Raw genomic sequence first — 230,686 nt, 5'->3', positions numbered from 1 at the left:
TTTAAATCTGGAACCTGGCACAATCTCTCCCATGATTAGCGGAAAAAGGCCTATTACGAACCCATTTAAAGAACGGCTTGATTTTAAGTTCAATGTGAACATTAACTGGCTCGAAACAGGAGAAGGTGAGCCTTTTCTAAAAAAAGGCCCCGTCGTATCCGAATCCAAGGAAGGCGTGCCTTACTTCAACGTGAGCCTCTCTGATCATGACATCCGTTCTTTTGGTGATGAACAGGCCGAATACTTTGTCAACTATAAACCTTTCAACGATTGTACCTGCTACCTTCCGGTATATGGCGACAGCATGTACCCTAAATATGCCTCAGGCGAAATCATTGCCGTAAGGGAAATTACCAACTTTGAAATACTACAATGGGGCGAAGCTTATGTCATCATGACGGATGAGAAAGCAAATCACCTGCGGAGTATCAAACTGATACACCAGCACAGCGATGAAAATAAACTCATCCTCCGTTCATCGAACCCTAATTTTAAAGGAGATACGGTCATCGCAAAGAAAAGCATCACGGCCTTGTATCTTATCAAGGGAAAGATAACGCGCAATTTGATTTAGTTAGCTGCGAAATAATTTTACCACTTGAGATATTTTAGGATTCGGATTTCTTGCCAACTAAGACACTTCAGCATAATCAAGACCACTTCGTAAAAGTCAGGGTCGGAAATTCAATTGTGTTAGCCTGCAAATCATAAGGTTCACCATCCGTCTTGTATATTCAGGAAACGAAATCAAACAAAAACCTCGTTGAACGTATTTATATAAAAAAGTAAATTATGGAAAACGAGGAAAAAAATATCGATCAGAAAGATAATCAACCAAAACCTACCGACGATGCGCAATTGGAAATTGAAACCGTTGTACCTTCTACACATGAGAAAAAAGTGAGTGAGGCTGCGGATCAGGCGCCGGATAGTTCAGGAACCTCTGAAGACAAACCAAATAAGGCGGAGTCAGCTAAAGAGCAGGAAACACCAGCTGAAGATACACAAGCGGCTGAAGATACAGAATCAGCTGATAGTGCAAAACCTGCTGACAGTGGAGAAGAAACGTCCGATGACCAGTCTGACAAGGAAGGAAATGACGACGCTGATGATGAGCGTGACCAGATTGAAACCATCACGCCAAGTGCTTAAACCTTAAATTTTGTTAACCCACATTACCGCTGAAATAGTTTTAGTAATTTGGCGTTATGATTAACATGAAAAACACACTATTAGTTGGCTTTATTGCCTTAACCCTTTGGAGCTGTGGCATCAACAGGCAGGCGCAACAAATCAAAGCACTCGAAGATTGTAAATACCGCATCACTGGTGTGCAACAGGTGAGTATTGCCGGTACAGATGTAAAAAAACTGCTTAATGAGCAAAGCTTTAATCTGACGAGCCTACCTGGAGTTGCACTGGGTTTATTGAGAAAAGACATTCCGCTGCGAGCAAATCTTAACCTTGAAATATCAAATCCTTCAGGTAACCTGGCAGCTATTAACCAGTTTGAATATAAAATACTGGTGAATAATACCGATCTGGCAGAAGGGATAGTGAACCAGAATGTGAGTATTGCACAGGGACAAACCGTTACCGTTCCGGTTCAGCTCACCAGTAATATTTATGGGTTGGTTTCAAATGGCAATGTGTTTAACGACATCATCAAGGCCGCACAAAAAGGCGCTTCATCAAAAGATGAAAAGCTGGGACTGCTGACGATTAAGATCAAACCAACCTTTATGCTGGGCAATACACCCGTGAAGTACCCTGGTTACATCACCATCAATAAAGATATCAGCAGTAAAATATTGTTGTAAAACAAAGAATCCCGCTTCTGGCGGGATTCTTTGTTTTATTTAAAACTTCCTTTCAGGCCTGGCGAGCATTCCTTTAAAACCATTTTGATCCAGACTTTCTGCTACGGCTTTAATCTCAGCACTTGATAATTGCGCCGGCATAGTGGTCGATGAAACCTTTAAACTTGCTGTTTTAGCTGCAGTGGTGACAAAGCTGCCGCTCTTCGCATATAATAAGGCATAATATAGCAGCGTTTCGCTTTCATCACCCCAAGCCTTAGTAAGGTCTTCATAAGCTTCCTTATCTGGCGTAAGTCCCGAATAATATCCACCAGTACCAGCCTGATTTTTTGTTTCAAACTCCGGGATGTACATATCAAAATTCTCGATCCTTACCGGGAAAAAGCCAACCGGCTTGCCGTAGGTGGTGGTACCAATAATTTTTACGTCGAGCACCGGGCGAAGGTTATTAATGGTCAGCTCACTTGCCGATGCTGTAGATCCGGTAACCAGAAAATAGATCCTGCTTAAATCCAGTGATCCTGATTTGGCGAACTTCTCAATGTTATCAGAGGCTGTAGGCAAATAATTAAGATCTGCATAGGTGGCGTACTTACCATTTACCCCGGTGGTAAAAGTCTGCAGTTTTCCGGCAGCATCAAGCAGTGGCTGATGTACCAGAATAGATGCCTTCCTGGCGGCGGTCGTAGTCAACCCCTGCAGGTAACTATTGTAATAGTAAGTGAACATGGTTGTACCCGTTTTTCCTGCGGGTACAGCAAGGTTAGAGATTTGTGTAGCGGTGGAAACATAACCCCCGCCATTGTACCTTAAATCAACCACCAGCTCGGTTACACCCTGACTCGCAAAATCAGAGAAAGTGGTATTCAGTGCAGCGGTAACATTATTGGTAAAACTATTAAATACAATATATCCCACTTTTTTTGTGCCCACTGTATAAACATGGGTATATAAAATCGGGTTAACGGTATAGCTTGCGCTGGTAATCACAACGCTTTTTGACATTTTGTTTAAATCAGTAAAAGTTAAGCTTACACTTGCATTAGTACCAAAAATTGCACTATTCAAAAACGGAATAAGTGCCGTGTCATAAGTCAGATCCGTTCTTCCGTTGATACTGGTGATCTGACATCCCCTGGTCAACCCCTGCAATGCAGCAGGAGAATTCGGGTAAACATATTTCACACGCAAATCCGTCTTGGTATTATACATCACTGAAAATCCGTAGTCTGTAGAGGTACCATTCAAATCTGCCTTTAATACTCCGGTCCTTCCTGTAGTAGAGGTATAATCAAAAAACGAATATTTAGGCTCACTGGAAGTGCTAACATATTCGTAAGGCTTTCCGGTTGTTGGGTCAAGCGAATACTGGGTCATGGCATATAGCTCAGCATCGTTAGAGGCAAAAGCACGTGGCTTGAACACCTCGTAGGTAGGCAAAGAGCTATTCCAGTAGTAAAGCTCCTTCGCATACAAAAAGATAGAATCTTTGGTGAGTTCCGCGCGGGTGCCCGAAACAGCAGTTGTAGTAGTGGTAGTCGTTGTGGTAGTCACTTCAGGTGTCACTGAAGTTTTCTTGCACGACATTATAAAACCAATTCCGATAGTCGCCAGAATCAGTGTGCTCACTAGTTTATTATTCTTCATGTAGGTGGTGTATTTTCTTAAATACGTATTGATATCGACTTTGGTTGTTTGCAAAAGTAAAAACCCAAAACAACAACTCAATATACAAGTATTTATTATATTTAACCACCAATGTATCGGTGAATTAGCTAAATCTGTCGATTAAATGCTTTTGGATGTTGATAGATGATGACTGGGAATAAATAACGAGCGCGATAAAAACAAAAAAGCCTCTCATTTCTGAAAGGCTTTTAATGTGGTGCCACCTGGATTCGAACCAGGGACACAAGGATTTTCAGTCCTTTGCTCTACCGACTGAGCTATGGCACCGTTTGTTAAGGTCTGCAAATCTAAGATTCTTTTCTTCAAATGCAACACCTTTAAAAATTTATCTCTCCAATTCCATTAGAAAGCATTCCAAAAACAAAGCCTCACATCACTGAAAGGCTTTTGGAAGTGGTGCCACCTGGATTCGAACCAGGGACACAAGGATTTTCAGTCCTTTGCTCTACCGACTGAGCTATGGCACCTCCCGTTTGGGATTGCAAATGTAGTGTTCTTTTTCCAAAAGCAAAACTTTTTTTCGAATATTTCATTCAGCCGTTGATAATCAACAAATTAATTTTTATCTGCATCCTTAAATACTCCTTAGAATGAATACAAACAATAAATTTTAACTATTTTTTTATGCATGCATAGTATTTTATTTGGATTAATATCATAATTTAGCGTTAACAATCTAATTTTGCATGGTGGCTCAGATCCTTTTTCTAGTAATTACACTGGCAGCATCAGCGCTGTTTGCAGTGAATCTGCGTAAAATTATCCGCAACATTCGTTTAGGAAAACCGGCCGACCGTAAGGATCAGCCGCAGAAACGTTTAATGACCATGATTCGTGTGGCTTTTGGTCAGTCGAAAATGGTCGTTCGTCCAATCCCGGCATTTCTTCACTTTTTTGTGTACATCGGTTTTGTCATCATCAACATCGAAGTTCTGGAAATCATGATCGACGGTATATTTGGCACCCATCGTATTTTCCATGGTTTAGGTGGTTTATATAACTTCCTGATCGGGTCTTTTGAAATCCTTGCACTTACCGTTTGGGTATCCTGTGCGATTTTCCTGATCCGCAGGAATGTATTAAAGCTTAAACGGTTCAGGGGAGTAGAGATGACCAAATGGCCGAAGTCTGACGCCAACTACATTCTCTTCACTGAAATCCTTTTGATGAGTGCCTTCTTACTGATGAATGCGGCTGACGCAAAATTACAGGCATTGGGTTCGGGGCATTACATTGTTGCCGGTAATTTCCCGGTGAGTCAATACCTGATGAACTTGTTGCCTTCAACAGAAAATTTATTAGTGATTATTGAACGGAGTTGCTGGTGGTTTCACATCATTGGCATTCTAGCGTTTTTAAACTATCTCCCCTACTCAAAGCATTTCCATATTCTCTTTGCCTTTCCAAACACCTATTTTTCAAACCTGGAACCTAAAGGTGGTTTCACCAATATGGAATCGGTAACGAATGAAGTAAAGGCAATGCTCGATCCTTCTTTTGTTCCTGCTGAAACCGCTCCCGGTAAGTTCGGGGCTAAAGATGCGACCGACCTTTCCTGGGTAAACCTGATGAATGCCTATACCTGTACGGAATGTGGTCGCTGTACCTCCGTTTGTCCGGCGAACATTACAGGCAAGCTGCTTTCACCACGAAAGATTATGATGGATACCCGTGACAGGATTACCGAGATAGGGAAAAACATTGACAAAAACGGTGCGGAGCACGAGGATGGAAAATCGTTGCTTGATGATTATATTACCAGAGAAGAAATATGGGCTTGTACCAGTTGTAATGCCTGCGTGGAAGCCTGCCCGGTAAATATAGACCCACTGCAAATCATTACCGAGTTACGCCGCTTTGCAGTGATGGAAGAATCGCAGGCCCCGTCAAGCATCAATGCGATGATGGGAAACATTGAGAACAATCAGGCACCCTGGAAATACTCACCTGCCGATCGTTTTAACTGGGCAGAGGAAAATTAACCAGGTGATATTTAATACTAGATACTAGATAGAAAGATGGAATTTAAAGTACCCACAATGGCCGAACTAATGGCCGCAGGAGAAGAACCAGAAATATTATTTTGGGTGGGCTGTGCCGGAAGCTACGATGAGCGGGCGCAAAAAATCACCCGTGATATCTGTAAGATTTTGCATCATGTAGGCATCAAATATGCGGTACTCGGTACGGAAGAAAGCTGTACCGGTGACCCTGCAAAGCGCGCCGGAAACGAATTCCTTTTTCAAATGCAGGCTATGACCAATATCGAGGTACTCAATGCCTACAACATCAAAAAAATTGTTACCGGTTGTCCACATTGCTTCAATACCATCAAAAATGAATACCCCGGGCTGGGCGGCACCTACGAGGTAATCCACCACACGCAGCTCATCCAGGATCTGATTAATGAAGGCAAATTAAAAGCTGAAGGCGGCGAAAGCTTTAAGGGCAAAAAAATCACCTATCACGACCCTTGTTATCTGGGACGCGGAAACGGAATTTACGAAGCCCCACGTAAAGCTTTAGAAGTGCTGGATGCCCAGCTGGTAGAAATGAAACGCTGCAAAAGCAATGGCCTGTGCTGTGGTGCTGGCGGAGCACAAATGTTTAAAGAACCTGAGAAAGGTAAGAAAGACATCAATGTGGAACGCGTAGAAGAAGCGTTGGAAACTGCACCGGAATTCATTGCGGCAGGTTGTCCGTTTTGTATGACCATGCTGAGCGACGGGGTTAAACTAAAAGATAAGGAACAGGAAGTAAAAGTACTGGATATTGCAGAAATCACTGCAAGGGCAAACGGGCTTTAGCAGTGATGGTTGGGTGAGAGAATAGCCGAATGGGTGATGGAGTGAATTGGTCTTTAGGGGTTCATTGGTAACTTCGTAATTCGCTCCAGATTATCCCGGATGAGGTTCAAATCTTCTGCTTCCACATTCTTCAGGGGAATCATCAGTTGAGTCGTCATCGAATCCACATCCCCACCTTTGTCTTTATAGGTCTGCACGATAATGTCATCACCTTTGGTTTGGAGGAATAACTTACCTGCACTTGCGTCCCCCAGGTAGTTCATGTCTTTGAATTTAGATAATTTAAAGGCGAAATATTCTGTTTTACCGCTTTTAAAATAACGCTTGTACCGGCAAAAACCATTGTTAGTAACATTGAGCTCATAGGATTTAATCTGGCTGTTTTCCTGTGAAGCGTCGTAATGATCAACCAGTGTTTTTTGAAGAAATCCTGCATATTGCTCCATGGTTTCAGGATCAGAAAAAGCAAATAAACCTACACAGAATACCGAACAAAGCGACATTTTCAAGCCAAGTGTAAACTTTTTCATAGCGACAACGTTTTAATCACAGCAAATTAATTAAAATACTAAATTTGTATATGAGTTTTTCTCCACAATCCAGAGTTTGGGTATACCAAAGTGATCGCAAATTTACTTCTGCAGAAGAAAATCAGATTATCGATAAGTTAGGCATGTTTACCAGTCAGTGGAAGGCCCACGGCAATGAATTACTGGCAACTGCAGAAATCCGTTACGGTTATTTCATCATTCTGGTGGTAGACGAAGCTCAGGCAAATGTTACCGGCTGCTCTATCGACAGCTCGGTTCGATTGATTAAAGAAATTGAAGAGGAATATCAGGTTGATCTTTTTAACCGCTTTAACATGGCTTATAAGGTTAATGAGGATGTAGTGGTAACCAATAAAGAAGATTTCGAAACCCTGGTTAACATTAAACAGATCACTCCTGATACCATCGTATTCAATAACATGGTACAAACCCTTGCAGATCTTAACCAGAAGTGGGAAGTACCTTTCAAAGACAGCTGGCATTCTACTGTTTTTGCACATTTGCTTTAATACCTGTACCTTAGCATACAACCCTGGCGTATGTTAATTTTGAGCATGGGCAAAACAAATGTGTCTCAAAAAGCATTTTATTGTTTCAAACAAAATAATGTGTATGAAACGCTGGCTCAAAATTTCACTTAAAATTCTTTCCGTTTTAGTTATCCTGGTGATTTTAACCTGGCTTGCAGGTGCATTTTACATTAGCAGAAATAAGAAGGAAGTACTCACCACCATACTTGCCCAGCTCAACAAAAACCTGAACGGGGAAATCACGGCTACCAGTATGGAGCCCACATTATTGAAAAGCTTTCCCGGTGTGTCTGTCTCCCTGAATGGCGTGCTGCTTCGCGACAGTCTCTGGTCTACCCACAAACATGATTTATTAAAAGCCCAGGATATTGATGTATCACTTAATGTACTGTCACTCATCGTCGGAAACATTAACATCAACCAGATCGCAATTAATAATGCCAATATATACATTTATACCGATTCTACCGGCTATAGCAATACGAGTATCTTTAAAAGCAACAAAAAGGAACCAGCAGCCGATAAGTCTCCTTCCAAAAATTCTGCGCTTGCCATCAAAAAGATAGACTTCAATAAAGTAAGCCTGATTCTCGACAATCAGAAAAGATTTAAGTTGTTTAACTTCAATATCGATCAGATTCAGAGCAGGATGCAGTATCCGGATAGTGGGTGGACAGGTAAAATTAAACTCAAAACACATGTCAACAGTTTTGCCTTTAATACCAGAAAGGGTAGCTTTCTGAAAGATAAATCTCTTGAAGGTACTTTATCGGCACATTACAGCCGTGAGCAGGACGCCGTAATCCTGAATCCTGAAATACTGAATATTGGCAATCACCCTTTCAAAATCGGGGCTAAAATTGATTTAGGCAAATCTGCTTTCGCCATCAGCATTGCCGTTGATGACATTTTATTTAAAGATGTAGCCATGCTACTTTCGCCGAATATATCGTCTAAATTATTAAAATTCGGAATTGAGAAACCCATCAATATTCGAGGGAATATTGTAGATGATGGTTCAGGAAAATACGGAGATCCATTAATCAAAGTAGGTATTAAAGTTAGGGACAATATCATTTCTATTCCTGCAGGTAAACTTACAGCAGCCAACTTCGATGGATCTTTTACCAATCAGGATACCAGTGGTGGCATTATTGGAGATGAAAATTCGGCTATTAAATTTCACAGGCTTACGGCTAAATATTTTAATGCACCGCTGAAAATCGACAGTTTTACGGTCACCAACCTTGCCCAACCGATAGCAACCGGTCTGGTGACTTCACAGTTTCCGCTGACTAACCTTAATAATTCACTGGGCACCCAGGACTTCGAATTTAAGCAAGGTACTGCAGATTTAAGGTTATATTGCAAGGCTGATATCGACAATTTCCGTTTTACCAAACCCGTGGTTTCGGGCAGTATTAAAATTGCAGATGCTGATATTTTATATGTACCAAGGAAATTGCGCCTGGTGAAAAGTGCACTGAATATGAATTTTAATCAGAATGACCTTTCTATTCAGAACGGGCATTTTCAGCTTGGAAAAAGCGAGCTGAATGTAAGTTGCTTTATTGCCAATTTTGCCAACCTTTATTATACTGCCCCTGATAAAATTCAGGTAAACCTGAAGATGCATAGTCCGCAACTTTACCTGAATGAGTTTTTACCTTTTCTGGGGCCGAGAAGTACAGCCAAAAAATCTTCCTCGTCCGGAAATTCAATGAAAGCGGCTTCCAAAGAACTGAGCAATGTACTGGAGGTATCAAAAATGAATATCAACCTCACTGTGGGCAAGGCTATCTATGATAAATTCCTGGCAAAAAACCTGGTTGCAGACATTTCACTCCGTGGCAAGGGCATTTATTTTGATAAGATCAGTGTGGCACATGCCAATGGAACGCTGGCACTGACGGGCAGTATTCTACAGGAGCCGGCTTCAAATGCCTTTAAGATCAACTCTAAAATCAGCCATGTGAGTGTTAAGGATTTCTTTTATGCATTCGACAATTTCGGCCAGAACAGCATAACCAATAAAAACCTGAAAGGTTACCTTTCTTCACTGGTGAATATTTCAGGTCGCATATCACATTCAGGCAAAATCCTGCCCCGTTCAATTGGTGGTAAAGTGGTTTTCAACCTCAACAATGCTGCACTGGTAAACTTCGAGCCGATGGTTAAGGTTGGAAAATTTGCTTTTGCCAATCGAAATATGTCGAATGTTGAAATTAAGAACCTGGATGGGACATTAACCATTAAGGGTGATAAGGTAGAAATCAGCCCGATGCAGGTGAATTCCAGTGTACTGAACTTCAATGTTAAAGGTACTTATGCGCTCGGGAATGGTACGGATGTGGCAATGGATATCCCCCTGAGAAATCCTAAAGGAGATGAAAACCTAACGAATCAGGAACGCAGAGCTGCACGAATGAAAGGAATTGTGCTTCACCTGAAAGCGGTTGACGATGATAAAGGCGGAATAAAAATCAGGTGGAATAAGGACCATGATTAAGAGATTTTAAAAATCCAGCGGGCCAAGCCTGTTCATATTTCTTAAAATCAGATACTGGCGGTGCCTGATATATGGTGTTGCATTTTTCGGCGTCCATCTCCGGGGATTTGGAAAGCATGAAGCAATTAAGGCCGCTTGTCGTTTAGTTAATTTGGTGCATGATTTACCATAGTATTCCTGAGCAGCCGCTTCGGCGCCATATATGCCGTCGCCCATTTCGATTACATTCAGGTAAATTTCCAGGATGCGTTCTTTGCTCCAGAAAATTTCGATAAGCAGTGTAAAATAAGCCTCAAAGCCTTTTCTAATCCACGATCTGCCCGGCCACAAAAACACATTCTTAGCCGTTTGCTGTGAAATGGTGCTTCCTCCTTTTACTTTTTTACCCTTCGCATTACTGGCAAAAGCCTTTTCAATGGCCTTCATATCGAAGCCAATATGTTTTAAAAAGAGCTGATCTTCGGCAGAAACCGCAGCTCTTTTAATATTATCAGACATATTTTCGAAGTCTACCCACTTTTTCTCTGTTTTAAAAGGCTTTCCGTCGGCCTTACGCTCTATGTTCCTCAATACCATTAAAAGCGTAATGGGTGGATTAATGAAGCGGTAAGCAATTACCCAGATCACCGAAACCATTAAGAAATAAAGAAATACCTTAGTTACAATATTGGTAATTTTTTTAAGTAAGGGATTTTTTGCTTTTGAGTGGGTTGAACGGGATTTAGCCATGAGGCAAAGGTAAGAAAATCTTAAAACCTCTGTATAATGTAATCATCGGTTGAAAGCAATTATGATTATTATGAATTGAGCTAAACATATTTGCATTATAATCGTTAATTCAAAAACAGAAATATCATGAGTATTAAAGTTGCCCTGGTAACAGGAGGAAGTAAAGGAATAGGATATGGTGTTGCGGAAGCGCTTTTAAAAGCAGGCTATAAAGTAGCCATCACCTCAAGAACTATTGATAGCGCAAATGAAGCCGCTAAAACACTAGTTAATAATGGCGATATCCTAGCCATTGAAGCAGATGTTAAAAATTTTCAGTCGCAACAGAGCGCAGTAAACCTGATCATCGAAAAATGGGGACAATTGGATGTGCTCATAGCCAATGCAGGTGTGGGCGCCTTTGCCCCTATAGATGAAATGGACGTCGATTTGTGGCACGACATCATTGATACCAATTTAACAGGGGTATTTTATAGCATCAAAGCCTCGGTAGAAGAAATCAAAAAGAGTAAAGGCAGTATCTTTACGATTTCAAGTTTAGCCGGCACTAATTTCTTCGCCGGCGGATCGGCCTATAATGCGAGTAAATTCGGTTTAACAGGTTTTACCCAGGCGGTAATGCTCGATTTAAGAAAATATGGTGTAAAGGTAAGTACCATTATGCCGGGTTCTGTAACCAGCCATTTCAATGCACACAACCCGGATGCTGAAAACGATGCCTGGAAAATACAACCGGAAGATATGGGTAAGCTTATTGTAGACCTCCTGGCAATGCCGGCGCGTACTTTGCCAAGTAAGGTAGAAATCAGACCCACTACGCCTAAGGGATAGTGGAGAACGGAGATGTGAGAATCGGCTATTTAAAAAAAAGTCTCCTGATAAACATCAGAAGACTTTTTTTATTCCTTAATGGGATTGCTTATTCAGCGATTACTTCGAAAGGAACCTGAACTTTCACTTCTTTGTGTAAGTTTAAGTTAGCAACATACTCGCCAACAAATTTTGGTTCAGTTTCGAAAGTAATACGACGACGATCTACATCAAAACCTTGCGCTTTTAATGCTTCAGCGATCTGGATAGTGTTAACTGCTCCAAAGATTTTTCCGCTTTCGCCAGCTTTAGCACCGATAGAAAGTTTAACGCTAGTTAAACGCTCTGCTATACCTTCAGCATCTTTCTTAATTTTATCTTGTTTAAATGCAGCTTGCTTTAAGTTTTCAGCTAAAACTTTTTTAGCAGAAGAAGTAGCCAAAGCAGCAAATCCTTGAGGGATTAAATAGTTACGGCCATAACCTGGCTTTACTGTAACTAAATCATCTTTCTCGCCAAGGCCTTTAATATCTTGTTTTAAAATAATTTCCATATCTCTGAGCCTCCTATTTTAATTGATCTGCAACGAATGGTAACAAACCGATGTGACGAGCACGTTTAACAGCCTGAGCCACTTTACGTTGGAATTTCAACGAAGTACCAGTTAAACGGCGTGGTAATAATTTACCTTGATCGTTGATGAATTTCAACAAGAAGTTTGCATCCTTGTAATCGATGTATTTAATACCGTTTTTCTTGAAACGGCAATATTTTTTACGGTTATCCTCTACTTTAGGGGCAGTTACGTATTGAATTTGTTCTCTTGCCATTACGCTGCAACCTCCTTAGTTTTTTTGTTAAAAGCACCACTACGCTTTTTCTCATTGTAAGCAACAGCGTGTTTGTCTAAACGGATAGTTAAGAAACGTAACACACGCTCATCGCGTTTTAATTCAAGCTCTAATTTTGCGATCAAATCTCCTGAAGATTTATATTCAGTTAAGTTGAAGAATCCGTTTGATTTTTTCTCAATCGGATACGCTAATTTTCTCAAACCCCAATTATCTTCCTGGATAATTTCGGCACCGTTATCAGTAAGAACTGCTTTGAATTTAGCTAATGCCTCTTTCGCTGCCTCTTCTGATAACAATGGGGTTAGAACGATAACAGTTTCGTACTGATTCATTGTTATAAATTATGTTTTTAATTTTTTAATCCCGAGGTATATTACGGGGTTGCAAAAGTAACAATATATTTCTTTAAATCAAAGTGTTGAATACAAATAAAAGCCAATGCCCGCATAATCTATGAATGCAGGCATTGGCTTTATCTTACAGATGATCCGTATTTTATTAATATCCCGGGTTCTGGGTAAGTTTGTTGTTCAACTGAATTTCCCGGTTAGGAATAGGATACAATGCAAGTGTGCTTACAATATTCCCAATCTGACCATTTATTGGCGGGTAATTAGTTTTATGAGCCGTCATGGTAGGCACCATTATTCCCCATCTGATCAGATCAAACCAGCGTTCCCCTTCAAAACAAAGTTCTATCCTGCGCTCATGGTAGATAGTTGTTCTGGCATCTGCCTGCGATAAGCCTGATTTCGGTGCAAGATTTGATCTTGTTCGTACCAGATTCAATTGTGTAAGCGCCTCTGTTGTCTTATTATTCTCATTTAAAACCTCAGCATACAACAACACAACATCTGCATAACGTAAAACAGGCCAATCATTATCCCCTTCGCTATTTGCACCAACGCTTTGATAAATAAACTTTTTAGCGTAATAATATACCAGCGTACCTGAAGAAAACACGCCGATGGCGGTATTTAGACGATTATCTCCCGATTCAAAAGAATTATAAAGATCAGGTGTACCGATATTATTACTGTTTCCGGTAACAGCGGTAATGGTGGTTCCGGATGGCTGAGGCACAAAGTTCCTGGCGAAGGTATTGCCTTCACCAAATCCCCCGCCAAGGTACTGCACCGAGAAAATAATGTCTCTGTTATTGTCTTTTCCAAGTCCGAAAACCTGATCGTATGGCAATAATGTACCGGCAGTAGCTACTACACCGGCCAATATTGGTTCGGCCTGTGTGAATTTTTTCTCAAACATATATACCTTGCCCAGCAATGCATTTGCAGCAATACTGGTTGCCCGGCCAATATCAGTACCGGTATAACTTGCCGGCAATACTGCTGCAGCTTCAGTTAAATCTTTTTCAATTTGCGCGTAAACCGCTTCTGCAGTAACCCTGTTATAGGAATAGGCCTGCGATTCGGATGTGATTTCGTTTAATACCAAAGGAACCCCGCCAAACATCCTCACTAAATTAAAATACATTAAAGCACGCAGAAACTTTGCCTGACCGATATAACTATTGCGGTTAGCAGCAGTCATGGTTGGAGTGTTTACATGATCCAGCACGATATTCGCATAGGCAATAGTAGCATAAAACCTCGTCCACGCATTTTGCAGATTGGTAGATCTCGATGTCCAGGTGAGCTTATCCTGCTCCCCGTAAAGCACTTCACTCTCTCCATAGGTCTGCGTATTATCGGATGGAATTTCACCGAAACCATACTGCTCATTATAAATTGGACGAAGGCTGCTATAGGCGCCGGTTAAAGCCGATTTGATATCAACTTCGGTATTGTAAAATGTGCTTACCGGAATAATGCCCTTTGGGGTAAGCTCTACGAATGATTTTTTGCAGGATGTGATTACCACACTTAAAAGGAGCATGGAGATACTGCATATGGTTAGTTTATTGAGTTTCATATTTTTTTGTATTAAAGCCATTAAAATCCAAAATTGATACCCACAATAATGGTACGTGCAGTTGGGTAGGTACCCTGATCTACTCCCGGTGTGGTAGGATCGCTTCCCATTACGTTGGCTTCAGGATTGTAGCCGGAGTATTTGGTAATCAGGAAAGGATTTTGTGCAGTCACATAAAATCTGGCAGACTTTATCGAAAGTTTACGCAAAGCATTTTCTGATAAACGGTAACCTAAAGTAATGTTTCTTACCCTTAAATATGAACCGTTTTCAATACTCAGACTGGATAATGCCGGCCCTGGAAGTGAGGCTGTTGAAACAGGACTTGGATAAAGCACATCCCTGTCTGGAAAAGCGGGATCGAAATAATTATTAAAATATTTGCTTAACGAATTTTGATTGTGGTTACCGGTTAATGTCTGACGGTTATTCCCGTTAATGATGTTCACACCCTGAACCCCCTGAACCAAAATACTCAGGTCGAAGTTTTTATACTGGAAACTGTTGGTTAAACCATATGAAAAATCAGGCAGTCCGTGCCCAAGCGCCGTTACATCATTTGCATCGATTTTGCCATCACCATTCTGATCTTTGATAATCACATCCCCTACACTGTTTCCGGAAGTAGCTTTTGGATATTTTGCCAGATCTGCAGCATTTTTAAATATACCGATGATCTCGTAACCATACATGATACCCAATGGCTGACCAACCTGCACCTGGTATACATTATTCCAGCCGTTGATAGCCTGTACTGCAGGCAATGCATTCGGACCACCAAGATCTAAAACTTTTGTCTTGTAGGTAGAGAAATTGGCGTTTGCCTGCCACGTTACCTCTCCGAGTTTAAAATTGGTATTTGCAGAAACATCAAAACCCTTATTTTGCAGTTTACCCAGATTAGACTGGAAAGATGAGGTATAGCCTACCGCCAATGGCAATGCTTTATTCAACAACATCCCGTTTGAATTACGCACAAAGTAATCGAAAGTGAGCACGATTTTGTTTTGCAATAAACCTATATCGGTACCAATACTGGTTTGATCGTTCTTCTCCCAGGTAAGATCAGGATTAGCAAAGCCTGTTTGCTGCGTACCAAAAACCCGGTTACTGCCCGAAGCATAGTTACGGTTGAGGGAAATGGAGTTTACATAAGTAAAACTTCCGATATTGGCATTACCCGTACGGCCATACCCCCCTCTCAATTTAAATTCGTTGATACCGATCTTCGCTAAACGCTCTTTTAAAAATGGTTCTTCTGCTAAGCGCCATCCCATTGAGAAGGAGGGAAACAGAGCAAACTTGTTATTTGAACCAAAGCGCGATGAACCATCCTGACGGACTGCTGCAGTGAAAAGGTATTTTTTATTATAATCATAAGTTAACCTGCCTGCATACGATACAAAAGTATTGGCATCAAAAAGTTCAGTACCCACTGTGTTTGGTGAAGCCAAAGGACTTTGAACAGAAGTGGTGGTGAATGTTCCGGGAAGGCCGGCAGTATAATTGATCTGCGATTCGTATTTCTGTGCAGAGAATAAGCCCAACAGGTTTAAATGATGCTTGCCGATTTGTTTATCGTAAGTTGCGGTATTTTCCCACACCCAGTCGAAGCTGTTGCGAACGTTATCAGAAGCAAAAATACCTGCCAGCTGAGGATTGGAAGCAGACGCAGTTGGCGCAGAACTATACGCCATTGTGCCGGGGATATAACCGTGCACCTGCTCATTTTCAAGCGTAGCACCGATATAGGTTTTTACTTTCAGATCGCGGATTGGTGTGTATTCCAGAAATGCATTACTCAAGGTACGGAAAGCCCTCGAGCGATTGATAGACTGGCTTAAAATACCAACCGGATTGTAAAAGTTTGAGGCCGAGAAAACTGATGTAGACGACAGGTTGTAATTTAGTTCACGGTCGTAAGGCTGCGCTATATCTCCATTGGCACGATAAACCGGTACAATGGGCTGAAAAGTCAAAGCCTGATTTAAAGGACTTGGCAAGTTCAGATTGGCAACCAGCCCTGGAACACCGATGATAAAATCGGAAGGGTTTGCACCTGCACCACTAGCCTGACCTGAAGAGGGCTGCCTGTATTGCTCTGCATACGATGGCGAAATGGAAAAACCGAATTTTACATTCTTTACGATATCAGCATCCAGGTTCAGGCGCGTATTATAACGGGTATATTCCGTCCCAATCAATACACCCTTTTGCTTGAATAATCCTGCAGATGCACTGAAACGAACTTTCTCACTACCGCCTGCTGCATTAAATTCAAAACTTCTGATGGGTGCTGTTCTGAAGATCTCTTTCTGCCAGTCTACATCCGGCAGGTTGGAGATATCGCCATCTAAAATAGTTGGATAAGGCAGGTTTTTAATCCGGCTAAGCGCCTTTACCTGCTGCACATATTGATCTTTCTTTAAAACATCTATAAAACGGGTTACTTCCTGAATACCGGTATAGGCCGAAACGGAAAATACCGTTTTACCAGATTTACCTCTCTTAGTGGTAACCAAAACTACCCCATTAGCGGCTCTTGATCCATAGATAGCAGCCGATGCCGCATCTTTCAGTACTTCTAAAGATTCTATATCACTGGGATTAATCAGGTTAAAGTTTGAAGCAGTTTCCAAAGGATAGCCATCGACAACATACAAAGGGTCGTTTGATGAACTCAATGAACTCACCCCCCTTACCCTGATGGTTGGTGCGGCTCCTGGCTTGGCTCCCTGATCAGACTGAACCTGTACGCCTGCTGCCAGGCCCGCTAAGGCCTCGCCCGGAGTACTCACCGGCTGATTGCCAATGTTTTTTCCTTCCACTTTTGTGATGGAAGAAGTTACTGTTGAGCGCGACTGTGAGCCATAACCCACTACAACCACATCACCAAGCGATTGTGGCGTTTCAGATAAGGAAACATTTATCACCGTTTTTCCGGATATCGAAACCTCCTGGGTAACATAGCCAATGGAAGAAAACACCAGTGTGCCGGTTCCCGCAGGGGCTTTAATCACATAGGCTCCATTAGCATCTGTTGTTGTGCCTACCTTGGTACCTTTATACACAACACTCACTCCTGGCATTGTGCCACCTTTCACATCGCTAACAGTTCCACTAATGCTGACCTGCTGAGGTGCCTGCACTTCTATCTTATTTTTTTTCTTAATTACAATTGTTGCATCATCCCCGAACAGGAGTTCTACCGGTTGTCCAGCGAAACAGGCATCGAGCACCTTTTGTAATTGTACATCCCTGACTTTTAAAGTAACCGGACTGGCAGTATTCATCACAGCAGCATCACAGATGAAGTTGTAGCCGGTTTGTTTGGTTAGCTGATTAAGTACTTCCCTTACAGGCGCATTTCTAACATCCAGCGTTACCTTCTGGCCAAAGCTCGATGCGCGTACCTGAAAAAAGAACACCATCGTCAGCATGATCGTAAGTCTCATAATTAATAGGATTTTTTGCCTATAGGAAGGCTGATCCCCACACTTAAGTGCAGTAAAATTTTTATACATTTGGTTAGGATTTTTAGTTATTATTTGGAAAAAATGATTGCTTTATTCCTTTAGCATTTTGCTATTAATGCCGGAGGTGGTCGTAACACTTCCGGTTTTTGGATTTAATTATAGTTGCGTATTTATTTTGCGATAACGGTTACCCTCCTTTCTTTAACCGAAAAATCAACTTTATCCAGCATTTCGATATTTTTAAGCAAACTTTTAAGCCCTTTTGAACGGGAATAATTCCCCTCAATATTGATATGATCCATGTTGCCTTTATAATCTACCTCAACATCATACCACCTGGAAATCTTTTTCATTACTGATGTGATGTTCTCATTGCTAAAAACAAACAGCTCATTTTTCCAGGCCATCACCTCATCAATATCTGCCTGTTTCACCATTAACCGGTCATCCAGATTGTTGACTACCATTTCACCGGGCTTTATCAATGCACTTTTATTTTTAGTATTTACTTTAACGGAGCCCTCCAGAAGAGTAGTTGTAATATTCTGATCGTCTTCGAAAGCACTGATATTAAAATGCGTACCCAGAACTTCAACTTGTTGCCTGCCGTTCACATCAATAATAAAGGGCTTCTTTTTATCTTTTGCTACTTCAAAATACCCTTCTCCACTTAGCAAAACCTTGCGGGTATTTCCTGAAAAAACCGTAGGGAAACTGAGTGATGAGCTGGAGTTTAACCACACTTTCGTTCCGTCGGAAAGGGTAATATTATACTTTCCAGCCCTTGGAATGGAAATCTTATTTAATGCAGCCAGGTTTTCGCCTGCTTTTTTATCTTTTGCGGTAAGTACAATACCATCTCCGGATTTTGATATGACACCACTTTGCTGGTCGTTCAATAAACCATTTTTATGCTCATCCAGATGAATACTTTTTCCATCAGCTAAAGTGAGCACTGCATTTGCCGAGCCCGGGGCGATGTCTGCAGGAATAGGTTCGGTCTTTTTAACATTCACCTGCTGATGCTGTATTTCCGCTGGCTTGTAGAAAGAATGGATGAATATGAAAACGAGGATTGAAGCCGCGATGGAAGCGGCAATTCTAAAGGTAATAGAACGAAACCAGATGCGTCTGGGTACTTGTGGCGCTATATCATGGTGAATACGAGCCAGCAACAATAGCCGCAACTGCTCTTTACCAGGGCCGTCAAAATCATGATTTAAACCATTTTCTGACTGGTACGACAAAAGCAAGGAAATTTCCTCGGGACTGCATTTGCCTGCAAAGTATTGCTCACAAAGTGAAAGGTACTGTTCTTCGGACATGACGACTCAATGAAAGTTTAAATTTGGCTATTACTTATATAGATACCGAAACTACAGAGCACACACATAGAAAAGATAAAAAAAATGAAATTAATTAGAAAAGGTACTCCGAATAGCTCAAAAAGAGATTTCCTATTGTGAATTTTAAACATTAGTTTTATTGTATCATTCCATGACAATGACCAAACTTACAGACCTGGAACTATTCGACAAAATTGTTCTTGATGACATGAGCGCTTTTAACGAGCTGTTTAACCGTCATTGGGCGAAGGTGTATGGTGTGGCCATCAGGTATGTAAAAGATGAGGAACTGGCACTGGAAATTGCCCACGACATTTTCGTGAATATCTGGAATAAAAGGAGTCAGCTCAATATTGATGCTTTCCAGAATTATGTAGTCACTTCAGCAAGTTACCATGGCATCAGAAAAAGCAAAGCCTTAAAAGCAATGCCCATCACCTATGTGGAAGATTATATAGAATCCGAACAGAACGTGTTAAAATTGCAACCCTATAGCAGCGTAAACCTGGGGGAACAAAAGATTGCCGAAGAAGAGTTTAACTCTGCAATCGCATCATCACTGGAATCACTTCCAAATCGCTGCAGGGAAATTTACCTCATGAGCAGACATGAAAATTTAAGCATTGCTGAAATTGCACTTAAGCTTGAAATTTCAAAAAGAACAGTAGAAAATCAATTAACAGCTGCATTAAAACATTTGAGAACGGCCATGAAACTTTCAGGCATACTGATTATTTTATTCGGAAGATCTTTCTAATTGGCAAGCATAGTCATTCACAGTTAAGCTCCCTAATCCATAAAAGGCCATAAAACAAAAAAGGAGATGCCTCAACAGCATCTCCCTTTGTTTAGTTTATTGTTAAAAATTAGCGAGTTTCGATTGTTTTCACATAGGTCTGATTGTCATACTTCACAACAAATGTTAAAGCATTACCGTCAGCACGGCTGATGTTGAATTTTTTAGTCAGTTTAGCTTTGTTTTTGAAAACCTGAGTATAAAGCTCGTCATTACTTTCGTTTAGTACCTGCACTTCAACCTCACCAGCTTTAGGTTGATCAAAGTTTAAAGTAATCACATCGTCATCACCTTTAGTGATTACGGGTTTGTAAAGTTCAGTAATTTTCGGAGCTGAAAATAAAGCCTGATTGTTTGCGATGGTGATATCGTATTGCGCTAGTCTTGAACCCGACTCCACTTTCATGGTATAATTTCCGTCAGGCAAAGCATTCAGGTCATATGTTTTAGTTGAGCTTGCTTTAGCAAATAATTTCTGCTCAAATAACACTTCGTTATTTTCACCTAAAATTGACATATTGAAATCATTAGCCTCATTAATTTGAAAACTAATAGTTTTTTCTTTCTCGCTTTTAGATTTTAAAGAAAAATCTCCATCATTTGCCTGAGCAATTGATGATGTTAACGAGATTGCTGCGATTATTGCGAATTTGAATACGTTTTTCATAATAAAATAGTTTAAAGCGTGTACAATTATTTTATGATGCTAAATTATGACAGTTTTTAAAGGCAAAAAGATTCAATATTGATCAATATATATGCTATTTTACCCTAACAACCCTCCATTTGTCATAACCATATCAATTCAGCATATTTACAATAGAATTTTGTTTAAAATTATGAAAACATTAAGACCTGGTTTCGAAGTGGTAGAACCCTCATTTGGAAGTTCATTTACTTATTCTAAATATGTTCAGAACGAAAATAATAAGGCGCACCTCTGGCATTACCATCCCGAAATAGAAATGGTATTTGTGAATGGTGGATCTGGAAAGAGACAAATCGGGAGCCACGTATCTTATTATACTGATGGTGATTTAATTCTCATTGGCAGCAACATCCCACATTGTGGATTTACGGATACTAATACGGGGAATAAAACAGAGGTTGTGGTTCAAATGAAACCTGACTTTTTGGGTACCGAATTTTTAAAACTCAGAGAGACCCGTGGTATTGCCAGCTTGTTTGAAAAAGCGAAGGATGGTATTGCCTTCGGCAGAGACACCATGAAGCTTGTTGGGCCAACGCTCGAAAAAATGCATAATGCATGGCCTCTTGAAAGGCTTCTGGCTTTACTGGGTGTATTAAGGGAATTAGAGCAGGCTTCAGACTATAAAATTTTAAATGCACTGAATTATTCGCTCGAGATGCAGGTGCAGGATAACGACCGCATTAATATGATATTCAATTATGTGAAAGACCATTTTCAGGAGCAAATCAGCCTTGATGAGATCGCAGAAATGTCGAGTATGACGGTGCCCGCATTCTGCAGGTATTTTAAAAAGATTACCAAAAAAACATTTACGCGTTTTGTTAACGAATATCGTGTAGTACACGCCTCTAAGCTACTGGCCGAAAAGCACATTAGCATTACAGCTATTTCGTTTGAAAGCGGATTCAACAATTTCAGCCACTTTAATAAAATCTTTCACGAGTTTACTGGGAAAAGCGCATCGGAATACCGGAATGAGCTGAAGTCGGTGATAAAGTAGCGGAGAATAACCAGCAAGTATTAAGTATCAGGAAGCAAGTATCCCAACTTTTCAACATTCCAATTTTTCAATCCCGCAACACTTAAATTTTTCCTATTTTCGTGCCGATGGAAAATTTTATTGTTTCTGCCCGTAAATATCGTCCGGCTACGTTTGAAACCGTAGTGGGACAACAACATATTACAGGTACATTAAAAAACGCCATCAAAAACAACCAGCTAGCGCAGGCGTTTTTATTCTGCGGTCCACGTGGAGTAGGTAAAACCACCTGTGCACGGATCCTGGCCAAAACCATTAACTGTACTAATCCTACAGCTGAGATGGAGGCCTGCGGACAGTGCGACAATTGTCAGTCTTTCCAAAACGGACATTCCTTTAATGTGCACGAATTAGATGCGGCTTCAAATAACTCCGTTGATGACATCCGCAGTTTAATTGAGCAGGTTAGAATACCCCCACAAGCCGGTAAATACAAAATCTATATCATAGATGAGGTTCACATGCTTTCACAAAGTGCGTTCAATGCCTTTTTGAAAACCCTGGAAGAACCACCATCCTATGCCATCTTTATCCTGGCTACAACAGAAAAGCATAAAATCCTGCCGACCATTTTATCACGGTGTCAGATTTTTGATTTCAACCGCATACAGGTAGAAGATATTGCCGGACATCTTTCTAAAATAGCAGAACGTGAAAATATTGCTTTTGAAGCAGACGGACTACACATCATTGCCCAAAAAGCGGATGGCGGTTTACGTGATGCCCTTTCCATGTTCGATCAGATTGCCAGTTACGCCAATAAAAACATTACTTATAAAGCGGTAATTGATAACCTGAATATTTTAGATTATGATTATTTCTTTAAGCTTACCGGGCATTTAACTGCTGCTGAGGTGAGCCAGACATTGTTGTTATTCGATGAAATTCTGAATAACGGTTTTGACGGTAATAATTTTATCAATGGTTTAGCTACTCACTTCCGTAATCTACTGGTGGGTAAGGATGCTGCAACCATCAAACTGTTGGAAGTTAGCGATAATATCAGACAAAAATACCTCGATCAATGCAGGCAAACTGAACTTTCGTTTTTGTTAACCGCATTGAATCTGGCAAATAACTGCGACCTGAACTATAAGAACTCCAAGAATCAGCGCTTACAGGTTGAACTCGCATTAATTAAGATGTGCCATATACGATCAGTCGTACAACTTGCACAACAGCCTTTAAGCTCTATCCACACAGCAACTGATCAAGATCAGGATAAAAAAAAAACTGATGTCGTAACCGGTACAGCACAAAGCCCACAAGCAAAAGCTGAAAGTGAAAACCCTGTAATAAATATTCCAAAGCCACCAGTTTCCTCACCTCCGCCACCCCCAGAAAAAGCTCAGCAGTTACCCGCAGCACCGGTACCTTCTGCCACGTCTATTAGCATCAACATGCCAAAGAAGAATGTTGGCACCTTAATTCCTTCATTAAATGATTTGGAGCGTTTAGCGAGCGGCGAAGATGACGGTACGCCTAAAACCGTTACCGGAGAGGCAAGAACCCCTTTTACAAATGAGCGACTACAGGAAGTATGGAGCAATTATGTGCAGCAACTCAAAGCTGCTGATAAGATTAATCTTTTTACCATCCTGAATAATTTTCCACCTACACTCGTTTCTCCGGTTTTAATTGAGATATCGGTGGAAAGTAAAACCCAGGAACAGTTTGTGGTGCAGGAATCGGTAGAGCTAATGAATTATCTGCGTAATACCCTTCAGAACTTTGCAGTCGACATTACCTTTAAACAGGTGGAGCGCAAGATTGAAAACAGACTTTATGGCAACAGGGAAAAGTATGAATACCTGGTTAATAAAAACCCTAAGCTGGAAGATCTGCGCAGGCGTTTCAATTTAGACATCAATCCCTAACGGGATGCGTTTCCCGGAAAAGTAAATCCGGTTTTGTGAAATAAAAAAAGCAGGAAATGCTTCGTTGCATCATCCTGCTTTTCAATTTATGATTGTTTCGCCAGCTTAAGACCTTCCGGTTTTGATCAGCCAACTATTTTTGGGGTTCATCGTTAATCGGGTAGCCTTCCTCATCTAAATCATCACGATCGTCTTCAGGAGTACGGGCAAGGATTTCATCTTCTGGAGTTAGTTTTACACTCTCGCCATTATCTACATGCATACCCAGTTCTTCAAGGTTGTCTTCGGCTACTTCTTCATCTCTGGCGTACTCATCGCCTACATAAGGGTTAGCCTCGTCATAAGTAGAGTCGTCATCTTTTGCCCCTGCAGCTACCGTTTCATAACCCATCGGGTGATCGTAGTCTCTATCCGTGCCTTTTACATCAAGCTCATAACTTTGCTTGGTTTCATCATAAGCCAGATTCTCTTTATTGATTTCAGGGTTTTCTGTAGTACTATGTATTTTATCTTTCGATCCTTTATCTTCGTTAATTGCCATGGTATTGGTCTCCTATATATTTATACAGGTATAACAAAAGACGGCCAATATGGTTTTATAGGGTAGCTTGAAAATTCAGCGAGACGAGGCGGTAAGAAAATTAAAATCCTGTAAAAAAAGCCCAACCTAAATGAATTCGGTTGGGCTTTGAAAACTATTATTTACAGCTAAACTTACAAAGAAGCTAATGCTGAATTTAAGGTTTCACTCGGACGCATCGCTTTTCCAGCTAATTCGTCACTTGGATGGTAATAACCACCAATTTGTTGCGCTTTACCTTGAGAGGCTATTAACTCTCCAGTAATTTTAGTTTCATTTTCAGTCAGCACTTTTGCTAAAGGAGCAAATCTCGCTTGCAATTCAGCATCTTTAGTCTGTGCAGCTAATGCTTCAGCCCAATATAAAGCCAGATAGAAATGAGAACCGCGGTTATCAATAGTACCCAGTTTTCTGCCCGGCGATTTATCTGTAGCTAAGAATTTTGCATTGGCCTCGTCCAAAGCATCGGCTAACACCTGCGCTTTAGGGTTATTCTGAGTTTGTGATAAATGCTCTAATGAAGCTTGAAGTGCAAGGAACTCACCTAATGAATCCCAACGCAAATAACCTTCTTCTATAAATTGCTCAATATGTTTTGGAGCCGAACCACCTGCACCGGTTTCAAATAAACCGCCACCATTCATTAAAGGAACGATAGAAAGCATTTTCGCAGAAGTACCTAACTCTAAAATCGGGAACAAATCTGTTAAATAATCACGCAATACGTTACCTGTAACTGAAATAGTGTCTTCACCTTTACGAATACGCTCTAAAGTAAACTTAGTCGCATCAATAGGTGCAAGAATACGAAGATCTAAACCTGTGGTATCGTGATCTTTCAGGTAGTGATTTACTTTAGCGATGATTTCTCTGTCGTGCGCCCTGTTCTCATCTAACCAGAAAACAGCAGGTGTTTCAGATAAACGTGCCCTGTTAACGGCCAGTTTAACCCAATCCTGAATTGGAGCATCTTTAGTCTGGCACATACGGAAGATATCTCCTGTAGCGACTTTCTGATCAAAAAACACCTTACCGTCAGCATCAGTTACACGGATTACACCGTTAGCAGCAGCCTGGAAAGTTTTGTCATGTGATCCGTACTCTTCAGCTTTCTGAGCCATTAAACCAACGTTTGGAACCGTTCCGATTGTAGTCACATCGAAAGCACCATTCGCTTTGCAATCTTCAATGGTTGCAGTATATACTCCAGCATAAGAACGGTCTGGAATTAAAGCAATCGTATCCTCCAGCTTACCTTCTTTATTCCACATTTGTCCTGACGTACGGATCATGGCAGGCATCGATGCATCCACAATCACATCACTTGGAACATGCAGGTTGGTAATTCCTTTATCAGAATTTACCATGGCTAAAGCAGGTCCGTTTGCGATGGCTTCTGCTAATGCAGCCTCAACTTCAGCCTGCTGAGCATTTCCGGCGATCTTGGAATATACATCACCTAAACCATTTCTGGTATCGATATTTAGTGTTTTAAACAGCTCTGCGTATTTTGCAAATACATCTGCAAAGTAAACTTCAACAATGGCGCCGAAAATGATGGGGTCAGAAACCTTCATCATGGTAGCCTTTAAGTGTGCTGATAACAATATGCCGGCAGCTTTAGCTTCCTCAATTTCTTTGGCAACAAAAGTTTTCAATGCCGACAGGCTTAATGCTGAAGAATCAATCACTTCACCCGCTTTAAGTGGAGCAAGGCCTTTCAATTCAGTTACCATTCCATCTTCCCCGACAAATTCAATTTTAAACTGGGTAGCCGATTCTATAGTTGTTGATTTCTCAGAACCATAAAAATCACCCTCAGTCATGCTGGCTACTTTGGTTTTCGAATCTGCAGACCATTTACCCATTGAGTGTGGATTCTGTTTTGCATAGTTCTTAACCGCCTTTGGTGCCCTGCGGTCAGAGTTACCCTCACGTAAAACCGGGTTTACAGCAGAACCTAAAACTTTTGCATATTTAGCTTTAATGGCTTTTTCTTCTTCAGTTTGTGCATTATCAGGATAATTTGGGAGTGCATATCCCTGAGCCTGTAATTCTGTGATTGCACCAACCAACTGCGGAATAGATGCCGATATATTTGGTAATTTGATAATGTTTGCCTCTGGAGTAGTGGCTAGTGCACCAAGCTCTGCCAAAGCATCACCTATTTTCTGATCATCTTTTAAATACTCAGGAAAGTTTGCCAAAATTCTTCCTGCTAAAGAAATATCTCTCGTTTCTACATCAATACCAGCTGAAGCTGTGAAGGCTTGTACAATAGGTAAAAGGGAGTAGGTCGCCAACATGGGTGCCTCATCTGTTTTGGTGTAGATAATTTTTGATGTATTTGACATGTTTAATTGATTTTTACTGATTATAGTTTAATGAATAGGATTGAATCAACCCTTTTTTAAAATCGTCTAAAGATAAAAGAATCGTGTGAATTAAGGAACATTAACCTGTTATTTATGGAGTTTAAATGTCACATTTTAATCGATTGTATCCACTTTGATGTCTGCGTTTTTAGGATGTAACAGGTTTTATAATTCCTGGCGATTAACAAGCTATAAACGAATAAGTTTTAAATTTTATAAACATCAGTGCTGTATTTCCGTTTAGGTAAATAGAAATTTTATTCCGTGTCCGATCATAAAACCAACAAAACCATGAGTGAACAAAATATAGCACAACTGATAAACGAAAGTAAATTTAGCGAAGCATTTGACTTGCTTAGATCAGGTACAAAACTGCCTGAAAACCTACAGGAACACCACAAGTCACAAATTATTGATCAATTGTTCAGGGCAGCACAATACGATATTATTTTTCATCTGCTCCAAGACAAAACCATAGAAACTGATATATATGAACTGGAAAACTTTGACCGAAGTGTTTTTCAAAGTGTGATCAGACATCTGAAGTCTGACGAAGACGGAACTGCGTTTTTTAAGGATTTTATTTGCCGTTTCGATAATATCAATGATGAGGTGGCCACTCAAACCCTTCTGGGCTATTTCCTGGAAAAACTTGCACCATTAGCCTGGATTCAAATCCTCGCAGATGCAGGCTGTGACACGAATTTTAAAAATAATGCCGACGAAAACTTTATCCATCAGGTGGTAAAAAGCAATGAGCGGCGGTTCGAACTCAACGAAACGGAGTTTAATTCCCTCCGAGCATCGTATGTCAACTTCCTCATTGGACAGGGCCTTGACATTAACGAAGGCAATATTGTTGCCGAGACACCTTTGATCGCTGCCGTTAAATCCAATAAAAAAGAGCTGATCGATCACCTGCTTGAATCGGGTGCTGACCCTAACCATACTGATATACAAGGGAATTCAGCATTCTTTTATGCGGTTGCCCATTTGCAAAGTGATCAACTATATGATGCGCTCCGGGCACATGCAACACCAGATTTTAATCAGGTGAATAAAAACGGAGAATCTTTGCTTTTCGAATATGTGCGAATGATGCAGGGGGGCGAAGCGGGCATCAGCTTTTTGAAAAAACTACTCAATGATGGTGCCGACCTTTATCAGGTCAGTAGGTGGTATAATGCTGATAAAACCCCGCTTGATGTGATTGCAGAAAAAAGTGCGGGAGTACTGGAAGCTGTTCTGGAAACCGGCCAGATCGATATCAACCGTCAGGATGATCAGGGGAATACCCTATTGCACAAAGTTTCTGCATTCAATGTGAATTATGAACCAGATAGAGCGAAGGAGACTTACAGGAAAGTAAAAGTATTACTGGAGTATGGGGCAGATGCAGGTGTTACCAATGATCAGGATCAAACGGCACTGATGCTGGCTTCTGATGACAATTTAAAAATAAAAACTGTTGAATTGCTAATGAAACAATCTTAATTATGTCGATGTCATTTATCATTGCCTGCGAAAGTGGCAAAAGGAAAATTGCTGAATTATTATTGGCCAATGGAGAAGTAGAGGTAGGCTATACCGACGAGAAAGGGCGTACAGCGCTGCACTATGCGGCCCACAGAGGTTACCTGGATCTGGTGAAGTTATTGATTGAGGGAGGTGCTGATCTGGATGATGAAGATCATGCCGGAGAAACGCCGCTTTATTTTGCTTGCCTGCAAAAACAGAAGCAAACTGCACTTTATCTGCTGGAGAAAGGTGCGAAGCCTGCTATTAAAGACTTGAAAGGCAATAGTCTGCTGCACATCACCGCTCAAAGTGGTCAAATTGAAGTGCTGTCAGTTCTTCTGGAGGAAGGGCTGTCTCCCGATACCGAAAATAACGAGGCGGAAACGCCTTTGCTGATTGCCTCAGCCTGGCGAAATAAGGAGATTGTCACCAAACTGCTGGATGCAGGAGCCAGCATCAATTGCAGCAATAAAAATGGCGACTCACCCCTGCTCTTTGCTGTAAAATCAAAATTCATCCCAATGGTTGATCTGCTTATCTCGCACGGCGCTGACATTAATCATGTGAACCACAATGGTGTTTCAGCCTTATTACTAGCCTGCTACGATGCCAACCGAATGTTGATTAAAAGCCTTATGGAAAAGGGTGCGAATGTATTGCATTCCTCGAAAGAAGGCCTATCTCCGGTTTGGTACGCCTGTTCTCATAACCAGAAAGAAATTGTTGAGCTTTTTATTTCAGCCGGTGTTGACGTAAATTATGTAAAACCCCTTTCAGGTAACGACGATTCTATGTATTCATACCTCGAATGGGTAGAGAATTCCAACAATATTTCAGTAGATGCCGCATTTTCCCTGAACAGCAACTACAGCTATGGCGGGGAAAGTATGTTGCACGTGGCAGCGAAAAGTGGTCATCTGAGCATGCTCAAATTGTTAATTGAAAAAGGTGCGAATGTAAATATTCAGGATGAGAGCGGAAATACCCCGCTACACTATGCTGCCGCAAACGGAAAAAAAGATGCTGTAAAGTTCCTGCTTGAAAAGTCTGCAGATCCGGGTGTGATTAACGTTAAAGAACAAAAAGCTATCGATTACTCCAATATCAAAGGCTTTAATGAGATAACTGAATTGTTGTTAAAATTCAGTCCGGCCAACCAGCCATCGGAAAATACCGCAGCGCAAAGCCAAAAACCCCAGCCGGCAGGCGGGGATCTTTCTTCCAAAAAACAAGCTTTGCTCGACTTAAAAGAATTGTTAGATGCAGGCATCTTGTCGCAGGATGAGTTTAATTCTGAAAAAACAAAAATCCTGAATCATTAAACTGTCGGTGATAATACTTATTTTCGGGAAAGGGTACATTCAAAGCAGGTTATTTTCACCAGCCTGCTTTGATTGCAAGCCCCCGAAACGACCCCATTAAATTATCGCCATGAGTAAAAGCTTAACCCTCACCTTTCTAACCATTGCAGTGCTTTTGTACAGTTGCTCTTCTTCAAAACTATATGTAGATGAGGAAAAACGCTACGATGCCGGATCGCTAAGCGGGGCACAATTAGACTCTCTTCACAGCTACCTTAGGGAAAATAACAGGGTTAAACTCAAAGACACGGTCTTCATTAAATATGATTTCAACAATGATGCATGCTGGAATGATCTTAACGGACAAAACCCGGAGTTTATCAATAACGTACGCTGGGCTTTTCAGAAAAACATTATCGATAAGGGAGCTAAACGACCAATGGTATCCATTTATCAATATAAAGAACCAGGCAAAAACTTCAGTGATGTAAAGTCGTCGGGATTGGAAATTGAAACCGATGCTGGTTTTTTACGCAGGATGTTGTTTAGAGAAATCACCACCTGTGGCTCATCAGTAATTGTACTGCCCGACGGGAAGTATCTACTGGTTAAATCTGATCCTCAATTCTCGGCACTGCTATTGAGTGCAAAGGATGTGGATGCAAAGATTTTACACCACCTTGTAAAGACGCCGGAATAGCATATAAACGAACAACCTATCCGGGATTGCTCGTTTCTTTTGTTTCTTTCGCAGCAAACTTCTCAGCCATTCAGATGTTATGATTCAAATAATCAACCCATGATCAAAAACATCACAACATGAGAAAAATCTTTTATTTTAGCTTAAGTGTAGTAAGCTGTACCTTATTTGCCTGTCAATCATCAAACAAAACGGACAATCAAGGTGATTCCACTACCGTTGCAACAGAAAACACCACCTTAGAACTCCCCGCTCCGGATACCACCGCATCAAAAAATAAATTCAGCAAAGTAATTGGCTGGCCGGATGGCAAAACACCTGTCGCTCCTGAAGGTTTTGTTGTCACGAGATTTGCGTCCAATATCAAAAGCCCAAGGAATACATATATTGCTCCGAATGGTGATGTACTGGTGGCCTTATCGAACTCTGAACGCAGTACTACCGAATCGATTGCAAATGCAGTAACCGGAAAATCAAAATCAGAAGTTCCGGGTAAAAGTGCCAATACCATTCTTCTTTATCGCGATGCTGATAAAGATGGCAAAGCAGAAACGGTAAGCACGTTTTTAAACGGGTTGAACCAGCCTTTTGGCTTACTCATTATCGGCGATAAGTTTTATGTGGCTAATACTGACGGACTATGGGTATATCCTTATAAAACCGGGGATACTAAAATTACCAGTACCGGTAAAAAAATCCTGAGCCTGCCAGCTGGGGGTTACAACAACCATTGGACCAGAAACCTGATTGCCAATGCAGATAAAAGCAAAATTTATGTCACTGTAGGATCAGGAAGTAATGTTGGCGAAAATGGCATGGAGAACGAAAAGAGAAGGGCTAATATTCTGGAGGTCAATCCGGATGGAACAGGTGAGAAAATTTACGCCAGCGGACTTCGTAATCCGGTAGGGGTAGATTGGGCACCTACAACTAATATGCTATGGACAGCAGTAAATGAACGAGACGAACTAGGCGACGATTTGGTGCCAGATTACATCACCAGTGTAAAACAAGGCGCATTTTATGGGTGGCCATATTCTTACTATGGTCAGAATGAAGATCCAAGACTTAAAGGCAAAAACCCTGAATTAGTTAAAAAAGCCATTGCACCCGACGTTCCGGTTGGCGCACATACCGCATCTTTAGGTTTGGCATTTTACAAAGCCACGAAATTTCCTGCTAAATACCAGGGAGGAGCTTTTATCGGTCAACACGGTTCCTGGAACAGATCGGCAATATCGGGCTACAAAGTTGCATTTGTCCCATTCAAAGATGGTAAGCCAAGCGGAAAACTGGAAGACTTCCTGACCGGATTTATTGCTGATAGAGATAAAGCTGAAGTTTATGGTCGCCCGGTAGGTATCACCTTAACTCCCGACGGCGCATTACTTGTTGCTGATGATGTAAGTGGAGTGATCTGGAAAGTAGCAGCAAAATAACTCACCTCATCTACAGGTTGCTGAATTTAAACTTAATTTCGGCAACCCTGTAAATTATACCTAAAAATACCATCTTGAAAATACTCTTTACCTTTCTCCTGTTATTCATTTCATATTCCGGATTCTCCCAAATAGTCAAAACCGACTCATCAGCTAAAAAACTGGATGAAGTCGTGGTAAAAGGCTATTATAACGCCCAACCCTTATTAAGATCAGTCTCTGCAGTGAATTTGATAGACAGCAGTTTGATCAGGTTACAGAACAGCAGTTCACTTGTAAGCACATTTAATACCGTTCCCGGAGTGAGAATGGAAGAAAGGTCGCCGGGGAGTTATCGACTATCACTTCGGGGAAGTTTGCTGCGGTCGCCTTTCGGCATCCGAAATATTAAAATCTATGTCGATGATTTCCCGTTAACTGATGCGGGGGGAAACACCTATTTAAATGCGCTGGATTTTGCATCCGTCGCCTCTCTTGAGATTTACAAAGGGCCCGAATCGAGCATCTACGGTGCCAATACAGGTGGCGCAGTCCTCATCAGTCCGGTAAACCTGGATCATGATGAAGTTGGTGCATCTATCACTGGTGGTTCATACGGGTTATTGCATCAAACCTCTAACGTTCAGCACAAATTTAAAAATTACAGTTTCAGTTTAACACAAGGCTATCAGAAAAGTGATGGTTACCGTGAAAACAGTGCAATGAAACGGGACTACCTGCAGACCACGCACAACTGGAATTATAGCAGCAAAGGAACATTGAAATTATTTGCCTTGTACAGCGATCTCAGTTATAACACCCCGGGAGGTTTAACAGCTGTTCAGCTGGAGCAAAACCCCAGAATGGCCCGGCCGGCTACACTCACCATTCCTGGTGCAGTTACGCAACAGGCAGGAATTTATAATAAAACGATATTTGCAGGGTTATCCAATACATTTCTGTTTAATGAGCACTTGAAACATGTGGTTGCGGTATTCGGAAGTTACACCGACTTTACAAATCCCTTTATTACCAACTACGAAAAAAGGTACGAAAGTACGCTTGGGTTGAGAACTTTCCTAGAATACAAGCAAAATTACGGGTCAGTACAATCCAGTTCACAAATCGGATTTGAAAGTTCGTCTACCGGTAGCGATATTCAGAATTTTAACAATGCTGGCGGCACGCCAACCACCATGCAGTCGGCCGATCATTTAAAAGCAAACCAAAACTTTGCTTATGTGCGGTTAAATTTTAACATCAGTCAAAAGCTTTTGATTGAGCTGGCCTCAAGTGTAAACTTTTTCAGCTATAAATATGAAAGTTTTTTCCCAACGCCAATAGCCGAACAGCAACGCAGTTTCGATGCTGAATGGATGCCGAAGATCGCTGCTTCGTATTTGTTAATGCCCCAATTAACGGTCAGAGCTTCAGTAAGTAAAGGCTACTCCACTCCTACTGTAGCTGAGGTACGCTCGTCAGACAATAATATTAACAACAATTTGCAAGCCGAACTGGGATGGAATTATGAGGCTGGATTTCGATATTCTTCACCCAATAAGCGATTCTATGCAAACGCCAACCTGTTCAGGTTTAACCTGGATGATGCCATTGTAAGGCGTTTAAATCAAAATGATGCGGAGTACTTTATTAATGCTGGTGGAACCAGGCAACAGGGAATAGAACTCGAAACAACACTTTGGTTAATTAAAAAAACGCAGGGATTTTTAACAGGGTTACAATGGAGAAGCAGCTATACCTTTAGCCACTTTAGGTTTAATGATTTTGTTAGCGGTAACACGTCGTACAGCGGCAACAAACTCACGGGAGTGCCGGATCATATCCTGATCAATAGTCTGGAGTTTGATTTCAAAGAAGGCGTTTATTTATTTATACAACACAATCATACATCGGCCCTCCCTTTGAACGATGCCAATACGGTAGTCGCAAAAAAATATGATTTAGTAGAAGCCAAAGCCGGAATCAGGAAACTGAATGTTTTTAAGATTCCTTTTGACGTTTTCTTTGGAGTGAACAATTTACTGAATGAGCAATATAGTCTCGGCAACGATTTAAATGCAGCGAACGGACGGTACTTTAACCCTGCTGCGGGAATCAATTTTTACGGTGGTGTTGCTGTAAAACTGTAAAATGCTCATGCCCGATTGGGCATGAGACATTTTAACACGCCGCCTCTCAACGCTATAACATGAACAATCGCTAAAAAATTTATTATAACACTGAACACTTTTAAATTCCCCCATGATGTCCGGTATGGGGGCAATTTAAAACAACCACTACTTACTCAGTTCTGCTGCCCTCACAGAAAGTTCGTTTACGATAATTTCGGTAGTAAAACGGCGGGTACCATCTTTGGCTTCGTAACTGCCAGTCTGGATCCTGCCTTCTACAGTTAAAAATGAACCTTTTTTAATTTGTGCTTCTGCTTCGTCAGCTTTTACATTCCAAAAGGTCAGTGTAATCCAATTTGTTTTACTTACATCCTCTCCTGAGCCATTTCTATAGTACTCATGCACGGCCAGGTTTACTCTCGCCAGTTTCTGATTTTCCGATAACTGTTTAACTTCAACGTCTGCACCTGCAAATCCACTCAGTGTTACTTTGTTAATTCCATTTTCCATAATAATTCAAATTAAGTTTCTAAATGTTTAACGAACAGTAGCCACCGTGGCTACCGACAAAACAAAGTTGAGGTATATGGAAAACTTACTCGGGTATTAAGTATTTATAGTCGTTTATAAACGTTTACAAACAAATAATATCGGTTTAAAGTCAATGTAAGCAGGGTCTGCAAAAAGTTATTTAAGTATTGATCATGCCCAAATATGTTGAAGTCGCAATGGTCATTCTATCATCACTAATGAAAGAAACCCAGAGATGATAATTTCTGCCTGCAGTGTAATGTTTGTCCAAAATAAGTTGCTGATAGCCAACATCCCTCCTGGCTGCACTCAAACATGGCTGGGCATCGTCGTTCTCCACATCATAAACCAGGAACAAAAGCTGATCTTTTGAAGAGGCATTTCCGATGCGGCTGTTGTCTGTCCAATGAATATGAATACCATCGTCATCATGCCTCACAACCTCATCCACTATTCCCGGCAGGCTACCATGAGAAATTTCAACTTTTTCATACATGATCTGCCCTTCGCTGTTTAAAGCGTTGCGCAAAATATTTGATTTCGCTACATTGTGCGCGGACATTTGATTTTTGATTCCTTCGAGTCGGTAAGTAATCCTGACAAAGGATGTAATCATCTTCAGGAAGTGCTGAACTGTTGCGAAGCGATCCCGGCAGGTTTTTTGCTTTGCTGAAGGCTTGCGTTTTTTCTTAGGTGCTTTAGATAAGCCCCGTACTACCCATTTACCGTAACGTTTGTAACCTACAACGCTACCAAATTTGCCGCTAACTCCTCCGTTAGGGCCATCTACCATAATTCCCATAGTCAATCTTGTTTAAATGTTAAAAAATAAACAGGGATGATCGATATTCAAATATAATAAAGATTTGAAACAAAACAAGATACATACTATTGATGATCAGGATTTTAACACTCATGACTGTCACAATAGTGTCTGGAATCTGAAGTGATTCCGAAGAGATCCTGTGTAGGTAGATATTACTCCACGCAATCTTTTTTTATCTTCTATCATTTTGGGGTTCAGTTTATGAATGATTTTTTTTATTTTTTTTTTTGAATTTCAATCATTCTCTTTAAATTAGGTCATCATCCCATAATAAAAAACCGAATTATTATGGAACGCTCCTGTTTAGATTGCGGAGGCCTCGTTAGAGGCCGATCCGACAAAAAATTTTGCGATGATGCTTGTCGCAACAACTACAATAACCGCCTTCATGCGGAACATGACCTGATGGTGAAAAGGATTAACCAGATCCTTCGCCGCAACCGGGCCATTCTGATCAGTATGGTACCTAATGGAAAATCTAAAATTGCCAAAAGCAAGTTAATGAAAGCAGGCTTTGATTTCGATTACCATACCCACTATCTGCATACTCAAAATGGCAAAACTTATTTCTTTTGTTATGAATTTGGCTATCTTGATCTGGCAAATGATGAGCTCCTGCTGATCAAAAGGGAAGAATATAAATGGAAACAGGATAAATGAGCTTATAATTAAATAAATGATATTAATTAACATGATTCACTAAAACACATCATCATGGCGACAAATAAAGTAACACTTCACCGGGTTTTTTCAGCGGATATTAAAAAGGTTTACAAAGCATTCACCGATGCAGACGCAATAGCATCATGGCTCCCGCCTTATGGTTTTGTTTGTAAGGTGCATAGTATGGATGTGCGTGTTGGCGGAAAGTATAAAATGTCGTTTACCAATTTTGGCACGGGTAACGGCCATTCATTTGGCGGCGAGTATTTGGAAATTGTGCCTAATGAACGCCTGCAATACACAGATGTATTTGACGACCCAAATTTACCCGGCCAAATGATCACAACAATTGAACTAAAAAAAGTACTATGTGGTACCGAGATGCTTGCAACGCAGGAAGGGATTCCTGAAATCATACCAGTTGAAATGTGTTATTTAGGCTGGCAGGAATCTTTAGACAAACTAAAACGTCTGGTGGAAGCCAATATACCTGATGCATAATACAATAATCAATTTAGGAAATGATGTAGAAATTGTTGATATGCTACTCATAACCGAAGAAAACCGTAGCGAAAAGTTGGCGAACCATATTTCATAAATAGAAAATCGTGATGACAGAATTATTCAAAACGGCTCCGGAATGTGAAATCGTGAGCACCAGAATTTTAGAAGTAAATAAAGAAATGCTTTTCTCTGCCTTCAGCAACAGGAATGTTTTACAGGAATGGTGGGGACCTGAAGGTTTCACGAATACTTTTAACGAATTTGATTTTCGCGAAGGTGGGAGATGGAAGTTTGTAATGCACGGTCCTGAAAACAGGAACTACCAGAATGAAGTTGAATTCGTTAAGATCGATAGGCCGGATATTATAGCCTGGATAAGGCTTTCTAAGCCGTTATTCAACGTTGTTTTTACATTTAATGAAATGGAAGCAAATAAAACAAAACTTATTTTAAGGATGGTGTTTGATAATGAATATGAATGTAACAAAATCAAAGGATTTGCAATTGGCAAAAATGAAGAGAATTTCGATCGGTTGGAAAATGCGTTAGAGAAAATGATTTAAAATATTGGATGAATGACGATAATTGATACCCAACCTTTAACAATATTCTTATCAATTATCCGTATATTTAATTAAAAACTGTGATGAAGGATTATAAAGATATAATTACTATAGAGCCCGGAAAGCGAGGAGGAAAACCAACAATTAGAGGGATGCGAATTACTGTTAGCGATATTCTTGGCTGGCTGGCTTCAGGAATGACTATCCCTGAAATATTATCTGACTTTGATGAGCTTAAAGAGCAGGATATTTATGCCGTTTTAAGTTATGCCGCAGATAGGGAAAATAAAATCTATCAAATCGCAGTATGAAGTTATTGTTCGATCAAAACATCTCCCATCGAATTTTAAAACTATTAACCAGTTCTTTTAATGGATCCACAACAGTAAAGCAAGAAAGACTTGTAGATTGTTTAGACAAGGAAATCTGGAATTTTGCAAAAGTAAATGACTTCATTATAGTTACTCAAGATTCAGACTTTAATGACTTAAATTCTCTTTATGGATTTCCACCTAAAATCATTTGGATTAGAACTGGTAATCTAAAAACTCAGCAGATCAGCAAAATTTTGATTGTATACCTGGATGAAATTGAAAAATTTATTGAAGATAGTAATTATGGTTGTTTCGAAATATTAACGTTAAAAGAATAACCTTACTATTTATTCGTGTAGATCTCAATATCAATGGATCAAGACCTGGAATATAAAATAATTAAACCTGATGAATCGCTTGCTGATTTTGTGGAGCAATTCTGGTTTCTGAAAAACCATTCCGATCGGGATATCGAAACAACCGGGCTCCCTGACGGCCTTGTGGACATCATACTCAACAAATCAGTTACTCAGCCTTTTCATATTATAGAGTTGGGTGGTTTAACTGAACATGAAAATGCTAAACTACCAGCCCGGTGCATCATGTTTTGTATCAGTTTTAAACTCCTGGCGGTGGAATACGTGATACACCAACCGATTTCGGATATACTTAATAGTGGCAGATTCCTGCCCGATGATTTCTGGGGATTTGCCGAAAGTGATTTTATGGATTTCGAGGCCTTTGTTGACAAGGCCAGTAATAAAATCAAATCGTTGCTCCCGGCAGAAATCGATCAGCGCAAGCGTAAGCTGTTTAATCTCGTGTATCAAACTAATGGTAATATTACCATTAAAGAACTCTCGGAAAAAGTATTCTGGAATTCCAGGCAAATTAACCGCTATTTCAATCAGCAGTTTGGAATTTCACTTAAAGCCTACTGTACCATTCTACGTTTCCGGGCTTCGCTCAACCATATCGCAAATGGAAAGCTATCACCTGAAGGAAGCTATTTCGACCAGAACCACTTTATTAAAGACGTTAAAAAATTTTCAGGTGTGGTACCTAAAGAACTTTCTAAAAACAAGAACGACCGATTTATACTATTATCGGCCATCAAAGACAAATAATTTTGCATCATCATAATCATGCAAACAATGTTAATACAAGATAAACAAATCGCAATTATTGGTGGTGGTCCTGCCGGGCTAACCCTGGCGCGACTTTTACAGCTCAAAGGAGTAGCTGTAAAAGTATATGAAAGAGACCTTCATAAAGGGGTTAGGGTGCAGGGAGCAACGCTCGATCTTCATGAAGGAACTGGACTCGAAGCCATTAAGAGGGCGGGCCTGCTGGATGAATTTTACAAATATCACCGGCCCACAGCGAGTAAAATGTTATTGGTTGATAAATCTTTGGATGTAAAATTTAATGACCACAATTTTACAACAGTAACCGCTGAAACGCGTCCGGAAATCGACCGCGCACCTTTAAGGGAAATGCTACTGAATGCGCTGGCTCCCGATACAGTGATCTGGGACAGTCAGTTTGTTTCCATGGAAAAAGAAAATACAGGCTGGCGTATTTTTTTTAAGAACGGGAGGAATGCTTACGCAGATATGGTCATCGCCGCTGATGGCGCGAATTCAAAAGTCCGCCCCTATTTAACTGATATCAGACCTGTGTATTCAGGCATTACACTTATCGAAGGCAATATCCACCAGGCAGAAAAATACTCACCCAAACTTTTCTCGCTGGCTAATGGCGGTAAAGTAATGGCCTTCGATGAAAAGAAGTTTCTTGGCTACGGAACAAAAGGCGATGGGTCAATTATGTTTGTGGTTAACTTTAAAACTCCGGAAAACTGGCTCAACAATAGCAATATTGATTTCACGGATCGCCAGGCAGTATTAAACTGGTTCAAAACTGAATTCGCCAACTGGAGTGAAGGGTGGCACGAATTTTTTAATAACGAGGAAGTCTATTTCATTCCCCGTCCGCAATATTATTTCCCGCTGGATCAAAGCTGGGAAACAAAAGAGAATCTCATTATTATTGGTGATGCAGCTCACTGGATGCCGCCATATGCCGGTGAGGGGGCAAATGTGGCCTTGCAAGATGCCTTTGAGCTGGCGGAATCTTTAACAGGCAATAGGTATCCGGACCTTAAAACAGCCATTTCAAACTTTGAAAAAGACATGATTAAACGTGGTGCTGCGGCAACCAGGGAGACACTTAATAATGCGGAAAGAATGTTTTCATCTTCTGCCCTGGCACAAATGATTGGTTTCTTTGATCAGGTGAAAGACTTAAAATAATCCATATATTTGCACTTAACAATTATTACTAAGCATGTAGGATTTTCTTCTTTCCAGCCTTAAAGATCAAGCTCACAAAGACGCTTGCTATTTTCTAATCTTTAACGAAAGAATTCATGCTTAGTATACAAAATATCTCCTATTTACATCAGGATAAACATCTGCTATTTGAAAATATTAGTTTAGCAGTTAATCAAAACGATAAAACAGCGCTTATTGGGAATAATGGTTCAGGTAAATCTACGCTGCTCAAAATCATAGCAGGCAGTCTGGAAGTTTCTGAAGGGCGGGTTGATATCGACTCCACGCCCTATTACGTACCTCAAATTTTCGGACAATACAATCATTTAACGGTGGCAGAGGCATTGAAGGTCGATCAGAAGCTTGATGCGCTGAATCAAATTTTCATAGGTAATGTAGCCGAAGAGCTTTATAGCATCCTGAACGACGACTGGACAATTGAGGAACGCTGTAAACAAGCACTTGATACCTGGCAGCTACAGGAAGTTGATTTGATGCAAAAGCTGGAAACGTTGAGTGGTGGTCAGAAAACCAGGGTTTTCCTTGCCGGAATCACCCTTCACAACCCCGACTTCATTTTGCTGGACGAGCCAAGTAATCACCTGGATACTGATGGCAGACAGCTGCTATATGATTTTATCGCCAATTCAACGGCTACACTATTAGTGGTTAGTCACGATCGGAGTCTGTTAAATCTGGTGGATACGGTTTGCGAGTTAAGCAAAAATGGCATTAGTAGCTACGGAGGAAATTATAGTTTCTATTTGGAACAAAAGCAAAATGGCATTAATGCACTACATCAGGATGTGCTAAGCAAAGAAAAGGCCCTCCGAAAAGCCCGGGAAAAAAAGCGGGAAACCTTAGAACGGCAACAAAAGCTTGATAACCGGGGAAAGCGCAAACAGCAAAAAGCCGGTGTTGCCAGGATTATGATGAACACTTTGCAAAATAACGCGGAGAAAAGCAGTTCAAAAATAAGGGATGTTCATACCGGGAAAATAGATGGGATAGCTACCGACCTGCAAACGTTACGCGCATCGTTAACTGATCTGGATAAAATAAAGTTCGAATTTAACCAATCTATCCTCCACAAAGGGAAAGTATTCTTTAATGCTGAACAAATTAATTATCGCTATGCTGATCAGTTTCTCTGGAAAGAAAACTTAAGTCTAAAGATTTACAGTGGAGACCGTATAGCCCTACGAGGCGCTAACGGATCTGGAAAAACAACGCTCATTCGCATTATCATGAACGTGATCACTCCGGTAACGGGAACAGTAAGCCTGGCTGACCATAAAGTTATTTATATCGATCAGGATTATTCATTAATTAAAGACAGGTTAAATGTGTATGAACAGGCACAACAATTTAACGTTTCTGCTATTCCCGAACACGAAATTAAAATCAGGCTGAGCCGCTTTCTGTTTACCAGGGATGATTGGGATAAGCCATGCAGCGCCTTGAGTGGTGGCGAAAAAATGCGCCTGGCATTATGCGTGCTAAACATGAGCAATCAGGCGCCTGACCTCATTATTCTCGATGAACCAACAAATAATCTGGATATTCCGAACATTGAAATTTTAACCGCTGCTATAAACGGATATCAGGGTACACTAATTGCCGTTTCGCATGATATCTCTTTTTTGAATGCGATTGGTGTTGAACGATTTATTAAGTTGAAAGGCTAAATCGGTTAAATCCGAAAGTTCTTCTGTAATCAAAAAATGTTATCTTAGTTTAACCAAAAGACAACTGCTTGAATACAGTCATGAGAAAAAACGTGTTAATCATCATTGCAATACTAATTGCCTTTAGTTTGGGATTCGGTTTTAAGTCGGTCATGGTAAGTGCATCGACATCTCCCGATGACTTTAAAAAAGTAACCGGCATTGGGGGAATTTTCTTCAAAAGTAAAGATCCGAAAAAAATGCGCGAATGGTATAGCACCAACCTTGGCTTGAACACGAATGCCTATGGAGCTGTTTTTGAATGGTATCAGGGTGCCAATCAGCAAAAAAAGGTTTTTCTCAATGGAGCCCATTTTCTGAGCGGACCAAGTATTTTGAGCCCTCTACAAAGGATTTCATGATCAATTACCGCGTTGCAGACTTGAATAAACTGATGGTGCACCTGAAAAAAAACGGCGTAACGATTACCGATACGGTTCAAAACGTCGATTATGGCAAGTTTGTGCATATTATGGATAACGAGGGCAACAAAATAGAGCTCTGGGAACCGAATGACATAGCCTATGAAAAGTTAGGCAAACAGATGGGTAGTAATACTACCATGTGATGCAAACATTAAAGGCAATGATCAATCTTTCTTAAATTTCTATTTCAATAGCAGATGAAATTAACAGCAGAACGAAACGCAGAACTATTAAGTATTTTAAAAAGCAGATTTGAAAAAAACAGCGACCGGCACGTGGGCCTCGATTGGAAAGAGGTTCAATCGAGGCTCGAAGCAGATGAAGGAAAGCTATGGTCGCTGAACGAAATGGAAATTACCGGTGGAGAACCAGATGTAATTGGAAAGGATGAAAACACGGGTGCCTTTATATTTGTAGACTGCGCAGCGGAAAGTCCGAAAGGCCGGCGGAGTATTTGTTATGATCATCAAGCGCTGGAATCAAGAAAGGAGCACAAGCCGGCGAATAGTGCCGTTAATATGGCCACTGAGATGGGTATAGCAGTACTGGATGAGTCTGGGTACAGGACTTTGCAGCAGCTGGGCAATTTCGACATGAAAACTTCCAGCTGGGTAGCAACACCCGCGGAGATCAGAAAACTTGGGGGAGCAATATTTTGCGACCGGCGCTATAATACCATTTTTGTTTACCATAATGGTGCAGAATCTTACTATGCTGGCCGGGGGTTTCGGGGAAAACTAATCGTTTAAATATTTTTATTCAATTTATGGTTATCCGATTATTTTAATGAATTTAGTGCACATCTAAATTGTTAAAAAATCAACATGTTGAAAGAGTACAAACTTGGTCATGGATGGAAGGTATTTGCCATCATTTTCTCTCCTTTATTAATTGCGTTATTTGGCATGCTGCTCGTTATGCCATTTATCCCTGCCCTGAATGATAACCTCAGTCCGTCAATTTTATGGTTTTCTGTCCCCCTGTCGCTGGGTATGATGTTTCTGGGGGTTGTAACGCTCCGCGATGCCATCAAGGGTAAGTTTGTAATCGACTTCGATAGGTTGTACAATTTGAGCACGCTGGGCAACCGGGAATTACTTTTTACTGAAATTAAAGGTTATCGAACAGATGATAAGTATATCTATATCGAGCCTAATGTACAACACCTGAAGAAAGTAAAAGTAACAAAATATATTTCCGGCGCTGTGGAAATTGAAAGGTGGCTTGCCGAGCGGTATCCGGATTTAGATCAGCTGAAAGCTGAAGAGGAAAAGGAAGCAATATTCGCAAACAATGATTTTGGTTTTTCCTTTGAAGAAAGAACCGTAAAATTTAACCAGGCAAGTTCAGTAGCTAAGATATTGAATGTTATAGGGGGGCTAACCGGTGCATGGACATTATTTTTCCCTAATCCTTATAAAATTGCGCTATGGTGTGCTATTGCAGTCCCATTAATTTGCATACCGGTAATTAAGTATTATAAGGGTTTAATCAGGATTGACAAACGAAAAGATTCTCCCTACCCCAGCATTTTCATTGCTTTTTTATTGCCCTGTGTTGCAGTATTTCTAAGGGCCTTGCTTGACTACAATATTTTTGATCACTCAAAAATCTGGATTCCGATGTTTGTGATTGCTCTGGTTATGACTGCTATTGTTTGTCTCAAAAATGCAGAGCTTCAATCGGGAGGAAAGAAAGCTATCGGCACCATCGTTGTGTTTACATTATTCAGCCTGGCTTATGGGTTTGGATCGATCATTTTTCTGAATTGTTATTACGACCAATCAACTCCAAAAATGTTCCATTCGAAAATCTTAAGCAAGAGAATCCGTTCCGGAAAAACAACCAGTTACTACCTTGAACTGGAGCCTTGGGGTGAGAGAAAGACAGCAGAAGATGTTGATGTTTCTAAGGATTTTTATTTTGAGGTAAATGAGAGTGATACCGTTAATATTTACTTTATGAAAGGGAAATTTGACATTCCATGGTTTGAGCTTTCCAAATAAATAAGATTGAAATTCAGCTATATAACACATCATTTTTGAAACATCAGATATGGATCTTTTCAATCAGGGTATAAGCGTTTCACCTAATCTGCTGCCTTACGGGGGAACGGTAAACTACTTCGGCAAGCTGTTTCCAACCTCTGTTGCAGATGAATATTTTGACTTGTTGATGAACACCATCGAATGGAAAAATGATGAAGCCTTTATTATGGGTAAACACATTATTACCAAAAGAAAAGTAGCGTGGTACGGTGATAAAGCATTCTCATATACGTATTCAAAGGCATCAAAAACGGCCTTACCATGGACGAAGGAATTACTGAAACTTAAAAGTATAGCCGAGGAGAAAACAGCTACCACATACAATTCCTGCCTGCTAAACTTATATCATAATGGGGATGAAGGCATGGCTTACCACAGCGATGATGAGCGTGCATTGGCTGAACATGCAGCAATTGCTTCCTTAAGCTTTGGTGCTGCGCGTAAGTTTCTGTTCAAGCATAAGCAAAGTAAGGAAATGATATCCGTTTTTCTGGACCATGGCAGCTTACTGGTGATGAAAGATGAAACGCAAGAGAATTGGCTTCACCGACTACCACCTACAAAAAAGGTACTGCGCCCACGTATAAATCTTACTTTCAGAACAATGGTGGTTTAAAAACTCCTTTAAACAAAAATGGCCTGTTTACACACAGGCCATTTTCTTTCCTAGGTATTATCTATTTCTTGAATTCACTGATGTCAACAATCCGGTCTGAATTTCCATTGTACTTTAAAAATGGTGTACCATGGTTATTCGTTGTCCACGAATAATTTGATGCAATCTCATTTTGAATACCCGCTGTGTTGGCCAGCAAACTCGCTGGAACCGTCAGGCTTTGTGTTTCGCCATTACGATAATTAACCTGATAAAGTTCTTTTTCTGTTAAAAACACCAGCGTAGTTTTATCTTTCGAATACATTAAAAACTTGCCTTGAATCCGCTCATCTGGATTTTGTCTTTTAATGGTATTGATTTTCCCACTTACTGAATTTACAATGAAATCGTTATTGATGACAAAGTTCGTTCTGGTAAGCTCAACGAGACCCTGAGTATACAACCCGTCGTTTTTCCCTTTGGAAGCCTTATCAAGACTCATGACCTCCACAGAACCGTCTTTTAAAGCGAACACATAAAATGGCGCGACGTTCCGGGTAGAATCTACAACCTGTGCAACCAATGCCGTATTCTGGCTGTTTACAAATCTGGCATTTCGGAATTCTACAGCCAGCTGATTTTTACCGTACTGGACGGATAAGGCAGTATCACGGTATTTGATTTTGAAATGCTCTTGTCCGTCGGCACGATTCGAATCGATTTTTACTAACGATAGTATGGCTTTTTCTGATTTCGGGATTTCATCAAAAGTCTGGTTTGCAGCTATTGGTTCTGCGGTGTAGGTTTTTTCCAGATTGCCTTTGCAGGCAAATAATGCAACAGAAGAGATGAGGGCTAATAATTTGATTTTCATATATAAATGATATTTATTTTTTGCACGAAGTTATAACCTTTCTCTTTAAGCATTAAAAAATCAGCAGAAATACATAAAATTGTTGCATAACCTCCTATCGGTATTACAGGCAACGTAATACCGTAAGTAATAAAATACAGAAATGCTGCAATAATGGATTAGTTTTTGTGCTTGTAAATGGAATCATTAAAGCCAAGCCATGAAAAACCTTTTCTTTTGTAGTCTCGTTATTTGTTTATTTAGTGCATGTGTTGAAAAAATAGATCCTTCTAAACTTGAAAATACCAAATGGGAGCTCACATCATTACCAGGAATCACGTTACCGGCTACTGCAAAAGCCACTTTAAATTTCGCAGACAGTTTAAAAGTAAGCGGGAAATCGTTTTGTAACGGTTACGGTGGCAAGGCCGAGATTACCGGGGATAAAATTGCCTTAAAAAATTTCTTCGGAACTAAAATGTTCTGCCAGGAAACGGATGCTGCTGAACGGTTTTACCTGCATACTATTAATCAGGTAGATGGCGCGAAACTGAGTAATAATAAGCTTATCTTGTTGAGTGGAAAAAAGACATTAATGGAATTTACAAAAGCGAATTAACGATCTTTAACATTTGCCATTCTGCATTTTTTGATTAAAAATTAATAATTTCGACCTTTTAAGTTACGCCCCAGAAGATGCCAGTGTCTATTACAGCAGATTTAAAGTTCTTTTTTACCACTGTAAAAAATGCATTTGCTTTATTCCAAAAGAATGACCCATTACGCCTGGCCGGCGCTACCGCATTTTTCACAAACTTTGCACTTCCGCCAATTTTAATTATCCTGATCAGATTATTCGGTATGTTTACGGATCGGAGATTATTAGTGACCCATATTTTTGAGCGGCTGGCCAATATCCTGGATCAGGACAGTATTCACCAAATCAGGTCAACCCTTAGAAATATCCGGGGAATTGATCAGGCATGGTATGTAACACTACTCAGTTTTATTTTTTTCCTTTTTGTTGCCACTACCCTATTTAATGTGATTAAAAATTCGCTTGAGCAAATCTGGAATATAGGTTACAAGGATAAAAAAGGAATTATGAATACCTTAAAATCGAGGGCCATTTCAATAACCATAATCCTGCTGGCGGGTATCTTATTTTTCTTTGGGCTTTTAGCTGATAGCGTTCAGGCATTCATAGGTTCTTACCTGAAGTCCAACTCACCATCTTTTGAGCTGGTTTTAACTTCTATACTTAACCAACTGGTATTTATTTTTATCGTCACCACCTGGTTTACCATATTGTTTAGATTTTTGACCAACGGCCGGCCCACTTGGCGGGCGGCGCTTTCCGGTGGTTTGTTAACAGGATGCCTGTTCACTGCAGGCAAATACATCCTTCGGATTTTATTGCCTTTAAGTAACATCAGTAGTATTTACGGGTCTGCGGGATCAATCATTGTGATCATGCTTTTCGTATTTTACTCATCGCTGATATTCTATTTCGGAGCTTCTTTTATCAAGGCACTCAGTATACAAAGCGCTACTCCTATAATCCCTAAAAACGGTTCCTTCGCTTATGAGCTTACCGAAGTGGAACTGGATCAATAAGTTGATGTAGCCAAATAAGCTACTTTAACGCTATAAACACAAAAGGCAGGTTTATTAAAACCTGCCTTCTTCAATTTCGTACGATGAGGATTAAAAAATTCTATATCCCAATCCTACAGTAAATAAATTAAGCTTGGTGCCAGGGTATCCGGATTTGTTAATCTTAGATAAACCCAATTCGTAACGGGCATCAATACTCAGTTTTTTAATGTCGACCGCGGCACCAAACTGCCAGGCCAGAGCCTGGTTTTTAAAGTCCGCTCTAAACACACTTCCAGCTGCATCTTTGAGGCTTTGATTTTCATCTAAAATTAATGAAAACATAGGCCCGGTATTTAATCTTACTCCAACACCTAGCGCTCCAATCTTTGTTCCGATTAATAAGGGAACATCCAAACTGGTAAAGTTAACCCTGTTTACCTGACCTGTCTCGTCGCTTACCAGGTTTGCTTTCTTGCCGGATACATATAGTTCTGGTTGAAAATGCACACCCGCAGCACCAATCCTTGCCCAAACACCACCATAAAAACCTGCACGGTTTTCACTGCTAAAGGTGTTCTCACTATCAAATTTCGAAAAATTTGCACCTGCTTTTAATCCAAACTGAAATGATGGTAAGACCTGTGCGCTGGCGGCAAATCCAAAAAACAGAAATGCAGCTGTTAAAGATAAAAGTTTCATAATTTAAGATGATTTAGATTTCGCTAGCTTGTGGCATTATTGATCGCCTCTTGTTCTTTTAGGGCATCAACATTGTTTTTATCACCAAAGTTTTGCGTTTTGCCTGCAAAGTAATCTAAAATTCCTGAGATTGTTTCCAAGTTATCAGCCAAATTTTGGTGAACATCAGGTAAATCTTTCTCTAACCTGCCGTCGCCAAGCTCGATATTATCAACTTCAATTTTACCAATTTTTTGAATAAGTGCCTGTTGTGAATTTTGTAAATCTTCTAACTCACGCACAATCTTTTCCATTAATTCAAACTTCTTTAAAGTATTCATAGGTTCTTATTTTAAATGTTAAACGTTTCCCTAATAAACCCTTACCTCCTGTTTTTGTTTTATTTTATCTGAATGTTGATCAATCACTTGGAATTACAAAAAACAACTAATAAATTAGTTTAAAATTAAATTCAATGAAAAAGCTTGTCTTATTATTTTTTATTCTGGTGATGATCAGCGAGGGCAGGGCGCAAAATTCTGGTGTGGTTGATAAGGAAAAACTATTTGATTTCTACCAGTCCCAACGATATGCGGAGGCAGGAGAATACTTAAAGGAAGTTTATGGATCTCAAAATGATGATCCAAAGATACTCACTCAAATAGGCTATTGCTTTTTAATGGCCAGCAATTTCCCTGAGGCTGAAAAGTTTTATGTGAAAGCTTATACTCTACAACCAACGAACTTACCAATTCTTTTTAGTTTAGCAAGCATTAATACCAGAAGAGGGAATAACGAAAGAGCAAGAAATTACTATGGAGAAATTGTAAAGGCTGACAGCAATAACTTTAGTGTATATAAATTACTGGCGAATCTGTATTCTCATAAAGATTCCATGCGACTGGTTTATTTACTTAAAGCAAACCGGCTCAACCCCAGTGATGGCGATGTGGCAGATAATCTTGCAGAAATGCATTCCCTTTATCAAAACTATGATAAAGCCTATTCAGTGCTAAATATTGCACTGAACGCTGACAGTGAAAATCTGGTCCTTCAAAGAGCAAAACTCCCTGTGGCCAATCAGCTGAAAAAATACAAAGAGGTTATCATCTCCGGAGAACGGCTTTTAAAAGATCTTAGGGATGCAGGAGTAATTAAAGATGTTGCTAAGGCGTACTATTTTACCCGGGACTATCAAAAAGCAATCAACTTATTTGAAGAGCTTGAAAAGCTGAATATGCAAAATGAGGCCACACTCTATTTTACCTCGCTAGCTTACCGGGCTTTGAAAAATTTCCCAGTGGCTACGGCCTATACTAAAAAAACAATAGAGGAAGCCATATCCCCCAATACCTCGAGCTACTACGGCCTGCTGGGGATGGTGTATCAGGAAAACAATAAATACGACCTGGCCTTAGCGGCTTATAAAAAAGGACTCCAGTTTAAGGCCAATCCAACATTATATTATAGGTTAGGAATTCTCTACGATGCAAAACTGGGGAACAGTAAAACTGCACTAAGATATTATCACCAATACTTATATAACAAGCCCAATTTCACTGATGAAAAAGAGGAGATCAAATATACAAAAGCCAGGATTGCTCAACTCACAACTCCTGTTTCAAATTAAACCAAATCTTCGAATAAGGGCTTTACGTTATCCCAGAATTCATCTAAAGCAATTATCCTGGGTTTGAAAAAAGAAATCAAATCTGGCCAGTGCTGTTGGTTAAACACGCTAACACCTTCGAGGCCGATCCATATTCTGCTTACAGATTTACCATATTCATCGCTGGCATCTTTTTCCCAATCCCATTCTTCACCTAAAGTAGTGGTAAGCATGCTTTTGAATTCCTCGAATTGCTCGAATATCAAATACCTGATATCCTGATCAGAATGGGTAAGCTGAACAGAAACCATGGCCTTTTTATTGGTAACATCCATTTTAAAAAAGATGTTTTTGACACCAGTTCTGTAATTTACCCAATGTACAGTTGATCCGCTTGCTGAAGGTACAGGCTTCATATACTGTCCTAAACTAATCCAAAACTGCTGCTTTAACCTCGCTGCCTCTTCTTTACTATACATGTTTTATTGGTAGAATAATAAATCTGCATTACTGGCAGATTTATGAAAGCGCAAATTTAGAGAAAAAGACCATTATAACAACGCCATCAGAGATATCGGTTAGCGTATTACTGATAGCGTTGTTTGATAATAAATCAGAAAAGTTTTTAATGACTTAGTGATATGGCTGTATTCTTAAAGTTTGCACTCATAATGGTGGCTTCCCGATCCGATCTTTTCCTTTTGCTCTCCTTTCGGAAGGATTATCGTTGCTGATGCATTTGCAGGGACAGACACATCTAGTTTGAAAGTACCATCTATGATGGTCCATGAGGACTTTACGGTACCATAAACGGTTTCCAGTTCGGCCGATGCGCTGGTTAACTTTCCCCCTGGTTTTGGAGCAATTAAAATTTCCTGATAACCTGGTTGATCTGCCACAGGATTAATCCCTGCAATATTTTTATACATCCAATCACCAATAGCACCATAAGCGTAATGGTTAAATGAGTTCATATCTGCGGTCTGGAAACTACCATCCTGCTTGATTCCATCCCAGCGTTCCCATATTGTAGTTGCACCCATTTTAACCGGATATAACCACGATGGATAACTTTCCTGCAAAAGCAGATCGTAGGCCACATTATCATAACCAAACCTGCTCAATACATGGCAAAGATATGGTGTACCCAGAAAACCTGTGGTCAGGTGATTCCCGTAGCTTTTCACATTATCCACTAACCTTTGGGCAGCCTGCTGACGAAGATTTTCAGGCATCATATCAAACTGGAGAGCCAGTACGTAAGCAGTTTGGGTATTGGAAATGAGTTTGCCATTCGGCGTCATATATTCCTGCACATAGGCAGATTTGATTTTTTTAATAAGCGCAGTATATTTCTCCTCATCCTCTTTTTTGCCTAGTACTTTTGCTGCATTGATTAATAGCTGTGTAGAATGCGCATAGAAGGTTTGTGCAATCATATACTTATCCGTAACAGCTGCCCGCCCATCATTATCATCATTCGGACGATAAAACAGCCAATCGCCAAAGTGATTGCCACTGTTCCAGAGATCATTTTTGGAAACGGAGATAATGTAATCTACCCATTTTTTCATACTGGGGTATTGATTTTCAAGCATCCCTTTATCTGCATAAGCTACGTACATATCCCAGGGGATAATGGTGGCCACGTCGGCCCATCCCGACGAACCTGAGTCACTCCGATTGAGTACATTGGGTATCACATAGGGTACACTCCCGTTCGGCAATTGATCAGCACTTACATCTTTCATCCATTTGGTAAAAAATGCGGCAACATTCATATTGTATGCAGCGGTGTTGGCAAATGCCTGCGCGTCCCCTGTCCAGCCTAACCGTTCATCCCGCTGAGGGCAATCGGTGGGCACATCAACGAAGTTTCCTTTTTGTCCCCACTGAATGTTGTGCTGAAGCTGGTTCAGCAGCGGGTTAGATGTTGTAAACTTTCCTGTGGTCGCCATATCTGAATACACTGCTACAGCTTTAAGGTCATCCAGTTTAAGCTCTCCGGGATAACCTGTAATTTTTACATACCTGAATCCCTGAAAGCTAAATGTTGGCTGAAAAGACTGCTCTGCATTCCCTTTTAAAATATAGGTGTTGGTTTGCTTGGCCGAGCGAAGGTTGGTAATGTAGAAATTACCGGCCTTATCCAGTACCTCTGCATGTTGTACATGGATGGCAGTTCCGGCAGGGCCTTTTGCTTTAAGCACCACCCATCCCACCATGTTCTGTCCAAAATCTACTACTGTTTCGCCTGCAGGGGTTTTGAAAATCTTTAAAGCCTTAAATTCCTCATGGGTTCGCACCGGGGGGCCACTCATTCCAACCAGCTTTTCTGTTCCTGAGGGAATTACTGCAACTGCTTTCCAGTCTGCTGATTCCTTATACCCGCCCTGAGTCCATCCCGGAAGTTCGTTTCTGGCATCGTAAGTATCCCCGTCATATATATTTGAGGACCTCGTTGGACCATAGTTAAACTTCCAGCTTTCATCACTACCAATCACCTCTTTGCTTCCATCAGTATACACCAGTTCCAGCTGAAAAAGCAAGGCTCTGGTATCACCATAAAAATGTTTCTGATTTGCAAATCCAATCCTCCCTTTATACCAACCGTCGCCAAGCGTCACACCAATGGCATTTGTTCCTTTTTTTATAGATTCGGTTACATCGTAAACCTGATACTGAATATGGTCTTTCTAACTCGTCCATCCGGGAGCAAAGTAATGATCGCTGATGCGCATGCCATTCATTGAAGCTTCATATAATCCTTTTGCAGTAATGTATGCCGTGGCACTGGCAATTTTTTTATTAAGCTGAAAGGTTTTTCTAAATACCGGACTGGCATAAGCGGTATCGGCACCAGAAACGGTGATCCATTTAGCCGACCAATCTGCAGTTTTTAACCCGGTTTGAAAAAATTGAACGGCAGACCATTTCGACGTATTTCCATGATTGTCTTTTACCCTAAGCTGCCAGAAATATTTACTTATGGAAGAAAGTTCGGGTCCGTTATAGCTGATCAATACCGACTGACTACTCTTAATCTGCGGATTCCAGATCACCTTTTTAGCTACATCAACTAAACGGATTTCATAATGGCTCTGTTTAGTATTTTTTGTATCACTCATCAGTTTCCAGCTGAATCGTGGATGAGGATTATCAATACTAAAAGGATTTACCAAATGTTCAACAGTTAAGTCCTTTACAGCGATTTTCTGCGAAAAAGCATTTCCGGAAAACACAGTGAGAAGAATACCCGTAAAAAGGGCAGCAGAGAAAAAACGATAGTGCTTCATATAAGTGGTTAGGGTTAATTTGTGATTCAACTATACGATAATCAGCATTATATTTCAGCTAACTATCCTGCACCGTTATGAAGAAATAAGCGTTAATTCAACGATAAAACCCCTTATTTATTCATCAATCGGGCTACATATTTACCAATGATATCAAACTCCAGGTTAACCTGATCTCCGACTTCAACTTCCTGAAGATTGGTATGTTCAAAGGTATAAGGAATGATAAATACAGAAAATTCATCGGGCTCAGAATTTACCACAGTTAAACTGATCCCGTTCACACAGGCTGAACCTTTTTCTACGGTCACATTCCCTCCTGCTGCATTGTACTTAAAACGATATTCCCAGCTACCGTCCAGTTCTTCTCTTTTAATACAGATCGCAGTCTGGTCAACATGTCCCTGAACGATATGGCCATCTAAGCGTGCATTCATTTGCATACAACGTTCTAAATTCACTTTACTGCCCACCTTTAACTTTCCTAGACTGGTTTTGTTAAGTGTTTCGTCGATCGCGGTAACGGTGTGACTATCATCTGCGAGGGCAATAACAGTAAGGCAAACGCCATTGTGCGCCACGCTCTGATCGATTTTCAGCTCATGGCTGATTGATGAGGAAATGGTAAAATGAATATTGCTATGATCATGCTGTATGGCTGTAATTTCGCCAAGGGTTTCTATAATTCCGGTAAACATTGTAAAAATGAATTTAATACTTTAATCTGTTTTTTCTCCAGCTGGATGAAGGTGCTCCGATAAAGGGAGGTGCATCTGCATATTTTTCCTCCTGGAATAATTTTGTTGCAATTATTGCCGCAATTAAAGCCTCATCTCCGTTTGCTGATGACAGGTTTTCGGGTTTGAAATATTTACCAACGAAATGCGTATCAAAATTACCGGATGTGAAGGCTTCGTGCTGCATGACAAACTTACCAAAAGCCAGCGTAGTTTCTATCCCGGTAATCTCATATTCTGCAATTGCCCTAACCATTCGTTTAAGAGCTTCCGCTCTATCTTTACCATAAGTGATCAGTTTAGCAATCATCGGATCATAGTAAATTGGAATTTCCATCCCCTGCTCAAATCCGTCGTCCACTCTTACTCCGTTTCCTTTTGGGGTTTTATAGGTTAATAATGTACCGATATCAGGCAGGAAATTATTTGCGGGATCTTCTGCATACACCCTTAGTTCTATGGCATGACCACTGATTTTGAGGTCATCCTGAGTGAAGCTTAATTTTTCTCCGGAAGCAATTCTGATTTGTTCTTTCACGAGGTCAACACCGGTGATGAGTTCGGTAACAGGGTGCTCAACCTGCAAACGGGTATTCATTTCCAGAAAGAAAAAGTCCAGGTTCTCATCGAGTATGAATTCAACGGTACCTGCACCTGAATAACTAACTGACCGGGCAACATCTACAGCACATTTTCCCATCGCTTCTCTGATTTCGGGAGTGAGCACCGAAGATGGGGCTTCTTCCACTACTTTCTGATGGCGGCGTTGAACTGAACATTCACGCTCAAAAAGGTGAATCACATTGCCATAGTTATCCCCCAATACCTGAATTTCGATGTGCCTTGGTGAACTGACATATCTTTCGATGAATACTGAGCCATCTCCAAATGCTGAAGTGGCTTCACTCACCGCGAGCTGCATCTGCTCTTCGAAATCTTCTGCCTTTTCCACAATGCGCATGCCCTTTCCTCCTCCACCCGCAGCGGCTTTTATTAAAATGGGAAAGCCTACTTCAACCGCACGATGTTTGGCTTCTTCAATATCCTCTACTGCTTCTTCAGTACCGGGAACCATTGGAATGTTGTATCTCAGGGCAGCAGCTTTTGCGGAGAGTTTGTTCCCCATGACTTCCATCGCATGAGGAGAAGGACCCACCAGGATCAATCCTGCGTCGGCTACCAGCTGTGCGAAAGAAGCATTCTCTGAAAGAAAGCCGTAACCAGGGTGAATGGCCTGCGCACCGGTAGTTTTACATGCAGCTATAATTTTTTCACCAACCAGATAGCTCTGATTGGAGGGTGCAGGACCGATACATACTGCTTCATCCGCGTATCGGACATGAAGTGCACTCCGATCAGCTTCTGAAAAAACAGCTACGGTTTTAATGCCCATTTCTTTTGCAGAGCGCATGATGCGCAAAGCAATTTCTCCGCGGTTGGCGATGAGTATTTTGGATATTAGTGTTGAAGATTTGGAATCCGTCTGCATAAAATCAGTTGTTAAATTCTATAAATGCAATATAATATCGATAGCCCGGTTGATCATTTCAGGTGTAAGATCTAAATGGGTAACCAATCGAATGGTGCTTGCACTTGTTGTGTTACAATGTAAGCCTTTCTCTTTAAATTGATCTGCTATTTTTTGTGCTGCACCTGCGGCAACTTCAAAAATCACGATGTTGGTTTCAACAGGCATAATTGATTTTACATAACTGGTTCTGGCGAGTGCAATGGAAAGTTCTTTAGCATGATCGTGATCTTGCTTTAAACGATCAACATGATGATCTAAGGCATAAATTCCAGCAGCAGCCAGAAATCCGGCCTGTCGCATCCCGCCTCCGAAAGCTTTTCTGATTTTTCTGGCTTTTGCAATGGTCTGCTTGCTGCCAAGCAGAACCGAGCCTACAGGCGCGCCCAAACCTTTAGACAGGCAAACAGAAATTCCGTCGAAATATTTACCATATTCTGCTGCCTTATCGCCTGTAGAAACCAAAGCATTAAATATCCTTGCGCCATCCAAATGAAGCTTTAATCCTTTTACGTTACATAAATGATGGATGGGCGCAATCTGAGCAAGGGTATAACAAGCACCACCACCTTTATTTACGGTATTTTCCAGTACCACAAGGCTTGAGTTTGGATAGTGAATGTTATCCTCGTTAATCTCAGGTTCTATGAGTTCGGGGGTAAGAATGCCTCGTTCACCATGTAAAAGTCTAACAGATGCTGCTGAATGAAAAGCAATGCCGCCGATTTCATATCGGTAAACATGCGCGGTCTGGTCACAGATCACCTCGTCCATGGGGTTGGTGAAGCATTTGATGCCGATCTGATTGGTCATGGTTCCCGATGGACAAAACAAGCCCTCTTCCATATGGAATGTTGCGGCCATTTTGGTTTCAAGATTGTGAACAGTTTCGTCTTCTCCGAAAACATCATCACCCACTTTTGCACTCATCATCGCATCAAGCATGCCGGGTGTAGGCTTGGTTACGGTATCACTTCTGAAGTCTAAAAATTCCTTATTCATGCTTATGAATTGTAAAATATTTCTTACGGTTTAAAAAAAAGACCAATGCCTTTTCGGGTATAATTTTAAGGTTTTTGGGCGATTAAGCGCTCTATATAGTGTATTTTTTACACACTTAAATTTCTACAACAATAAATTGTTAAAAAATTATTAAAAAAAAGGATACAAAATATAAGAGTTTTTATACTTTTATCGTGCTAAAACCAAAAATAAATAAAATGATAGTAATTGCAGACGGTGGATCAACCAAAACAAATTGGTGTCTGATTAACGAGGCCGGCAGAAAAATTTACTTTAATACCGAGGGTTACAACCCTTATTTCTCCAAAGGAGAATACATAGTAAAATCGCTGAATGAAACTCTGCCAGACCACTTGGAAAGAGAAAAATTGACCGGAGTTTATTACTATGGTGCTGGATGTTCTACACCAGGGAATGTGAAAATTGTGGCTGATGCCATGAAACAGGTTTTCACCAATGCCGATGTGTTCGTTGGCCATGATTTACTTGCCTCTTGCAGAGCACTTCTTGGGGACGAGCCAGGATTTGCAGCCATTTTAGGCACAGGAACCAATTCATGTTTGTACGACGGATCAGAAATCACGATGAATATCGATTCACTGGGTTATTTCCTGGGTGATGAAGGAAGCGGTTCATATATTGGCAAACGCATCCTGAGTGATTATATGAAAGGTTACATGCCGAAAGGCCTGCGCGAAGCTTTTTATGACAATTATGCGCTGACTAACGAAGATATTTTCGACAATATTTACAACAAACCACTTCCCAACCGCTTCTGTGCAAGCTTCAGTAAGTTTCTTTACGATTTCAAAGATTCTTATGAAGATTATGCCTTCAGCACAATCGACTACGCATTCACCGCTTTCTTCGAAGCTTTGGTTATCCACTATCCAAATTATAAAGACCATAAACTGAACTGTGTAGGTTCTGTTGGATATAGCTTCCGTGATATTTTAAGTATTGTTGCCGATCGTTATGAAATGGGCGTGGGTAAAATCATCCGTTCACCAATAGACGACCTGGTACATTACCACTTAGAAATTGCTAAAAAATAAAAGTATTTAGTCTGACAGGCCGATAGCCGATCACTATTAATACAAAAGACCCGGTTTGGAATCCAGACCGGGTCTTTTATTTGCATTGGCAATCTGAAAGCATCAGCGATTCAGATGAAGTTAAAAAGATATTTCCTTACCAAATAGTTTGGCATATCTCCGCTTATCAAAACGGTATAACGTCGCAGCGCGATAAGAAACACCCTTTTGTTTTTCATCAAGTTCCTTAAGTACCCCGAAGCTCACTATTTTTTTTCTGAAGTTACGTTTGTCGAGTTTCTTACCTAAAATCAACTCATATACATGCTGCAACTGAGTTAAGGTAAATTTCTCAGGCAACAGTTCGAAAGCAATAGGCTGGTGTTTAATCCTGCGCTTTATTTTCTCCAGACCTTTATCATAAATTTTCTGGTGATCGAAAGCTAATTTGGGAAGATCGGTAATGGGTAACCAGTTTGCCCGCTTGGCATAAGTACTGATCGGACGAAGCTCCTTATCTCCACCCAAACGGATAAGTGCATAATAGGCCAGCGTAATTACCCTACCCTGTGGATGTCGGTTTGGATCACCAAAAGCATAATACTGTTCCATGTATATGCCGCGTAAACCGGTAAGTTCATATAAAATCCGGGAGGCAGACTGATCCAGACTTTCATCCGGACCAACGATATTACCAGGCAATGCCCACCAATCTTTAAATGGTTCTTCATTCCTTTCAATGAGCAGGATTTTTAATTCCTTACCATCAAATCCAAACAAAACGCAATCTATTGAGAATACTGAATCTAAATGAGGTAAAATTTGTTCCAAGGTAAAATTTAATTATTATTAGCAGATAAAGGTATGACTTTCAAGAATAAGTAAAAAAAATAAAAAAAATTACTTAGTGTAAAAATTACACACTATATTCGTACTATAAAGATGAAGCCAAATATTAAAAATATAGCTGTACTGACTTCCGGAGGCGATGCCCCCGGGATGAATGCTGCGATAAGAGCTGTTGTACGTACCGGCATTTACCATGGCATTAACATGTTTGGGGTAATGCAAGGGTACCAGGGTTTAATTACCGACAACATAAAACCAATGGACGCCCGTTCTGTAAGCAACATTTTACACCTGGGCGGAACGATATTAAAAACCGCACGTTGTCTTGAATTCAAAACTGAAGAGGGACAGCAGATTGCTTATAATAATTTAAAGAAAAACGACATTGACGGATTAGTGGTGATTGGTGGAGACGGTACATTTACTGGAGCAAAACGTTTCTCAGAAACTTTTGGGGTAAAAGTAATTGGCATTCCGGGCACCATTGATAATGATCTGGTTGGTTCGGACTTTACTCTGGGTTATGATACTGCAATTAATACGGTTATTGAAGCGATTGATAAAATCAGAGATACTGCAGATGCACACGACAGGTTATTCTTTATCGAGGTAATGGGTCGTGATTCAGGATGTATAGCACTTAGAAGCTCTATTGCCACTGGTGCAGAAGCGGTATTATTGCCTGAACGTGAAACGAGCGTTACAGAACTAATTGAAAAGCTTGCACTAGGTGCCGCGACCAAAAAGTCTTCCAGTATCGTAATTGTAGCCGAAGGACATAAACAAGGCGGGGCATATGATATTGCAAAAAAGGTGAAGGAAACCTTTGATCATTATGATACCAAAGTAACCATCTTAGGCCACCTTCAACGCGGCGGGAGCCCTAGCAGTTTCGACAGAATTTTAGGCAGCAGACTTGGTTTTGCGGCCGTAAATGCCTTAATTGCAGGCGAAACAGAACAAATGGTTGGTTTAAAAGGCAACGAGATAAAAATGACAAGCATAACGGAAGCGCTTACCTCGCACAGCTTTAAGCTTGAACCTGATTTAATGGAAATGACGGAGGTACTCTCTATATAATGATAGCAGTTGTTTACAGCGGATCGAGAACAGCATTTTGGAAAATAACTCAGAATGGAAAAGTGATTGCTCACTGCAATACTTCAGGTATAAACCCCTGCTTTGTAGATGCCAAAACAACATTACAGATCCTGAATAAAAAAGTTGCCCTGGTTAACAACGCAGAGAATATTAAAAAGATTTATTTCTTTGCGGCCGGTGCCTCCTCACCAGACAGGCAGGAAGAGCTTGCAAAAACCTTATCATCATTTTTCAGATATAGTAAAATATTTGTTCAAAATGATTTGTTTGGTGCAGCGAAAGCAGCATGTTATGATAAGCCCGGTATTGTAGCCATGCTTGGAAGCGGTGCAAATTGTGCCTATTTTGATGGAAAGAAACCGCTGAACAATAACTTTGGCTTAGGCTATATCCTGGGCGATGAGGGATCGTCAAACTATTTCGGCAAGATGCTTCTTAAAAACTTTTTAAGTGGCGATTTGCCTGCCGATCTGGAAAAAACATTCATTAAAAACTACAATTTAGACAGGCCTCAGATTCTGGAAAGAATTTACAATAAACCACAGGTTAATGTCTTTCTTACCTCCTTTTTCGACTTCTTCACTCAAAACATTAAAAATGAGTATATCATTAACATGATTGATATAGGATTTGAAAAGCATTTCGACACTTATATTTTACCTATGGTAGAAAAGTACGGAGATAAGGAGCTGCACTTTGTAGGCAAAGTAGCCGCCGAACTAGAGGAGCGTTTACAGCTTACTGCAAAAAAATATAATCTTGAAATAAAAAGCATTATTAAAGAACCTATAGTAAATTTATTAAAACATTACACTAATTAACAAAAACAATGAGCAAAATTGGAATAAACGGCTTTGGCCGTATCGGCAGACTGGTTTTCAGAGCTGCATTAAAAAGAGGATTAGATATTGTAGCAATCAACGATTTGATCGAGCCAGATTATATGGCTTATATGTTAAAATATGATACCACTCACGGCAGATTCGATGGTACAATTGAAGTTGTAGATGGTAACTTAGTCGTTAATGGTAAAACTATTCGTGTAACTGCAGAGCGTAATCCTGCTGATTTAAAATGGGATGCTGTAGGTGTTGATATCGTTATCGAATCTACAGGTTTATTCTTAACCCGTGCTGATGCAGAGAAACACATCGCTGCAGGTGCTAAAAAAGTAGTTTTCTCTGCTCCTGCTAAAGATAGCGACATCCCTACTTACGTAATGGGTGTTAACCATGATAAATTAACTGCAGACCAAACTATCGTTTCGAATGCATCTTGTACTACTAACTGTTTAGCACCAATCGCTAAAGTGTTAAATGATAACTTTGGTATCGTTGAAGGCTTAATGAGCACGATCCACGCGGTAACTGCAACTCAGAAAACTGTTGACGGTCCGTCTGCAAAAGACTGGAGAGGTGGACGTGGTGGTTTCTCTAACATCATTCCTTCATCAACTGGTGCTGCAAAAGCAGTAGGTATGGTACTTCCTGAATTAAAAGGTAAATTAACAGGTATGTCATTCCGCGTTCCGGTTGCTGACGTATCAGTAGTTGATTTAACTGCCCGTTTAGAAAAACCAGCAACTTATGAGCAAATCAAAGCGGCGATGAAAGCTGCTTCTGAAGGTGAATTAAAAGGCGTATTGGCTTATACAGAAGATGAAGTAGTGTCATCTGACTTCATTGGTGATGATCATGCTTCTATTTTCGATGCAAAAGCAGGTATTTCATTAAACGATAACTTTGTAAAAGTTGTTTCATGGTATGATAACGAGTGGGGATATTCTTCAGCATTAGCTAAATTCGTAGAATACTACGGTACTTTATAGAAAAAAAAAGCTTTTAAGCTAGTTTTCAACCCTTTAAGAGGTGATGTTTTAAAAAACATCACCTCTTTATTTTTAAATACAATATTTATTAATAAATAACGTTTTATTTTGCGTGTGAAATTATATCTTAGATGAAATTTTAGGAAACTAAAACACTATTAATTTTAAAAAACAGATTCAATAATGCAGTTTTAACTAGCTATTATAAAAATTTTAACCTAAAATTGATTCTATTTGGATATATAGTAACACATTTTGATAATATTTAACAATTACTTAACATATTTTCGATGTATATTTGTTCGGTAGTTGTTTTTAATCCCTAAATCTTCAGAAAAGAGAAACGTAAATAAAAATGACAAAAAAAATACTTAAAAATTTCTTAGTGTATTTTTTACACTATCAATTTTTTTACTATATTTGTAGAGTAATAAATGAACAAGGTTTATTACATCAAAAAAGATAAATCATTTTCGAGTAATGCAAATAGCCTGAAAGAAAATTAAAGACAAAGCCTGGCTCATAACAGGTTTATATTTGGTTAGAAAAAAGAGACACATCTGGATAGAGTGTCTCTTTTCTTTTATACCATATTTTACAAGGAGGCCGATAGCTGAATTTAGCTACCGGTGAATTTTAATTCACCTGACTAATTTAATTCTTTTATCAGCTTACTTCTGATGCGACTAAGGGTTTCCAGCCGCATTCCTAAGAAGCTGGCCAAACACCTCAAAGGTACATTTGAGATATCGAAGGAGTTAAGTTCCAAAAACTTTTCATAACGTCGTTCGGCTGATGGAATTCTGGCCAGGATAGATCTTTCACAGGCAGCGTGATATTGCAGGGCCAGAATTTTTCGACCAATGATATTGGTTTCTGAATACAAATCATATAACATCTGAATGGCCGCATTTGGAATGGCTACCAGCTCAGTATCTTCCAGGGCCTGAAGGTATTCTATGGAAGGACTTATCGACTGACTTGGCGCTTGAATTGCACCTATAAACTCATTTCCAACACTGATCCAGGTGGTGATATCCTTGTGATCCTCTTTAATAAAGCCTCTTACTAAACCATTGACAACAAAATAAACAGATACGTTCTGATCTAAAGGTGAAAGAATGTACTTATTTTTCCTGACCAACATGGCATGCGAATTATTTTTCACCTCTTTGATAAAGCCATTAGATATTGGACTGAGGTTGCTAAAATACTCAAGCATGGCATCGACCAGGAAAATCTTACGGGATTCGAGCATATAATTAATAGGGATAAACGAATAGACCCATAATTATAACAAAACATTAGCATAAAATAAAATAAAGTCGATGATTAAGCCTCCGCAAAGGATAAAGCATTAAAAAAATTAACTTCCCAGGATATAAAACATTAATAATCTGAAGGTTCTGTAACTATCCACCCTTGTTTAATTGCTCAAAAGACGACGGATGGGTTAAAAGTAACATTTGGGTCTCCGGCTTTTCTTGGTTACAAAATAATAACCCACAGAAATTTCATGAGAACCATAATCGTAATTGCTTAATTTATTCAAACTATAATCATAACCATATCCCACACGAAGGTTACTGTTTACAAACAGCTCACTAATAAATCCAATTGCCGCCCGATCTCTCAAATCATTCTGCAGGTTCGTTTTAGGATAGATTTTTATTGAGGTTCTGTAAACTGCTCCTAACCAGAAGCGTTCTTTGACCAGCATAAAAGCATTCAGATCCAAAGAAGTTGGCCCCTTCAGGTCGTCCTTAATTAAAAAGGTGGGTTTAAACACGAATTGGTCATTCAGCGGTAACGCCAGTCCGGATGTTAAATAGAAATGAGGCTCAATTTTAATATTCAAACTGCTATAGTCTGCTGCCACAGACAGCGTCTTACTCAAAAGGTTGTCTGCTGAAAAACCGATAAAAAACTTCTCGTTTGAATAATGGATACCTGCACGGATATCCGGCATAATCTGACTTACGCTACCTGTTGGAATACGGTTATCACCCAACTCAATTGCATCGAGCTGGCTCCCATCTAATCCTGTTTGAATAACTCCTACCCCCAGCCCAAAAGCAAGAATATTGGTTTCAGTACGATCTAATTTAATGCGGTATGCAAAATTTGCAGAGGCACTAAGTGTACTTTGCGCACCGATTTTATCTTTTGTAATGATCCCTCCTATCCCCAGGCTCTCATCATTTATAGCCTCATCGGCGGAAAGGGAAAGCGTTTGCGGCGCCCCCTTAATCCCCGTCCACTGTGCCCGTGCAAAAGCTTGCAGGTAGAGTTCTTCTTTATATCCGGTATAGGCGGGATTAATGTACATGCCATTGAAAACATACTGGCTGAACTGGGCATTTTGCTGAGCATGAATTTGCCATGAACAAATCATAGTCGCAAAAAACAAGATCAAATGCTTTACCGTTTTCATCCTTTTATTCAATTTATCTGATGAGGGTGATATATCCTTTGTATTCGATCCAATCACCGTTACCATTTTTGACCTTTACCACATAGAAATACGTACCATCGCTCAAGCCGGGAGCAGTCCAGTCGTTCAGGTAACCTTTTGATTGAAAAACCGTACTTCCCCACCGGTTAATCACCGTGACATCGTTAAATTCGAAAGCGCTCAGGTTCTCCAGATAAAATGTATCATTTTTCCCATCCCCATTGGGAGTAAATACATTTGGTATTCTTAAACCTGAGATTTCTTTCTGATCTGTTGATGTGTTATTAGTGAGTACCGGATCGAACTCTTTTGCAGTAACTGTTGCGGTATTGGTTACCATTCCAGGCTGTCGGGCGCGAACTTTTACAATCAGTTCGGCGAAATTTCCGTTTGCGAGAAAATCAATATTCCATCCAATGGTTCTTGTAGCGGTATTATAGTTCGCTACGCCCACAGTTGGCTCAGATATACTTTCGAAAATGAGATTATCCGGCAGCGCATCTTTTATGTTTAAAGATGTAGCATCACTCTTTCCATTGTTTCTCACATCAAGATAATATTCAAAGACCTGATTACTCAGCACATTTCTACGTTCTGAACGTTTGGTAATGGCTACATCGGCAGATACAATATCTTCTACAACAAGTTCAATTTCGTCTGATAAATCTGATGTACAGCCAAAACTGTTGATGGAGGCTACACGATATATCCCTGCAGTTGCAGTAACGATACTTTCTTTATTCTGCCCGTTCACCAGTATACCATCCTTATACCAAATGTACGTGGTGGCCCCTCCCGAGTTTGCGCGCAAAGCTATCGCAGATCCTTTTTTGATCGTGATTACTTGCCGCCCAGCGGGTACGGTCTGGCCAATTACTGTCGTACTTAAAAACAACAGACAGGCCATAAACAGGAAGGTATAAAACCTCAGCCTCATTTACTTGATATGCAGAAAATAGAAAACTACCTCAATTAGAAAGTAACCGGAGTTGCACCGCCAATAGCTGAACCAGGTGTGATGGTTGGTTTTGTTGGTTTGGCGCTTACCACAACATCGTGTTGCGCAGTTTCAGGACAATATTTGTTTGTACCAATTAAATAACCCGCTCTCAACAAATATTTTGTAGTACCAACACTAGATGCAGCAACTGTCGGAGTATAATCTTTTTGAGTTGCACCGGAAATAGCCGTTTCAGTCGAACCAGAAACAGTATACCACTGGTAAGCGAAAGTTGTTGTATTGGGATCAGTGCTGCTTACAGTTCCTACCTGGGTTAATGGAGATTCAATACAGTAGTTAGCTGAAGTAAAGTCAACCGTTAACGGTTTTAGCACATAAACCGGGATTTCCTGCATTTCAGATTCGCAGGATCCCGCAGTAGTCGATTTTGAGCTTAAGTAATAATATCCTGTTTGCAACGTACCTGCAGGTATCGTATTTCCAGTTGTTAAAGTAATAACCGTAGATGGTGTAGTGGTAGCCGTAGCGCTATACCTTACGATCCAGTCGGTATTTGATGCAGCTGGTGGCAAAGTTAAACCGGAACCAGCACAGAAAAGGCTTACACCTGTTGTAGTTGGCAACACCTGTGCGGAAGATGTTAATGAAGTGCAGGCTAAGATCACTGCAAAGAATAAAATTGCTTTTGTAATTGTACGTTTCATGGGGACTTTTTTTTGTTTTTTTTGATTTAATATTGTGATGAAATAGGAACCAGCACATGTGGGGCTGGTGGTCTTTGATTTACTTTTAAATTGAAATTGATTGATGTGCTGCAGCCACGATCATTCTTAATGGTTAAAACTGCCGGATAAGTTCCTGGGGAAATATGCGCGGGTACATCAAATGGAATATTATTAGCAGGCAAAGGCTGATCATTTACATTTGTAAAATCTGTTGAACTCCAGGTGATGCTATAGCTAACCGGATTGTATTGTGAATTTGTATAACTTAAAGACGAACTAATAAAGCCTGCACAGATCTCCGGATCTGAACCTATTGTGAGACCTGGAACCATATTTACATTAACTGAAAAATCGGTGCTATTAGCACAGGCAGTACTTGTGGCTGCTATTGAATACCTGATCGTTGTCGTCCCTGCTGCCACCCCCAGCACTTCACCAGTGCTGTTTACTGTTGCAACATTCGTATTCAAACTCGACCAGGTTCCTCCAGAGGTAGTATTCGTTAAAGTTGAGGTCGATCCTACACAAACACTAGCTGATCCACTTGTACCATTAAGCACAGCAACAGGCAGCACAATTACATTCACGGCTGCACGGCTACTACTTATACAACCAGTTGTCGTATTATAAGCCTCAACATAATACATCCGATTAGCAGTGAGTACAGGTGTGCTGTATGTGGTGGCCGTGGTTAATAATGTACCATTTGTTGCTAAATCATACCAACGGTAGGCAATGCCTGTGACAGGATTGTCAACAAATAATGTAGCAGTTGAACCTGAACAGGTCGTAGTATTTGCAGCAGAAACAGTTGGTAAGGGATTTACATTGATGGTAACTTTGACTCTTTCGGAGATCGAAGCGGTACAATTATCCCGTTTCGATTGCACATAATAAGTATGGGTACCAACTGACAAGCCAGTGAGGATGTAAGTTGGGCCTGTATGTAAACTTGTAGTCGTGGTTTGATCCGCATACCAGTTATATGTGGTACACGATTGGATATTGTTAACTGATAATACTGTCGACGGGACGGCAAAACATACATCCTTTGTCACAGCGAGGGCACCATCAATTAGCGGAACTGGTTTAGGAATAACTTTAGTGACATTATAAATTCTTACGGTCCCACTAATCCCCAAAGCACCTCCATAAGAAATGCGTACTCGGTCGAATGAAGAGTTTATGGCAAAGCTTATTTCTGTTAAATTGGGATATCCTGGGACTGATTTACTTACGATACCGCTGGCGGTAGTGGCTGAAGTCAAACCGTTCGCACCAAGGTAAGTCTGGATACCTAATCCTCCAAATAAATTTAATCCACCTCCCAGGTTTTCAATGATCACCTTCGCCGAATCACCAGGAACTGAAGCCCTGGCAAACACAGCCGTCAGGTAAGCAGAGTTTAACACATTTAAGCCTGCACTTAGCGAAGCATAGGTAGTAAATGGACTCGCATCGATGGCATTCGCCTCGCCCGACACGGAGCCAAATGCACTGCCTACAGGTAAAACAGCGTTGTCTGATAATCCACTGATGACATCAACTCCTTTATCGCAATCGGGAATCTCTGTCGTATTTTCCAGTACATAAGCACCATATATATCTGTAGAAATGGGAATAGAAAGGATACCCCCGGTAAGCTTCACATATACACCATTGGCCTGTTCTCCTGAAGTAAGCTGAACAGGAATCTCAACTGTACCAGGGCCTCCAACCAGCCCAACTACAGTTGTTCCGTTATATTTTAGGGTTTGTATTTTTGCAGTTCCCGATGTGGTGTACCTGAATGTACCGATTTCAATTGCGCCTCCTGCATTCAGAAAAGTTGAGGGAAGTGAAAGCTTAACATATATTGTATTGGGTCCGCTTATTACTTTCCGGGTAATTTTATTTGCCTCCCTGAATTCCAGAAACTGCGTAATATCTGCCCCTAAAACTGCTTGTAAATATAAATTACTACTTGTAAAAGGATCTTCATCAACCGCATTTGAAGGATCATTTACAGTACCGGTTGACAGGAAATTTATATTGCGTTCAAAAAATTGTGAATTAGCGTATACGCGCGACTGATTTGCACATGCCTGGGCATACAAATGATAAGGGAGGACTAAAATAAGCCCAAGTACAAGGGATAGACAGAAATACCGTTTCAATTTGTTTGGGAGAGCACAACTTAAACGTTTACCCCTCTCTTTACGTAAAACTGTATAACGCGGTTTTTCTAATTATTCTTTTCGTTCATTATTTTCTCCAAAAAGAACATATCTATACCCAACCCTTCAATTTTAAACCATTTAATTTTTATAAAAAATTAGAAATAACATTTTGGACGTCGGCTTTTCGCAGTATTTAAGTAGTAGCCAATCGATATTTCATGCGAGCCGTAATCGTAATTACCGAGTTTATTCAAGCTATAATCATAGCCATAACCAATCCTTAAGTTAGACTGCACAAAAAATTCTGCAATTAAGCCTATTGCACTCCTGTTTCTCACGTCAGACTGAAGCAAAGGTTTAGGATATAATTTAACAGAAGTCCGGTACACTCCACCAAGCCATAATCGTTCCCGGATCATCATAGAAGCATTAAGATCCAGGGAGGTTGGTCCATTAAGGTCATCTTTGATTAAAAAAGATGGCTTGAATAAAAAGTCATTGTTCATCGGAAAAACCATTCCGGCGGTTAAATAAAAATGTGGCTTACTGGTAATGCTTAATAAACTGTTATCCTGAAAAACCGATAAATATTGCGACAACAGGTTATTCGCGGAAAATCCAACAAAAAATTTCTCATTAGAATAATGAACCCCGGATCTGATGTCTGGAACCACCCGACTTTCAAATCCTGTTGGAATCCTGTTATCCCCGGATTCTGTAGGATCAAGCAAACTACCGTTTAAACCCATCTGCATCACGCCTACTCCCACGCCAAAGGCCAGAACATTTGTTTCAGTCCGGTCTAACTTAATTCGATACGCGAAATTCCCTGATAGATTTAATGAACTCTGTGCACCAATCTTATCTTTGGATACTAAAAGTCCCAAACCCAGGCTCTCGTCCTTTACCGCCTCATCAACGGAAATTGAAAGCGTTTGGGGCGCCCCTTTAATTCCTGTCCATTGGGAACGGACAAAGGCCTGCATATACAATTCCTCTTTATATCCTGCATAGGCCGGATTAATAAACAGCCCGTTAAACATATACTGGCCAAACTGCGCATTTTGCTGCGCGATGGTTAACATGCAGCACAAACATAAAAACAGTGTGATCAAAATCCTTTTCATACGCTCATCTTTTTATCTGATTACTGCTACATAGCCTTTAAACTCTTCCCATTCGGATGCTGCATTTTTCACTTTAAGTACATAAAAGTAGGTTCCATCAACCAATCCGTCGGCAGTCCAGTCGTTCAAATAGCCATTTTTTTCATATACAGTACTCCCCCATCTGTTGATGATGGTAAGCTGGTTTTCACTGTAACTTTCAAGGCGTTCAACAAAGAAAGTTTCATTTTTTCCATCCCCGTTAGGAGTAAATACATTCGGAATTTTAATTCCGATAATCTCTTTGCTATCGGTAGAGGTATTGTTTGATGGGTTGGGATCGACCTCACTGATGGTCACTGTAGCACTATTCACTACTTTGCCAGCTTTCGTGGCTTTCACATTAATCACCAGATCGATAAACTGACCATTGGCGAGCGCGGGAATATTCCAGGAGATGGTTTTGGTCGACTGATCATATGTCGTAGTCCCACTAACCGGGGGATCAACGCTTACCAACACTAAATTCTCCGGAAGGGCATCACTTACTGAGATATTGGTGGCATCACCCTGTCCGTTGTTGCGTACCAATAACGTGTATTTGAAAGCTTCATTATTCATCACCTGCCTGATTTCTGATCTTTTCACGATTGAAATGTCTGCAGATACGGCTGTTTGCATAGTTACGATCACTTCATCTGAGGGATCTCCACTGCAACCGCCCAAACTCAAAGTAATTACGGAATAATTACCGGCACCCGAGACTACATAATCACGTAGAGTGGCACCTGCAATGGCTTCACCATTTCGAAACCATTGATAGGAATCGGCTCCTGTTGCATTAGCCCTGAGTTTAACGGTTGAACCTTGCTTTAGACTTATGGGCAGCAAAACATTAGATTGCGCAAAGCATGCTACTGTACAAAACAGTAGCACGCCGAGCGCAGTTATCCCTAGTTTGCTGAACATGAAAACTTTTAAGTCAAAAGTTAAGGTGTAACAGTTATAGTTGCCTGCCCTGGTTTAACTGTAACCTTAATAGTTGTAGCGGCAGTTCCTGTACATGTTGCTGCTGGCACAATAGTCGTTGTACCTGCTGTATAACTAGCTACAGCTGTGAAGTTATAATCCCCTGCTGCAATTTTTACTTTAGTAGTAAATGTCTCGGTTGTTGCTGAAACATCTCCTAAATTGGCAAGTTCGGTAGGAGTTAAAGCAATAGTGTTTTTCGATGCTGACCAAACATACCTGAGAGAAAGACCCGTTGGCAATGGGAGTGTTGTATTTGTGTTACTAGCAGTAATTACTAGCGTTTCAGTCTGATCTGTACAATATACACTTCCAGGAGCACTCACCGCTATGGCAGGGGGAGGGAGTTTGAATATGTTTATTACATCAGACGGTGAACTTGGGCAGAGTTTTGGGTCATTAGGCTCAATGGTAACAACATAGGTGTGATTACCATCTGTTAATGAGGAAGAAGTTTCATAGGTAGCATTTGAGCCATTGTAAACTATTGCCGGCTGAACATTTCCATCAATCGTCCATATAATTTTGTCGTTAGTCACAGGCGTGTAGCCCATTGTTGAGAAATTCGGTGTTAATTTCACTGTTCCGGTTCCGCAAACGTAGGCACTTGGCGTTTGCGCCAACGCCGCGGCAGGCAGCAGAAACATTAAGAATCCAAAGATTCTCCATTTCAATTTAGTAGCATTAGTTTTCATAATCATGGGATTTAGGGTTAATTATTTTCTTTATTTTTTATTCGTTTATGGACACTGTTGGTTTGTGCGGTACAAGCTTTACCCTGAAACTGATTGGTATCTGGCGCTCGCAACCGAAGGCATTTTTAATGGTTAAAGTTCCGTTGTATACATCAACCGGAGCATTCGACGGAGCGTTAATGACAATTTTACCAGGTAGCAAGGGCTGGTTTACAACATTTGATAATGGTCCGCTATTCCAGGTAATACTATAAGTTATCGGAGTATTAACTGGATTTGTGTAAGGTATTTCAGTTGATGTCAGACCTTCACAAATTCCCGGATCCGGGCCAAGTGTCAGGTTGGGCTGAGGCGTAACATTAATATTAAAATCAACTGCTTTGGCGCAATAAGTAGCGTCTTCTGCCACGCTATAAGTAATCACAACCGAACCGGTTGTCACGGCCGTAACCTTTCCGGTTACATCTACTGTAGCAATAGCTGCATCTGAAGTACTCCAAACTCCTCCGGCATAAGTATTACCAAGCGTTTGCACCGTACCACCACACATAGTGCTTTGTCCGGTTATGCCAGGAACCGGAGCAAACTGCTTCACCGTAGCGGTAGCTGGTTTAAGTCCACCGGCATTCTTACAACCCGTCAATATATTGATCGCTTCAACGTAGTAATTTGTCGTAGCTATTAAAGCTGGTGTGGTATATGTTGAACCAGCAGTGATTGGGGTACCACCCGAGGCTGATGTGTACCAATTATAAGTATAAGCGGCATCCGGACTATCAACAGATAGCATTGCAGTAGAACCTGCACATATAGTTGCGTCCTTTAGCACCAAGGGGGGCAGCGGGTTAACTTTAAGTTTTACCCTCAACCTTTCAGATACTGAAGCAACGCAGTAAGTCCTGCTGGCCTGTACGTAGTAGCTATAATCACCTGCTGCTAATGTATTTGAGGTGGTGTAGCTTAAACCAGTATGCAAAAGAGTCCCTCCGGTTTCCGCATCGTACCATTTGTATTCTGTGCAACTTTGCGGATTCTGCACAGAAAATGTTGCTGTTTCGCCTTGACAAATCACACGCTCATCAGCCGTTGATGGATCAACCAATGTCCTGGGCCTGGCTAGCTTTCTTTTAATATCATAAATCCTTAACGAACCCAATACGCCTGCTAAACCACCGGTAGTAATTTCCAATCGATCGTAGACGGCAGTAATTGGAAAAGTCAGTACATATTTATCGGTAGAACCCGGAAAGAGCTTAATATTTAAAAATGTACCGGTATTGTCGAACGCCGGACCGGCCTTTGCGCCATTTAAATAAGGCTGAATAATAAAGCCGGTTAACAAATTAAGATTTAACAATCCACCTCCCGGCTTTCCTAAAACAATACTAACTGAATCTGCAGGCTGTGAAGGTTTGTTAAAAATTGCTGTAAGAAATATTTTATTGAGTACAGACGCTCCAACATCCATAAGCGCATAACTATCCTGATCGCTATCAATAGCATTAAATGGATCTGTGACTTTTCCTGTTGCATTAAGCACACCACCAATAACAGTTGGCTGAACGCCTGACAGTACATCAATTACTTCGTCACAGTCGATCTGACTGGTGGTTAACTCCATGATGTAGGCATGAAATAGCTTTGCGGTTAGTGCTACCGATAGCGCATTGCCTGAAACCTTAACATAAATTCCATTGTAAATCTGAGCTGGCGTAAGGGTAATTTCTATCTCTCCCGCACCACTTATTGCACCAGCAATATTAGCAGAAGTATAAATTGGTGTCATCGTAGCATCTTGTCCGGCAAAATGCCCGGCGCCTAAAAGTGCCGGCCAGCTTGCCTCAACATCATGAAGATTTGTAAAAGACCCAATTTCAACCCCGCTAAGCACGCTAAGTACTTCGGTTGGGAGAGAAATTTTTACGGTAACAGGTGTATTTGCCGGGATTGATCTCGGAGTAACGCTGTTAGTGGTAAATTGTAAAAATTGAGTGGTCGAAGCCAGACCTAGCAAACCTACGCCAACCCCCAGTGTAGATGCATCCTTAACCTGACCATTTACCGCAAAGGGCGCATCAGATATAGTTCCGTAAATCAATACAGGATTTCCCAACACTCCCAAACCAGCCCTTAAACTTCCCTGAAAATCCGCATAAGTCCGCTTCGTATTTTCACACTGCGCATAAATCAAGGCAGGTAAAAAACACAGGGCAAACATCAGGAAAGAGAAAATAGAGCGACTTTTCAATTTCGGCTAAGTAAAGAGACGGAAAAATGGTTGTTTGTTTGGTAACTTGAACAAAAGTACAGCGACGAAATGCGAGTTTAGTCGTTCACTTTATTCATTAAACTAGGATAACTAACTGAAAAAGCGGGTTTTATTGATAAATATCAAATAACCTCATTCATCGGGGAGATGAGCTCAATGCCTAAGCTAAGAGCATATGATTATGGATAGCACGATTTTTTTAGACCACTTTAAGCACCATTAAAGTTAATCCAACAGAAAACAGCACAAAAAACTAAAATTAAACTTGCAGGTGAAGTTTCTTATCGTATCTTTGCACCCACTTTGAATGCTTCCACTTCAAAGTGGAGAAAGCCTTTCAGCAATGAAAGGCTTTTCTTTTTTTTACGCTATTTGCTTTTGAAAATTACCACTGCAAGCGGCGGAAGATGAATATCGATTGAATATTTCTGGCCATTAAAGCCATCTTTACCAGGAACAATATCTCCTTTATTATTGATTCCGCTACCATAATAAATAATGTCATCAGTATTAAACAGCTCTTTCCATTTCGTTACAAATGGAACGCCAATGCGGAAATTTTCCCTTACTACCGGAGTTAAATTAATGGCGATGACCAAAGTATCTTTCGCTTTTGGTCCTTTACGCATAAAGGTAAATACTGATTCATCGGAATTGTCGGCATCCAGCCACTCAAAACCTTCGTAGCTAAAATTAAAATGATAGAGTGCAGGCTCCTTTCTTAAAAGAAAATTCAGGGCTTTTACTGTTTCCTGCAATCCTTTATGAGGGGCAAATTTCAACAGGTGCCAGTTCAATGATTGCGTAAAATTCCACTCACTGGTATCGCCAAATTCGTTACCCATAAAAAGGAGCTTGGCTCCCGGATGCGTGAACATATATCCATACAATGCCCTTAAATTTGCATACTTCTGCCAGTCATCGCCCGGCATTTTATATAACATGGGCGATTTGCCATGCACTACCTCATCATGTGAAAATGGAAGCATAAAGTTTTCAGTAAAAGCATAGGTCATACTGAAACTCAATTTATGGTGATGATGCTTACGTCCGAGCGTATCCACCTTGAAGTATTTCAAAGTGTCATTCATCCAGCCCATCATCCACTTCATTCCGAAACCTAAACCACCGGCGAAAACCGGATGGGTAACACCGGGATAGGTACTGCTCTCCTCAGCAATAGTTTGTACACCCTCATAGTTACCATATACAGCAACATTCAGATCTTGTAAAAACTGGATTGCACCAAGATTTTCGCTACCACCATACTCGTTTTTAGCTGCATCATCACCCTCTCTTGAAAAATTAAAATATAGCATAGAAGCTACCGCATCAACCCTCAATCCATCGGCATGATACTGATCAAGCCAGAATAGTGCATTACTGATTAAAAATGAGCGCACCTCATTTCTGTCATAATTGAAGATATACGACTTCCAGTCGGGATGAAAACCTTTACGCATGTCGGCATGTTCGTAAAGATGCGTACCATCAAATTCATAAAGTCCGTGCCTGTCGCCTGGAAAATGCGAAGGGACCCAGTCTAAAATTACTGCAATATTGGCTTTGTGCAGTTCATCTATCAAAAACATTAAATCCTGCGGCGAACCATATCGTGAGCTTGCTCCAAAATATCCGGTAATCTGATATCCCCAGCTCGGAAAAAACGGAAATTCCATAACTGGCATTAACTCTACATGCGTAAAGCCCATTTCCTTCACATAGGGAATAAGTCTGGAAGCTACCTCTCTGGCATTTAATACCCGTTCCGGGTTACCAGGATCCCGTTCCCAGGAGCCCAGGTGGATTTCATATACAGATATGGGTTGATCCAGCGCATTTATCTTTGCACGCTTATTCAGCCAGGATTTATCTTTCCAGGTATAATCGGTATCCCAAACAATCGAAGCTGTTTGCGGTGGATGCTCCCATCTTCTGGCATAGGGGTCGCCTTTTAAGTGTTCAGAATCATCAAATCCTTTGATAAAATATTTATATACCGTGCCTTTTTCAAGATGAGGAACAAAGCCTTCCCATATTCCGGATTTATCCCAGCGTTTGTTTAAAGGGTGCGACTGAGGATTCCAGTCATTAAAATCTCCGGTAACATTTACAGCTTTTGCATTAGGTGCCCAAACTGCGAAATAAACACCTTTTTCTGCTTCAACGGTGATGAGATGCGAACCCAATCTGTCGTAAAGCCTGAAGTGCTTGCCTACCAAAAACAAATCGACGTCGTATTCTGAAAACAGGCTGTACGCCCAAACAGGTTCCGATTGGTCAATTTTGGTCATTAATTTTTTTTTTACAGGCGCTTTTTTTGCTTTTGACATAGGTTGGTTTGGCTAGATAGATGAAGCCCCAATGCTAAACAGCATCGGGGCTTAAAAGATTTACAAACTTGAGATTTGTATTTCGTTGAAGTTTTTGTTGCACTTAAAGTGAAGTACGTTTTGATCATCCAGGTGAAACTCCTTCACCTCCTGATTATCCACAATCACTTTGGTAACCTGAAATTTTACGCCGATAATGTTACACGCATAAAACTCATAGTTTGGCGTATACAGGCCTTCCACACGCTGATTAACCTTTAGCCATTGCGCATCGCTTTTCACGGTAAACTTTTTCTCCAGATAAATATCCTGCTCAAAAGCAAAAGTATCACCATGGTCTTCATACATGTATGAGTTAACCTCATAATCACTATGATAAATATTCAAGGCCACTTCAGTGATGGCTTTCTCATCAACATATTGCATAACAGGATACTCGGGAACTACCGAACCTGCTCTGACAAACATAGGCATGCTGTCGATTTTTGCGTCAACCGTATATTCGTTTCCACCTTCCAGTACTTCATTGGTCCAGAAGTTATACCATGTTCCTTTAGGCAGATAAACCTTTCTTGAGATGGCTCCTTGCTCCAATACCGGGCAAATCAGCAGTTTATCCCCGTAGCAGAATTCATCCTGACGGAAGCTGTTACTGATATTTTCCTGCTCCAGCATCACCAGCGGACGCAGGATAGGAAAACCATAACGGTGATGTTCCCAGAACACTGAATATAAATACGGCATAAGGCGATACCTCAATTCAATGAACTTACGGTTAATGTTTTCGAAAAACTCCCCAAAACTCCATGGTTCACGTTCAGCTGTATCCCCAGCTGAGTGGGCACGCATAAAAGGAGAAAAAGTCCCCAGCTGAATCCAGCGGGTAAACAACTCGCCATCAGGCTCTCCACTAAAACCACCAATATCAGTACCACAGAATGGAACCCCTGATACAGATAAGCGCTGGCACTGAATATTTCCGATTTTCAAATGTTCCCATGTAGCAATATTATCACCCGTCCAAACGCTGGCATAACGTTGCATACCAGAATATCCGGCCCTTGTGATGGTAAACGGACGCTTATTTCGCATCAGTTTTTTTAGTCCCTCATAAGTAGAGCGCACCATTTGCATACCATAAACATTATGGGCTTTACGGTGCGAGCCTCTATAGCCATCATAGTTATGGCGTACATCATTCGGGAAAGTTCCTGAACCAAATACGGCAGGCTCGTTCATGTCATTCCAGAATCCCGCCACACCCATATCAACCAACTCCTTGTATAAATTTCCCCACCAGGTTCTTACCTTGGGGTTAGTAAAGTCAGGAAACTGGCACCGTCCAGGCCAAACATGCCCTTCCATATAATAATCATCACTTCTTCTGCAGAAAAATCTTTTCTCTTTACCCTCTTTAAATACCCAGTAATCATCGTCAACCTTAATTCCAGGGTCAATCATCACCACGGTTTTAAAACCATCGTCAGAAAGTTCTTTGATCATCCTGCGTGGATCGGGAAAATATTTTTTGTTCCAGGTAAAGCAACGATAGCCATCCATGTAATCGATATCGAGATAAATGGCATCACAAGGAATTTTTCTATCCCTGAACTGTTTGGCTATTTCTTTAACCTTCGTTTCAGGATAATAGCTCCAGCGACATTGCTGATACCCTAAAGTCCATTTAGGAGGCATGGGGTGTGTACCCGTCAGCGTTGCATACCGTTTTACCACATCCATGATATGAGGTCCGTGGATGTAATAGTACTGCAACTCTCCCCCATCCGCCCAAAAGCTCGTTTTACTTACGTCTTCTCCACCAAAATCAAAATAAGACTTGAAGGTATTATCAAAGAAAATACCGTAAGCAGCCTGGTTATGCAAGCCTATATAGAATGGAATAGTCCGGTATAAGGGATCCTGATTCCAACCGAAGGAATAAGCATCGGTGTTCCAGTTCTCGAAACGTCGACCGCGCAGGTTAAAATTACCCGACTTGTCTCCCAGTCCAAAGAAATTTTCTTCAGGATGGCATTTTTTAGTTGCGTAGATGTAATACCCCCCAAAATCAACATTTTCTTCCCAGTGCATGGAATTAGCTTCTTCAACCATCACCAGATTGGTAATGTTATCTGAGAAAGAGATATGAAAATTTGCTTTCTCTATTTTACAGGTTACTGCACCAGTTGAGATGGTATAGTATTCATCATGTTCCTGCATTTTAAAAACAGAAACCTTTTGATCTACTTCAGGTACGGCATAAGAAAAGTCTTCCAGAAAAACCCCGTGCGGAGCTAACCGAACACGGATGATTTCATCGCTGACAATACGAACCTCCACCCTTGCGTCGCCATCAGAAAAATAAAAACGATTGCCCTCATTTTTAACTTTTTTTACCTCGCCAAGGTATTGTTTAACAATTGGCTTAACCGATATATCAACTGGGTTATTTAGGTGTTGTATTTCCTGCTCCTTTTCGATCAGATCACTTACTTCGTTCGGTTTATCGTTTTGCGCTTCCATCCTTAATTTATGTCAAAAATTCAAAAATACTTCTTCTAAAACTGAGAACGCTTAAGAAAGTACTATAATACAAATATTTTATAAAAGGGCTGTAGTAAATTTATAAATGGCGATCATATTATAGTAAATAGATTTTAAACCGCTTAATTTCTTATTAAGTGCCGGCTAAAGTCTTTAGAAATTAAAGGCTTTGATATAATCTTCCAGAAAGGAATCTACTTCAGTAGAAAGTTTAAAGCGGTCGCCATCTATAACCAGGTGTACATAATATCTGTTTTTGTATAATCCCTCAAAAGTTACATATTTCTCCCTTTCTCCTGGCATAGCAATAAAAGACTGATCAAACACTTTGTTTTTGCTGGGATAAGTTTTTAGAATCGGATTTACACCTGCCTGAAATAGGGCCTGGTACAAATTCACCTGTGATTTTCCTACTTCTGTTTTATAAAAGGGATCATTAAAATCACAAATGGTAATCGTCATGTGCAGTCGCGTTTTAGCAATACAGTATTGAAATTCCAGCATTGCACCTGATTTGCTGTTCTCACTACAGTGCATTATTTCATTGAATAGAAAGCCTTTGTAAATGGGAATCTTCGGAAAAATTTTATACAAGCCTGCTTTTTGATCTTTGCACTTAAGTTCCGACAATGGTGGGATGGCTATAATTGCCGAATTCGCAGAGTTCTGTTTTTTCCGGTCCATAAATTTTCTTTAAGTTTTAACCTTACCGGTTCGTTAACCGTTTCATTTGCAGGATAATTTCCTTTATAAAGTTGCTTAGCTCCGGTTTTATCCAGATAAGCATAAATACCTGCATCAAATTCGCGCTGATTGAAATCGCGGTCTTTGCCTTCAAAAACGAGCGCAGCTAGTTTTCCTTCCGTGGTGTAAACGCTGCCTCCCAGGTAATTTTCCATTTTTTCATAACTGAAAAGCTCAGAAGCTCCGTTATTTTCATCCACAATCCTGAAACCTTCTTTTGCTTTAATAAATGGAAAACTTCCGATATCTTTTAGTTCCGGAACATTAGCCCAATCAATAGAATCCTGGGTGGCGGCTTTAACAGGATCATTTTCTTTCAATACCACTGCAGCAGTATCTTTTTCTTCAGCATCATTTTCGCTTTTTTTGTTGTTGCTGCATGAGGCTAAAATCACGCCCAACGTGAGAACGGTAATTAATTTTTTCATTGATTTATGTTATAGGTTTGATTTGATGTTGTGCATTGAAACATTCAAAAACTCAACATTTTCAACTTAACAAAAACAATGCCTTTTAGTCAGGGCAAATTGTTTTATGAAAGACGATCTTGAAATGTGGAAAACGAATCCCTTAATCTTTAGATAAAAAAATAGCTCCCCAGACCGGGAAGCTATCACAAAAACTAAAAACTAAATTTAAGCAAATATTTTACGGATTAAAGGTAAAAGCCAGGTAATAGATAGCCCCCGCCTGAGGATTTCCGTATGAAGTGATGTAATATTTGTTCAGAATATTCGAACCTCCAAGTTTAACGGTAGACAATACTGAAGGAATCTTTAAACTCACCTGTGCATCCATTGTACTAAAGGCAGGAACCTGTCCGGCAGCGAATGAAGAATTCCAATAGAACTGGTCTTGCCAGCGGTAGTTCACATTAAATCCAAAGTTTTTAACAATCTCCCGATTACCTAAACCTAAGTTATAGCGAACTTTAGGGGTATTGAAATCGTTGATGTAATTCGCCGGAAGGTCACCAATCTGATTATAGGAGACGTTACCACTTACATTCCATTTTTCAATTACATAATCCAGACCTAAAGCAGCGCCATAAGAGGTCACCTCGCCTTCTGCATTTACAGGAACGCCGTATTTTACGAAACTTGTGCCACGACTTTGATATACATTTACTGCTGTGATGAAATCTTTATACTGATTATAATAGCCATAGGCATCGATCAATAAATGGGTTCCAAGCAAACCCTTATAACCAATTTCGTAAGATTTTACACTTTCAGGCCGAACCCCTCTTGAATCAAAAGTATATTTCTGCAACAAGGTACCTGCGGTTGGGCTACCCGCAATTACCGCAGCAAGGTATGCCCTGTAACTACTCTCGGTATAGCCTTTTGTAGCCTCTGCACTTAAGCCATACTTATCTAAGAACTCAGGCAAGCCACCGATTAATCTTTGCGACCCGCCTCCTACTGATAAATCTATGTATTGGTTTTGGGTGGTCGGATTGCGATAACCCGTTTGGAAAGAGACACGGATGTTGTTATTTTTAGCAACTGTAAAAACCCCTGTAATTCTTGGTGTAAAACGTCCTTCAAAATTGGTGCTCTTATCGTATCTTCCAGAAACGGTGAGTTTAAAGATTTCACCAAATTTTTTGCCGAGCTGTGCAAATCCACCATACTCATCAATGTTAATCTTGCGGTTCAAGTCATCAAAAATTGTCCCCCCTGATCTCAGTTGGTAAATTCTCGATGAAGCACCAACCTGTAATTCGACTACATTTTTCAGCGCATTGCTAAAATTATACATACCTTCATAATGATATAAATTAGTTTTATCGTCGAATTTAGCGCCATATATCCCCTTGCTCGGATCACTGGCACTAATGGTAGTGTTCATAATCTGCTCTTTTGCAGTAGCGAAATTTGGCGATCCGGGAGCGTATCGTGTTGCATCAGCATTTGCCCTCGCCGCTGCCTGTGCTGCTGCATCGCTGGCCCCTTGCGACCGGGCTGCAGAATACGCAATGGTATAGGTAGGAAACCAGGTAGAAGCAGTAGGACTAGACTTTTCATTAATATAACTTCCTAAAATAGATGCAATATACGAGTCGCCTGAACGCTCCTGCGTGGTATAGCCCCTTAAAAAGAACTCCTGTCCTTTCAGTTCGAGTTTATACTGCCCAATGTTAAAGTTTCTCAGCGAGTAACGGTCAGAACCTGTGTACACAGAAGTTCCTGTTCCCCAGTTGGCCTGCGCTACCAGTTGAATAGTAGGCGTGAAATTATAATAGGCAGCCCCTGAAACTTTCATTGATTCAGTTTTATAGTCCACCAGATCTTCCTCATTGTAGCCTGTTCGTGATACTGTTTGGCTTGGGGTAGTATTTTTGTTTAAACTATACATCACGCCTAAATAGGGTAACGCAGGTCGTAGTGCAGCATAAGCGGGAATGGTATTCACCATATTCACAATCTGGGCATATGTAGCGCCACTGCTTATCAAACCATTAAAGCCGGCAAAGCCGGCTGGAGAAGCAGCTTGAAAAGCGGCCTGCACCGATCTTGCTGCCCCCAAAAGGTTTGAATTGACTTCATCTCCATAAACATTTACACCATCATAACCCGGATCTGAAATCCTGTCGCCAGGTTTCACACTGTTTGAAACCCTGTCGAAGTTCGAATAGTTATTACCAAACCAGTCTTTGGCCTGTAGAAATGAAAAAGCCCCTTTAATTCCGAATTTATTATTCCATGATTTTGCTACACGGACATCGAGTTGATTGAAAGGCTGTACACTACTTTTATCGTCATTTACATGGTTAACCCCTGTTTTATACTGAAAGCTTGCACCCTGGTATTTAAAAGGATCCTTCGAAGTCATCAGCAATGTACCATTAATCCCCCCTGCACCATACAATGCAGAAGATGCACCGGGCAGTAGTTCTACGTTATCCACGTCGAGCTCGGTAATCCCCACAATATTTCCTACCGAGAAATTAAGCCCCGGGGCCTGGTTATCCATCCCATCAATAAACTGATTGAAACGGGTATTACCATTTGAATTGAAACCTCTGGTATTAATGGATTTGAACGTCAAACTCTGCGTACTTCCTTCAACTCCCTTCATGTTGGTAATGGCATCATAAAATGAAGGTGCAGCAATCTCCCTTATCGATGCGGCACTCATTCTTTCGATGGAAACCGGCGACTCCAAAATACGCTCAGGCGTTCTGGATGCTGAAACTACCACATCGCCACCCAGTACAACGGCAGTTTCCATCTCGAAGGAAATTCCGGATGTGGGACCGGTAATCTGCTGTTCAACTGTTGCAAAGCCAACATAAGATGCGACTAAAGTAAACGGAACCCTGGCCGTTGTGGTGAATGAGAAATTTCCGTTAGCTGAGGTAGCACCACCCCCTGATTGTCCTTTTATGGTTAAACTTACTCCGGCAAGGCCCTCTTTGGATTGCTTATCTTTTACCGTTCCGCTCACGGTAATGCTCTGTGCCTGTGCAGCGAAGGTAAGGGTGCACATCAAAATCGACACAAAAAAGATTTGTGTAAAAATTCTGCTCATAAATGTTCGTAGATTTGGTTGTTGTCTAATTAGTTACCTAAACTTAAACGCTTTTTTTCATTTAAACAAATTATGTTTGCATAATATTTCGCATCTTGTTTCTTAATTTTAAATGACAAAGTATTTATTGCATCTTGCAATAAACATAAATCATCATTTTACCCTAACTTAGTATCCTGAGATTATCAGTTAACCACTATGAACAAAGTTAAAGCGCTGTTTTGCATCATCATACCCATTGCCCTCGCCTTTTTATTTAATACCAAACTGGGCAGCACTCCCCCACTCTTAAAATTCCTGAATCCTTTCATGGGTTTTTGGCAAAATGCGGAGAACAATCACTTCATGTTCAATCACAAGGCGAAGATTAAAGGTGCCGTTGATCAGATCGAAATCGTATTTGATGACCGGATGATCCCTCACATTTTTGCAAAGAACGATCATGATTTATACCTGGCTCAGGGATATGTTACCGCTATGCACCGCCTTTGGCAAATGGATTTCCAAACCAGGTTTGCCGCCGGAAGAATCAGTGAAGTGGTTGGCGACAAGGCCATCGAGGTAGACCGCTACCAGAGAAGAATGGGAATGGTATACGGCGCTGAAAACTCCCTCAAGGGAATGATGAAAGATGCCAAATCAAAAGAAATGATTCTGGCTTATACAGCGGGAATAAATGCCTACATCAAAACCTTATCAAAGGCCAACTATCCTCTGGAATATAAAATCCTTGATTTTAAACCAGAAGAGTGGACACCAATAAAATGTGCATTGCTGCTAAAACAGATGTCGGCTGTGTTAGCTATGGGCTCCGATGAATTTTACATGACCAACATACTGAAGAAATTCGGGCCTGAGATTACAAAAAACCTTTTCCCGGACTATCCGTTCCGTGAAGACCCGATCATTCCGGTAGGCACCAAATGGGATTTTTCTCCGCTTCCCACTCCCAAAACTCCTGAAAGCTTTACTCAGGCGCTTACCGGTGAAGTAAAAACCAAAGAAAAGGTCGAGGGCATCGGGAGCAATAACTGGGCATTGTCCGGTTCAAAAACAGCTTCAGGTTTCCCCATCTTAGCCAACGATCCGCATCTGGATCTTACCTTACCCTCCATATGGTATCAGATTCAGCTAAATGCCCCGGGGATCAATACCTATGGTGTTTCATTGCCAGGTGCTCCGGGCGTAATCATTGGGTTTAATCAGAAAATTGCATGGGGGGTAACCAATGTCGCAGCCGATGTGCTCGATTTTTACCAGATTAAGTTTAGAGATTCCAGTCACAACGAATACTGGTATAACAATAAGTGGAATGCCACCACTAAAAGGCTGGAAACTATTAAAATCCGTGGAAGCAAGGATGAGGTTGATACCATATTTTACACCCATCACGGACCTGTAGTTTATTTCCAGAAACCCAAATATGGCAGGGCCGGCAATGTTCCTGTAGGAGACGCTCTTCGCTGGATTGCACACGACAGTTCCAACGAACTGATGACTTTTTACAAACTCAACCGTGGTAAAAATTATCAGGATTACCGCAAAGCACTTACGTATTATACGGCCCCGGCTCAGAACTTTGTTTTTGCAAGTGTAGACAATGATATCGCCATCACCCCGAATGGAAAATTTCCACTAAAATGGAAAGATCAGGGTAAGTTTATTTTAGATGGCACTGATCCTGCATACGACTGGCAAGGCTGGATTCCGGCTGCGCAAAATCCTACGGTTAAAAATCCGGCAAGGGGATTTGTAAGTTCAGCGAACCAGTCATCAACTGATCCGTCTTATCCCTACTACATTAACTGGGAGTTTGCCCCCTATGAGCGTGGGAAACGCATAAACGATCGACTTGGAGCCATGAACAAGGCAACGGCAGACAGCATCCGTTTGATGCAAACTGATAACTACAGCATTCTTGCGCAAAACCTGCTTCCGGCCATTACCCCTCTGTTAAATAATGAGCAGCTTAACGCCACACAAAAAGAAGCTTTAAGTTATATGAATAAGTGGAACAGGCGTTATGACGCTGATCAGATTGCAGCAAGTGTTTTTGAAATCTGGACTAAACGACTTTCCAAAAATATCTGGTCAGACGAGTTTGAAGTCGAAGGGATTCCGATGCGTTATCCATCCCGCGACCGCACTGTAGAAATGATTTTAAAAGAGCCAAATGCCGCCTGGTACGACAATATCAAAACGCCTCAGAAGGAAACACTGAGCGACCTCGTGAATGAGGCTTTCAAATACAGTTGTGATAGCCTGGAGCGCAGGTTTGGCCCAATCAATAAAGACTGGAACTGGAGCAATGTGAAACAGAGCAACGTACCGCACCTGGCAAAAATCCCCGGCTTCGGATCTAAAATATTACAAATAGGCGGTGCGAAAAGTACCATTAACGCATTGGGAGAAACCAATGGCCCTTCATGGAGAATGGTGATTGAGCTGGGTAAAAAACCTAAGGGTCATGGTGTTTATCCCGGCGGTCAGTCGGGTAATCCAGGCAGTAAATTTTACGACAACATGATCGATACCTGGGCCAGCGGACAGCTTTATGATTTGTTCTACATGCAAACAGCTAACGATAATTCGGGCAAAATAATTTCAAGATTAAAAATTTCTAAATAGTCACCATGGTTTTCATTGTTATATTAATAGTTTGTTTTTTACTGCAAATGGTTGCCCCATGGTGGATCATTATTGTGATCGCATTTGCTACATGCGGCATTATTGGCAAAACCGGAAAAATTGCATTCTGGCAATCCTTCATGGCCATATTCTTACTCTGGATAGGTTACTCCCTGTTTAAAAGCCTGCCAAACGATAATTTGTTAGCTGGCCGCGTTGCGGTAATGACCGGGATAAAACTGTGGTGGGCTTTGTTATTGGTTACCGGAATCCTGAGCGGACTGGTTGCCGGAATCAGTGGTTATTGTGGCTATCATTTCCGCATGGCGATGCTTGCTAAAAAAACTGACGACAAATTAGCATAATGCTTTGTACTTTTGCCTGGTGATGCACAGCCCAAAAGAAATATTTACAATCAATTCCCCGGAAACGTTTGAAGCATTTGCCTTAGATATTTTCAGATTCCAGGCGCAACACTGCGCAATTTATCAGGCATATATTCAAAACCTGCGGGTAAATCATAACGAGGTGAGAAATATTGGTCAGATTCCTTTTCTGCCTATTTCCTTCTTCAAAACACATCAGATTTTAAGCAGCCCTTCGCCTGTAGAAATTACCTTCAGCAGTTCAGGAACTACAGGGATGGTTACCAGCAGTCATCATGTAACGGATGTTAGTTTATATGAACAAAGTTACCTTCAGGCATTCACCAAATTTTATGGGCCGGTTGATGAATACTGCTTTCTGGCGCTACTGCCCTCCTATCAACAAAGATCAGGCTCATCACTGATTTACATGGTAAACGACCTGATAGAGAAAAGCAATCACCCGCAAAGCGGGTACTTCCTGTATAACCATAATGATCTTTTTGACTTATTAAGTGACCTGAAGGCCAAAAAACAAAAAACAGTTCTCATCGGAGTTACTTACGCTTTACTCGATTTCATCGAGAAGTTCCCAATAAATTTCCCCGAACTCATTGTAATGGAAACCGGTGGAATGAAGGGCAAAAGAAAAGAAATGGTTCGCGAGGAATTACATGAGCAGCTTACCAAAGGGTTCGCTGTCCCGGCGATCCACAGTGAATACGGCATGACAGAATTACTTTCACAGGCCTATTCCTTAGGCGAAGGCGTATTCAATTGCCCGAACTGGATGAAGGTGCTGATCCGCGACACCAATGACCCCCTATCCCTTATTCCGAATGGAAAAACCGGAGGAATCAATGTGATTGACCTGGCCAATATCAATTCCTGCGCTTTTATCGCTACTCAGGATCTGGGGAAAATTAATCCGGATGGAAGTTTTGAGGTGTTAGGTCGCTTCGATAATGCTGATATCAGGGGCTGTAATTTATTGGTGCAGTAAATACAGACTTAATTTACTTTATCTGCACAAGCCGAGCAAATCCCCGTAGCAATCAGATTTAAATGCTGTACCTTAAATCCTGAGGGCACTTTAGGAACCGGTATCTTAACGCTTTCCAGGCAATATATTTTATGGCAATTATCGCAGTCAAAGTGTACATGCTCATCATGATGCTGGTGGGCATCACAACCATCCGAGCAAATGGCATAATTTGCAGTACCATGGCTATCAAGAACCTTGTGAATAATTCCTTTTTCTTCAAAGGCCTGCAGCACGCGGTAAAGTGTTACCCGGTCTACCACTTTTCCCATTACCTGTTCTAAGTAGGGCTGAGAAGTTGCAGAATCCCTTCCACTCAAAATCTCCAGCACCTGCAACCTTGCACCGGTACGTTTTAGGCCGTTTTTTACCAGAAGTTCTTCAAAGCGGGTGGTATTATTATCCATAGCATTACAAAAATAAGCAATTAAACAATGATTTTCGCATGTTTAATACTGATGGGAGGCGCATAACTGGCGTCCTTTTGCTCCAGTATCAGTGTGCCGCTTACGTGAATAGGCTTTTCAGTATAGGGGATAGCATTGTCCATTTCAACCATAATCATTACAGGAACTCCATTTTGCCCACAGAAAAAACACTGATTAACCGGAAGTGTAGCCAGGAGAAATTTTTGCTGCTTTTGCCCGCTTTTAATCGGGATGAGATATCCCCGCAGATTAAAGTTTTTATTTTCGAAACGCCGGATTGTTTCTGTAAAAATAGGGTATAGTCCGTTCTTCTCTGTAAGTTCAAATTTAACCGAACCGATGATATCCCAGTTCATTGAGCGGAGGTGATCATTCGGGTTATGGTTTTGGCCCTTAAGGGAAACACTACTTAAAAGTAATATCCACAACATTAACTTTTTCATATTTGAACGGCGTTTAGCAGAAAAAATTCCGACCGGTCGTCTCCTGAATCGTTAATCAGTAGTTTCCCGCGAATCTTAACCGGTTTATCTGTCCATTTTACAGGATGTTTCATTTTTACTTCAATCATGGAAGGGATATCCCCTGACCCACAGTAGGGACAGGATTCGATCGGAACGATCGAGAGCATAAATTCCGAAAAGTCAGTTCCAACTTTTGTTGGAATAATATATCCGGGCAGTTCAATTACTTTGTTATTGATCGCCCGAAGTTCTGGAGGAAACACCGTTTGCCATACCAAAGGCTTTACCTGTTTTTCATATTTCAGGGCTAATAAATTCCAGTTGGCGGTCCTCAAGTCTGCATGCACCGGGGGCTGGGCAAAGCAATAGCCGCATATCAGGGCTAAAAATATCGAAAGTATTGCGCTCCTCATTATCGTTCGCTGGTTAATGTTTTAGCAATATCCACTCTAAAAACCTGGAAAGCCGGCAACAGCGCAGCCAATATCCCAATCATGGTACCTGCCAGAAGTAAATAAAGTTCATCAGCCATAAAATAAAGCCCATTTAATTTAGCTTGTGCCGCTTCCTGGAAAAATCCAATAACATAAAGCGAAGCATGACCGATCAATAGTCCCACAATCGCTCCGGCAAAAGTTACCTGCAAGCTCTCCATTACTACTAAAAAAAATACCTTTAACTTTGAAGCTCCTAAACAGCGCATAATAGCCAGGTCATATTTCCTTTCTTTCATCGAGTTATATAAACTGATAAAAATACTCAGGGCAGATATCAACATGATAAAAACAGCAAACCATTTCAGGGTATCAATCCCTATTCCGATAAGAGAAAACAAACGGGCACTTTCCATGGCCGGGGAAGCGGCCTGCATGCTGGTGCTTTTATTTACCATCCGGGGAAAAACAACGACTGACATTGGCGACCGGTACTGAATCAATATCGCTGTAATTTCCCTGTTGTCAATTTCCCCTTTGCTATCATCCTGAGCACCCTGGTGTTCATCCTGATGATCATGACCCTCATGCATTTTATAAACGCTCCCAATATTTGTCAGAATAAGCTGATCGGTAACATTGCCTTGAGGCTTTAGAACCCCCATTACCCTGTAAGCATGTTGCTTGTGCACATCATCACTACCGGACAGGCCGTGTGCACCAAAAAAAGTATCTCCAACCTTTAACCCCGTAGTCCTGGCCACTTCACTTCCAATAGTGGTTTCAAGATCTTTTCTCCAGAATTTCCCCTGACCAATATTCAGGCCGTAAAGCGCGATAAAGGACTGGTCAGTTCCCACTATGCGGTTTCCCATATAATTATCGCCCAGTGCAAGTGGTACGGCGAGCCTTACCATTGGGTTCTCCATCAGTTTCCGCGCATCTGAAACAGGAATATTTCCCGTCGGAAAATCAATATGGTAAATGCTGCTTAAAATCAACTGCAAAGGGCTCCCTTTGGCGCCAACAACTACATCAATATCCTTTGCGTTCTCTTCCAGTTTACTACTAATTTGATGAGTAGCCAGCATCAGTAAGGACAGTATTCCAATACCGAAAGCCACCAGCGTGATATTCAAAAATGCAGTGAGTTTATTCTTGAGCAGGTTCTTTCTTCCTATGGTAAAAATACTGGTCATAAGAGGTAAGCATTAGAAATGAAAGGCCGAATGCGCTGGTCGTGAGTGGCCACTAGTAATGCTGCTCCGTTGGCTTTTGCCTGTTGCCTGAGCATGGTAATGACCTGAATAGCATTCACATCATCCAGACTTGATGTCGGTTCATCGGCGATTAACAGGTCGGGCTTATTTACCAGCGCCCTTGCTACGCTAACCCTTTGAAGCTGCCCCTGACTTAACTGGTCGGGAAATTTATCCTTTTCACTGATGATATTCAAACTTTCCAAAAGCGATAACTGGTGCTCCAAATCCACTTTCAGGCCAGCCATGGAGGCGACTATTTCCAGGTTTTCGATGACGCTAAGTGAACGGATAAGATGGGGCCGCTGGAACACAATCCCAATCCGGGCACCTCTGAATTTATCCATTTTCCTTGCTTGTAATCCGTATAGTGGCACCCCATCAATGAGCACCTCTCCTGAGGTCGGTTTCAGCAGCGCTGAGAGAATATTCGTCAAGGTGCTTTTACCACTACCTGATGCGCCAAGCAGAAGCCAGTGTTCCATGGCCGCTATAGTTAAATCGGGAAAATGAATGATTCGTCCCCCTGGGTAGCTGTGTGATAAAGATTTAATGCTGATCATTTTTGGAGATATTTTAAGTTCACCTTGATTACATTTTTGATGGCGTAGCGCCTGTAGGCAGCTTGCGCATCGGTACTTCCATGTCTGCAGGCTGGACTGATCATGGAAATAGATACCAATGCCGACAGGAGAAAAATTTTGCGTGTGCTATTCATTTCAAAAAGATTAATCGTGCTGGTGATCAATTGGACAACTTTTAAGCCTTTTCAAGTTGGTGAAGTGAGCTGCAGCAATGGTAATGCCACCCAGGGGAATCAAGATGGCTTCGAAATGAGCCACCGGCAAAAAATGACCAGATGCAATCAGTATGAATCCACAAACTAAAATGAATAGCGGCCGAATGCTATGATGCTGTGAGCGATATCCCCGTGCTAAACTCCATATGCCAAGTACCAGCGAGAGTGCAATCATGGTAATCTCGATGCCGTCGTTTGCCAGAAAATCCAAACCCCATAACGGTAATACAGTAATAACAAACGGAAGGGCTGCGCAGTGTATTGCGCATATGGTTGACGCCGTTATACCAAGTTTATCCAAATTCATGTTCCTGAGGAGTGTCTTCATAGCTTAAAAATTGAACAGCAAATATAAAAGCAATAATGTTGCATTAGCAAAAATACCACCTATATTTGCAACATAATTGCATTAACATGATAAAAAAACTACCGGTAACGGTTTTAAGTGGTTTTCTGGGAAGTGGAAAAACCACCTTACTCAATTCTATCCTGCGAAATAAGCAAGATCTCAGGGTTGCGGTCATTGTAAACGATATGAGCGAAGTGAATATCGATGCCAATCTGGTTAAAAACCAACATGTACTCTCCAAAACAGATGAAAAACTGGTGGAGATGAGTAATGGCTGCATTTGCTGCACGCTTAGGGAAGATCTGATGATCGAGGTAGAAAAACTGGCCAGGGAAAACCGGTTTGACTATCTATTGATTGAAAGCACCGGTATATCAGAACCCGTGCCCGTGGCACAAACTTTTTCTTTTGTAGACGAGCAGTCGGGGATCGATTTGAGCAAATTTAGTACGCTCGACACCATGGTAACAGTGGTAGATGCCTATAATTTCCATAAGGACTTCGGTTCTGCAGAAAAACTCGTCGATAGAAATATGGTCGAAGAGCCATCAGATCAGCGGACAATTGTAAACCTGCTAACGGACCAGATCGAATTTGCAGATGTAATTTTACTGAACAAAACCGACCTGGTTAGCGCAGCAGATTTAAAAGTATTACGGGCGTTGGTTAAGAAGCTCAATCCCACAGCCGTCATATATGACACTTTGTTTGGCCAGATTTCACCGGAAAAGATATTGAATACAGGCTTGTTTGATTTTGAAGCAGCCTCAGCGGGTGCAGGCTGGAAAAAAGAACTGCAGGAAGTGCACTTACCCGAAACCCAAGAATATGGCATTAGTTCAACTGTATTTCGTTCCAAAAAACCATTTCATCCCCAGCGGTTATGGGATTACCTTAACAGGGACTTTCCAACAAGTGTAATACGTTCAAAAGGGATTTTCTATCTCGCCGTAATACCCGATCAGGCCATTAACTTCTCACAGGCAGGCGGATCATTACGCATAGACCCTGCGGGAGTATGGTGGGCAAGCATGAATGCGGATGAAAGAGAAAGCTATTCAGACTACCGGGAAAACAAAGTTGAAATACACGAAAACTGGGATGAACTATTCGGAGACCGGACGAATGAACTGGTTTTTATCGGTCAGCAACTGGCTGCCGAAAAGCTCAAAACAGATTTGGAAGCTTGTTTGATTGATGATGAAGAGCTGGCAAAATACAAGGCCGGGCAGCCATTCGACAATCCCTTTGAACGGGTGATCGCTATTTAACAAAAAGTCCCGGTTTTTCAACCGGGACTCACTTATTATTATTCTGCAATCAGCAGAAAGTAGTTTTTCTTACCCTTCTGTACAACGATAAACTTATCGTTAATCAGGTTTTCACTGTTAAAAATCTGTGAAAATTCTTTGATCTTTTCTTTGTTAACAGCAACCCCTCCCCCTTGCACCAGCTTCTTTGCCTCGCCTTTGGATGGAGCAACAGTAGATTTCTCCGCCAGAAGTGTGGCAGCATCAATTCCTGCCGCCAGCTCTGATTTGGAAATGATGAACTGAGGAATACCATCAAAAATATCAATAACGGCTTTGTCAGCTAAACCATTTAAAAACTCAAGTGATCCGTTTCCGAACAAAAATTCTGAAGTTTTGATTGCCGTTTCCAATGCCTCCAGGGAATGTGTTTTCACCGTGATGTCTTCAGCAAGGGCTTTTTGAAGAATGCGTAAATGTGGTGCAGCTTCATGCTCTTTTTCCAATGATTCAATCTCTTCTTTGGTTTTAAGCGTAAAGATTCTGATCCATTTTTTTACGTCATCATCCGATGCATTCAGCCAGAACTGGTAAAATTTGTACGGAGAGGTTTTCTCCGGATCCAGCCAAACCGCCCCGCTTTCAGTTTTACCAAACTTGGTGCCATCGGCTTTCTTGATTAATTGAGTGGTAATTGCATAGGCAGTTCCCGAATCTTTCCTTCTGATCAGTTCCGTACCGGTAACAATATTACCCCACTGATCTGAACCGCCCATTTGCACCAGGCAGTTTTCATTTTTCCATAAATGGTAAAAGTCATACCCCTGGATAAGCTGGTAGCAGAATTCGGTAAATGACAGACCAGAATCACCTTCCAGTCGCCTTTTTACGCTGTCCTTGGCCATCATATAATTCACGGTAATGTGTTTTCCCACATCACGGATAAAGGTGAAAAGATTCATATCTTTGAACCAGTCCGCATTGTTTACCATTACCGCTCCATTACCACCATCTTCAAATTTTAAAAATTTTGATAGTTGTTTTTTCATGCCTTTGAGATTATGCTCAATCATATCGGGCGTCTGTAAATTACGTTCATCCGATTTTCCTGATGGATCTCCAACCATTCCCGTGGCTCCGCCAACCAAAGCAAAAGGCTTATGGCCTGCATTTTGAAAATGAATTAAAGTCATAATCTGAGTCAGGTGACCAACGTGCAATGAATCCGCGGTAGGGTCAAAACCAATATAACCAGAGGTCATACCTTCATTTAACTTTTCCTCGGTATTCGGCATGATATCATGCAACATGCCCCGCCATCTTAACTCTTCAACAAAATTCTTCATTGTATTACAATTAATTTGCGTGCAAAGATAAAATTTTAGCTTAGAAACCATTAAAATTTAAATATGGCTATGACCACATTTTCAAAACAGCTGCAGCAGGGATTTCTTTAATACTGAAATGACAATAAAGTAAAGTGATAAATCATATATTTATCCCCGATGAACTTTCTTTCCCATTACTATTTTGACCGGTTAAGTGATGATGCCAATGTGGTAATGGGCACAGTGCTTCCCGATTTAATTAAAAATGCGTCGAAAGAAGCTAATTTATACCCTCAAAAAAATGAGTTCCTGTTTAAAGGAAACCCGGCTGAGGAGGCGTTGCTTGCCGGATGGAAAAGACATCTGGCAGTTGATTTATATTTCCACTCCTCAAACTTCTTTTTTGAAAAAACCGCTGAATTAAAGCAACTCATCAAGCCCATTGTAGAGCATACACACGTCAGGCCCTCTTTCCTGGCGCATATCGGATTGGAATTACTGTTGGATCACTTACTTATTGAAGAGAACTATATCCAGGTGACTGGCTTTTATAACAACCTGCAAGCTGTTGAGCAAAAAGCGCTCACCGATTTTCTGGAACACTGCGGATTGAAAAATCAGGATGTCTTTTTTAGATTCTTAGCCGACTTTATCAGCAGTAAATATTTATTAAGTTATCAAAAGCTCGATAACATCAGTTATGCACTGAACAGAATCTGCATGCGGGTATGGCCGGAAACGATGACCGAAATTCAACTACAGCAGCTCACCATCCAGCTTGAAGCATTCAAGAATGTTTTGGAAAAAGACTTTATGGACATCTTCAGGGAAATAGATATTAAACTTCAAACCCCTTAAGTCTGATTCAGGTTAATTGCTTTATAGAGCTTTGAAAATTATTTCACGGCCTCATCACAACCCTCCCTTGCTTTTTTTATATTTGCGATATGTCGCTGAATGCAATAAAAGAAGAAATGGATGCCCTGGTTGAGGAATTAAACCAGCACAATTATAATTACTATGTTTTGGCGATGCCTACCATTGGTGATTATGAGTTTGATAAGAAATTAAAACACCTTGCAACACTCGAAGCAGCCCATCCAGAATTTGCTGATCCCAACTCCCCTACGCAAAGGGTTGGTGGCGATGTAACCAAAAATTTCATTACCGTACAGCATAAATACCCCATGTTATCATTGGGTAACACCTATAATGAACAAGATCTGAGAGATTTTGATGATCGCATAAGAAAAGCAATAGGGGATAACTTTCAATATGTTTGCGAGCTGAAGTTTGATGGCTTGTCGATGAGTTTAACTTATGAAAATGGAAAGCTGATCAGAGCAGTAACCAGAGGTGATGGTTCAAAGGGTGACGACGTAACCAGCAATGTAAAGACCATTCACACCATCCCCCATCAAATTAAAACGAGTAAAGCGCCAGAGCATTTTGAGATCAGGGGGGAAATATTTATGCATAAGGCCGCCTTTCTGAGGCTAAATGCTGCTCGGGAAGAGCTGGGAGAAATCCCTTATGCCAATCCCAGAAACTTTGCTTCAGGAACGATAAAAATGCAGGATAGCAAGGAAGTTGCAAAGCGTCCGCTGGATGGCTTTATTTATTTCCTTTATACAGATAAAAACGAATTTAAAACCCATTGGGAGAGTTTACAATCAGTTAAAGACTGGGGATTTCATGTATGTGAACATAACCGGTTGGTTGAAAATATAGATGACGTACTCAACTTTATTCACCATTGGGAGCAGGAACGATTTAAGCTCAGTTACGATATAGACGGGATCGTGATCAAAGTAAATAGTTATGCACAACAGCAGGAATTAGGCTTTACCGCTAAATCGCCGCGTTGGGCATTCTCTTATAAATACAAAGCTGCGGAAGTTGAAACGGTGTTAAATAAGGTAACCTATCAGGTAGGCAGAACAGGGGCGGTTACGCCTGTGGCAAACTTACAACCTGTATTACTAGCCGGAACTACGGTAAAGCGGGCCACTTTGCATAACGCCAATGAAATTGAGCGACTCGATTTACATCAGGGGGACACTGTTTTTGTGGAAAAAGGCGGTGAAATCATTCCAAAGATCATCAAAGTAAATCTGGAAAAACGAATTGCAGGGTCCCCAAAAGTACACTATTTGCATAACTGCCCGGAATGCGGAACTGAATTGATCAGAAAAGAAGGTGAAGCGGTACATTATTGCCCTAACGATGAAGGATGTCCGCCGCAGATTGTGGGGAAAATTCAGCATTTTATATCCCGCAAAGCAATGAACATTGACGGTTTGGGAGATGAAACCATAGAAACCTTCTATCGTCACGGCCTCGTCAACCACATTAGCGATTTATACACCTTGTATCAAAAATCCGATCAGCTAAAAACCCTCGACAGATTCGGGGAGCGGTCTATCGAGAATATGCTTTCAGGGATAGAAAAATCAAAGGAGATGCCTTTTGAGAAGGTTCTGTTTGGTTTGGGTATTCGCTATGTGGGTGAAACAGTTGCTAAAAAACTTGCTGCCGGAGTAAAGAATATCGATAACTTGTCAAAAGCAAGTGTAGATGAACTGATTGCTATTGATGAAATCGGTCAGCGTATTGCAGAGAGTATTGTTGAATACTTTGCAAAAAAAGAGCATTTAGAGCAGGTAGAATTATTAAAATCAGCAGGATTACGCTTTGAAATTGAAGAAAAGCTAATTGAGCTTGCCAGTGATAAACTTATTGGAAAAACATTCGTAATTTCGGGCGTTTTTGAAAACTACAGTCGCGATGAGTTGAAGGACATAATCGAGGCCAACGGAGGAAAGATTCTGAGTGGAATTTCAGGAAAACTAAATTACCTGGTAGCAGGAGATAATATGGGACCATCGAAGCTGGAAAAGGCTACCAAACTTCATGTACCTATCATTAGCGATCAGGAACTTTTAGAAATGTTAAAATAAATTGCCTGAATCAAAGAAAGTGTGTATGTATACGTGAAGCGTGCTTTAAAGATTCAAAATTCAATAATTATAAATAAGTAATGAACAAATTTCAGGGTACTGGTGTAGCATTGGTTACACCTTTCAACACAGATGGATCTGTTGATTATAATGGGTTAAAAAACCTGATTAATCATTTGATCGACGGAGGGATAGATTACCTCGTTTCTTTAGGTACAACCGGCGAAACCGCTACGATGACCAAGGACGAGAAGAAGAAGGTGTGGGCATATACTGCTGAAATTAATAATAACAGATTACCTTTAGTAGCTGGCATTGGCGGAAATAACACTTTGGCTGTTGCCGAAGACATTAAAGCTTTTGATACTACAGGCTACAGTGCCATATTATCAGTTAGCCCGTATTACAATAAACCTACTCAGGAAGGCATTTATCAGCATTATAAATACCTGGCAGAGATTTCTCCTTTAGATTTAATATTATACAATGTTCCTGGTCGCACCATGAGCAACATGAGCCCGGAGACCACTTGCAGGTTGGCACATGATTTCAAAAATATCGTGGCTACAAAAGAAGCTTCCGGCAGTTTTGATCAGTTCAATCAGATCCTGAGAGACAAGCCTGAAGATTTTCTGTTGATCTCCGGAGACGATCCCATTACCCTACCGATGATCGCTCTGGGTGCAGCTGGTATTATTTCCGTTGTTGGTAATGCATTGCCTCGTCAGTTTTCTGATATGGTTAGAGCATGTCTCGCTGGCGATTTTAAAGCCGCTACTCCAGCTCATTTAGCTTTGGTGGAGTTTACGCGTTTAGCTTTCGCAGAGGGTAATCCGGCAGGAATTAAGGCCGCTTTAAAGCATTTGGATGTATGTGGCGATACTGTTAGATTGCCATTAATAAAAGCATCTGGCGGCTTAAATGAATCGATCATTAAAGAAATAGAGAAATTAAGCCAGCTGGCTTAAATATAGCTACGACCGGTAAATTGCAGTAATATCCACTCAGCTTCCCGGTTAATCAAAACGCCCACTCAGATGCCATATCCGGGTGGGCGTTTTCTATAAATATCTTTTATCCGTTAATCTTTGTTTTTAGTTTCCTGAACTTCCAAACGAATCGCCTGAGCCAGGTTTTTCAAATCCTGCATGCCTTTACGAACACGTGTTCCGGCAGCGCTGTTTCCTTTAGTATAAAACTTGTCTGCATCAGCTTCCAAAGCTGCGATTAAACTTTTTACTTCTTCAAATTTTTTCATTTCTTAGTACTCCTGTAATTTTAAAGGTTTGAGTTTTAATTATCTAACTCTAATTTAAAGGCTTTGTTGCAATTAAAGAACTTTTTATCCAAGAAAATAATCAATTTAAAGTGCTTTTTTTCCACATCAATCGATCTAAGCACAACTTATTTGCAATTGGTAGATGTGAAGGTTTATGGCTTTTATCCGATGAAGATAAAGCTTTAATTGGAAGCAATAATACCAAAGCGGGGAAATCTCTTGTGAAACTTCCCCGCTTGATCAACGATTAATTTGTTACCAAATGGTTATTATCTGTTTCCTTCAATGGAATTTTCCAGGTCCATTTATTGTTATCTGTTGGTAGAATGGTAATAGCCAAACTGGTAATAAAGTTACCCCCATTGGCATAAGCTTTCCTCACTATGCTATCTCCCCATCTTTTCATATCAAACCAGTCAAATCCTTCACCCCATAATTCAATGGCACGGTATTTCTTAATTTCACCCAGTAAAGCGGCACCCGTTTTGGTGTTGGTGTAGCTCTCATCTCTTTTTGATGTCTTATTAAGCTCGATTAAAAGATTCTGAATACTTGCGGCATCCTTGTTTTGGAAATATTTAGCCTCTGCTTCAATCAAATACATTTCAGATGAGCGGAAATGGTTTAGATTACCAACACCAGGCTGATCATTTGCTGCCACTTTGAATTGCATATATGCATATACGGTTGAAGTGCTATATATATTTGGATACAAAACAAATGCTCTTGCCTTGAGCGCAGTTCCTGCAACTCCTGTTGAGGTGGTGTAACTGTAGCCCGTTGGATCTAAAAACAATGACTTTCTAATGTCGGTAGCAGGAATCTGATCGAACAGTTCTTTGCTGATACATTTCGGCGTAGACCTTACCGCACTTGCCGAAGAATTATAAGCCATATAAGAGAAATATGAGTAATAATAAAGGGTTTCATCCGAAGCCCCATAACTGCTCCAGATCCACTCTGAGGTAGCATTTGAGAAACCTGCTTTATAGTCGGCAACAGACATTAATGCGTAACCTGTTCTGGCTTTAACTGCGTAGCTTTCTGCATTTGCATAATCCTGACGGTTAAGTGCTGCCCGGGCATAGATTGCATAAGCAACATTTGCATTCACCTCATAGTTGGTGGTTCTGGATTTTCCTGATGAGGCGTACAGGCTGATAGCCTGATTAAGATCACTGTAGATTAGATTATAAGTTTCAAGCAGGGTTGATCTTGCCATATCTCCTGTGGTAGATTCGGTTCTTAATACCAGTCCAGGAGTTGAACCATTGTTTGAATCCGACCATCTGTTTCCATAGAGCTGGGCAAGCATCATATAGCAGTAGGCCCGGTAAGTAAGCGCCTGCGCTTTAATAAATTGTTTATCTGCATAAGGACCACTCGCTGCATCTATATTATTGGCAATAGCGTTTGCATTACCGATAATCATGTAGTAATAATACCAGGGATAATAATCATAAGTGCTTGAAACATTTTCATTTAAAGTTCCATTGATGATCGTTGCCCAGCCTGAAAGGTTAACAAAGAAGTTATTTCCGGGGTAGTTACCATAATACATTTTAATGGTTCCCTCACCATTGAATCCTTGTGAACTCAGGTATTGGGTGGTCATCAGTTTGGCAAGACCATTGATGGCAAGTTTTGCATTAGCGGTGGTTTCAAATACTGTTGCAGTACTTGTTGAAGAAGTCGGTTCAGTTTCAAGCCATTCTTTCTTACATGAAGAAAGAAATGCCAAAGCTGAAAATATTGTTAGAAAAAGTGTTTTTTTCATGTTAATCAAGATTAATATTAAAATCCAACATTAATACCCAAAGAGAATACCCTTGGAGTCACGTATGCGTTCTGGCTTGTTCCGGCGAATGACTGCTGAGGATTCATGCCCTGTAATTTGGTAAAGGTGAATAGGTTCTCAATTCCAAAATTTACTTTCACCGAAGAAACATCAAATTTATTGGTGAATGAAGCTGGCAACTGGTATCCTACCGCAATGTTTTTGATCACCAGGTAAGATCCATCCTGTAAGAACCTTGATGAAGTCGCGTTATTTTTATCACTTCTTGCATAATCAATTACTGGAATTCCGTTAGGATCAATCCTGTCAGCAGAAGTAGCAGTCATACCCGCGGGAACTCCAGACCACGCACTCAATAAATCTTTATGCAATGCACTCACACTTCCAGACATACTCATTAAGGAAGCATACGAATAATCGTAAGTTTTCCCGCCAAGGGCATAAGTGAAGATTCCCGATAGAGAAAAATTCTTCCAGTTCAGGTTAGTAGAAAAACTGCCATAAACATCTGGAATAGCACTGCCGCTCCAATCTCTTTTCGCATAGGTGGTGTAGGTGGTATAGTATTGGCCATTGATATTCACCAGGTATTGACTAGGTAAATCTGTTTTTCCAGGAGCAGATCCGGCAACATTAAAATTCTGCGTGTCTGCAAGATAAAGTGAATTTCCAGTCATCTGATCTACACCCACATACTGATAGGTCCAGAAATCATACACGCCATGCCCTTCCATGTATTTATACAACCCTGAAACAATCCCGTTCTGGCTGTTTTCATCAGCGAGGCGAACAATTTTGTTTTTCATAAAGGTCGCATTAACTCCTACGTTCCAGTTCCAATCCTTACTTTTAATGATGTCTACATCCAGGGCGAGCTCTAAACCTCTGTTTGATATGCTACCTACATTCTTTTGAATTACAGATTCAGCTGCAGAGGTGGAGGTACCACCGGCAGACAAAGGCAGGTTTAAATCAAAGAGTAAATTTTGAGATCCTTTATCAAAATATTCAGCACTAAAATTCACGCGGTCGAATAAACGCCCTTCAATTGCAGCACCAAAAGAAGATGAAGTTTCCCATTTCAGGTCTTTGTTTCCAAACTGAGAAATGGTCAAAGCAGACTTATTCGCATTTTGTCTCAACGCATACAAATCATAATAGGAATAATATCCTGCGCCAGAGTCATTACCTACCTCACCATAAGATGTACGCAGTTTTAAGTTATTCACAACTGTTGCAAGTGGTTTGAAGAATGCCTCTTTAGATATTATCCAGCTTCCACCTACTGACCAGAAATTACCCCATCTCGAGCCCGAATAAAATCTGGAAGACGCGTCTCTTCTGAATGATGCCTCTAGGAAATATTTATTATCATAATTGTAGCGGCCACGACTGAAATAACCTTCTGTGCGGTAGTCTACCTGATAATCTGTTAAGTTTGTAATGTTATTGAAGTTAACCAGCTCAGTCGCATTTGCGAAGGTCTCGGTTGTTTTATAACCGTACAGGTAGTTATAGTTATAATAATAGTTTTCATGTCCTACTAAAGCATCGAAAGTATGAAGACCTATTTTTTTCTCCCAGTTCAGCAACTGCTGAGCGGTATAATTTTTATAACGATAAGTGGTACGTGATGCGCGTCCTGCATTTCCAGCTCCATCGCCAATCAAGGCATTGTCGTAGGTCTGCTCTTCATCATTCCTTACATTTAAATCTCCCTTTACTGTGAAGGTAAAATCTTTTAAGAATTTGATATCAACATAGGCTTGGCCGGCCAATGTATTACGAAAACCCGTGTCCTTATTTAAATCATTCTCCCAGATGGAGTGTCTTCCAACATACTGATTGCGGGTATTGGTACCATCATCATACAATTGATTTCCAGATGCATCAAGGGTATATTCACCCGTGGTGATGTCGTGCAAGTGAACAGGATATATTGGAGCTATTTGTCTGGCATAGTTAAATACGTTGGTATAAGAACCAGCGCTGCTTGTAGATCCGTTTGTCAAGTTTGTCTTTTGATGAGATCCAGACAAATTAAAGCCATATTTCAACCATTTTTTAGCCTGAATATCTGCATTGATTCTACCAGTCAAACGCTTAAAATCTGCATTGGTGATATATCCTTTCTCATTTAAATAACCAATTGAATAAAACAAATTGGATTTCTCGTTAGAATTAGTGGCATTAAGGGTATAATCCTGACGGTGACCGGTGCGAAGCGAACCCTCATACCAATCTAAATCGCCCGAATAACCTGGAAGGATTGATGCATCTGACCTTAATTTACCATTGCTGTCAAATAACTGGGTTGAGGGTTTATCGTATATATTAAGCTTTAAATAATCACTGATTAAATTGCTGGTTGCCCTTGCGCCGGCAAGCGCCGCGGTAGAATAAGTGGTTGGATCACTTGTAAGCAAATAATTCTTGTACCCCTGCCACATGGCTTCCATATATTCATTGGCATTCAGCTTTTCGTACTCCTTGATTCCTCTGTTATAAAAGCCTTGATTGGCAATCAGATTCAGGCTGCTGGATCCTTTACGTCCTTTTTTCGTTGTCATGATGATGACCCCGTTAGAAGCCCGGTTACCATAAAGAGTGGTAGCAGAAGCATCTTTAAGCACAGAAATACTCTCAATATCTGCAGGATTGATATCGGAAACGTTCCCGCCAAAAACTACGCCATCAATTACGTATAATGGTGTATTACTTCCGTTAATTGTTGTAAAGCCTCTGATTCTTACGGTAGGTTCAGCTCCAGGCTGGCCAGATGTATTATTTACCTGAATACCTGGTGCAGCGCCTTCTAACGCAGCCATGGCATTGGTAATCGGTCTTTTGCCAAGATCATCTGCATTTACCTGCGCAACAGCTCCTACAAGAGATTCCCTGGTAGCTGTACCGAAAGCAACTACTACCACGTCAGCCAGCTGAGCTGAAGATATTGTTAAAGTCACATTAACTGAGTTCGAAGCTCCTAACAGAATTTCTTTGGTTTCATAACCTAAATATGAAAATACAAGTGTGGTACTTTCTGCAGGCACTTTAATTGTGAATTTTCCATCACTATTCGTCGATGCAACTAAGGAAGTTCCTTTTACGCGTACAACCGCGCCTGGAATTGGTAAATTATCATCACCAGATTTTACGATCCCTGTAACGGTTCTGTCAACTATCAATGGCGCAGCTGATGATAACGAATGTTGAGCAGAATAAATAGTGGCGAACGATGCATTTGCCGTGAATAAAAATAGGACAAGGGCCGCGATTACTGCTTTGAAAAACAGTATTCCTGTTATTTCAATTTTAGCATCATGGCATGAATCAGGCAATATTACATTGCCTTGGGATTGTAGACAATCTCTCATGTTTTGTTGTTTGGTTTTTACTAGTTAGTGAATGTAGGCTTATAAGCCCATGAGGTGTCAGCGCTAACTGACTGTAGATCTGCAGATCTGTTTTTTAGGATGATTTTAGTAGGGTTTGTTCAAATTGCCTGGTTTTTTAAGTTTAACATTTATTTCCCTTTTCCAAATTTCTGATTATACCAATCCAATCTAATGCACACAATAGATTCAGGCCACGAGCATCGTCCTGGCATGGAGAGTTAAAACAGAAATCTTTGATTAGTTTTTGCATTACATCCATAATGGATGAATGCTAATTTGAGAGGTAATTTGAAAGGAGTATTTCGAATAGAAAATATACAAAAATCAACCCCTTCCTTGGGGCGAAAGTAGAAAAGAATGAATAAATCCACAATTATTTAACACTTTCTTTAATAAATGTTAAATATTTTGGAATAATTAGCACATTATTTTAAAACTATTACAATAAAAAAATAACTGAAAACCAGAAAGATAGCCTGCACACGGTTGCCGATCATTAAAATTTGCAATATTTTTATTACAACCTCGCTGCAGAAGCAAAATTATCCCCAAGTCAGATCTGCAATTGGAGATAAAAGAAAAAAAGGCAAAAAAAAACCGGCCAAAATTGACCGGCTCATATATTGAAATTGCCTTATGCGATCTGAAACTGGTTTTCTTTATAGTAACCATTCTCGAGCTTTTCAGCTACTTCGCTGAATGCATCTAAGGTACGCTGAACATCTTCCAGGGTATGTACTGCCGTTGGAATTAAACGCAGCTCAATCATTCCTTTCGGGATTACCGGATAAACCACAATTGAGCAGAAGATGCCATAGTTCTGACGAAGGTCGAAGGTAATCGCTGTAGCATCTGTAAGTTCTCCTTTTAAGAAAACCGGTGTTACCACAGAATCAGTTACCCCTAAATCGAATCCACGCTCACGTAAACCTTTTTGCAAGGTTGTAGCAATTTCCCAAAGTTTATCTTTTAACTCTGGCTGGCTTTTTAACAGCTCTAAGCGCTTCAATAAACCGATAACCATTGGCATTGGCAATGCTTTGGCAAATGTTTGCGAACGCATGTTATAACGCAGGAAATTGGTGATTTCTTCAGTAGATGCAACAAAGGCACCGATCCCGGCCATTGACTTGGCAAATGTACCGAAGTAAACATCTATGCCCTCAATACAATCCTGCGCTTCGTGCGTACCTGCTCCTGTTTTACCCATGGTACCAAAACCGTGAGCATCATCAACTAATATACGGAACTCGAAATCTTTTTTAAGGTCTACAATTTCTTTTAATTTACCTTGTGCACCACTCATTCCAAACACACCTTCAGTGATCAAAAGAATACCACCACCAGATTCTTTTGTCAGTTTGGTAGCACGTTCCAGTTGTTTACGGGCACTGTCGATATCATTGTGTTTATAAACGAAACGTTTACCCATATGAAGACGAAGGCCGTCAATAATACAGGCGTGAGACTCCGCATCGTAAACGATCACATCATTTCTATCCACCAAAGTATCAATGATGGATACCATACCCTGATAACCGTAGTTCAATAAGAATGCATCAGGTTTTCCTACGAAAGCAGCAAGCTCCTGCTCCAGTTGCTCATGATATTTTGAGTTACCGCTCATCATGCGTGCACCCATTGGGTAAGCCATACCGAACTGAGCAGCAGCTTCTTCGTCTGCTTTTCTAACTTCCGGGTGATTGGCTAAACCTAAATAATTGTTTAAGCTCCAAACTAAATGCTCTTTCCCTTTGAACTGCATGTGTGGTGCAATTTCTCCCTCCAGTTTTGGAAAAGAGAAATACCCATGAGACCATTTCTGGTGTTGACCAAGTGGTCCCATGTGTTTTGCTATCTTATCAAATATATCCAATGTATTATGTATTTTGTATAATAAAAATTTTGCGAATTTACGTTTTATCCGGCTTAAAATCAACCAGATTAATCCAGAGCATGTCAATTAAGACTTTTTAATGCTCCAATTTTATGCCAAAAAAGCCCCGGTTTACCCGGGGCTTTAAAAATTATACTTGGTTTGATCTAGTCAACATTATCGTGTAAGAAAGAATTGTTAGGTCTGATTTCAGTACCACCATCCTGGTCATTGCTTAATGTAAAACGACTCACCTGCGATTCGGATGAATGTTGAACCTGTTGCAATTGCATTTGTTTACGTTTATAAGCAGGCTCATTTTCCAATTCCTGTAATCCATTGGTTGTACGCAATTTCATACTTAAATCTTTTAAACGAAGGATACGTTCTTTAGATTTTCTCAATTGCTCTTCCATTGATTCGTCGCTCTTATCATCATCAAGACCTACAACCGGCATTTCAACTTCCGGCTCTGGTTCAGGAATTGCGAAGGTTTCTACAGCAGGAGTTTCGAAAACAAAATTCGTTTCGGCCAGTTTCACTTCAAATTCGAAACCGCTTTCATTTGGCTCTTCTGCCTGCGGCTCTTCTTCCATTAAAGTGTGACGAACGATTGCAGGCTCAGATTCCTGTGCGTTTTGCACTTCTGATTTATTGAACATGCCACCGAATAAATCTGCCTGTGGCGCTTCCTCCTTGGTTTTCAAAACCGGCTCGTATGATGGCGTAACTGGTTTCGGCTGAATGAAAGAGTTCATTGGTTCCACCGGACGAACAAGCGGCGCTTCTTCAGGCGTTAACAGAGAAATTTTCTTTTTGTTTTTTTCCTCATGAACACGTTCTTCCGATGTCTGGAATCCTGTAGCAATAATCGTTACAGAAAGTTTATCTCCCAGGGATTCATCAGTACAGTTACCCCAGATTAAATCTGCTGATAAGCCTGCTTTTTCCTGAATATAATCGGTAATGATTGAAACCTCATCCATTGTTACTTCACGAACACCAGAACTGATGTTGAGCAAAATATAACGGGCGCCTTCAATTTCACTGTCTTTTAATAATGGAGATGCTAAAGCGCCTTCCACTGCCTGTAATGCACGGTCGTCGCCTTCAGCTGCATGCGATCCCATGATGGCCACACCGCTTTCTTTCATTACGGTACGCACATCTTTAAAATCCACGTTGATGTATCCCGGAACGGTAATGATTTCAGCAATGCCTTTCGCCGCAGTAGTTAAGATATCATCTGCCTGACCGAAAGCGGAACCTAAGGTAAGATTTCCGAAAATTTCACGTAAGCGATCGTTAGAGATGACCAGGTAAGAATCCACATATTTCTTTAGCTCCTCCATCCCTTCGTCGGCCTGCAGTCTGCGTCGTTTCCCTTCGAAAGAAAAAGGAGTGGTGATAATGGCTACTGTTAAGATATCAAGCTCTTTCGCTGCTTTGGCAATAATCGGCGATGCACCGGTTCCGGTTCCACCACCCATTCCCGCTGTAATAAACAACATCTTGGTGGTATTGCCCAGCATGGCTTTGATATCATCAATATTCTCAATAGCTGAGTTTTTACCCACTTCAGGGATAGAGCCCGCACCCATTCCTTCGGTCAAACTAGCACCTAGCTGTACCTTGTTAGGAATTGGGCTGGATTCCAAAGCCTGAGCATCGGTATTACAAATTATAAAATCCACACCCGTAATACCAGACAGGTACATATGGTTTACTGCGTTGCCGCCACCGCCTCCAACACCAATTACTTTGATGATTGAAGACTTATCTTTTAACATTTCGAACTGCATATCTTTATGAATCAGTTGTTTAAAAATTTTTAAATTCTGTTCATTACTCAACGTAATATTAACACTTTTTCAACAGAGGTTTTCCACAATTGTTAGAAATGTGGAAAACTCCTTTTATGTTGAAAATTTCTCTAGCTTTTTAGGTAATCTTCATCACTCACATTCATATCATCCTGAATAAATGTTCTGGTTTTTGCGAGCAGTTTATCAAACAAACCTGGTCCACGCTTCTCTTTTTCTTTGATGGTTTTTGGTTTTTCTACAAAAACGCCCGGCTGTTTCATTTCTTCCATCAGCTCTTCTGCTTTTTGAATACCTTTAATCAGCAGACCCACACTGGTAGCATACATAGGGCTTTTCAAATCATCATAAATGGTTTTTGGCATTTCTTCATATTTCGATAAATGCTCATTTGGATAACCAATACGGCAATCTAAACCGGTAACATATTCAACCGCTTGTGATAAGTGCTTCAGCAATGCTCCTCCACCAGTGATTACAATTCCACCGATGAGTTTTTTCTCATAGCCAGAAGATTTAATTTCGTAATACACATGCTCAATGATCTCTTCCATACGGGCCTGAATCACATAAGCCAGGTTTTTAACCGATATCTCTTTTGGTTCTCGGCCACGAAGTCCAGGTACGCATATAATCTCGTTTTCTTTATTCTCTTCAGCCAGAGCAGAACCAAAACGTGTTTTCAACAATTCAGCCTGGTTACGCATTACAGAGCAGCCCTCTCTGATATCTTCAGTAACACTGTTACCCCCAAAAGGGATTACTGCTGTATGACGGATAATTCCCTCATGGAAAATCGCAATATCAGTGGTACCACCACCAATATCAACCAATGCAATACCTGCTTCTTTCTCTTCCTCGCTCAACACCGATTCAGATGACGCCAATGGCTCAAGAATTAAATCCTGAGTCTGCAATCCTGCATTATTTACACATTTGATGATATTCTTCACCGCAGTAACCTGACCTGAAATGATATGGAAGTTAGCCTCAAGGCGAACTCCAGCCATACCAATCGGATCTTTTATACCCGGTTCGTTGTCGATGGTAAATTCCTGTGGCAACACATGGATGATTTCCTCACCCGGCGGCATTACCAGTTTAAACATATCATCAATCAACTTGTCGATATCTTTTTTACCGATTTCGTTGTTTAATTCTCTTCTTGTTAAAATTCCTCTATGCTGTAAGCTTTTGATGTGCTGACCAGCAATTCCCACATTTACCACCTGTATTTCTACATTGGATTGTCCGCTTGCTACTTCAACTGCTTGAGCAATGCCCTGTACGGTTTTCTGAATGTTCGAAACTACTCCACGTGTAACACCTGCCGATTCCGCCTTCCCTATTCCTAAAATTTCGATCTTACCGTGCTGTGTTCTGCGACCAACGATAACACATATTTTTGTAGTACCGATATCCAATCCTACTACAATGGGCGACTGACTGGTAAATTTTGCCTTGTCCATATTTGTTAATTTTGCTGAGTTTTATATTGTTTTTCTAGGGCTCTGATTTCTTTTTCTCTTGCTTCTTTCTGTTTTTTAAGTTCTGCTGCACTTAAGGATGCTTTTGCAGTACTGGTTCCAGTTTTAAGCTTGTCTTTGTTATCTGTTGATTTCTTCTGTTGTGTCGTGGTTTCTTTCGGTTTTACTGCTGCAATGACCTGAGTTTTTTTCACCTCCGTCTTCGGCGGATCAACCTTTTTCACTTCGGCTTTCTTTAGTTCTGCTTTTTTAGGCTGTTCCTTTTTTGTTTCTTCCTTTTTTGGCGTTGGTTTCGTTTCCACCTTTTTAGGGGCTGCAGGCGTTGCCATCACTACAGGTTCCTCACTGATCATGGTTTTTATCAGCGAATCAGAAACTTTTTGTCGTATTCTCAAACTGTCTGCCGAGGAAATTGTTTTCGTCCTTCTTGCAATTTCTGTCGAATCTCTTTTTTCGCATACCACCTGATTGGTGTACTTGATATTGATCGTTCTATAAGTTTCCCACCCCACCTGCGGCATAGCTTTTTTATAAAACAACAGCAAGTTGGTCATCTTCTTCTCTAAGGAGTCGGCATTACCCAGAATAATACGCTGGTTACCCACTCTCGGTACCAATTCGATATCGTTTTTCTGGTCGACTACAATCTGCTCAATCTGTGCATCCCAAAGGGTGTCTTTTTTAATGTAAAGTGCCGTTTTGTAAAGATCATGTGCCAGTTTAGTATGCAGCGTATCTACCCTGCTTCCAAACACCTCTGTAATATTTCCCGTTGCCACCAGTACGTTTGCTGTAAAGTTTGCAGAAATCGGCATCTTCAATCCATCATTATCGATGTAAAAATCCTGACCGCCATTGTTGAGTATCCTAACGATGGGCTGTCTTTGTTTTACCTCAATGTGCAACACACCGTCCATTTCCACATATACCTTTGCAAAGGCGATATAGGGATTAGACTGCAGTTTTTTCTCAATCTGATGAATATTGATTCCTTCGATATTTCTGCCCAGTAGTACACCCTGATCTTCTTTCAAGATGGCGTCAATCTCTTCCCTTTCGATAAAATTATCGGCTCCGGGAATCAAAATTTTAATATCTGTACACTTTACCGTCTGCTTTTTCACATTGATGAAACTGAAAAGCACAACCAGTCCTGCCAGGCTAATCAGCCAGGCAAAACCTGTAAATATGGCGCTCCAGTTTATTCTTTTAAGCATTTTGTAATGTATTTTTTAGCGGGTCGATAATGGTATCAATATCACCTGCACCCACTGTTAAAATTAATTCAGGCTTTGTATCTTTCACATACTGAATTACAAAGTCTTTTTCACATACCCTTTTGTTCTCCAGGGTTATTTTATCTAATAAGTAAGCTGCATTAATGCCTTCAAGCGGTAACTCCCTGGCCGGATAAATTTCCAGTAACAAAAGTTCATCGGCAGTGCTCAACACACTTGCAAACTCATCTGCAAAATCCCGGGTACGGGTAAACAAATGTGGCTGAAAGATTACTGTCAGCTTTTTATCCGGATAAAGTTGTCTCACCGCATCAAAACAGGCTTTCAGCTCTTCAGGATGATGTGCGTAATCATCAATATAAATCTGGTTTCCGTTATTGAAGATGTATTCAAATCTTCTCTTTACCCCCTTAAAGTTCGCAACCGCCTGCTTTACTTTTCCGGCATCAATGCCCATTTGTAAAGCGATGGCGATGGCCACTGTTGTGTTTTCTACATTATGCTTACCAGGCAACATCAAATTAATATCCTGGATCGCATGACTATCATCATGATAATCAAATACAAATTTCGACCCTTCTACCCGCAGGTTCTCCGCCCTGGCCTGTGCTGTTGCACTAGCCGCATAGCTGATGCTGTTTCCCAGGGGCAACCCCTCATGTATGTATAATGAACCACCGGTTTTAATCTGTCCTGCATACAGTCTGAACGATTCTTCCAGATGACTTTTATCACCATAGATATCCAGGTGGTCGGCATCCATCGAAGTGATGACAGCGATATCAGGATGCAGCGTTAAGAAAGAACGATCATACTCATCGGCCTCTACCACCATTACATTGTTATCTCCGAAGAGCACATTACTATTGTAATTACTGGTAATGCCGCCCAGAAATGCGGTGCAGTCGTAACCGGTATCTTTTAAAACGTGCGCGATAATGGACGAAGTAGTGGTTTTACCATGTGTACCTGCCACACCAATACAGAACATCCCTTTAGAGATGATGCCCAATACCTCCGAACGTTTCTTAAGTGAAAAACCCTGATCCCTGAAATGATTCAGGATTTCAGAATCTTTCGGAATTGCCGGCGTGTAAACAATCAGGGTATCCTCCGCATGGGTGATAAAGGCTTCGGGCAAAGCTGAAAGTTCATCTACGTAGGTAATGGTTATGCCTTCCTCTTCCAGGGCTGTTGTGAGTTTGGTTCTGGTTTTATCATAACCGGAAACCAGAAGCCCCCGCTTCGCAAAATAACGGGCAATAGCGCTCATACCGATACCACCGATACCAACAAAAAAGACCCTGTTTATTTTACTTAGTTCCATTTTCTTTATTCTGAGATGTGAGATTTAATTGCTCACATCTATTTAATCAGTTTCAACACTTCTCCGGCAATCACTTCATCGGCTGCCGGTAACGCCATTTTTCCTATATTTTCCGAAAGCCTTTCGCTCTGCGCTTCATTATTCAGTAATTCCAATGCCGCCTTCACCAGTGTATCTTCGGCAACACGGTCGTTAACCAACTGTGCGGCACCATTTTTAACCAGCGCCATTGCATTTTTAGTCTGATGATCTTCAGCAACATTTGGCGAAGGCACCAGGATTACAGGCTTTTGAATCAGGCAAAGTTCCGCAATGGTTCCTGCTCCTGCCCGGCTGATGATCACATCCGCTGCTGCATAAGCCAGGTCCATTTTATTTAAAAACTCGAGGATGCGCACATTGGGATGGTATTCCAGTCCTAAACGTTCAATGATTCCCTTGTAATAATATTTCCCTGTCTGCCAGATCACCTGCACGTCCTGTGCGATGATTTCCGGCAAATGTTTTTCAATTGCTTTATTCAATGTCCCTGCTCCGAGGCTTCCCCCGGTTACCATGATTGTTTTCTTCAAAGGGTCGAGCCTGAGCAATTCAGCTCCGGCATGGTGTTTCCCTTTAATGTCAATCACTTCTTTTCGCACTGGATTCCCCGTTTTCAGGATCCTGTCGGCAGGAAAAAATTGCGACATCTCATCGAAGGCCACACAAATTTTTGAAGCCTTTTTTCCGAGCCACTTATTGGTTACTCCTGCATAGGAATTTTGTTCCTGAATCAGGTAAGGAATACCTTTAAGTGAGGCCGCGTATAATAAGGGACCAGAAGCATAACCGCCTACCCCCACTACCACATCAGGCTTAAAATCATTGATAATCTGCATTGCTCTGCGTACACTGCCTATAATCTTAAAAGGCAGGCTCAGGTTTTTGACAATCGACCCCCGCTGCATGCCACTAATGTTCAGGCCAATTATTTTATATCCGGCAGCAGGAACCTTTTCCATTTCCATACGGCCGTTTGCACCCACAAACAGAATTTCACAGGAGGGCACCAAACGCTTGAGCGCGTTGGCTATGGCTACGGCGGGGAATATGTGCCCGCCGGTGCCACCACCTGATATGATAATTTTTGGGGAATTATTCATTTTTTTTTACAATTATTGATTGAGTGTATGATTTACCTATCCAAAAGCCGGTATCTCACCAACAATCACTTTATTTTTAACCTTTTCTTTATCTTCTTTCAAACCTGCCGTTGCATTCTCTTCCACATCGCGGCTAACACTTAATATAATTCCAAAGGCCACACTGGTAAAAATCATGGAAGTACCTCCCATACTCACCAGTGGCAGGGGTACTCCTGTTACCGGGCCCAATCCAACTGCTACGGCCATATTGGCAAAAGCCTGAATGGTTAAACTGAAGCTCAGCCCCGCAGCCAGCAAAGCCCCGAAGGCCTTGGGCGCCCGGGTTACGATTTTTATACACCGGTATAAAAGCACCAGGTAAAGTATCATAATGGCAATTCCTCCCACAGTCCCCCATTCTTCAATAATAATGGCGAAAATAAAATCCGAATATGGGTGTGGCAGGAAATTGCGTTGGGTACTGTTACCTGGCCCTTTACCAAAAACACCACCAGTGGCCAGGGCAATTTTAGCCTGGTCGGCCTGGAAAGTTTTATCTGAGTGCTGCATCTCAGGATGCATGAACGTATTGATACGAGACATGTAAGTTTTTCTCCGCGGTCCGAGGAAGAAAACAAACAGCAATAATACAAAGCCACCTGCGCAAACAATGGCGATTTGTTTGATACTGATCCTGCCGATGATCAACAGCAAAATACTTACCCCAAACAACATCAGCGCGGTAGATAAGTTGGCCAATGCAATCAGCACGAACACCACGCAAACGGAACCCATAATCGGGATGAATGACTCTTTCACGTTTTTGATGTTCTCCTGCTTTTTGGTCAGCATGCGGGCTAAAAATGTGATCAGTGCCAGCTTCGCCAAATCGGAAGTTTGAAAGGTTAAACCAATCACCGGGATTTTCACCCACCTCGATGCATCATTCAGATTGGTACCAAACAGTAAAGTATATACCAGCAAGGGTATGGTTACAATCATCAGTATCTTCGAAATTCCTGCATAATATCTGTAATCAAGCAAATGGGCGATATAAATCATCCCAATACCCATCAGCACAAAAATGAGGTGTTTGGTGAGCAGCAGCTTTTCAACGGCTTCCCCTTTTTTATAAGCAAGCGTTCCTGTAGCACTATATACCGCCATTACCGATATAAGCGAAAGCAGGATGATGATCAACCAGATCCATCTATCGCCCTTTGTTTTATTGAGTAGTGCCTGAAACATCTTTTTAGCCTCCTATAAACTATAATTCTCTAACTGCCGCTTTAAACTGATTACCGCGGTCTTCATAACTTTTAAATAAATCGAAACTGGCACATGCCGGAGAAAGTAAAACCGCCTCTCCGCGTTTAGCCAGGTGAAAGGCAATCTGGGCAGCCTCTTCCGCTGAAAAGGTATTCACAATCACTTCTACATCATCCTCAAAAGCATCATGTATGCGTTTGTTATCCTTACCCAAACAAACAATCGCCTTCACTTTGCTCTTTACCAGGTCTTTCAGCATGTTGTAATCATTGCCTTTATCTACCCCTCCCATAATCAGCACCACATCTGAGGTCATGCTTTCCAGGGCATACCAGGTAGAATTTACGTTGGTTGCTTTACTGTCATTAATGAAATCTATGCCGGAAATCTTAGCCACGTGCTCTAACCTATGCTCAATGTTCTTGAAATTTCCCATGCTCTCGCGGATGGACTCATTTCGTAACTCTAATACCTTTGCCACTATTCCTGAAGCCATGGAGTTATAAATGTTGTGTTTGCCCTGAAGGGCTAATTCTGAAATTGACATGGTTAGTTCGTTATTTGGTTCAATAAGGATGTGTATATTCTCCTCCTGCAAACAGGCACCTTGCTCTACTGTAGTTACAATTGAAAAGGGATAGCTTGTTGCCAAAGGCTTTGTGTGTGCTAATGCTTTGATACTTTCCGCGTCGTCCAGGCAATAGATGAATACATCACTGGCTGTCTGGTTTTGGATGATACGCATTTTAGATGCTGCGTAATTCTCCAGTTTATAATCGTAGCGATCCAAATGATCGGGTGTAATATTTAACAGAACGGCGATATCGGCTTTAAAGTCGAACATATCATCGAGCATGAAGCTTGATATTTCCAGCACATAGTAGTCAAAATTTTCTGTAGCCACCTGTGCTGCAAAGCTGTGGCCGATATTACCTGCCAGCCCTACATTCAGACCTGCATTTTTCAGGATGTGATATGTTAACAGGCTGGTGGTCGACTTGCCGTTTGATCCAGTGATGCAAATCATCTTTGCATTGGTGTATCTTCCGGCAAATTCAATCTCCGACACCACTGAGATGTCTTTTTCTTTTAGTTTTTTAATGATGGGTGCCGTAGCGGGAATACCCGGGCTCTTGATCACTTCCGAAGCATTTAAAATGAGTGCTTCGGTATGCAAACCTGATTCGTAAGGAACACCAAGCTGATCAAGTGCGGCTTTATATTTATCACTTATCTGCCCGAAATCTGACACAAAAACCTCGAAGCCTTTCAGCTGGGCCAGTTTTGCTGCACCCACACCACTTTCACCTGCACCTAAAATAACCACACGGCCCTGCCCTGCCATCACTGGCTGAGTACTTGTTTGTGCTATGTTGTGATTTGTGCTCATTAATTATAGTAGTGGGTTTACCTTAGTTTTAGTGTTACAATGGTGATGATGGCCAGCATAATTCCAATGATCCAGAAACGGGTGACGATTTTTGCTTCGTGGTATCCTTTCTTCTGGTAATGGTGATGCAGGGGCGACATCAAAAATATTCTTCTACCCTCGCCAAACTTCTTCTTCGTGTATTTAAACCAGGAGACCTGCATAATAACCGATACCAGCTCTACCAGGAATATCCCGCAAAGGATTGGAATGATCAGTTCTTTTCGGATCATCAGGGCGAAAGAAGCAATGATTCCCCCGATGGCCAAACTACCCGTATCGCCCATAAAAATCTGTGCCGGATAGGAGTTATACCACAAAAAGCCAACGCATGAACCCACAAAGGCACCCGCGAAAATCATCAGCTCGGCAGAGTTTGGAATGTACATGATGTTCAGGTAGTCTGCCATCACGGTATTTCCTGAAACGTAGGCCAGAATCCCCAGGGTAATTCCGATCACGGCTGATGTTCCCGTCGCCAGGCCATCTATACCATCGGTAATATTTGCCCCGTTAGATACTGCTGTAATGATGAATACCGTAAAAATCAAAAAGATGATAAAAGCATATTTCTGATAATCGCCCCCTAAAAACTTCAATACCTTTGCATAGTCGAACTCATTGTTCTTGTAAAAAGGCATATTGGTTTTGGTCGATTTCACATCCTGGGTATAATAAAAAGTTTCCCCTTTCTGACGCAATACCATTGGTACATTTGAGGTATTCTTCACATCGTCCTGAACCGTTTCACGAACTACGATATTCGGATGGTAGTACATGGTAGTCCCTACGATTAATCCCAGACCTACCTGGCCAACCACTTTAAAGCGGCCGGCCAAGCCTTCTTTATTCTTTTTAAATACCTTGATGTAATCATCCAAAAAGCCAACGGTTCCCATCCAGATGGTGGTAATGATCATTAAAATCACATATACATTGGTGATGTTGGCAAAAAGTAAGGTTGGAATCAGAATCCCCAGCAGGATGATAATCCCCCCCATGGTTGGTGTTCCCTGTTTTTGCATCTGCCCTTCCAGGCCCAGGTTCCTTACGGTTTCTCCGACTTGTTTTTTATGCAGGAAATCAATCAGCCTTCTTCCGTATACCGTAGTAATGATTAATGACAGGATGATGGAAACCGATGCACGGAACGTGATGTACTGAAACAACCTTAATCCAGGAATGTCATAGTGCTTATGCAGGTATTCGAATAATAAATATAACATTAGCTGTTCGGGTTTAATTGTTCCAGTAAAATTTCCTTATCATCAAAATGGTTCCTTACACCATTGATTTCCTGATATTTTTCGTGACCTTTTCCGGCTACCAAAATGATATCACCACTTTTCGCCAAATGACAGGCGGTTTTAATTGCTTCCTTTCTATCTAAAATGGATAAGGTTTTGCGCTTGTTTGTAGGCGATACCCCTTCTTCCATTTCACTGATAATGCTTTGAGGGTCTTCAGTCCTTGGGTTGTCAGATGTTAAAATCACTTTATCGCTCCAATCGCAGGCTACCTGCGCCATTACCGGGCGTTTGGTTTTATCCCGATCACCACCGCAACCGATTACGGTAATCACCTGCTCATTGCCTTTTCTGATGTTGGCAATGGTGCTCAATACATTCTGAACAGCATCAGGGGTATGGGCATAATCCACAATACCAATTACTTTATCAGCTGACACGATATAATCAAACCTGCCTTCGGCTCCGGTTAAACGGCTCAGGAGGGTTAACACTTTTAATTTATCCTGCTCTAAAAGTAAGGCAGTGCCATATACAGCTAACAGGTTATAAGCGTTGAATGAACCAACCAGCTTAAAGTATACATCTTCATTATCAATATCCAGGTGCAAGCCGCTAAACTGATTTTCTATGATCTTTGCTTTGAAATCAGCAAGCTGTTTAAGGGCATAGGTTTTCTTGTAAGCCTTTGTATTCTGCAACATCACCATACCATTTTTATCATCGGTATTGGTTAATGCAAAAGCTGATTTTGGCAGGCCATCAAAAAATGCTTTCTTCGCCCTGATGTAAGCATCGAAGGTTTTGTGGAAGTCGAGGTGATCGTGGGTAATGTTCGAAAACACCCCACCAGCAAAGGTGAGCCCTTCTATACGGTGTTGCGATACGGCATGGGAACTCACTTCCATAAAGCAATAATCGCATCCTGCATCCACCATGTCCCTGAGCAACTGGTTTAGCGCAATTGGATTAGGTGTAGTATGCGTTGCTGCCACAACCGTGTCGTTAATGTAGTTCTCTACAGTGGATAACAAGCCGGTTTTATAACCCAGATCTTTAAATAACTTAAATAAGATGGTTGCAATAGTAGTTTTACCGTTGGTGCCAGTAATACCAACGAGCTTTAAATCTTTTGAGGGGTTTCCAAAAAAGTTACCCGCCATAATGCCTAAAGCCACAGCACTATTTTCTACCTTGATATAAGTAACCGTAAAATCATGCACTTCCGGCAAATTCTCACAGATAATTACAGCAGCACCCTGTGCAACAGTTTGCTCAATGAACTGATGTCCATCAGAAAGCGTACCGACAATTGCAAAGAACACATCCCCTTCAGCCACCTTACGCGAATCGAAATTCAGGGCATTGATTTCCCTATCGGTTTTTCCAACCAATTCTTTAATCGTTATGCCGTAAAGTAGCTCTTGTAAATTCATATATTTAATTTTGAATGAGTAAATGTTGCGATAAGCATATCATTCAATCTATCATTTAACTATTGTAACTCTATTTGTACCCCTAAACCTCTTCCTACTCTGGTTCCGGCGGCAATGGACTGGCTGGTTACTTTTCCTGCGCCTATCACTTTTGCTTTCAAGCCTGCATTTCCAATCAGGTAAAGCGCATCTTTTAATCCCATTCCCGATACATTAGGCATCACCCCTCTGCGTTCGGTATTTTCCTGAAACACTTCGCCACCGCTGGTATCTACAATATTGTAATACTCTGATTTGGATGCGAACAGTGGTTTAAAGCCAAATGCCCTGTACACTTTCTGTGTAGCTTTGCTTTGTCCGGCCTTTGTTGGCGGATTTCCCGGAGCACCTACCAAACGTGTTGGCGCATCAGTGCCCATCTGCATATCGCTGGCATAAATGCGGTCGGCCACTTCCCTGAATACCGGACCAGATACTAAAGCACCATAATAGCCACCCTTTGGATCGTTGATCACGACAATCATGGAATATTTGGGTTTCTCCGCAGGGAAATAACCTACAAAAGATGCCTGATATTGTCTTTTAGCTTTATAACCTTTATTGGCATCAGCCACCTGAGCGGTACCCGTTTTACCGGCAATTCTGTAAAGCGGATTACGAACATATTGCTTTCCACTTCCTTCAATCACCACTCCTTCCAGCATATTTTTGATCTTACTCAAGGTCACATCAGAACAAATCTTCTCATTCACCACCCTGGCTTTGAACTGCTCAATGGGGTTACCCAATCTTCTGATTTCTTTTACAAAAATGGGCGCTATATATTTACCATTGTTAGCCACCGCGTTGTAAAACGACAACATTTTCAAGGGGGTAAGCTGCATTTCATAACCATAAGCCATCTGCGGCAGGGTCATATTTTTATTCCAGCTGCGATCCGATGGGTTCTTAATCCAGGGTTTAGCTTCTCCCGGAATCTGCAGGTCCAGTTTTTCATTCAGGTGCCACTTGTACAGGTGATCGGTAAACTTCTTCGGGTTCTCCCCGTATTTGGTATTAATCAAATAAGAAATTGCTGCGTTGGAAGACTGCTCGAATGCTTTCTTCACTGTTACCACACCAATACTCCCGTGTGAATCTTTAATCATGTGGCCAGGAATCTTGTAGTTACCCGTTCCTACCATGGTATTGGTATCCACCAGTTCATCTTCAAGCAGAGACATGTAAGAAGCCAGCTTGAAAGTTGATCCGGGATCCTGGTTTCCAGCAATAGCGTAGTTGAATTTTTCCTTGTATACGCCTTCTTCTACTTTTGAAAAATTGGCTACTGCCCTGATTTCTCCCGTAGCTACTTCCATCACAATCACGGTTCCATGATCAGCATCATAAGCCTTAAGTTGTTTTTCCAAGGCACTTTGGGCTAAATCCTGCATATTGATGTCGATCGTAGAAATGATATCTGCCCCATCCTTTGGTGCTACTTCAGCCTCTTCATTTACAGGAATATATATACCCCCTGCAATGCGCTGCATTAACCTTTTTCCGGTTTCACCGTTGATGTATTCTTTATAGGCGCCTTCTAAACCCACGCCATTGGCTACGTTCTCATTTTTATATCCAATGGTACGGGCAGCCAAAGCCTGGAAAGGCAAAATTCTCTTGTTCTGCTGCACCGCAATTAAACCACCACTAAACTTGCCAATATTATATAGCGGAAAAGTGCGGATGGTTTTCAAATCAGCATAGCCCACTTTGCGGTGGATGAGTAAATACCGTGCGCTGTCCTGACGGCCTCTGCGCAGGTAGCGGGCATATTCTTTTGCCGTTTTATCCTGAAAGAGCTGCGCCAGCTTAATCCCCAGGGAATCGACTTTTTCATTAAACACCTTATCTTCTGCAATCCCCCCGGCAAACATATCCATGCGCAGTTCATACTCCGGCACCGAAGTAGCCAGTAAACTGCCATCGTTTGAATAGATGTTTCCGCGGGTCGCTTCCACATTTACGTAGCGCGTGGACAGGCTATCAGCCATAGCCTTCCATTTTTTGCCCTGTACAAACTGCACCTGACTAAGGCGTAAGAATACCGCCAAAGCAAAAAGCACAATTAAGCCAAATGCCAGATATACACGAAGCAAGATATTTGCTCTAATATTCATCGCTTTTAACAATTATTTTTTTTGGTGGTTCGATTAATTCTTTAATTCCAAGGGTATCTACCTTTTTGGCTACTTCTGTCAGTTTGCTTCTGAACATGAGGTCGGCCTTTAAGGATTTATATTCCCATCTTAATTCTTTTACATCTTTATTTAATTTATCAATGCGGCGAACATTGTTCACTGCAAAATGGCTGTTGGCGATGTATATCATCCCCAAAAAAGCCAGAAAACACAAAAAAGGCAGAGCATCAGTTGCCGCCTCTTTCGAAACCAATCCATCGTTGAACAATTTGCTGATGAATGAGTTACTATCCATTTTCTCTTCGGCTGTCCGCGGTTTTTTAGGCGCTGGTGCAGCTTTGAGTTCAGGTTCAGGCCCGATTTCTTCCTCCTCTATATCCTCTCTAAACCTGTTCATATCTTCTCTGCTATTCTAAGTTTAGCACTTCTGGCCCTGTTATTTTGTGCAATCTCCTCGTCGCTGGCTACTATCGCTTTGCGGGTAATCACATTAAATGGTTTCTGCTGATTTCCGAAAAAGTCTTTCTCCACCTCTCCCTGAAACTTGCCTTTGGCCATAAAATTCTTTACCGGGCGATCTTCGAGTGAGTGATAAGACATCACCACCAAATGCCCTCCCGGCTTTAATACTTCTGATGCCTGTTGCAGAAAATCTTCCAGCACCTGTATTTCTGCATTCACCTCAATACGCAGGGCCTGGAAAACCTGCGCCAGGTATTTATTTTCTTTTCCTCTTGGAATGTATTCGGCAATGGCTGTTTTTAAGCTATCTATATCCGTAAACGGCTTGTCTAAACGGGCAGTTACGATAGCACGCGCGAGTGACTTTGCGTTTTTCACTTCACCATAAATCCCGAAAATCTTATGCAGTTTATCTTCTGAGTAAGTGTTTAGTACCTGTGCAGCAGTGAGATCGCGGTGCTGATCCATGCGCATATCCAGGCCGGCATTGTAGCGTATAGAAAAACCACGTTGTGGAATATCGAACTGATGTGATGACACCCCCAGATCGGCCAGAATACCATCTACTTGCCTGAACCCTTTCAAGCGCAGGTTATTTCTTAAGAAACCAAAATTCTGATCAACAAAGATGAAACGGTCGTCGGCCGGAACATTTGCCTGTGCATCAGGATCCTGATCAAAAGCAATGAGTACGCCCTTCGGACCGAGGTGTTTCAGTATCTCTTTAGAATGACCGCCGCCACCAAAAGTCACATCCACATACACTCCATCCGGTTTGATATTCAAACCATCAATGCAAGGCTGAAGCATCACGGGAACATGGTAATTATTCTCCATCAGCACCTCCTTTCTTATCTCCCATTACTTTCTGGGCCAGGTTGGCGAAGTTGGCCGGAACATCATCAAAAATATCTTCGTAAGATTTTTTATCCCACACTTCAATACGGTCGAGCTGACAAGCCAGTACAATATCGGCGTTGATGCCTGCATATTCCGTTAACGACTTTGGTAAAAGTACCCTTCCGGCAGCATCGAGCGAGAGCTCAGTGGCACCACGGGTGAAAGCGCGGACGAAAGCCCGGTTTTCCTGATCGTAAATATTCAGTTTGGCGAGGTCGGCCACTACGGCGTCCCACACATTTTTAGGGTAGATGACCAGATTTTTCTCGAAACCGCGGTTAATAATAAGCCCCTCACTTTCAGCAGCAGGCAATTGTTTCTTAAGCGCAGCAGGAACCGAAAGGCGGCCCTTTGCGTCAAGTTTACAATCGAATTCTCCTAAAAGTTGGGTCATAGTGGTAGCTACACTTTTTATGTAGTGTAAAAGTAAAGAGTTCTACCACTTTTTACCACAATTTACCACAAAAAAGTTTTCCACATCGTTTTTGTTACACTGAAGTGCCAAAAACAGACCAAAATGAGTTTCAGACTACGGACTTAAAACCCATTAAACACTGATAAATAACCAGTTATAGACATCACTTTCAAAAGTGGGCTAAAATCCCAATTCCGGATATCCGGTGGGAGACGCGCCCAGTATTTCGACTATTTCAGCGATAACTGACGATTTTCAGCTACAAATGTAAGGAAAGGGAATGGTTTACCTGATTGATTAGCTGTTTACCTGCGGAAATAAAAAACCCCTCAACATCAAGCGATGTTGAAGGGTTTAAGCAACCGCGAAAACGCGGTATAGTTGAGATTATCTCAGACTATCCATTGATGGCTTTCACGCCCGGAAGTTCTTTACCTTCCATATATTCTAATAATGCACCACCACCGGTTGATACATAACTTACTTCATCTTCCAGACCGAATTTAGCGATTGCCGCAGCTGAATCACCTCCACCGATAAGCGAGAATGCACCGTTATCTTTTGTAGCAGCAACCACTGCATCAGCAATGGCTTTGGTACCTACCTGGAAGCTTTCCATTTCGAACACGCCCATGGGACCGTTCCATAGTAATGTTTTAGAGTTTTTCACTACATCAGCAAATAAAGCAGCTGATTTTGGACCGATATCCAGACCCATCCAGTCGGCCGGAATCTGACCTGCATCTACATCTTTTTTATCTGCATCGTTTGCAAACTTATCGGCAATTACGGTATCTACCGGAAGGATCAGGTTAACACCTTTTGCTTTGGCTTTTTCAATTAATTCTAAAGAAAGCTCTTGTTTATCGGCTTCCAACAATGAAGTACCGATCTCACCGCCCTGAGCTTTTGCAAAAGTGTAAGCCATACCACCACCGATGATCAGGTTATCTACTTTATCCAATAATTTCTCAATCAAAAGAATTTTATCAGATACTTTCGCACCACCCATAATCGCCGTGAACGGACGTTCTGCATGGTTTAAGATTTTCTCTGCATTTTCTACTTCTGAAGCCATTAAATAACCGAAGTATTTTGCATCCGGGAAAAACTGTGCAATGATTGAAGTTGAAGCGTGTGCACGGTGGGCCGTTCCGAAAGCATCGTTCACATATACATCGCCCAGTTTAGATAACTTCTCTGCGAAAGCTACATCTCCTTTTTCTTCTTCTTTATAGAAACGCAGGTTCTCCAGCAATAACACTTCACCTGGTTTTAAATCTGCTGCCTGGCTGGTCGCGCTTTCGCCGATGCAATCATCTGCAAACTTCACTTCTGTACCAATCAACGTTGATAAATCAGCTACGATGTGTTTTAATGAATATTTATCTGTGGGACCATCTTTCGGGCGACCTAAATGCGACATCAAAATTACTGCACCACCATCTTTCAAAATTTTGCTGATGGTTGGCAATGCTGCACGGATTCTTTTATCGTCGGTAATGTTGAATTCATCATCCAATGGGACGTTGAAATCCACCCTGATGAGCGCTTTTTTATCTTTAAAATCGAACTGGTCTATCGTGTTCATGTTTTATATATTATGGTTTAAGTTTAATTTCATTTCGTAATGGAAGCCTATTCCGGGGATGTCGAATTCAGGGGACATATTCACAAAGCCAAGTTTCTTATAGAAACCGGCAGCGGCTGAACGGGCATTGCACCATAAATAGGCGGTATTGTATTCTTTCAGGTATTCAATAGCAAAGCTGATCAATGAAGCACCAAAGCCCTTCCCTCCTTCATCGGGATGGGTAGCCATGCCCCTCAACTGATAACCCTCTCCTTCATCTGGAAAAAAGTCGTTACGCATAAAGGTGGCGACGCTTTTGATTTCGCCGTCTGCATAATAACCCAGGTGAAAAGTGTCGTAACTGGTATCTCCTTCGAAAATACATTCGGCTAGGGGCTTTCCGTTTCTCAACATCAGGCTCCTTAAGGGAAGTACTTCTTCGGGAAGGATGAATTTTACCATATTTATCGGATCAAGTAGCAAGGTAGCCATAAATGCTTCCAGATGCTTCGCAAACGTTTGCAAAGTTAATAAAGCATTTGAATTCACCTAAAAAAGCCAGGTCACAATTTTGAAGAATTAGCGGAGGATAGTTTGATGAGGTGCTACACTTTTTAAAGGGCGGAAGTAGCCTGAAAGCTATTTTACACCATACCAAATTTTATTTTGTTGATTATTATCAATAAAACGGTTGACTATAGTCATGGGAAGTGCGGGGATCTTTCATCAATTTCGGTTTAAATTAACCTAAGAATATCATGAAAACTGCATTTGCTCCGGAAAAGGCCGTCCGGAGGTCCATCCTCTCTGCTGGCTATCTGTATCCTGAAACGCCCGAGGCGCTAAATACAGGGAAGCTGAATTCTGCTGATCTATCTACACCTTTTCGTGACCACTCCAACTGAAGCAGAAAAAATGGGCGATGTATTCACGGTATTCTTTCGCTATTATGGGCTGGCATCGCGTTTAGTGTCATTTATTTGGTGTAAATTGCGCCTTCGTTTCCAGCAGCTTAACCCCGAAGAACTTTCCTGGATTTTAGCGGGACTGGCGCTGCTGGGCCTGGCATTTTACTCCGACCTTCTGAACTCATCCCTCAGGGAGCTTTTTGTGAGGTGAGCAGGAAACAAACAATCATCGTTATCATTTTCGGGGACTATAGTACCCTGGATTCAAAAAGTAAGTAAATGGAAGGATCCAGGATCTTAATAATCGTTAACAACATTGAGTTAAGCTCGAAGATTGCGGATATTTTAACCGTAGGCAAGTACTATGCTGAGGTGACTGCGGACGGAAAAAAAGCGGTGGAGCTGATCCGGAACCATCCTTTCGACCTGATCATCTGTGGCATTCCACTTAACGGCATTGATGGCTTTGCGGTGCTCAGAACAACCAATAAATTTATGGAGACTTCGGGCATCGGTTTTATTATGCTTATAGCGGAAGCGGAAGCTAACCGCACCCGGAAAGCGATGGAGCTTGGGGCAGATGGTTTCATTATGCATCCTTTTGATGATGTAGAGTTGCTGAACCTGGTGGAGGTACGCTTACGGAAGCGGCGGTTTCAACATGAGCAATTCCTGCGTGAGCGGCTTCAACTCAAACGCATGAGCAATATCAGCGATATTATGGGCTGGCTGGGTTCGCGTTTAGAGAAGTTCCCGGTTAAAACCTATAAAAAGAACCAGCCGCTTTATCATCAGGGTGAGCGACAAACGGGTCTGCATTTTGTGAAGCATGGGCGGGTTAAAACCTTCCGCAGCAATGAAACCGGACAACATATTATTACCGCCATATATGGGGCGGGTGCTTATTTCGGCATTGAGTCGTTAACCCTGGGTTATGAAACGCTGGATAGCGCGGAAGCACTGGAAGCGGTTCAGGTGGTGACTATCCCCAATGGGGAGCTGCAGGAGATGATCATGGAATACCCTGACCTGCTGCGGATCTTCGTGAAGGACCTTTCTATTGCGGTAAACCAGCTGAGTGAAAGGGTGGTTGATATTGCGCATCACTCTGTGCGGAAAAGGGTAGCGAACGCAATATTGATCCTGAGCAATGCAGAGGAATATAGGGAACGCAGCCGGAAACTCTCGCTATCGCGGAATGACCTGGCCAGTTTTGCGGGTGTAGCTGCTGAAACCCTTAGTCGTGTACTGAGCGAGCTGACCAAGGAAGGCTTCATTAAAAAAGACGGGAACGATATCATCATCGGCCATGCTGAAGGGCTGGCCACCATCAAAAATTAGAATATTCTTTTTAACGGATACCTAATGTTCTACATAAGCCGCGTACACTGCCGGTGATAAGCGCTTTTCGATACCGGGATAGGTTTTCTCCAGATATCCTTTCCGGGCCGAAGCATTATCCAACCGGAACAAATGTGAGATGTGCTCCAATCCACTCACCGCCTTTGGATACAGCAAATGACTGAATAAGCGGTTAATAATGGGGTATTGTACGCAGCCTGCTTCGAGTGCTTTGGCATCGAGGATCAGCAGCCTGGATAATTCCAGCGCTTCTATCTGCATATTTTGCGCACTGAAGCGATCGCTGATGAGAATACTTCCTGATACTCCAATCCAGATATCCTGGCGATACAATTCATTCATTGTAAACCCGTTGATCAGTCCTTCACTAACGATGATGAACTGATCAGGGGCCAACTTAGAGAGCGGAATTACAGTGCTTTTGTTTAAGTTTTGAAAACGGGTACAAGCATAAAGGAAACGCAGGGCTTCCGCGTGCTGGTGGTTATCGATAACAGGTGAAAATAGTCGCAGAAAATCTCTTAAATTCATCACAGGGTTTGCCTGGTACGTCGTTTTTCCCGGGTTGATTATCATTTTGTGTCAATCTTTGTTTTAAATAGGGTAAACAAATATTGAAAATGTATTATAACCCGCTCATGATTTTAAACAAGCAGGAAATTGATTGTAGTCAAGATTTTACAACTCATGAGAATAAAGGGAAGTAATGTATCCGGGTAACTGTTGTGGAAGCAACAATATTATGAAGCTATTTGAGCATCAAGCGCCCCTATCCTTTTCACTACATCCACTAGCCTGCTGCTGTAACCAAACTCGTTATCGTACCAGCCTACCACTTTAACCATATCCCCTACAATGGAAGTCAATAGTGAATCAAATACGCAGGAATGCGGGTTATCGATTACATCGATGGATACAATCGGATCTTCGGTATACTGAATAATATTTTTTAAATCACCTTCTGCTGCCGTTTTAAATGCAGCATTGATCTTTTCAATGGTCGTTTTGCTTTTCAGCAGGCAGGTAAAATCGGTGAGCGATCCGTTAAGTACCGGTACCCGGATGCCAGCACCCCCTAAACGTCCTTCTAATTCAGGGAAGATATGAGTAATGGCTTTTGCGGCTCCTGTGGTAGTGGGAATAATGGATGAAGAGGCTGCCCTCGCCCTGCGCAAATCTTTGTGATTAGCATCATGCAGGTTCTGATCGCCCGTCATCGAGTGGATGGTGGTGATATAACCTTCTTCAACCCCCCAATTATCATTCAGGATCCTGATCATGGGCGCAATGTTATTGGTGGTACAGCTGGCATTGGAAAGCACTGTAGCAGTCAAATCAATCTGATCATCGTTTACTCCAAGCACCACCATAGGGATATCATCTGCCGCTGGCGCTGAAATCAATACTTGTCTAGCACCTGCTTCTATGTGCTTTTCAGCTGCCTCACGGGTAAGGTTTCTGCCTGTACAATCCACTACCAGATCGACCCTTAAAGCCGACCAGGGTAATTCGCTGGCATCTTTCATCGAAAACACCGGAATACTCAGGTTGTCGATTACCAATGAATCAGGTTTAGCGCAAACCGCGCCCTGAAAAACGCCGTGCACACTATCATATTTAAATAAATGAGCCATGGTTTTAGCGTCAGCCAGATCGTTGATTGCCACAACTTCAAATCCCTCGGCTACTGCAAGGCGAAGAAAAGTTCTTCCTATCCTACCAAACCCATTTACTGCTATTCTCATTTGCTTCGTAATTATTGTGCGAAATTAGCATTAATTTAAGAAAGAATGTACTTGCAAGATTGAGCACTGTATATGGAGCGTAGAAGATGGAAAATCGATGACGAAAAGATGGAATAAGTGGATAATTAATCTAGTAAAAATATCAAATCTTTTTCCGTATCAGCCTTAAGGTAATCGTTCCATTGAAAACCATGCAAAACACGATGATCAGGATAATGAGGGTGAAGTTCCCAAAGTTTTGCAAGAGCACTACCGCTGCAATGATGGCCATATTTAGTCCGGCGGTAAGGATAACAATGCGGTTAGGCTTATATCCCAGTTGTTCGAGCCGGTGGTGAATATGGTTTCGGTCGCCTTTAAAGGGAGATTTCCGGCTCAGAATTCTGATGGTAAACACCCTGAGGGAATCGAAAATGGGTACTACTAAAATGGCTACTGCAATGGCCGGGGCAGAATAAAACTTAGGATGACTGTAGGGCGTAAACTTATTGAGTTCAATGAACCTGATGGCCAATGCCGCTGACACCAAACCAATGATCAGTGCGCCGGTATCTCCCATAAAAATCTTCGCAGGGAACCAATTGTACTTTAAAAACCCTGCAACGGCACCTGCCAGCGCAAAAGCAATCGTCGCATAACAAACCTCTCCCATTATCGTGAACAATAACCCAAAGGCCAGGTTAGCCAGAATGCCGATTGTACCCGCTAATCCGTCTATCCCATCGATCAGATTAAAAGCATTGTTCAGAAAAATGATGAGTACAATGGAAAATAGTGCCCCTGCCAGTGCGGGTATATCGCCAATGCCCAGCACCCCATATAAGCTGGTTAGCCGGAAAGCGCCGAAAAACACCAGAATAAAAGCTACAGAAATCTGGAGGAGAAATTTAGTACTGGTATTGGTACCATGCACATCATCTTTAAGCCCCAGGGCGGCCAAAATGATACAGGATGCGATCAGGAAATTGGCATCCTTAAAGCTAATCACCGCTGAGAACAGTAAAATGGAAAGGGTAAGGCTCCCCACAATCGCTAAACCTCCAAGCCTCGAGATGTTGCGCTTATGGTTCTTACGGTGAAGGTCGTTTTTATCGAACAGCTTGTACTTTAGCGCGGTGTAGATAATGCTGGGTACACTTAAGATCACAATGGAAAATGCCAGTATAAAAATGGCAACATAAAAGTATTCTGGATGTGATGACAGTATATCTTTAAACAAAACGGGAACGGTTACTTAACAAATATATTGATTACTTTTTTGCCTGATCAAAAAAGTAACAAAAAAATCAAGGCCTGACTTTCTTTACTTTTTTGCCTGATCAAAAAAGTAACAAAAAAATCAAGGCTTGCATCCTTTCTTGTAAAAACCGACGAATCGCTGAAGGCGGCAGGCTTCAGGCTCTCCCCCCTTTACCTCCCCATCTCAGTGCTTAACCCTGCCTTGGACAGTAGAAATTTGAATGGAATTGCAAAGCGCTTCGTGGTTTTTCCTGCGAAAATCTGCTATGCCGGATAGCAGGGCGGAGATAGCGATCGCGTAAGCAATACGATCTTAAACTATACGACCTTAAACCATCCGATTTTAAAACTATACGATCTTAAAGATTACCTAAACTGTTTCAGTTTACTCAGCTTTTTCATGATCAGTGCCAACACCGGGTTCGGGATGCCATTGCGTTTCATGGCTTTGTAATCATCTAGCAAAGCATTAAATAGACTTTTAATGGATCCGTTACTTACACCGCCTGTACGCATGTTCACCATCAGCTGTGGCAAGTAACGTGCTTTAAGGTTGTTCTTGTATAGAAACCTTAAGATTAATTCATAATCGGCAGCGGTGCCTAAATCCAGCGCGTAGTTTCCATGGTTTTCGAACAATGTTCTTTTCAGGTACAGTGTGGGGTGTGCGGGCATCCAGCCTTTCTCCATATCATTTCTGGTGGCTTGTTTCGATTTCCATTTACGGATAATCTTTCCTGATGAAGGATGCACATAATGAAGATCGCCATAGAGCACGTCTGTGTCTTCGGAGGTAAAAGTCTCTGCTACTGCCTTCAAAATCTCCGGACTGGCCAGGGTATCGTCGGCATTCAGTATTCCTACTATATCGCCAGTTGCTTTTGCAATGCCTTTATTAATCGCATCGTACAATCCACGGTCGCTTTCAGAAACAAAATAACTGATCTGGTTTTTATGCTGGTCTATAATCTTTAGTGTTCCATCGGTTGATCCGCCATCGATCACGATATATTCGACATCAGGATGCGTTTGCGCAAAGACCGATTGAAAGCAGTCTTCGAGATAGGCTTCTCCGTTGTATACAACTGTGATGAGGGATATTTTCATGTTATCAGGTGCAGCTGTTTGCGTTTCGCAGTAAAAACCGCAGCGAGGGTAAATATAGCTAATAGTGGGATATTATCATCCAGAGAACAGTTGTCTACACTGAAATAGGATAATTCTCCTATATCTCCAGCGGATTGCGTTCTATAAACTGTCCCGTCAAGTTCGTTGATAATCGTACAGGTTCCATAACTACCGGCACTGCACCTTCCTGTGTTATTGGTATAGCCATCGGCATTTCCATCATGGTCGAAGTCGTTCAGAAAGTAAGGCACACCAGCATGATATTTAAAATCAGGTGTCGTCCAGATGCGTAAGCCTAATCTGCAGCCATAGACGGGCGTATCAGGTAAGGCATATAGTGGGATGAATAAGAGCGGGATGATTAAGTTTAACTTTTTCATAAGCTAAAGAATTAATCATGAAGTGAAGATATTTTTTTTTGCTCAAAATTGCAAGAGTGTTAGAAGGCATCTTCGGAAAACCGCCTCCTTGCCAGGTTTAAGGGGATTTTAGTATGAAAAAGCGGGTTTAAATGGGTATTGACTGCGTTTTCTTCGGTTTTACCCAAACAATGTGCAAGGAATGTGCAAGGAAAGTGCAAGCAAAGCGCAGGGAAGTTATCCGCCGTGATACTACCAACCTACTACTAACCTCAGCCTGAAGATTAGCGTCGGCGGAATTGCTTCATTGTAAATAAGCAAAGATAACAAAACCTCGTTTGCAGCGAGTGGCTAGGATAAAAGTGGTCAAAAAAGGCTTTAAAGGGGTAATGAAGAGACTTTTCTAGGAGTTTTATCCTAGCATGTTCCTTTCTGGTTCCTACCTTGTTCCTAGCTGGTTCCTTTCTGTTAAGTGCGAGGGTACAAGGAAACATAAGCCTGACTACTGTCTTAACTATGGCATTCGAGGATGCGAAATAGATATAAAATCAGATATTATCTCTTAACATTAAATTAGTTCTACAATTTGTTTTTTATTTAATTTTTACGTCTGATCATCACCAAACCAACCATAGCAGCAGAGGCACCGAAAAGCCAGGAGTAATCATCAAGATCACAGTATAAATAATCATATTGAACCAGCGTACCCGCTGGACAGTTCAAACACACAGCAAGCTGAAAACCTTCAATTACCGCTCCAATTGTGGGATTTCCATAAAGGCAGACACCATTTGTTGCGGTTACTTGAGCCCATCCTGGGCATGTATTTGGCGATGTAGATATTGGATTACTTGTGTAGAAGGTTTTATTTCCGAGGGTTACGCGAAGGGTAAACAAATCTATATCAATCGTATTATAGCCAGCGAAGGTTGGATAAATTGTACTTCCTACCCTGCATCCTTCAGCTGCTTCTACTGCTGAAGCGGTCAAAATCATGACAACGAAAATCCAAAAGCTTCTCAAACTCATAAACCTAAAGCGCAATGATGTATATGTAAAATTACATCAATACTACTTTAGATACTGCGTTCGTTTTGTTCAGTATTTGAAGGGTTATAAAACAATACCAGGAGGCTTAAGTGCTAAACGTTTTCAAGTCATCCCCTTATGCTGCAAGATCTTTGTTACGAATGATAACTACACTCAAACCAGCGAATAGAAAAGAAATGGGAATCAAAATGTCATCTATTGGAAGCGGCATTGTTGCTGTCGTACAGTATGCTGACTTATTATATGAATAGTTCGCCAATACCCCATTTCCGCTTATGGATCCTCCTAAGGTAGATGATATTATACATGATGTATTTGTATCTGTGAATTCACGTTGTGCCGGACCTGTGCTGCTTGCATCGAAATAATTAATTTGGCCACATTTATAACCATAATAGCTCGGTGGATTAGATCCATCATAATTGTTATAGTTTATTGCAACATTGTTCCCAGGACTTTTATAGTATCTAATCGGTGTGTCGGGACCGTAAGGATATGCTATACCAAGATATTCGGTATAAATGTTATTACCGATACGACATCCTGTACCAGATGTTTGAGCAATTGAACATACCGAAGTAAGCATCGCTACTAATAGAAAGATAGACTTCATTAATTGACACGACTAATAAAAAACAGTAGTATTACTACTACAGAAATGCAAAAATCGAAATCTTTTAAGACGTATTCGAGTGAGGACGGTTGCCAAGTAACTTAAATTACAAATCGCAGACAAAATGACTTTAAAAAAATAGGAATAAACTTTAGTAATATTCTATCAAAAAATGGCTTTTAAAATCTGTAAACGAAGGATTTTAAGTATTTAATGAGAACATAAAGCTTTTTTTCGTATTTTAATATGATGCTAATAAGTTGATAAATATCACATCATTTTTTTTTTAAAATAACTTAAAATCGGGTTAGCATTTAAAATTGCTTGCGAATTAGCTGAACAGAGCTGAAAGAAAGTATATTAATGATTAACAACCGTATCCCGTTCCAGAATAAGAAAAAGAGATATCTATCAACAATAGGTAACCATGGAAAGATTAGATAAAACATTGAATTCATTATCTCCCGCTCGATAATAGAGCAGAGTTATTAGGAATGTTTGTGATTGTATATAAATGGTAAATACGTAAAATCCATTTTCATAGAACGATTGGTGGTCAAGCACATCGGGGTTTGATTCAGTTTTAAATGTATAGCGATATGACCACAAAATGCCTTGAAATTATGTTTTATCATTTCATACGACACATACTAACTTTCAGTTAACAATTTATATCTAATTAAACATACCCCTATTAGAGACATCAATACGTAGCCATAGGTAACGCCATCATCTAGAGGACATAAAACCATTCTAAAGGTACCAGACGAACCAGGCTGAGTGGCTAGAGGAGTGTTGTCACCTTCAGATACCTGGCATCGCCCCACGTTCGCGCCAGAAGTGATCAACCAGCCTGGACAAACCCTGCAATTACTTGTTGCGGTGGTTGGTGTCCAATTGCAATAGCCTGCTTGCAGACCAACACGACCTGTATTATTTGCATACACGTTATTGGTTCCATATGGCCCATAGGTATGGGTAGCATTGTCCCATGTAGTATAGCAGCCAGTAGCAGTTGGCTGGGCAGAAAGATTCGATATTACTGCAAAAACGACCGAAAAAAGTAGGAGGAATTTATTCATAGAAATCATGGGATGACGACTATGCAAAACTATGAATCAGAGTTATAAAAGACAAATAAATCTATTTAATAATACATAAATAGCTGATTATGTACCTATAAATGAGTAATGAACGACTTTTCTTTAATAGTTTCATAGGGCCAACTTTGTCTTTCCAACTAGAAACCTATTGATTGCTTTATGGCAAAAAAAACCTGAACCGGATATTGTTATAAGTAAAACTAGAATATAATCATACTAGTCTTTTGCAGATTCAGTTTTATATTTGATAATTCTCAAATACTATTTTTTACGGTATTTTCGGAACTAATTTCTAAATGGTTTAAGTCAAAAGTGCTTTGAAGTTTGCTCCTTTAATGACGTTATGTCCCACAATGCAAGAGATTAAAACAAGAAATATAACTTTTTTATCAATCGGACAGCCTATCAGTGATGTTAACTTTTCATACGAATATTCATTACCGAAAAGCGTAGCGACAGCACCTATCCTACACGGTGCTCCAGCTCCTCCAAATACTCGAAATCTTGGACAATTTGGTGCGTTAACAGGCAGAGCATTTGAACTAAAATAGACACGTCCAAAAAAAATTACCTTCATAATCAGGGTATAGTGTTCCTGTTGCAGTAGCACCAATTAAACAGCCAATACCCATTTGAGCAAAAGTTTGTCCTGGCCAAAAGAACATTAAACATACACATAAGTAACCGAATTTAGTCATTATCCTAATTTAAAAGATGAATACTCCCAGAATTTCCTATTGCTAGAAAATCTGACAAGTATTACCACCTACTTTATTAGGATAACGAGTGAAACTAAGCTAGTAATAATAACCTCTTGTGGAAAGAAATAAACTACCCCTTTTAAGAATTATAAAATTAGATATTCACTTAACCATACCTTCCTCATATTGATATTTTTAGTTCGATTTTTTTTAAGCACATTTAAACAGTATTTTTGCGAAAGATGTGATCTGACTTCTTAATTTCCTTTTCAATATGATTCGAACAAAATTCCCGTTATACTTCGTTTTATTATTTACAGTTACGTTGTTATTTAGCTGTGCAGCACGTAAGCAACATGCCTTATTTAACGCACCCAGCGATATCGTCACGGATACGATCAAACAGGTGTATGTGGTGAATGACCAAGGGCTAAGTGATATCTACTATAAAATCAAGGTAAATGATCAACTGGCGGTTCGAAATGTTCAAAACCCTGAATTCGGTGCAGTTGGCGGAACATCTGCCACAGGCGTTGCGATAAGTTCCAATAGCCAAGGCGGTTCGTCACAAAATGTCCTCTCTTACCCAGTTGAACCTGATGGAATGGTGAATCTCCCGGCAATAGGAAAGGTGCAGGTTCAAGGTTTAACCAGAAGAGAGGCTGCGATTAAAATTCAAGAAATTTATAAAACAAAATTATTGAAAGACCCAATTATCGAACTTACAGTAGTAAACTTAAAAGTAACTTTGCTGGGTGAATTTGGCAAACAAGGTAATTTTTTGCTTGAGAAAGAAAATACCGACTTGATAGAAATTATCGGGGAAGCTGGGGGAATTAGTAAAATAGCAGATCCTAAAAGTCTGAAAATTATTAGAGGCGACAGAAGTAACCCGGAGATTATATACGTCAACCTCAACGATATCAATAGCCTGGCAAGTAAAAAACTGATTCTGCAAAATCATGACATTATTGTACTTCAGCAAACCAAGGGACAAGCCTTGAGTGATCGTTTACAAAGCTTCAATAATATTGTTCAACCGTTACTCGTTTTTGTAAATGTAGCCACCTTAATTTTTGCATTGACTCGCTAATGGAAAAGGAACAAAATTTAGAAGCGAAGGCCGTTAGTCAGCAAATTGACTTTTATAAAATATTCCGTGTTTTCTGGAGCAGGTGGTATTGGATTGTAGGTTGCGTCGCCATTGCACTGGGAATAGCAAAAGTTAAAGTGCTTTATACTGTTCCTGTTTATCAAACTTCGGCATCTCTAAAACTTCAGGACAGCAATCCAGGTGTAAGCACTAATAATCAGATGCCAACTCAGGTTTATAATTATACTGATAAAATTCAGGCCGAAAGTTTTGTAATCAAAAGTAACGATGTAGTTCTAAATGCCATTGCGAATCTGAATTATAAAATTTCATATTATTTAACGGGTAGAATCAGAACAACAGAGTTATATCCTACTATTCCGTTTCAGATTGAAATTTTGAAACAGGACTCAGTTAATTTCAGCAGGGGAGTTTACAAGGTAGAAGCTATAGACAAAAAAACCTTCAAAATTGGAGATCCGAATAATGAAAAAGCAAAATTAATTACGCATCGTTATGGGGAGGTATTAAGTCTCGGGAATATGCAATTTCGTGTAAGATCAGAGATCCCCGATGGTGATTATAGCTTTAAATTCAATACAAAGGAAGATTTTGTAGGAAGAGCAATGGGGTTATATGTAGCTGAGGCGGCACGGTTTACGAATGTAATGAGTCTGAGCTTAACAGATGGCAACCCTGTGTTTGCAGCTGATATGCTTAACGCGATCATGAAAGAATATGTGCGCTACGATTTAATTCAGAAACAACGTTCTGCAAAACAAACTGTCGAATTTATTAATAGCCAACTAGGATTTATTAATGCAGAAGCTGGCAAATCAGGAAGCAGTTTAGCCAATTACAAAACCCAAAATAAAATTATTGACATTGGATCAGCAGCCACCACGACGGTTGGTAAACTTTCTGAATACGAAAAGCAAAAAGAGGAACTTAAGATCAAACAATTAGGCATCAAGCAGCTAGAAGAGCAGGTAAACAATAATCGCTCGAAAATAGAGATTGGACTAGATGTAGAAGGAGAACTTAACAGCGGCATAGGTTCACTGGTAAGTCAATTAAATACCCTTCTTATAAATCGTGAAATTAAATTAAATCAATTTACTGCAGACTCGCAACCGGTAAGACAAGTAGAACAACAGATCGTTAGTATCAAATCGAGTATCAGAAACAGCATTAGGTCGATGCGGGAGAATAATGAGCAAACAATAAGATTTATAGACCAGCAAATTTCAGGCGTAAACCAAAGCATCAGCACCATTCCGCAAAAAGAACAAAACTTTGTAAAACTCAGTACTAATTTTGAGGTGAATAACAAAGTCCGGTCCTATCTATCTGAAAAAAAACTGGAAGCAGAGATGAATGCTGCGGCTACTGTAGCTGGTGCAGCAATAGTTAATTTGGCCTATCCCAATTATTATTCCATCGCCGCTGAATCAAATAAGGTTTACACGTTTGCCATTTTGTTTGGAATGGGAGCAGGAATGGGGTTAATTTTATTAGTACGTTTCTTAAATCCGTATATCTACGATAAGGAAACTGTGGAAGGATTAACACACACACCAATCATTGGTGTTATCCGAAAATTCCCAGACTTTATAGACCAGGACAACCGTCAGGCTTTGTCTATTGCTAAACCTAAGTCGGTATTTGCTGAGTCAGTACGTTCCGTTCGTACAAACTTAAGCTTCTTGGCCAGTCACAAGCAAAGCAAGATCATTTGCATCACATCTGAAATATCCGGAGAGGGAAAATCTTTTGTAACAATTAACCTTGCAGGGACTTTAGCCCTAATTGAAAAAAAAGTAATTTTAATTGCAGCCGATTTACGCAGATCAAGGCTACATAAGGTTTTCGATGTAGACAATAAAAAAGGATTAAGCTCAGTCCTTTCAGGTCAACATCAGGTTGAGGATGTTTTAGTTCATGATGACATACATCATATTGACTTTATTCCTTCGGGTCCCGTTCCTCCCAATCCTTCTGAACTGTTGCATACTGCAGCGATGCAGGAACTTTTGAAAAAACTGGAAAAAGATTATGATTATGTATTAGTGGATACCGCACCAGTTGGTTTGGTATCAGATGCGATACCTTTAATCCGCCAGTCAGACGTGAATCTTTTTGTGATCCGATCAGGGGTATCACAACAAAGGGCCGCAGCTATTCCTGAAAGATTATCGAGAGAGTATGGCCTAAGTAATCTTGCTATCATCCTGAATGCCTTTGGCGATGATGCCCTTTACTCGAACTATTATACCACCGATTATTCACGTGGTGGCGGAAACAGTACTTATTACTATTCTGATTATTCAGGATATGCCGGTTCCGGATACTATGATGATGAAAACAGGAAATGGTGGATGTTTTGGAAAAAGAAATAGGAAGCTTGTTAACCCTTTGGTCGTACCATATTAACCCTTCGCTAACCTATTCTGTACCCATTGGTAACCTATCATTAACCCATTTATAACCCCTAGGGTTAATAATGGGTTAAAAAACAGTATTGAATGGGTGAATAATAACAGCTGCGGAACCATACTATCTGTGAGTCTGGTATACACTAAATAACAAACGCTTTTTGATAAAAAGCAAGATTAATAAAATATAGCCAACTGTACTCTATTATTAATTGATTACTTTTGATTTCGTTCCTGCGAATCCAAACAGATTTAATTATAAAGCTTAGTCGACATCATGATTGTTTCCCGTATGTATTTCTGCTATTTGAGGGTTAGGCCCAAATATCTCATTCTAAATCCTCTAAAAACAGCATCTTTTTTCTTTTTCGAGTAAGTTTACGAATTTAGTTTCATCCAGTCTTTTCAATGACTGAAGAAATGCTCAGTAGTAAGTTATTTTCGCAAAGGTCCTGAATTGAATATGATTGATCAACATTACAAATGGTATCCGGTTTACACCCGTTCAAGAGCGGAGAAGAAAGCATATGACGAGTTGTTGAGGAAAGGTATTACCGCTTATCTCCCATTAAAAAAAACAGCGAAACAATGGAGCGATCGGAAGAAGATTGTAGAAGAACCATTGATCAAATCTTATCTATTTGTGTATATTTCCGGCAGGGAACATGCGGAGGTTTTGATGACCAATGGTATTGCAAGATTCCTTTATTTCTCCGGAAACATCGCCAGCATCCCAGAGCAACAAATCAACAACCTGAAACTGCTTCTCGCTACAGATGCAGATCTGGAGGTTTTCGACTATGATATCCGCCCGGGGCAAAGGGTATTAATTAAAGCAGGTCCGTTTAAGGATATGATTGCCGAAATGGTGTCGTTACATAATAAACAACGTATCATTTTACGTTTACAGAATATGGGCTATGCGATTGAGATTAATACATCAATGAGTTTTGTAGAACCGCTTTGAGAGGTGAGATAGGAATTTTGAGATTTGAGAGGGGTTGATTGGAGCATAAATAAAAAATACTGAACTTTGTTCATAGGGATATGTGAAGGAGATTTACATTATTAGTTGCCAGTTATTTTTTTAAAAAAGAATGTGACTGAGAGGGCGAAGCTGCGCATGGCCCATAATGAAAAAGGTTTATTGTGTGATTGGGATTGAAAATACGACAGGAACATAAGGTGTCTGAGGTGGTGAAGAATATTATGATTGAGATAAGATCGACACTATGTGCAGGATAGCAGGAATTATTGATCGTCTTGGTAATACAGCTCAGCTTCGAAAAGAGGTGAAAGCAATGTGTGATATCATGGCGCATGGCGGTCCCGATGGTGAAGGCTTTTATAGCGATGAAGCAAATGGCCTGGCGTTTGGACACAGGCGCCTGGCATTGATCGACCTCTCTCCTACCGGCCATCAACCCATGTCGTACAATAGCGACCATCTGACGATCACTTTTAACGGAGAGATTTACAATTTCCCTGAACTTAAAAGAGAACTGATGGAGGCGGGATTCGATTTCAAATCCCATAGTGATACAGAAGTTATCCTCGCGGCTTATCAACATTGGGGAGTTGCCTCATTTAACCTGCTGAAAGGCATGTTTGCCTTCGGGCTGTATGATCAACTGGAAAACAAAACCTATTTGGTACGCGATTCTTCGGGAATTAAACCACTATACTATTACGACGAATCAGGCAAGCTGGTGTTTGCTTCAGAAGTTAAGGCATTTAAAGGGACTAGCCTGGCACTAAATGAACTACCGGAGTGGAAAGTTTACTTTCTGGCATTTGGACATATCCCGGAGCCCTACACAACTTTAACTGACGTTAAAATGCTGCAAAAAGGTTCTTATCTTTCATGGGATCATGAATCGCATAGGGCGGAAATACAGCAATATCAAAGACAGGATCAAAAACCTTATGGCAAGGACTATAACATTGCAAAACAATCCCTTCGCGACAAACTCAAACTTGCCGTCAAACGACACCTCATTTCTGATGCACCAATTGGTGTATTTCTAAGTGGAGGTATTGATTCAAGCTTAATAACTTTATTGGCTGATCAAAGCATAAATGAGATTTCTGACCGGCAAAACCTGAAAACACTTTCTATCAATTTCCCCGAACAAGAATTTTCGGAGCAGCCTTATCAAAAATTAATCGCCGATCTGACGCACAGTAATCATTCGGAATATCTGATTGATCAAGCTGTTTTTGATCAACATTTACCTGAAGCTTTGAACGGAATGGATCAACCTACTACGGACGGCATCAACTCCTGGTTTGTGAATTATTTCGCCAAAGCGAAAGGCTTAAAAGCAGTTTTATCAGGGATTGGCGGAGATGAATTATTTGGTGGCTATCCATCTTTTAAACGAATGAAACTGGTTAGGCGCCTTTCGAAGCTTCCAGGGTTTTTGCTCAGAAAGGGGATTTCTTTTGACAAACCTGCTTTTAAACGTTGCTATTACCTGAGTTATAAAAACACAACAGGTAAATATCTTTTTCTACGTGGTATCTATACCCCTGATGAAATTGCTGAAGTATTGAATCTTTCGGTTGATAAAATTGATGAAGTGCTCATCGCATTGACTACATCTGAATTACCAGCTCATCTCAGTCCTGTTGAGGAAGCCGGATGGCTGGAGTCAAATTTATACATGCAAAACCAGTTATTGAAAGATACCGACGCGATGAGTATGCAACATGGTATAGAAGTACGCGTTCCATTCCTGGATCAGGATTTGATTCAGCTACTTAACTATACGTCATCTAAAACCAGATACCAGCTGCAAAAACCAAAGGGTTTTCTGGTTGATGCCTTCAGGAATATTCTTCCTGAAGCGATATGGAACCGAAAGAAAATGGGATTTACGTTTCCTTTTCAAAGCTGGCTTAGAACAAATGAGTTCTTTTTAAAGGGAATGCATGACGATAATTTGAAGAGGGCGAAGCTAAAAGCCAATTTTATGAATGGAGACCTTCATTGGTCGAAAGCCATCGCGCTATTCGTGATGGAGGATTTGAAGTGGAAGGCTTAAGAGATTTGAAATTTGACAATGCATAAAGAACAACGGATTTTGTTTTTATCGTTATACACTTTCGGACTGACCGGTGGCATTGAAAAAGTTTGCAGGGCGGTTATGAAAGCGTTGTCGGAATTTAATGGAAATGGCGTTATCAGTGATTATAAATGTTTAAGCCTGTATGATAACAAAAGTGATAAACGATATACATCTGCCGAAGACTTTAAAGGATTTAATGGCAATCGATTTGGCTTTGGATTAGCATTCTTTAAACAAAGTATACAATCCAATACTATTATTTTGAGCCATATTAACCTGCTCATTTTTGGCTGGTTAATCAAAAAAATCAAGCCAAAAGCAAGGCTTATTCTTTTTGCTCACGGCATCGAAGTTTGGAAATCGTTGAATAACTGGAAAAAGACATTCTTAAAAAACAAAGTTGAAATCTGGGCGGTGAGTCGCTATACTGCCGGTAGGATACAGCAAGAGCATGGCATTCCTGCTAACAAGGTTACTGTAATAAATAATTGCCTCGATCCCTTTTTTGAAGTTCCAAAAGATTTTAGTAAGTCAATCGAACTGCTGGAGCGATATGGTTTAACAAGGGATAACAGAATACTTTTAACGTTAACGAGACTGTCTTCTAAAGAGCAGTATAAGGGTTACGATCAGGTCTTAGCAGCTATGAAGGGCTTGCCTGAAGACATTCACTATATCCTGGCGGGTAAAGCAGATGAAGATGAGCTCGAACGCGTTAGCAAATTGATTGAACAATATCAGTTACAAAATCGGGTAAGCCTTACTGGCTTTGTTGCAGATGAAGAAATTACACAACACTTCCTTCTGGCAGATATTTTTGTGATGCCCAGTAGTGCAGAAGGTTTTGGAATTAGTTTCATTGAAGCTTCAGCATGTGGCTGCAAGGTGATTGCAGGAAATCTGGATGGAAGCACAGATGCCTTGATGAACGGAGAATTAGGTACATTGATTGATCCCAATAGCTTAAGCCAATTACAAGCCTCCATTATTGAGGCATTAAGATCTCCCTTTAGACCATCAGAACAACAAAGTAAAACGCTGGAAGGCTTTGCTTTCTCCAAATACACACAAAAACTACAACAACTTCTAATCCATTGACAAACGAACACGAACATTCCTGGACCATTGAAGCAGAAAATTCTCTGTTTGATCTTAAACTTAATGAAGTCTGGGCTTATCGCGATTTGCTGTGGCTATTGGTGAGAAGGGACTTTGTTTCATTCTACAAGCAGACTATTTTAGGTCCATTGTGGTTTTTCATACAGCCTTTGTTTACCACTATTATATTTACTTTCATATTCGGTAATCTGGCTGGCATTTCTACCGATGGTTTGCCTAAACCACTTTTTTACATGGCAGGCATCACCGCATGGAACTATTTTTCTGATTGCCTAACCAAAACATCAACAGTATTCAGGGATAATGCAGGCATATTTGGCAAAGTTTATTTTCCGCGTTTAATTATGCCCCTAAGTATTGTGGTGAGTAATCTGGTACGTTTTGCCGTACAACTATTACTTTTTATCCTATTGATGATCTATTACCACCTAGCAGGAGCGCAATTCTCTATCAGTTGGGCTCTATTCCTGTTTCCTATACTCATCATTTTAATGGCACTTTTAGGTTTAGGTGGAGGTATGATCATTTCGGCCATGACCACAAAATACCGTGACTTGGCTTTTTTAGTAACCTTTGGTGTACAGCTTTTAATGTATGCCACTACGGTCATCTATCCACTATCAACTGCACTTGAAAAATACCCCGAATATGCCTGGATTATTAAATATAATCCCATGACCCCTATTATTGAAACCTTTCGCTATGGCTTTTTAGGTGAAGGAAGTTTTAGCTGGGGCAGTTTTGGTTATGCCAGTGGAATTACTCTCTTGGTGCTTATTTTGGGAATCGTCACATTTAATAAAGTGGAGCGAAATTTTGTTGATACGGTTTAAGTATATGTTAATGGCTTATCCTGGTAAAGAAAGAATAAATCCGGTTTTAGTTAAGTTAAACAGCAGTTTCGCTATCCCAAGCTTTTTAGAAAAATCATATTTCCCTTCGCTTGATGGCTGGAGAGCGCTAGCGATTATAATGGTTATTCTAGGGCATGCTAAATTAACAGTTCCTAATAATACATTTTACTACCAATTTTTTGAAAGATTTATTTACGCAGAACTTGGTGTTAGGATTTTTTTTATTTTAAGTGGCTTCTTAATAACAAGCTTACTGCTAAAAGAACTTGTCCAAAACGGCAAAATAGTTATCTATAATTTTTTCATAAAAAGAGCACTCAGAATTTTTCCTGTATTGTATTTATATATCATCACAATATATATCTTAAATAAATACTTCAACTTGGGAATTAGTAATTCTCCTATTTTAGGAATGTTATTTTATTTTACAAATTTTATAATGTACAATAACCCCTGGCTTTCAAGTCATACTTGGTCATTATCTTTAGAAGAGCAGTTTTATTTAATCTGGCCAATAACAATTTGTTTTATAAAGAAAAGAGTATGGTTGTTCGCCTCAATACTAATTATTTTAACACAACTTTTGCGCGTACTTTGGTACAAATCGGGTTTTTATCTTGAAACACTAGGTCCGTTTCTAAATGGCGCAGATGCTATATTTTTAGGCTCTCTGCTTTCGATCATAAGCTTTAAAGGTTTTATTAGTCCTTTAGTTAAATACTGGCGTAATCAGTACTTTCATTTTTTGGCAATATTCATTGTTTTCTTTGTCTATTATAGCCTGCATAGGGGCATGCTCGGGAAGTTCTTGCTCCCGTTTGGTTATGTCTTATCTGATTTAGCTATAGGCTATCTGCTTTTAGCCACAATTATTAGTACAAAAGGATTAATATTCAATATGCTAAACAACACAATAATAATTAAATTAGGGGTTGTATCATATAGTTTATATATTTGGCAGCAACTCTTTATAATCCCTCTGAACTATAATCCGGAAATTCTTCCACGGGCCCAGTTCCCAATCAATATTTTGATGTCGATTTTTGTTGCTTTCATATCATATTATTGTTTTGAGATACACTTTCTTAATTTTAAGAAGCGCTTAACTAATAGAGCTAAATGTCAGAAATAGCAATAAAAATTGAAAATTTAAGCAAAATCTACCAGCTAGGCCAAATTGGTAGTGGCACTATAAGTCAGGATTTTGAGCGTTGGTTAGCAAAAGTTCGCGGAAAAGAAGATCCTTTTTTAAAAATAGGCGAAAGTAATGATCAACATGTTAAGGGCGAAAGCAATATAGTATGGAGTTTAAAAGATATAAACCTGGAAATTAAACAAGGGGAAACAGTTGGTATAATTGGGAGAAACGGGGCTGGTAAGAGTACTCTATTAAAAATTTTAAGTAAGGTAACTGCACCTACAACAGGAAAAATTGTAGGATATGGTAGAATTGCGAGCCTATTAGAAGTGGGTACTGGGTTTCATCCAGAGCTAAGCGGACGAGAAAATATTTTTCTAAATGGTGCCATTTTAGGAATGCGCAGAAAAGAAATTCAACGGAAGTTAGATGAAATTGTCGATTTTGCTGGAATTGACCGCTATCTTGACACTCCTGTAAAAAGGTATAGCTCAGGAATGTATGTTAGATTAGCGTTTTCTGTGGCTGCAAACCTACAATCTGAAATTTTAATAGTAGATGAAGTACTGGCTGTTGGGGATGCAGAGTTCCAAAAAAAATGTATGGGCAAAATGGACGAGGTGAGTAAAAAAGAGGGAAGAACTGTATTGTTTGTGAGTCATAATATGGAATCTATAAAAAAGTTATGCTCAAATGGAATTCTTCTATCGAATGGGGAAATGGTAATAAAAGATAATATAAATGCCACCATGGAAAAATACCTTTCACTAAGCAATAAAATTTCTAGTATCATTTTTGAAAATCATAAAATGTCTGTTGCAACGATTCTAAAAGTTGAATTCAGAAATCTTACAGATATTCCGATATCAGAAATTGAGATTGCCAACCCTTGGAAAATTTATTTGGAATTTGAAGTTAATGAAAGCGTTAAAGATTTGGTCTGTGCTATTGGTATCACTAATTTATTAGGTCTTCCAATAAATACATCATGGCATAGACCATTAACCCTTGAACCAGGGATTTGTGAAGCCGAATTTATACAAGACAGTATAGATCTAGCACTTGGCAGTTATAATGTTCAAGTTGGACTATCACAAGATAAAAAGAACATTCAATTTATTGAAGATGCAATCCAATTTGAAGTTGTATATACTCCAACGTTAATACATGGGAACAGATTAAAATTAGAATCAAATACGGGTGCTATCATTAATGAGATGAAATCCTCTATAAAGAGAAAAAATTATTATGATAAAAAAAATATTTAAAAAAAAAACAAAAAATATTTTTCTGGAACAGTTTTTAGCGTTCAAGGCAGCATCGAAAGATCATAGATTTAAAATCGATGAAGTTGATTTACATCCATGTTTAGACGATAATACGTCCGAAACAAAATTTGATGCACATTACATCTATCACCCAGCGTGGGCAGCAAGAATACTAAAGTCTACTAATCCAAAAAAACATGTGGATATTTCTTCAACATTGCACTTTTGTAGTATAATTTCCGCATTTATCCCTATTGATTTTTACGACTTTAGGCCAGCCCCATTAAGTCTAGATAATTTAAATTCTAATAGATGTGATATAACTAAATTGGACTTTGAGGACAATTCGATTGAATCTATATCTTGCATGCATACCATAGAACATATTGGACTTGGTAGGTACGGAGATCCAATAGATGTAGATGGGGATTTAAAGGCCTTTAATGAATTGAAAAGAGTTTGTGCTAAAAATGGAAATCTGTTGGTCGTTGTACCTGTAGGTAACCAAAAGATAGCTTTTAACGCACACCGTATTTATAATCCTAATTCGATTATTAGCTATATGGATGGATTTGATTTACAAGATTTTTCTTTGGTGACAGATTCAAATGCTTTTATAAGTAATGCCGATTTGAACTTCGCCGAAACTCAAAATTATGCTTGTGGTTGCTTTTGGTTTGTTAAAAGCTAAATGGTTGTAGTAAAATTAAAGGGCGGTTTAGGTAACCAAATGTTTCAATATGCAGTCGGCAAAAGACTTGCAAAAAACTCTAAATTACTGTTTGACACTGATTTTTATTCTATAAACTCAATATCCAACGAATATTTTACGGCGAGAAAATTTTCACTATTTATATTTAAGAACATAAAAATAAAAATAGCCAAGGGCCTTATAAAATATCTGGTTAAAGAGGCTATTTTACCTAAGACTAGGAAGTTTATTCAATCAGATGAGAATGAATTAATTGATTTAAAAAAACTAAATTTTTCTAATGCGTACTTAGACGGTTATTTTCAAAATGAAACCTATTTCAAAGGGATAAGAGAGCAGCTATTAATTGATTTTGAGTTCCCTGAGGTACAGGAATCCAATATTATTCTTTACAATAAAATACTGGCTGATAATAGCTCGGTTGCAATACACGTTAGAAGAGGTGACTATTTAAAACCAATGGTGGAGTCATTTCATGGTGTGCTATCTATCACATATTATCAGCAAGCAATAGAAAAAATTAAAACGAGTATTAAACAACCACACTTTTATATATTTTCTGACGATCCAGATTGGTGTAGAAAAGAATTTCAGTCTTTAAAAATTCATTTTACAGTTGTTTCTAACAGCCAAAGCATGGATTGGGAAGATATGAAAATGATGAGCAAGTGCAAACATAACATTATTGCCAATAGCAGTTATAGCTGGTGGGCCGCATGGTTGAATATAAATGAGGATAAAATGATTATTGCTCCAAACAATTGGTTCTTATCTGCTCCGATAGAAATTATTCCCGATAAATGGATAAAAATTTAATTTCTATCATTATGCCTGTTTACAATGGGGAAGCATTCCTTAATGAATCTATCAGTTCGGTTATTCAGCAAAGTTATGCTGATTGGGAACTGATTATTGTAGATGACGGCTCGACCGATAACACCAACAAAATTATCAATGACTTTGCCGCTTTAGACAACAGAATAAGTACCATTTATCAAGCAAACAAAAAACAAGGACTGGCACGAAATGAGGGTATTAAACAGGCTAAAGGAAAGATTATTGCATTTCTGGATGCCGATGACCTTTGGAAAGCAAACAAGCTGGAATTTATGGTTGATTTTTTTCATCAATCAGCCTGTGAACTTGTATTTTCTGATGCATACATACAGGATGATGCCACCGCAGAAAATAAACGTTTCGGGGTAACCAATACCAATTATAGCGGCGCAAAAGGTTTAGAGTCTTTTTTATTTTATAACAGGATTCCCCTGTTAACCGTATTGGTAAAACGTGAGGCAATTTTTGAAGTGGGGCTTTTTAACAACAGGGGGATCAGCGAAGACTATGAACTCTGGCTTAAATTATTATTGCGCGGTTTTGAGTTTAAATCAACCAGTGAGGCCTTGGCCACTTACCGGGTTCATGCCCAATCTACAACCTACCAAGATAAACTTGCCATAGATGCAAACATCGATGTTATTTATGGCTTGTACAAAAACGTTGATCCAATATACCAAAAACTTTTCGGAGATTACCTCAAAGTATGGTACCGGAGAAAGTTTGAAACCATTAAGGATCGTGCGGCATACCTGAATTTTTTAAATGTTGTTACTTTACAAAACCAGGATAGTGCTAAATATCAGCTTTTACAAAAAATTAACCTGGCATTGCTTGGCTATCAATTTCATAAACGATTGTTATCTTATTTAATCAGATGAAACTTGTTTCCATTATTGTACCCTGTTACAACCAGGGTAAATATTTAAAAATGAGTTTGGATAGCATTTTGAACCAAAGTTATCCTGATTGGGAATGCATTGTAATCAATGATGGTTCTAACGACGATACCGAAAAAATAGCGCTGGGCTACTTAAATAGAGACGAAAGATTTAAGTATAAATTTCAGCAGAATAAAGGTTTGTCAGCTGCCAGAAATCTAGGAATTTCTATTGCTAAGGGCGATTTTATTCAACTCTTAGATGCCGACGATCTGATAGAGCCCGACAAATTAGCTATAGCACTAGCCCAATATCACCACCTGGAGAACCACAAGCGGCTAATCATTTATTCGAGCATGCGTTATTTTGAAAGCGAGGAGCCTGCAAAGTTAAAAGTACTGGGCCGTAATGATTTTATAGGTCATGTAGAATTGAAGTTAGAAGATAGCCCAGCTAGCCAAAAAGAACTGGTTCAGTTCAGAAACCCATTTGTAATATCGGCTCCGCTCTACCCTGCAGATTTGTTTAAAGAAATAGGCTCATTTGATGCATCTTTAACTGCCCTTGAAGATTGGGACCTTCACATCAGGTGCCTTAAATCGGGCTATTTATTCCATCATCATGCTGAAGCGGGTACCAGGACACTGATCCGCCTTCACGACAAAAGCATGATGAGAAATCAACATTTAATGGATACCAACTTTGGTATTGTAAACACCAAACACCAATTAAAACCTATGGTTGCCCCCGAAGTAAAGCATTCGGTATTGACGGGCTTTTTCAAGAAAATAAAAAATCGGCTCAAACCATAAGGTTTATTTACTCATGAAAAAAATCATTTCTGTGTATATCAACAGATTTATAAAAAGATTGATCAATGGTGTTGATGAATCATTGAAAGATAGCGGAAAGCTGCTTGCTGGTGAACAAACGGCACAACTGATCCTTAAAAATCAATACAAAGCCCTTCAAAAAGAGGAAATAAAGAAATATGATTTTAACGAAGTTGGGTTTAGAAAATATTCGCAAAATTCGGAAGATGGCATTCTATTGTTCATTTTCTCGATAATAGGCACTACGAATAAAAAAATTGTAGAGCTCTGTGCTTCGGATGGAATAGAATGTAATGCAGCCAATCTGATCATCAACCACGGTTGGCAAGGATTGCTGTTTGATGGAAATGCTGAAGCTATTGAAAAAGGCAAAAAGTTTTACCGTTCACATCCTGATACCTTCACCCTGCCGCCTACATTCGTAAATGCCTGGGTAACTAAAAACAATGTAAACGAACTGATTGCCCGCCATGATTATGCAGGCCAAATAGATCTCCTTTCTATCGATATGGATGGTGTAGACTATTGGATCTGGGACAGTATTACCGTAATAAAACCCCGTGTAGTGGTAGTGGAAGTTCAATGCATATTGGGCACTTCCTATTCGGTGACAGTACCTTACAATGATAATTTTAAAACAGAATTTATTGATGGATTTGGTGTTTACAGCGGTGCGTCGATAAATGCATTCATCAAACTGGCTTCAAAAAAGGGATATAAGCTCGTTGGTGTAGAAAAATATGGTTTTAATGCCTTCTTCATCAGGGAAGATATTGCAGCCGGTATATTTCCCGAATATGATACAACAGGTTACGAAAACATTCCATTTGTAAAGTGGGCCAGAAATAAATTCTTCGAACAGATTAAAGATAAGAAATGGGAGAAGGTTTAGCTAAAGTTAGGGCGATTGCCTTTTATCTACCTCAATATCACCCAATTCCTGAGAACAACGAATGGTGGGGAAAAGGTTTTACAGAATGGACCAATGTAGCCAAGGCAAAGCCCTTGTTTAAAGGCCATTACCAACCCCATGTCCCCTCCCACCTGGGCTTTTACGACTTAAGGTTAGATGAATCGAGGGAAGCACAGGCCAATCTTGCCAAGCAATATGGTATTGAAGGCTTCTGCTACTGGCATTACTGGTTTGGGTATGGGAGAAGACTCCTTGAAAGGCCATTCGACGAAGTTTTAACCAGCGGTAGCCCTGATTTCCCGTTTTGCTTAGGCTGGGCAAACGAAAGCTGGTCTGGCATATGGCATGGCAACCCTGCAAAAATATTAATTGAACAAACTTATCCAGGAAAACAGGATTATATCGATCATTTTAATTATTTATTAACCGCTTTTCAGGACGAACGCTATATCAAAGTTGATGGCAAGCCTTTATTTTTTATCTACTCGCCCGACAAAATACCAAATCTTATCGAGTTCACCGATCTTTTCAGAAAACTGGCGGTCAAGAACAATCTTGAAGGCCTTTATATTGTAGCCAATACATCCGATGAAGACTGGGACCCCGAATTAAATGGATGCGATGCAGTAAACCTGAATTTATTGGGCAATTTATACCATAACATTCCCAATAGCAAGCATTATTTTTATCAAAAAATAAGGAACCAGCTGCATAAATCAGGCATAAGCTATCATTTTTATAAATGGCTTAAAAGGCCCCTGAGGCTATATAAATATGCTGAAGCGATACCTTTTCTAACCAGAACTAAAAACAAAGATTTTGCATCCTTTCCATGTATTATCCCTAACTGGGATAATTCGCCAAGAAGTGGTTTAAACGGACTGATTTTGGACGGTTCCAATCCAGAACTGTTCCGCATTCATTTAAAAGCTAATATCAATCTGGTTAAGCATAGAGAACAACAAAAGAGAATCATATTCCTTAAATCGTGGAACGAATGGGCTGAAGGGAACCATTTGGAACCCGATTTAAAATTTGGTCTCCGATATTTGGAAGTTTTGCGAGAGGAAATTTATGGCCATGGCAAAAGTATTTAAGCATTCTCATTTTAAAGCCGACATGCACGGGCATGGGGGAAACAAGCGGACGGCACAAATTAACGAGCTTTTGCATACAGCTGGGATTAAATTTGAAGAAGTAAATTTTGATGAATATGAACCTGCGCCTAATCATATCCAATCCTTTCTAAAAGGTAGCTCGGTGCTTAAATATCTAAGCCTGGGAATAAAAAGCACCTATGCAATAGGGCGTTACCTCCTTAAGTTTGAATCTTTTATTAAAAACTGTAAACCTGATTTATTTATCTGGGAATCAACTTCTGGTTATTATTTATTATTGGCTGAGGTTTTGCGAAAACACCAGATTCCATTTATAGCTATACCGCATAATATCGAATCATTGGTTATCGGTAATGAAAGCGCATTTTCCAAACAAAAGTCGCCTTCGTGGTTTAAAGAGGAAATCGCTTTTCTAAAACTTGCCAATAAGGTTTTTACCATTTCAAGAGAGGAAAGTTGGCTACTTTCTATTTATGGGTTAAGTTCTGCTTATCTTCCCTACTCACCGCCGCAGCCTTTAATGGAACATTTTCTGCAGGTAAAGGAAAAAAGGAAAGCCCGAAAATATCTCGTTGCTGAAAAAATAAATTTATTCCTTTTAGGTACATTTCATAATCCGCCAACTTATAAAGGCTATTTAGCCATTATAGGGGCTTTATCCAATCTAGAATTTGTTCAGCTCAAGGTTGCCGGCTTTGGTTCTGAGCAGTTAAAAACACCGGCATTAGCGGCCAATATCGAAGTTTTAGGAACTTTAAGCTTTAACGAATTACTGGAAACGGTAGAGCAAGCAGATTATGCACTCATCCATCAGGAACCTAGCTCCGGATCTCTCACCCGCATCCCCGAACTCTTAGCCTGCGGATTACCGATCATTGCCAACGATTCGGCATCGAGAAGCTTTTATAATTATCCTGGGGTAGTAACCTATCATGATGTAGATGGGCTCATCAATTTGTTAAGCCAGCAAAATCCCCACCTAACATCAGCCTTGCGACCGGTAAGCGAAGAAGAAAATTTCAAAAACTGCATCAGAAACTTACAAAGTGAAAGATAGGGAAATTGTAAGATTAAATGATTTGAACATTAACCGCGATCATTCGCTTTATCTTCATTACAAGTTTTACCATAATGAATTATTCAAAGCATTAAAACAGCATACCAAAGGCGAACTACTTGATATTGGATGTGGAAACAAACCTTATAAACAGTTAATTGCGCACCAAATTGAAGGTTACTTAGGGTGCGATATTGTACAGAGTGAAAACAATACTGTTGACATCATTTGCCGTGCCGATAAAATACCAGTGGAGAACAATCTTTTCGATACAGTAATCAGCACACAGACCATAGAACATGTCGAAAATCCTGAGGGATTGGTTGCCGAAGCTTATAGATTACTTAAGCCGAATGGATATTTAATTATCAGCGGTCCGATGTACTGGCCATTGCACGAAGAGCCTTACGATTTTTATAGATTTACAAAACACGGATTTAAACAGGCCCTTGAGCAGGCTGGATTTGAGGTAGAAACCATCTGTCCCTGTGGTGGTAAATGGGCCCTTGCGGGACAAGCCTTGTTACATGCCATCTACCCAACACTATATAACATTAAAGGATTTAAGGGCAAAATCATTGGGTTTATTGCCAGAACCCTAAAACTGATAAAGCTTATCAATATCCTTTTTGAATACCTTGATAACCGTGTTACCGATTATACCAACACGATGAACTACGTGGTTATTGCCAAAAAAACAGTTAAAAGCTTTGAAGATACAACTGCCTAGACTTTCAGATTATAAAGATACTTATTTAACTGAGCAGGTTAATTTTCCTTTATCTACAATAGTTGTTCCTGATGGAGGCCAGTTAAACCGATTGCCCCAGCCCAATACTCAACTTACCGGCTGGCCCTGGAATGTGCAGGTAAACCCCAAAATTTACGATAAAAATTTAGCCTGGCCTAAGTTAACTATCGTAACACCATCCTATAACCAGGAAAAGTACATTGAGCAAACTATACGGGCGGTATTGCTCCAAAACTATCCCAACCTTGAATACATTGTTATAGATGGGGGAAGTACAGATGAAACGAGAAGTATTATCGAAAAATACGCTCCATGGATTAGCTTTTGGGAAATGAAGAAAGACAATGGACAAGGGCATGCCATAAATAAAGGGTTCAGTCTGGCATCAGGTACCTATTACTCCTGGATCAACAGTGATGATTACTACCTTGAAAACACTTTTCATAAAGTGATCAGCACCTTTATGGCAACCCAAGCTGAATTTGTCTATGGCTATTCGCAGAATTTTGACTCACAAAAAAATGAAATAACCCTCACCAGAACACTTCCTTTGATAGATGCCTTGATCAGGATGCCAACACTGCAACAACCCTCCACTTTCTGGTCGTCAAAAATACATCAGCCCATTTGGGAAGAACTGATGTGTTCTCTGGATTACGAACTGTGGTTAAGGATGTTACCCGGTAAAAAGAAAAAGTTAATCAAAGCGCCTTTAGCTGTAGCCAATGTACATCAAGAGGCAAAAACACATAACCCAGAAATGGGTAAAAATTGGGCCATAGATCACGAACTCATCTGTTGCACTGATGCACATGGCCCCGTAACACATTGGAAAATGAGATACCTGCTGCACAGGATCTGGATCAAAATAAACAAGTATATCTAAGAACTATGGTCGGTATTTCTATACAATGCAGGTTGGGCAATCAGTTATTTCAGTATGCTTTTATCACGGCGCTTGCAAAAAAGCTAAATACAAAATATTTCATTAGCGAAAAAATAGAGCGTTTTACCTTGCCAGATTATTTCGAGCTCCCCCAATATCATCCAAAACTCAATTTTATCCATAAGCTTATCCTGAAAATAAAAAGGGGTTATCTCTTAAAGCCGCTTCAACATTATGAAATAACCCCAAATACACCTGCCCAAAACAATGAAATGTATGTAGGTTATTTTCAGTCGGAAAGCTTTTTTGAAGAGACAAAAGATGTTATCGATTCGTTAATCAAAGTTAGGGCAGAGCATAAAAGCGCATTCAATAAAAGGTTTGAAAAAACCTTCTCTCAACAAAAAACCATTGCCATTCATTTAAGAAGGGGCGATTATCTCCATTTGGACGATTGGTGGTTAGAAAATCTGGGCAGCAACAACTTAACCCTTCCAATTACTTATTATGAGAAATGCTTCGCAGCCATTAACAACCTGAACGATTATAGGTTAATGTTCATCAGTGATGACATTGAATTTGCCAGGTTAAATTTTGGCCATCTCGAAAATGCCGAATTTCATAATAATGAATTGATTATAGACTTTCAACTTATGATGAATGCTGACATTTGCATCGTATCCAATAGCTCTTTTGCCTGGTGGGCTGCCTATCTAAATGCTAAATCGACCAAGAAGATATTTTGTCCTGAATACTGGCTGGGATTCAATATCAATACAGAATATCCTAAAAATATTATTCCTGATAACTGGGAACAAATAGCAGTTAAATAATGAAAAATTTGCTTAGAAAATTATTAAACACCTTTGAGCCAAACAACAGGTTTAAAAGAATATCTTATGCTCAATATGGAGAAGACCTGATTATAAAATCCATTTTTAGAGAATATCTTGGGATTGAAGCACCCAGCTATCTTGATATCGGCGCCCACCATCCTTATCACCTTAGTAATACAGCACTATTTTATAAATTCGGCTGCCGTGGAATCAACATTGAAGCAAACCCAGATCTGATTGGTGCATTTAAAAAATTCCGCCCTCAAGACCAAAATCTTAATATTGGCATCAGTGCAACAGACTCCGAAAATATCGATTTTTATATGATGGAGCAGCCGGAGCTCAATACTTTTGTAAAGAAACAAGCCGAAGAACTTGCGGCTAAAGGCTATCCCATAAAAAAAATTATAGGTATTAACTGCCTGAGCCTTTCCAGCATTATTCGAACCTATTGCCAAGGCGTTTTTCCTGATCTGCTTTCTCTAGATGTAGAAGGTTTAGATGAATCAGTACTCGAAAGTTATAATTTTGGAAGCACTAGGCCTAAGATCATCTGTGTTGAAAATCTTCATACCGATGATGAAGGATTTTTGAGAAAGAATAATCAGATAAGGGCGATATTGGAAAAGAACGGATACTTTCTCATCGCGGACACTTTTCTGAATGATATTTTTATAGACTCAGCTTTGCTAAAATATAGGAAATAATTTTTTTGGTTTTCCATGGAGCATCGGCCAACAATAGCATTATTAGTACCTGTTTATAACGGCGCCAATTATATTGTTGAATTTTGCGAACACCTTAAAGAGCTGACCTCAACTTTTGATGAAGTTATTTTTTACAATGACGGGAGCACTGATGATTCTTTAAATTTAATAAAAAAATCGGGCTATAAATATATCACAGCTGAAACCAACAAAGGCGTTGGTGCGGCACGCAACATGCTTGCACAAACTACCCAATGTAATTATATCCATTTTCATGATGTGGATGATAAATTCAGCAGTACATTTGTTGAAGAAGTTAAAACCGTTATCGTTAATGATCATGCTGAAGTTATATTTGGCGATTGCGATTGGATAGACATCGGCAATAAAGCTGTTTTAATCCGATGGCGTTACAGCCAAGCTGAACTTTCGGCAAAACCAGCCGATTATCTGCTCGCAAATCCTCTCGGTATTATTAATACCGTTTATCATGCCGATACATTCCGCAGCATTAATGGATTTAATGAAGATTTAAATTGTTGGGAAGATGCAGATATCCATATCAGATTGGCATTGGCAGGCACCAGATTCAAACACATCGACAATACCATCGCTTTTTCACTGCGACACGGTCATGGTCTAAGTGGAGATCAACTCTGGTGCTGGGAATGCAGGCTTAAATTTCTTGAGCGGTACCTCTGCGATTATTCCGATCTCTTAAATAAATCAACAATCGAGTCCGAAATTAAAAAGGTGCAAAATGTATTTATCCTGTCTGGTAATTTCTCAAAACTTAAAAAAATTATCGATTTAAAAGCCAAATACAACCTGAATTTAAACACAGATAAAATTTACATTTTACACCTGTTAAGCAAAATAATTCCATTAGGTCTTTTGTTTCCACTGGTTAAAAAGATGATAAAATAAATGAAGGTTCTCAAAAAAATAATTACAGTTCTTTTTACCAATTATCCCTATAAAATTAGGTGTTTTGATCAACTGTATCGCAATAAAAAAGGAGAAGCGATTGACGTACCCGAAGAGAGGCCTATGGTTTTAAAGACTGAAATAGGCGAAACAATTGTATATGCCAATGGTGCATCATTTTTAAATTATCCTCCCATCCTGAGAAAAGTTAACGGTCAAAATCGGTATGAATTGACTGGTATTTTTAAAGAGCCTGACAGAATTTTATATAAAATTCCTGGCGGTAGCATCATCGGCAACAACGGATTCGTGTATGATGCAAAAAAAAAATCATTTATTGAAGAATCGGCAAAAGAATGGACCACAACACTTGGTAAATCGCCATTTACCAACATGGTCCACTTTCCACCTAAAAAAGCCTTAGATGGGTACGTTCTTTCCTGTTTGACCAATGGTGCCGATGGCGGTTTTTACCACTATTTTTTCGAATCGCTTTTAAAACTTTATTACTGCCGTGAAATCGTTGATTTTACCAGTTATATCCTCCTCAACGGACCATCAACTCAATGGAAGTTAAACTGGTTGGAAAAAGCCTCTATCAATATTGATAAGGTGATCTGGGTAATGGATACCGATCATATAACCTGCGAACAGTTGATGTTTACGAACCGACTGATCAAAGATCAACAACTTTCCAAATGGAGTATTAATTCCCTATTGCAATTATTTAGTGTAGCACCTGCTGTAGAGGCTACACAGAATAATAAACAGGTAATCTGGATAACCAGAGCAGGATTAAAAGAAAGGCACATCAGCTGGGAAGAGCAGATTTTGGATGTTTTTCCGGCAATAAGATGTGTTGATCTGACCCAGCTTACACCAGAAGAAACCATCCACACACTACAAGAAGCCACACATGTGATTTCTGCCCATGGAGCAGGCCTGAGCAATCTTATTTTTTGCAGAAAGGATACTAAAGTGCTCGAAATTTTGCCAAACGGCAAAACCTTTCAGCCTTGCTATAGCCGAATTTCTTCCGTTTTAAGGCTAAACCATTTTATTGTAAATCTCGATGTTTCCAATCCTGATAATCGAGAAACCGGCTTCGGATATTTAAAGGAAACACTATGCAACTTTATCTAACACGAATGATATCATTTTGGTACAGGATTTATTTTAGGTTCTTTGGCATCATGCTCCCCAGTTCTGTTACCATTGGCAAGAATGTATTTATCTCAAAGGGCTTTTCAACTAAAAAAGGAACCATCACTGTAGGAGCAGGATCTGAACTATTAAAAGGTAGCGTATTGAAAGCTTATGGTGGAGAGATCAACATTGGAAAAAAAACATATATTGGAGAATATGTGGTAATTTACGGGCATGGGAATGTCTGGATTGGGGATAATGTACTGATTGCCATGCAGGCCACTATTGTGAGTTCGAATCACGACATTCCATCAAAGCACATTCTGATCCGTTCTCACGGCGACATTTTGTTGCCTGTACATATTGGTAACGATGTTTGGATTGGCGCAGGAGCTAAAGTATTGGGTAATGTAAATATTGGCGATGGGTGTGTGGTTGGTGCAGGTGCAGTAGTTACAAAAGATTTACCACCGTACGCAATCGCTGTTGGTGTTCCTGCAAAAATTATCGGCTATAGAAATGATTAAACTGATTAGTGTAATTATACCCACTTATAATCCCAATCAGGAGAAATTAGATTTAACCATCAAACACCTCGAAGAACAACGCCTCTCTAAAGACCGCTGGGAATTGATTATTGTAGATAATAACTCGAGCAAGGACGTAAAAATTAACTGTTCACCTTCGCTCAATTATCGGCTGATAAAAGAGCTAAGACAAGGGCTTACCTATGCTCGTTTAGCCGGTATAAAGACTGCAAAGGGTGAATTAGTTGTGCTCGTTGATGACGACAATCTTTTAACGCCAGATTATCTGGACAATGCAGCTTCAATTTTTGCTGAAAACTTAAATTTAGGAGCAGCTGGCGGTAAAATTCTCCCGGCATTCGACAGTGCGCCCGAAGCCTGGCTTGCTGATTTTTATGAATTACTGGCCATTAGAGACCTTGGTGAAGAAGTGATACTTGCCAGTTGGGAACACACCTTTCCTAAGCCATCACCGGTTGGTGCAGGAATGATTTTAAGCATGAATGCCTTAAAGACCTATTTGAATAAAGAACATTATATTCTGGACAGAACAGGTAACAGCTTGAGCTCAGGAGGTGATAATGACATTGTTATAGAAGTGTTAAAAGCAGGCTGGGAAGTAGGATATTTTCCATCATTAGTATTGAAACACCTTATTCCCGCATCAAGAACAACCCTTAAATACATCAGCAAACTAACCAACGAAAGCAGCAAGTCGTGGGTAATCCTACTCTTATCTCACAACATCTGCCCATGGGAAAAAATCCATAGATATAGCGTACCAATCAGAAAAATCAGGGCATGGTTCGCTTATAAAGCTTGGAGCAATAAAACAAATTACATAAAATGGAAAGGTGCATGTGGAATTTTTGATGGCCTGGCAACATGATCAATAAGATAAAAAAATCTTTATCCTACAGGATGCCAGTGATATATAAATTTTTATTGCGTTTTAAAACCTATAAAACTATCCAAAAGGATACATCAGATCAGGTCATATTAATGATGACAGGTAAAGCTCATATCAGAATGGTAAGTCTTTGCCTATTAACCATTAGCAAAAAGTGGTCAACGCTACCAATGCTCATTATAGCTTCAGATGGTTCTATTTCATCAGAAAAAATTTCCAGATCTTTAAAATTCTGGAAAGGTAAAATCCAGATCAACGACTGGGAAGAAAGTGTAAATTACCATTTAGTAAAACGTAGAAAAGCTATTGCATCCTATGCCCGGTTAAATGCCTTTGGTAAAAAGCTGGCCATCATTTTACACCACGCAGAAGAAAAGCCCGTGGTTTGGATTGATAGCGACATCCTGTTTTTTAAGGATTTCCTCCCCTATTGGCCCGAAAACCAAGTAACAACAGCTTGTGGTGGATCGGCCGATTGGAAAGGGTCATATGATGAAAGATTATTAAAGTTCTTTAACGGAAGCCTCCAAAAATATGGCAGCTTTAATGCTGGTCTTATTTATGCTCATGGAATAAACTTATATGAAGAAAATAAAATAGATGAGGCCTTAAACCTTATTCATCCCAATTATGATTTTTTATCAGAGCAGACCATTTTTGCAAAAATAGCAAGTGGTTCACTTGGAGTGCTATGGGAGCAGCAAATTATTGCCAATTTTAATGATGATGATCAATCCCTTAGTCCAACAAAAAAGCAGTATATAGGCAGACATTACACCAGCAATGTAAGACATCTTTTTTGGCGCGATGCATTCTTTCTTAGCTAAAGTTTTTATGTTTAACCAAAAAATAATCGACATAGTCTACCGCTACCCAAAAGGCAAATTGAAAACGTACCAACGTTATGGGGGTATATTTAGCTATTGGCAGATGCAACTTAATAACAGTAAAATGAAAAGAGCGGTTCGGTCGCTTCCCGAAATCGGTTCCAATCCGGGAGGCCTGCCCGTTTATTTCCTAACAGGTGACAAATACCTTTATCAAACATTTTTCTGCATGACATCGGCTGTAAAATACCATCCTGATATATTCAGATTTATACTGGTTGATGATGGTACTTTCAATAAGGATATTATTAGTCTAATCAATAAACAGGTAAAAAACATCGAAATAGTCGATGCATTACAAATAAAAAAGAATTTAAACCTAGTTTTACCAGAAAAAGAATTCCCTGCTCTGCATCATAAAAGGCTCATCTATCCACATATTAAAAAGCTGACTGATATCCATTCTATTCAGGATGGTAATGATTGGAAACTTGTGATGGATTCGGACATGTTGTTCTGGCAAAGCGCCAATGATATCACGAATTGGCTAAAATCTCCACAAAGTCCAGTGTATATGCAAGACTGTGAACAATCTTATGGCTACACTACCACAATAATGGAGAAACTATCCGGATCAAAAATTCAGCCATTAATCAATGTTGGTGTTATAGGACTAAAAAGCAGTGCTATATCCTGGAGAACACTCGAGAACTGGATAACCGGTCTTGAAGAGGCTGAAAATACTTCGTACTTCTTGGAGCAGGCACTAACCGCAATGATTATCGGGGAAACCAAATCAGTACGCCTAAATAAAGACAAATACATCGTAAACCCGACACCTGATCAGGTAACCCAAAAAGAAGGGATACTTCATCATTATGTTGATTTATCCAAAATTGCCTATTTCGCAAAAGCATGGAAAACCTCGTAGCCCCCAAACATGTCCAATCACTATGGATTGGAGAGCAGTTTTCGAATGTCGAAAAATTGTGTATACAATCTTTTTTGGACCACGGGCATGAATTTCATTTATATACCTATCAGGATATCAAAAATATTCCTGCAGGAACTAAGATTTTTGATGCAAATGAGATCATGAAAGAAGAATCGATTTTCAGGTATAAAGATGGATGGGCCAAAGGATCTGTTTCAGGTTTTGCCGATGTATTCCGTTTATTACTGATCAAAAACCGTGGTGGATGGTGGGTAGACATGGATATCATCTGCCTTAAATATCTCGATTTAACCTCAGATCTTATTTTCTGCACCAGTAATGAAGGTGAATATGGCTCAGTGGTGAACAATTGCATTTTTAAAGCTCCAATCGATCATTTTTTCATGGATTATTGCCTAGATAAAATAAATCAAATCGACCTTCAAAATATGGATTTTGGCTTAGCTGGTCCTTTTCTGTTCCAACAGACAATAAAAGACCTTAAATTGCAGGAAAATGCATTGGAATATGACTTCTTCAATCCAATAAACTGGAAAAACGTTGGGGAGCTTATTTTGGAGGATAGAAGTAATTTAAGTAAGTACAAGGAGCTGGTAAGGCCAATATTTAAACCTCAGACAATGCCAGGCCGAAGGATTACCGAGAATTCATACACGCTTCATCTATGGAACGAAGTGTGGAAAAATTATCAGTATGATAAGAATAAGCGCTACTCTGAGTCTTCCATCTTCGAAAAATTAAAAAAGAAACACGGTATAAAGTAGATGTTCCCCTTAATCTCCATTTGTATTCCTGCCCATAACTGTGGGTTATATATAGCAGATACATTAACATCGCTTTGCAACCAGTCCTATCGGAAACTCGAAATCATTGTCGTAAACGATGGTTCGAAAGACGATACGTTAGCACAGATCAATACTATAAATGATCCCAGGATTTTTGTGTTCTCCATAAATCGATCTGGAGCCGCGTCGGCTAGAAATCTGGCCTATCAAAAATCCACTGGAGAGTATATCATCTTTTTTGATGGGGATGATCTTATACCAAAAGATTTCATTCAACTACAGGTCGAATCCAACAATTATCAGCGCGATGTAGTTGTTGTTTCGGGATGGGGTCGGTTTTACCATGATGATACCGAAAGTTTTAAAGAAGAGCCAATTTTTAAGGAAGAACTGAGCTTTAAACAATGGATTTTACGCTATTGGCAAGCTTGCAATCCCATGACTACCCCTGGACGTATATTAATGCACCGGTCCATAGTTGATCAGGCCGGTTTATGGAATGAGCGACTCAACCTTAACGATGATCTCGAATTTTTTACCCGGGTGTTTCTTAAGACCAGTAAAATTATAATGAACCCTGCTGCATTATTTTTCTATAGATCTGGCATAAAAGGCCTTTCTGATAAAAAGGGAGAAGCTGCCTATCATTCACTTTATCACTCGGTATATCTTTCAACCCAGTATGCTATAAAAGCCTATGGAGAACAGGAAAACATCAAAACATGCTGTGCCAACATGTTACAAAGCTGTATTTATGAGATTTATCCTACCAATAAGCCTTTGATTAAGGAAATTGAAAGACATGTTATATCGTTGGGAGGATCATCTATAAAGCCGGAATCAGGTGGTATTACATTTATTTTCAATTCAATATTTGGCTGGAAATTGACCAAAAGAATAAAAGCTCTTCTTGATTGCTAAATCAGCATGGATTGTAAAGTCAGAATTTTCATCATCACTTATAGAAGGCCTGTTCTGTTGAAAAGGGCATTGGCTTCGCTTATTAATCAATCTTATACTAATTGGATCGCGGAAGTAATTAATGACGATCCAGCTGATCATGAAGTTGATTTAATTATCAAAGGTTATCAAGACGAAAGGATTTACCTCTCTATACCTGTCATAAAGAGAGGTGCAACAGGAAATTTCAATTATGCCTTCGCCAGCCGAAACAAAGAAAAATACGCCAGTATTTTGGAAGATGACAATTGGTGGGAAAAAGACTTCCTTTTTAAGATGATTACTGCGCTTTCTAATCGGCCCGACATCCAACTAGCAGTATCAAATGAAAACATATGGAGTGAGACCGGGGATGGTGAATGGATAAAGACTGGCAATTACGCATGGAATAAAAAAACAGACATCGAATTTTACGGATATGAATTGAAAGATAAATGTGGCAGTGCTAAAATTTGCAATAGCGCAATGCTTTGGAAGACTGACAAGTCGAACAATTGGCTTACGCCAGATGACTTGCCTGTAGATGTAACAGAGCACTTTCGGGAACGAGTGATTCCACATCCCATTCTTGTTGTAAACGAACCCTGTGTCAACTTCTCTGTAACACAAGAAACAGCAAGGTCGCAAAAGCTATGGCTTTGGGGCTCATACCAGGTCTTGTTGATCTCATCAGTTTTTAAATGCACCGACAGTAAAACCCGTATTAACCTTGCCAATGAATTATGGCTAACGGCTCGTAATGGTAACAAGCCTTATATTACAAGCCTCTTGCATACCGGGCTATCATTAAAGAGCGCAAGAATTTTATGGATGAATGCTAGCATATTAGATATCTTTAGATATTTATTAACGTGGATAAAATCACCTTTAACCTGTTATAAAATCATCAGGTCTCCACAAAGACTTTCGAAACACTTCAACTTTCTCACTTCGGCTTGTGAAAAGGAGTAAGGTTAATAACTTAACTGCTTACCTTCAAAAGAAACCTTAGATTATTGGATAATACCTGAACGCTAAAATAAGTTGGAGAAAATTGTATATAAAGTCTGTATCATTACCCATACCCATTTGAGCCGTAATCCACGAGTGCTTAAAGAGGCTCTTGCCCTTATAGAAGCAGGTTATGAAGTATACCTCTTAAACTCCGTTTACTCAAAAGTTTTAGTGGCTGCTGATCTGGCACTTTTGAACGGATTCCCTATTTATATTGAACATATATCAGATTTATCCAAAAATGATTTTCGCAGTTTCTTTGATAGAGCTTTAAAAAAAGTCGGTAACTTACTGATCAAATATTTTAAATGGGAAACCTGTTATGCGCTTGGTTATGCACCTCAACGTTACATTAGTATAAGTAAAAAAATTAAAGCCGATCTGTACATCTGCCACCAGGAATTGCCACTTTATGTTGGCGCTAATCTAGTGAAATCAGGGTTAAATGTTGCTTTCGATATTGAGGACTGGCATGCTGAAGATTTACTAAGGGAAGCGGTCCTATTGCGGCCTATTAAACTTTTAAGACACCTAGAGGCATTTGCTTTAGAAAATGGCAGATATAGTACAACTACTTCTGAGGCGCTAGCTAAGCAACTATCAATAAGATACCATGTTCAACAGCCCAATGTAATTTACAATAGTTTTCAAGTTGATCAGCAAATATTGCAAATCGAAAAACAAATTAAGTTACCTATAAAACTGGTTTGGTATTCTTTAAATATTGGAAAAGGCCGTGGACTGGAAGAATTTATCGAAATATTAAACCGTTTGAATGTTAATGTTGAATTACATTTAATAGGGGAAATAGAACCATTATATAAACGAGAAATCCAAAAACTTATTGATCGGGGATTTGATGTCTTTTTCTATCCCCCAGTTCCTACCACCCAGATGGAAAAAACGCTGAGCAAATTTGATGTGGGTTTAGCAATTGAATTACATCAACCGAAAAACAGAGAATTTACAATAACCAATAAGTTTTTTCAGTACGTACAGTCGGGACTCCCTATTATTGCAACGAATACCGTTGGGCAGCAGGAGGTTTTCAAGCTATTTAATCCAGGCATTTTGATCGATTTCAACAAACCGGATGAAGCAGCGCTCGCAAAATGGCTTAATAATCCACATGCAATAAAAAATGCGAAAGCAAACAGCCACAAGATGGCAAATGCGTACGACTGGAAAACCCAGAAAATAAATCTATTGAATTTGGTCAAATATGCATTATCATAAAGAACCCGTAAGTTTACAGATCAATCTTTCACCAGGTGACTTCCGCATCGCTAAATTTATATTGCCGCATCAATTAAAGGCATTGGCTTGTCAGGTTGATGAAATAATTTTAACGGTGGAGTCTAAACCTAGCAAAGGCAGGTTTGCTGAAGGATGGAAAGAGAATATACGTAATCTTGAATGGTTACTTAAGGATATTTCTCAATCGTTCGAAGTGAAGGTTATCCAGGTAGATTACCAGGAAGAAAAAAAGCGCGAAATTGCTCAATATTTTTTTAACAATACTTATATCCCTGAAAAAGATTTCAGGGGTGGACCTTTTTATGCTTATTTCTATGGCCTTTATCATTGTAAAAATGACTTGATTTTTCATTTAGATTCGGATATGTTTCTAGGCGGGCATAGTAGCAAATGGATAGCAGAAGCTACCGGGCTATTTAACCAACATAGTAACCTATTGTGTGTAGCCCCACTTCCTGGTCCGCCTGCAGAAAATGAACAACTAAAAGGGCAGGACATTATAAAAAAAATTAACGGTATACCTTTCATGTATGAAATATCTGGTTTTAGCACAAGGATTTTCATGATTAGAAAATCTTTGATAACCCTCCATAAAATCAAATTGACCAGGCCCAAATTAAAAGATCAGGTAAAAGCTATTATTAAAGGTAATCCAAATGCCGACCTGCCCGAGCACCAATTATCTGATTTAATGAAAATACACCATTTAAAGAGAATAGACTTTTTGGGAAGTGGATCTGGAATGTGGTCTTTACATCCACCCTACCGCAATCAAAATTTCTATGGAGGCCTACCGGATTTAATCAAAAGAATAGAGCAGAACAATCTTCCCAAGTCTCAAAATGGATTCTATGATATAGTGGATGAGGTAATAGATTGGAAAGATGTTAGGGAAAAGTTATTTAAATAGTTTAAACAAATAATTTGAGGAAACACACAAATACAATTGTTGTTATGGTTTCGGTAGGTGACAGAGAGCATTTGACAAAATTTACCTATCCCCGGCTTGCAGAATGGGCGGCGAAACATAATTATTCGAGTTGCTTGCTGAAAAAACCTTATCAAAGTGATCTTGTTCGTTCTCTGCATTTCACCAAATTAATGGTGCACAAAATGTTGCCTGGTTTTGAGAGATATATCATCATTGACGACGACCTGCTATTGAGAACGGATGCGCCCGAAATGGAAGAAGTACCAAAAGGTTATGTTGGCCTATGTATGGATGCCGTCCAAGTTAACACAGTTGCGTCACATGTGAAATGGACTGGAAATTCAGGTTTTATTGTCTGCGACGAATCTGCTTTGAAATTCTTGGAGTATGCCTATTATGAAGGTGAATATCAGCCGTTAGATTCTTCACAAACTATTTGGGGGCCATTCGATCAGGCGATCCTTAACCACATATTATTTAAAAATGACAGGGTTTATCAACTAGATTGGCGTTGGAATTACCAATGTGTTATTGATTATTACGACAAAACAATTGGCTGGAACAACTGGAAAAATAAACGTTGGGAAAGATTCTTTTATTATCTAAAAATTTGGCTTCCTGTAAGGAGTAAGCCGAAGAAAAAAATAGCTCGCGCTTATGGGATCCACATGACAATGGGGCTATATCCAAAATTCTTCTCTAAAATACATGCATAACCGATGAAAAAAGCATTAATAATTTCTCCATATTTTGCGCCCTCAAATGCGGCAGACATGCAGAGAGTAAGAATGAGCCTGCCTTTTTATGAAGACTTTAATTGGCAAGTTGAAGTTGTATGTGTGGCGGAAAAATTTACAGATGCTGTTTTTGATTACCTATTGAACGAGTCTGTTCCAAATCATATAAAAATACATAAAATCAAAGCATTACCCAAAAAGGTAACTTCCAGATTTGGCTTAGGTAGTATTGCCTTAAGATCATTATGGTTTTATAAAAAGTATGTTAACCAACTTTTAAAAAAAGAAAAATTTGACCTCATATTCTTTTCCACTACACAATTCCCTGTTTGTATATTAGGTTCATATTGGAAGAAAAAATTTAACATTCCGTATATCATTGATATGCAGGATCCTTGGTTTACGAACTACTACGAAGATAAACCTAAACATAAAAGGCCAAAAAAATACTGGTTCTCCTATCGATTGGATAAATATTTGGAACCTATTGCTATGAAAGATGTGTGTGGATTAATGGCAGTTTCCGACGCCTATTTAGACGATCTAGTGCTCCGCTATCCTTACCTCGCCAAGGTAGCGAAAGCCACTATTACTTTTGGCGGATTCAAAAAAGATCTGGAAATAGCCAATAATCACAAGAATTCTCTTCACCTTGCATATGATAGTGATGCAGCATTTAAACACATTGTATATGTAGGACGTGGCGGATTCGATATGCAAAAAGCTGTTAGCCTTCTGTTAAAAGCTTTCAAAAAAGGTTTGAAATCAAATTACACTATATTTAGTAAACTAAGGTTCCATTTTATAGGCACCAGTTACGCCCCTCTTGGTAGTGGGCAGAAAACACTATATAGTGTAGCAGAAAGGCTTGGCGTGGAAGAGTATGTTTCTGAGCAAACTGATCGGATTTCTTTTTATGATAGCTTATATAACTTACAATCTGCGGATGCACTTTTTATCCCCGGGCACGAAAAGCCTGCTTATACTGCCTCTAAAATGTACCCATACATCATGACAAACAAGCCAATTTTAGCAGTGTTCAATATGCAAAGTAGTGCTGCACAATCATTAATTGACTGCAAAGCCGGCTATCTCGCGGATATCTTAAATTTTAAGAAGTCAATGGAGATCATTAAGTGTTTTTTGAGAGGAGTAGCAGAGGAAAATTTGCCTCAACTAGATACTGATTGGACTGAGTTTGAGAAGTACAGAGCAAGGGCGACCACACAAAAACAGTGTGAGTTATTTGATAGTTGTGTTAGTAAGCCTTCGATAAATTGAAAAAACTAGCAATTGTCATATCTCATCCAATACAGTATTACGCACCAGTATTTCAACTTATTGCCTTAAAATGTGATCTACTGGTTTTTTACACGTATGGAGAGGAGAATGTTAAAGAAGTAGATGATGCTGGTTTCAAGAAAAAAGTTACCTGGGATTTACCTCTTTTAGAAGGTTATAGTTATCTTTTTGTTGAAAACACAGCCGATAAACCTGGGCATTATTTTAACGGTATTAGAAACCCATCACTAATTGAAAAGATTAAATCATTTTGCCCAGATGCAATTTTGATTTATGGTTGGGCGTATCGAAGTCATTTAAGCACAATTCGGCATTTTAGTAAAAAAATCCCTATTTGGTTTCGGGGGGACAGCACAACCATTGATGAGTCAGGTTGGATTAAAAGTAGAATTAAAAAACACTTTTTAACCTGGATATATAAACATATTGATTTTGCTTTTTATGTGGGAAAGCAGAACAAAAATTATTACAAGAAATTTGGAGTTGAAGAAAAACAATTAATTTTTGCACCCCATGCCATAGAAAATGAGAGGTTCGGTGACGATCGGTCGATTGAAGCATTTAGATTAAGAAAAAAATTGGGCATCTCACAGCATCAAATTCTTATTCTTTATGCGGGAAAATTTGAAGAAAAAAAAGACCCTGCTCAGCTGTTAGATGTTTTTATTCAATTAAAGCATTCTTCTGCCCATTTGCTTTTTGTAGGCAACGGAGCACTCGAAGAAAACTTAAAGCTGAAAGTTGCACATCTAGAACAAAAATTTATAGAGAGAATTCACTTTTTGGATTTTCAGAACCAAACGCAAATGCCGGTAGTTTATCAGGCGTGCGACTTATTCTGTTTGCCCTCTAAGGGACCAAATGAAACGTGGGGCCTGGCTGTAAATGAAGCAATGGCTGCTGCTAAAGCCGTCTTAGTTTCTGATAAGGTTGGTTGTGCAGTTGATTTAGTAGTAGAGGGCAAGAATGGATATGTTTTCGAGGCATCAAATGAACAATCTCTTAAGCAAAAGTTATCAGTTATCCTGGAAAGTAATCTTGCTCAGATGGGTAAGTTTGGCAACGAAATAATAAAAGAATGGAGTTTTTCAAACCAAGTTAAATCATTCATTAGTACTTTCGAAAAAGACTAGCATAAATAAATTGATTAATCGGTAGTATCGTGACATCCGCCAAAGTTGATTCGTATCATATTTTAAACTTGGATTGATGAATCGATTGAAAGTTATAAAATCTGTTGATACGAATTGATTGAACCTTGGAATACATTTCAAAAAATGTGGATACCGCTATAGTATTAGGCATCTTGAGTATTTGCTAGATTTATAATAGATATAATTGTATGGTGTAAAATGGACAAATTTAAGTCGATAGGGAATTCGGGAAAAATCTTACTTTTTCTACTCATGCTATACGCGGTTACTAGCCCTAATCCGTTTCAAACAGTAATAGCTGCTATTGTTCCTTTTATTCTATTTTCTTGTTTATGGAAGAAAAATGAAGCACCATTTCTTTTCATGGGACTAATGCTGCAATGGTCATCAGTGAATATAAAGGTATTTTATGCTAATTTTGAGGGAATTGATTTTACAGCAACCTTTGATAATTATAAAAATATACATGAAGCTTTCATTTTAGGAAATATTGGGTTAATAGCTGTTGCACTTGGAATTTTTTTAATGATTAAAAATTACGAACTTCCTGATAATGATTATGAGGCTTTAGCATTATCATACGATTCAAGAAGAATTATCCCAATCTATATTATCGTTACTTTAATATATCCACTTATATCTGAAGGTTCTTTTCGTTTTGGAGGACTTCAACAACCAATTTCTAAGCTAGCCGATTTTAAGTGGATGGTTTTTTTCATTTTCATGGTAAGTTGCATTTATACAAAGCAGTTTAAGCTATTTTCGATAGTTGCAGTTGCGGAAGTAGTGATGAGTTTGACAGGATTCTTCTCCAGCTTCAAGGATTATTTTCTAGTAGTTTTCGGAGGTATTTTGTTGATCTATAGTAAAGATCTAAAATTCAAACAAGTTTTACCACTTGCTGGGATAACTATCTCATTAATTTACATGATTATCATATGGCAATACGTAAAGCCAGAATATAGAAAATACTTATCAGGGGGCCAGATAAATCAAAATGTTGTAAGAACCACCGGAGAATCCCTAAATAGGCTCGGTGAGCTGGTCGGAAAGGTGGATCAGAACGCAATAGATGTGGGCTTCAAACAAACTGTAGACAGATTGGCTTATATTGATTATTTTTCTGCAACAATAGATTATGTTCCCAGGGTCATACCACATACTCATGGGAGACTATGGGGCGATGCTGTTGGAAGAGTTCTCCAACCCCGGATTTTATTTCCAAACAAGTCTGCAATTGATGATTCTGAAACGACAAGAAAGTATTCCGGAATATTTGTTGCTGGTACCGAACAAGGTACATCAATCAGTTTGGGCTACATCACGGAAAATTATATCGATTTTGGAGTTCCAGGTATGTTTATCAGTTTATTTATTTATGGTTTACTGATAGGAACGGTTTATAAATATGTGATGACTAGCAGTCCAAACAAACTAATTGGGACAGGAATGATTATACCATTATTTATACTTATTTATATGTTCGAATCGGCTTTAAACAAATTGGTTGGAGGATTACTAATGTATTTGATCACATATGAATTAATCCGTCGGTTTGCATTAAAAAAATTCTTAAAGCAGATAAGTATTTAATTTGAAAATAATCCAAATCACTGCTTCCTATAAACCAGCTTACATCTACGGTGGCCCTATACAAAGCGTTGGAAAGTTGTGTGAAGCCCTAAATAGATTCGCCATCATCAGTTCAGAAAATCCTGGCGATGAGTTGCAGGCCCAGGGGAAAGAGTGTAAATTAAATATTGAAGTACTCACCACTACGGCCAATGGTGGGGAAGAACTAGATGTACAAACTGAACATCCAATCTTGGTTGACGGTGTTCAGGTAACTTATTTCAAAAGGTGGACAAAAGACCACAGTCATTTCTCACCAGGCTTATTATCACACTTAAGAAATGAGATCCTTCGTTACAAACATAATGATAAGCCAATTATACATATCCATGCCTGGTGGAACCTGGTTTCTGTGTTAAGTTGCTTTATTGCTAAATGGTACAAAGTGCCTATTGTACTGTCGCCAAGAGGTATGCTTACTGCCTATAGTCAGAATAACCGCAATTCCTTTTCAAAGAAACTGTTACATACTCTTATCGGAAAAAGGCTTTTAAAGCATTGCCACATCCACGCCACAAGTGAACAGGAAAAAAAAGATATTGAGAGGATTGTATCTCCGCAAAGTATCACAGTCATTCCGAATTTAGTGGGTTTTGAGTATCAGGAATCAGGTAGCATGTATCAAGAAGCAGTCTCAGCGTATCAAGAAAGGGAGGTTCCTTTTAGATTAATCTTCTTGTCACGGATCGAAGAGAAAAAGGGTTTGGAACTATTATTTGATGCTTTAGCACAATTGGAGATAAACTGGCAGCTCACCATCGCCGGCTTGGGTAATGATGAATATGTAAAACGCCTTAAGGATAAAGCAGAAAGCTTGCAAGTTAATACACGGATCAACTGGATCGGTCAGGTAAACAATGATGAAAAGTACAGGTTAATGGCGCAGCATGACCTGTTGATACTTACTTCATACAATGAGAATTTTGCCAACGTAGTGATAGAAAGCCTGAGCGTAGGTACCCCTGTTTTGATTTCGGATCAGGTTGGGCTATCAGATTATGTAAAGGAAAAAGATTTTGGTTGGGTGACTGTTTTGAATAAGGATAACATATCAAAAGAAATTATAAGGGCTGCTGATGACAGGCCGAAACGGAATCGAATAAGGGAATCAGGACCAGCAAGAATCAGAATGGATTATAGTGATGAGGTTTTGGTGGAAAGGTATGTTGAGATGTATCAATCGGTAATTGACGGTCATTCAACTTAATGTTTCGGAAGTGGAGATTGCCGTGGTCCTGAAATACTCCCTCTCAAAGACGAAATAGAGAAATGAACAAAGCATTTAGTTTTATCATATTAACTTATAACGAAGAAATTCATTTGCCCCGCTTATTGGAATCCATTAAATCGTTAAGAGCTCCACTCTTCATCTTAGACAGCGGCAGCACAGATGAAACATTAAGCATAGCCGCAAGTTACGGCACTCAGGTTAAAACCAATGCTTTCGAAAATCACCCAAAGCAATGGGATTTTGCATTGAAGCATTTTGATATTCAAACCCCCTGGACCATTGGACTGGATGCGGATCAGATTGTAACGCCGGAACTGTTTGAGATGCTGGAATCATTCAATGATGAAAAACATCAGGACGTAAATGGCATCTATTTCAGTCGCAAGAATTTCTTTCAAGGGTCCTGGATCCGTTATGGTGGCTACTACCCCATCTATCTTCTGAAAATGTTCCGTACAGGTATTGGTTATTCTGACCTTAATGAAAATATGGATCATCGCTTTATCGTTCCCGGTAAAACAGTGGTATGGAAAAAGGGGCATATTGTAGAAGAGAATCTTAAAGAAAATGACATTGATTTTTGGTATCAAAAACATGAACGTTATAGCGACCTGATTGCACAGGAGGAAATTGAACGCATGCAAAACCTCAGGAAGCAATCCCTGAACCCTACCCTTTTTGGAAATCCTGATGAGCGGAAAGCCTGGTTGAAACGTTTATGGTGGAAGTTACCCTTGGGCATCAGGCCTTATCTTTACTATGGTTTCAGGATGTTTTTCCAACTGGGTGTATTCGACAATAAAACCGCCAGACGTTTCCATTATCTCCAGGGCTTGTGGTTTAGGAAATTGGTGGATCAGAAAATCAAAACGCTCCAAAACCGACAATAAATTAAATCTCAGGATATAATTTTTATCTTTAACTTAATTTTAGCCGAACAAACAAGATGGACGAAATACAACTGAAAGCCGCGAAAAGAGAAGCTGATAAGAAAGCGATTAAATTTGTAATTGCATTGTTTGTGCTTTACATAATCTTTAGTCAGGGCAACATTTTTATGAATAGTGTGATGAGTCCGGGAGGAAGGTTTTACAACGCCAGCATTGCGGAGCATTTCAATTACATTCAGGGATTAAAATCGGGGCTGATTATTCCAGCGGTTTGGATTATTAAAGCTTTTGGCTTCTATGCCATTTATAACGATTCGGATGTGATGGTGGTTGCAGGGCCTTACCTGCGCGTAAACTATTCTTGCTTGGGTTTGGGAGTGATGAGCTTTCTCGCAGCATTTGTTTTGGCTTTTCCTGCTTCATGGAAATCGACCTGGAAAATGATGGTAATCGGCCTGGTAAGTATTTACATTTTAAATGTTTGCCGCATTGCCGGGCTAGGTGTACTGCTTGGTTTCTTTCAGTCTCAACGCCAAAACTTTACCTATCACCATGAGATCTTCAATGTAATTGTGTACATCTGTATTTTTACGATGCTGTATTTCTGGATCAGGAAAAATACCAGAAAAGCCATTCCAAAAGCGGATAACGATAGCGATCCAACAATCGGCTAACATCATCATTTTGCAAAAAACACAACTCCATAAGAACTTTAATACCGGCGGATATCAGATCGGTGCATCCAGACTGAAGCAGTTTTTATGGTACTTTACAGATGTGTTTTTCTTCAGGAGTGGCATCATTCCGGTTAGTACAGTACTGGTATTTTTATTACGCTTATTTGGTGCCCGCATTGGCAAAGACGTTAGGATTAAACCTGGCATCCACATTAAATACCCCTGGAAAATGAACGTGGGCGATTACTGCTGGCTGGCAGATTGTTACATTGAGAATTTAGATTGGGTAAGCATAGGTGCAAATTGCTGTATATCGCAACAGGCCATTTTGATGACGGGAAACCACAACTACAGTAGAACTTCTTTCGATCTCATCACTAAACCCATTGTACTTGAAGACGGTGTTTGGATTGGGGCAGCAGCTAGGGTTTGTCCGGGGCTAACCTTATCCAGTCATTCGGTATTAACGATGGGCAGTACTGCGACAACCAATCTGGATGCTTATGGCATTTATCAGGGTCATCCTGCTGTTAAAGTAAAAGACAGGAATATCAGTTGATCAAAGTTCCCATCATTATGCTGCATCATGTGGATGATGCTCCGGCAACAGGAACCGAAGGCTGGACAATTAGTACCAAACAGTTTAATGTATTGCTGGATGGCATACAGCAACTCGGACTGGAAACCACCACCTTCGAAGAAATTTTGCAGCAGGGCTGGACACTGCACCAGCTAAATAAAAAGGTGATCCTGACCTTTGATGATGGCGCAGCGAAATTATTCGATTTCGCCGTACCGTTATTGATACAGAAAGGCATGAAGGCTGTTTTCTTTATTCCGACTGCTCAAATTGGTGGCTACAACGAATGGGATGTTAGAAGCGCCAACACCCCTAAAATTGATCTGATGGATGCTGCCCAACTGCGCTACCTATCTGAAAATGGAATGGAAGTAGGTAGTCACGGTCATGAGCATTTATATGGACACAAGATTACAGAAAACCAGTTCATCAACGAACTCCACAACTCTAAAAACATCCTTGAAAATATTATAGCTAAACCAGTTGTTTCCTTTTGCTATCCTTATGGAGAGGTTCCTGAGAATTATAGACAATTGCTTCAGGATGCTGGTTACCACTACGGCACTTCTATTTACCAGGCTTTCTCCAACCGCTATGCCTTACGCCGGATCGGTATTCATGCCGCAGATACCAAAAGGTCAATCACTTTCAAATTATCGAAACGCTATGCCCTTTATCGCTGGCTAATTGATAAAGTGTTGAAGGTGGTTAAATGACTTTTACCGTGGAAGGGTTGCTACATTTGGTGTTGTGCTAATAACCCCTACTTTCCATATTTGCCCCTTCTCATTGATAATTTCTTTAAAAGAATTAAACCTGTACTTACCCCTTAGCTTTTGCCAGATAACATCGTGTCCTTTAAAATCGCACATCGAAATAATTAACCTTCCGTTTTTCGCGAGGTTGTGTTCAACACACTTCTGTATCGTTTTTAGGGGCTGGTTAAAATAATATAGGGTCTCATTGAAAATGATCAGGTCGGACTGTCCTTCTAGATTGTTATAGTCGAAATCCAGCTGACGAAAAGTGGCGCCAGGAAAGGTTTTCTTCGCCATTTCGATTGCCTTACCAGAGATGTCAATTCCGAGATAATCAGCGCCCTGCTGGTTGCTGTTTAAATAACTGTACAATACCCCCTGGCCGCAGCCTACATCCAGAATACTTCCGTTTTTCTCCTTTACACACTCAACGATGTGCTGATAATGCGCTTCCTCGTCTTTTCCATACAGATAATTCCATGATCCATCAGCAAACTGCTGCTCCCAGATGCTTCGTGACACCCGGTTTCCAAAGCCAAACCGGGATAAGAACAGATTATAAGATTGACGACGGACTTTATTTTTAATTCTATCTAAAAGCAACTTCATAAAAACGGGAAAAGGGCTACCAATAACGACGAGAGAAAGATAGCTTTTTGAAATGAGAGTTCACAAAAAAAGGTGCAGAAAAACTTCCTGCACCTGGTTAAGCGAGCGTAATCTAACCTATTTCTTATCCAGCAGGATAGCGATTTCCACATCCAGTTTCTTCTGCAGGATTTCGCCTTCGAAGCCAATGGTACGGAACTGCATTTTGCCTTCCTGATCGATGACGGCAATAGTGGGGATGAGCGTGAAGCCCACTTTTTCGCCAATGTTTTTATCGTTATTGAAGTATACTGGGAATTTGTATTGCGGGTTTTGCTTTACCCAGTTCCGGGCATCGTTAATGGTATTATTGGCACCACTGTTGACCACCATAAACATCACGTTGGGGTTATCCTGGTATTTTTCGAATACTTTATGAAAGTAAGGCATTTCCTGCATACAGGGCACGCACCAGGTGGCCCAGAAATCGAGAATGACCACTTTTCCATTCATCATAGCGGCAGTAACGGGATTGCCCTGCAGATCGGTAATGCCGGATAAATCGGGACCGGGCTTATTCATCATCAGGTTTTTGGTTTTCGCGGTAAGCTGCTGAATTTCGAGCACTTCGAGTTCTTTTACTTTTGCGCGGAAACTTTCTTCAGATTTATTGTAGCTGAGGAAGCTGATTTTTGCCTTTGCGAGGATGAGTGAATCTGTCGGATTTTTGATGAGCAGTTTCCAGAGGGCATTAAAAGCCTGCTCATGATCGCCCAGCTGACTGAGTACCTGCGCGGCATTGATGGTGGCTTCGCGATTGGCCGGTTGCTGAAGTGCGCGAGCGGTAAGCACTTTGGCTGAATCGGTATTTTTTAAGCGAAGGTAGTTAAGCGCTTTGATGGAAAGCAGTGCGGCTGTCGCATCTGCCACGGCCTGCCTGCGCGTACTATCGGGCACGTAAGATGGAATGTAGCCGAACTCAGGAAAATAACGGATAATGCCCACTGGCCACTGGTTAGCGATGGCCAGTGCTTTATTGGCATAAGAAATGGCCGCTACCGGTGCAATGTTGCTTTCGGTTAACTTAACGGCTATACTTTTATAGGTTTCGGGTGTATAGGGATTAATTTTGGCATATAGTTTTGAAGCATGCGCCAGGGCTTTTACCGAATCGCCATTGGCAGCATATAAATCAAAAAGCATTTTGTGTATACTTTCGGAACCTTCTTCACCGGGCTGATCGCCTTTTTTGAGCATGGCTTCGAGTTTGGCAATTTTGACCGTGGTATTTTTCTCCTCGCGGGAGATGATGGACGCTTTCAGGTCTTTAGACAAATCGGCATTGGGATAGCGTTCCATGACCACTTTGCGTACGGAATCGAGGCGGGTTTTTTCGCCGATCATGAGGTAGCCCATGGTTACCTGATTCATGTTTCCGGGAAGGGTTGGGTTTTCTTCAAGCCGGGCGGCAATGATTTTACGGGCCTGCTCACGGTATTGCAGTTTTTCGGCAGGGCTTTTAGCTAAAGCCATTTTTACCACCATTTGCGCCACCTTTGCCTCATAGTTATCAGGATTGTTGGTCAATTCCTGATTGATTAGATCGAGCTTATGCTGCTGCAAATCGGGCGCTTTAGGCATTTGAGTAGAGAGGCTGTAGGATTCGTGTAGGAGGCTGCTTTTAACCCGCTTGTTGCCCTGATATACTGGCAGTGTATAGTGATTATCGGCAGCTGGTTTTTGCAGCGTTTCACCACTTTGCAGGTAGAAGGTGGCAAAGGTTGCAAAGCGCCCGGCTTTGAAACTCGCTGTCCACAGGTTACACTTTTTGATCATCGGCATTTTCCAGGGCAGATCGTAAAAGGTGGAATAGGTAAATACAATGGTTACCGATGGCGCATCGGCCGGGATACTGGCACCGGGTGCTGCAGGGTTATAGGTAATGGTAACGGAATCGCCCCGCTGTATTTTTTCGGGTGTGGTGATTACTGCCTGCGCCTGTGCCTGCAGGATTGCAGACACAAACAGGAGCAGCACTATGGTGATGTTTTTCATAGGTAAGATTTTTAATAGCCTGGATTTTGAACCATATTCGGGTTGGTGCGCATGGCTTCGACAGGGATAGGAAACCAGATTGCGGTAGACTTCCAGCCGGTTTTCGTGAGGCTGAGTACATCATCAGCACGGGTTTTAGCTGCATCGCCTGAAGTGCTTTTCCACCTTTTGAGGTCGAACCAACGATGGCCCCATTCAGAAAACAGCTCTACCCTTCGCTCCTGCTCCACCTGTGCCATGGCGATGGCCTGGCTTGCCGCGGTAGTTAAAGGCGCGAGGCCGGCACGGTTGCGGATGATATTCAAATCGTCTTTAGCATCACCCAACCTGTTTAATTGTGTACGCGCTTCAGCACGGATAAGGTAAGCTTCGGCAAATCGGAGCACCATCGAGTATTCGGTTGCCGCAGCACCCGCTGTACCTAAACGAACTTTATATTTAAATGGAAAGGTATGCTGCACTGGTGGAACGGCCGCACTTGAATATTGACCTACCCAGTTGGTATAGCGCCTGTCGCCCGCTTCAAAACCATTCTCCAGACCAAGGGCGCCCTTAGTTAAGCGGTACAGAGGAACACCGGTTGATACGATGGTATTGCCTTCCCAGGTATTTCTTCCGTTGAGGGTATTTACCACCTGCAGTTGCCAGATGGCCTCGTTACTGTTTTTCAGAAACACTTTACTGATGTGTGCCGCATTGTTGGGATCGGTATTGTTTAACAGCGAATATTGACCTGTGGTGGCAATGACTTCAGTGGCCTCCGTTTCAGCTAAAGCATTACTACCCGTATAAAGGTAAGCGCGGGATAGCAAAAGCGTGGCGGCAGTTTTATTAGGCCTGATGCGTTCGGCATTGCCCGGATAAGCAAGTACCAGTAATTGTTTGGCATCTTTTAAATCCTGAATTACGGATGCATATACTTCGGCTTTTGGTGTGCGGGCTTTGCTGGTATTGGTGAGCACATCGGTATTTAAAATAAGGGGCACATCGCCAAAGAAGTTAACGAGATAAAAGTGGCAGAATGCGCGTACGAATTTGGCCTCGCCCAGGAGCTGGTTTTTAACGGCAGGCGTTAAGGTAGTAGAGGCAGTTACCCCTTCGATTACCGCATTGGCACGGTAGATGAAATTATAAGGCGTAGACCACATTAAGCCCACATAGGTATTGCCCGGTGTAAGGGCGTTGTTTTTAAACTCATCGAAGTTAGCCAGTGTGGAGCCGTATACAAACTCATCCGCCGCCATGGCGCAGGTGAAACTGGTAAGCACGTTGGCAAACTGATAGTTGAAGGCATTCATATCGCTATAAATCCCCACCATGGCCGCGGTGGCTGTGGCATCGGTTGTGAAAACGCTGGAGGTGACCAGCTGATCTTTAGGATCTTCGATATTTACATATTTTTTGCAGGATACTGCTGAGCTTAATACTGCTACGGTTAATATATAATAAATAATTTTCATTGGAATAGAGTTAGGGATTAAAATGAAACCTGTAAGCCAGCGGTGTACACACTTAAAGGCGGCAAAGCGTATCCTTTTGTTTCAGGATCGAAACCGTTGTAACCGGTGATGGTGAACAGATTTTGTGCCTGCAGATACAAAGAGATGTTGCTGAATTTCCAGCTTTTTAACAGCTCGGCAAAGTTGTATTTAAGGGATACATTTTTAAGCCTGATGAATGAAGCATCGCCCCAGTTTGCACTGGATAAACGATAATTATTTTGATAGGCGGTATAAATGGGTTTACCGGCCGTGGTACTTGCACCCGGAATGTTTGCCGGTACGCCTGGGGTAGTCCACCGATCGAGTGCACTTAGGTCTTTATTACGGAAGGGATAACCATTTGAATAACTCAGGTAGCCGTAGTTTAAGCCCGGCCCTTCTTGTTTCACGAACTGGATGAAGAAATCAAGACTGAAGTTTTTATAGGTGAAGCTGTTTTGCAAACCACCATAAAACTGAGGCATGGTATTACCCAGGATAACCAGATCCGCTGGATCGGTGATGGCTTTATCGCCATTGACATCCCTGAACTCAGGCACACCCGTTTGTGTGTTTACTCCAAGGTAATCGAAGCCCATGACAATTGATAAGGGCTGACCGATAAAATATCTGTAGGCATCGCCTGAAGTTTTAAGATCAGGATATTCGAGGAGTTTATTTTTAGCGAAAGTGATGTTGAAAGAGGTGTTCCAGGAGAAGTTTTTATTCCGGAAGTTAACTGAACTGATCTCGAGCTCGAGGCCTTTGTTTTCTACCAATGCCGGGAGATTAGCTACGTACTGAGTGAAGCCCGATTGTGACGACAGGGTACTGCCGATAAGCTGATTATCGGAACGGTTACGGTAGAGGTTTGCCGTAAGAAGCAATCGCTCGTTAAAGAAACCCAGATCAATACCGGCTTCGAATTTTTTGTTTTTCTCCCAGCTGTAGTTGGGGTTAGGAAAACGGCTGGGAGATATCCCTGGAAGGCCACCATAAGGATAACTTACCGGGCTCCAGCTATCGAGAAACTGGTAATCGCCAATCTGATCGTTACCGGTGGTACCGAAACTTCCCCTTAACTTACCGAAGCTCAGGAACTTCAGGTTATCTTTAATGAAGCTTTCGTTGCTGAACAGCCATGCTGCACCCACGGCGCCAAAGTTACCGAAACGGTTATTAGGTCCGAATTTTGAGGAACCATCTCTACGGAAAGTTCCGTTTACAATGTACTTTTCATCCCAGTTATAGGTTAACCTTCCAAAAACCGAAGTATAACGATATTTGGTATAGGCGTAGGTACGTGGGGTGAGTACAGTGGCGGCCTTCATGTTTTCGAGCTGTAAATCGCTTACATAACCACTGCCCTGCAGCGATTCAGTTTCGCGCACGCTGTGCTGCCAGGTACCTCCTACCAATGCCGAGAGGTTTCCTTTGGCCAGCTTTATATTGTAGTTTAATTGTGGTTCAACGATGTAAGAATTTAACTTCCCATCACCATAGTTGGCCGAGCTGCCGCTGTAGGTTAATGGATTGAAGCCCAGCTTGGGAAAGGTTTGGGTTTGATCCATATTCATGCGGTTGAAGCCGGCAGTGACCTTAGCATTTAAGCCTTTCAGGATCTCGTAACTAAGCGAGGTATTGCCGAAGATATTAGTGGTGTTGCTGGTACTGGTGCGTTCGAAGTAAGCCATTGGGTTTTGCTCGTTACCAAACCAGTAGTAGTTGCCCTGTGCATCGTATACGGGATAATTGGGGGCCAGATTGAAAAAACTGGTGACATCGCTGGGTAGCGTATTGTTCTGATCGACGGTGTATTTAACGGAGCTGGTAAATTTGAACTTTTTATCTACAGAAGTGTGGTTGAGTGAAAAGTTAAGTGCACCCCTTTTGTAGCCTAGATCTTTAGGCAGAATTATTTTTTCATTTCTGAAGGTTCCGCTGAGCAGGTAATTGGTTTGTTCGGTTCCCCCGCGAAAGCCGAGTTGAACTTCACTGAGGTTGGCCGACTCGCCAATGAGTTTTTCCTGCCAGTTTTGATCAAGGGTTTGATCCCACAGCAATAAATCTGGTGCCTGTGTTTCGGTTGGGGTTACAGCATCTTTAGCATAGGCTTCGCGGCGCATGGCCAGGTAGTCGGCAGTGCTGAGCATATCTACGCGTTTATTGAGTGAAGATAATCCGGTAAATACATTGGCATTAAATTCTCCTTTGCCTGACTTTCCTTTCTTAGTGGTGATGAGGATGACGCCATTGGCACCTCGCGAGCCATAAATCGCGGTGGCATCAGCATCTTTCAGGATATCGATCTGCTCGATATCGGCAGGGTTGATGCTGCTCAAAGGACTTTGATTGCCGTTTGCACCGGTAAACTGGCTGAGACTTTCGGAAATAAAAGGTACGCCATCTACAATGTAAAGAGGATTGTTACCTGCTGTGATGGAATTTTGTCCTCGGAGGCGTACGTTATATCCTGAACCCGGGTATCCGGTAACGGAAGAGATATCTAAACCGGCTACACGACCCTGAAGCGCTGCCAGCGGATCGCCAACTGGCTGATTTCCGATTTGTGCGGCACCGATGGTGGTTACCGAACCCGTGTTATTTCGTTTGGTAGTGGTACCGTACCCGATTACGACCACAGCATCAAGCGTACCAACAGCAGGTTTAAGGCTGATGATGATGTTTTGGGTCGAGCTGATGCTGACTTCTGTATTTTCATACCCAATGTAACTGAATACCAGTACATCGTTAAGGGATGCCTGGATATTAAAATTTCCTTTGCTATCGGTAACAGCCTGGATACTTTTGCCTTTGACTTTGATGGATACGCCCGGCATGGAAATGCCTTTTTCATCTTTCACGGTACCGCTGATGGGTTCGGCCGCAAGCTGAACGGGTTTAACGTTTTTGCGGGTGATGATGATGCTGTTGTTAATGGCTTTGTACGACAAGCCGGTATTCTCCAGCAATACATCGAGCAGTTCTTTAACGGAGCGATTTTGAGCAGGCAGCTGGGGCGCATTGATGCCGGCGAGGATTTCGTTTCTGTAGGCGAAGCGGAATTCGGTTTGCTGTTCGATGCGGCTAAAGGCTTCTTTTAAGCTACCACCCTGGAAGCCGGCAGAGAGGTGAATTTCCCGCAGGTTTTGGGCAGCGGTATGGGTGGCAAATAAGCTGTTGATGGTAAAAAGCGAAATCACTAACAAGATTGCATTTACTTTCATAAAAAATCCCAGTTTTTGGATAATGGTATAGCGACAAGCCCACGGACATAGACTTGCAAAAGGTGTATAATTATAATACATTGCAATGGTTTTAGATTGTTCGATAAGATGATTGAAAACTGTTGTAAGCCCTGGTGGCAGCCGGGGTTTACTTTTTTCTAAGGTTGTGGTTTTTAGGTCGGGGAGATTTTGTAATTCATTTGTGGTTTGGTTTATAGGGTTGAGTTGATTTATTTAATTGGTACAGCCAGGGCCATCGATGAACAATTGATTGCCTTTAAGCTCGAAGCTTACACCTGTGATGGAAGACAATACCTCAGTTACCTGACTGAGATCGTTCCGGTTTAAAAAGGCAGCTGTAAAGCGGCAATCTTTTACCTGATCGGTTTTAAATACGACTTTTACTTTAAAGCGCGCGGCAATCATATCGGCGGCCTTCGCAAGTGAGATATCATCCATGATGAGATCCTGTGCTTTCCAGGCGATGGCTTCCTCCGCATTGATGTTAATTTTTGACTGTGTTTCTTCGCTTGCATGCCAGCTGATCTGCTGATCGGGAGTAAGTATGGCCAGCGTTTGTTGAGCACGCTGAACCATTACTTTTCCACGCGTTACTGTTACCGTAACCGACTTTTCGTTATCATAGGCAGATATATTGAAAGCGGTACCCAATACAGTAGTTTTTATTTTTCCGGTATGAATGATAAAGGGGTGTTTGCGATCGTGAGCGACATCGAAAAAGGCCTCTCCTACCAGTGTTACCTCGCGGTTTTGCTTCCCGTCGAAAGTATCCGGGTAATCGAGGTGACTGTTTACATTAAGCTGTACGGAGGTGCCGTCGGGCAGTTTTACCCATTTGCGGCCGTTGGGTTTTTCGGCACCTGACTGCGCTATTTCTTGTTTAACTGTTTGATTGGATACTTCATGTGGCTGAAGTGCCCACCAGGCGGTGGCGCAAACAACAAGTATGGCTGCAGCGTATCCGATCCATTGCCATTGCGGGGAGCGTCGGGGTTTATTGACTGTACGCTGTTTGATGTTTTGATAAAGCTGATCCTGATTGGGTAGTCCTAGCTCCTCTCCGCTGGTTTCGAAGCCCGACTGAAACTCAAGCATGGCAGCCTCCCATTCGTCGGCGTATTTATCACTTTGCATCAACGACAGTACCTGCTCAATTTCGCTTTGAGAAGCCTCGTTTTGTATGTACTTCAAGAAAATTTGCTTGATTGACTGTTCCAATTTGCCTGGTGTTTATTAGCATAACACATAAAGGCGGTGGTACATGTACTCCGGATGAAAAAATAGTTGTATTTTTTTTCAGAAAGTTATTTTAGGGTGAAAAGCAGGAGCAGCGCACCGTTTTTAATGAGGTATGCTTTGATGGACCGGATTGCCTTGACCATCTGGCTATTGATGGTGCTGTCTTTAATGCCGAGTTTTTGTGCTGCCTGTTTATAGGTGTATCCATCACCATGGCACAATTCATAAATCTCCCTTCGTTTTGCCGGAAGTTGTGCAATGGCGTGGTCTAAAAACTGGCGGGTTTGCCTGTACTGGGTGAAGGCAAGTCCATCTTCGGCAGAATCGAACGCATGTGCGGCAATTTCATCACTGATCCATTGTTCTCTGCCGGCATTGCGGATAATATTCAGGGAAAGGTTGCGCGCAATTGTAAAAAGATAGGGTTTAATAGAGGTGCTGGTATCGATCCTGTCGGCATTTTCCCAGAGTTTGATGAACACTTCCTGTACTACATCCTCACTTATAGAGGGGGATTTGAGGATTTTTAATACGAAAGCATAGATGCTTTTAACGTGCAGTGCATAAATTTTAGCGAATGCGGTTTCCTCTCCGAGTTTAAAACCGGATAGTAAAGCCTCCTCTGAAATATTCACCACACGCATACTCTACAAAATTAGTAGATTTAATTAAAAAACAGAATGTTTCTGTTAAGGCCTTAAAAATAATACAATTTATTTAAGAAATGGTGGAGTGTTTGCTGCCGGGTTGGGGATATTGGACTGGATTAATACCTTTGTGGTGCTGCCGGGGGTTATTTTGCCGGTGCATATAACTTTTAACCATGAATGTAATACTGGCTTCTACCTCGACTCTGTATGGGGGAGAATATTTAGCTTATCTGAAAGCTGAAATCATTGAACTTTTTACCGGGATTGATGAGATCATTTTTATTCCTTATGCCAGGCCTGGTGGCATGAGCCATGATGATTATACGCAAAAGGCCAGAAGCTTTTTTGAGGGCATCAGCATCAAAGTAAAGGGGCTGCATGAGTTTTATGATCCGGCTTTGGCTGTTAGTGAAGCAAAAGGCTTTTTTACTGGTGGCGGGAATACCTTTCTGCTGGTAAAGACCTTGCACGAACTGGGGTTGATGGCTGCAATCAAGCAGAACGTGGTACCAGGCAAGCCTTATCTCGGCTGTAGTGCGGGCAGTAACATTGGCGGACTGAATATGAAAACCACCAACGATATGCCGATTGTTTACCCGCCATCTTTCGAATGTATGGGACTGGTTCCTTTTAATTTAAATCCGCATTACCTGGACCCTGACCCGACGCTAAAGCATAACGGGGAAACCCGGGAAACCCGAATAGCTGAGTTTTTAACGCAAAATGAGGTGAAGGTTGTGGGTTTGAGGGAAGGCAACTGGATTAGAAGGGTTGGCGATTGCATTACTACAGAGGGAAGCGAAAGCACCAGGATATTTGAACGGGGGAAAGCGCCTTACGAGCTGGCGGCGGGGGAAAAGATATAACACAATACGAGGTCTTTGATATCTGCTTATCTATGCTTTGAAAAAGGACAGTTGTTTATTTAAGGACTAAAACAAATACCTGATTACAGGTAGATTTGTATAGTTAGTTATCATTATTTTTATCTATTTAAGACAAATTATCGACCATTGGCATTAGCGTTGCAGTTGGGCTTTTCAAAACTTAAAAAGAAATCAATGATGAAAAAAACAACAAAGCTAACTACGGCAGCCAAAGGATGTGCATTTGCATTAATATTAGGCGCAGTGCTGCAACTTACATCCTGCTCTAAAAGCAAAGATATTAATCCAAGCGATGAGGAAATTCTAAGCAAGAAAATAGAAGAGATTATTCCGCAAAAGTATGTGGATAGCCTTACCAAACTTGGTTTTGTTATCAATACAGGCACAACACCTCCAAATATCAATGGCACTTACTTATTCAAGCCTTTCACCATAAAAAGCAGTAATATCCCCTATGATACTTATCAACCAGGTTATGTGCTTATTGATGGAGTTATCAAGCTTTATGAGCAAAGTACCAGTGATTTCAGCATAAAAATGTTGGGCAGGAATTTCATTGGTGCAGCAGATACCAGTGTGGTAACGGCCATTAGTGGAAGTGGAAATAAATTTACTGTTTACGGAAAAGTTAAAGCTTACAGAAATGGTGGTTATAACTTTTTCGCATTTTTAATGTCTGGAGAAAAAGATGGTAATAACATTAAAAATGGAATAGCAGGAATTCTGAATATAGATGATTCTCACACTGGTGCTAATACCATTGCCCAGGGTCAAGGCAGGGTTGCTTATGATGGCGATTATGCTTCAGGACCTACAGATTTTAATAGCAAAACTGCTTTGGCTAGCCAAAGCGTCACCATGGTAGCTAAATGATTCTAGCGCCAATAACACAGTGAACGGCTTAGTAAAAAGCTAGGCAAATTATTAAATGATAATCAAAGCATTGCACGGTAGCTTAGATAAAAAAGCAGGAGAATTCATTTATATCATCCCATTAAATAAACAAAAATGGCCACCTCAAAGGTGGCCATTATATTGAATGTATGCGGATAAATTAAAAGTTACTTACTGTTGAAGTATCCCACCACAGGCGGGATGCAATATCATCTTTGCCTGAAGTTAAGAAAGTAGCGGCTTCTGCAACTGCCGGAGCATTTCCGGTTCTTTCGGCATTAACAAAAACCAGACGTTTAATCCATTGATCGGCTGGGATTACACCCCAGGTTGGTCCGCTGTCGTTTTTGGCCACATGAGGAATTTTAGGGTAACCGGTTCTGCGGAAATCTACCCATGCTTCTAAAGTATTGGTAAAAGTTGCCAGGTATTTCTGGGTAATGATTTTTTCCAGTTTCAATTCATTAGAATCGCCTGCGTTCCATGCTACGGTAATGGTAGAAAGTGGTGTAAAGTTATTTTTACTGTCTTTCGGATCAATATAACTGATGGGTTTGCTGGTCGCATCGGCCAGATAAGCATCTACTCCTGATGCGCCCCAGTCGGCAAATGATAAGCGGACACCATCTTCGTAATTAGTTTTGGCATCACCGGCACCAGCCCAACCTCTTAATGCGGCTTCAGCTTTTAAGAAAGATATTTCGGATGCGGTGAATCCCCTTCTTTTTTGAACCGTTTTAAAGTCGGCGCTCACTGTTGAGAAGGATAACCTGTCGTCTTTCGCATTTACGTAGCCCCCGTTACGAATACCTTTGAACTTATAGGTAGGATGATCGGTAACTAATGAAGCATCACTTACTTCGGCAAAATATTTAGATATACGTGCGTCCTTTAAGCCTACCATGAAAGATTCAATTGGCCCGCCCATACGCGTATCCTGCCAGTCGAAAGAGATCATGGATACCGGCATTACGTTTCCATTTAAGGCAATCATGAAGTTATCGGCATTAGTAGTGATTAATCCTGCCGGATCAGCCAGGGCTTTTTCACCCTGTGTTTTCGCTACAGTGGGACTTATTTTAACAATACGCATAGCCAAACGCAGACGGATAGAGTTGATGAGTTTTAACCATGAAGGTATCGATCCTTTGTAGCTTTGATCGAACTTGGTGAAGCTTGTATATGTTAAATTAGCTTTAAAATTAGTTTCGATCTGATCGAGCTGTGTGAACAAGTTAGTATATAAATCTGATTCTTTATCGTATTTGATGGTGCCGAGACCGCCGGTACCGTAATTAGAAAAAATTACCGGGCCATGGATAGCAGTTAATTTAGAGATAGCCAGGATACGTACGAATTTAGCCCAGTCGCCAAACAATGGTAAGTTTTTCTGTTGAGCAAGCTCTATTACCTGCTTTGACGGAGACATTACACTGCTGTATACACGATCCCAATAGGCATTCCACTGAAGATAATAAGTGGTGTTATTGACATTTGAGGTAAAAGGTGTTGGGGTACCCATGTAACCCATCCAGTTATCGTAACATAAATCTTCCTCAATCTGTCCGCCCATCAGGTTGTAGAGCATTACGGAGAAAGGAGATCCGACAAGGTTGAAATCCTGCTCTAACAACTTATCTGTTATTTGATTGGGATTGGTATTGATATCTTCGAAATTCTTGGTGCAGGAGTTGAAAACAATCAAAACGAGCACCATTAAACATAATTTTTTCATTATTGTACAGTATTAAAAGTTCAACTTAAGATTTACGCCGTAAGAACGTGTTGCTGGTACAGCAAACACATCATTTGCCTGCATGCTGTTGTTGGTACTCATTGCCTGTTCAGGATCGAACGGTGCTTTTTTGTAGAAGAAGAATAGGTTACGGCCAATCAGCGATACTGATGCAGACTTGATGGCTGAGCCTTTTAATGGAATATTGTAAGCTAAGGATACCTGTGCTAAACGAACGTTAGTACGGGAGAATACGTATGGCTCCATGATACCGTTTCTATCGCCCACTGCCTCATAGTACGTTTTAGGATTGATTGATGTGACCACCGTAGTACCCTGAATGGCACTTACCGGAATTCCACCTGCATCGCGCGCGTCTGCAGTTCTTTTACTTACCCCATAGGAATCAAGAAATGCTTCGGTTTTTGAGAAAGCTACGCCGCCAAATTTGGCCGATACTAAAGCACTTAAAGTGAAGTCTTTGTAGCTGAAGGTGTTGTTCCAACCCGTAATAAAATCTGGATTTAAGTTACCTACATATTCTTGTGTTGCCGTTTTTGTTGGTCTGCCATCTCCATCGAGGATCAGCTGGCCGGCTGCATTACGTGCAAATCTGTAAATGTATAAATCATTAAAAGAACCACCGGATTTGATAATGGAGTTGAAACCTTCACTGTCGCTTCCCACCTGATAACCCGGATTATCGGCAATCAGTTCTACAATTTTATTTTTGTTTTGCGATAAGTTAACGGTAGTATTCCATTTGAAGTTTTCTGTTTTTACCGGATCGCCGCCTAATGTTAGTTCGAAGCCCTGATTGGTTACTTTACCTGCATTTACATAATAGAAGGTATAGCCTGAACCAGATGGTGCTGTTAGTGATAAGAACTGATTGGTACTTGAGTTTTTATAATAAGTAAAATCAAGGCTTAAGCGATCGTTGAGGAAACGACTTTCTAAACCAATCTCGTTACTGATGATTTTTTCGGGTACCAGATTGGCAAAAGGTGTTTGCGTATTTCTGGTGATACCGCCGATTCCATCAGGTGTTCCAGCGCCACCTATGGTATTTCCAGGATTAATGATATTATAAGGTACTTCATTACCTACCTGAGAGGTTGACGCCCTTAACTTTAAGAAGCGGATGGCATCGGGCATGGTGATCATCTGGCTGATGATTGCAGAGAGACCTGCTGAATAGTAAAAATAAGAATCGTTACCCGTTGTAGCCAGTGTAGAGGCGTAATCATTACGTCCGGAAAGATCTAAATAGATCATATCTTTATAGCCCAATGATGCATTGGCAAACAGACCTTGCTTTTGAACCCTGCTGTAGGTTTGGTTCACAATGACATTGTAAGGCAGGTTGGCAAAACTGAAAAAGTTAGGGTACTGTAATGCGTTTGTACCATTGTTGAAAGTCATCCCATCATTGAAGGTATAATCCTGTATACTCGCCCCCAGTACACTGCTTAAGCTAAATTTACCGAAGTTGTTATCATAGGTAACAATAGCATCACCGTAGAGTGCTTTATCGTTGTATTTGGTGTAATTCCAGGTACCATTAGAGCTAACACTAACCGGGTTACCGCCCGCAGCGTAACGGTAATCTAACAACTTATCATTATAGTCGATATTTCCACGCACATCGAATTTAAAATGCGGGGCAAAGGCATAAGAAGCTTTTGCAGTTGCGATAACGCGGCTACTGGTTGTGAGTTTCGGATCTTCATTTAATTCCCAGTAAGGATTGTTTTGTTTTTCTTCAGTAGAGTACCAATTTTGTTTATTCAGATTGCGGGTTGCATCGAAAATCTGATAGTTGTTTTTATAATAGTCAAAATCTCTTTCGCGGGCGAACAGATACAAGCCTGTTAACGGATTATTGTAATAGCCTGCTCCCGGACGGTTTTTAGATTTTTCGTAAGAAAAACGAACGTTTCCGCTTAGCGTAAGTTTATCATCAAATAATTTGGTTTCCTGGCTTAAGGTTACATTATGTTTGTTATAGTTACTGGTTGGGACAACACCTGATGCATAGTTATTTCCATATGAAAAGTATGTCGTTGTTCTTTCGTTCCCACCGGATACCGATAAGGTATTAATGGCATTTACGCCAGTTTGAAAGAAGTCGTCAATATAGTTGCTCTGATAGTTACCTTTTACCGGTGACCAGCTCTTGTCGGCACCGCCCTCGGCACCATAGCTATACTGAAACTCGGGCAAGGTAGCAACATTACTAAAGTTGAGCGTAGAGTTTAAAGCGATGGCTATTTTACCGGCCTGACCTTTTTTGGTGTTGATGAGGATTACACCGTTAGCACCCTGACTACCGTATAAAATAGCACCATTGGCGCCTCTTAAAACCGTTACGGATTCGAAATCATCCTGATTTAAAGCAGAAAGACCATCACCACCATCGGTGCCACCGTATGAGCCTGGTTGCCCGCCTTTATTATTTACTACAGGAACACCATCAATTACGAATAAAGCTTCACTGCTTCCGGCAATTGATTTAGATCCCCTAAGAACGGTTTTGGTTGAACCACCTACCCCGGAGTTACTGATGCCGATATCGACACCGGCAGCTTTACCACTGAGCGCTTCCATGAAGTTAGGCGCCCCTGCTTTGGTTAATTCGGTACCAGCTAATTGTTGTGCCGCATAGGTAAGCGCACGCTTTTCGCGTTTTACACCTAAAGCGGTTACTACAACCTCGTTGAGGTTAGCCTCACCAGAAGGCAATAGTTTGACAGTTATATTCGTTTGCGTACTGATATTGATTTCCTGAGGCGTCATGCCGATATAGGAGATAACTAAAATGGTAGCATTATCGGGCACATTCAGCGAAAACTTACCCTCAGAATTGGTTAAGGTTTTTGCACTGGTACCCTTTGCTACCACGGTTGCACCTGGAAGCGGATTTCCAACCTCATCGGTAACCAGACCAGTGATGGGTTTGAAGACTGACCGAAGCCTTGTACCCGGGGTGTTCACTAACCCGGATGGGTTTGGAATAATGCCTGTATTTCTGCCAATACCCCCTGCCCGGGCATTATTTTGTAAACTTAGCGCAGCGGCACTGAGAAGTGCGAGCTTGATTACGCTTTTGGTGGTGCTGGAAAATGCTTTTTTCATGGCACACCTTGTGGAATAGAGTTTCCTCATTTTCATACCTGTATTAGTTTAGTTGTAGTTAAGATATTTGTTAGTTTGTTCAGGAACCTGGACTAAACAAGTGCCATACAAACTGGTCATTCATTTATTGTACGCCTTTAGCGCTGATGATATTCACATATTGCTGATGGATAGCGATTTGTAGTTAAACGATTTATGATTGTTTGGCGGATACACTCCATTAATTGCACTTAAATACAAGTATAACAACTTATTTTACTGTTTATAAAATAGGGCTAGACACTCACCGATCAACACACAATTTGCTATTATTGCGAATCTAACTTCCTTTAAATTTTGAAAAACTTAAGAGAGACGAAATTTATAACTGTTTAGTCAAACATATATGAAAATACGCAACAATGTTTGTAAGAAAAAGATTTTTTGTTGTAAAAATCCGACTTGTTATTTTTTTAGTAATTTAACGTCTTCAATATCCCTATTTATCGCGAATGCAAAACCGTTTAATCAGACATACTTATTCTTTGCTTAACGCTGATCAGGTTCAACTCACCTTAACCTGGCGATACAAGGGCATTATCAGCCCATACGCCCGTTTTTATTATATAGAATCGGGCGAGGGACAACTGCATGATGCGCAGGGAACGGTGAAACTGGAAAAAGGTTATTTATATCTTATACCAAGTTATACCATGTGTGATATGCTATGTACGGATACCATGTCGCAGTATTTTGTTCAGTTTTTTGAAGATTCGGAAATCGGATTTTCCATGTTTGAAGAGATTAAAGCGATTGTCAAAGTTCCGGCATCGGAACTGGATGTGCAGTTGTTCCGTCGTTTGATTGAGATTAATCCGAACCGTGGGATTAATAACTCCTACGACCCGAAAACTTACGAAAATGAGGCGTTTTACCAGTATTGCCAGAAGTTAAATTTAAATCAGGGCCTGGCGGAATTTTATGAAACGCAGGGGATATTGAAGCAATTAAGCTCAAGATTTTTGGCAAGTAAGGAAGCCTTTGCTCACGAATACAATCAGCACTCGAAAATGATTTTTGAGGCTAAATCTTATATATTGAAAAATCTCGACAGCGAGTTATCGGTTGCTGATCTGGCCGGCCGCGCCAATCAAAATACCGATTATTTTTCAAGGCAATTTAAGCTTCAGGTTGGTACACGCCCTTTACACTATATTAACCACAAACGAATTGAACGGGCGCAGTACCTGATGGCTACCAGCTCCATGAACTATACGCAGATAGCCTGTTCGCTGGGTTTTGATAACTTATCTTATTTTTCGAAAAGCTTTAAAAAAATCACCGGTTTATCGCCGGGGGCTTATAAGAAACAGGTTTACCGGGAGGCGATCCGCTGATTTTTGTACAAGATTGCAGAATGGAGATTCGCTAAAGCGGGTTGATAATGGATGCCCGATTGTGAGATACAGCTTACTCCATGAGGATGGTGGTGATAGACCTTGCTGGTAATGCGATCCCGTGATCTATCCCTTTAAAAGCCTGCAATTTCATGTCATCGCCCTCGGCACCTGTAGTGCGGTAACTTTTTATCGTTTTGTATTTACGTTTGTTATTGAGCAATTTAAGGTTGATTTCCGCGCCCTGTTCATGCTGATTAATCGCCACAATAACCACTTTACCTTTTTGATCTGTATAGGCTGAAACCAGTAATTTTTTATTTTCCGTTTGGCCGGCGTTAAAGTCCAGTCGCACCATCCCAGGGCGAATGAAACGACTAAAATGCCCCAGTGCCCAAAGGTTTTTGGTTTGGGTAAAACTGCCATCTTTAAAATCGGGGTCACCTTTTAAGGCAATGAGGTAATAACGGGTGTTTTTTTCGGCGCTGCCCGGCTCATAGGCATTCCAGAATTGCCATGCGGTGGCATTACCTGTGGTGAAGTCGGCATGAATGACTTTGGCAAGAAAAAGGGCACAATCTATCGCTGAGCGATCGGCTTTTATTCCTTCACGAAAACCATCGCCCAGCATAGAATATTCTGTTTGCCAATATTTAAGTTTGTAAGCTGAAGCGGTATCAGCCAGATGTTTTCGGGTAGCATACAAGGTGCTGTCGCCATCCTCGGTAAAATAGCTATGGCCACCGATCAGTTTCGGCACTTGAGATAAATTACCCATGTAAACTGCGCTCGTGGGATTAAAGAAAGACTGGATTTGCTGCGCCGCTTTTCCTTTTGAGCCATACAGGTAATTTAGCATGCCTGCTTCGGTAACGAGAATCCGTGTATTTAACTTTGCTTCGACTAATTCGCTGTTTAGCTGTTTAGTGATATTAAAGATCTGCTCGTTCGTCCACGGACTCCCCTCCTGATCTGCTTCTTTGAACTTATGCGACCAATCCCACTGGGGTTCATTTACCGGACTGATATAGTCGAAATGGATTTTTTCTTTTTCAAAATGCCTGATCACTTCGGTTAGAAAACGGGCATAATCGCCATAAGCATCATCGCGAAGGTTGGATTGGTAATCTTTTTCTGTTTTGAAACTAAGGCGGTTTTTGGTGAATTGGACCGGAGGTGAGTTGGAAAAAGCAATGAGCGTTTCTACGCCATAATCTTTAGCTTTTTGAAGGAAAAACCGGTAACCAGCCTGCTTGTCCCAGTTATAAGTTCCATCGTTATTGAGAAAGCCATCGGTTCTTTTTCTGAAATCTTTTATGCCACTGCTATCGGCTTGCTCAAGAGAGCCTGCGCCAATATTAAAGCGCCATGAAGATAATCCTATGCCCTTTAACTTTCCAGTTCGATCTACCTCCTTACTGAATAATAATTCGGCTATTTGCTGTTTCTTTTCTTCTGGCCAGTATTTGCCTATTCCTTCAGAAAACCAGCATCCCGAGGCACCAATATTTTCGATGGTTTGTGCAGTTTTGGTAAAATCGATTTGAACTGGGATCGGGGATTGAGCGAAAGCAAAGCTTGAAACGCCGGATAAAAGCAAAACGAACAGGATCTTTTTCATGTGCTGCAAGTAACAGAATTAAACTGATTTTTTTGTTTAGTGTTTTCACTGACTTTGTTAGGATTTTAACCGAAAGTTAAGCGGAGATAACAGATTTGAAATTGATACTGGAGACGGGAGAGTAGATATTAGAGTGATAACACTCGAGCGTTGAAACATGAGCGTGTGTGATGTAACAAATGTTAAAAATGACTGAACTTTAGTTATTTACAATTTTGTTTTCGTAAATTGAATTAACCAAAATATAAAGTTATGAAACTGCTTAGGAAAATTCAGGACTGGGGCGATCGCCATCATCCACAATGGTTAGATTATTTTAGGATGTTACTTGGAGTTGTGTTAATCTGGAAGGGAATCGACTTCTACCGGCACATGGATGTTTTCAGTCAGCTGATGCATGGGAGCATGCTGGGCACTGCAGTAAGCATTAGTGCCCTGGCACATATGATTATACTGGCACACCTGATCGGGGGGCTGGCTATTGCGATTGGTACACACACCAGATTCTTTTGTATTTTGAACTTACCGATTCTGATTGGTGCGGTATTTTTCATCAATATGTCGGCCGGAATTTTCAATCCATACTCAGAGTTCTGGTTATCATCCCTGGTACTTGCAGCACTTTTATGCTTTGTTGTTGAAGGAAATGGTGTAATTGCTGTTGACCGGGAGGCCATAGTATCGTAAAAGAGGCCAGTTATGGTGTATTAATTATTTTTTTTGAAGGCTAACTAAATGGTTAGCAGCAGGTAATCTCTGGCATTAAATAATAAGTAAAAAATGATTTGCAGAATGCCGCCAAATTACTACTTTTGCCCTCGGAGAGCTGGCAGAGTGGTCGAATGCGGCAGTCTTGAAAACTGTTGACTGTAACAGGTCCGGGGGTTCGAATCCCTCGCTCTCCGCTGGAAAAAAGAAAAGCCTGAAATAGAATATTTCAGGCTTTTTTGTTTACTTCCGCTATTGATGTTTTAGCTTGTCTGAATATAATCAGGCAGTCGTTTTTCCTCCAAACAAGTACGCCGTCTTTTTTAAAAAAGCTGGCTTTTGTGATACCGGCATCAGATAAAATCTCCTTCGTTTTTCTCTTTGGGCTGGTGCAGGTAAACATCCTGCTGCGGAAATGGAATCTGAATTTCATTGATTTTAAAAGCATTCGTAATGGCTATCACCAAATCACTTCTGGTAGCATTGTTTTCCGACATGTGTTTAGTCCAGAAATAAATTTTGAGATCGATTGTGCTGGAACCAAACTGTTCGAATTGAACTACCGGTGGTGGAGATTTAAGTACGCGTGTTTCCGCCTCGAGCGTTTCCATCAGAATTTGCCTACATTTTTGCAGATCGGTGTGATAAGCCACGCCAATGACAACTGCTACACGTTTCCGGTTTCCGGCAAGTGTCCAGTTCATCAGATGAGAATTGAGCAGGTCGCCATTTGGCATGACCAGGTCTCCACCGTCCCAGGTAGTGATAACGCTGCTACGGAACCCGATGGATTTCATCGTTCCACCTTGTCCGTCAACATCTACGATATCACCAACGTTAACGGGTTTTTCAAACGCGATAATTAAGCCGCTAACCAGGTTGTTTACCAGAGTTTGCAAACCGAAACCAATACCAACTCCGAGTGCCCCAATAATAATGGTAATCCGATCCATAGGAATACCAGCGGCGGCAATGGCCAGGAAAAGCCCTGTGGAGAGAATAAATATTCTTACCAGCAATACCCAACTCCCCAAACCTTGTTTTTTTGCGTCCTTATTGCGGCTGGATACCAGATGCTCATCAGATGTAAAAAAAGATACAATTTTAGAGACAATGACCGATAGGGACATAATAGCGAAGAAAAGAAAAAGGGAATTGATACTGAATGTATAATCTCCAATAGTTCGGTCTTTACCTAAGAACGTAACAAGGGGTTGAGACAGGTATTCGAAAAGGGGAAAATTATGTCCCAATAGAATTATCCAACCCAATACCAGCAAAACGTAGAGCAAAAAAGGGGCCCTGGATCCCACCCGCCCAAAATTGAGGTAGAACAGTTTTTTATCCTGCACGGTATAAACATCGAAAGCCAGAACCAATCCCTCGTTAATGAACCGAACTACCCAAAGAAATAATATCGCAATAACAACATTCAAAAAGCCACCAATGAACAGGGTTTTGGCCACATTGTATCTACCAATAACATTCAAAACTATTGAAGAAAACTCAAGGATTACCATGAAACCAATTGAGTAGGCAATCCATTTTTCCTTCAATTCGTGCTGACGTTTTTGAAAAAGAATGATTGAACCAGCGATAACCCCTGCCATAGCAACAGCAACTATAAACCAACGCTCTACCCTTGAGGCCTGCAGTACCATATTATCAACTGCAGCCATAAGAAATAAAAATACCATTAACAGCCAAACCCTCATCCAGTATGTGGTAATATATCCTCGAAAAATCAAGCTAAGGCAGGTACAGGAGATGACCCAGAAAATAACATTTAAAATGAAAGGGGGAGAGATGAAAATAAACTGAAAAATACTGATGACCAGTAGCAGTGCCGACAGTAAGGGATACCTAATTACCAGTTGGCCTTCGTAATCCTTATTCAATAACCTTTTTGCTGTATAGATCTGTTTAAGTGACCGCAAATAAATAAACGACAATGCGGTAAGACCAAGCAATATGAATAACTTTATACTGTTATTCATCGCATAAAACTTTAAGGTTAGCATGCCCTTCACTTTTGAAAAGGTTAACACTTCCGAAAAGGGCCTTGAGTATATAGGGCTATCACCCAGGTTTGAAAAATCGCGCTTGAAAGGTGACATTGCCATTCCGCGTTCAATCTGCTCGATTTCATCAACACTTATTTTTAAGCCGTTAATTTCCATATTGTAAGCATTAAGCAGGAGCTGAACGTTACGCCCGGCAAGCTTAAGGGTTGAATCAATGGGATGAATTTCCTTTGCAATGGTAACGAGGCTGCCAAGATATTTTACTAATTCTGCAGAGTCTTTGGGAAAATTAAAAAGTTCTGATGTAGTAAGTAATGAGTCGAGCCTGAAACGATAGCCATTGAGCACGGCCTGCCGGGAGTCTAGTCTCGACTTCCGCTCTCCGGCCTCTTTAATTAGTTCATTGATCACTTTTTTCGTGGCAGTTAGATTTCTAAACGTTTGGGCAGTTCCTTTATGTTTAAAAACGCCATCCGCGGCAATTTCATAGTCAGCTTTGATATCACTCAATGTCATTTTAAATTCCAGCGTATCCAGACCGGACTTAATATAACTTTTAGCATTCTGCATGGTCAACCTGGTTTCTTCAAAGATTCTCACCTGCACGGCAAGTGCCTTATCTGCCTCAAATTCCTGCCGGCTATCTAATGCTGATTTCCTGGCGAAATCCTGCATTCTGTCGACAAAGCCTTTTGCTCCATTACCATTAATCTTTGAGGTTTTCGTGGTATCTGCATGCTGTGCCAGTGAACTGAGTGAACAAAGACATAAACACAGCAGTAAAATAACTTTGGAATTATTAAACAGGTTCATAATATCAGGACTTAGTTCAATAATACGAAAAAAGGAATTCGGAAACTATAATTAGCGCAAAAAGCGATGCCATGATTCAACGGTTTGGGTGTGATACAGAGCAGCAAGGGCTTTCAAAAGACCGTGGTGCAGCATTATCATCGTGTAAGTAGAAATACGGGGTAGGCTTGCCATCTACCTGTTTTGGAAAATTGTGCTTTTACGGAGTTGATGAGCTGGTATAAGTTTTGTTTTACCTGACTCACAACCTAAAGCAAAACATATGACACAGCAAGAATTCAGCGAGACCATTAGTCTGCATGCGCCATCTCTTAGGTCGCATGCCCTTAATTTCACAAAAAATTCTGAAGATGCAAATGATCTGATGCAGGAAACCCTGCTAAAGGCCACAAGGTTTGCATCCAAGTTTGAGGGCGGAACGAATATGAAGGGATGGCTGTTTGTGATTATGAAGAACACCTTTATTAACAATTACAAGAAAAACCAAAAAACCAGGGACACTACAGTGCAGGAAGACGAGATCACTTCAGCAAACCTGCATTACAGCGCTACCAGTAATGATTCAGTCGGGAGTTTTGCCATGCAGGATATTAATGTTGCGCTGGCGCAGCTGCCACAGAAATATGCTGTTCCATTTATCCGTTATTTTGAAGGATATAAGTATCATGAAATTGCCGATGAAATGAAGATTCCATTAGGTACAGTAAAAACCTATATTCATGAAGCCCGGATCTTGTTGAAAAAGAATCTTAAACCATGTCAATAAGAAAATGAACTGGAAAGCAATGTTTTAAATGCTTTCCAGTTTTACAGACAAAACGATAGATTAATGCTACAATGCCAAATTTGGCTTATGCGAAAAATACCTCTTTTAATAGGTAAACTACTTAAAATGCTATTGCTCCGGAAGTTCGATAAAAAAGCTTGTCCCCAATCCCTCCTCACTTAACACCCATATCCTACCCCCGTGGAGGTCGACGATATCCTTGATGATATTCATGCCCAAACCCCCTGATTCCTCACCTTTTAAACCTTTCCTTAAAACTTCCTTGCTGTGATTAAACAAGTTGTTGCGCATCTCTTTTGGTATACCAATCCCATCATCGCTTACCGAAACAATAACTTTGTCTCCGCGTTGCTCTGCTTGCACCATGATGTTTCCACCTACTCTGGTAAATTTGATGGCATTTGACACCAGGTTATTAATTACCTGCATGAATTTCATGCTATCTAAGAAAATAAAGATTTTATCCTGTGGACTGGAGAAACTGAAATTTCTAACCTTGCTGAGGTGTGAGCGACTGTAGAACCGTACCACGTCTTTAAGTTCCCAGACGAGGTCTGCCCGCTCCTTTTTGATGGCGACAACAGCCGATTTGATAAATTCATGATTAACCATGCTTCGTATCAGTTTCAGGTTACGTTCGCACATTTCGCTAATGAACTGAAGAGAGCTTCTCAGGTCTTTTTCTTCCATTTGCCTGATGTTGCTTTGCATTGAGGAGGCTGTCATACGGATCATGGCAAGCGGTTCCTTCAAATCATGCGATAACACCTCGAGGGTGATATTTTTACGGGCATTAATTTGCTCGATATGAATTTGATTCTGGCGGTCGACCGTAATGTCTTCAATAACGCCATAAATATGCCCGCTATCTTCGGCGTATGTTAGGTTGCTCTTGAGGTGTTTTTCCACATCAACCAAACTAATTCTGAAAACGTATTTTTTGGCGCCTCCGTCTTCAAGCAGCTCCTGATAGCAGTTCGACACGTGTACTAAATCTTCAACGTGTATTTTCTCTTTGAGCTGATCGACGGTAAGCGCCCCCTCTTCTGTAAGTCCAAAAATCCTGGATAGGGCAGTATTGAAATAACTAAATATCTGGTGTTTGAGATCGTATATAAAATAACCATCTGAAGAAACATTTCCCATCTGGCAGAAAATCTGTTCGTTCTCTTTCGGCATCATATTAATGGAACTTTGTGAATAATTAAACTAATTGAGGATCCCTTTGGTGAACGCGAAGCGCATGAGTACTGCTGTATTTTTAGCGCCAGTTTTATCAATCAGGCTTTGGCGATGTCCTTCAACCGTACGGCGTGAGATAAACAACTTATCGGCCATTTCTGCATTGGTAAGTCCTTCGCCAATAAGCCTGAGGATTTCGATTTCCCTTGAAGAAAATTCAGATGTACTGATACCACTTTGCGCGATGAAGGTAGTGTCTACCATCCGGTCGATGATTTTGATGGATAAAGCAGCACAAATGTAACGCTCACCAGAGATGATTTTAGAAAGAGCAAAGAATAATTCGTCGGGATCCACGGATTTAGTCAAAAAACCCTGTGCTCCTATTCTGATGGCTGAAAAAATATGGGAGTCGTCTTCAAGCATGGACATAATCAATACCGGAATTTGATAATTTTTTTCTTTGATCATCCTCACCATTGAAATTCCATCCAATACCGGCATTCCGATATCCGAGACAATCAGATCGGCTGTGAGTCCGCGATCAAGTGCTTCTACCACTTCCAAACCGTTACCCGCATCAAATACAACTTTGTATTGACTAGTGGACTCAAGAAGCATCTTCAGTCCTTTTCTCATGACCTTATGATCTTCTGCTAAAATGATATTTTTCATTATGTTTGGGCGTGATCAGGACAAGGCTGTCTTGGATTGTCAAAGTAGTCAGGCACCTTAACAACACTCACTATTCCAGAAAGTTTTAACAAACCATACTATACAACCAAAATCTGGTTGTATTTTGACGATATGATAGAACCCCGGGTATTAATCCCCCGGGGTTAAGCTGTAAATACAATTAAAGTTGTTCGTCGTAGTCGCTCCACTGCGCTATTCCATCGGGTTCTGCAGATTTTACCTCAGCACTTTTTTCTTCACTCATCTTTATATTCAGGGCTTCAGTTTCTTCAAGCTCTTCGGCTTTCCGATCTGGAAGATCTGTCAGCCCTTCAGTTTCGCTAACGAACGTTGCCGGGTCGTCGATAAATTCCCATTCTTTACCCATTCCCGGCATCTCGCCTGTATTCCATGGCCCGGAGAATGAATTTTCGGGTGAGAGGTTGAAATACTGTTGGGTATACCTTGGATCGGCCTGTAACACACCGGGAGGGAAGTTTGGCTGAATGGTATCCAAAGCGGCTTCGAACATTTTATAATGGGCAACTTCACGGGTCATCAAAAATGAAAGGGTTTCTTTAACATAAGGGTCGTCGGTGAATTTCATCAGGTGTTCATATACAAGCTTGGCACGAGATTCAGATGCGAGGTTAGACCTTAAATCAACAGTTAAATCACCATTTGAATGGATATATGATGCACACCAAGGAATACCCTGGCTGTTTGACAGCCTTGGCCCACCACTGCTCAGCATCACAAAATGCGGATTAGCGCTTAACGCTGCATGAATGATATTTTCCTTAGCTGCTTTTCCATCGAGTACCTGCATGATTTCAGAAGAATCTGCTGCGTCTTTTAGTTCGCCATTTACCCCTTTTAACAACATCTGGATGGTTGCGCCGACAATTTCCAAATGAGAAAACTCTTCAGTTGCGATATCCATCAGCATATCATACTTATCGGGATGCGGCTGCTTGGCGCCGAAAGCCTGGGTGAAGTATTGCATGGCGGCCGCCAGCTCACCATTTTCTCCACCAAATTGTTCTAATAAAATGTTTGCAAAAACTGGGTCCGGCCTGGAAACCCTGGCATTAAACTGCAGGTCTTTTGAATGATGAAACATAAGCTCTTGTTTTGTTAGTTGAATCTTTCTGTATTGAGATTTCAGTTATTAACACACTCAAAAAGCCCTGCCGGTTTGCATAATAATTAAAACGGGTATTTGCACACGGGGCAAGTATTTTCCTATATCGAAACGCGGCAAGCTGTTGACGTACTACTATTTTAAAATACCTGACGCCAACAGGTGCCATTGTATATATGACATGCCAATTGCGCTTCCGCCATTCACTACCAGATTCCTTGTTTTATCAAGAAATGCCTGATTTTCGGTATTTGGCACTTCATTACGTCCGTGAACTTCGGCACTCAGCACATTACCGCGCCGAAAAACCATAAACGTAGAAGTGGCCTGATTGGTAAAGAAATGAGCAATTTTAGCACTCACCACACCAGGGGTTTTGCTTGGCCGGGCAACAATAAGTGTAAACTCCACATCTGATTCCGGGCCGGAGAACTCTTCCATGTGTTCGATACATACCCAATCGTATCCTTTACCCGCACTCGTGCCCGGTCCGGGGATGTCGATGCGGATATAATCGCTCTCTTTCGCATTTCTGGCAACCTGGATTCCATTTTTATCGAAGAGCACAAAACAACTCGCTTCAATCCTGGATATGGTATGCCACTGGTTAACATTCTTTAGTCGCAATACTGCTTGTTTGTAGGCCAGTGAAGCCGCAGCTGGCGAATCAAATATCTTTTCCTCTTCTGCATCAGTCTGCTGACCGACTTGCTGACTAGGGATAAGGTCTTCTTTTTCCATGATGGTATTTTAGAGAAAAATCCTGATACTGTAACAATTGTTTTCTCTTTTTAGGAATAAGGTAAAAACAGGTAACCGACATTCGGCGTATAAATACTTACACGTTTCGGCGCCAAATACCTGTTTAACCGTTTGTTTAAACCATTCCATACGGGAAGGGTTTTTAGTGGAAACAAAAATATAAAGCATATGGCAACGACATCAAAAGCAGCCCCTGCAAAGGCCGCAGCAAAAACCACTGTTAAAAAAGCGACAAAAAGTGCTGGCAACATTACACCTTCAGAATTCCATGAATTTTTTATTGATGAATTGAAGGACATTTACTGGGCAGAGAAGCATTTGGTTAAGGCGCTTCCAAAAATGAAGAAAGCAGCAACCAGTCCGGAGCTAGCAGCTGCGTTTGAAAAACATACACAGGAAACTCAAACACATATTGATACCCTAGAGCAGATATTTGCTTTGCTTGATGAAAAAGCTGCAGCAAAAAAATGCGATGCGATGGCAGGGTTACTGGAAGAAGCGACCGGCATTATAGAAGATACTGATTCAGGTACAATGATTCGTGATGCAGGTCTTATCCTTGCAGCTCAAAAAGTGGAACATTATGAAATTGCAACTTATGGAACCCTTAAGGTATTCGCAGAAAACCTGGATCGTACTGACGTTGCAGAACTACTGGGACAAACCCTTGAAAATGAAAAAGCAACTGACGTGGCCCTTACTGAAATTGCTGTAAATGCAATCAATGCTGAGGCGGCATCTGAATAAAAGAAATCGAAATACCAGATATGGAGTCTCATCCATATCTGGTATTAATACGGGACTTGAAGTTCCTAAGCGGTTAAGATATTCTTTAGCACTCAGGCCTGATCAAGCTATAGTGCCTACTGATTGCTTTAGTAGATGCCTATATTCAAGGTATTAAGGCGATGAAAGTAATTGCTCCCGGCTTGAAGATTATGACTACCGAGCCCATTGTAAACATAGTACCCTCACTTGATGCCATTATGGAAATGGTTCTTCAGGCTGCACAACAGCACGATGAGCAATACCAGGCTACGGCCATGCTCACAGGAAAGATATGTGAGGAACTGGGCAAACCTTCATCCCGATCCGAGATGGAAAGGTTTATCTGAACTCTTTCTGGAAGCGTATTGCCGTTACGATAAGCCCGTTGTATTATCTGAAACCAGTCACCCGGGAGAGAACCGGGCAAACTGGCTGTAGCTTATTGCTAAAGAGTGTATAAAAAGCCTGAAGTTGGGTATACCATTAAAAGGCATTTGCCTCTACCCTATTATAGACTGGCCGGATTGGGACCATTTACATTACCGGCACCACTCCGGTTTGTGGGATGCTGACGAAGGGAGCCCTCATGCCAGGATTATCTGCCCGCCTTATGATGAGGAGATTATCAAGTCGATGCTAATGATTGAGCCTTTTTTATCAGGGGTATAGGTATTGGCGCCAATTATTAATTAACCGGCAATCTGGTGCTTCAGGAAGCTTATTTTTTGACGGTCGAATTTGAAAATCCAAATGGCGGCATATTCTCCGCAAACTTCACCTTCATCGGGATGGGCCTTCATGTATTCCGCATCGGTATTTGTTCCATACTTCAAGATGACCTCATTGCCTCGGACTGTAATGCTGTAAATAAAGTAGCAGCCTTCATTTTTGGAATGCACCTCTTTGCTGATTTCATCTTTCGTTTTTAAACCGTTTACATCAACCGTTTTAAATAAATTGTTGAATTCATTCATTTCTGTGAGCGTGTAAATGGAATCAAAGGAATTCAGGAACATGCTGTGCGTAATTGCACCATGATGTTCTTGCCTTTGTTTATCAAAAAGTGAATCTACCTCAAAGAAATTTACTGATGTATCTGTCAGTGGAAAAGTAAAATAACTTAAAATCTCCTGTTTATCTTTTTTAGCAATGGCGCTGCTGAATCTGCCAAGTTCGGCGATTAGTATAGCGCGTGGATTACTGACTATGTTTTTTGATTCTAATCTGGTAACTGAATCTGTGATCATTGTTTTTTGCCCGGTTTTTTGCTTGCAGGATAATAGCGTTGTGAATGCCAGAAGAAAGGTTAGATATATTTTCGTGTTTAAAAAGTTTCAGTTAGCGTTTTACTTGCTTAAATATCAGTAAAAATTATTGATCATGTATAAAAGCGTGTATTGGTATTGAAATATGGTGATTCCGCACCAAACTGATTTTACCCCCTATATTATATCAAAATGCCCCTCATTGGAGCCAGAGAAATCACCTTACTTTATCCTTTGCCAAACAACACTAACCAGATGACAAATCTTATTTATACTGACGACACGTGAGATTGTATCGTCTTCGTTGACAAACTCATATTAAAGCAGGTAAAAATCTGCATTACAACAAACAACCAATACGAATAAATCAATTGAATTACTATGATAAAATTTTACTCAATTTTTCATGAACATAAGAGAAAGGCGCTATATAATTGCCTGACTCTTTTTTTTGTGACCTTACTTTTAACCCAGGGAATCGCTTTTGCGCAAACAAAAAGCATCAACGGAACGGTATATGATACGAAAACAGGTGTTACACTCATTGGAGTAGCTGTTAAAGTTCAAAACTCAAATGTTGCTACGAGCACCAATGAACAGGGAAAATACCAAATACAGGCTAAGGAAGGTGACATCTTGGTTATCAGTTACGTAGGTTATCGTTCTCAGAATATTAGTGTAGGGAAAGAAACCCAATATAATATTAGACTAGAAGAAAGCACCCAGGATTTAGAAGGTGTAGTTGTTGTAGGCTACGGTACGATGAAGAAAAAAGATTTAACAGGTTCTGTTTTTCAGATTGTACCCGACAAAATTGCGAATGATAACCCCAAAACCGTACAGGATATTTTACGCGGTACTCCAGGACTTAGTGTAGGCTATGATGCTTCTGCTAAAGGGGGCGGTTCCATGCAGCTAAGAGGACAACGCTCGGTATATACAGCTGGAAGCCATAACGAACCTCTTATTGTACTGGATGGAATGGTATTTTATGGTGAGCTGTCCGAAATCAATCCTGATGATATTGGTCAGATTGATGTGTTGAAAGATGCCTCGGCAGCGGCAGTATATGGTTCGCGAGCAGCAAGCGGCGTAATTATCATCAGTACCAAGAAAGGTAAACAGGGAAAACCAACAATTAATTTTAATTCGAACTTTGGTACCACTACCAAAAGTGAGTATAGGGAAGTATTTAGTCCCGAAGATTATATGACCTATCGCGAAGATTGGTACCGCACTACCACCTATGGATTGAATACCACAACCAATAATTACGAAGCTTATAGAACTACCGCTACTTTGAGCAAACCAGGCTTCTACGAAAATCCTTCAAACCTGAGCAGATACGGGGTAAACTTAGCGCAATGGCGAGCATATTCAACGAATGCAACAGGGGAATCAGATGCCAGTATTTACGCTAAAAGATTGGGGCTGGAAGGAGGTGTTCTAAAAGACTATCTTGCTGGAAATACCTTTGACTGGTATGACCATACATTCCGGACAGGTTTTAACCAGGATTATAATACCAGTATATCAGGAGCTGGTGAAAAAATGAACTATTACATGTCAATGGGTTATCTTAAAAATGAGGGGGCGGTGAATTACAATAACTACCGGGCCATCCGCTCAAACCTGAAACTTGAGGGTAAAGTGAATAGTTGGCTTGAAATTGGTGCAAACGTAAATTTCCAGGATCGTAGTGACGGTGATCTGACGCCTGAATTAGGGACAGATTACTGGCTTTCCAACCAAATCAGGAATGCTCCTTATAGTCACTACACCAATGCGGATGGCAGCCTGGCACAATATCCAATGGGCGATGGCTCTATCTTAAGAGGAACCAATTACGATTTCGACAGACAATATTTGGAACTGGAAAAAGGCTACACGGTATTGAATACGATATTTAATGCAAAAGTTAAATTACCGTTTGGCATCAATTATTCCTTTAATGCATCGCCACGCCTCCAATGGTTTTACAACCGTTATTTCATGTCGGCAGATCTTCCCGGATCTTCGCCTACCAGTCGCGGAGTTGACCGCGGTACATCGAAGAATTTCGACTGGTCATTAAACAATACCTTAAACTGGGAACACACCTTTAACCAAAAACACCGTTTAAACATTACACTTGTACAGGAAGCAGAAGAACGCAGATTCTGGTCAGAATCTATTTCCGCACGCAACATTTTACCATCGGATGCCTTGGGATTTCATAATGTGTCGAATGCGACTTTAGCAAACAGTGCTATTTCGAGTTATGATTCGCATCAAACTGGCAATGGCTTACTTGCAAGGGCATTTTATTCGTTTGATGATCGTTACATGATCACTGCATCCGTGCGTAGGGATGGTTATTCCGCGTTCGGCGCCAGTAACCCTTATGCCACCTTTCCGGCAACTGCAGTTGCCTGGACCTTCACCAACGAAAAATTCTTTAAATGGAAAAATATATTGAGTACCGGTAAGTTACGGGCCTCATTTGGTGAAAATGGTAACCGTTCGCTATCAGATCCATACATTTCACTTGCTAACTTAGGATCTGGCCTTGGTGCCACAATGGGATATCTTGTAGGAAGTGGAATGGAAGAAGTGAAATATCTGCTGATCGATCGGATGGCCAATCCTTTTCTACAATGGGAGAAAACCCAATCAATAAATTTCGGTTTGGATTTAGGATTTATGAATGATCGCATTACCGGTACATTTGAATACTATTCCATGAAAACGCACGATATGATTATGTCGCAACGTCTGCCAGGTTTTACAGGTTTCACGAGCATTACGACTAATCTGGGCGAAGTACAGAACCGCGGCTTTGACTTATCTATCAACTCATTGAACATCAGTAACGATAATTTTGAATGGAGAAGCAGCCTGAGCTTTTCTTACAATAAAAACAAGATTGTTCATCTCTATTATCAATACGAAGACGTTTTGGATGCGGCAGGAAATGTAATGGGTAAAAGAGAGATGAACGACACCTCAAACGGCTGGTTTATCGGGCAACCAATCAGTACCATCTGGAACTATCGTGTAGAGGGTATCTGGCAAAGCAACGAAGCTACTGAAGCTGCCCGGTACGGCCAGCGTCCCGGAGATCCTAAAGTAGCGAATCTTTATACAGCTAATGACAAAGTGAATGCTGATGGTAGCAGGACACCAGTTTATGACGATAATGATAAAGAGTTTTTAGGTCAGACAGCTCCTCCAATCAACTGGCAGTTACGAAACGACTTTACCTTTTTCAAGAATTTCACCGTTGGAGTGAATATTTATTCTTACATGGGCCATAAAAGTTTATCAGGAAATTATCTGAATAATGATAATGCAGGATCGTTAGTGACCTATAACTTCAACACATTTGCAAAGGAATACTGGACTCTTGATAATCCAACCAACCGTTATGCCAGATTGGATGCACAAGCTCCCACAGGTGCGAGTGCGAACATGCTTTACGATCGTTCATTTATCCGTTTGGAAAATGTTTCACTAGGTTACACCTTCCCTAGCCGATGGACCAACAAATTAAATATTCAGAAAATCAAGGTGTTCAGCACGCTGAGAAATGTTGCCGTGTGGCAAAAAGACTGGGAATATGGCGATCCGGAAACAGGTGGCCTGGCAACCCGTGTTTTTTCTCTTGGATTAAATGTAACACTATAAAAAATCTGTCATGAAATTATTTAAACATATTAACAAACAAACTCTATTAGCGGCTTCGCTAATGATAACCCTTGGATTCGCAGTCGGGTGCAAAAGAAGCTTCCTTGATCCTGATCCCTTGTCTATATATGAACCAACAGCAACCTTTAGCACCGAGTCGGGTCTAAAAGCTGCGCTTGCTATTAGCGATCGACATATCCGTTCTTACTGGACAAATACATCTTCAAATACTAACTCCGTAGTAATCGGCACAGAATACATGTTTTCTGACCTCGCTGTATATGGTAAAACGGATCTGGATGTGAACAATGTAAACTTCAATTTTGCTGATGGATTAAAACCTACCAGTGGGGCAGCCGGACCTGGCGGTAATGATGGGAATTACATTAACCACTACTGGGATGAGACCTATAGTGGTATCAAATATGCAAATACGGTGATCACCTATGTGGATAAGGTTGCCGGACTGGATGAGTCATTAAAAAATGCCTACAAAGGAAGAGCTTACTTTCATCGCGCTTTCAGGTACCTTGCGCTGGTATTTCAGTACGGTGATGTTCCATTGGTTACCAAAATAATTGAAGTACCTAAACAAAATTACCGCAGCACAAAAAAAGCGGCCATTCTTGAAATGATTACTCAGGATATGGAATTTGCTGTACAGTGGGTTCCGGAGCAGAAAGACATGATCTACACAGGAATGGTAAACAAAGGTGCATGTCGCATGCTTTTAATTAAATGTTATCTTGCTACCGGGCAGTTTCAGAAAGCTAAGGATCAGGCTGATATTTTGATTAATCAATCGGGGTATTCGCTTGTAAACAACTCTTTGGGAACTTTTTATCCTGGTGGCGAACCGTTAACCTGGCCGATTACACGCAACGTGATCTGGGATCTTCACCGTTGCGAAAACAAATTAATTTCCGGCAATACAGAAGTCATCATGGGGATGCCAAATCGTGGTGCTCAATCTAATATCGCTTTCGCAACAATGCGTATTTTTAGCCCATTGTATAATGCCTCTACGTTAAAAGACCCGGATGGAAGAAATGCAATGGATCTTTATGCCCGTAATAGCGCCAGCTACCGTTCGGATCTGGACTATGGCCGAGCACTTGGGCGCGGAATCGGAACTATTCGACCAACTGGCTTTGCGCAAAATGGATTGTGGTACGTGAATGGTGCAGAAGATACAAATGACCTTAGGCACAGTACCGCTTCAGGCAACTGGGTTAAAATGGAAAACCTAAAATACGTTACGTCTAATAGTACATATCGCGGGCAAAAAATAACGCTTAAGCATCCAACAACCGGAGCTTTCCTTTGTACTGATACTATTCGTAGTTACTTCCAGTGGCCACATTACAAGCTTTTTATAACGGACGTAGTAAATGAAGCTAACCTGACCAGTAATGCTTATACCGGTGCCAGTACCGGTAGTGTTGGCGACTGGTATCTCTATCGGCTGGCTGAAGCCTACCTATTAAGGGCTGAAGCGAAATTCTATTTGGGGGATGCAACCGGCGCAGCTTCGGATGTTAATATAATCAGGACCAGGGCCAAATGTACCCGCTTATACACCACCGTAACCATTGGTGATATTATGGATGAACGGGCGCGCGAATTGTATCTGGAAGAATGGAGACACATGGAATTGAGCAGGGTTTCTTATTGTTTAGCCTTGAGTGGAAAACCTGATGAATGGGGAAACACGTACAGCACCGAAACCTATGATAAGAATGCCGGAACCGATTTATCAGGTGGCAGTTATTGGTACAAACGGGTTGTGCTGAAAGGCAAAATGTATAACCAGGGAGGTATTAACTCCAATAATAAAACGTTCAATTACAAAATGGATAAATGTAATCTTTACTGGCCAATCCCGAATGCAGCCATTACAGCAAATAACCGTGGAATTCTAAGTCAGAACTTTGGATACACAGGCTATAATGGATCAACGGCAAAATGGCAAACCTGGCAAGAAGCTGTTGCGGACGAAGATAAGATCGATTAATTTTCCGGTATAACTCAATAGTCATTCACAGGCTGTTCAGAGATGTTTCCAAACGATGCAATATCTAATGGTAAATAATCTTTTTGAACAGCCTGTTTTTTATGCTTAATACTTAAGAAAAACTTTTCGATAAGTCACTAGGTTTAGTTCATCATATTAACAATATAAAGTCTATATTTACATACGTCGTCCCAACGCTTTTGATTTGCTTATTATTCACCCTATAGTAAGAAATTATGAATACAGAAACTGATGCGCTTATTTTAGCTCAATGTCCCAAATGTAAAAGCAAAGAAACCAGAAGAGTAAACCGCGGTTCGCTATTAAAAAACCTGCTTCCCTTTTTACCCGCAAAACGTTTTAAATGTTATAGCTGCTACACCAAGTTTTATAAGTGGGGCTAGGCTGATCCGTAAAAGCAAAATACTTTATCCGATTGGTGCAATGAAAAAGGTGAAGCTATAATTTGCGGCAGGCATTAAGTATTTCTTCATGGCCGTAGATCTCCAGCTATCAATACCACCTACTCCCATTTGTTTCAAGTCAATATTCAATTGAGTTTGGGGTCTGGGAATTAAATCTGCAGCATGGCGCTGATGCCTTTTTTCACCGTCATCTAAATCAGCATCAAAATAGTGCAACGCACTTATACTGAGTGCCTGAGGAGCAGTCACAGCAATACCTTTACCACTGCTATCCATTAGTTTAAACCACCTTACATCTGTTTTATTGCCCGTTTCCTGGGGAGTTACATAGGGAAAATATTGTGCTGATACGGTTTGATGGTAAAGTGCAACATCAGCAGAAAAATTCCGGTCCTGGTAATTTTCATGAGGTCCCCTGCCATAATATTCTATTTGTTCAAAACCGGCAGGTAAAATCCATTGCATCCCAAACCGGGGCAACATTTCCTTTACTTTGGCCGTATCCAGTTGAATCTGCGCATCAACCTTTATTTCTCCGGCACCATTAATCAGGTAACTGAGCGACAAGGAAGAAGAAGGCATATTCAAATCGTATTTGCTGGTTACCAACACATTTTCGCCCTGCTTCACTGCTTTGAATGCGGTTAGCTTTGCTTTGCTCCAGGCGTCTTTCCAGGCTTTAAGCTTAACCTGCAGATTGGCACCAAAGTCGTTGTCATTGGGCGCACGCCAGAAATTAGGTTTAAATCCGAAGCCAGCATCCAGAAATGCCTTTCCATTAATTTCGTATCCTGTTAGCTGCCCGCTTTGTTTATCAAAGGTTATATTCGCCCGTTGTGACCGGATGACAAGCTGCGATTGCTGCTCCGTAAATTTTACGTCTGCTCCTTTGGCCAGCACCTGCTGATATGGAAAGTTTCCACCCAGAAAGAGTTGTTCACTGGCGATGATATGACCTGCCGGCAACAACTGGTCTTGTTTTTTTAATCTGTAGGTGAGGCTGAGGTATTGTTCCCCCTCATTACCTGACTTGATATTTATTCCGTAATCCCGGTTCCCTTGTGCCGGAATTTCGAGCTGATCGATAATGCCTTTTTGTACTGAAATGCCGTTATTGGTTATTTCCCATTCCAGTTGTATATTTTCCATGCCTGTAAAAAACTTCTCATTGTAGATATTGATTACACCTGGCGATTTTAAGGTAGTATGGATGTCCTGATACACCTTTTTCACTTCCCAGGCATGTGGATATGGGGTCCGGTTTGCATAGAATATTCCTTTTGCGGCATAATTCCAGTCGGTAATGGCTTCTTTAGGTTCATAATCTCCTCCATAGGTATAAACGGTATCGCCTTTGGCGTTTACGCGTTGAAAACACTGATCGACGAAATCCCAGATGAAGCCTCCCTGGAAAACCTTTTTATTTTTCCTGATGATATCCCAGTAGTCGGTAAAGTTACCGAGAGAATTGCCCATAGCATGCGCATATTCGCACATGATAAATGGACGCTGTGGTGATGGGTTCGCCTTTGCATAAGCAATCATCCCATCCGGAGTGGGGTACATCGGGCAAATGATGTCAGAATTCCATTCGTAACTAAATGTGCGATAATCTGCCACGGCACGTTCATACTGTATTGGCCTCGACTGATCTCTTTTTTTCATCCACAAATAGCAGCTGTAAAAATTGTACCCATTACCTGCTTCATTGCCCATACTCCAGGTAACAATAGAGGCGTGATTTTTATCCCGCTCCATCATCCTTTTTACACGCATTAAATGAGCCGATACCCAGGTTGGCCGGTTGGCCATGGTTTTAGTGATGTCGTAACCCATACCGTGCGATTCGATATTAGCTTCTCCGATAACATACAATCCATATTGATCGCAGAGATCAAGCCAGGTTTCGCTGTTGGGATAATGGCTGGTTCTTACGGCATTGATATTGAATTTCTTCATAAGCTGTATATCACGAAGCATAGCGGCTTTAAAGATGACATGACCAGTGATGGGATCTGTTTCATGCCGGTTGATTCCCTTAAGTAAAACCGGCTGGCCATTTACTATGAAAAGGCCATTCTTAATTTCTACTTTCCGCAGCCCTACTTGTTGGGGGATTATTTCTGTAATCGTCCCTGCACTGTTTTTTAATTTAATGGTCAGCTCATAAAGCGAAGGACTTTCAGCACTCCATAAACTCGGTTTGGCGACATTAATTTCGTAGGAAATATGCTGCTGATCAACTTTTATTTCTTTCTGCGCTACTGGTTGTCCCTTAAATTTTAAATCAAGCTGAACAGTGTAGCCTTTGGCTGGCTGACTGAATTTCAGCAACACATCAATTTTTGCACGCTGAAATGTGCTATCGATTTCCGGCGTAATTTCAATATCGTTGATGTGGATATTATTTCTGGCAAGTAAATAACAATCTCTGGTAATGCCGCTCAAACGCCACATATCCTGATCCTCCAGGTAGTTGCCATCACACCAGCGCATTACTTTCAAAACGATCAGATTTTTGCCAGCTTTGAGATGCTTCGAAATATCAAATTCTGATGGAAGCTTGCTATCTTCCCCATAGCCCACGTACTTTCCGTTAACCCAAACGGAAAGATTTGATTTCGCCGCTCCGATATGGAGGATGATTTTTTTGTTCTTCCACAAAGCCGGGATATTCACCTCACGACGGTACACCGCTGTGGGGTTAAAACCCATGGGCACAAGTGGTGGCTTTACCTTTTTGTCCATCAGGTAGGCAAACTCGAAACCATCGGTAGTATAGATTGGAAAACCGTAGCCATTCAGTTCCCAGTTGGCAGGTACCGGGAAGTTCTTCCAGCCCTGATCATTTAATCCGGGGGCATAAAAATCCTCTGGAAGTGATGATGGCTTATCTGCCCAAAAGAATTTCCAGGTACCATTTAGATTGAGATAATTTGACGATTGCTGCCACTCACCTTTGCTGAGCGCCTGATTATTCTCGTAAACAAGATAAGAGGCATGCATGGGCAAACGGTTTTCCTCATTTACTTCCTCGTTTAACCACTTTGGGGCCTGAGCAAATAAAGTACCCGTTGATAAAATATGGCAAATGATTAAAAGTAAAATGACTGAGATCGTTTTGTGAACTGGCATAATTAATATGATTTGATTGCTGCTGAAATCTATGTTTTTGATTGGTAAAGAAAAGAATTTAATACGGATGTTGTTTCCATTTAATTAGCCACAACATGCATCATATTGATAAGGGGTCCTTCATCGCTCTACCAAAAAAGAAGCCTCTCAGTTATGAAAGGCTTCTTTTTTAAGCATTGGCTTCTCCCCTTAACTTAAGCAGGTGATTTTATAAATTAAAGCTGATCTTTAAGTACTACCCATACATTTTCTGCTAAAATTTTATCTCCTTCGGCAGTAGGATGAATACCATCGGCCTGATTGAGTTTAGGAACCCCACCTACCTTATCCAGCAAAAATGGTATTAAAGCCATGTTATTTTTACGGGCAAGATCAGGAAATATATTCTTAAAATCGTTGGCATATTTGGCACCAAAATTTGGAGGCATCTGCATGCCTGCCATCACCAGTTTAACGTTTGGATATTTTGCCTTGACGCGGTCAATGATATCCTGAAGATTTTTAATGGTTTGTGCCACGGGTAATCCCCTTAAGCCATCATTTGCACCCAGCTCTAATACGAAAACATCAACTGGTTGCTTTAGTAGCCAGTCTATTCTCGACTTACCGCCAGCAGAAGTTTCTCCGCTTAAACCGCCATTAATCACATTATAGGGTAAGTTTAACGAATCAATTCTATTCTGAATCAGGGCAGGATAAGCTTCCGTAGGATCAAGACCTAATCCCGCAGTTAAACTGGTGCCGAAAAAAAGAATATTTTTAGTTTTGGCGATTGCCTTCGGGGAAGATTGGTCAACTGAATCTAAAGTTTTTTCATCATTGCCGTTGCTCTTTCTGTTTCCACATGCGGCAAACAGGAAAACCAAAACAAATAGGCCTGCAAAGCGTTTTCGTAACATCATAACTAATTCTATCTCTAATTAAAAACCAGTAACTTAACAGGCAAAGCCAGGTTATGTTTGGCATCAATATCACTCAAATCCCCATACAAGAAATTTGGAAACCATATTAAACATTCGAAATGTAAGCAAAATTTACCAAAGCGCGGGCCAATCGCTCACGGTTCTGGATAACATAAATTTTAATATAGAAAAAGGATCTACTGTAGCCATCACCGGTCCTTCAGGCAGTGGAAAGACAACATTACTGGGATTGTGTGCCGGCCTCGATCAGGCGAGCACGGGTTCGGTTGAACTTCATGGCATTGCCCTGGAAGATCTTAATGAAGATGAACGGGCAGCGGTAAGAAACCAATACGTAGGCTTTATTTTTCAAAACTTTCAGCTTTTGCCTACCCTAACTGCTTTGGAAAACGTGATGGTTCCGCTGGAACTCAGAGGTGCAAAAAATATTCGCGACCATGCAATGGATTTGCTTAATAAAGTTGGATTGGCCGGAAGATCCCATCACTATCCTGTGCAACTTTCCGGAGGTGAACAACAACGCGTGTCGCTGGCAAGGGCCTTTTCCAGCAAGCCGGCTATTCTTTTTGCTGATGAGCCTACGGGAAACCTGGATGCTGAAACCAGTGAAAAAGTGATCAGGTTACTTTTCGACCTGAACAAAGATGCAGGAACAACCCTGGTAATTGTAACTCACGACCTTGACCTGGCCGCGAGAACGGGAAGAATTATAAAAATTAAGGGCGGAACAGTCCTGTCAGATGAAAAAACCAATGATGCCTGATTCAGTTTCAACACCGAAAATAAGATTGTCGTGGCTCCTGAAAATGGCGTGGCGGGATAGCAGAAAGAACAGATCGAGACTGCTGTTATTCATTTCATCAATTGTTTTGGGCATTGCAGCGCTTGTGGCTGTTTACTCGTTTAAAGATAACCTGCAACGCGATATCGATGGCCAGGCGAAGGAACTTACCGGAGCAGATCTGGTACTGGAAAGCAGAAAAGGGGTGAGCAAAGCCATGCAGGCCATGCTGGATAGCCTTGGTGATGAACGTTCGCAGGAGAAAACATTCGCCTCCATGATTTATTTTCAGCAAGGCGGCGGGAGCCGGCTGGTACAAATGAAAGCACTGGAAGGCAAATACCCTTATTATGGCAGTATTGAAACAGTTCCTGCTGAAGCCGCAGCTCACTTTCAGGAAGGGAGAAATGCGCTGGTAGATCAAACGCTGATGTTGCAGTATAATGCGAAAGTCGGCGATTCGGTAAAAGTAGGTGATCTTAATTTTAAAATTACAGGCGCTATCACCAAGGCGCCGGGACAAACCGGGATTGGTGCAAGTGTAGCCCCTACTGTATTTATTCCTTTAAAATATCTGGAAAAAACCAATTTGATCAAAACTGGCAGCAGACTTAACAATAAATTTTATTTCAGATACGATGATCCAACTAGCGTTGATGCCTGGGTAAAAAAGAATGAACAAAAGCTTGAAAAAGAAGGATTCGATGCGGATACTGTTGAATCGCGGAAAGAACAGACAGGTAGGTCGTTCAAAGACGTAAATCGCTTTCTGGCGTTAGCGGGTTTTATTGCCTTATTGCTTGGATGCGTAGGGGTAGGTAGCGCCATTCACGTTTACATCCAGGAAAAACTAAGTGCAGTTGCCACATTAAGGTGTCTTGGTTTAAAATCCAGACACGCTTTTTTCATCTATCTGATACAGGTTTTCTTCATTGGGCTGATCGCCGCTGTATTAGGCGCTATTATGGGTACGGGGATACAGTTTCTTCTGCCTCTGGTGCTTAAAGATTTCCTTCCGGTAGAAATTACTATGCAGGTTTCGTGGCCGGCTGTTGCCCAGGGTATTTTATTGGGACTCATTATATCTGTTTTATTCGCTCTACCATCATTGTTAGGGGTTAGGAAGATATCCCCATTAAATGCCATTCGATTGTCTTTCGAAAAATCAGCATCAAGGCGCGACCCTTTAATCTGGTTTGTTTATTTGCTGATGCTACTATTCATAGTTGGTTTCACTCACCTTCAAATGAAAACGTGGATACAAACCCTGATCTTTACCGCCAGTCTGGGAATCGCTTTTCTTTTGCTCATCTTACTCTCTAAACTCCTGATGTATCTGGTAAAGAAAATATTGCCAGATTCGGCTAATTACCTGTGGAGACAGGGCTTTGCAAATCTTTACCGCCCAAACAATCAAACTTTAATGTTAACGGTTTCCATCGGTTTATCGACGGCTTTCATCTGTACTTTATTCTTTGTGCAGGGGATTTTGATGAGCAGGGTAACACTTTCTTCGGGAAGCAACCAACCTAATATGGTGATGTTCGACATTCAAAATAATCAAAAAGGGCGCTTAGATAGCCTGACAAAAGCTTATAAACTCCCATTAATGAATCAGGTGCCGGTAATTACGATGCGCATCGAAGAAATTAACGGTAAAAAAGCAAATGCAGATACCAATAACCGCAGGGCCTATCGAAATGAAATCCGGGCTACCTATCAGGATTCATTAACCGCAGCAGAGAAAATAGTTGAAGGAAAATGGATCGGAAAAATTAAGCCCAACGAAACGATATACATCTCTCTTGATCAGCGTTATGCCCAACAGATTCATGTAGCTATCGATGATAAGATTTTATTTAATGTTCAGGGTATGATGATTCCTACTGTGGTAGGCAGTTTGCGGGAAGTGAACTGGAGCAGGATGCAAACGAATTTCAGGGTCGTGTTTCCAGCGGGTGTTTTGGAAGAGGCCCCTCAGTTCCACGTACTGATGACCAGAATCCCATCCCCTGAGCTATCTGCAAAATTTCAGGGCGAAGTGGTCACAAAATTCCCAAATGTCTCAGTAATCGATCTTGATCTGGTATTGAAGCTGCTGGATGATATTTTAGGTAAAATCGGCTTTGTGATTCAGTTTATGGCCGGTTTCAGCATGATAACCGGATGGATTGTACTGGTATCTTCGGTTTTAACCAGCAAAAACCAACGCATTAAAGAGAGTATTTTACTCCGGACAATGGGTGCACACCGCAAACAGATTCTGGCTATCAATGCAATAGAATATTTGTTTTTGGGTTGCTTTGCTGCAGGAGCCGGATTAATTCTTGCTTTGGGCGGAAGCTGGGCACTGGCGAAATTTAGCTTTGATGCTGCTTTTTACCCGCCATTTATACCAACAATTCTGCTTTTCGGATCGGTCGTTTTACTTGTTGTGATAACGGGGGTATTGAGTACAAGGAGTATTTTAAACCAGCCCCCCTTAAAGATTCTTAGAACGGAAGGTTAGACTGGGTTTAAGCGTACATTGGTTCCTTTCGGGTAAGCATGGCCATATTATGATAATGTTAAATTTTAGACCAGCGGAACTTTTTTGAAGGAAAGCCTGTTTATACTAGTAAAGACGAAACATGAATATCAAGCTCAGGAACACATTATTATTAGCCACACTCTTTTTTATTGTAGTCACATACGTTGGGTTGACTTCACTACAGTAAGCACTGGTCAGGTCTTCTCAAAATTTAAATTTACTTTTACCTCATGATTAGACTGAATGGCGACACCCCAAATGAAATACTTAGCGAGGTAAAGATCGGTGACCTGGTAACTGACACCTTTAGTAAAACAGGAATTGTTGAAAGGATAGAGAGGAATGACGATGGTTTATATAGAATTTTCGAATTTCATCTGGTAACAGGCCGCACTATTACGATAAAAAAGTAAATTGCTTCCTTAAACCAGATATCATATGTCGTTATTTATCCTGTTAGCGGGCATACTTTTGCTTTTTATCATGATCCTGAAAAAGATCAATCCCATGATCTCGTTACTTGCGGTCGCAATAGCAACCGGACTGTGTTTGGGAATGCCAACTTCAAAAGTAATGGATTCAGTGGCGAATGGTATTGGCAGTACACTGGGGAGCATGATTATGGTGCTGGCACTAGGCGCCATGATGGGTAAGCTGATAGAAGACAGTGGCTCCGCAAAAAAGATTGTTTTCATCCTGATCAGGACCTTTGGCGAGAAAAATATTCAATGGGCGGTTTTACTGACAGGTCTTTTGGTGGGCATCCCCCTATTCTATAATGCAGGATTTGTGGTATTAATACCCTTGGTATTTGCCATCTCTGCTGCTACAGGCTTATCAAAACTGTATATTGGTTTACCCATGGCTACAGCCCTTTCGGTAACTCACGGATTTTTACCCCCCCACCCCGGTCCGGTTGCGCTGGCCGGAATATTCCATGCAGATATCGGTAGAACATTAATTTACGGACTAACCTTAAGTATTCCCATAGCAATTATTGCGGGGATCTATTTTCCCAGGCTTTCGCTGAATCGAAATCAGACGGTATCCGCAGGGCGCTTCGAAATTTCCGAAGATGAAAACCTGCCTCCTGCATCAAAAAGCTTCCTCACTGCCCTCCTTCCCATATTGCTCATCGTCATCGGCACTATAGGAAACGGAATCGCGAGCGACTTTTTAGGCAAGGCCGTTTTTACATTTTTAGCTGATCCTACCGTTGCATTGCTCGTTTCAGTAATAGCTACCTTATTCATTCAAAGCGGCCCGGTTGATAAGGCAATGGAATCCTGTGTTGAGGGCGTTAAAATTATTGCCATGATCATGTTAATTATTGCTGCAGGTGGTGCTTTTAAGCAAATTTTAATCGACAGCGGCATCGGTGAAACCGTTAAGCAACTAAGTGGAGGATTAAACCTTTCTCCACTGCTACTGGCCTGGCTGATTACTGCTGCTTTACGTATTACACTTGGCTCTGCCACTGTGGCGGCACTTACCGCATCAGGAATGGTATTACCGCTAATCGGTTCAGGTGCCCCCGCAGAACTAATGGTGTTATCAGTAGGCGCAGGAAGCCTGATGCTCTCTCATGTAAATGATACCGGATTCTGGATGTTTAAAGAATATTTTGGACTATCTATGAAAGAAACCTTCCGCACCTGGACAGCCATGGAAAGCATTGTGTCAGTGCTGGGCTTAGCGGGCGTTTTGATACTCAATCAGTTTATTGGCTAAACAACGGGAGATACATTAAAGTGTGTTGAATAAACACCACGCTATGAATTCTGCTGTAGGCATTCACACATAGCGTGGTAAAACAGGCTAATATAAAAGAATACTTATTGACCAGAAGAAGATTTTTCTATCAGATAGTTATACATTAAACTATGTCGGTCATTTTTCAGGTACTTGCTTTTATATTTTTTCTGAACTTCTGCACTTTGTTTTACGCCGTTTACAATAAGCTCATCTTTGTTTAGCTTATAGGATAAGTTATTCGTGTTTTTTATAATCTGATCTTTCAATAGCTGATTATTGATCTCAGTGGTATAATCGCGTCCATCTCCGTTGGTCACACTTTTTGATGTAACCACATGCTCCACACTTGTTTTACTTGTTCTTTTTCCAGATGAAGGAGGAGTGGGTGGTACAGGCGGAGTGGTTAATAACGGGCCAGTAACAGGTGTAGGCGGAGTTGGAGGCGTAGGAAACATAGGAGGGACAACCCCGACTGCTCCTCTCACCGGTTTTGGAGGTCGGGGTGCTTTAGGTACTCTGGGAGCCTTATCAGGTGTTGGCTCTTGTAACTGGTCCTGGGCGATCCATTCGGCATCTTCTTCAGCCAGCTTACTGTCGATAACCGCTTGCCTTGCGTCAATTTTAGCTTGTTTCGCATCAATCCCAGCCTGTTTCGCATCAATCCGAGCTTGCTTTGCATCTTTAATAGCTTGTTTAGCATCGGTGGCTGCTTGCCTCTCATCTGCAGCAGTAACTGACTTTTGATTTGCAGCCGTAATTTTTTGCTGGATTTCCTTTTCCAGGATATCGGCTGATTTATTTTCTTTTGCAGGTATCTTTTTTGATGTATCCTGCTGCAGCACTGTGCTTATGGCGTTTGCATTTCGGTTGAACACTGCAGCGTTGCTTACGCTTTTAAAGGCTACCGTAAACATCACTGTACAAACCAGTGCGATAGTTAATATTGTCTTTTCCATTTTGTTTAAAGTTAAATTGGTTTTTAATAATGTTCTGCTTGCCCTGTTCAGCAAGCTGCCTTTTTTGCCTGTTATCCCCATTGCATAAGCAGGTGCACGCTGCTCAAACTCCTGGCAGGATATCAAAGCCTTAACATAGTTTTTCCGGTCGCTAATACAGGCAATGGCCAAATCATCACAACAATGTTCACGCTCGGTTTTGATTAATTGCGATAGCCAAAGTACCGCCGGATTAAAGAAGAATAGTATTTCAATGAAACTCTGAAGCAGGTTGACCAGAAAATCCCGTCTTTTAATATGGGCAAGTTCATGAGATAAAATGGCTTCTACTTCAGCGCTCGACAAGCTATTAAGCAAACCAAGGGGAATTAGAATAAGTGGCTTAAAATGTCCTAAAGCCAGAGGTACTTTCGCGATACCGGATTGAAGCAATGTTACCTGCTTCTTTAGGCCAATTTTATCTGAAAGCACTTCCAAATGCTCCTCCCATATCAATCCAGCTGGATAAACCTGATGTTTTCTTAAGCGATCAATACCAATTAAGCTGGCAAACAATTGAATACTCCTGGCACAAATGATCAGAAACCAGATCAGGACAATTTGCAGGGAATAGGAATTCAGGATGTTAAGCAACCGCTCTGCACTCCAAAACGCCATATGTCCGGGTAAGTTCACTAAATTGTCATGATGAATCGCCTTAAGATTAATATTAACCTCTTCCCCAGTCAGTTTCTGGTTTAATACAGATGCGCCCTGCTTTCGAAGTTCTATACAAAAAGTGACAGCAATAGCCAGCACAAATAAAAATAAAGAAGCAACAAGAAAATTATACCGTACCCTTGCACTGGTTTTCCGGGTAGCAAGCATAATAACAGCGCCTAAAAGTGCCAGAATTACCCCCTCCCAAAGAGAGTGAAATAAGGTTGCACCTAGAGCATGTATCCAGCTTTCAGGTATCAGGTTCATGAGCTTAAATTCCATAATAGTCTCTTTAGCAATCTGTAATTACTCCATGCTATCCAATAGCCGCTTCATCTCTTCGATTTCTTCTTTTGAAGTTTTTTCATTTCCTAAAAGCTGCATCACCAGCTGCGATGCCGATCCTTTATACAATGTGTTTACAAAGCGATCTAGCAATTGCACCTTTGTTTTCTCTTCTGCTTCCACGGGAATGTAAATGTGCTTCATTTGGCTTTCATCACGCTTTAAGATTCCCTTTTCAGTTAGGATTTGCATCTGCTTCAAGGTTGAAGTATAATTTACCTCCCTGTTCTCATTCAATTTGTCGTTTACAAAACGAACGGTAGAGGGACCGAATTCCCAAAGCACCTGCAGGATTTCTAATTCGGCTTTGGTAGGTTCAGGTAAATTAATGTCAGACTGATTATTCTTCATAAACTAAAGGTACGATTTTTTTCGTACGATACAAATATTATGTTACTTATTTTCATAAAATCTGTTAACAAACTGAATTACAATCATACTGACCGTATTTACGGAAAAAATCATGTAAACAATTAAGGAAATGATGTAACGTCCTTTCTTTGCGCTGCACTACTTTTGCATAATACCAATGATCATTACTTATGAAACTGACGATACTTTTTTCCATTTTCCTGTTTGCCACAGGCATTACGCGTGCACAGCACCAGATGCATATGGGTAATTCAAATGACAGCACTAAAAAGGATTCCACGGAAGTAAACCACAGCAGCCATATGATGGGGCAAATGGATACCGAAGTGCCCATGAGTCATGCATATTCTTTAAACCTACCAATGCAAAGAAACGGCTCCGGAACTTCCTGGCTGCCTGATGCCGCTCCAATGTATGGCACCATGTTCCATTCCAAAAAGTGGATGTACATGATGCATGGTAGTGTTGCGCTCAGATATACCAGACAAGATCTTGCAGAAAAAGGCAGCAGAGGGGGAGAGAAATTCGATGCACCTAACTGGTTCATGTTTATGGGACAGCGAAAGGTTGGTGAAAAAGGCCTGTTCCATTTCAGCAGCATGCTTTCCATTGACAGACTTACGGAAGGCGGTGCCGGCTATCCTTTGTTGTTTCAAACGGGTGAAAGCTGGAAGGGGCAACCGTTGGTAGACCGGCAACATCCGCATGATTTATTTTCAGAACTATCTGTTGCTTATACCTACTCCTTTTCAAAAAAATCAGATCTCACGTTATATGTGGGTTATCCTGGCGAACCTGCTCTTGGATCTGTGGCTTTCATGCACCGTCCGTCCACCTTATCCAATCCCGATGCGCCAATCTCCCACCACTGGAACGATGGAACACATATTACTTTCGGTGTAGCCACCATTGGCTACCGATATGATAAAGTTAAGATTGAAGCATCGTCGTTCACAGGCAGAGAGCCCGACGAAAACCGCTTCGATTTTGATCAACCCCGTTTTGATTCGTACAGTGCACGGTTGTCCTATAACCCGACTAAGAATTGGGCGTTGCAGATATCACAGGGATGGATTAAAAGCCCTGAAAGCCTGCATGAAACCGAAAATGTAAACAGAACAATTGCCTCTGCAATCTATGCCTTACCGCTGGGAAAAGAGAAAAACCTGAATGCCACCTTATTATGGGGACTTAATAAAACCAAAGGCCATGACGGGGAAAACGCGGTACTGGCTGAAGCGGCCTATCGGTTGAACAAGCTCGCTGTTTACTCCCGGTATGAATGGGTTCAGAAGTCTGCAGAGGAGCTTAACCTCAACCCAAATATTTTCGGAAATGGTTCATTTGGTGTCAATGCCTTCAGCTTAGGTATCAACTATGATATTCTCAACTTAGGAAAATTCCGAACAGCACTAGGCGGGCAGCTGTCCTTTTACAATACCAACGCGGCACTCAACTCACCCTATGGTAAAAATCCGGTTAGTGGCCAGGTGTTTATCAGAATTTATCCTCGATTGATGGGGATGTAACAGCTAGGTATCTAAATTATAATTTTCATTTTTAGTAATCACCTTGTATGCCACCTCATCTATCCTACCCCTGCTTAAGCCATAGCTTGCAAATTGCCGGATAAAATTTAGCTGGTTAGTATGATACATTTCAAGTTCATCATGTTTAAAACTCATGATGAACTGATTAAGGGAATCTGTGCCTGTGTAAATAAATTCAACCCTGTTAAAATAGAAATAAAACTCACTAACGTTCTTAAAACTTTCGTTAAAGTTAAGTTTAACATTACCGTCAGATATTAACAAGCCTGTTTGTTTCACTGCACGCAATGCTACCCTTTTCAAAGACTGATCAATACTATCTAAAAAAAGTACACTCAATGATGTAGAATACCCAGCCCGGCTAGCCGTATTAATAAGTTCGATAAAAGAAGCATCATTGAATACAGTTTCGAGAATAATGTTGGCGCTGCTTTGTATGGCCTGCAAACAAGCTCTTTAGTCCTGTGTTTGTAAACATCGGTCATAAAAATTTCAAAACCTTGTAAAATACTCAACTTGGTCCTGATGAATGTTGATTTACCTGCAGCATTACATCCTGCAACAAAAATTAAATGTGGCATAACGAACTAGGAGAGCCTTTTGATAATGGTATCTTTAATATCTCTAGGCATACCTTTATCATCATAAAGTACTTCAATTTCGACAATAAATTTCTCGCCTGTAGGAAGTTCTTTGCGCCAATAGCCCTTATCTTCCATAAACTGGGCATAGTGAGCGTGTCCACGTTCAAAGGCAAGTTGTTTACCTAACTCGTCCATGTTCACCATATTTTCAAGCAGTTTATCTACAATTGATTCTGTTTTCATCACCTACACTTTATTACATGTAAATATAATAAATGATATTGCTTTATTTCAAAGCCTTAATAATCGCAATCAAATCTTCATTGCCGTACCTTTCTTCAGCCTCTTCGAAAGATGCCAATGCGGTTTTCGCCAAAGGCGATTCCAGACCATCATCTTTAGCCAAACGCAAATCTTTAACAATATTTTTTAATGTAAAAGCCGGCTGGAAGTTATCATTCAGTATCGCATCCCCTTTAATTTTGGTAAATACATTGCTTATTGCTGCATTGTTAATCAGATTCAGTAAATCTTCAGTACGCACTCCATTTTGATTCGCAAACAAAATCGTTTCAGCTAAACCCTGCGTATATAAAGCAAGTAAAGAGTTGATGGCCAGCTTGGCATAGTTCCCGGCACCGACGGCCCCGACCAGAATAGCCATTTTACCCATCGCTTCAAGAATCGGCTTAACACGGTCAAATACGGTTTGATCACCTCCTACCATAATGGCAAGCTGACTGGTTTCGGCTTGCTTTACACTGCCTGAAACGGGGGCATCGAGATATTCAGAACCAATAGCCTTACATTTGTCGCTCATCTCCTTTGAAATCGCTGGCGAAACGGTACTCATATTGATAATCGTTTTTCCTGACGCACTGGCATTTAACAAACCATTTTCACCGTCAAACACTGCCCGGATGGCCTGATCATCTGTAACCATCACAATCACTACATCCGTTTTCTCGATCAACGATTGTGGCGAGGCGGAAACTGTTGCCCCGGATGCTTCAAGTGCCGAAGCCTTACCTTCGCTCCTGTTATAAACGGTAAGCTGATACCCTGCTTTTAAAAGTTGTGTAGCCATTGGAACTCCCATGGTGCCTAAACCAATCCATCCTATATTCATTTTTATGCTGTTTTTAGTGATTAACAAATTTGGTAAAGAAAAAGCTGAAACCTGTAAGGTATGCATCATTTTTCACAGAATAAGTACATTTCGATAAAGCGGCATCTGGCATTGCGCAATGTTCAAAACAATAATTAAAAACAAACCCAATATCCATTAAATTTGATGGTAAATCCCAAATCATGGCCAGCTTATTAAAAGACCTTTATTCCCCCTCTTTTTACGATAGATTAAGCGATGCGCTTTCGGCAACAGTGCCGGGTTTTGATAAGCAGAGATTCATTGCTAAAATCTTTACTCCTGATTTTGATTCAAAGGAGTTAAAAGAACGGATGAAATACACTACTGCGGTGATGCACCAGTTTCTGACGGACGACTATCGAAAGAATATTCAACTGATAAAAAAAACAATTGAGCAGCTGAAGCTTAATGGCGTTGGGGCTGACGGCTTAGCTTACATGTTTCTTCCTGATTACCTGGAAACCTATGGCCTGGATTTTTTTGAAGAATCGGCAGAAGCCCTGGAATTCGTAACCCAGTTTGTAAGCTGTGAATTCGCAGTAAGGCCATTTATTTTAAAATACCAGGATCAAATGATCAGTAAAATGCAGGAATGGTCATTGCATGGGAGCCATAAAGTGCGGCGGCTGGCCAGCGAGGGCAGCAGGCCGCGACTGCCATGGGCGATGGGCATTCCCTACCTGAAAAAAGACCCTTCATCAATACTACCGATACTGGAGAACTTAAAACAAGATAACTCGGAATATGTGCGAAGAAGTGTTGCCAACAGCTTGAATGATATTGCAAAAGATCATCCTCAGGTTGTTGTTGACATTGCAAAGAAGTGGTCAGGATTAAGTAGTCATACCGACGCGATAATTAAACATGGCAGCAGAACATTGTTAAAACAGGGCCATACAGCTATACTGAAACATTATGGTTTAGATGATGACGGGATATTGCTTGGTAATTTCAAACTTCTGTCAACAGTTGTTAAAATTGGCGAACGTCTTCATTTTTCTTTTACAATAAAAAATGAAAATCCGGGCGAAAGAAAAGTCAGGCTGGAATATGCTGTGTATTACAAAAAGCAGAATGGTCTGAATACAAAAAAGGTATATAAAATTTCCGAGCGGCAATACCTGCCGGGATCGGAGATCAACATCAACAGGGCACAAAAATTTGTACTCATTACTACCAGGAAATTTCATCCCGGCGATCATCAGGTTTCCATTATTATTAACGGATCTGAAAAGCATAAATTAAGTTTCGAACTTATTGCCTAGCCCTGATTGCAACAAGTTGATCCAGTAGCGGAATCTGTCTGTCTTTGATAGCCTTGCACGCATTTTCATAATTGAACCACTCCCCGCGATCTACTTCAACGAAATTCTGAAACTTTCCTGATTTCGGTGGCCATTCCATTTCAAAGGTATTGCTTTTAACGATAGACGCATCTATATTGCCTTCCAATGCCCAGCATAACACTTTCTTTCCTCCTTTTTGAATGATGTAGTCCAGCTCAATAAAATCACCATTAACCTTTGTCCCCACTTCCTCTTCAAATTCCCTGATTGCTGCTTCCAGCGGCTCCTCATCTTTATCCAGTTCCCCTTTTGGAACAGACCATACACCAAATTCTTTCTTTGCGAAAATTGGTCCACCCGGATGGATGAGAAAAAATTCCAGTTCTTTATTCGTATCGCGGAACAGTAAAATACCAGCACTCACCCTCATATTGCATTCATGTTATGTTGTAAATCATTGAGACCTCCTGATAACAAATGAGCGGGCAAACTGTTCGCTGGAATTACTGCTTCACAATTTTAAATTCTGTGCGTCTGTTTAGCTGATGTTCCGTATCACTGCATTTAACGCCACTAGCACACTTATTGAGCAATCTGCGCTCGCCATAACCCATCGCCGTAATTCTGTTCTTATCAATACCCTTCTCTACAATGTATTTTACAGCAGCGTTTGCCCTGCTCTGAGATAACCACTGATTATACTGATCATTCCCGCGACTATCAGTATGTGAGCTCAGCTCAATCCATATTGAAGGGTTTTCCTGCATAATTTTTACCAGCTTATCTAATTCAACAGCGGCATCGCGCCTGATGTTAAATTTATCGAAATCGTAATAAATATTTTCGAGACGAATTGCCTTATCAAATACAATTTTTTCGAGATATAGGTCCTTATATATTTCTGTCGAAGTCGTTAGATCCATAGCAGATACTTTCGCAGCATCACTTCTGAAACCTGTTTTTTCGGCGCTAAGATCATAATCAGAAACTTTGTCCAGGTCAAATCTGAAATTTCCATTTTCGCTGGTCTGTATCTTTAAAGTCTGACCGTCTGTTTTAGTAAGTGTTGCAATGGCATTTCCTAAAGGCTGGGAACTGATTTTATCGAAAACCCTTCCGATGAGCTTGAAGGCAAACACCTGCTGTTCTTCAAAGCTATAGATATCGTCGCTACCCAATCCTCCGAATCGGTTTGAACTTAAATAGCCACTTTTGTCATCTGATCTGGTATATGCAAAATCATCCTGGGGAGAGTTGACCGGATACCTCATGTTCCTTGGCGGCATAAGTTTACCCTCAATCAGTTTTGATTCAAATATATCGAGTCCCCCCATACCAACCCTTCCGTCGGTACTGAAATAAAAATGATCATTGTAGATATAAGGAGTTCGTTCGTTGCCTTCGGTATTGATTTCCATCAGGTTAACCGGAGTTCCCCATTCACCAGCATTCGTTTTCTTACTCAGGTAAATATCTGTACCACCTTTACCTCCCTTCATATTCGATACAAAGTATAAACTATTTCCATCAGGGCTGATAAATGGATCGCCCAGGGAGTACTCGTTTACCCGGTTGAATTTGAAAGGTACGGGTGCCGACCAATTACCTGAACCGTTCTTTTTGCTTGAGTATATCTCTACATTCACCGTAGCCAGTTTACCGTTTACATAAACAGGTTTTTGAGGGATTTTAGTGACCGTAAAATACATTTCCTTTCCATTTTCCGTAAAACTCGCGGGGCCTGAATGGTAAACCGTATTGGCATCTACGGGATATAACTGTACGGTACCGTCCATGTTTACCGAATAGAGCTTGAGATAGGCATTTCCTGTCCAGCCATATATTGCTTTATCGGGTCGTTTGGCTCCATCGAAAACCAGGAATGGCGTTTGTGACATTGAACCATTGGCAACATTTCCCCGATCAGAAGCAAATGTTAAGGTATTGTTATGGAGAAAAGCACCCCAGTCTGATTGAAGAGAATTTAGCTTTCCTTGATTTGAAACAATGGTTTTAGTAGGGTTTTGCATCCATATCAGCGATGAATCGCAGCTTAATAGCCAGGTGTTGTTATGGATAAAGGAAGAGTCTTTATTCAATGCTATATACTTTTCATAGGCCTGTTTGGCCTCCGTATATTTCTCATTCTGCTGGAGCGCCCGGGCATAGTGAAGTATATTTTCCGGATGAGTATCTGGCATGCCGGCGGCTATAGCGTACCAGCTTTCAGTTTGTTTATAATTGCCCGTAAAAGCGTAACATTCACCAAGCCGCTCAGCCACATACAGCGTTGGTTTCTTTTTATATGCCTGCTCATAAAAATCAATGGCTTTCGTAAAGTTGTACAACTGATATTGTACATCAGCTTCTTTTAATGTGTATTGTGCATAACTCCGGCTTAACTGTAGCGTAATTAAAATTACCGTAATAAAGAGCAGCTTTAGATTGTTGATCATTAATCAATGATTTTATGTTTGTCGGAAGGCCTTATAGTGAATAACAAGGCAAATCTGTTTGGTTCAAACACAAATTCAAAAATCAATCCAATTGGGTAATCAACTTACAAACCACATCTTCAGGATATTATGTAGAATAAAATCCACTTAAAAATAAAAAACGGGGATTTAATTACTCTTTTAATGTCTCAGGCAAACACAAAAAAAATACCCATCAGACTTTATGCATCTATGGGTATGAAAATTAATTTGGAGGTGTTTGAAAAGCAAACACCTGATTACAAAAGTTTTTATTAAAGCAAACCGTACAAACCGCTTGCATAGCTTCTCAATGAAGAAGATACCGTCTTCATTTTTTCTGGTGAAGGACCATTCACCTTATACGCTTCCGGATGTAGCTCTAATGGCTGTTCCTGACCCTCCTCCACACTCCTTTTATTGGTAAGTGCTGCATTTTGCTCTTCGCTTATTTTTAATGGTGCCATGACGTAAATGTTTTATATATCCACAACATGGCATTTTATATTTTGTTTTAGGGTTGAAGTGAAAAAAAATAAATATTAGTAAAAATACCTGCACGTTTTACCAGAAGTATTAAACGCCTATTCCATGGCAGATATCCAGTTTTCAGTGCTGCTGCTTTTTATCGGTGTAGCTGAAGCAACAATCCTGAGCACACCGCCCGCATTGATATCATCCTGAGTGATATAGTTTTTATGGTATTCCTTTCCATTTAAATATACCGCTTTTATGTACTTGTTATCAAGGCTGAAGTTTTCGGTTTCGATCTTAAAGAGCTTTCCATTCGGTAATGTATAGCATAAGGACGGAAAAAGGGGAACATTCAGGTAATAAACCGGCCACCCCACGCATGCAGGAGAAAAGCCGCTTGCGGTAAAAACATACCAGGCACTCATGGCGCCGGCATCATCATCCATTGTTCTCAGATATGCCTGCGGTTCGTTCTTGTAAATCTTTCCAATGAATGAACCAATGCCGCGACTGTTGTCATTAAAGTAGTTCTGTATTACGGTATCGGCGGCCAGCTGGTGCATCCAGTATTGAGATTTATATCCTGATTTAGTTACGTTGTACATCAAAGGAACCTGCAAATCGGGCTCATTGGCATGATTGTACAAATCACGCTCAAAAAACTCATCTAACTTCGCCAGGTAAGCTTGTTCTCCCCCATCCAATTCAATTAAGCCCTTAAAATCGTAAGGAACAAACCACCTGTATTGCCAGATTGTACCCTGATACAATCCACGAGCCTGCATCCGGTCAACATCATTTTTACTCAGGTCTTTGAAATCCTTGTTCCAGTATTTTTTATACTCAAGGGCTTTATTTTTATAATAATCCGATTTCTCTTGATTCTTCAGAATCTTAAAGATTTCAGAAAGTGCCCAGTTATCGTAACTCGATTCAAGCGCTTTATCTGGCGACTTATAATCAAGTCCTTCAACTTCTCTCACCAGTGAGTCGGTGATGGAAGCAAAATCGACACGATAACCCTTGCGGTAAGCATCAAGGAGTACAACAATGGCATGTTCCGAACGTACCGTATTTGAGGGTTCTTTCTGCGTCGCATAATCTTTCTTACCGGAATTGTACAAATCTGCAATAGAGGTAACCATGCCGGCAAAACGGTCTTGAGCAATTATCGAAAGCAGGGGCAGCTGGGTGCGGTAATTGTCCCAGATCGCCCATCCGTTATAACGGATTTCCTTATCTTTTTTCAATTCCCCTTTTGTATTTCTGTACTCACCACTTTCCTCAGAGATGACATAAGGTGATTGCATGGTACGATACAGCAGGGAGTAAAATAACTTAGCACTATCCATATTTCCACTAACCGCAATTTTTGAAAGGCTGGCATTCCAATCTGCACTACTTTGCAATTTAAGCTGCGACAATGCATTGTGATTGATAGATTTTTTCGCAGCTTCGGCACTTACCGACGAAAGTGCCACATTAATCTCAGCCTGGGTATCACCTGATTTAAGCTTCATGACCAGTTTATGGTCAGATAACTTTTCCCAGGTTGCGCTTCCCGTCACTTCCAGATTATAATAGATCCGATATTTTCCTGCACCACAGGTGGTTCTCGACTCAATCCAGCCGCTAATATTTCCCCCATTCACCACATGCTCTTCGGCAACGAAAGCACCATTAAAGGCATAGCCCAGATCCAGATAAATTCCTTTTTCCCCAACTGGGAATTGATACAGGTGTTTTCCTGCATTTTTTAGAACAGCAAAACTGGCTTTAATCTTATTTTCAAACCCTACTTCATAATAACCTGGAGAAGCCATTTCAGTAGACTTCATTAAAACCGATTGAGCCGGATCATTACCTAAAAATGGCTTGATGAAAATGTTGCCACCCGAGCCCTGGCAACCTACGCCTTCAAAACGATTGTGAGTAAAGCCTTCAAATTTCTTTGCCAGAAACTCATAGCCAGTATGGGTTTTAGGATAAGTTTGAGGGCCGATACTGAGCATGCTGAACGGATAAGAGGCCGCAGGAGACATTTGTCCATGGTCGCCGGAAGACCCCAGAAAAACGTTAACCAGATCAACCGGCCGTTTATCCCTAATGGAAAATGTAGTATGGTTAGGCTGTGCTAAAACGTTTAACTTCAACAGTAATGATATGGCAATGATGCTAATGGAAAATTTCATTGTATTGGTTGGATCGATATTGTAATGGCCAAAATTACCAATTTAAGGTTAACTAAAAGTTATGTTTTACCTTCTTTACAAATACGCGGCAAGAACCGCTAAGAAACAAAAAAGACCATTCCGTTGTCAGAATGGTCTCTATTCAAAATATGATAATTGCTTATTTTATGGAAACCGGAACAGAGATTTTATCCCAGTCTAAAGAAAATCCAGACTTAGTAATTTTGTAAACCAGACGCTCCTGAGTAGCTTTTAAAGCCTTTGTTTTAACTTCTACGCGCAGCACATCTTTAGCTTCTTCGTACTTGTACGCACCCCATTGTTTTGGTTCCTTATTAAAAATTGCTGTCCACACACCACTTTCTTTAGGGATTAAAAAGAAGCTGTATTTACCTGCAGCAAGTGGTTTACCTTCCACTACAATATCCTTATCCGTTTCGAAGGTAGTCGCTTCGTTTGCACCTGCGCGCCAAACTTTGTCATAAGCTTCCAATCCACCCCAGATTTTGCGGCCTTTTACTGCCGGGCTGCTGTAGTTAATGGTAATGGTTGCTCCTTTAACCTTACCTGTTGCAGTTGCAGCAGGACTAGGCTTTGCCTGTGCAGCATCCTGGGCCATCGCACATACAGAAATCGTAATTGCGGTAAAGAGCATGGTAACCGATTTAATCATTTTCATAGTCATATTATCTGTATTTGTTGTTTTGAGTTTACGAAATTAATGCTTTGGGCCGATAAAATAATAATCCTAAAGTCGAAAAAAGAATTACCGCGCCGGCACCTATCACATTTAGCCACAGGAACGACACCACATCAAACTCATAAACGGCAATTACGGCAATTTCTGATAGGATTGCTGAAATAAAAACCAGCGGACCGTCGATCTTCTTATAATAAAATGCAACGAGGAAAATTCCAAGTATCGGCCCGTAAAACAGCGACCCAAGTACGTTAACCGCTTCAATAAGCGAACCCATCTGTGTGGCAAACATCGCTACTGCTATGGAGAATATCCCCCAACCTAAGGTATGCAGTCTGCTATATTTCAATTCGGTTTCATCGCTTACCTTCGTTTTTTTGAAAATGAGGTGGATATCCTTCAGTGAACAAGCAGCTTGCGAATTTAAAGCCGCAGATATTGAACCCCAACTGGCAAGGAAGATTACCGCAAATAACAAACCGATCATTCCAACGGGTAGATTGTTTTTGACGAAATATAAAAAGATGTAATTTGTATCGGTTTTTTCGGCGTTAAGGGCTGACTGATTGATGGCTTCTTCTACCTTCCCATGCAAATCCCTGATATTTTGTTGAGTAACTTTAAACGACGCTATAGATTGCCCTAATGCAGCTGACTGGTTTTTACGTTGGGCCAGGATTGCTTTTGATTGTTGATTAAATGCAGCCTCCAGCTGCTGATGCTCTTTTTCAAAAGCCCTCGCCTTTTCAGGCTGCGTTTCCTTCAGCAAGCTGTATGAACGTTCATTGAAATAAATGGGTGCAGGTTTCAATGAGAAGAATACAAATAAGAGTGCACCAATCAACAGGATCGAAAACTGCATGGGGATTTTAACCAACCCATTGAGCAATAAACCCATTTTAGCATTGGTATTGTCTTTTGCAGTGATGTACCGGCCTACCTGACTCTGATCTGTTCCAAAGTAGGAAAGCGCCAGAAAAAAACCACCAATTAACCCACTCCATATGTTGTATTTATCTTTCCAATCGAACGTAGTGGTAATTACATTGAGCTTCCCCGACTTTCCTGCCAGGTAAAGGGCATCTGAGAAACCAACGCCTTCAGGCATACGCTGCACCAATAAATAGCCTGCAAAAGCCATGGTTGCCAAAATGATCAGAAACTGAAGTTTTTGCGTATGGGCGATGGCTTTTGCTCCGCCAACGTAAGTATAGATGAGCAGTATTCCGCCCGTTAAAACATTGGTTAAATAAATGTTCCAGTTTAATACACTGGAAAGAATGATGCTTGGCGCATAAATACTGATCCCGGTTGAAAGACCCCGTGAGAAAAGAAAGAGCAGCGAAGTTAATACCCTGGTCTTTTTGTCGAATCGCTGTTCCAGATACTCGTAAGCAGTATAAACATTCAAGCGCTGAAAAATCGGGATGAAAGTAATGCAGATCACAATCATGGCCAACGGAAGACCGAAATAATACTGCACAAACCTCATCCCATCGGTATAAGCCTGACCGGGAGCAGAAAGAAAGGTTATCGCACTGGCCTGCGTGGCCATAATGCCTAACAGCACAATGTACCAGGGCATTTTATTATCTGCCTTTAAGTAAGAGGCATTACTTTTTTGTCCGCGGCCGATATACACCCCGTAAACCACAACAGCAAGTAAAGTAAACAGCAATACTGCCCAGTCGATGTTGCTCATGCCCAGAATTTAGTAAACAGGAAGTAGAACCCGATCTGAAGTAATAAAGCCAGCGCAAGTAAGATGTACCAGGAGTTCCAGTTTTTCAATTGGTTATTCATTATTTGCCGGCCGAAATCAAATTGAAAAACAATCTAGCTGCTCCAATGTTGCCCGCGGGCAGCTGCCTGAAAAATGCCAGTGGGCTATAGATGAAATTACCTTTACCATATTTTGCATAAAGTGTTGAGCCCTTTAAAGGCTCTTCCCCCGTATCATTCATTTCAAATAAGGCCTCATACCTGGAATCCCACTGGTCGGGAAAATAGGCACCGCGTTCCTGCACCCAGCCTTTAAAATCATCAGCAGTAATTTTGTTCGGATAGTTCAGCAGCTTATGGTCGGTTATTAAAAATTTAACAGCAGCTTGCTCTTCGGTTACCCGCTTGCCACCGATGTTAAACGGGTAAACGCCAAAGTTTTGTAGTGCCATATCCTGGGTAGTATTATACTGCATCACTAACGTTCCGCCATTTTCTACATAAGCATTTAACGCCGCTTGCCAGTTTTTAATTCTTTTTTCCGTATTAATTACCCGAACCCCTGTAACAATTGCATCATATCCTGCAAGCTTTGCCGGGCTTAAAATATCTGCTTCGCTCAACACATCCACCTGCAAGCCAGCCTGTCTTAAAAATTCTGGAATCAGATCACCGGCTCCCTGAATGTAGCCGATCCGTTTGGCCAGCACTTTCACATCCCCTTTCAACAGCCAGGTAGTCGCAGGAACAAAATATTGCAATGAGGGTAAATGAGGATACTGGATGAGTACCTGCCCCTTAATAAATTCATTCGTTTCTGATGAAAATATAGCTTCAACTTTATTCTGACTGGTTTTAATCTTCGCAAGATCTTCAGCCGGAAGAAGAAAATCTTTTATTGTTACTGTATTTTCTGCCAGGTTTATCCCTGTGAATGTTTTAATTACGGCATTGCCAATCCGAAAACTGACTTTACCATAATTGATATTTTTATTCGCTTTCAGGCGAAGGCTAACCGTTAGCCCCTCTTTCTCTTTTGCAAAATAAACAGGCTCAGTAAAACTTAAGTCCATTGCCGGTATAATTCGCAATTGTTCAACTACATCCCCTTTAACAGGATCTAATTTCTTGAAAGATAATGGGAGCTGAACTGTAAATCTTTCGCTTCCTATCTTCAGGATAAGTGCAACATTTAATTCAGGTAACCGTTCGGGCATGCCCACTAATGTATCGTTGGCTACGCTGAAAGTTGCCGCGTTTTTTGCTGGTGCTGAAAGCCAGTAGGGTTCTGTTGGGGCTGCCCCTGAAGGGATCTGTATTTTTCTTTCTAAAGTGATTAATGAGTCGCCTGCAATTCTTTTATTTATCACATCTGTTTGGTTAATCCAGTTCACCTGTTCCAGAATGACAGGATCAGCTGATCTGGAGATCACATTAAGCCGGAAATTATAACTGTTGCCTGCAACTGCTTCTGCCTGACTGGTAACCACCTCTCCCATAAATCCGGTACAGCTTAAAATAATATGATCGATCGCTGCCAGCTTATCGTCACGCAGATTTTTATCCTGCAATTCTGAAATCTTTTTGCGCAGCATTAACAACCCGTGCAAACTCTTATCCGGATGGTTATAATCAAATGATAATAATATAATATCAATCAGATCATCTACATCACCGATTCCTTTATCCGACCAGTTTAAAGGGATTTTATCAAAAAGAGATTCT

General features: G+C 40.7%; 199 protein-coding genes, 3 tRNA genes and 1 pseudogene (2 of these 203 cut by a window edge). 100 read left to right on the top strand and 103 right to left on the bottom strand.

Annotated elements, in window-relative coordinates:
• The 3 genes from R2Q80_RS01710 to R2Q80_RS01700 all read left to right on the top strand — a co-directional run.
• Positions 1–574: the 3' portion of a S24 family peptidase gene (locus R2Q80_RS01710; RefSeq protein WP_316797932.1), read on the top strand. The gene continues 44 nt to the left of window position 1, outside the view; 574 of the gene's 618 nt are visible here — the last part of the coding sequence; its start codon lies beyond the left edge, outside the window; the stop codon is at positions 572–574.
• Positions 575–792: 218 nt separating this feature from the next.
• Entirely contained in the window at positions 793–1,152 is a 360-nt protein-coding gene (locus R2Q80_RS01705; RefSeq protein WP_316797931.1) for a hypothetical protein, read from the top strand.
• A gap of 65 nt (positions 1,153–1,217) precedes the next feature.
• Complete coding sequence (locus R2Q80_RS01700; protein ID WP_316797930.1) at positions 1,218–1,820, top strand: hypothetical protein; 603 nt, start codon at positions 1,218–1,220, stop codon at positions 1,818–1,820.
• Between the two features lie 39 nt (positions 1,821–1,859).
• On the opposite strand, the gene R2Q80_RS01695 is transcribed toward R2Q80_RS01700, so the two are convergent.
• From R2Q80_RS01695 to R2Q80_RS01685, 3 genes are all read right to left on the bottom strand, one after another.
• Entirely contained in the window at positions 1,860–3,467 is a 1,608-nt protein-coding gene (locus tag R2Q80_RS01695) for a S41 family peptidase (RefSeq protein WP_316797929.1), read from the bottom strand.
• A gap of 236 nt (positions 3,468–3,703) precedes the next feature.
• Positions 3,704–3,776, bottom strand: a tRNA-Phe gene (locus tag R2Q80_RS01690).
• A 127-nt stretch (positions 3,777–3,903) separates the two neighbouring features.
• Positions 3,904–3,976 (bottom strand) — tRNA-Phe (locus R2Q80_RS01685).
• Positions 3,977–4,195: 219 nt separating this feature from the next.
• On the opposite strand from R2Q80_RS01685, the gene R2Q80_RS01680 reads away from it, so the two are divergent.
• Positions 4,196–5,491 carry a (Fe-S)-binding protein gene (locus R2Q80_RS01680; protein WP_316797928.1) on the top strand — a complete coding sequence of 432 codons (1,296 nt, stop codon included), beginning with the start codon at positions 4,196–4,198 and terminating at the stop codon, positions 5,489–5,491.
• A gap of 36 nt (positions 5,492–5,527) precedes the next feature.
• The gene (locus R2Q80_RS01675; RefSeq protein ID WP_047798175.1) at positions 5,528–6,316 is read left to right on the top strand and encodes a (Fe-S)-binding protein; all 789 of its coding nucleotides are present in this window, start codon (positions 5,528–5,530) and stop codon (positions 6,314–6,316) included.
• A 53-nt stretch (positions 6,317–6,369) separates the two neighbouring features.
• Here R2Q80_RS01675 and R2Q80_RS01670 read toward each other — a convergent pair whose 3' ends face one another.
• Positions 6,370–6,846, bottom strand: coding sequence for a hypothetical protein (locus R2Q80_RS01670; RefSeq protein WP_316797927.1), 477 nt, complete (start codon positions 6,844–6,846; stop codon positions 6,370–6,372).
• A gap of 50 nt (positions 6,847–6,896) precedes the next feature.
• Between R2Q80_RS01670 and R2Q80_RS01665 the strand changes: the two genes are divergently transcribed.
• Together R2Q80_RS01665 and R2Q80_RS01660 are read left to right on the top strand one after the other, a co-directional pair.
• On the top strand, positions 6,897–7,376 hold the full coding sequence (locus R2Q80_RS01665) for an ABC transporter ATPase (RefSeq protein WP_316797926.1): 480 nt from the start codon (positions 6,897–6,899) through the stop codon (positions 7,374–7,376).
• Positions 7,377–7,479: 103 nt separating this feature from the next.
• A complete protein-coding gene (locus R2Q80_RS01660) occupies positions 7,480–9,906 on the top strand; it encodes an AsmA family protein (RefSeq protein WP_316797925.1) in 2,427 nt (808 codons plus the stop codon).
• A gap of 6 nt (positions 9,907–9,912) precedes the next feature.
• On the opposite strand, the gene mtgA is transcribed toward R2Q80_RS01660, so the two are convergent.
• Positions 9,913–10,635 (bottom strand): monofunctional biosynthetic peptidoglycan transglycosylase, encoded by a 723-nt coding sequence (gene mtgA, locus R2Q80_RS01655; RefSeq protein WP_316797924.1) that lies wholly within the window; start codon positions 10,633–10,635, stop codon positions 9,913–9,915.
• Between the two features lie 126 nt (positions 10,636–10,761).
• Between mtgA and R2Q80_RS01650 the strand changes: the two genes are divergently transcribed.
• Positions 10,762–11,466 (top strand): SDR family oxidoreductase, encoded by a 705-nt coding sequence (locus tag R2Q80_RS01650; RefSeq protein WP_316797923.1) that lies wholly within the window; start codon positions 10,762–10,764, stop codon positions 11,464–11,466.
• A gap of 88 nt (positions 11,467–11,554) precedes the next feature.
• On the opposite strand, the gene rplI is transcribed toward R2Q80_RS01650, so the two are convergent.
• From rplI to R2Q80_RS01620, 6 genes are all read right to left on the bottom strand, one after another.
• The gene (gene rplI / locus R2Q80_RS01645) at positions 11,555–11,998 is read right to left on the bottom strand and encodes a 50S ribosomal protein L9 (protein ID WP_047798181.1); all 444 of its coding nucleotides are present in this window, start codon (positions 11,996–11,998) and stop codon (positions 11,555–11,557) included.
• 13 nt (positions 11,999–12,011) lie between these two features.
• A complete protein-coding gene (gene rpsR / locus R2Q80_RS01640) occupies positions 12,012–12,275 on the bottom strand; it encodes a 30S ribosomal protein S18 (protein ID WP_010599582.1) in 264 nt (87 codons plus the stop codon).
• Complete coding sequence (gene rpsF, locus R2Q80_RS01635; RefSeq protein ID WP_316797922.1) at positions 12,275–12,631, bottom strand: 30S ribosomal protein S6; 357 nt, start codon at positions 12,629–12,631, stop codon at positions 12,275–12,277. Before rpsF ends, rpsR begins: the two co-directional genes overlap by 1 nt.
• Before the next feature lie 166 nt (positions 12,632–12,797).
• Positions 12,798–14,231 (bottom strand): RagB/SusD family nutrient uptake outer membrane protein, encoded by a 1,434-nt coding sequence (locus R2Q80_RS01630; RefSeq protein WP_316797921.1) that lies wholly within the window; start codon positions 14,229–14,231, stop codon positions 12,798–12,800.
• Positions 14,232–14,251: 20 nt separating this feature from the next.
• Entirely contained in the window at positions 14,252–17,524 is a 3,273-nt protein-coding gene (locus R2Q80_RS01625) for a SusC/RagA family TonB-linked outer membrane protein (protein WP_410478725.1), read from the bottom strand.
• A 353-nt stretch (positions 17,525–17,877) separates the two neighbouring features.
• Positions 17,878–19,032, bottom strand: a complete 1,155-nt coding sequence (locus R2Q80_RS01620; protein ID WP_316797919.1) for a FecR family protein — start codon at positions 19,030–19,032, stop codon at positions 17,878–17,880.
• 178 nt (positions 19,033–19,210) lie between these two features.
• Between R2Q80_RS01620 and R2Q80_RS01615 the strand changes: the two genes are divergently transcribed.
• On the top strand, positions 19,211–19,810 hold the full coding sequence (locus tag R2Q80_RS01615; RefSeq protein ID WP_316797918.1) for a sigma-70 family RNA polymerase sigma factor: 600 nt from the start codon (positions 19,211–19,213) through the stop codon (positions 19,808–19,810).
• A 109-nt stretch (positions 19,811–19,919) separates the two neighbouring features.
• On the opposite strand, the gene R2Q80_RS01610 is transcribed toward R2Q80_RS01615, so the two are convergent.
• Positions 19,920–20,516: a hypothetical protein gene (locus tag R2Q80_RS01610; protein ID WP_316797917.1), complete on the bottom strand. Its 597-nt coding sequence runs from the start codon at positions 20,514–20,516 to the stop codon at positions 19,920–19,922.
• A gap of 172 nt (positions 20,517–20,688) precedes the next feature.
• Between R2Q80_RS01610 and R2Q80_RS01605 the strand changes: the two genes are divergently transcribed.
• The gene (locus R2Q80_RS01605) at positions 20,689–21,561 is read left to right on the top strand and encodes an AraC family transcriptional regulator (RefSeq protein ID WP_316797916.1); all 873 of its coding nucleotides are present in this window, start codon (positions 20,689–20,691) and stop codon (positions 21,559–21,561) included.
• Between the two features lie 107 nt (positions 21,562–21,668).
• The gene (locus R2Q80_RS01600; protein WP_316797915.1) at positions 21,669–23,477 is read left to right on the top strand and encodes a DNA polymerase III subunit gamma/tau; all 1,809 of its coding nucleotides are present in this window, start codon (positions 21,669–21,671) and stop codon (positions 23,475–23,477) included.
• A 133-nt stretch (positions 23,478–23,610) separates the two neighbouring features.
• On the opposite strand, the gene R2Q80_RS01595 is transcribed toward R2Q80_RS01600, so the two are convergent.
• The gene (locus tag R2Q80_RS01595; protein WP_316797914.1) at positions 23,611–24,018 is read right to left on the bottom strand and encodes a hypothetical protein; all 408 of its coding nucleotides are present in this window, start codon (positions 24,016–24,018) and stop codon (positions 23,611–23,613) included.
• Between the two features lie 173 nt (positions 24,019–24,191).
• Positions 24,192–26,411, bottom strand: a complete 2,220-nt coding sequence (locus R2Q80_RS01590) for an NADP-dependent isocitrate dehydrogenase (RefSeq protein WP_316797913.1) — start codon at positions 26,409–26,411, stop codon at positions 24,192–24,194.
• 312 nt (positions 26,412–26,723) lie between these two features.
• On the opposite strand from R2Q80_RS01590, the gene R2Q80_RS01585 reads away from it, so the two are divergent.
• From R2Q80_RS01585 to R2Q80_RS01565, 5 genes are all read left to right on the top strand, one after another.
• The gene (locus R2Q80_RS01585) at positions 26,724–27,926 is read left to right on the top strand and encodes an ankyrin repeat domain-containing protein (protein WP_316797912.1); all 1,203 of its coding nucleotides are present in this window, start codon (positions 26,724–26,726) and stop codon (positions 27,924–27,926) included.
• 8 nt (positions 27,927–27,934) lie between these two features.
• Positions 27,935–29,272: an ankyrin repeat domain-containing protein gene (locus tag R2Q80_RS01580; protein WP_316797911.1), complete on the top strand. Its 1,338-nt coding sequence runs from the start codon at positions 27,935–27,937 to the stop codon at positions 29,270–29,272.
• 109 nt (positions 29,273–29,381) lie between these two features.
• On the top strand, positions 29,382–29,951 hold the full coding sequence (locus R2Q80_RS01575; protein ID WP_316797910.1) for a hypothetical protein: 570 nt from the start codon (positions 29,382–29,384) through the stop codon (positions 29,949–29,951).
• A 119-nt stretch (positions 29,952–30,070) separates the two neighbouring features.
• Positions 30,071–31,390, top strand: coding sequence for a sorbosone dehydrogenase family protein (locus R2Q80_RS01570; protein WP_316797909.1), 1,320 nt, complete (start codon positions 30,071–30,073; stop codon positions 31,388–31,390).
• A gap of 74 nt (positions 31,391–31,464) precedes the next feature.
• Positions 31,465–33,519, top strand: a complete 2,055-nt coding sequence (locus R2Q80_RS01565) for a TonB-dependent receptor (protein ID WP_316797908.1) — start codon at positions 31,465–31,467, stop codon at positions 33,517–33,519.
• Between the two features lie 147 nt (positions 33,520–33,666).
• Here the strand turns inward: R2Q80_RS01565 and R2Q80_RS01560 are convergent, their stop codons facing one another.
• The gene (locus tag R2Q80_RS01560) at positions 33,667–34,011 is read right to left on the bottom strand and encodes a single-stranded DNA-binding protein (RefSeq protein ID WP_316797907.1); all 345 of its coding nucleotides are present in this window, start codon (positions 34,009–34,011) and stop codon (positions 33,667–33,669) included.
• A 181-nt stretch (positions 34,012–34,192) separates the two neighbouring features.
• Positions 34,193–34,834 carry a DUF6266 family protein gene (locus R2Q80_RS01555; protein ID WP_316797906.1) on the bottom strand — a complete coding sequence of 214 codons (642 nt, stop codon included), beginning with the start codon at positions 34,832–34,834 and terminating at the stop codon, positions 34,193–34,195.
• A 312-nt stretch (positions 34,835–35,146) separates the two neighbouring features.
• Between R2Q80_RS01555 and R2Q80_RS01550 the strand changes: the two genes are divergently transcribed.
• The 13 genes from R2Q80_RS01550 to R2Q80_RS01490 all read left to right on the top strand — a co-directional run bounded on the left by R2Q80_RS01550 (position 35,147) and on the right by R2Q80_RS01490 (position 44,054).
• Positions 35,147–35,518, top strand: coding sequence for a hypothetical protein (locus R2Q80_RS01550; RefSeq protein ID WP_316797905.1), 372 nt, complete (start codon positions 35,147–35,149; stop codon positions 35,516–35,518).
• A 54-nt stretch (positions 35,519–35,572) separates the two neighbouring features.
• A complete protein-coding gene (locus tag R2Q80_RS01545; RefSeq protein ID WP_316797904.1) occupies positions 35,573–36,022 on the top strand; it encodes an SRPBCC family protein in 450 nt (149 codons plus the stop codon).
• Positions 36,023–36,132: 110 nt separating this feature from the next.
• Positions 36,133–36,588, top strand: coding sequence for an SRPBCC domain-containing protein (locus R2Q80_RS01540; protein ID WP_316797903.1), 456 nt, complete (start codon positions 36,133–36,135; stop codon positions 36,586–36,588).
• A gap of 83 nt (positions 36,589–36,671) precedes the next feature.
• The gene (locus R2Q80_RS01535; protein WP_316797902.1) at positions 36,672–36,899 is read left to right on the top strand and encodes a DUF433 domain-containing protein; all 228 of its coding nucleotides are present in this window, start codon (positions 36,672–36,674) and stop codon (positions 36,897–36,899) included.
• Positions 36,896–37,240, top strand: a complete 345-nt coding sequence (locus R2Q80_RS01530; protein WP_316797901.1) for a DUF5615 family PIN-like protein — start codon at positions 36,896–36,898, stop codon at positions 37,238–37,240. Before R2Q80_RS01535 ends, R2Q80_RS01530 begins: the two co-directional genes overlap by 4 nt.
• A gap of 33 nt (positions 37,241–37,273) precedes the next feature.
• Positions 37,274–38,029: an AraC family transcriptional regulator gene (locus R2Q80_RS01525; RefSeq protein WP_316797900.1), complete on the top strand. Its 756-nt coding sequence runs from the start codon at positions 37,274–37,276 to the stop codon at positions 38,027–38,029.
• A gap of 27 nt (positions 38,030–38,056) precedes the next feature.
• Positions 38,057–39,217, top strand: a complete 1,161-nt coding sequence (locus R2Q80_RS01520; RefSeq protein WP_316797899.1) for an NAD(P)/FAD-dependent oxidoreductase — start codon at positions 38,057–38,059, stop codon at positions 39,215–39,217.
• A 116-nt stretch (positions 39,218–39,333) separates the two neighbouring features.
• Positions 39,334–40,926 carry an ABC-F family ATP-binding cassette domain-containing protein gene (locus R2Q80_RS01515; RefSeq protein ID WP_316797898.1) on the top strand — a complete coding sequence of 531 codons (1,593 nt, stop codon included), beginning with the start codon at positions 39,334–39,336 and terminating at the stop codon, positions 40,924–40,926.
• Positions 40,927–41,006: 80 nt separating this feature from the next.
• Entirely contained in the window at positions 41,007–41,327 is a 321-nt protein-coding gene (locus tag R2Q80_RS01510) for a hypothetical protein (protein WP_316797897.1), read from the top strand.
• Positions 41,324–41,533: a hypothetical protein gene (locus R2Q80_RS01505; RefSeq protein ID WP_316797896.1), complete on the top strand. Its 210-nt coding sequence runs from the start codon at positions 41,324–41,326 to the stop codon at positions 41,531–41,533. The genes R2Q80_RS01510 and R2Q80_RS01505 overlap by 4 nt, the downstream gene beginning before the upstream one ends.
• Positions 41,534–41,587: 54 nt before the next feature.
• Positions 41,588–42,139, top strand: a complete 552-nt coding sequence (locus R2Q80_RS01500; RefSeq protein ID WP_316797895.1) for a DUF4256 domain-containing protein — start codon at positions 41,588–41,590, stop codon at positions 42,137–42,139.
• A 75-nt stretch (positions 42,140–42,214) separates the two neighbouring features.
• Positions 42,215–43,396, top strand: a complete 1,182-nt coding sequence (locus R2Q80_RS01495) for a hypothetical protein (RefSeq protein WP_316797894.1) — start codon at positions 42,215–42,217, stop codon at positions 43,394–43,396.
• Between the two features lie 49 nt (positions 43,397–43,445).
• Complete coding sequence (locus tag R2Q80_RS01490; RefSeq protein WP_316797893.1) at positions 43,446–44,054, top strand: alpha-ketoglutarate-dependent dioxygenase AlkB family protein; 609 nt, start codon at positions 43,446–43,448, stop codon at positions 44,052–44,054.
• A gap of 61 nt (positions 44,055–44,115) precedes the next feature.
• Here R2Q80_RS01490 and R2Q80_RS01485 read toward each other — a convergent pair whose 3' ends face one another.
• A complete protein-coding gene (locus R2Q80_RS01485; RefSeq protein ID WP_316797892.1) occupies positions 44,116–44,907 on the bottom strand; it encodes a hypothetical protein in 792 nt (263 codons plus the stop codon).
• 199 nt (positions 44,908–45,106) lie between these two features.
• Between R2Q80_RS01485 and R2Q80_RS01480 the strand changes: the two genes are divergently transcribed.
• Together R2Q80_RS01480 and R2Q80_RS01475 are read left to right on the top strand one after the other, a co-directional pair.
• Positions 45,107–45,505 (top strand): META domain-containing protein, encoded by a 399-nt coding sequence (locus tag R2Q80_RS01480; protein WP_316797891.1) that lies wholly within the window; start codon positions 45,107–45,109, stop codon positions 45,503–45,505.
• A 77-nt stretch (positions 45,506–45,582) separates the two neighbouring features.
• Positions 45,583–46,503 carry a YihY/virulence factor BrkB family protein gene (locus R2Q80_RS01475; RefSeq protein ID WP_316797890.1) on the top strand — a complete coding sequence of 307 codons (921 nt, stop codon included), beginning with the start codon at positions 45,583–45,585 and terminating at the stop codon, positions 46,501–46,503.
• A 90-nt stretch (positions 46,504–46,593) separates the two neighbouring features.
• On the opposite strand, the gene R2Q80_RS01470 is transcribed toward R2Q80_RS01475, so the two are convergent.
• The gene (locus tag R2Q80_RS01470) at positions 46,594–47,184 is read right to left on the bottom strand and encodes a porin family protein (protein WP_316797889.1); all 591 of its coding nucleotides are present in this window, start codon (positions 47,182–47,184) and stop codon (positions 46,594–46,596) included.
• 23 nt (positions 47,185–47,207) lie between these two features.
• Positions 47,208–47,504 carry a hypothetical protein gene (locus R2Q80_RS01465; protein ID WP_047798214.1) on the bottom strand — a complete coding sequence of 99 codons (297 nt, stop codon included), beginning with the start codon at positions 47,502–47,504 and terminating at the stop codon, positions 47,208–47,210.
• Between the two features lie 134 nt (positions 47,505–47,638).
• Here R2Q80_RS01465 and R2Q80_RS01460 point away from each other — a divergent pair, with 134 nt between their 5' ends.
• Positions 47,639–48,793 (top strand): tetratricopeptide repeat protein, encoded by a 1,155-nt coding sequence (locus R2Q80_RS01460; protein ID WP_316797888.1) that lies wholly within the window; start codon positions 47,639–47,641, stop codon positions 48,791–48,793.
• Here R2Q80_RS01460 and R2Q80_RS01455 read toward each other — a convergent pair.
• The 6 genes and pseudogenes from R2Q80_RS01455 to R2Q80_RS01430 all read right to left on the bottom strand — a co-directional run bounded on the left by R2Q80_RS01455 (position 48,790) and on the right by R2Q80_RS01430 (position 55,335).
• On the bottom strand, positions 48,790–49,251 hold the full coding sequence (locus R2Q80_RS01455) for a DUF4268 domain-containing protein (protein ID WP_316797887.1): 462 nt from the start codon (positions 49,249–49,251) through the stop codon (positions 48,790–48,792). The genes R2Q80_RS01460 and R2Q80_RS01455 overlap by 4 nt on opposite strands.
• A 174-nt stretch (positions 49,252–49,425) precedes the next feature.
• Entirely contained in the window at positions 49,426–49,701 is a 276-nt protein-coding gene (locus R2Q80_RS01450) for an alpha-L-rhamnosidase C-terminal domain-containing protein (RefSeq protein ID WP_316798524.1), read from the bottom strand.
• A pseudogene (locus tag R2Q80_RS01445) lies at positions 49,699–51,900 on the bottom strand (family 78 glycoside hydrolase catalytic domain); the annotation flags it as partial. The pseudogene R2Q80_RS01445 and the gene R2Q80_RS01450, both read right to left, overlap by 3 nt.
• A 281-nt stretch (positions 51,901–52,181) precedes the next feature.
• Positions 52,182–52,766, bottom strand: a complete 585-nt coding sequence (locus R2Q80_RS01440; RefSeq protein WP_316797886.1) for a riboflavin synthase — start codon at positions 52,764–52,766, stop codon at positions 52,182–52,184.
• A gap of 13 nt (positions 52,767–52,779) precedes the next feature.
• On the bottom strand, positions 52,780–54,294 hold the full coding sequence (accC, locus tag R2Q80_RS01435; protein WP_316797885.1) for an acetyl-CoA carboxylase biotin carboxylase subunit: 1,515 nt from the start codon (positions 54,292–54,294) through the stop codon (positions 52,780–52,782).
• Positions 54,295–54,312: 18 nt separating this feature from the next.
• Positions 54,313–55,335 (bottom strand): GntG family PLP-dependent aldolase, encoded by a 1,023-nt coding sequence (locus R2Q80_RS01430; protein WP_316797884.1) that lies wholly within the window; start codon positions 55,333–55,335, stop codon positions 54,313–54,315.
• A gap of 218 nt (positions 55,336–55,553) precedes the next feature.
• Here R2Q80_RS01430 and R2Q80_RS01425 point away from each other — a divergent pair, with 218 nt between their 5' ends.
• A complete protein-coding gene (locus R2Q80_RS01425) occupies positions 55,554–56,411 on the top strand; it encodes an N-acetylglucosamine kinase (protein ID WP_047798220.1) in 858 nt (285 codons plus the stop codon).
• A 120-nt stretch (positions 56,412–56,531) separates the two neighbouring features.
• Here R2Q80_RS01425 and R2Q80_RS01420 read toward each other — a convergent pair whose 3' ends face one another.
• A complete protein-coding gene (locus R2Q80_RS01420) occupies positions 56,532–57,221 on the bottom strand; it encodes an NUDIX hydrolase (RefSeq protein ID WP_121951056.1) in 690 nt (229 codons plus the stop codon).
• Between the two features lie 111 nt (positions 57,222–57,332).
• Here R2Q80_RS01420 and pfkA point away from each other — a divergent pair, with 111 nt between their 5' ends.
• Genes pfkA through gap (R2Q80_RS01405) form a run of 3 tightly spaced genes read left to right on the top strand, consistent with a single transcriptional unit; the run spans position 57,333 to position 60,168 of the window.
• On the top strand, positions 57,333–58,319 hold the full coding sequence (pfkA, locus tag R2Q80_RS01415) for a 6-phosphofructokinase (protein WP_316797883.1): 987 nt from the start codon (positions 57,333–57,335) through the stop codon (positions 58,317–58,319).
• Positions 58,319–59,161, top strand: a complete 843-nt coding sequence (locus tag R2Q80_RS01410; RefSeq protein WP_316797882.1) for a hypothetical protein — start codon at positions 58,319–58,321, stop codon at positions 59,159–59,161. Before pfkA ends, R2Q80_RS01410 begins: the two co-directional genes overlap by 1 nt.
• 8 nt (positions 59,162–59,169) lie before the next feature.
• Positions 59,170–60,168 (top strand): type I glyceraldehyde-3-phosphate dehydrogenase, encoded by a 999-nt coding sequence (gap, locus tag R2Q80_RS01405; RefSeq protein WP_047798224.1) that lies wholly within the window; start codon positions 59,170–59,172, stop codon positions 60,166–60,168.
• A 649-nt stretch (positions 60,169–60,817) separates the two neighbouring features.
• Here gap (R2Q80_RS01405) and R2Q80_RS01400 read toward each other — a convergent pair.
• From R2Q80_RS01400 to R2Q80_RS01335, 14 genes are all read right to left on the bottom strand, one after another.
• Entirely contained in the window at positions 60,818–61,426 is a 609-nt protein-coding gene (locus R2Q80_RS01400) for a Crp/Fnr family transcriptional regulator (RefSeq protein WP_316797881.1), read from the bottom strand.
• A gap of 195 nt (positions 61,427–61,621) precedes the next feature.
• The gene (locus R2Q80_RS01395) at positions 61,622–62,602 is read right to left on the bottom strand and encodes a type IX secretion system membrane protein PorP/SprF (protein WP_316797880.1); all 981 of its coding nucleotides are present in this window, start codon (positions 62,600–62,602) and stop codon (positions 61,622–61,624) included.
• A gap of 13 nt (positions 62,603–62,615) precedes the next feature.
• Complete coding sequence (locus R2Q80_RS01390; protein WP_316797879.1) at positions 62,616–63,560, bottom strand: gliding motility-associated C-terminal domain-containing protein; 945 nt, start codon at positions 63,558–63,560, stop codon at positions 62,616–62,618.
• Between the two features lie 35 nt (positions 63,561–63,595).
• Positions 63,596–64,288 carry a hypothetical protein gene (locus tag R2Q80_RS01385; protein WP_316797878.1) on the bottom strand — a complete coding sequence of 231 codons (693 nt, stop codon included), beginning with the start codon at positions 64,286–64,288 and terminating at the stop codon, positions 63,596–63,598.
• 26 nt (positions 64,289–64,314) lie between these two features.
• Positions 64,315–66,465 carry an Ig-like domain-containing protein gene (locus R2Q80_RS01380; protein ID WP_316797877.1) on the bottom strand — a complete coding sequence of 717 codons (2,151 nt, stop codon included), beginning with the start codon at positions 66,463–66,465 and terminating at the stop codon, positions 64,315–64,317.
• A 158-nt stretch (positions 66,466–66,623) separates the two neighbouring features.
• On the bottom strand, positions 66,624–67,595 hold the full coding sequence (locus R2Q80_RS01375; RefSeq protein ID WP_316797876.1) for a type IX secretion system membrane protein PorP/SprF: 972 nt from the start codon (positions 67,593–67,595) through the stop codon (positions 66,624–66,626).
• 12 nt (positions 67,596–67,607) lie between these two features.
• The gene (locus R2Q80_RS01370) at positions 67,608–68,543 is read right to left on the bottom strand and encodes a gliding motility-associated C-terminal domain-containing protein (RefSeq protein ID WP_316797875.1); all 936 of its coding nucleotides are present in this window, start codon (positions 68,541–68,543) and stop codon (positions 67,608–67,610) included.
• Between the two features lie 20 nt (positions 68,544–68,563).
• Positions 68,564–69,298: a hypothetical protein gene (locus R2Q80_RS01365; RefSeq protein WP_316797874.1), complete on the bottom strand. Its 735-nt coding sequence runs from the start codon at positions 69,296–69,298 to the stop codon at positions 68,564–68,566.
• Between the two features lie 37 nt (positions 69,299–69,335).
• The gene (locus R2Q80_RS01360; RefSeq protein ID WP_316797873.1) at positions 69,336–71,546 is read right to left on the bottom strand and encodes a hypothetical protein; all 2,211 of its coding nucleotides are present in this window, start codon (positions 71,544–71,546) and stop codon (positions 69,336–69,338) included.
• Positions 71,547–71,935: 389 nt separating this feature from the next.
• Positions 71,936–73,900 carry a 1,4-alpha-glucan branching protein GlgB gene (glgB, locus tag R2Q80_RS01355; protein ID WP_316797872.1) on the bottom strand — a complete coding sequence of 655 codons (1,965 nt, stop codon included), beginning with the start codon at positions 73,898–73,900 and terminating at the stop codon, positions 71,936–71,938.
• A 60-nt stretch (positions 73,901–73,960) separates the two neighbouring features.
• A complete protein-coding gene (locus R2Q80_RS01350) occupies positions 73,961–76,423 on the bottom strand; it encodes a glycoside hydrolase family 31 protein (protein ID WP_316797871.1) in 2,463 nt (820 codons plus the stop codon).
• A 174-nt stretch (positions 76,424–76,597) separates the two neighbouring features.
• Positions 76,598–77,128, bottom strand: coding sequence for a hypothetical protein (locus R2Q80_RS01345; RefSeq protein ID WP_316797870.1), 531 nt, complete (start codon positions 77,126–77,128; stop codon positions 76,598–76,600).
• Positions 77,086–77,616 (bottom strand): hypothetical protein, encoded by a 531-nt coding sequence (locus R2Q80_RS01340; protein WP_316797869.1) that lies wholly within the window; start codon positions 77,614–77,616, stop codon positions 77,086–77,088. The genes R2Q80_RS01345 and R2Q80_RS01340 overlap by 43 nt, the downstream gene beginning before the upstream one ends.
• A 220-nt stretch (positions 77,617–77,836) precedes the next feature.
• On the bottom strand, positions 77,837–80,725 hold the full coding sequence (locus tag R2Q80_RS01335) for a TonB-dependent receptor (protein WP_316797868.1): 2,889 nt from the start codon (positions 80,723–80,725) through the stop codon (positions 77,837–77,839).
• A gap of 198 nt (positions 80,726–80,923) precedes the next feature.
• Here R2Q80_RS01335 and R2Q80_RS01330 point away from each other — a divergent pair, with 198 nt between their 5' ends.
• From R2Q80_RS01330 to R2Q80_RS01320, 3 genes are read left to right on the top strand one after another with little or no spacing between them, the layout of a single operon-like run.
• Positions 80,924–83,353 (top strand): penicillin acylase family protein, encoded by a 2,430-nt coding sequence (locus R2Q80_RS01330; protein ID WP_316797867.1) that lies wholly within the window; start codon positions 80,924–80,926, stop codon positions 83,351–83,353.
• Between the two features lie 5 nt (positions 83,354–83,358).
• A complete protein-coding gene (locus R2Q80_RS01325; protein WP_316797866.1) occupies positions 83,359–83,718 on the top strand; it encodes a hypothetical protein in 360 nt (119 codons plus the stop codon).
• Positions 83,719–83,740: 22 nt separating this feature from the next.
• On the top strand, positions 83,741–84,721 hold the full coding sequence (locus R2Q80_RS01320) for an acyl transferase (RefSeq protein ID WP_316797865.1): 981 nt from the start codon (positions 83,741–83,743) through the stop codon (positions 84,719–84,721).
• A gap of 8 nt (positions 84,722–84,729) precedes the next feature.
• Here the strand turns inward: R2Q80_RS01320 and R2Q80_RS01315 are convergent, their stop codons facing one another.
• From R2Q80_RS01315 to R2Q80_RS01285, 7 genes are read right to left on the bottom strand one after another with little or no spacing between them, the layout of a single operon-like run.
• Positions 84,730–85,167: a Fur family transcriptional regulator gene (locus R2Q80_RS01315; RefSeq protein ID WP_316797864.1), complete on the bottom strand. Its 438-nt coding sequence runs from the start codon at positions 85,165–85,167 to the stop codon at positions 84,730–84,732.
• A gap of 20 nt (positions 85,168–85,187) precedes the next feature.
• The gene (locus R2Q80_RS01310; RefSeq protein ID WP_316797863.1) at positions 85,188–85,631 is read right to left on the bottom strand and encodes a hypothetical protein; all 444 of its coding nucleotides are present in this window, start codon (positions 85,629–85,631) and stop codon (positions 85,188–85,190) included.
• Positions 85,628–86,065 carry a hypothetical protein gene (locus R2Q80_RS01305; protein ID WP_316797862.1) on the bottom strand — a complete coding sequence of 146 codons (438 nt, stop codon included), beginning with the start codon at positions 86,063–86,065 and terminating at the stop codon, positions 85,628–85,630. Before R2Q80_RS01305 ends, R2Q80_RS01310 begins: the two co-directional genes overlap by 4 nt.
• On the bottom strand, positions 86,065–87,285 hold the full coding sequence (locus R2Q80_RS01300) for an ABC transporter permease (RefSeq protein ID WP_316797861.1): 1,221 nt from the start codon (positions 87,283–87,285) through the stop codon (positions 86,065–86,067). Before R2Q80_RS01300 ends, R2Q80_RS01305 begins: the two co-directional genes overlap by 1 nt.
• Entirely contained in the window at positions 87,282–87,908 is a 627-nt protein-coding gene (locus R2Q80_RS01295) for an ABC transporter ATP-binding protein (RefSeq protein WP_316797860.1), read from the bottom strand. The genes R2Q80_RS01300 and R2Q80_RS01295 overlap by 4 nt, the downstream gene beginning before the upstream one ends.
• Positions 87,905–88,063, bottom strand: a complete 159-nt coding sequence (locus tag R2Q80_RS01290) for a hypothetical protein (protein WP_316797859.1) — start codon at positions 88,061–88,063, stop codon at positions 87,905–87,907. Before R2Q80_RS01290 ends, R2Q80_RS01295 begins: the two co-directional genes overlap by 4 nt.
• A gap of 10 nt (positions 88,064–88,073) precedes the next feature.
• Positions 88,074–88,472 carry a MerC domain-containing protein gene (locus tag R2Q80_RS01285; protein WP_316797858.1) on the bottom strand — a complete coding sequence of 133 codons (399 nt, stop codon included), beginning with the start codon at positions 88,470–88,472 and terminating at the stop codon, positions 88,074–88,076.
• Between the two features lie 86 nt (positions 88,473–88,558).
• Here R2Q80_RS01285 and R2Q80_RS01280 point away from each other — a divergent pair, with 86 nt between their 5' ends.
• Positions 88,559–89,764: a GTP-binding protein gene (locus tag R2Q80_RS01280; RefSeq protein ID WP_316797857.1), complete on the top strand. Its 1,206-nt coding sequence runs from the start codon at positions 88,559–88,561 to the stop codon at positions 89,762–89,764.
• 38 nt (positions 89,765–89,802) lie between these two features.
• On the opposite strand, the gene tyrS is transcribed toward R2Q80_RS01280, so the two are convergent.
• Complete coding sequence (tyrS, locus tag R2Q80_RS01275; protein ID WP_316797856.1) at positions 89,803–91,089, bottom strand: tyrosine--tRNA ligase; 1,287 nt, start codon at positions 91,087–91,089, stop codon at positions 89,803–89,805.
• 159 nt (positions 91,090–91,248) lie between these two features.
• Here tyrS and R2Q80_RS01270 point away from each other — a divergent pair, with 159 nt between their 5' ends.
• The 3 genes from R2Q80_RS01270 (at position 91,249) to dapA (ending at position 94,999) form a co-directional block, all read left to right on the top strand.
• Positions 91,249–91,929, top strand: coding sequence for a hypothetical protein (locus R2Q80_RS01270; protein ID WP_316797855.1), 681 nt, complete (start codon positions 91,249–91,251; stop codon positions 91,927–91,929).
• Between the two features lie 89 nt (positions 91,930–92,018).
• Positions 92,019–94,031: an NAD-dependent DNA ligase LigA gene (gene ligA / locus R2Q80_RS01265; protein ID WP_316797854.1), complete on the top strand. Its 2,013-nt coding sequence runs from the start codon at positions 92,019–92,021 to the stop codon at positions 94,029–94,031.
• 80 nt (positions 94,032–94,111) lie between these two features.
• Positions 94,112–94,999, top strand: a complete 888-nt coding sequence (gene dapA / locus R2Q80_RS01260) for a 4-hydroxy-tetrahydrodipicolinate synthase (protein ID WP_316797853.1) — start codon at positions 94,112–94,114, stop codon at positions 94,997–94,999.
• A 113-nt stretch (positions 95,000–95,112) separates the two neighbouring features.
• Here the strand turns inward: dapA and R2Q80_RS01255 are convergent, their stop codons facing one another.
• The 19 genes from R2Q80_RS01255 to R2Q80_RS01165 all read right to left on the bottom strand — a co-directional run bounded on the left by R2Q80_RS01255 (position 95,113) and on the right by R2Q80_RS01165 (position 120,817).
• Positions 95,113–95,289, bottom strand: coding sequence for a histone H1 (locus tag R2Q80_RS01255; protein WP_047798251.1), 177 nt, complete (start codon positions 95,287–95,289; stop codon positions 95,113–95,115).
• A gap of 268 nt (positions 95,290–95,557) precedes the next feature.
• Positions 95,558–97,087, bottom strand: coding sequence for a RagB/SusD family nutrient uptake outer membrane protein (locus tag R2Q80_RS01250; RefSeq protein ID WP_316797852.1), 1,530 nt, complete (start codon positions 97,085–97,087; stop codon positions 95,558–95,560).
• 17 nt (positions 97,088–97,104) lie between these two features.
• Positions 97,105–100,485, bottom strand: coding sequence for a TonB-dependent receptor (locus R2Q80_RS01245; protein ID WP_316797851.1), 3,381 nt, complete (start codon positions 100,483–100,485; stop codon positions 97,105–97,107).
• 655 nt (positions 100,486–101,140) lie between these two features.
• Complete coding sequence (locus R2Q80_RS01240) at positions 101,141–102,382, bottom strand: aminotransferase class I/II-fold pyridoxal phosphate-dependent enzyme (RefSeq protein ID WP_316797850.1); 1,242 nt, start codon at positions 102,380–102,382, stop codon at positions 101,141–101,143.
• A gap of 167 nt (positions 102,383–102,549) precedes the next feature.
• Complete coding sequence (gene ftsZ, locus R2Q80_RS01235) at positions 102,550–104,184, bottom strand: cell division protein FtsZ (RefSeq protein ID WP_316797849.1); 1,635 nt, start codon at positions 104,182–104,184, stop codon at positions 102,550–102,552.
• 131 nt (positions 104,185–104,315) lie between these two features.
• Positions 104,316–105,674: a cell division protein FtsA gene (gene ftsA / locus R2Q80_RS01230; protein WP_047798253.1), complete on the bottom strand. Its 1,359-nt coding sequence runs from the start codon at positions 105,672–105,674 to the stop codon at positions 104,316–104,318.
• 5 nt (positions 105,675–105,679) lie between these two features.
• Positions 105,680–106,909, bottom strand: a complete 1,230-nt coding sequence (locus R2Q80_RS01225) for a cell division protein FtsQ (RefSeq protein ID WP_316797848.1) — start codon at positions 106,907–106,909, stop codon at positions 105,680–105,682.
• A complete protein-coding gene (gene murC, locus R2Q80_RS01220; protein WP_316797847.1) occupies positions 106,902–108,257 on the bottom strand; it encodes a UDP-N-acetylmuramate--L-alanine ligase in 1,356 nt (451 codons plus the stop codon). Before murC ends, R2Q80_RS01225 begins: the two co-directional genes overlap by 8 nt.
• A gap of 38 nt (positions 108,258–108,295) precedes the next feature.
• A complete protein-coding gene (gene murG, locus R2Q80_RS01215) occupies positions 108,296–109,399 on the bottom strand; it encodes an undecaprenyldiphospho-muramoylpentapeptide beta-N-acetylglucosaminyltransferase (protein WP_316797846.1) in 1,104 nt (367 codons plus the stop codon).
• A gap of 36 nt (positions 109,400–109,435) precedes the next feature.
• A complete protein-coding gene (locus R2Q80_RS01210) occupies positions 109,436–110,629 on the bottom strand; it encodes an FtsW/RodA/SpoVE family cell cycle protein (protein WP_316797845.1) in 1,194 nt (397 codons plus the stop codon).
• 19 nt (positions 110,630–110,648) lie between these two features.
• Positions 110,649–112,040, bottom strand: coding sequence for a UDP-N-acetylmuramoyl-L-alanine--D-glutamate ligase (gene murD, locus R2Q80_RS01205; RefSeq protein ID WP_316797844.1), 1,392 nt, complete (start codon positions 112,038–112,040; stop codon positions 110,649–110,651).
• A 17-nt stretch (positions 112,041–112,057) separates the two neighbouring features.
• A complete protein-coding gene (mraY, locus tag R2Q80_RS01200) occupies positions 112,058–113,305 on the bottom strand; it encodes a phospho-N-acetylmuramoyl-pentapeptide-transferase (protein ID WP_316797843.1) in 1,248 nt (415 codons plus the stop codon).
• On the bottom strand, positions 113,305–114,762 hold the full coding sequence (locus R2Q80_RS01195; RefSeq protein WP_316797842.1) for a UDP-N-acetylmuramoyl-L-alanyl-D-glutamate--2,6-diaminopimelate ligase: 1,458 nt from the start codon (positions 114,760–114,762) through the stop codon (positions 113,305–113,307). Before R2Q80_RS01195 ends, mraY begins: the two co-directional genes overlap by 1 nt.
• Positions 114,763–114,821: 59 nt before the next feature.
• Positions 114,822–116,921, bottom strand: coding sequence for a penicillin-binding protein (locus R2Q80_RS01190; protein ID WP_316797841.1), 2,100 nt, complete (start codon positions 116,919–116,921; stop codon positions 114,822–114,824).
• Complete coding sequence (locus tag R2Q80_RS01185; RefSeq protein WP_316797840.1) at positions 116,911–117,339, bottom strand: FtsL-like putative cell division protein; 429 nt, start codon at positions 117,337–117,339, stop codon at positions 116,911–116,913. Before R2Q80_RS01185 ends, R2Q80_RS01190 begins: the two co-directional genes overlap by 11 nt.
• Positions 117,336–118,241: a 16S rRNA (cytosine(1402)-N(4))-methyltransferase RsmH gene (rsmH, locus tag R2Q80_RS01180; protein WP_316797839.1), complete on the bottom strand. Its 906-nt coding sequence runs from the start codon at positions 118,239–118,241 to the stop codon at positions 117,336–117,338. Before rsmH ends, R2Q80_RS01185 begins: the two co-directional genes overlap by 4 nt.
• Positions 118,231–118,698: a division/cell wall cluster transcriptional repressor MraZ gene (gene mraZ / locus R2Q80_RS01175; RefSeq protein WP_316797838.1), complete on the bottom strand. Its 468-nt coding sequence runs from the start codon at positions 118,696–118,698 to the stop codon at positions 118,231–118,233. Before mraZ ends, rsmH begins: the two co-directional genes overlap by 11 nt.
• Positions 118,699–119,116: 418 nt before the next feature.
• Complete coding sequence (locus tag R2Q80_RS01170) at positions 119,117–120,310, bottom strand: phosphoglycerate kinase (RefSeq protein ID WP_316797837.1); 1,194 nt, start codon at positions 120,308–120,310, stop codon at positions 119,117–119,119.
• 3 nt (positions 120,311–120,313) lie between these two features.
• Complete coding sequence (locus tag R2Q80_RS01165; protein WP_316797836.1) at positions 120,314–120,817, bottom strand: GNAT family N-acetyltransferase; 504 nt, start codon at positions 120,815–120,817, stop codon at positions 120,314–120,316.
• A 662-nt stretch (positions 120,818–121,479) separates the two neighbouring features.
• Here R2Q80_RS01165 and R2Q80_RS01160 point away from each other — a divergent pair.
• Positions 121,480–122,541 carry a cyclic nucleotide-binding domain-containing protein gene (locus R2Q80_RS01160; protein WP_316797835.1) on the top strand — a complete coding sequence of 354 codons (1,062 nt, stop codon included), beginning with the start codon at positions 121,480–121,482 and terminating at the stop codon, positions 122,539–122,541.
• Between the two features lie 21 nt (positions 122,542–122,562).
• On the opposite strand, the gene R2Q80_RS01155 is transcribed toward R2Q80_RS01160, so the two are convergent.
• The 7 genes from R2Q80_RS01155 to R2Q80_RS01125 all read right to left on the bottom strand — a co-directional run bounded on the left by R2Q80_RS01155 (position 122,563) and on the right by R2Q80_RS01125 (position 128,696).
• On the bottom strand, positions 122,563–123,138 hold the full coding sequence (locus tag R2Q80_RS01155; RefSeq protein WP_316797834.1) for a hypothetical protein: 576 nt from the start codon (positions 123,136–123,138) through the stop codon (positions 122,563–122,565).
• A 164-nt stretch (positions 123,139–123,302) separates the two neighbouring features.
• Complete coding sequence (gene gap / locus R2Q80_RS01150) at positions 123,303–124,307, bottom strand: type I glyceraldehyde-3-phosphate dehydrogenase (protein WP_316797833.1); 1,005 nt, start codon at positions 124,305–124,307, stop codon at positions 123,303–123,305.
• 142 nt (positions 124,308–124,449) lie between these two features.
• Positions 124,450–125,526: an MraY family glycosyltransferase gene (locus R2Q80_RS01145; RefSeq protein WP_316797832.1), complete on the bottom strand. Its 1,077-nt coding sequence runs from the start codon at positions 125,524–125,526 to the stop codon at positions 124,450–124,452.
• 386 nt (positions 125,527–125,912) lie between these two features.
• On the bottom strand, positions 125,913–126,653 hold the full coding sequence (locus tag R2Q80_RS01140; RefSeq protein WP_316797831.1) for a glycosyltransferase family 2 protein: 741 nt from the start codon (positions 126,651–126,653) through the stop codon (positions 125,913–125,915).
• A complete protein-coding gene (locus R2Q80_RS01135; protein ID WP_316797830.1) occupies positions 126,650–127,054 on the bottom strand; it encodes a hypothetical protein in 405 nt (134 codons plus the stop codon). The genes R2Q80_RS01140 and R2Q80_RS01135 overlap by 4 nt, the downstream gene beginning before the upstream one ends.
• A gap of 576 nt (positions 127,055–127,630) precedes the next feature.
• Entirely contained in the window at positions 127,631–128,062 is a 432-nt protein-coding gene (locus R2Q80_RS01130) for a hypothetical protein (protein ID WP_316797829.1), read from the bottom strand.
• Between the two features lie 136 nt (positions 128,063–128,198).
• The gene (locus tag R2Q80_RS01125; RefSeq protein ID WP_316797828.1) at positions 128,199–128,696 is read right to left on the bottom strand and encodes a hypothetical protein; all 498 of its coding nucleotides are present in this window, start codon (positions 128,694–128,696) and stop codon (positions 128,199–128,201) included.
• 2,078 nt (positions 128,697–130,774) lie between these two features.
• On the opposite strand from R2Q80_RS01125, the gene R2Q80_RS01120 reads away from it, so the two are divergent.
• The 39 genes from R2Q80_RS01120 to R2Q80_RS00930 all read left to right on the top strand — a co-directional run bounded on the left by R2Q80_RS01120 (position 130,775) and on the right by R2Q80_RS00930 (position 170,146).
• Complete coding sequence (locus R2Q80_RS01120) at positions 130,775–131,593, top strand: polysaccharide biosynthesis/export family protein (RefSeq protein WP_316797827.1); 819 nt, start codon at positions 130,775–130,777, stop codon at positions 131,591–131,593.
• Entirely contained in the window at positions 131,593–133,992 is a 2,400-nt protein-coding gene (locus R2Q80_RS01115) for a polysaccharide biosynthesis tyrosine autokinase (RefSeq protein ID WP_316797826.1), read from the top strand. The genes R2Q80_RS01120 and R2Q80_RS01115 overlap by 1 nt, the downstream gene beginning before the upstream one ends.
• A 499-nt stretch (positions 133,993–134,491) precedes the next feature.
• The gene (locus R2Q80_RS01110) at positions 134,492–134,995 is read left to right on the top strand and encodes a UpxY family transcription antiterminator (RefSeq protein WP_316797825.1); all 504 of its coding nucleotides are present in this window, start codon (positions 134,492–134,494) and stop codon (positions 134,993–134,995) included.
• Between the two features lie 265 nt (positions 134,996–135,260).
• Positions 135,261–137,075, top strand: a complete 1,815-nt coding sequence (gene asnB, locus R2Q80_RS01105) for an asparagine synthase (glutamine-hydrolyzing) (RefSeq protein WP_316797824.1) — start codon at positions 135,261–135,263, stop codon at positions 137,073–137,075.
• An 18-nt stretch (positions 137,076–137,093) separates the two neighbouring features.
• Entirely contained in the window at positions 137,094–138,197 is a 1,104-nt protein-coding gene (locus R2Q80_RS01100) for a glycosyltransferase family 4 protein (protein WP_316797823.1), read from the top strand.
• Positions 138,194–139,051 (top strand): ABC transporter permease, encoded by an 858-nt coding sequence (locus tag R2Q80_RS01095; RefSeq protein ID WP_316797822.1) that lies wholly within the window; start codon positions 138,194–138,196, stop codon positions 139,049–139,051. The genes R2Q80_RS01100 and R2Q80_RS01095 overlap by 4 nt, the downstream gene beginning before the upstream one ends.
• A gap of 10 nt (positions 139,052–139,061) precedes the next feature.
• On the top strand, positions 139,062–140,204 hold the full coding sequence (locus R2Q80_RS01090) for an acyltransferase (RefSeq protein ID WP_316797821.1): 1,143 nt from the start codon (positions 139,062–139,064) through the stop codon (positions 140,202–140,204).
• Positions 140,192–141,478, top strand: coding sequence for an ABC transporter ATP-binding protein (locus R2Q80_RS01085; RefSeq protein ID WP_316797820.1), 1,287 nt, complete (start codon positions 140,192–140,194; stop codon positions 141,476–141,478). Before R2Q80_RS01090 ends, R2Q80_RS01085 begins: the two co-directional genes overlap by 13 nt.
• A complete protein-coding gene (locus R2Q80_RS01080; RefSeq protein WP_316797819.1) occupies positions 141,459–142,169 on the top strand; it encodes a DUF268 domain-containing protein in 711 nt (236 codons plus the stop codon). Before R2Q80_RS01085 ends, R2Q80_RS01080 begins: the two co-directional genes overlap by 20 nt.
• Entirely contained in the window at positions 142,170–143,006 is an 837-nt protein-coding gene (locus R2Q80_RS01075) for an alpha-1,2-fucosyltransferase (RefSeq protein WP_316797818.1), read from the top strand.
• Complete coding sequence (locus tag R2Q80_RS01070) at positions 142,991–143,908, top strand: glycosyltransferase family 2 protein (RefSeq protein WP_316797817.1); 918 nt, start codon at positions 142,991–142,993, stop codon at positions 143,906–143,908. Before R2Q80_RS01075 ends, R2Q80_RS01070 begins: the two co-directional genes overlap by 16 nt.
• Positions 143,905–144,720, top strand: coding sequence for a glycosyltransferase family A protein (locus R2Q80_RS01065; RefSeq protein ID WP_316797816.1), 816 nt, complete (start codon positions 143,905–143,907; stop codon positions 144,718–144,720). The genes R2Q80_RS01070 and R2Q80_RS01065 overlap by 4 nt, the downstream gene beginning before the upstream one ends.
• Positions 144,721–144,733: 13 nt before the next feature.
• A complete protein-coding gene (locus R2Q80_RS01060; RefSeq protein ID WP_316797815.1) occupies positions 144,734–145,633 on the top strand; it encodes a hypothetical protein in 900 nt (299 codons plus the stop codon).
• Positions 145,618–146,751 (top strand): glycoside hydrolase family 99-like domain-containing protein, encoded by a 1,134-nt coding sequence (locus R2Q80_RS01055; protein ID WP_316797814.1) that lies wholly within the window; start codon positions 145,618–145,620, stop codon positions 146,749–146,751. The genes R2Q80_RS01060 and R2Q80_RS01055 overlap by 16 nt, the downstream gene beginning before the upstream one ends.
• On the top strand, positions 146,735–147,829 hold the full coding sequence (locus R2Q80_RS01050) for a hypothetical protein (RefSeq protein ID WP_316797813.1): 1,095 nt from the start codon (positions 146,735–146,737) through the stop codon (positions 147,827–147,829). The genes R2Q80_RS01055 and R2Q80_RS01050 overlap by 17 nt, the downstream gene beginning before the upstream one ends.
• Entirely contained in the window at positions 147,819–148,559 is a 741-nt protein-coding gene (locus R2Q80_RS01045; protein WP_316797812.1) for a class I SAM-dependent methyltransferase, read from the top strand. Before R2Q80_RS01050 ends, R2Q80_RS01045 begins: the two co-directional genes overlap by 11 nt.
• Positions 148,540–149,466 carry a glycosyltransferase family 2 protein gene (locus R2Q80_RS01040; protein WP_316797811.1) on the top strand — a complete coding sequence of 309 codons (927 nt, stop codon included), beginning with the start codon at positions 148,540–148,542 and terminating at the stop codon, positions 149,464–149,466. Before R2Q80_RS01045 ends, R2Q80_RS01040 begins: the two co-directional genes overlap by 20 nt.
• A gap of 5 nt (positions 149,467–149,471) precedes the next feature.
• Positions 149,472–150,299, top strand: coding sequence for an alpha-1,2-fucosyltransferase (locus R2Q80_RS01035; protein ID WP_316797810.1), 828 nt, complete (start codon positions 149,472–149,474; stop codon positions 150,297–150,299).
• Positions 150,299–151,009, top strand: a complete 711-nt coding sequence (locus tag R2Q80_RS01030) for an FkbM family methyltransferase (RefSeq protein WP_316797809.1) — start codon at positions 150,299–150,301, stop codon at positions 151,007–151,009. Before R2Q80_RS01035 ends, R2Q80_RS01030 begins: the two co-directional genes overlap by 1 nt.
• A 15-nt stretch (positions 151,010–151,024) precedes the next feature.
• Positions 151,025–151,936: a glycosyltransferase family 2 protein gene (locus tag R2Q80_RS01025; RefSeq protein ID WP_316797808.1), complete on the top strand. Its 912-nt coding sequence runs from the start codon at positions 151,025–151,027 to the stop codon at positions 151,934–151,936.
• Entirely contained in the window at positions 151,937–153,079 is a 1,143-nt protein-coding gene (locus R2Q80_RS01020; RefSeq protein ID WP_316797807.1) for a glycosyltransferase family 61 protein, read from the top strand.
• A gap of 5 nt (positions 153,080–153,084) precedes the next feature.
• Positions 153,085–153,609, top strand: coding sequence for an acyltransferase (locus tag R2Q80_RS01015; RefSeq protein WP_316797806.1), 525 nt, complete (start codon positions 153,085–153,087; stop codon positions 153,607–153,609).
• Entirely contained in the window at positions 153,602–154,498 is an 897-nt protein-coding gene (locus R2Q80_RS01010; RefSeq protein ID WP_316797805.1) for a glycosyltransferase, read from the top strand. Before R2Q80_RS01015 ends, R2Q80_RS01010 begins: the two co-directional genes overlap by 8 nt.
• Before the next feature lie 32 nt (positions 154,499–154,530).
• Positions 154,531–155,346, top strand: a complete 816-nt coding sequence (locus tag R2Q80_RS01005; RefSeq protein WP_316797804.1) for a hypothetical protein — start codon at positions 154,531–154,533, stop codon at positions 155,344–155,346.
• A 124-nt stretch (positions 155,347–155,470) separates the two neighbouring features.
• Positions 155,471–156,277, top strand: a complete 807-nt coding sequence (locus tag R2Q80_RS01000; protein WP_316797803.1) for a hypothetical protein — start codon at positions 155,471–155,473, stop codon at positions 156,275–156,277.
• Entirely contained in the window at positions 156,262–157,065 is an 804-nt protein-coding gene (locus R2Q80_RS00995; RefSeq protein ID WP_316797802.1) for a glycosyltransferase, read from the top strand. The genes R2Q80_RS01000 and R2Q80_RS00995 overlap by 16 nt, the downstream gene beginning before the upstream one ends.
• The gene (locus R2Q80_RS00990) at positions 157,066–158,007 is read left to right on the top strand and encodes a glycosyltransferase family A protein (protein WP_316797801.1); all 942 of its coding nucleotides are present in this window, start codon (positions 157,066–157,068) and stop codon (positions 158,005–158,007) included.
• A 6-nt stretch (positions 158,008–158,013) separates the two neighbouring features.
• A complete protein-coding gene (locus R2Q80_RS00985) occupies positions 158,014–158,997 on the top strand; it encodes a glycosyltransferase (protein WP_316797800.1) in 984 nt (327 codons plus the stop codon).
• Between the two features lie 72 nt (positions 158,998–159,069).
• The gene (locus R2Q80_RS00980; protein WP_316797799.1) at positions 159,070–160,275 is read left to right on the top strand and encodes a glycosyltransferase; all 1,206 of its coding nucleotides are present in this window, start codon (positions 159,070–159,072) and stop codon (positions 160,273–160,275) included.
• Positions 160,262–161,206 (top strand): hypothetical protein, encoded by a 945-nt coding sequence (locus R2Q80_RS00975; RefSeq protein ID WP_316797798.1) that lies wholly within the window; start codon positions 160,262–160,264, stop codon positions 161,204–161,206. The genes R2Q80_RS00980 and R2Q80_RS00975 overlap by 14 nt, the downstream gene beginning before the upstream one ends.
• A gap of 14 nt (positions 161,207–161,220) precedes the next feature.
• Complete coding sequence (locus R2Q80_RS00970) at positions 161,221–161,943, top strand: hypothetical protein (RefSeq protein WP_316797797.1); 723 nt, start codon at positions 161,221–161,223, stop codon at positions 161,941–161,943.
• A 3-nt stretch (positions 161,944–161,946) separates the two neighbouring features.
• Complete coding sequence (locus R2Q80_RS00965) at positions 161,947–163,245, top strand: hypothetical protein (protein ID WP_316797796.1); 1,299 nt, start codon at positions 161,947–161,949, stop codon at positions 163,243–163,245.
• Positions 163,242–164,399, top strand: a complete 1,158-nt coding sequence (locus tag R2Q80_RS00960; protein ID WP_316797795.1) for a glycosyltransferase family 4 protein — start codon at positions 163,242–163,244, stop codon at positions 164,397–164,399. The genes R2Q80_RS00965 and R2Q80_RS00960 overlap by 4 nt, the downstream gene beginning before the upstream one ends.
• A 219-nt stretch (positions 164,400–164,618) precedes the next feature.
• Complete coding sequence (locus R2Q80_RS00955; RefSeq protein WP_316797794.1) at positions 164,619–166,013, top strand: hypothetical protein; 1,395 nt, start codon at positions 164,619–164,621, stop codon at positions 166,011–166,013.
• Position 166,014: 1 nt separating this feature from the next.
• Complete coding sequence (locus tag R2Q80_RS00950; protein ID WP_316797793.1) at positions 166,015–167,259, top strand: XrtY-associated glycosyltransferase XYAG1; 1,245 nt, start codon at positions 166,015–166,017, stop codon at positions 167,257–167,259.
• 62 nt (positions 167,260–167,321) lie between these two features.
• The gene (locus R2Q80_RS00945; RefSeq protein ID WP_316797792.1) at positions 167,322–168,173 is read left to right on the top strand and encodes a glycosyltransferase family 2 protein; all 852 of its coding nucleotides are present in this window, start codon (positions 167,322–167,324) and stop codon (positions 168,171–168,173) included.
• Between the two features lie 56 nt (positions 168,174–168,229).
• Positions 168,230–168,847 (top strand): exosortase Y, encoded by a 618-nt coding sequence (xrtY, locus tag R2Q80_RS00940; protein ID WP_316797791.1) that lies wholly within the window; start codon positions 168,230–168,232, stop codon positions 168,845–168,847.
• Positions 168,848–168,857: 10 nt separating this feature from the next.
• Positions 168,858–169,409, top strand: coding sequence for a WcaF family extracellular polysaccharide biosynthesis acetyltransferase (locus tag R2Q80_RS00935; RefSeq protein WP_316797790.1), 552 nt, complete (start codon positions 168,858–168,860; stop codon positions 169,407–169,409).
• Complete coding sequence (locus tag R2Q80_RS00930) at positions 169,406–170,146, top strand: polysaccharide deacetylase family protein (RefSeq protein ID WP_316797789.1); 741 nt, start codon at positions 169,406–169,408, stop codon at positions 170,144–170,146. The genes R2Q80_RS00935 and R2Q80_RS00930 overlap by 4 nt, the downstream gene beginning before the upstream one ends.
• 3 nt (positions 170,147–170,149) lie before the next feature.
• Here the strand turns inward: R2Q80_RS00930 and R2Q80_RS00925 are convergent, their stop codons facing one another.
• From R2Q80_RS00925 to R2Q80_RS00900, 6 genes are all read right to left on the bottom strand, one after another.
• Positions 170,150–170,797, bottom strand: a complete 648-nt coding sequence (locus R2Q80_RS00925) for a class I SAM-dependent methyltransferase (RefSeq protein ID WP_316797788.1) — start codon at positions 170,795–170,797, stop codon at positions 170,150–170,152.
• 117 nt (positions 170,798–170,914) lie between these two features.
• The gene (locus tag R2Q80_RS00920) at positions 170,915–172,831 is read right to left on the bottom strand and encodes a redoxin family protein (RefSeq protein WP_316797787.1); all 1,917 of its coding nucleotides are present in this window, start codon (positions 172,829–172,831) and stop codon (positions 170,915–170,917) included.
• Positions 172,832–172,842: 11 nt separating this feature from the next.
• Entirely contained in the window at positions 172,843–174,291 is a 1,449-nt protein-coding gene (locus R2Q80_RS00915) for a RagB/SusD family nutrient uptake outer membrane protein (RefSeq protein WP_316797786.1), read from the bottom strand.
• Positions 174,292–174,308: 17 nt separating this feature from the next.
• Complete coding sequence (locus R2Q80_RS00910) at positions 174,309–177,539, bottom strand: TonB-dependent receptor (RefSeq protein WP_316797785.1); 3,231 nt, start codon at positions 177,537–177,539, stop codon at positions 174,309–174,311.
• A gap of 234 nt (positions 177,540–177,773) precedes the next feature.
• Positions 177,774–178,751 (bottom strand): FecR family protein, encoded by a 978-nt coding sequence (locus tag R2Q80_RS00905; protein WP_316797784.1) that lies wholly within the window; start codon positions 178,749–178,751, stop codon positions 177,774–177,776.
• Positions 178,752–178,864: 113 nt separating this feature from the next.
• The gene (locus R2Q80_RS00900) at positions 178,865–179,443 is read right to left on the bottom strand and encodes an RNA polymerase sigma factor (RefSeq protein ID WP_316797783.1); all 579 of its coding nucleotides are present in this window, start codon (positions 179,441–179,443) and stop codon (positions 178,865–178,867) included.
• Positions 179,444–179,622: 179 nt separating this feature from the next.
• Between R2Q80_RS00900 and pepE the strand changes: the two genes are divergently transcribed.
• Together pepE and R2Q80_RS00890 are read left to right on the top strand one after the other, a co-directional pair.
• The gene (gene pepE, locus R2Q80_RS00895; RefSeq protein ID WP_316797782.1) at positions 179,623–180,315 is read left to right on the top strand and encodes a dipeptidase PepE; all 693 of its coding nucleotides are present in this window, start codon (positions 179,623–179,625) and stop codon (positions 180,313–180,315) included.
• Positions 180,316–180,510: 195 nt separating this feature from the next.
• Positions 180,511–181,209, top strand: coding sequence for a hypothetical protein (locus R2Q80_RS00890; protein WP_316797781.1), 699 nt, complete (start codon positions 180,511–180,513; stop codon positions 181,207–181,209).
• Positions 181,210–181,390: 181 nt separating this feature from the next.
• On the opposite strand, the gene R2Q80_RS00885 is transcribed toward R2Q80_RS00890, so the two are convergent.
• Complete coding sequence (locus R2Q80_RS00885; protein WP_316797780.1) at positions 181,391–182,965, bottom strand: SusD/RagB family nutrient-binding outer membrane lipoprotein; 1,575 nt, start codon at positions 182,963–182,965, stop codon at positions 181,391–181,393.
• A gap of 12 nt (positions 182,966–182,977) precedes the next feature.
• Positions 182,978–186,103 (bottom strand): SusC/RagA family TonB-linked outer membrane protein, encoded by a 3,126-nt coding sequence (locus R2Q80_RS00880; protein WP_316797779.1) that lies wholly within the window; start codon positions 186,101–186,103, stop codon positions 182,978–182,980.
• A gap of 491 nt (positions 186,104–186,594) precedes the next feature.
• Between R2Q80_RS00880 and R2Q80_RS00875 the strand changes: the two genes are divergently transcribed.
• On the top strand, positions 186,595–187,479 hold the full coding sequence (locus R2Q80_RS00875; protein ID WP_316797778.1) for an AraC family transcriptional regulator: 885 nt from the start codon (positions 186,595–186,597) through the stop codon (positions 187,477–187,479).
• Positions 187,480–187,552: 73 nt separating this feature from the next.
• Here R2Q80_RS00875 and R2Q80_RS00870 read toward each other — a convergent pair whose 3' ends face one another.
• Positions 187,553–189,100: a glycoside hydrolase gene (locus R2Q80_RS00870; protein WP_316797777.1), complete on the bottom strand. Its 1,548-nt coding sequence runs from the start codon at positions 189,098–189,100 to the stop codon at positions 187,553–187,555.
• 252 nt (positions 189,101–189,352) lie between these two features.
• Between R2Q80_RS00870 and R2Q80_RS00865 the strand changes: the two genes are divergently transcribed.
• Positions 189,353–189,787, top strand: a complete 435-nt coding sequence (locus R2Q80_RS00865) for a DoxX family protein (protein WP_316797776.1) — start codon at positions 189,353–189,355, stop codon at positions 189,785–189,787.
• A 133-nt stretch (positions 189,788–189,920) separates the two neighbouring features.
• Positions 189,921–190,005 (top strand) — tRNA-Ser (locus R2Q80_RS00860).
• 156 nt (positions 190,006–190,161) lie between these two features.
• Here the strand turns inward: R2Q80_RS00860 and R2Q80_RS00855 are convergent.
• Positions 190,162–192,645 carry a mechanosensitive ion channel family protein gene (locus tag R2Q80_RS00855; protein WP_316797775.1) on the bottom strand — a complete coding sequence of 828 codons (2,484 nt, stop codon included), beginning with the start codon at positions 192,643–192,645 and terminating at the stop codon, positions 190,162–190,164.
• A 262-nt stretch (positions 192,646–192,907) separates the two neighbouring features.
• Between R2Q80_RS00855 and R2Q80_RS00850 the strand changes: the two genes are divergently transcribed.
• Complete coding sequence (locus tag R2Q80_RS00850; RefSeq protein WP_316797774.1) at positions 192,908–193,411, top strand: RNA polymerase sigma factor; 504 nt, start codon at positions 192,908–192,910, stop codon at positions 193,409–193,411.
• A gap of 129 nt (positions 193,412–193,540) precedes the next feature.
• Here R2Q80_RS00850 and R2Q80_RS00845 read toward each other — a convergent pair whose 3' ends face one another.
• From R2Q80_RS00845 to R2Q80_RS00830, 4 genes are all read right to left on the bottom strand, one after another.
• A complete protein-coding gene (locus tag R2Q80_RS00845; protein ID WP_316797773.1) occupies positions 193,541–194,614 on the bottom strand; it encodes a PAS domain-containing sensor histidine kinase in 1,074 nt (357 codons plus the stop codon).
• Between the two features lie 27 nt (positions 194,615–194,641).
• On the bottom strand, positions 194,642–195,289 hold the full coding sequence (locus R2Q80_RS00840) for a response regulator transcription factor (RefSeq protein ID WP_316797772.1): 648 nt from the start codon (positions 195,287–195,289) through the stop codon (positions 194,642–194,644).
• 181 nt (positions 195,290–195,470) lie between these two features.
• A complete protein-coding gene (locus R2Q80_RS00835) occupies positions 195,471–196,412 on the bottom strand; it encodes a manganese catalase family protein (RefSeq protein ID WP_316797771.1) in 942 nt (313 codons plus the stop codon).
• Between the two features lie 156 nt (positions 196,413–196,568).
• On the bottom strand, positions 196,569–197,174 hold the full coding sequence (locus tag R2Q80_RS00830) for a hypothetical protein (protein ID WP_316797770.1): 606 nt from the start codon (positions 197,172–197,174) through the stop codon (positions 196,569–196,571).
• 189 nt (positions 197,175–197,363) lie between these two features.
• Between R2Q80_RS00830 and R2Q80_RS00825 the strand changes: the two genes are divergently transcribed.
• The 3 genes from R2Q80_RS00825 to R2Q80_RS00815 all read left to right on the top strand — a co-directional run bounded on the left by R2Q80_RS00825 (position 197,364) and on the right by R2Q80_RS00815 (position 198,632).
• Positions 197,364–197,942: a ferritin-like domain-containing protein gene (locus R2Q80_RS00825; protein ID WP_316797769.1), complete on the top strand. Its 579-nt coding sequence runs from the start codon at positions 197,364–197,366 to the stop codon at positions 197,940–197,942.
• Between the two features lie 161 nt (positions 197,943–198,103).
• Complete coding sequence (locus tag R2Q80_RS00820; protein ID WP_316797768.1) at positions 198,104–198,310, top strand: hypothetical protein; 207 nt, start codon at positions 198,104–198,106, stop codon at positions 198,308–198,310.
• A gap of 124 nt (positions 198,311–198,434) precedes the next feature.
• Entirely contained in the window at positions 198,435–198,632 is a 198-nt protein-coding gene (locus R2Q80_RS00815) for a hypothetical protein (RefSeq protein WP_316797767.1), read from the top strand.
• A gap of 20 nt (positions 198,633–198,652) precedes the next feature.
• Here R2Q80_RS00815 and R2Q80_RS00810 read toward each other — a convergent pair whose 3' ends face one another.
• The gene (locus R2Q80_RS00810; RefSeq protein ID WP_316797766.1) at positions 198,653–199,210 is read right to left on the bottom strand and encodes a hypothetical protein; all 558 of its coding nucleotides are present in this window, start codon (positions 199,208–199,210) and stop codon (positions 198,653–198,655) included.
• A gap of 471 nt (positions 199,211–199,681) precedes the next feature.
• Here R2Q80_RS00810 and R2Q80_RS00805 point away from each other — a divergent pair, with 471 nt between their 5' ends.
• Positions 199,682–202,894, top strand: coding sequence for a SusC/RagA family TonB-linked outer membrane protein (locus R2Q80_RS00805; RefSeq protein WP_316797765.1), 3,213 nt, complete (start codon positions 199,682–199,684; stop codon positions 202,892–202,894).
• A 10-nt stretch (positions 202,895–202,904) separates the two neighbouring features.
• Complete coding sequence (locus R2Q80_RS00800; protein ID WP_316797764.1) at positions 202,905–204,908, top strand: RagB/SusD family nutrient uptake outer membrane protein; 2,004 nt, start codon at positions 202,905–202,907, stop codon at positions 204,906–204,908.
• Between the two features lie 428 nt (positions 204,909–205,336).
• Here the strand turns inward: R2Q80_RS00800 and R2Q80_RS00795 are convergent, their stop codons facing one another.
• The gene (locus R2Q80_RS00795; protein WP_316797763.1) at positions 205,337–208,468 is read right to left on the bottom strand and encodes a glycoside hydrolase family 2 TIM barrel-domain containing protein; all 3,132 of its coding nucleotides are present in this window, start codon (positions 208,466–208,468) and stop codon (positions 205,337–205,339) included.
• A gap of 215 nt (positions 208,469–208,683) precedes the next feature.
• On the bottom strand, positions 208,684–209,370 hold the full coding sequence (locus tag R2Q80_RS00790; protein WP_316797762.1) for an arylesterase: 687 nt from the start codon (positions 209,368–209,370) through the stop codon (positions 208,684–208,686).
• A 94-nt stretch (positions 209,371–209,464) separates the two neighbouring features.
• Between R2Q80_RS00790 and R2Q80_RS00785 the strand changes: the two genes are divergently transcribed.
• From R2Q80_RS00785 to R2Q80_RS00770, 4 genes are all read left to right on the top strand, one after another.
• The gene (locus R2Q80_RS00785; RefSeq protein WP_316797761.1) at positions 209,465–210,154 is read left to right on the top strand and encodes an ABC transporter ATP-binding protein; all 690 of its coding nucleotides are present in this window, start codon (positions 209,465–209,467) and stop codon (positions 210,152–210,154) included.
• The gene (locus R2Q80_RS00780) at positions 210,132–212,681 is read left to right on the top strand and encodes an ABC transporter permease (RefSeq protein WP_316797760.1); all 2,550 of its coding nucleotides are present in this window, start codon (positions 210,132–210,134) and stop codon (positions 212,679–212,681) included. The genes R2Q80_RS00785 and R2Q80_RS00780 overlap by 23 nt, the downstream gene beginning before the upstream one ends.
• Positions 212,682–212,932: 251 nt before the next feature.
• Positions 212,933–213,115 (top strand): hypothetical protein, encoded by a 183-nt coding sequence (locus R2Q80_RS00775; protein ID WP_316797759.1) that lies wholly within the window; start codon positions 212,933–212,935, stop codon positions 213,113–213,115.
• A 25-nt stretch (positions 213,116–213,140) separates the two neighbouring features.
• Positions 213,141–214,433: a gluconate:H+ symporter gene (locus R2Q80_RS00770; protein ID WP_316797758.1), complete on the top strand. Its 1,293-nt coding sequence runs from the start codon at positions 213,141–213,143 to the stop codon at positions 214,431–214,433.
• Positions 214,434–214,537: 104 nt separating this feature from the next.
• On the opposite strand, the gene R2Q80_RS00765 is transcribed toward R2Q80_RS00770, so the two are convergent.
• Together R2Q80_RS00765 and R2Q80_RS00760 are read right to left on the bottom strand one after the other, a co-directional pair.
• The gene (locus tag R2Q80_RS00765; RefSeq protein WP_316797757.1) at positions 214,538–216,394 is read right to left on the bottom strand and encodes a M56 family metallopeptidase; all 1,857 of its coding nucleotides are present in this window, start codon (positions 216,392–216,394) and stop codon (positions 214,538–214,540) included.
• A 24-nt stretch (positions 216,395–216,418) separates the two neighbouring features.
• Entirely contained in the window at positions 216,419–216,808 is a 390-nt protein-coding gene (locus R2Q80_RS00760; RefSeq protein ID WP_316797756.1) for a BlaI/MecI/CopY family transcriptional regulator, read from the bottom strand.
• A 191-nt stretch (positions 216,809–216,999) separates the two neighbouring features.
• On the opposite strand from R2Q80_RS00760, the gene R2Q80_RS00755 reads away from it, so the two are divergent.
• A complete protein-coding gene (locus R2Q80_RS00755; protein WP_316797755.1) occupies positions 217,000–218,358 on the top strand; it encodes a hypothetical protein in 1,359 nt (452 codons plus the stop codon).
• Positions 218,359–218,361: 3 nt separating this feature from the next.
• Here R2Q80_RS00755 and R2Q80_RS00750 read toward each other — a convergent pair whose 3' ends face one another.
• From R2Q80_RS00750 to R2Q80_RS00740, 3 genes are all read right to left on the bottom strand, one after another.
• The gene (locus R2Q80_RS00750; protein WP_316797754.1) at positions 218,362–218,826 is read right to left on the bottom strand and encodes a hypothetical protein; all 465 of its coding nucleotides are present in this window, start codon (positions 218,824–218,826) and stop codon (positions 218,362–218,364) included.
• Positions 218,827–218,966: 140 nt separating this feature from the next.
• Positions 218,967–219,206 (bottom strand): hypothetical protein, encoded by a 240-nt coding sequence (locus R2Q80_RS00745; protein ID WP_316797753.1) that lies wholly within the window; start codon positions 219,204–219,206, stop codon positions 218,967–218,969.
• A gap of 43 nt (positions 219,207–219,249) precedes the next feature.
• Positions 219,250–220,092 carry an NAD(P)-dependent oxidoreductase gene (locus tag R2Q80_RS00740; protein ID WP_316797752.1) on the bottom strand — a complete coding sequence of 281 codons (843 nt, stop codon included), beginning with the start codon at positions 220,090–220,092 and terminating at the stop codon, positions 219,250–219,252.
• A 182-nt stretch (positions 220,093–220,274) separates the two neighbouring features.
• Here R2Q80_RS00740 and R2Q80_RS00735 point away from each other — a divergent pair, with 182 nt between their 5' ends.
• The gene (locus R2Q80_RS00735; protein ID WP_316797751.1) at positions 220,275–221,378 is read left to right on the top strand and encodes a DNA alkylation repair protein; all 1,104 of its coding nucleotides are present in this window, start codon (positions 220,275–220,277) and stop codon (positions 221,376–221,378) included.
• On the opposite strand, the gene R2Q80_RS00730 is transcribed toward R2Q80_RS00735, so the two are convergent.
• From R2Q80_RS00730 to R2Q80_RS00700, 7 genes are all read right to left on the bottom strand, one after another.
• The gene (locus R2Q80_RS00730) at positions 221,368–221,829 is read right to left on the bottom strand and encodes an NUDIX domain-containing protein (protein ID WP_316797750.1); all 462 of its coding nucleotides are present in this window, start codon (positions 221,827–221,829) and stop codon (positions 221,368–221,370) included. The two genes, R2Q80_RS00735 and R2Q80_RS00730, sit on opposite strands and share 11 nt — an antisense overlap.
• Positions 221,830–221,902: 73 nt before the next feature.
• On the bottom strand, positions 221,903–223,855 hold the full coding sequence (locus R2Q80_RS00725) for an OmpA family protein (RefSeq protein ID WP_316797749.1): 1,953 nt from the start codon (positions 223,853–223,855) through the stop codon (positions 221,903–221,905).
• A gap of 293 nt (positions 223,856–224,148) precedes the next feature.
• Entirely contained in the window at positions 224,149–224,340 is a 192-nt protein-coding gene (locus R2Q80_RS00720) for a hypothetical protein (RefSeq protein ID WP_316797748.1), read from the bottom strand.
• A gap of 117 nt (positions 224,341–224,457) precedes the next feature.
• Positions 224,458–226,539 (bottom strand): glycoside hydrolase domain-containing protein, encoded by a 2,082-nt coding sequence (locus R2Q80_RS00715; protein ID WP_316797747.1) that lies wholly within the window; start codon positions 226,537–226,539, stop codon positions 224,458–224,460.
• Between the two features lie 160 nt (positions 226,540–226,699).
• Entirely contained in the window at positions 226,700–227,218 is a 519-nt protein-coding gene (locus tag R2Q80_RS00710; protein WP_316797746.1) for a DUF2911 domain-containing protein, read from the bottom strand.
• Between the two features lie 31 nt (positions 227,219–227,249).
• Complete coding sequence (locus R2Q80_RS00705) at positions 227,250–228,941, bottom strand: sodium:solute symporter (RefSeq protein ID WP_316797745.1); 1,692 nt, start codon at positions 228,939–228,941, stop codon at positions 227,250–227,252.
• Between the two features lie 100 nt (positions 228,942–229,041).
• Positions 229,042–230,686, bottom strand: partial view of a PIG-L family deacetylase gene (locus tag R2Q80_RS00700; protein WP_316797744.1) — the 3' portion only. Its footprint extends 824 nt past the window's final position; the window shows 1,645 of its 2,469 coding nt (coding positions 825–2,469); its start codon lies off the right edge, out of view; its stop codon occupies positions 229,042–229,044.

It is taken from the genome of Pedobacter frigidisoli (assembly GCF_032678525.1).
Classification (GTDB): Bacteria; Bacteroidota; Bacteroidia; order Sphingobacteriales; family Sphingobacteriaceae; genus Pedobacter; species Pedobacter frigidisoli_A.
The sequence above is the reverse complement of the archived record's forward strand: the minus strand, read 5'-3'. Positions and strand labels throughout refer to the sequence as shown.

Excerpts from the sequence above, each read along its gene's own strand:
- R2Q80_RS01650 (WP_316797923.1), top strand. The coding sequence starts at position 10,762 with ATGAGTATTAAAGTTGCCCTGGTAACAGGAGGAAGTAAAGGAATAGGA.
- mraY (WP_316797843.1), bottom strand. The coding sequence starts at position 113,305 with ATGTTATATTTATTATTCGAATACCTGCATAAGCACTATGACATTCCT.
- murD (WP_316797844.1), bottom strand. The coding sequence starts at position 112,040 with ATGAGCACAAATCACAACATAGCACAAACAAGTACTCAGCCAGTGATG.
- R2Q80_RS01585 (WP_316797912.1), top strand. The coding sequence starts at position 26,724 with ATGAGTGAACAAAATATAGCACAACTGATAAACGAAAGTAAATTTAGC.
- R2Q80_RS01125 (WP_316797828.1), bottom strand. The coding sequence starts at position 128,696 with ATGAAGTCTATCTTTCTATTAGTAGCGATGCTTACTTCGGTATGTTCA.
- mraZ (WP_316797838.1), bottom strand. The coding sequence starts at position 118,698 with ATGACCCAACTTTTAGGAGAATTCGATTGTAAACTTGACGCAAAGGGC.
- R2Q80_RS00900 (WP_316797783.1), bottom strand. The coding sequence starts at position 179,443 with ATGCGTGTGGTGAATATTTCAGAGGAGGCTTTACTATCCGGTTTTAAA.
- R2Q80_RS00735 (WP_316797751.1), top strand. The coding sequence starts at position 220,275 with ATGGCCAGCTTATTAAAAGACCTTTATTCCCCCTCTTTTTACGATAGA.
- R2Q80_RS01605 (WP_316797916.1), top strand. The coding sequence starts at position 20,689 with ATGAAAACATTAAGACCTGGTTTCGAAGTGGTAGAACCCTCATTTGGA.
- R2Q80_RS00845 (WP_316797773.1), bottom strand. The coding sequence starts at position 194,614 with ATGATGCCGAAAGAGAACGAACAGATTTTCTGCCAGATGGGAAATGTT.
- R2Q80_RS00990 (WP_316797801.1), top strand. The coding sequence starts at position 157,066 with ATGTTCCCCTTAATCTCCATTTGTATTCCTGCCCATAACTGTGGGTTA.
- R2Q80_RS00740 (WP_316797752.1), bottom strand. The coding sequence starts at position 220,092 with ATGAATATAGGATGGATTGGTTTAGGCACCATGGGAGTTCCAATGGCT.
- R2Q80_RS01185 (WP_316797840.1), bottom strand. The coding sequence starts at position 117,339 with ATGAACAGGTTTAGAGAGGATATAGAGGAGGAAGAAATCGGGCCTGAA.
- R2Q80_RS01370 (WP_316797875.1), bottom strand. The coding sequence starts at position 68,543 with ATGTTCAGCAAACTAGGGATAACTGCGCTCGGCGTGCTACTGTTTTGT.
- R2Q80_RS00945 (WP_316797792.1), top strand. The coding sequence starts at position 167,322 with ATGAACAAAGCATTTAGTTTTATCATATTAACTTATAACGAAGAAATT.
- R2Q80_RS01385 (WP_316797878.1), bottom strand. The coding sequence starts at position 64,288 with ATGAAACGTACAATTACAAAAGCAATTTTATTCTTTGCAGTGATCTTA.
- R2Q80_RS01495 (WP_316797894.1), top strand. The coding sequence starts at position 42,215 with ATGTTGAAAGAGTACAAACTTGGTCATGGATGGAAGGTATTTGCCATC.
- R2Q80_RS01430 (WP_316797884.1), bottom strand. The coding sequence starts at position 55,335 with ATGAATAAGGAATTTTTAGACTTCAGAAGTGATACCGTAACCAAGCCT.
- R2Q80_RS00910 (WP_316797785.1), bottom strand. The coding sequence starts at position 177,539 with ATGAAAGTAAATGCAATCTTGTTAGTGATTTCGCTTTTTACCATCAAC.
- R2Q80_RS01630 (WP_316797921.1), bottom strand. The coding sequence starts at position 14,231 with ATGAAACTCAATAAACTAACCATATGCAGTATCTCCATGCTCCTTTTA.
- R2Q80_RS01480 (WP_316797891.1), top strand. The coding sequence starts at position 45,107 with ATGAAAAACCTTTTCTTTTGTAGTCTCGTTATTTGTTTATTTAGTGCA.
- R2Q80_RS01310 (WP_316797863.1), bottom strand. The coding sequence starts at position 85,631 with ATGAAAAAGTTAATGTTGTGGATATTACTTTTAAGTAGTGTTTCCCTT.
- R2Q80_RS01470 (WP_316797889.1), bottom strand. The coding sequence starts at position 47,184 with ATGAAACTTTTATCTTTAACAGCTGCATTTCTGTTTTTTGGATTTGCC.
- R2Q80_RS01675 (WP_047798175.1), top strand. The coding sequence starts at position 5,528 with ATGGAATTTAAAGTACCCACAATGGCCGAACTAATGGCCGCAGGAGAA.
- R2Q80_RS00725 (WP_316797749.1), bottom strand. The coding sequence starts at position 223,855 with ATGATCAACAATCTAAAGCTGCTCTTTATTACGGTAATTTTAATTACG.
- R2Q80_RS01130 (WP_316797829.1), bottom strand. The coding sequence starts at position 128,062 with ATGAGTTTGAGAAGCTTTTGGATTTTCGTTGTCATGATTTTGACCGCT.
- R2Q80_RS01500 (WP_316797895.1), top strand. The coding sequence starts at position 41,588 with ATGAAATTAACAGCAGAACGAAACGCAGAACTATTAAGTATTTTAAAA.
- gap (WP_047798224.1), top strand. The coding sequence starts at position 59,170 with ATGAGCAAAATTGGAATAAACGGCTTTGGCCGTATCGGCAGACTGGTT.
- tyrS (WP_316797856.1), bottom strand. The coding sequence starts at position 91,089 with ATGAAGAATTTTGTTGAAGAGTTAAGATGGCGGGGCATGTTGCATGAT.
- R2Q80_RS00925 (WP_316797788.1), bottom strand. The coding sequence starts at position 170,797 with ATGAAGTTGCTTTTAGATAGAATTAAAAATAAAGTCCGTCGTCAATCT.
- R2Q80_RS01155 (WP_316797834.1), bottom strand. The coding sequence starts at position 123,138 with ATGATAATCAACCCGGGAAAAACGACGTACCAGGCAAACCCTGTGATG.
- R2Q80_RS01390 (WP_316797879.1), bottom strand. The coding sequence starts at position 63,560 with ATGAGGCTGAGGTTTTATACCTTCCTGTTTATGGCCTGTCTGTTGTTT.
- R2Q80_RS01065 (WP_316797816.1), top strand. The coding sequence starts at position 143,905 with ATGAAACTTGTTTCCATTATTGTACCCTGTTACAACCAGGGTAAATAT.
- glgB (WP_316797872.1), bottom strand. The coding sequence starts at position 73,900 with ATGTCAAAAGCAAAAAAAGCGCCTGTAAAAAAAAAATTAATGACCAAA.
- R2Q80_RS01530 (WP_316797901.1), top strand. The coding sequence starts at position 36,896 with ATGAAGTTATTGTTCGATCAAAACATCTCCCATCGAATTTTAAAACTA.
- R2Q80_RS01695 (WP_316797929.1), bottom strand. The coding sequence starts at position 3,467 with ATGAAGAATAATAAACTAGTGAGCACACTGATTCTGGCGACTATCGGA.
- R2Q80_RS00885 (WP_316797780.1), bottom strand. The coding sequence starts at position 182,965 with ATGAAAAAATTATGTTTAATGGTGCTCGTTTTGATTGTTTTCAACTCC.
- R2Q80_RS00810 (WP_316797766.1), bottom strand. The coding sequence starts at position 199,210 with ATGATCACAGATTCAGTTACCAGATTAGAATCAAAAAACATAGTCAGT.
- rpsF (WP_316797922.1), bottom strand. The coding sequence starts at position 12,631 with ATGAATCAGTACGAAACTGTTATCGTTCTAACCCCATTGTTATCAGAA.
- R2Q80_RS01290 (WP_316797859.1), bottom strand. The coding sequence starts at position 88,063 with ATGAATAGCACACGCAAAATTTTTCTCCTGTCGGCATTGGTATCTATT.
- R2Q80_RS01555 (WP_316797906.1), bottom strand. The coding sequence starts at position 34,834 with ATGGGAATTATGGTAGATGGCCCTAACGGAGGAGTTAGCGGCAAATTT.
- R2Q80_RS01055 (WP_316797814.1), top strand. The coding sequence starts at position 145,618 with ATGGGAGAAGGTTTAGCTAAAGTTAGGGCGATTGCCTTTTATCTACCT.
- R2Q80_RS01050 (WP_316797813.1), top strand. The coding sequence starts at position 146,735 with ATGGCAAAAGTATTTAAGCATTCTCATTTTAAAGCCGACATGCACGGG.
- R2Q80_RS01225 (WP_316797848.1), bottom strand. The coding sequence starts at position 106,909 with ATGCTTAAAAGAATAAACTGGAGCGCCATATTTACAGGTTTTGCCTGG.
- R2Q80_RS01115 (WP_316797826.1), top strand. The coding sequence starts at position 131,593 with ATGGAAAAGGAACAAAATTTAGAAGCGAAGGCCGTTAGTCAGCAAATT.
- R2Q80_RS00705 (WP_316797745.1), bottom strand. The coding sequence starts at position 228,941 with ATGAGCAACATCGACTGGGCAGTATTGCTGTTTACTTTACTTGCTGTT.
- mtgA (WP_316797924.1), bottom strand. The coding sequence starts at position 10,635 with ATGGCTAAATCCCGTTCAACCCACTCAAAAGCAAAAAATCCCTTACTT.
- R2Q80_RS01010 (WP_316797805.1), top strand. The coding sequence starts at position 153,602 with ATGATTAAACTGATTAGTGTAATTATACCCACTTATAATCCCAATCAG.
- R2Q80_RS01140 (WP_316797831.1), bottom strand. The coding sequence starts at position 126,653 with ATGAAAATATCCCTCATCACAGTTGTATACAACGGAGAAGCCTATCTC.
- R2Q80_RS01505 (WP_316797896.1), top strand. The coding sequence starts at position 41,324 with ATGATCAATTACCGCGTTGCAGACTTGAATAAACTGATGGTGCACCTG.
- R2Q80_RS00855 (WP_316797775.1), bottom strand. The coding sequence starts at position 192,645 with ATGAACCTGTTTAATAATTCCAAAGTTATTTTACTGCTGTGTTTATGT.
- R2Q80_RS01325 (WP_316797866.1), top strand. The coding sequence starts at position 83,359 with ATGGTTTTCATTGTTATATTAATAGTTTGTTTTTTACTGCAAATGGTT.
- murC (WP_316797847.1), bottom strand. The coding sequence starts at position 108,257 with ATGGAACTAAGTAAAATAAACAGGGTCTTTTTTGTTGGTATCGGTGGT.
- R2Q80_RS01680 (WP_316797928.1), top strand. The coding sequence starts at position 4,196 with ATGGTGGCTCAGATCCTTTTTCTAGTAATTACACTGGCAGCATCAGCG.
- R2Q80_RS00790 (WP_316797762.1), bottom strand. The coding sequence starts at position 209,370 with ATGATGTTACGAAAACGCTTTGCAGGCCTATTTGTTTTGGTTTTCCTG.
- R2Q80_RS01595 (WP_316797914.1), bottom strand. The coding sequence starts at position 24,018 with ATGGCAATTAACGAAGATAAAGGATCGAAAGATAAAATACATAGTACT.
- R2Q80_RS01545 (WP_316797904.1), top strand. The coding sequence starts at position 35,573 with ATGGCGACAAATAAAGTAACACTTCACCGGGTTTTTTCAGCGGATATT.
- R2Q80_RS01375 (WP_316797876.1), bottom strand. The coding sequence starts at position 67,595 with ATGAAAAGGATTTTGATCACACTGTTTTTATGTTTGTGCTGCATGTTA.
- R2Q80_RS01315 (WP_316797864.1), bottom strand. The coding sequence starts at position 85,167 with ATGGATAATAATACCACCCGCTTTGAAGAACTTCTGGTAAAAAACGGC.
- R2Q80_RS01255 (WP_047798251.1), bottom strand. The coding sequence starts at position 95,289 with ATGAAAAAATTTGAAGAAGTAAAAAGTTTAATCGCAGCTTTGGAAGCT.
- R2Q80_RS01510 (WP_316797897.1), top strand. The coding sequence starts at position 41,007 with ATGAGAAAAAACGTGTTAATCATCATTGCAATACTAATTGCCTTTAGT.
- R2Q80_RS01135 (WP_316797830.1), bottom strand. The coding sequence starts at position 127,054 with ATGAAAAAGTTAAACTTAATCATCCCGCTCTTATTCATCCCACTATAT.
- R2Q80_RS00720 (WP_316797748.1), bottom strand. The coding sequence starts at position 224,340 with ATGGCACCATTAAAAATAAGCGAAGAGCAAAATGCAGCACTTACCAAT.
- accC (WP_316797885.1), bottom strand. The coding sequence starts at position 54,294 with ATGCAGACGGATTCCAAATCTTCAACACTAATATCCAAAATACTCATC.
- R2Q80_RS01395 (WP_316797880.1), bottom strand. The coding sequence starts at position 62,602 with ATGAAAACGGTAAAGCATTTGATCTTGTTTTTTGCGACTATGATTTGT.
- R2Q80_RS00840 (WP_316797772.1), bottom strand. The coding sequence starts at position 195,289 with ATGAAAAATATCATTTTAGCAGAAGATCATAAGGTCATGAGAAAAGGA.
- R2Q80_RS01250 (WP_316797852.1), bottom strand. The coding sequence starts at position 97,087 with ATGAAAAAAACACTTTTTCTAACAATATTTTCAGCTTTGGCATTTCTT.
- R2Q80_RS01335 (WP_316797868.1), bottom strand. The coding sequence starts at position 80,725 with ATGAGCAGAATTTTTACACAAATCTTTTTTGTGTCGATTTTGATGTGC.
- R2Q80_RS00715 (WP_316797747.1), bottom strand. The coding sequence starts at position 226,539 with ATGAAATTTTCCATTAGCATCATTGCCATATCATTACTGTTGAAGTTA.
- R2Q80_RS00875 (WP_316797778.1), top strand. The coding sequence starts at position 186,595 with ATGCAAAACCGTTTAATCAGACATACTTATTCTTTGCTTAACGCTGAT.
- R2Q80_RS00865 (WP_316797776.1), top strand. The coding sequence starts at position 189,353 with ATGAAACTGCTTAGGAAAATTCAGGACTGGGGCGATCGCCATCATCCA.
- R2Q80_RS01590 (WP_316797913.1), bottom strand. The coding sequence starts at position 26,411 with ATGTCAAATACATCAAAAATTATCTACACCAAAACAGATGAGGCACCC.
- R2Q80_RS01070 (WP_316797817.1), top strand. The coding sequence starts at position 142,991 with ATGGATAAAAATTTAATTTCTATCATTATGCCTGTTTACAATGGGGAA.
- R2Q80_RS00880 (WP_316797779.1), bottom strand. The coding sequence starts at position 186,103 with ATGAAAAAAGCATTTTCCAGCACCACCAAAAGCGTAATCAAGCTCGCA.
- pfkA (WP_316797883.1), top strand. The coding sequence starts at position 57,333 with ATGAAGCCAAATATTAAAAATATAGCTGTACTGACTTCCGGAGGCGAT.
- R2Q80_RS01060 (WP_316797815.1), top strand. The coding sequence starts at position 144,734 with ATGAAAAAAATCATTTCTGTGTATATCAACAGATTTATAAAAAGATTG.
- R2Q80_RS01085 (WP_316797820.1), top strand. The coding sequence starts at position 140,192 with ATGTCAGAAATAGCAATAAAAATTGAAAATTTAAGCAAAATCTACCAG.
- R2Q80_RS00995 (WP_316797802.1), top strand. The coding sequence starts at position 156,262 with ATGGAAAACCTCGTAGCCCCCAAACATGTCCAATCACTATGGATTGGA.
- R2Q80_RS01305 (WP_316797862.1), bottom strand. The coding sequence starts at position 86,065 with ATGAGGAGCGCAATACTTTCGATATTTTTAGCCCTGATATGCGGCTAT.
- R2Q80_RS01580 (WP_316797911.1), top strand. The coding sequence starts at position 27,935 with ATGTCATTTATCATTGCCTGCGAAAGTGGCAAAAGGAAAATTGCTGAA.
- R2Q80_RS00760 (WP_316797756.1), bottom strand. The coding sequence starts at position 216,808 with ATGAAGAATAATCAGTCTGACATTAATTTACCTGAACCTACCAAAGCC.
- R2Q80_RS00850 (WP_316797774.1), top strand. The coding sequence starts at position 192,908 with ATGACACAGCAAGAATTCAGCGAGACCATTAGTCTGCATGCGCCATCT.
- R2Q80_RS01670 (WP_316797927.1), bottom strand. The coding sequence starts at position 6,846 with ATGAAAAAGTTTACACTTGGCTTGAAAATGTCGCTTTGTTCGGTATTC.
- R2Q80_RS01100 (WP_316797823.1), top strand. The coding sequence starts at position 137,094 with ATGCATAAAGAACAACGGATTTTGTTTTTATCGTTATACACTTTCGGA.
- R2Q80_RS01015 (WP_316797806.1), top strand. The coding sequence starts at position 153,085 with ATGATATCATTTTGGTACAGGATTTATTTTAGGTTCTTTGGCATCATG.
- R2Q80_RS00975 (WP_316797798.1), top strand. The coding sequence starts at position 160,262 with ATGCATTATCATAAAGAACCCGTAAGTTTACAGATCAATCTTTCACCA.
- R2Q80_RS00825 (WP_316797769.1), top strand. The coding sequence starts at position 197,364 with ATGGCAACGACATCAAAAGCAGCCCCTGCAAAGGCCGCAGCAAAAACC.
- R2Q80_RS01080 (WP_316797819.1), top strand. The coding sequence starts at position 141,459 with ATGATAAAAAAAATATTTAAAAAAAAAACAAAAAATATTTTTCTGGAA.
- R2Q80_RS00955 (WP_316797794.1), top strand. The coding sequence starts at position 164,619 with ATGGACAAATTTAAGTCGATAGGGAATTCGGGAAAAATCTTACTTTTT.
- ligA (WP_316797854.1), top strand. The coding sequence starts at position 92,019 with ATGTCGCTGAATGCAATAAAAGAAGAAATGGATGCCCTGGTTGAGGAA.
- R2Q80_RS00820 (WP_316797768.1), top strand. The coding sequence starts at position 198,104 with ATGAAAGTAATTGCTCCCGGCTTGAAGATTATGACTACCGAGCCCATT.
- R2Q80_RS01300 (WP_316797861.1), bottom strand. The coding sequence starts at position 87,285 with ATGACCAGTATTTTTACCATAGGAAGAAAGAACCTGCTCAAGAATAAA.
- R2Q80_RS00800 (WP_316797764.1), top strand. The coding sequence starts at position 202,905 with ATGAAATTATTTAAACATATTAACAAACAAACTCTATTAGCGGCTTCG.
- R2Q80_RS01485 (WP_316797892.1), bottom strand. The coding sequence starts at position 44,907 with ATGAAAATCAAATTATTAGCCCTCATCTCTTCTGTTGCATTATTTGCC.
- R2Q80_RS00780 (WP_316797760.1), top strand. The coding sequence starts at position 210,132 with ATGAAAAAACCAATGATGCCTGATTCAGTTTCAACACCGAAAATAAGA.
- ftsA (WP_047798253.1), bottom strand. The coding sequence starts at position 105,674 with ATGGACAAGGCAAAATTTACCAGTCAGTCGCCCATTGTAGTAGGATTG.
- dapA (WP_316797853.1), top strand. The coding sequence starts at position 94,112 with ATGAACAAATTTCAGGGTACTGGTGTAGCATTGGTTACACCTTTCAAC.
- R2Q80_RS01090 (WP_316797821.1), top strand. The coding sequence starts at position 139,062 with ATGGCTTATCCTGGTAAAGAAAGAATAAATCCGGTTTTAGTTAAGTTA.
- R2Q80_RS01425 (WP_047798220.1), top strand. The coding sequence starts at position 55,554 with ATGATAGTAATTGCAGACGGTGGATCAACCAAAACAAATTGGTGTCTG.
- R2Q80_RS00920 (WP_316797787.1), bottom strand. The coding sequence starts at position 172,831 with ATGAAAAACATCACCATAGTGCTGCTCCTGTTTGTGTCTGCAATCCTG.
- R2Q80_RS00985 (WP_316797800.1), top strand. The coding sequence starts at position 158,014 with ATGGATTGTAAAGTCAGAATTTTCATCATCACTTATAGAAGGCCTGTT.
- R2Q80_RS01035 (WP_316797810.1), top strand. The coding sequence starts at position 149,472 with ATGGTCGGTATTTCTATACAATGCAGGTTGGGCAATCAGTTATTTCAG.
- R2Q80_RS00830 (WP_316797770.1), bottom strand. The coding sequence starts at position 197,174 with ATGGAAAAAGAAGACCTTATCCCTAGTCAGCAAGTCGGTCAGCAGACT.
- R2Q80_RS01000 (WP_316797803.1), top strand. The coding sequence starts at position 155,471 with ATGAAAAGAGCGGTTCGGTCGCTTCCCGAAATCGGTTCCAATCCGGGA.
- rsmH (WP_316797839.1), bottom strand. The coding sequence starts at position 118,241 with ATGGAGAATAATTACCATGTTCCCGTGATGCTTCAGCCTTGCATTGAT.
- R2Q80_RS01120 (WP_316797827.1), top strand. The coding sequence starts at position 130,775 with ATGATTCGAACAAAATTCCCGTTATACTTCGTTTTATTATTTACAGTT.
- rplI (WP_047798181.1), bottom strand. The coding sequence starts at position 11,998 with ATGGAAATTATTTTAAAACAAGATATTAAAGGCCTTGGCGAGAAAGAT.
- R2Q80_RS01245 (WP_316797851.1), bottom strand. The coding sequence starts at position 100,485 with ATGAGAGATTGTCTACAATCCCAAGGCAATGTAATATTGCCTGATTCA.
- R2Q80_RS01025 (WP_316797808.1), top strand. The coding sequence starts at position 151,025 with ATGGAGCATCGGCCAACAATAGCATTATTAGTACCTGTTTATAACGGC.
- R2Q80_RS01170 (WP_316797837.1), bottom strand. The coding sequence starts at position 120,310 with ATGAACACGATAGACCAGTTCGATTTTAAAGATAAAAAAGCGCTCATC.
- R2Q80_RS01320 (WP_316797865.1), top strand. The coding sequence starts at position 83,741 with ATGCACAGCCCAAAAGAAATATTTACAATCAATTCCCCGGAAACGTTT.
- R2Q80_RS01475 (WP_316797890.1), top strand. The coding sequence starts at position 45,583 with ATGCCAGTGTCTATTACAGCAGATTTAAAGTTCTTTTTTACCACTGTA.
- R2Q80_RS01190 (WP_316797841.1), bottom strand. The coding sequence starts at position 116,921 with ATGAATATTAGAGCAAATATCTTGCTTCGTGTATATCTGGCATTTGGC.
- R2Q80_RS01020 (WP_316797807.1), top strand. The coding sequence starts at position 151,937 with ATGAAGGTTCTCAAAAAAATAATTACAGTTCTTTTTACCAATTATCCC.
- R2Q80_RS01075 (WP_316797818.1), top strand. The coding sequence starts at position 142,170 with ATGGTTGTAGTAAAATTAAAGGGCGGTTTAGGTAACCAAATGTTTCAA.
- murG (WP_316797846.1), bottom strand. The coding sequence starts at position 109,399 with ATGAATAATTCCCCAAAAATTATCATATCAGGTGGTGGCACCGGCGGG.
- R2Q80_RS01700 (WP_316797930.1), top strand. The coding sequence starts at position 1,218 with ATGAAAAACACACTATTAGTTGGCTTTATTGCCTTAACCCTTTGGAGC.
- R2Q80_RS00770 (WP_316797758.1), top strand. The coding sequence starts at position 213,141 with ATGTCGTTATTTATCCTGTTAGCGGGCATACTTTTGCTTTTTATCATG.
- R2Q80_RS00710 (WP_316797746.1), bottom strand. The coding sequence starts at position 227,218 with ATGAAAATGATTAAATCGGTTACCATGCTCTTTACCGCAATTACGATT.
- R2Q80_RS01600 (WP_316797915.1), top strand. The coding sequence starts at position 21,669 with ATGGAAAATTTTATTGTTTCTGCCCGTAAATATCGTCCGGCTACGTTT.
- rpsR (WP_010599582.1), bottom strand. The coding sequence starts at position 12,275 with ATGGCAAGAGAACAAATTCAATACGTAACTGCCCCTAAAGTAGAGGAT.
- R2Q80_RS01525 (WP_316797900.1), top strand. The coding sequence starts at position 37,274 with ATGGATCAAGACCTGGAATATAAAATAATTAAACCTGATGAATCGCTT.
- R2Q80_RS01210 (WP_316797845.1), bottom strand. The coding sequence starts at position 110,629 with ATGTTTCAGGCACTACTCAATAAAACAAAGGGCGATAGATGGATCTGG.
- R2Q80_RS01615 (WP_316797918.1), top strand. The coding sequence starts at position 19,211 with ATGACCAAACTTACAGACCTGGAACTATTCGACAAAATTGTTCTTGAT.
- R2Q80_RS00870 (WP_316797777.1), bottom strand. The coding sequence starts at position 189,100 with ATGAAAAAGATCCTGTTCGTTTTGCTTTTATCCGGCGTTTCAAGCTTT.
- R2Q80_RS01490 (WP_316797893.1), top strand. The coding sequence starts at position 43,446 with ATGGATCTTTTCAATCAGGGTATAAGCGTTTCACCTAATCTGCTGCCT.
- R2Q80_RS01465 (WP_047798214.1), bottom strand. The coding sequence starts at position 47,504 with ATGAATACTTTAAAGAAGTTTGAATTAATGGAAAAGATTGTGCGTGAG.
- R2Q80_RS00765 (WP_316797757.1), bottom strand. The coding sequence starts at position 216,394 with ATGGAATTTAAGCTCATGAACCTGATACCTGAAAGCTGGATACATGCT.
- R2Q80_RS01270 (WP_316797855.1), top strand. The coding sequence starts at position 91,249 with ATGAACTTTCTTTCCCATTACTATTTTGACCGGTTAAGTGATGATGCC.
- R2Q80_RS01440 (WP_316797886.1), bottom strand. The coding sequence starts at position 52,766 with ATGTTTACCGGAATTATAGAAACCCTTGGCGAAATTACAGCCATACAG.
- R2Q80_RS01665 (WP_316797926.1), top strand. The coding sequence starts at position 6,897 with ATGAGTTTTTCTCCACAATCCAGAGTTTGGGTATACCAAAGTGATCGC.
- R2Q80_RS01560 (WP_316797907.1), bottom strand. The coding sequence starts at position 34,011 with ATGGAAAATGGAATTAACAAAGTAACACTGAGTGGATTTGCAGGTGCA.
- R2Q80_RS01575 (WP_316797910.1), top strand. The coding sequence starts at position 29,382 with ATGAGTAAAAGCTTAACCCTCACCTTTCTAACCATTGCAGTGCTTTTG.
- R2Q80_RS01030 (WP_316797809.1), top strand. The coding sequence starts at position 150,299 with ATGAAAAATTTGCTTAGAAAATTATTAAACACCTTTGAGCCAAACAAC.
- R2Q80_RS01705 (WP_316797931.1), top strand. The coding sequence starts at position 793 with ATGGAAAACGAGGAAAAAAATATCGATCAGAAAGATAATCAACCAAAA.
- pepE (WP_316797782.1), top strand. The coding sequence starts at position 179,623 with ATGAATGTAATACTGGCTTCTACCTCGACTCTGTATGGGGGAGAATAT.
- R2Q80_RS01365 (WP_316797874.1), bottom strand. The coding sequence starts at position 69,298 with ATGAAAACTAATGCTACTAAATTGAAATGGAGAATCTTTGGATTCTTA.
- R2Q80_RS00730 (WP_316797750.1), bottom strand. The coding sequence starts at position 221,829 with ATGAGGGTGAGTGCTGGTATTTTACTGTTCCGCGATACGAATAAAGAA.
- R2Q80_RS00745 (WP_316797753.1), bottom strand. The coding sequence starts at position 219,206 with ATGAAAACAGAATCAATTGTAGATAAACTGCTTGAAAATATGGTGAAC.
- R2Q80_RS01330 (WP_316797867.1), top strand. The coding sequence starts at position 80,924 with ATGAACAAAGTTAAAGCGCTGTTTTGCATCATCATACCCATTGCCCTC.
- R2Q80_RS01400 (WP_316797881.1), bottom strand. The coding sequence starts at position 61,426 with ATGCTCGAATCCCGTAAGATTTTCCTGGTCGATGCCATGCTTGAGTAT.
- R2Q80_RS01295 (WP_316797860.1), bottom strand. The coding sequence starts at position 87,908 with ATGATCAGCATTAAATCTTTATCACACAGCTACCCAGGGGGACGAATC.
- xrtY (WP_316797791.1), top strand. The coding sequence starts at position 168,230 with ATGGACGAAATACAACTGAAAGCCGCGAAAAGAGAAGCTGATAAGAAA.
- R2Q80_RS01450 (WP_316798524.1), bottom strand. The coding sequence starts at position 49,701 with ATGTATAAAAATATTGCAGGGATTAATCCTGTGGCAGATCAACCAGGT.
- R2Q80_RS01160 (WP_316797835.1), top strand. The coding sequence starts at position 121,480 with ATGGAAGGATCCAGGATCTTAATAATCGTTAACAACATTGAGTTAAGC.
- R2Q80_RS01005 (WP_316797804.1), top strand. The coding sequence starts at position 154,531 with ATGCCAGTGATATATAAATTTTTATTGCGTTTTAAAACCTATAAAACT.
- gap (WP_316797833.1), bottom strand. The coding sequence starts at position 124,307 with ATGAGAATAGCAGTAAATGGGTTTGGTAGGATAGGAAGAACTTTTCTT.
- R2Q80_RS01620 (WP_316797919.1), bottom strand. The coding sequence starts at position 19,032 with ATGTCCGAAGAACAGTACCTTTCACTTTGTGAGCAATACTTTGCAGGC.
- R2Q80_RS00890 (WP_316797781.1), top strand. The coding sequence starts at position 180,511 with ATGATGAAAAAAACAACAAAGCTAACTACGGCAGCCAAAGGATGTGCA.
- R2Q80_RS01520 (WP_316797899.1), top strand. The coding sequence starts at position 38,057 with ATGTTAATACAAGATAAACAAATCGCAATTATTGGTGGTGGTCCTGCC.
- R2Q80_RS01340 (WP_316797869.1), bottom strand. The coding sequence starts at position 77,616 with ATGAAAAAATTAATTACCGTTCTCACGTTGGGCGTGATTTTAGCCTCA.
- R2Q80_RS01515 (WP_316797898.1), top strand. The coding sequence starts at position 39,334 with ATGCTTAGTATACAAAATATCTCCTATTTACATCAGGATAAACATCTG.
- R2Q80_RS00835 (WP_316797771.1), bottom strand. The coding sequence starts at position 196,412 with ATGTTTCATCATTCAAAAGACCTGCAGTTTAATGCCAGGGTTTCCAGG.
- R2Q80_RS01535 (WP_316797902.1), top strand. The coding sequence starts at position 36,672 with ATGAAGGATTATAAAGATATAATTACTATAGAGCCCGGAAAGCGAGGA.
- R2Q80_RS01570 (WP_316797909.1), top strand. The coding sequence starts at position 30,071 with ATGAGAAAAATCTTTTATTTTAGCTTAAGTGTAGTAAGCTGTACCTTA.
- R2Q80_RS00775 (WP_316797759.1), top strand. The coding sequence starts at position 212,933 with ATGATTAGACTGAATGGCGACACCCCAAATGAAATACTTAGCGAGGTA.
- R2Q80_RS00755 (WP_316797755.1), top strand. The coding sequence starts at position 217,000 with ATGAAACTGACGATACTTTTTTCCATTTTCCTGTTTGCCACAGGCATT.
- R2Q80_RS00915 (WP_316797786.1), bottom strand. The coding sequence starts at position 174,291 with ATGAAAATTATTTATTATATATTAACCGTAGCAGTATTAAGCTCAGCA.
- R2Q80_RS01455 (WP_316797887.1), bottom strand. The coding sequence starts at position 49,251 with ATGTATAGTAAAGAAGAGGCAGCGAGGTTAAAGCAGCAGTTTTGGATT.
- R2Q80_RS01660 (WP_316797925.1), top strand. The coding sequence starts at position 7,480 with ATGAAACGCTGGCTCAAAATTTCACTTAAAATTCTTTCCGTTTTAGTT.
- R2Q80_RS01110 (WP_316797825.1), top strand. The coding sequence starts at position 134,492 with ATGATTGATCAACATTACAAATGGTATCCGGTTTACACCCGTTCAAGA.
- R2Q80_RS01610 (WP_316797917.1), bottom strand. The coding sequence starts at position 20,516 with ATGAAAAACGTATTCAAATTCGCAATAATCGCAGCAATCTCGTTAACA.
- R2Q80_RS01540 (WP_316797903.1), top strand. The coding sequence starts at position 36,133 with ATGACAGAATTATTCAAAACGGCTCCGGAATGTGAAATCGTGAGCACC.
- R2Q80_RS01345 (WP_316797870.1), bottom strand. The coding sequence starts at position 77,128 with ATGGACCGGAAAAAACAGAACTCTGCGAATTCGGCAATTATAGCCATC.
- R2Q80_RS01410 (WP_316797882.1), top strand. The coding sequence starts at position 58,319 with ATGATAGCAGTTGTTTACAGCGGATCGAGAACAGCATTTTGGAAAATA.
- R2Q80_RS01195 (WP_316797842.1), bottom strand. The coding sequence starts at position 114,762 with ATGAATTTACAAGAGCTACTTTACGGCATAACGATTAAAGAATTGGTT.
- R2Q80_RS01460 (WP_316797888.1), top strand. The coding sequence starts at position 47,639 with ATGAAAAAGCTTGTCTTATTATTTTTTATTCTGGTGATGATCAGCGAG.
- R2Q80_RS01280 (WP_316797857.1), top strand. The coding sequence starts at position 88,559 with ATGATAAAAAAACTACCGGTAACGGTTTTAAGTGGTTTTCTGGGAAGT.
- R2Q80_RS01285 (WP_316797858.1), bottom strand. The coding sequence starts at position 88,472 with ATGAAGACACTCCTCAGGAACATGAATTTGGATAAACTTGGTATAACG.
- R2Q80_RS01550 (WP_316797905.1), top strand. The coding sequence starts at position 35,147 with ATGGAACGCTCCTGTTTAGATTGCGGAGGCCTCGTTAGAGGCCGATCC.
- R2Q80_RS01350 (WP_316797871.1), bottom strand. The coding sequence starts at position 76,423 with ATGGAAGCGCAAAACGATAAACCGAACGAAGTAAGTGATCTGATCGAA.
- ftsZ (WP_316797849.1), bottom strand. The coding sequence starts at position 104,184 with ATGCAGTTCGAAATGTTAAAAGATAAGTCTTCAATCATCAAAGTAATT.
- R2Q80_RS00795 (WP_316797763.1), bottom strand. The coding sequence starts at position 208,468 with ATGCCAGTTCACAAAACGATCTCAGTCATTTTACTTTTAATCATTTGC.
- R2Q80_RS01625 (WP_410478725.1), bottom strand. The coding sequence starts at position 17,524 with ATGAATACTGCCAGTCCGGTTACTTTAAAAGTCAGGGATGTACAATTA.
- R2Q80_RS00965 (WP_316797796.1), top strand. The coding sequence starts at position 161,947 with ATGAAAAAAGCATTAATAATTTCTCCATATTTTGCGCCCTCAAATGCG.
- asnB (WP_316797824.1), top strand. The coding sequence starts at position 135,261 with ATGTGCAGGATAGCAGGAATTATTGATCGTCTTGGTAATACAGCTCAG.